The sequence below is a fragment of the Arthrobacter sp. StoSoilB19 genome, from assembly GCF_019977275.1.
Taxonomy (GTDB): domain Bacteria; phylum Actinomycetota; class Actinomycetes; order Actinomycetales; family Micrococcaceae; genus Arthrobacter.
On the sequence record NZ_AP024650.1, the window covers coordinates 1 to 225,895 of the forward strand.

General features: G+C 66.1%; 213 protein-coding genes, 3 tRNA genes and 3 pseudogenes (1 of these 219 cut by a window edge). 111 read left to right on the forward strand and 108 right to left on the reverse strand.

Annotated features, from left to right (window positions below):
• The 12 genes from dnaA to LDO86_RS00060 all read left to right on the forward strand — a co-directional run bounded on the left by dnaA (position 1) and on the right by LDO86_RS00060 (position 13,256).
• A complete protein-coding gene (dnaA, locus tag LDO86_RS00005; protein WP_018769876.1) occupies positions 1–1,422 on the forward strand; it encodes a chromosomal replication initiator protein DnaA in 1,422 nt (473 codons plus the stop codon).
• Between the two features lie 538 nt (positions 1,423–1,960).
• Positions 1,961–3,085, forward strand: a complete 1,125-nt coding sequence (gene dnaN / locus LDO86_RS00010) for a DNA polymerase III subunit beta (protein ID WP_018769877.1) — start codon at positions 1,961–1,963, stop codon at positions 3,083–3,085.
• Between the two features lie 114 nt (positions 3,086–3,199).
• Complete coding sequence (gene gnd / locus LDO86_RS00015; protein ID WP_018769878.1) at positions 3,200–4,084, forward strand: phosphogluconate dehydrogenase (NAD(+)-dependent, decarboxylating); 885 nt, start codon at positions 3,200–3,202, stop codon at positions 4,082–4,084.
• A gap of 45 nt (positions 4,085–4,129) precedes the next feature.
• Complete coding sequence (gene recF, locus LDO86_RS00020; RefSeq protein ID WP_018769879.1) at positions 4,130–5,335, forward strand: DNA replication/repair protein RecF; 1,206 nt, start codon at positions 4,130–4,132, stop codon at positions 5,333–5,335.
• On the forward strand, positions 5,325–5,879 hold the full coding sequence (locus LDO86_RS00025; RefSeq protein ID WP_018769880.1) for a DciA family protein: 555 nt from the start codon (positions 5,325–5,327) through the stop codon (positions 5,877–5,879). The genes recF and LDO86_RS00025 overlap by 11 nt, the downstream gene beginning before the upstream one ends.
• Positions 5,880–6,257: 378 nt before the next feature.
• Positions 6,258–8,342: a DNA topoisomerase (ATP-hydrolyzing) subunit B gene (gyrB, locus tag LDO86_RS00030; RefSeq protein ID WP_026265861.1), complete on the forward strand. Its 2,085-nt coding sequence runs from the start codon at positions 6,258–6,260 to the stop codon at positions 8,340–8,342.
• 55 nt (positions 8,343–8,397) lie between these two features.
• Positions 8,398–11,076, forward strand: coding sequence for a DNA gyrase subunit A (gene gyrA / locus LDO86_RS00035; protein ID WP_018769882.1), 2,679 nt, complete (start codon positions 8,398–8,400; stop codon positions 11,074–11,076).
• Entirely contained in the window at positions 11,069–11,740 is a 672-nt protein-coding gene (locus tag LDO86_RS00040; protein WP_026265862.1) for a DUF3566 domain-containing protein, read from the forward strand. Before gyrA ends, LDO86_RS00040 begins: the two co-directional genes overlap by 8 nt.
• Before the next feature lie 97 nt (positions 11,741–11,837).
• Positions 11,838–11,911, forward strand: a tRNA-Ile gene (locus LDO86_RS00045).
• 71 nt (positions 11,912–11,982) lie between these two features.
• Positions 11,983–12,099, forward strand: a complete 117-nt coding sequence (locus LDO86_RS00050; protein WP_018769884.1) for a DLW-39 family protein — start codon at positions 11,983–11,985, stop codon at positions 12,097–12,099.
• 72 nt (positions 12,100–12,171) lie between these two features.
• Positions 12,172–12,247 (forward strand) — tRNA-Ala (locus LDO86_RS00055).
• An 82-nt stretch (positions 12,248–12,329) separates the two neighbouring features.
• On the forward strand, positions 12,330–13,256 hold the full coding sequence (locus LDO86_RS00060) for a DMT family transporter (RefSeq protein WP_018769885.1): 927 nt from the start codon (positions 12,330–12,332) through the stop codon (positions 13,254–13,256).
• Position 13,257: 1 nt separating this feature from the next.
• On the opposite strand, the gene LDO86_RS00065 is transcribed toward LDO86_RS00060, so the two are convergent.
• Positions 13,258–14,133 carry a glycosyltransferase family 2 protein gene (locus LDO86_RS00065; RefSeq protein WP_026265863.1) on the reverse strand — a complete coding sequence of 292 codons (876 nt, stop codon included), beginning with the start codon at positions 14,131–14,133 and terminating at the stop codon, positions 13,258–13,260.
• Between the two features lie 169 nt (positions 14,134–14,302).
• Positions 14,303–15,265: a hypothetical protein gene (locus LDO86_RS00070; RefSeq protein WP_018769887.1), complete on the reverse strand. Its 963-nt coding sequence runs from the start codon at positions 15,263–15,265 to the stop codon at positions 14,303–14,305.
• Positions 15,266–15,420: 155 nt separating this feature from the next.
• Here LDO86_RS00070 and LDO86_RS00075 point away from each other — a divergent pair, with 155 nt between their 5' ends.
• From LDO86_RS00075 to LDO86_RS00085, 3 genes are all read left to right on the forward strand, one after another.
• On the forward strand, positions 15,421–15,966 hold the full coding sequence (locus LDO86_RS00075) for a peptidylprolyl isomerase (protein ID WP_018769888.1): 546 nt from the start codon (positions 15,421–15,423) through the stop codon (positions 15,964–15,966).
• Between the two features lie 9 nt (positions 15,967–15,975).
• The gene (locus tag LDO86_RS00080; RefSeq protein ID WP_026265864.1) at positions 15,976–16,854 is read left to right on the forward strand and encodes a rhomboid family intramembrane serine protease; all 879 of its coding nucleotides are present in this window, start codon (positions 15,976–15,978) and stop codon (positions 16,852–16,854) included.
• 540 nt (positions 16,855–17,394) lie between these two features.
• On the forward strand, positions 17,395–17,862 hold the full coding sequence (locus LDO86_RS00085) for a carboxymuconolactone decarboxylase family protein (RefSeq protein ID WP_018769890.1): 468 nt from the start codon (positions 17,395–17,397) through the stop codon (positions 17,860–17,862).
• Between the two features lie 247 nt (positions 17,863–18,109).
• Here LDO86_RS00085 and LDO86_RS00090 read toward each other — a convergent pair whose 3' ends face one another.
• Together LDO86_RS00090 and LDO86_RS00095 are read right to left on the reverse strand one after the other, a co-directional pair.
• Positions 18,110–18,715: a DNA-3-methyladenine glycosylase I gene (locus LDO86_RS00090; protein WP_018769891.1), complete on the reverse strand. Its 606-nt coding sequence runs from the start codon at positions 18,713–18,715 to the stop codon at positions 18,110–18,112.
• Between the two features lie 34 nt (positions 18,716–18,749).
• Positions 18,750–19,001: a cell division protein CrgA gene (locus LDO86_RS00095; RefSeq protein WP_018769892.1), complete on the reverse strand. Its 252-nt coding sequence runs from the start codon at positions 18,999–19,001 to the stop codon at positions 18,750–18,752.
• Between the two features lie 174 nt (positions 19,002–19,175).
• Here LDO86_RS00095 and LDO86_RS00100 point away from each other — a divergent pair, with 174 nt between their 5' ends.
• Genes LDO86_RS00100 through LDO86_RS00110 form a run of 3 tightly spaced genes read left to right on the forward strand, consistent with a single transcriptional unit; the run spans position 19,176 to position 20,781 of the window.
• On the forward strand, positions 19,176–19,970 hold the full coding sequence (locus LDO86_RS00100; RefSeq protein ID WP_018769893.1) for a class E sortase: 795 nt from the start codon (positions 19,176–19,178) through the stop codon (positions 19,968–19,970).
• Positions 19,971–19,972: 2 nt separating this feature from the next.
• A complete protein-coding gene (locus LDO86_RS00105; protein ID WP_018769894.1) occupies positions 19,973–20,143 on the forward strand; it encodes a hypothetical protein in 171 nt (56 codons plus the stop codon).
• Complete coding sequence (locus LDO86_RS00110; RefSeq protein ID WP_018769895.1) at positions 20,140–20,781, forward strand: aminodeoxychorismate/anthranilate synthase component II; 642 nt, start codon at positions 20,140–20,142, stop codon at positions 20,779–20,781. The genes LDO86_RS00105 and LDO86_RS00110 overlap by 4 nt, the downstream gene beginning before the upstream one ends.
• 42 nt (positions 20,782–20,823) lie before the next feature.
• On the opposite strand, the gene pknB is transcribed toward LDO86_RS00110, so the two are convergent.
• Genes pknB through LDO86_RS00145 form a run of 7 tightly spaced genes read right to left on the reverse strand, consistent with a single transcriptional unit; the run spans position 20,824 to position 30,352 of the window.
• On the reverse strand, positions 20,824–22,818 hold the full coding sequence (gene pknB / locus LDO86_RS00115; RefSeq protein ID WP_043425018.1) for a Stk1 family PASTA domain-containing Ser/Thr kinase: 1,995 nt from the start codon (positions 22,816–22,818) through the stop codon (positions 20,824–20,826).
• A 15-nt stretch (positions 22,819–22,833) separates the two neighbouring features.
• Positions 22,834–24,561, reverse strand: a complete 1,728-nt coding sequence (locus LDO86_RS00120) for a protein kinase (protein ID WP_018769897.1) — start codon at positions 24,559–24,561, stop codon at positions 22,834–22,836.
• Positions 24,558–26,018 (reverse strand): penicillin-binding protein 2, encoded by a 1,461-nt coding sequence (locus tag LDO86_RS00125; protein ID WP_018769898.1) that lies wholly within the window; start codon positions 26,016–26,018, stop codon positions 24,558–24,560. The genes LDO86_RS00120 and LDO86_RS00125 overlap by 4 nt, the downstream gene beginning before the upstream one ends.
• On the reverse strand, positions 26,015–27,403 hold the full coding sequence (locus LDO86_RS00130) for an FtsW/RodA/SpoVE family cell cycle protein (RefSeq protein WP_223993200.1): 1,389 nt from the start codon (positions 27,401–27,403) through the stop codon (positions 26,015–26,017). The genes LDO86_RS00125 and LDO86_RS00130 overlap by 4 nt, the downstream gene beginning before the upstream one ends.
• Positions 27,400–29,073 carry a PP2C family serine/threonine-protein phosphatase gene (locus LDO86_RS00135; protein WP_155845571.1) on the reverse strand — a complete coding sequence of 558 codons (1,674 nt, stop codon included), beginning with the start codon at positions 29,071–29,073 and terminating at the stop codon, positions 27,400–27,402. The genes LDO86_RS00130 and LDO86_RS00135 overlap by 4 nt, the downstream gene beginning before the upstream one ends.
• A gap of 59 nt (positions 29,074–29,132) precedes the next feature.
• Positions 29,133–29,612, reverse strand: a complete 480-nt coding sequence (locus tag LDO86_RS00140) for an FHA domain-containing protein (RefSeq protein ID WP_018769901.1) — start codon at positions 29,610–29,612, stop codon at positions 29,133–29,135.
• Positions 29,609–30,352: a DUF3662 and FHA domain-containing protein gene (locus tag LDO86_RS00145; protein ID WP_018769902.1), complete on the reverse strand. Its 744-nt coding sequence runs from the start codon at positions 30,350–30,352 to the stop codon at positions 29,609–29,611. Before LDO86_RS00145 ends, LDO86_RS00140 begins: the two co-directional genes overlap by 4 nt.
• 395 nt (positions 30,353–30,747) lie before the next feature.
• Between LDO86_RS00145 and LDO86_RS00150 the strand changes: the two genes are divergently transcribed.
• Positions 30,748–30,830: transfer RNA gene (locus tag LDO86_RS00150), tRNA-Leu, on the forward strand.
• 126 nt (positions 30,831–30,956) lie between these two features.
• On the opposite strand, the gene LDO86_RS00155 is transcribed toward LDO86_RS00150, so the two are convergent.
• Positions 30,957–31,691, reverse strand: coding sequence for an FCD domain-containing protein (locus tag LDO86_RS00155; RefSeq protein ID WP_224084175.1), 735 nt, complete (start codon positions 31,689–31,691; stop codon positions 30,957–30,959).
• A gap of 9 nt (positions 31,692–31,700) precedes the next feature.
• Positions 31,701–32,828: a mandelate racemase/muconate lactonizing enzyme family protein gene (locus tag LDO86_RS00160; protein WP_018769904.1), complete on the reverse strand. Its 1,128-nt coding sequence runs from the start codon at positions 32,826–32,828 to the stop codon at positions 31,701–31,703.
• Positions 32,829–32,982: 154 nt separating this feature from the next.
• Between LDO86_RS00160 and LDO86_RS00165 the strand changes: the two genes are divergently transcribed.
• A complete protein-coding gene (locus LDO86_RS00165; RefSeq protein WP_043425038.1) occupies positions 32,983–33,912 on the forward strand; it encodes an NADP-dependent oxidoreductase in 930 nt (309 codons plus the stop codon).
• Positions 33,913–33,942: 30 nt separating this feature from the next.
• On the opposite strand, the gene LDO86_RS00170 is transcribed toward LDO86_RS00165, so the two are convergent.
• Positions 33,943–34,656, reverse strand: a complete 714-nt coding sequence (locus LDO86_RS00170; protein WP_026265867.1) for a TetR family transcriptional regulator — start codon at positions 34,654–34,656, stop codon at positions 33,943–33,945.
• Positions 34,657–34,791: 135 nt separating this feature from the next.
• Between LDO86_RS00170 and LDO86_RS00175 the strand changes: the two genes are divergently transcribed.
• Together LDO86_RS00175 and LDO86_RS00180 are read left to right on the forward strand one after the other, a co-directional pair.
• The gene (locus LDO86_RS00175) at positions 34,792–36,183 is read left to right on the forward strand and encodes an NAD(P)/FAD-dependent oxidoreductase (protein WP_018769907.1); all 1,392 of its coding nucleotides are present in this window, start codon (positions 34,792–34,794) and stop codon (positions 36,181–36,183) included.
• A gap of 66 nt (positions 36,184–36,249) precedes the next feature.
• Positions 36,250–36,732, forward strand: a complete 483-nt coding sequence (locus LDO86_RS00180) for a pyridoxamine 5'-phosphate oxidase family protein (RefSeq protein WP_018769908.1) — start codon at positions 36,250–36,252, stop codon at positions 36,730–36,732.
• Positions 36,733–36,770: 38 nt separating this feature from the next.
• Here LDO86_RS00180 and LDO86_RS00185 read toward each other — a convergent pair whose 3' ends face one another.
• Together LDO86_RS00185 and LDO86_RS00190 are read right to left on the reverse strand one after the other, a co-directional pair.
• Positions 36,771–37,379, reverse strand: a complete 609-nt coding sequence (locus LDO86_RS00185; RefSeq protein ID WP_018769909.1) for a hypothetical protein — start codon at positions 37,377–37,379, stop codon at positions 36,771–36,773.
• A gap of 59 nt (positions 37,380–37,438) precedes the next feature.
• Positions 37,439–38,095, reverse strand: coding sequence for a hypothetical protein (locus LDO86_RS00190; RefSeq protein WP_051081377.1), 657 nt, complete (start codon positions 38,093–38,095; stop codon positions 37,439–37,441).
• Between the two features lie 208 nt (positions 38,096–38,303).
• Between LDO86_RS00190 and LDO86_RS00195 the strand changes: the two genes are divergently transcribed.
• On the forward strand, positions 38,304–38,741 hold the full coding sequence (locus LDO86_RS00195; protein ID WP_018769911.1) for an NAD(P)H-dependent oxidoreductase: 438 nt from the start codon (positions 38,304–38,306) through the stop codon (positions 38,739–38,741).
• Positions 38,742–38,757: 16 nt separating this feature from the next.
• Entirely contained in the window at positions 38,758–39,138 is a 381-nt protein-coding gene (locus LDO86_RS00200) for a VOC family protein (protein WP_026265868.1), read from the forward strand.
• Positions 39,139–39,141: 3 nt separating this feature from the next.
• On the opposite strand, the gene LDO86_RS00205 is transcribed toward LDO86_RS00200, so the two are convergent.
• Complete coding sequence (locus LDO86_RS00205) at positions 39,142–39,546, reverse strand: DUF5997 family protein (protein WP_026265869.1); 405 nt, start codon at positions 39,544–39,546, stop codon at positions 39,142–39,144.
• Here LDO86_RS00205 and LDO86_RS00210 point away from each other — a divergent pair.
• Positions 39,545–40,342 (forward strand): LysR family substrate-binding domain-containing protein, encoded by a 798-nt coding sequence (locus tag LDO86_RS00210; RefSeq protein ID WP_081620206.1) that lies wholly within the window; start codon positions 39,545–39,547, stop codon positions 40,340–40,342. The genes LDO86_RS00205 and LDO86_RS00210 overlap by 2 nt on opposite strands.
• An 84-nt stretch (positions 40,343–40,426) precedes the next feature.
• Here LDO86_RS00210 and LDO86_RS00215 read toward each other — a convergent pair whose 3' ends face one another.
• Genes LDO86_RS00215 through LDO86_RS00225 form a run of 3 tightly spaced genes read right to left on the reverse strand, consistent with a single transcriptional unit; the run spans position 40,427 to position 42,413 of the window.
• A complete protein-coding gene (locus tag LDO86_RS00215; protein WP_134164841.1) occupies positions 40,427–41,089 on the reverse strand; it encodes a DUF3618 domain-containing protein in 663 nt (220 codons plus the stop codon).
• Positions 41,086–41,517, reverse strand: coding sequence for a phage holin family protein (locus tag LDO86_RS00220; RefSeq protein ID WP_026265945.1), 432 nt, complete (start codon positions 41,515–41,517; stop codon positions 41,086–41,088). The genes LDO86_RS00215 and LDO86_RS00220 overlap by 4 nt, the downstream gene beginning before the upstream one ends.
• Positions 41,517–42,413: a hypothetical protein gene (locus LDO86_RS00225; RefSeq protein WP_051081398.1), complete on the reverse strand. Its 897-nt coding sequence runs from the start codon at positions 42,411–42,413 to the stop codon at positions 41,517–41,519. Before LDO86_RS00225 ends, LDO86_RS00220 begins: the two co-directional genes overlap by 1 nt.
• A gap of 274 nt (positions 42,414–42,687) precedes the next feature.
• On the opposite strand from LDO86_RS00225, the gene LDO86_RS00230 reads away from it, so the two are divergent.
• Positions 42,688–43,227, forward strand: coding sequence for a MarR family transcriptional regulator (locus LDO86_RS00230; protein ID WP_018770406.1), 540 nt, complete (start codon positions 42,688–42,690; stop codon positions 43,225–43,227).
• Positions 43,228–43,345: 118 nt separating this feature from the next.
• On the opposite strand, the gene LDO86_RS00235 is transcribed toward LDO86_RS00230, so the two are convergent.
• From LDO86_RS00235 to LDO86_RS00275, 9 genes are all read right to left on the reverse strand, one after another.
• Complete coding sequence (locus LDO86_RS00235; RefSeq protein ID WP_018770405.1) at positions 43,346–44,506, reverse strand: Vms1/Ankzf1 family peptidyl-tRNA hydrolase; 1,161 nt, start codon at positions 44,504–44,506, stop codon at positions 43,346–43,348.
• A 117-nt stretch (positions 44,507–44,623) separates the two neighbouring features.
• Positions 44,624–44,968 carry a hypothetical protein gene (locus tag LDO86_RS00240; RefSeq protein WP_018770404.1) on the reverse strand — a complete coding sequence of 115 codons (345 nt, stop codon included), beginning with the start codon at positions 44,966–44,968 and terminating at the stop codon, positions 44,624–44,626.
• A 22-nt stretch (positions 44,969–44,990) separates the two neighbouring features.
• Complete coding sequence (locus tag LDO86_RS00245; protein ID WP_026265944.1) at positions 44,991–46,241, reverse strand: D-arabinono-1,4-lactone oxidase; 1,251 nt, start codon at positions 46,239–46,241, stop codon at positions 44,991–44,993.
• A 59-nt stretch (positions 46,242–46,300) separates the two neighbouring features.
• Positions 46,301–47,209 carry a pentapeptide repeat-containing protein gene (locus LDO86_RS00250; RefSeq protein ID WP_224084176.1) on the reverse strand — a complete coding sequence of 303 codons (909 nt, stop codon included), beginning with the start codon at positions 47,207–47,209 and terminating at the stop codon, positions 46,301–46,303.
• 183 nt (positions 47,210–47,392) lie between these two features.
• On the reverse strand, positions 47,393–49,189 hold the full coding sequence (locus LDO86_RS00255) for an amidase (RefSeq protein WP_018770401.1): 1,797 nt from the start codon (positions 49,187–49,189) through the stop codon (positions 47,393–47,395).
• Positions 49,186–50,289: an agmatine deiminase family protein gene (locus LDO86_RS00260; RefSeq protein WP_224084177.1), complete on the reverse strand. Its 1,104-nt coding sequence runs from the start codon at positions 50,287–50,289 to the stop codon at positions 49,186–49,188. The genes LDO86_RS00255 and LDO86_RS00260 overlap by 4 nt, the downstream gene beginning before the upstream one ends.
• A gap of 47 nt (positions 50,290–50,336) precedes the next feature.
• Positions 50,337–51,047 carry an alpha/beta hydrolase gene (locus LDO86_RS00265; RefSeq protein WP_018770399.1) on the reverse strand — a complete coding sequence of 237 codons (711 nt, stop codon included), beginning with the start codon at positions 51,045–51,047 and terminating at the stop codon, positions 50,337–50,339.
• Between the two features lie 44 nt (positions 51,048–51,091).
• Entirely contained in the window at positions 51,092–52,249 is a 1,158-nt protein-coding gene (gene rsgA, locus LDO86_RS00270; protein ID WP_223995338.1) for a ribosome small subunit-dependent GTPase A, read from the reverse strand.
• Positions 52,250–52,536: 287 nt separating this feature from the next.
• Entirely contained in the window at positions 52,537–52,773 is a 237-nt protein-coding gene (locus tag LDO86_RS00275) for a zinc-ribbon domain-containing protein (protein ID WP_018770397.1), read from the reverse strand.
• A gap of 147 nt (positions 52,774–52,920) precedes the next feature.
• On the opposite strand from LDO86_RS00275, the gene LDO86_RS00280 reads away from it, so the two are divergent.
• Positions 52,921–54,072, forward strand: coding sequence for a GGDEF domain-containing protein (locus LDO86_RS00280; RefSeq protein WP_224084178.1), 1,152 nt, complete (start codon positions 52,921–52,923; stop codon positions 54,070–54,072).
• Between the two features lie 37 nt (positions 54,073–54,109).
• On the opposite strand, the gene LDO86_RS00285 is transcribed toward LDO86_RS00280, so the two are convergent.
• From LDO86_RS00285 to LDO86_RS00315, 7 genes are read right to left on the reverse strand one after another with little or no spacing between them, the layout of a single operon-like run.
• Complete coding sequence (locus LDO86_RS00285; RefSeq protein ID WP_018770395.1) at positions 54,110–55,225, reverse strand: Gfo/Idh/MocA family oxidoreductase; 1,116 nt, start codon at positions 55,223–55,225, stop codon at positions 54,110–54,112.
• On the reverse strand, positions 55,210–55,908 hold the full coding sequence (locus LDO86_RS00290) for a ThuA domain-containing protein (protein ID WP_018770394.1): 699 nt from the start codon (positions 55,906–55,908) through the stop codon (positions 55,210–55,212). Before LDO86_RS00290 ends, LDO86_RS00285 begins: the two co-directional genes overlap by 16 nt.
• A 51-nt stretch (positions 55,909–55,959) precedes the next feature.
• Positions 55,960–56,964, reverse strand: a complete 1,005-nt coding sequence (locus LDO86_RS00295) for a sugar phosphate isomerase/epimerase (RefSeq protein ID WP_018770393.1) — start codon at positions 56,962–56,964, stop codon at positions 55,960–55,962.
• A 35-nt stretch (positions 56,965–56,999) separates the two neighbouring features.
• Positions 57,000–58,190, reverse strand: coding sequence for a Gfo/Idh/MocA family oxidoreductase (locus tag LDO86_RS00300; protein WP_018770392.1), 1,191 nt, complete (start codon positions 58,188–58,190; stop codon positions 57,000–57,002).
• Positions 58,191–58,203: 13 nt separating this feature from the next.
• Positions 58,204–59,109: a carbohydrate ABC transporter permease gene (locus tag LDO86_RS00305; protein WP_018770391.1), complete on the reverse strand. Its 906-nt coding sequence runs from the start codon at positions 59,107–59,109 to the stop codon at positions 58,204–58,206.
• A gap of 1 nt (position 59,110) precedes the next feature.
• Positions 59,111–60,046, reverse strand: coding sequence for a sugar ABC transporter permease (locus LDO86_RS00310; RefSeq protein ID WP_018770390.1), 936 nt, complete (start codon positions 60,044–60,046; stop codon positions 59,111–59,113).
• Complete coding sequence (locus LDO86_RS00315; protein WP_018770389.1) at positions 60,043–61,371, reverse strand: extracellular solute-binding protein; 1,329 nt, start codon at positions 61,369–61,371, stop codon at positions 60,043–60,045. Before LDO86_RS00315 ends, LDO86_RS00310 begins: the two co-directional genes overlap by 4 nt.
• Positions 61,372–61,606: 235 nt before the next feature.
• Between LDO86_RS00315 and LDO86_RS00320 the strand changes: the two genes are divergently transcribed.
• Positions 61,607–62,650, forward strand: a complete 1,044-nt coding sequence (locus LDO86_RS00320) for a LacI family DNA-binding transcriptional regulator (RefSeq protein WP_018770388.1) — start codon at positions 61,607–61,609, stop codon at positions 62,648–62,650.
• A 9-nt stretch (positions 62,651–62,659) separates the two neighbouring features.
• On the forward strand, positions 62,660–63,847 hold the full coding sequence (locus LDO86_RS00325) for a mandelate racemase/muconate lactonizing enzyme family protein (protein ID WP_018770387.1): 1,188 nt from the start codon (positions 62,660–62,662) through the stop codon (positions 63,845–63,847).
• A gap of 74 nt (positions 63,848–63,921) precedes the next feature.
• On the opposite strand, the pseudogene LDO86_RS00330 reads toward LDO86_RS00325, so the two are convergent.
• Positions 63,922–64,141, reverse strand: a pseudogene (locus tag LDO86_RS00330) (phosphogluconate dehydrogenase C-terminal domain-containing protein); the annotation flags it as partial.
• A gap of 60 nt (positions 64,142–64,201) precedes the next feature.
• On the opposite strand from LDO86_RS00330, the gene LDO86_RS00335 reads away from it, so the two are divergent.
• Both LDO86_RS00335 and LDO86_RS00340 read left to right on the forward strand, forming a co-directional pair.
• Entirely contained in the window at positions 64,202–64,405 is a 204-nt protein-coding gene (locus LDO86_RS00335; protein WP_018770385.1) for a hypothetical protein, read from the forward strand.
• A 26-nt stretch (positions 64,406–64,431) separates the two neighbouring features.
• Entirely contained in the window at positions 64,432–64,530 is a 99-nt protein-coding gene (locus LDO86_RS00340; protein WP_223995340.1) for a hypothetical protein, read from the forward strand.
• An 11-nt stretch (positions 64,531–64,541) separates the two neighbouring features.
• Here LDO86_RS00340 and LDO86_RS00345 read toward each other — a convergent pair whose 3' ends face one another.
• Positions 64,542–65,648, reverse strand: a complete 1,107-nt coding sequence (locus LDO86_RS00345) for a LacI family DNA-binding transcriptional regulator (protein WP_018770384.1) — start codon at positions 65,646–65,648, stop codon at positions 64,542–64,544.
• A gap of 173 nt (positions 65,649–65,821) precedes the next feature.
• On the opposite strand from LDO86_RS00345, the gene LDO86_RS00350 reads away from it, so the two are divergent.
• From LDO86_RS00350 to LDO86_RS00370, 5 genes are all read left to right on the forward strand, one after another.
• The gene (locus tag LDO86_RS00350) at positions 65,822–66,679 is read left to right on the forward strand and encodes an ABC transporter substrate-binding protein (protein WP_018770383.1); all 858 of its coding nucleotides are present in this window, start codon (positions 65,822–65,824) and stop codon (positions 66,677–66,679) included.
• 108 nt (positions 66,680–66,787) lie between these two features.
• Complete coding sequence (locus LDO86_RS00355; RefSeq protein WP_018770382.1) at positions 66,788–67,576, forward strand: amino acid ABC transporter permease; 789 nt, start codon at positions 66,788–66,790, stop codon at positions 67,574–67,576.
• Positions 67,573–68,355 (forward strand): amino acid ABC transporter ATP-binding protein, encoded by a 783-nt coding sequence (locus LDO86_RS00360; RefSeq protein ID WP_018770381.1) that lies wholly within the window; start codon positions 67,573–67,575, stop codon positions 68,353–68,355. The genes LDO86_RS00355 and LDO86_RS00360 overlap by 4 nt, the downstream gene beginning before the upstream one ends.
• Positions 68,355–69,398, forward strand: a complete 1,044-nt coding sequence (locus tag LDO86_RS00365) for a Gfo/Idh/MocA family oxidoreductase (protein WP_018770380.1) — start codon at positions 68,355–68,357, stop codon at positions 69,396–69,398. Before LDO86_RS00360 ends, LDO86_RS00365 begins: the two co-directional genes overlap by 1 nt.
• Positions 69,399–69,478: 80 nt before the next feature.
• Positions 69,479–70,600, forward strand: coding sequence for an FAD-binding oxidoreductase (locus LDO86_RS00370; RefSeq protein ID WP_018770379.1), 1,122 nt, complete (start codon positions 69,479–69,481; stop codon positions 70,598–70,600).
• A gap of 82 nt (positions 70,601–70,682) precedes the next feature.
• On the opposite strand, the gene LDO86_RS00375 is transcribed toward LDO86_RS00370, so the two are convergent.
• Complete coding sequence (locus LDO86_RS00375; RefSeq protein ID WP_026265943.1) at positions 70,683–72,182, reverse strand: SulP family inorganic anion transporter; 1,500 nt, start codon at positions 72,180–72,182, stop codon at positions 70,683–70,685.
• A 337-nt stretch (positions 72,183–72,519) separates the two neighbouring features.
• On the opposite strand from LDO86_RS00375, the gene mptB reads away from it, so the two are divergent.
• Entirely contained in the window at positions 72,520–74,139 is a 1,620-nt protein-coding gene (mptB, locus tag LDO86_RS00380; protein ID WP_043425113.1) for a polyprenol phosphomannose-dependent alpha 1,6 mannosyltransferase MptB, read from the forward strand.
• Here the strand turns inward: mptB and LDO86_RS00385 are convergent.
• Complete coding sequence (locus tag LDO86_RS00385) at positions 74,136–75,392, reverse strand: glycosyltransferase 87 family protein (RefSeq protein ID WP_018770376.1); 1,257 nt, start codon at positions 75,390–75,392, stop codon at positions 74,136–74,138. The genes mptB and LDO86_RS00385 overlap by 4 nt on opposite strands.
• A gap of 28 nt (positions 75,393–75,420) precedes the next feature.
• Entirely contained in the window at positions 75,421–76,662 is a 1,242-nt protein-coding gene (locus LDO86_RS00390; protein ID WP_224084179.1) for a glycosyltransferase family 87 protein, read from the reverse strand.
• A gap of 411 nt (positions 76,663–77,073) precedes the next feature.
• Between LDO86_RS00390 and LDO86_RS00395 the strand changes: the two genes are divergently transcribed.
• Positions 77,074–77,277 carry a hypothetical protein gene (locus LDO86_RS00395; protein WP_018770374.1) on the forward strand — a complete coding sequence of 68 codons (204 nt, stop codon included), beginning with the start codon at positions 77,074–77,076 and terminating at the stop codon, positions 77,275–77,277.
• 87 nt (positions 77,278–77,364) lie between these two features.
• Here LDO86_RS00395 and LDO86_RS00400 read toward each other — a convergent pair whose 3' ends face one another.
• A complete protein-coding gene (locus tag LDO86_RS00400; RefSeq protein WP_018770373.1) occupies positions 77,365–78,423 on the reverse strand; it encodes a TerC family protein in 1,059 nt (352 codons plus the stop codon).
• Between the two features lie 204 nt (positions 78,424–78,627).
• On the opposite strand from LDO86_RS00400, the gene LDO86_RS00405 reads away from it, so the two are divergent.
• The 4 genes from LDO86_RS00405 (at position 78,628) to LDO86_RS00420 (ending at position 83,060) form a co-directional block, all read left to right on the forward strand.
• Positions 78,628–79,500 carry an NAD(P)-dependent oxidoreductase gene (locus LDO86_RS00405; RefSeq protein WP_018770372.1) on the forward strand — a complete coding sequence of 291 codons (873 nt, stop codon included), beginning with the start codon at positions 78,628–78,630 and terminating at the stop codon, positions 79,498–79,500.
• 207 nt (positions 79,501–79,707) lie between these two features.
• Positions 79,708–81,084, forward strand: a complete 1,377-nt coding sequence (locus tag LDO86_RS00410; protein WP_224084180.1) for an MFS transporter — start codon at positions 79,708–79,710, stop codon at positions 81,082–81,084.
• Between the two features lie 141 nt (positions 81,085–81,225).
• Positions 81,226–81,891 carry a GntR family transcriptional regulator gene (locus tag LDO86_RS00415; protein ID WP_224084181.1) on the forward strand — a complete coding sequence of 222 codons (666 nt, stop codon included), beginning with the start codon at positions 81,226–81,228 and terminating at the stop codon, positions 81,889–81,891.
• Positions 81,888–83,060 (forward strand): MFS transporter, encoded by a 1,173-nt coding sequence (locus LDO86_RS00420; protein WP_224084182.1) that lies wholly within the window; start codon positions 81,888–81,890, stop codon positions 83,058–83,060. The genes LDO86_RS00415 and LDO86_RS00420 overlap by 4 nt, the downstream gene beginning before the upstream one ends.
• 157 nt (positions 83,061–83,217) lie before the next feature.
• Here LDO86_RS00420 and LDO86_RS00425 read toward each other — a convergent pair whose 3' ends face one another.
• Complete coding sequence (locus LDO86_RS00425; RefSeq protein WP_026265941.1) at positions 83,218–84,018, reverse strand: IclR family transcriptional regulator; 801 nt, start codon at positions 84,016–84,018, stop codon at positions 83,218–83,220.
• Positions 84,019–84,135: 117 nt separating this feature from the next.
• Here LDO86_RS00425 and LDO86_RS00430 point away from each other — a divergent pair, with 117 nt between their 5' ends.
• The 8 genes and pseudogenes from LDO86_RS00430 (at position 84,136) to LDO86_RS00465 (ending at position 91,350) form a co-directional block, all read left to right on the forward strand.
• Positions 84,136–84,639: a tripartite tricarboxylate transporter TctB family protein gene (locus tag LDO86_RS00430; protein ID WP_018770366.1), complete on the forward strand. Its 504-nt coding sequence runs from the start codon at positions 84,136–84,138 to the stop codon at positions 84,637–84,639.
• A 2-nt stretch (positions 84,640–84,641) separates the two neighbouring features.
• The gene (locus tag LDO86_RS00435; RefSeq protein ID WP_018770365.1) at positions 84,642–86,144 is read left to right on the forward strand and encodes a tripartite tricarboxylate transporter permease; all 1,503 of its coding nucleotides are present in this window, start codon (positions 84,642–84,644) and stop codon (positions 86,142–86,144) included.
• Between the two features lie 61 nt (positions 86,145–86,205).
• Positions 86,206–87,213: a tripartite tricarboxylate transporter substrate binding protein gene (locus LDO86_RS00440; RefSeq protein ID WP_134164818.1), complete on the forward strand. Its 1,008-nt coding sequence runs from the start codon at positions 86,206–86,208 to the stop codon at positions 87,211–87,213.
• Between the two features lie 30 nt (positions 87,214–87,243).
• Positions 87,244–87,873, forward strand: coding sequence for a methyltransferase (locus LDO86_RS00445; protein ID WP_018770363.1), 630 nt, complete (start codon positions 87,244–87,246; stop codon positions 87,871–87,873).
• Positions 87,874–87,908: 35 nt separating this feature from the next.
• Positions 87,909–88,688: an NAD(P)-dependent oxidoreductase gene (locus tag LDO86_RS00450; protein WP_224084183.1), complete on the forward strand. Its 780-nt coding sequence runs from the start codon at positions 87,909–87,911 to the stop codon at positions 88,686–88,688.
• Between the two features lie 78 nt (positions 88,689–88,766).
• Positions 88,767–90,104: a TRAP transporter large permease subunit gene (locus LDO86_RS00455; protein WP_223993224.1), complete on the forward strand. Its 1,338-nt coding sequence runs from the start codon at positions 88,767–88,769 to the stop codon at positions 90,102–90,104.
• A 10-nt stretch (positions 90,105–90,114) separates the two neighbouring features.
• On the forward strand, positions 90,115–90,369 hold the full coding sequence (locus LDO86_RS00460; RefSeq protein WP_224084184.1) for a hypothetical protein: 255 nt from the start codon (positions 90,115–90,117) through the stop codon (positions 90,367–90,369).
• Positions 90,366–91,350, forward strand: a pseudogene (locus tag LDO86_RS00465) (cyclase family protein). The gene LDO86_RS00460 and the pseudogene LDO86_RS00465 overlap by 4 nt, the downstream one beginning before the upstream one ends.
• A 30-nt stretch (positions 91,351–91,380) precedes the next feature.
• Here the strand turns inward: LDO86_RS00465 and LDO86_RS00470 are convergent.
• From LDO86_RS00470 to LDO86_RS00485, 4 genes are all read right to left on the reverse strand, one after another.
• On the reverse strand, positions 91,381–91,953 hold the full coding sequence (locus tag LDO86_RS00470; RefSeq protein WP_056389528.1) for an MOSC domain-containing protein: 573 nt from the start codon (positions 91,951–91,953) through the stop codon (positions 91,381–91,383).
• A gap of 21 nt (positions 91,954–91,974) precedes the next feature.
• The gene (locus LDO86_RS00475; protein ID WP_224084496.1) at positions 91,975–94,344 is read right to left on the reverse strand and encodes an excinuclease ABC subunit UvrA; all 2,370 of its coding nucleotides are present in this window, start codon (positions 94,342–94,344) and stop codon (positions 91,975–91,977) included.
• Between the two features lie 122 nt (positions 94,345–94,466).
• The gene (locus LDO86_RS00480) at positions 94,467–94,886 is read right to left on the reverse strand and encodes a VOC family protein (protein ID WP_018770356.1); all 420 of its coding nucleotides are present in this window, start codon (positions 94,884–94,886) and stop codon (positions 94,467–94,469) included.
• On the reverse strand, positions 94,883–95,332 hold the full coding sequence (locus LDO86_RS00485; RefSeq protein ID WP_018770355.1) for a helix-turn-helix transcriptional regulator: 450 nt from the start codon (positions 95,330–95,332) through the stop codon (positions 94,883–94,885). Before LDO86_RS00485 ends, LDO86_RS00480 begins: the two co-directional genes overlap by 4 nt.
• Before the next feature lie 225 nt (positions 95,333–95,557).
• On the opposite strand from LDO86_RS00485, the gene LDO86_RS00490 reads away from it, so the two are divergent.
• A complete protein-coding gene (locus LDO86_RS00490; protein ID WP_018770354.1) occupies positions 95,558–95,962 on the forward strand; it encodes a YgjV family protein in 405 nt (134 codons plus the stop codon).
• Positions 95,963–95,995: 33 nt separating this feature from the next.
• Here LDO86_RS00490 and LDO86_RS00495 read toward each other — a convergent pair whose 3' ends face one another.
• The 5 genes from LDO86_RS00495 to LDO86_RS00515 form a co-directional block, all read right to left on the reverse strand.
• A complete protein-coding gene (locus LDO86_RS00495) occupies positions 95,996–96,631 on the reverse strand; it encodes an ANTAR domain-containing protein (RefSeq protein ID WP_134164814.1) in 636 nt (211 codons plus the stop codon).
• Positions 96,632–96,773: 142 nt separating this feature from the next.
• Entirely contained in the window at positions 96,774–98,123 is a 1,350-nt protein-coding gene (locus tag LDO86_RS00500; protein ID WP_224084185.1) for an MFS transporter, read from the reverse strand.
• A gap of 159 nt (positions 98,124–98,282) precedes the next feature.
• Positions 98,283–99,080: an IclR family transcriptional regulator gene (locus LDO86_RS00505; RefSeq protein WP_018770351.1), complete on the reverse strand. Its 798-nt coding sequence runs from the start codon at positions 99,078–99,080 to the stop codon at positions 98,283–98,285.
• A gap of 99 nt (positions 99,081–99,179) precedes the next feature.
• A complete protein-coding gene (locus LDO86_RS00510) occupies positions 99,180–99,917 on the reverse strand; it encodes a fumarylacetoacetate hydrolase family protein (protein ID WP_224084186.1) in 738 nt (245 codons plus the stop codon).
• A 17-nt stretch (positions 99,918–99,934) separates the two neighbouring features.
• A complete protein-coding gene (locus tag LDO86_RS00515) occupies positions 99,935–100,987 on the reverse strand; it encodes a D-2-hydroxyacid dehydrogenase (protein ID WP_223993232.1) in 1,053 nt (350 codons plus the stop codon).
• 476 nt (positions 100,988–101,463) lie between these two features.
• Between LDO86_RS00515 and LDO86_RS00520 the strand changes: the two genes are divergently transcribed.
• From LDO86_RS00520 to LDO86_RS00530, 3 genes are all read left to right on the forward strand, one after another.
• The gene (locus tag LDO86_RS00520) at positions 101,464–102,240 is read left to right on the forward strand and encodes a hypothetical protein (protein ID WP_223993233.1); all 777 of its coding nucleotides are present in this window, start codon (positions 101,464–101,466) and stop codon (positions 102,238–102,240) included.
• Positions 102,241–102,362: 122 nt separating this feature from the next.
• The gene (locus LDO86_RS00525; protein ID WP_223993234.1) at positions 102,363–102,665 is read left to right on the forward strand and encodes a trypco2 family protein; all 303 of its coding nucleotides are present in this window, start codon (positions 102,363–102,365) and stop codon (positions 102,663–102,665) included.
• A 452-nt stretch (positions 102,666–103,117) separates the two neighbouring features.
• Positions 103,118–107,899, forward strand: a complete 4,782-nt coding sequence (locus LDO86_RS00530) for a hypothetical protein (protein WP_224084187.1) — start codon at positions 103,118–103,120, stop codon at positions 107,897–107,899.
• A gap of 619 nt (positions 107,900–108,518) precedes the next feature.
• On the opposite strand, the gene LDO86_RS00535 is transcribed toward LDO86_RS00530, so the two are convergent.
• The 3 genes and pseudogenes from LDO86_RS00535 to LDO86_RS00545 form a co-directional block, all read right to left on the reverse strand.
• Positions 108,519–110,297 carry a S1 RNA-binding domain-containing protein gene (locus LDO86_RS00535; RefSeq protein WP_223993250.1) on the reverse strand — a complete coding sequence of 593 codons (1,779 nt, stop codon included), beginning with the start codon at positions 110,295–110,297 and terminating at the stop codon, positions 108,519–108,521.
• On the reverse strand, positions 110,294–113,683 hold the full coding sequence (locus LDO86_RS00540; protein ID WP_223993252.1) for a serine/threonine-protein kinase: 3,390 nt from the start codon (positions 113,681–113,683) through the stop codon (positions 110,294–110,296). The genes LDO86_RS00535 and LDO86_RS00540 overlap by 4 nt, the downstream gene beginning before the upstream one ends.
• Before the next feature lie 267 nt (positions 113,684–113,950).
• Positions 113,951–114,528 (reverse strand): annotated as a pseudogene (locus tag LDO86_RS00545) (recombinase family protein).
• Between the two features lie 225 nt (positions 114,529–114,753).
• Here LDO86_RS00545 and LDO86_RS00550 point away from each other — a divergent pair.
• A complete protein-coding gene (locus LDO86_RS00550; protein ID WP_223993254.1) occupies positions 114,754–115,056 on the forward strand; it encodes a DUF4193 domain-containing protein in 303 nt (100 codons plus the stop codon).
• Positions 115,057–115,246: 190 nt separating this feature from the next.
• Here the strand turns inward: LDO86_RS00550 and LDO86_RS00555 are convergent, their stop codons facing one another.
• Positions 115,247–115,462: an AsnC family protein gene (locus tag LDO86_RS00555; protein WP_144601454.1), complete on the reverse strand. Its 216-nt coding sequence runs from the start codon at positions 115,460–115,462 to the stop codon at positions 115,247–115,249.
• Between the two features lie 309 nt (positions 115,463–115,771).
• Between LDO86_RS00555 and LDO86_RS00560 the strand changes: the two genes are divergently transcribed.
• Complete coding sequence (locus LDO86_RS00560; protein WP_144601453.1) at positions 115,772–116,113, forward strand: DUF1508 domain-containing protein; 342 nt, start codon at positions 115,772–115,774, stop codon at positions 116,111–116,113.
• Positions 116,114–116,422: 309 nt separating this feature from the next.
• Here LDO86_RS00560 and LDO86_RS00565 read toward each other — a convergent pair whose 3' ends face one another.
• Both LDO86_RS00565 and LDO86_RS00570 read right to left on the reverse strand, forming a co-directional pair.
• Positions 116,423–117,529, reverse strand: a complete 1,107-nt coding sequence (locus tag LDO86_RS00565; protein WP_018770343.1) for a (p)ppGpp synthetase — start codon at positions 117,527–117,529, stop codon at positions 116,423–116,425.
• A gap of 45 nt (positions 117,530–117,574) precedes the next feature.
• Complete coding sequence (locus LDO86_RS00570) at positions 117,575–118,621, reverse strand: LacI family DNA-binding transcriptional regulator (RefSeq protein ID WP_018770342.1); 1,047 nt, start codon at positions 118,619–118,621, stop codon at positions 117,575–117,577.
• 159 nt (positions 118,622–118,780) lie between these two features.
• On the opposite strand from LDO86_RS00570, the gene LDO86_RS00575 reads away from it, so the two are divergent.
• From LDO86_RS00575 to LDO86_RS00585, 3 genes are read left to right on the forward strand one after another with little or no spacing between them, the layout of a single operon-like run.
• On the forward strand, positions 118,781–119,845 hold the full coding sequence (locus LDO86_RS00575) for a nucleoside hydrolase (RefSeq protein ID WP_056388509.1): 1,065 nt from the start codon (positions 118,781–118,783) through the stop codon (positions 119,843–119,845).
• Entirely contained in the window at positions 119,846–121,273 is a 1,428-nt protein-coding gene (locus tag LDO86_RS00580; protein ID WP_224084188.1) for an MFS transporter, read from the forward strand.
• On the forward strand, positions 121,270–122,232 hold the full coding sequence (locus LDO86_RS00585) for a ribokinase (protein ID WP_018770339.1): 963 nt from the start codon (positions 121,270–121,272) through the stop codon (positions 122,230–122,232). Before LDO86_RS00580 ends, LDO86_RS00585 begins: the two co-directional genes overlap by 4 nt.
• Positions 122,233–122,259: 27 nt before the next feature.
• Here LDO86_RS00585 and LDO86_RS00590 read toward each other — a convergent pair whose 3' ends face one another.
• From LDO86_RS00590 to LDO86_RS00610, 5 genes are all read right to left on the reverse strand, one after another.
• Positions 122,260–123,333, reverse strand: coding sequence for a LacI family DNA-binding transcriptional regulator (locus LDO86_RS00590; RefSeq protein ID WP_224084189.1), 1,074 nt, complete (start codon positions 123,331–123,333; stop codon positions 122,260–122,262).
• A 41-nt stretch (positions 123,334–123,374) separates the two neighbouring features.
• Positions 123,375–124,280, reverse strand: coding sequence for a carbohydrate ABC transporter permease (locus LDO86_RS00595; protein ID WP_224084190.1), 906 nt, complete (start codon positions 124,278–124,280; stop codon positions 123,375–123,377).
• Positions 124,277–125,158 carry a sugar ABC transporter permease gene (locus LDO86_RS00600; RefSeq protein WP_056388621.1) on the reverse strand — a complete coding sequence of 294 codons (882 nt, stop codon included), beginning with the start codon at positions 125,156–125,158 and terminating at the stop codon, positions 124,277–124,279. The genes LDO86_RS00595 and LDO86_RS00600 overlap by 4 nt, the downstream gene beginning before the upstream one ends.
• A 24-nt stretch (positions 125,159–125,182) precedes the next feature.
• A complete protein-coding gene (locus tag LDO86_RS00605) occupies positions 125,183–126,517 on the reverse strand; it encodes an extracellular solute-binding protein (protein WP_018770335.1) in 1,335 nt (444 codons plus the stop codon).
• A gap of 67 nt (positions 126,518–126,584) precedes the next feature.
• Entirely contained in the window at positions 126,585–128,021 is a 1,437-nt protein-coding gene (locus LDO86_RS00610) for a glycoside hydrolase family 32 protein (protein ID WP_223993258.1), read from the reverse strand.
• Positions 128,022–128,298: 277 nt separating this feature from the next.
• On the opposite strand from LDO86_RS00610, the gene LDO86_RS00615 reads away from it, so the two are divergent.
• Positions 128,299–129,861, forward strand: coding sequence for a glycoside hydrolase family 32 protein (locus tag LDO86_RS00615; protein WP_223993260.1), 1,563 nt, complete (start codon positions 128,299–128,301; stop codon positions 129,859–129,861).
• Between the two features lie 4 nt (positions 129,862–129,865).
• Here the strand turns inward: LDO86_RS00615 and LDO86_RS00620 are convergent, their stop codons facing one another.
• Positions 129,866–130,606, reverse strand: a complete 741-nt coding sequence (locus tag LDO86_RS00620) for an SDR family NAD(P)-dependent oxidoreductase (RefSeq protein WP_223993262.1) — start codon at positions 130,604–130,606, stop codon at positions 129,866–129,868.
• A gap of 45 nt (positions 130,607–130,651) precedes the next feature.
• Complete coding sequence (locus LDO86_RS00625) at positions 130,652–131,299, reverse strand: cyclodeaminase/cyclohydrolase family protein (protein WP_224084191.1); 648 nt, start codon at positions 131,297–131,299, stop codon at positions 130,652–130,654.
• Positions 131,300–131,438: 139 nt separating this feature from the next.
• On the opposite strand from LDO86_RS00625, the gene LDO86_RS00630 reads away from it, so the two are divergent.
• The gene (locus LDO86_RS00630) at positions 131,439–132,236 is read left to right on the forward strand and encodes an alpha/beta hydrolase (RefSeq protein ID WP_224084192.1); all 798 of its coding nucleotides are present in this window, start codon (positions 131,439–131,441) and stop codon (positions 132,234–132,236) included.
• Positions 132,237–132,277: 41 nt separating this feature from the next.
• The gene (locus LDO86_RS00635; protein ID WP_224084193.1) at positions 132,278–133,225 is read left to right on the forward strand and encodes a carbohydrate kinase; all 948 of its coding nucleotides are present in this window, start codon (positions 132,278–132,280) and stop codon (positions 133,223–133,225) included.
• Positions 133,226–133,303: 78 nt separating this feature from the next.
• Here LDO86_RS00635 and LDO86_RS00640 read toward each other — a convergent pair whose 3' ends face one another.
• The 3 genes from LDO86_RS00640 to umuD all read right to left on the reverse strand — a co-directional run bounded on the left by LDO86_RS00640 (position 133,304) and on the right by umuD (position 136,405).
• On the reverse strand, positions 133,304–134,482 hold the full coding sequence (locus LDO86_RS00640) for an ABC transporter substrate-binding protein (protein WP_223993339.1): 1,179 nt from the start codon (positions 134,480–134,482) through the stop codon (positions 133,304–133,306).
• A gap of 168 nt (positions 134,483–134,650) precedes the next feature.
• A complete protein-coding gene (locus tag LDO86_RS00645; protein WP_186447809.1) occupies positions 134,651–135,949 on the reverse strand; it encodes a Y-family DNA polymerase in 1,299 nt (432 codons plus the stop codon).
• Between the two features lie 24 nt (positions 135,950–135,973).
• The gene (umuD, locus tag LDO86_RS00650) at positions 135,974–136,405 is read right to left on the reverse strand and encodes a translesion error-prone DNA polymerase V autoproteolytic subunit (protein ID WP_018770326.1); all 432 of its coding nucleotides are present in this window, start codon (positions 136,403–136,405) and stop codon (positions 135,974–135,976) included.
• A 151-nt stretch (positions 136,406–136,556) separates the two neighbouring features.
• On the opposite strand from umuD, the gene LDO86_RS00655 reads away from it, so the two are divergent.
• From LDO86_RS00655 to LDO86_RS00665, 3 genes are all read left to right on the forward strand, one after another.
• Positions 136,557–137,375 (forward strand): Cof-type HAD-IIB family hydrolase, encoded by an 819-nt coding sequence (locus LDO86_RS00655; protein WP_018770325.1) that lies wholly within the window; start codon positions 136,557–136,559, stop codon positions 137,373–137,375.
• Between the two features lie 111 nt (positions 137,376–137,486).
• Entirely contained in the window at positions 137,487–137,750 is a 264-nt protein-coding gene (locus tag LDO86_RS00660) for a hypothetical protein (RefSeq protein ID WP_018770324.1), read from the forward strand.
• 42 nt (positions 137,751–137,792) lie between these two features.
• A complete protein-coding gene (locus LDO86_RS00665) occupies positions 137,793–138,617 on the forward strand; it encodes a glycerophosphodiester phosphodiesterase (RefSeq protein WP_026265936.1) in 825 nt (274 codons plus the stop codon).
• On the opposite strand, the gene LDO86_RS00670 is transcribed toward LDO86_RS00665, so the two are convergent.
• Positions 138,614–138,928: a hypothetical protein gene (locus LDO86_RS00670; RefSeq protein WP_018770322.1), complete on the reverse strand. Its 315-nt coding sequence runs from the start codon at positions 138,926–138,928 to the stop codon at positions 138,614–138,616. The genes LDO86_RS00665 and LDO86_RS00670 overlap by 4 nt on opposite strands.
• 134 nt (positions 138,929–139,062) lie before the next feature.
• Between LDO86_RS00670 and LDO86_RS00675 the strand changes: the two genes are divergently transcribed.
• Positions 139,063–139,299, forward strand: a complete 237-nt coding sequence (locus LDO86_RS00675) for a DUF6480 family protein (protein WP_018770321.1) — start codon at positions 139,063–139,065, stop codon at positions 139,297–139,299.
• A 76-nt stretch (positions 139,300–139,375) separates the two neighbouring features.
• Here LDO86_RS00675 and LDO86_RS00680 read toward each other — a convergent pair whose 3' ends face one another.
• From LDO86_RS00680 to LDO86_RS00690, 3 genes are all read right to left on the reverse strand, one after another.
• Positions 139,376–140,437, reverse strand: coding sequence for an EAL domain-containing protein (locus tag LDO86_RS00680; RefSeq protein WP_026265935.1), 1,062 nt, complete (start codon positions 140,435–140,437; stop codon positions 139,376–139,378).
• Positions 140,438–140,607: 170 nt separating this feature from the next.
• Positions 140,608–142,158 carry an EAL domain-containing protein gene (locus LDO86_RS00685; RefSeq protein ID WP_018770319.1) on the reverse strand — a complete coding sequence of 517 codons (1,551 nt, stop codon included), beginning with the start codon at positions 142,156–142,158 and terminating at the stop codon, positions 140,608–140,610.
• A 20-nt stretch (positions 142,159–142,178) separates the two neighbouring features.
• A complete protein-coding gene (locus tag LDO86_RS00690) occupies positions 142,179–143,840 on the reverse strand; it encodes an ATP-binding protein (RefSeq protein WP_018770318.1) in 1,662 nt (553 codons plus the stop codon).
• A 212-nt stretch (positions 143,841–144,052) separates the two neighbouring features.
• Between LDO86_RS00690 and LDO86_RS00695 the strand changes: the two genes are divergently transcribed.
• The 4 genes from LDO86_RS00695 to LDO86_RS00710 all read left to right on the forward strand — a co-directional run bounded on the left by LDO86_RS00695 (position 144,053) and on the right by LDO86_RS00710 (position 147,688).
• Positions 144,053–144,829 carry a class I SAM-dependent methyltransferase gene (locus tag LDO86_RS00695; RefSeq protein ID WP_018770317.1) on the forward strand — a complete coding sequence of 259 codons (777 nt, stop codon included), beginning with the start codon at positions 144,053–144,055 and terminating at the stop codon, positions 144,827–144,829.
• 308 nt (positions 144,830–145,137) lie between these two features.
• Complete coding sequence (locus tag LDO86_RS00700; protein WP_018770316.1) at positions 145,138–145,581, forward strand: hypothetical protein; 444 nt, start codon at positions 145,138–145,140, stop codon at positions 145,579–145,581.
• Between the two features lie 64 nt (positions 145,582–145,645).
• On the forward strand, positions 145,646–146,455 hold the full coding sequence (locus tag LDO86_RS00705; protein ID WP_018770315.1) for an SDR family oxidoreductase: 810 nt from the start codon (positions 145,646–145,648) through the stop codon (positions 146,453–146,455).
• A 108-nt stretch (positions 146,456–146,563) separates the two neighbouring features.
• Positions 146,564–147,688, forward strand: coding sequence for a glycerate kinase (locus tag LDO86_RS00710; protein ID WP_018770314.1), 1,125 nt, complete (start codon positions 146,564–146,566; stop codon positions 147,686–147,688).
• A gap of 80 nt (positions 147,689–147,768) precedes the next feature.
• On the opposite strand, the gene LDO86_RS00715 is transcribed toward LDO86_RS00710, so the two are convergent.
• Both LDO86_RS00715 and LDO86_RS00720 read right to left on the reverse strand, forming a co-directional pair.
• A complete protein-coding gene (locus LDO86_RS00715; RefSeq protein ID WP_223993341.1) occupies positions 147,769–148,431 on the reverse strand; it encodes a DUF6766 family protein in 663 nt (220 codons plus the stop codon).
• A 3-nt stretch (positions 148,432–148,434) separates the two neighbouring features.
• Complete coding sequence (locus LDO86_RS00720) at positions 148,435–148,956, reverse strand: DUF6328 family protein (RefSeq protein WP_223993346.1); 522 nt, start codon at positions 148,954–148,956, stop codon at positions 148,435–148,437.
• Between the two features lie 219 nt (positions 148,957–149,175).
• On the opposite strand from LDO86_RS00720, the gene LDO86_RS00725 reads away from it, so the two are divergent.
• The 3 genes from LDO86_RS00725 to LDO86_RS00735 all read left to right on the forward strand — a co-directional run bounded on the left by LDO86_RS00725 (position 149,176) and on the right by LDO86_RS00735 (position 151,568).
• A complete protein-coding gene (locus LDO86_RS00725) occupies positions 149,176–150,075 on the forward strand; it encodes an SDR family oxidoreductase (RefSeq protein ID WP_144601011.1) in 900 nt (299 codons plus the stop codon).
• Positions 150,076–150,152: 77 nt separating this feature from the next.
• A complete protein-coding gene (locus tag LDO86_RS00730; RefSeq protein WP_018770310.1) occupies positions 150,153–150,509 on the forward strand; it encodes a hypothetical protein in 357 nt (118 codons plus the stop codon).
• A 189-nt stretch (positions 150,510–150,698) separates the two neighbouring features.
• Complete coding sequence (locus LDO86_RS00735; RefSeq protein WP_223993348.1) at positions 150,699–151,568, forward strand: glycosyltransferase family 2 protein; 870 nt, start codon at positions 150,699–150,701, stop codon at positions 151,566–151,568.
• A gap of 7 nt (positions 151,569–151,575) precedes the next feature.
• On the opposite strand, the gene LDO86_RS00740 is transcribed toward LDO86_RS00735, so the two are convergent.
• From LDO86_RS00740 to LDO86_RS00785, 10 genes are all read right to left on the reverse strand, one after another.
• Complete coding sequence (locus LDO86_RS00740; protein ID WP_223993350.1) at positions 151,576–152,460, reverse strand: biopolymer transporter Tol; 885 nt, start codon at positions 152,458–152,460, stop codon at positions 151,576–151,578.
• Positions 152,461–152,471: 11 nt separating this feature from the next.
• On the reverse strand, positions 152,472–153,473 hold the full coding sequence (locus LDO86_RS00745; RefSeq protein ID WP_223993352.1) for a sugar phosphate isomerase/epimerase: 1,002 nt from the start codon (positions 153,471–153,473) through the stop codon (positions 152,472–152,474).
• 26 nt (positions 153,474–153,499) lie between these two features.
• Positions 153,500–154,678: a Gfo/Idh/MocA family oxidoreductase gene (locus LDO86_RS00750; protein ID WP_223993353.1), complete on the reverse strand. Its 1,179-nt coding sequence runs from the start codon at positions 154,676–154,678 to the stop codon at positions 153,500–153,502.
• 45 nt (positions 154,679–154,723) lie between these two features.
• A complete protein-coding gene (locus tag LDO86_RS00755; protein ID WP_018770305.1) occupies positions 154,724–155,851 on the reverse strand; it encodes a Gfo/Idh/MocA family oxidoreductase in 1,128 nt (375 codons plus the stop codon).
• Complete coding sequence (locus LDO86_RS00760; protein ID WP_223993354.1) at positions 155,848–156,612, reverse strand: sugar phosphate isomerase/epimerase; 765 nt, start codon at positions 156,610–156,612, stop codon at positions 155,848–155,850. The genes LDO86_RS00755 and LDO86_RS00760 overlap by 4 nt, the downstream gene beginning before the upstream one ends.
• Before the next feature lie 41 nt (positions 156,613–156,653).
• Positions 156,654–157,544, reverse strand: a complete 891-nt coding sequence (locus LDO86_RS00765; protein WP_224084194.1) for a carbohydrate ABC transporter permease — start codon at positions 157,542–157,544, stop codon at positions 156,654–156,656.
• Positions 157,544–158,506: a sugar ABC transporter permease gene (locus LDO86_RS00770; protein WP_223993356.1), complete on the reverse strand. Its 963-nt coding sequence runs from the start codon at positions 158,504–158,506 to the stop codon at positions 157,544–157,546. The genes LDO86_RS00765 and LDO86_RS00770 overlap by 1 nt, the downstream gene beginning before the upstream one ends.
• A 12-nt stretch (positions 158,507–158,518) precedes the next feature.
• Positions 158,519–159,844 carry an extracellular solute-binding protein gene (locus LDO86_RS00775; RefSeq protein ID WP_018770301.1) on the reverse strand — a complete coding sequence of 442 codons (1,326 nt, stop codon included), beginning with the start codon at positions 159,842–159,844 and terminating at the stop codon, positions 158,519–158,521.
• A 113-nt stretch (positions 159,845–159,957) separates the two neighbouring features.
• Positions 159,958–160,788: a hypothetical protein gene (locus tag LDO86_RS00780; protein ID WP_144601006.1), complete on the reverse strand. Its 831-nt coding sequence runs from the start codon at positions 160,786–160,788 to the stop codon at positions 159,958–159,960.
• Positions 160,785–161,900 (reverse strand): Gfo/Idh/MocA family oxidoreductase, encoded by a 1,116-nt coding sequence (locus LDO86_RS00785; protein WP_223993357.1) that lies wholly within the window; start codon positions 161,898–161,900, stop codon positions 160,785–160,787. The genes LDO86_RS00780 and LDO86_RS00785 overlap by 4 nt, the downstream gene beginning before the upstream one ends.
• A gap of 208 nt (positions 161,901–162,108) precedes the next feature.
• Between LDO86_RS00785 and LDO86_RS00790 the strand changes: the two genes are divergently transcribed.
• Complete coding sequence (locus LDO86_RS00790) at positions 162,109–163,326, forward strand: ROK family transcriptional regulator (RefSeq protein ID WP_018770298.1); 1,218 nt, start codon at positions 162,109–162,111, stop codon at positions 163,324–163,326.
• Between the two features lie 33 nt (positions 163,327–163,359).
• Here LDO86_RS00790 and treS read toward each other — a convergent pair whose 3' ends face one another.
• From treS to LDO86_RS00815, 5 genes are all read right to left on the reverse strand, one after another.
• A complete protein-coding gene (gene treS, locus LDO86_RS00795; RefSeq protein ID WP_056388456.1) occupies positions 163,360–165,636 on the reverse strand; it encodes a maltose alpha-D-glucosyltransferase in 2,277 nt (758 codons plus the stop codon).
• 154 nt (positions 165,637–165,790) lie between these two features.
• A complete protein-coding gene (locus LDO86_RS00800; protein ID WP_224084195.1) occupies positions 165,791–166,936 on the reverse strand; it encodes a glycerate kinase in 1,146 nt (381 codons plus the stop codon).
• A gap of 1 nt (position 166,937) precedes the next feature.
• Entirely contained in the window at positions 166,938–168,407 is a 1,470-nt protein-coding gene (dctA, locus tag LDO86_RS00805) for a C4-dicarboxylate transporter DctA (RefSeq protein WP_224084196.1), read from the reverse strand.
• A 141-nt stretch (positions 168,408–168,548) separates the two neighbouring features.
• Entirely contained in the window at positions 168,549–169,646 is a 1,098-nt protein-coding gene (locus tag LDO86_RS00810; protein WP_224084197.1) for a tartrate dehydrogenase, read from the reverse strand.
• 219 nt (positions 169,647–169,865) lie between these two features.
• Complete coding sequence (locus LDO86_RS00815) at positions 169,866–170,750, reverse strand: LysR family transcriptional regulator (RefSeq protein ID WP_224084198.1); 885 nt, start codon at positions 170,748–170,750, stop codon at positions 169,866–169,868.
• A gap of 181 nt (positions 170,751–170,931) precedes the next feature.
• Between LDO86_RS00815 and LDO86_RS00820 the strand changes: the two genes are divergently transcribed.
• Together LDO86_RS00820 and LDO86_RS00825 are read left to right on the forward strand one after the other, a co-directional pair.
• Complete coding sequence (locus LDO86_RS00820) at positions 170,932–171,816, forward strand: GAF domain-containing protein (RefSeq protein ID WP_018770296.1); 885 nt, start codon at positions 170,932–170,934, stop codon at positions 171,814–171,816.
• A complete protein-coding gene (locus LDO86_RS00825) occupies positions 171,813–172,736 on the forward strand; it encodes an SGNH/GDSL hydrolase family protein (protein WP_018770295.1) in 924 nt (307 codons plus the stop codon). The genes LDO86_RS00820 and LDO86_RS00825 overlap by 4 nt, the downstream gene beginning before the upstream one ends.
• Here LDO86_RS00825 and LDO86_RS00830 read toward each other — a convergent pair.
• Complete coding sequence (locus tag LDO86_RS00830) at positions 172,733–174,085, reverse strand: solute carrier family 23 protein (protein ID WP_018770294.1); 1,353 nt, start codon at positions 174,083–174,085, stop codon at positions 172,733–172,735. The two genes, LDO86_RS00825 and LDO86_RS00830, sit on opposite strands and share 4 nt — an antisense overlap.
• Positions 174,086–174,284: 199 nt before the next feature.
• Between LDO86_RS00830 and LDO86_RS00835 the strand changes: the two genes are divergently transcribed.
• Positions 174,285–174,890, forward strand: a complete 606-nt coding sequence (locus LDO86_RS00835; protein ID WP_018770293.1) for a malonic semialdehyde reductase — start codon at positions 174,285–174,287, stop codon at positions 174,888–174,890.
• 126 nt (positions 174,891–175,016) lie between these two features.
• Positions 175,017–175,538 carry a 2'-5' RNA ligase family protein gene (locus LDO86_RS00840; RefSeq protein WP_155845579.1) on the forward strand — a complete coding sequence of 174 codons (522 nt, stop codon included), beginning with the start codon at positions 175,017–175,019 and terminating at the stop codon, positions 175,536–175,538.
• On the opposite strand, the gene pgm is transcribed toward LDO86_RS00840, so the two are convergent.
• Entirely contained in the window at positions 175,535–177,199 is a 1,665-nt protein-coding gene (pgm, locus tag LDO86_RS00845) for a phosphoglucomutase (alpha-D-glucose-1,6-bisphosphate-dependent) (protein ID WP_056388446.1), read from the reverse strand. The two genes, LDO86_RS00840 and pgm, sit on opposite strands and share 4 nt — an antisense overlap.
• 240 nt (positions 177,200–177,439) lie before the next feature.
• Between pgm and LDO86_RS00850 the strand changes: the two genes are divergently transcribed.
• Entirely contained in the window at positions 177,440–178,396 is a 957-nt protein-coding gene (locus tag LDO86_RS00850; RefSeq protein ID WP_056388444.1) for a nuclease-related domain-containing protein, read from the forward strand.
• Here the strand turns inward: LDO86_RS00850 and LDO86_RS00855 are convergent.
• On the reverse strand, positions 178,356–179,282 hold the full coding sequence (locus tag LDO86_RS00855; RefSeq protein WP_223993363.1) for a LysR family transcriptional regulator ArgP: 927 nt from the start codon (positions 179,280–179,282) through the stop codon (positions 178,356–178,358). The two genes, LDO86_RS00850 and LDO86_RS00855, sit on opposite strands and share 41 nt — an antisense overlap.
• Positions 179,283–179,377: 95 nt before the next feature.
• Here LDO86_RS00855 and LDO86_RS00860 point away from each other — a divergent pair, with 95 nt between their 5' ends.
• Together LDO86_RS00860 and LDO86_RS00865 are read left to right on the forward strand one after the other, a co-directional pair.
• Positions 179,378–179,950, forward strand: a complete 573-nt coding sequence (locus tag LDO86_RS00860) for a LysE/ArgO family amino acid transporter (RefSeq protein WP_223993364.1) — start codon at positions 179,378–179,380, stop codon at positions 179,948–179,950.
• A gap of 35 nt (positions 179,951–179,985) precedes the next feature.
• A complete protein-coding gene (locus tag LDO86_RS00865; RefSeq protein WP_056388438.1) occupies positions 179,986–180,447 on the forward strand; it encodes a DUF4190 domain-containing protein in 462 nt (153 codons plus the stop codon).
• 84 nt (positions 180,448–180,531) lie between these two features.
• On the opposite strand, the gene LDO86_RS00870 is transcribed toward LDO86_RS00865, so the two are convergent.
• Positions 180,532–181,977 carry a cytosine permease gene (locus LDO86_RS00870; protein ID WP_144601002.1) on the reverse strand — a complete coding sequence of 482 codons (1,446 nt, stop codon included), beginning with the start codon at positions 181,975–181,977 and terminating at the stop codon, positions 180,532–180,534.
• A 122-nt stretch (positions 181,978–182,099) separates the two neighbouring features.
• Positions 182,100–182,798 carry a FadR/GntR family transcriptional regulator gene (locus tag LDO86_RS00875; protein WP_144601001.1) on the reverse strand — a complete coding sequence of 233 codons (699 nt, stop codon included), beginning with the start codon at positions 182,796–182,798 and terminating at the stop codon, positions 182,100–182,102.
• Between the two features lie 136 nt (positions 182,799–182,934).
• Between LDO86_RS00875 and LDO86_RS00880 the strand changes: the two genes are divergently transcribed.
• From LDO86_RS00880 to LDO86_RS00890, 3 genes are read left to right on the forward strand one after another with little or no spacing between them, the layout of a single operon-like run.
• Positions 182,935–184,302: an SLC13 family permease gene (locus LDO86_RS00880; protein WP_134165324.1), complete on the forward strand. Its 1,368-nt coding sequence runs from the start codon at positions 182,935–182,937 to the stop codon at positions 184,300–184,302.
• Positions 184,303–184,361: 59 nt separating this feature from the next.
• Positions 184,362–185,570, forward strand: coding sequence for a CoA transferase (locus tag LDO86_RS00885; RefSeq protein ID WP_224084199.1), 1,209 nt, complete (start codon positions 184,362–184,364; stop codon positions 185,568–185,570).
• 1 nt (position 185,571) lies between these two features.
• Positions 185,572–187,086, forward strand: a complete 1,515-nt coding sequence (locus tag LDO86_RS00890) for a carboxyl transferase domain-containing protein (protein WP_056388432.1) — start codon at positions 185,572–185,574, stop codon at positions 187,084–187,086.
• Between the two features lie 63 nt (positions 187,087–187,149).
• On the opposite strand, the gene LDO86_RS00895 is transcribed toward LDO86_RS00890, so the two are convergent.
• The 5 genes from LDO86_RS00895 to LDO86_RS00915 all read right to left on the reverse strand — a co-directional run bounded on the left by LDO86_RS00895 (position 187,150) and on the right by LDO86_RS00915 (position 190,633).
• On the reverse strand, positions 187,150–187,731 hold the full coding sequence (locus LDO86_RS00895) for a dihydrofolate reductase family protein (RefSeq protein ID WP_224084200.1): 582 nt from the start codon (positions 187,729–187,731) through the stop codon (positions 187,150–187,152).
• Between the two features lie 63 nt (positions 187,732–187,794).
• Positions 187,795–188,259, reverse strand: a complete 465-nt coding sequence (locus tag LDO86_RS00900) for a lipopolysaccharide assembly protein LapA domain-containing protein (protein WP_224084201.1) — start codon at positions 188,257–188,259, stop codon at positions 187,795–187,797.
• 256 nt (positions 188,260–188,515) lie between these two features.
• Positions 188,516–188,719 carry a hypothetical protein gene (locus tag LDO86_RS00905; protein WP_018770279.1) on the reverse strand — a complete coding sequence of 68 codons (204 nt, stop codon included), beginning with the start codon at positions 188,717–188,719 and terminating at the stop codon, positions 188,516–188,518.
• A gap of 131 nt (positions 188,720–188,850) precedes the next feature.
• The gene (locus LDO86_RS00910; protein ID WP_056388427.1) at positions 188,851–189,075 is read right to left on the reverse strand and encodes a hypothetical protein; all 225 of its coding nucleotides are present in this window, start codon (positions 189,073–189,075) and stop codon (positions 188,851–188,853) included.
• A 148-nt stretch (positions 189,076–189,223) separates the two neighbouring features.
• Positions 189,224–190,633 (reverse strand): amidase, encoded by a 1,410-nt coding sequence (locus tag LDO86_RS00915; RefSeq protein WP_224084202.1) that lies wholly within the window; start codon positions 190,631–190,633, stop codon positions 189,224–189,226.
• A gap of 209 nt (positions 190,634–190,842) precedes the next feature.
• Here LDO86_RS00915 and LDO86_RS00920 point away from each other — a divergent pair, with 209 nt between their 5' ends.
• From LDO86_RS00920 to LDO86_RS00930, 3 genes are all read left to right on the forward strand, one after another.
• Complete coding sequence (locus LDO86_RS00920; protein ID WP_224084203.1) at positions 190,843–191,169, forward strand: rhodanese-like domain-containing protein; 327 nt, start codon at positions 190,843–190,845, stop codon at positions 191,167–191,169.
• Positions 191,169–192,149: a prephenate dehydratase gene (pheA, locus tag LDO86_RS00925; RefSeq protein WP_224084204.1), complete on the forward strand. Its 981-nt coding sequence runs from the start codon at positions 191,169–191,171 to the stop codon at positions 192,147–192,149. Before LDO86_RS00920 ends, pheA begins: the two co-directional genes overlap by 1 nt.
• A 94-nt stretch (positions 192,150–192,243) precedes the next feature.
• Positions 192,244–192,447, forward strand: coding sequence for a hypothetical protein (locus LDO86_RS00930; RefSeq protein ID WP_056388420.1), 204 nt, complete (start codon positions 192,244–192,246; stop codon positions 192,445–192,447).
• A gap of 67 nt (positions 192,448–192,514) precedes the next feature.
• Here the strand turns inward: LDO86_RS00930 and LDO86_RS00935 are convergent, their stop codons facing one another.
• Positions 192,515–193,597, reverse strand: a complete 1,083-nt coding sequence (locus LDO86_RS00935) for a diacylglycerol kinase family protein (protein WP_018770273.1) — start codon at positions 193,595–193,597, stop codon at positions 192,515–192,517.
• A gap of 88 nt (positions 193,598–193,685) precedes the next feature.
• On the opposite strand from LDO86_RS00935, the gene serS reads away from it, so the two are divergent.
• The 5 genes from serS to LDO86_RS00960 all read left to right on the forward strand — a co-directional run bounded on the left by serS (position 193,686) and on the right by LDO86_RS00960 (position 197,903).
• Complete coding sequence (serS, locus tag LDO86_RS00940; protein ID WP_026265933.1) at positions 193,686–194,966, forward strand: serine--tRNA ligase; 1,281 nt, start codon at positions 193,686–193,688, stop codon at positions 194,964–194,966.
• Positions 194,967–195,104: 138 nt separating this feature from the next.
• Positions 195,105–195,911 (forward strand): type IV toxin-antitoxin system AbiEi family antitoxin domain-containing protein, encoded by an 807-nt coding sequence (locus tag LDO86_RS00945; protein WP_223993381.1) that lies wholly within the window; start codon positions 195,105–195,107, stop codon positions 195,909–195,911.
• On the forward strand, positions 195,904–196,173 hold the full coding sequence (locus LDO86_RS00950) for a hypothetical protein (RefSeq protein WP_224084205.1): 270 nt from the start codon (positions 195,904–195,906) through the stop codon (positions 196,171–196,173). Before LDO86_RS00945 ends, LDO86_RS00950 begins: the two co-directional genes overlap by 8 nt.
• 195 nt (positions 196,174–196,368) lie before the next feature.
• Positions 196,369–197,256, forward strand: coding sequence for an HAD family hydrolase (locus LDO86_RS00955; protein WP_224084206.1), 888 nt, complete (start codon positions 196,369–196,371; stop codon positions 197,254–197,256).
• A 62-nt stretch (positions 197,257–197,318) separates the two neighbouring features.
• Positions 197,319–197,903, forward strand: a complete 585-nt coding sequence (locus tag LDO86_RS00960; protein ID WP_224084207.1) for a histidine phosphatase family protein — start codon at positions 197,319–197,321, stop codon at positions 197,901–197,903.
• 47 nt (positions 197,904–197,950) lie between these two features.
• On the opposite strand, the gene LDO86_RS00965 is transcribed toward LDO86_RS00960, so the two are convergent.
• The gene (locus tag LDO86_RS00965; protein ID WP_056388417.1) at positions 197,951–198,550 is read right to left on the reverse strand and encodes a hypothetical protein; all 600 of its coding nucleotides are present in this window, start codon (positions 198,548–198,550) and stop codon (positions 197,951–197,953) included.
• A gap of 223 nt (positions 198,551–198,773) precedes the next feature.
• Between LDO86_RS00965 and LDO86_RS00970 the strand changes: the two genes are divergently transcribed.
• Positions 198,774–201,215, forward strand: coding sequence for a phosphoketolase family protein (locus LDO86_RS00970; RefSeq protein ID WP_134165315.1), 2,442 nt, complete (start codon positions 198,774–198,776; stop codon positions 201,213–201,215).
• A gap of 7 nt (positions 201,216–201,222) precedes the next feature.
• On the opposite strand, the gene LDO86_RS00975 is transcribed toward LDO86_RS00970, so the two are convergent.
• From LDO86_RS00975 to LDO86_RS00985, 3 genes are all read right to left on the reverse strand, one after another.
• Positions 201,223–201,975, reverse strand: a complete 753-nt coding sequence (locus tag LDO86_RS00975; RefSeq protein WP_018770266.1) for a DUF429 domain-containing protein — start codon at positions 201,973–201,975, stop codon at positions 201,223–201,225.
• Between the two features lie 4 nt (positions 201,976–201,979).
• A complete protein-coding gene (locus LDO86_RS00980; RefSeq protein WP_018770265.1) occupies positions 201,980–203,323 on the reverse strand; it encodes a carboxylesterase family protein in 1,344 nt (447 codons plus the stop codon).
• Between the two features lie 160 nt (positions 203,324–203,483).
• On the reverse strand, positions 203,484–203,972 hold the full coding sequence (locus tag LDO86_RS00985; protein WP_018770264.1) for an inorganic diphosphatase: 489 nt from the start codon (positions 203,970–203,972) through the stop codon (positions 203,484–203,486).
• 155 nt (positions 203,973–204,127) lie between these two features.
• On the opposite strand from LDO86_RS00985, the gene dacB reads away from it, so the two are divergent.
• The 14 genes from dacB (at position 204,128) to LDO86_RS01055 (ending at position 218,082) form a co-directional block, all read left to right on the forward strand.
• Entirely contained in the window at positions 204,128–205,648 is a 1,521-nt protein-coding gene (gene dacB / locus LDO86_RS00990; RefSeq protein ID WP_224084208.1) for a D-alanyl-D-alanine carboxypeptidase/D-alanyl-D-alanine-endopeptidase, read from the forward strand.
• Positions 205,649–205,811: 163 nt separating this feature from the next.
• The gene (locus tag LDO86_RS00995) at positions 205,812–206,942 is read left to right on the forward strand and encodes a zinc-dependent metalloprotease (protein WP_224084497.1); all 1,131 of its coding nucleotides are present in this window, start codon (positions 205,812–205,814) and stop codon (positions 206,940–206,942) included.
• A 111-nt stretch (positions 206,943–207,053) separates the two neighbouring features.
• Positions 207,054–208,127, forward strand: a complete 1,074-nt coding sequence (tilS, locus tag LDO86_RS01000; protein WP_224084498.1) for a tRNA lysidine(34) synthetase TilS — start codon at positions 207,054–207,056, stop codon at positions 208,125–208,127.
• 30 nt (positions 208,128–208,157) lie between these two features.
• Entirely contained in the window at positions 208,158–208,709 is a 552-nt protein-coding gene (gene hpt / locus LDO86_RS01005; protein ID WP_018770260.1) for a hypoxanthine phosphoribosyltransferase, read from the forward strand.
• Between the two features lie 220 nt (positions 208,710–208,929).
• Positions 208,930–210,993 (forward strand): ATP-dependent zinc metalloprotease FtsH, encoded by a 2,064-nt coding sequence (ftsH, locus tag LDO86_RS01010; RefSeq protein WP_018770259.1) that lies wholly within the window; start codon positions 208,930–208,932, stop codon positions 210,991–210,993.
• A gap of 9 nt (positions 210,994–211,002) precedes the next feature.
• Positions 211,003–211,647, forward strand: coding sequence for a GTP cyclohydrolase I FolE (gene folE / locus LDO86_RS01015; protein ID WP_018770258.1), 645 nt, complete (start codon positions 211,003–211,005; stop codon positions 211,645–211,647).
• A 9-nt stretch (positions 211,648–211,656) separates the two neighbouring features.
• Positions 211,657–212,595 (forward strand): dihydropteroate synthase, encoded by a 939-nt coding sequence (folP, locus tag LDO86_RS01020; RefSeq protein WP_224084209.1) that lies wholly within the window; start codon positions 211,657–211,659, stop codon positions 212,593–212,595.
• Between the two features lie 13 nt (positions 212,596–212,608).
• Positions 212,609–213,001, forward strand: coding sequence for a dihydroneopterin aldolase (gene folB / locus LDO86_RS01025; RefSeq protein WP_224084210.1), 393 nt, complete (start codon positions 212,609–212,611; stop codon positions 212,999–213,001).
• A complete protein-coding gene (gene folK / locus LDO86_RS01030; protein WP_144600989.1) occupies positions 212,998–213,543 on the forward strand; it encodes a 2-amino-4-hydroxy-6-hydroxymethyldihydropteridine diphosphokinase in 546 nt (181 codons plus the stop codon). The genes folB and folK overlap by 4 nt, the downstream gene beginning before the upstream one ends.
• A complete protein-coding gene (locus LDO86_RS01035) occupies positions 213,540–214,088 on the forward strand; it encodes a DUF3180 domain-containing protein (RefSeq protein WP_134165310.1) in 549 nt (182 codons plus the stop codon). Before folK ends, LDO86_RS01035 begins: the two co-directional genes overlap by 4 nt.
• On the forward strand, positions 214,069–214,581 hold the full coding sequence (locus LDO86_RS01040; RefSeq protein WP_018770253.1) for a PH domain-containing protein: 513 nt from the start codon (positions 214,069–214,071) through the stop codon (positions 214,579–214,581). Before LDO86_RS01035 ends, LDO86_RS01040 begins: the two co-directional genes overlap by 20 nt.
• Before the next feature lie 14 nt (positions 214,582–214,595).
• Complete coding sequence (locus tag LDO86_RS01045; RefSeq protein ID WP_224084499.1) at positions 214,596–216,266, forward strand: PH domain-containing protein; 1,671 nt, start codon at positions 214,596–214,598, stop codon at positions 216,264–216,266.
• Positions 216,259–217,152 carry a DUF2520 domain-containing protein gene (locus LDO86_RS01050; protein ID WP_018770251.1) on the forward strand — a complete coding sequence of 298 codons (894 nt, stop codon included), beginning with the start codon at positions 216,259–216,261 and terminating at the stop codon, positions 217,150–217,152. The genes LDO86_RS01045 and LDO86_RS01050 overlap by 8 nt, the downstream gene beginning before the upstream one ends.
• Positions 217,153–218,082, forward strand: coding sequence for a pantoate--beta-alanine ligase (locus LDO86_RS01055; RefSeq protein ID WP_018770250.1), 930 nt, complete (start codon positions 217,153–217,155; stop codon positions 218,080–218,082). It abuts the gene before it with no gap.
• A gap of 56 nt (positions 218,083–218,138) precedes the next feature.
• Here the strand turns inward: LDO86_RS01055 and LDO86_RS01060 are convergent, their stop codons facing one another.
• Entirely contained in the window at positions 218,139–218,405 is a 267-nt protein-coding gene (locus LDO86_RS01060; protein WP_018770249.1) for a hypothetical protein, read from the reverse strand.
• 185 nt (positions 218,406–218,590) lie between these two features.
• On the opposite strand from LDO86_RS01060, the gene LDO86_RS01065 reads away from it, so the two are divergent.
• Positions 218,591–219,184: a TetR/AcrR family transcriptional regulator gene (locus LDO86_RS01065; protein WP_026265928.1), complete on the forward strand. Its 594-nt coding sequence runs from the start codon at positions 218,591–218,593 to the stop codon at positions 219,182–219,184.
• A gap of 70 nt (positions 219,185–219,254) precedes the next feature.
• Here LDO86_RS01065 and LDO86_RS01070 read toward each other — a convergent pair whose 3' ends face one another.
• Positions 219,255–221,030 (reverse strand): DUF222 domain-containing protein, encoded by a 1,776-nt coding sequence (locus LDO86_RS01070; protein ID WP_346655921.1) that lies wholly within the window; start codon positions 221,028–221,030, stop codon positions 219,255–219,257.
• 354 nt (positions 221,031–221,384) lie between these two features.
• Here LDO86_RS01070 and LDO86_RS01075 point away from each other — a divergent pair, with 354 nt between their 5' ends.
• Both LDO86_RS01075 and LDO86_RS01080 read left to right on the forward strand, forming a co-directional pair.
• A complete protein-coding gene (locus tag LDO86_RS01075; protein ID WP_018770973.1) occupies positions 221,385–221,951 on the forward strand; it encodes a type 1 glutamine amidotransferase domain-containing protein in 567 nt (188 codons plus the stop codon).
• A gap of 121 nt (positions 221,952–222,072) precedes the next feature.
• Positions 222,073–223,575 (forward strand): MDR family MFS transporter, encoded by a 1,503-nt coding sequence (locus LDO86_RS01080; RefSeq protein ID WP_026266019.1) that lies wholly within the window; start codon positions 222,073–222,075, stop codon positions 223,573–223,575.
• An 11-nt stretch (positions 223,576–223,586) separates the two neighbouring features.
• Here the strand turns inward: LDO86_RS01080 and LDO86_RS01085 are convergent, their stop codons facing one another.
• Positions 223,587–224,423, reverse strand: a complete 837-nt coding sequence (locus LDO86_RS01085) for an alpha/beta hydrolase (RefSeq protein ID WP_018770971.1) — start codon at positions 224,421–224,423, stop codon at positions 223,587–223,589.
• Between the two features lie 58 nt (positions 224,424–224,481).
• Positions 224,482–225,153, reverse strand: a complete 672-nt coding sequence (locus LDO86_RS01090; RefSeq protein WP_018770970.1) for a helix-turn-helix domain-containing protein — start codon at positions 225,151–225,153, stop codon at positions 224,482–224,484.
• Between the two features lie 229 nt (positions 225,154–225,382).
• Here LDO86_RS01090 and LDO86_RS01095 point away from each other — a divergent pair, with 229 nt between their 5' ends.
• On the forward strand, positions 225,383–225,895 hold the start of the coding sequence (locus tag LDO86_RS01095; protein ID WP_224084211.1) for an amino acid permease. The gene runs 990 nt beyond the window's last position; 513 of the gene's 1,503 nt are visible here — the first part of the coding sequence; the start codon lies at positions 225,383–225,385; its stop codon lies off the right edge, out of view.

Here is a 225,895-nt window from a genome sequence, read left to right on the forward strand (position 1 = left end):
ATGACAGTAGACGAAGCCAACCACGCCAATACTGTCGGAAGTTCCTGGCGCCGGGTTGTCAGCCTGCTGGAACAGGACCACCGCGTATCACCCCGCCAGAGGGGCTTTGTCATCCTTGCCCAGGCGCAGGGGCTCATCGGTTCCACCCTCCTGGTGGCCGTGCCCAATGAACTCACCCGGGAAGTGCTCCAGACCCAGGTCAAGGACGCCCTGGACGATGCCCTGCACAACGTCTTCTCCGAGGACATCCGCTGCGCCATCGACGTCGACACGGATCTGGTTCCCATCCATGAGGAGCCTGAGCCCGTCGTCGAGCCCGCCTACGCACCTGACCAGCTCATCGAGCAGAAGCCGCAGCCCATGCTGCCCAGCACGTCGCATGAATTCGGCCGGTTGAACCCCAAGTACGTCTTCGACACCTTCGTGATCGGTTCCTCGAACCGCTTTGCCCACGCAGCCGCCGTCGCTGTCGCCGAAGCTCCTGCCAAGGCGTACAACCCGCTCTTCATCTACGGTGACTCCGGACTGGGCAAGACCCACCTCCTGCACGCAATCGGCCACTACGCCCGGCGGCTCTACAGCGGGATCCGTGTCCGCTACGTCAACTCCGAAGAGTTCACCAACGACTTCATCAACTCCATCCGTGACGACGAGGGCGCCAGCTTCAAGACCACGTACCGGAACGTGGACGTGCTGCTCATCGACGACATCCAGTTCCTGGCGGGCAAGGACCGGACGCTGGAGGAGTTCTTCCACACGTTCAACTCGCTCCACAACAACAACAAGCAGGTAGTCATCACCTCGGACCAGCCGCCCAAGCTGCTGGCAGGGTTCGAGGACCGCATGAAGTCCCGGTTCGAGTGGGGCCTGCTGACGGACATCCAGCCGCCGGAACTCGAAACCCGTATCGCCATCCTCCGCAAGAAGGCACTGAGCGAGGGATTGTCGGCACCGGATGATGCCCTGGAGTACATCGCTTCCAAGATTTCCAGCAATATCCGCGAGCTTGAAGGTGCCCTGATCCGGGTAACGGCCTTCGCAAGCCTGAACCGCCAGCCCGTGGACGTGGCACTTGCCGAAATGGTCCTGAAGGACCTGATTACCGACGACGGCGCGCAGGAGATCACGTCCGCCCAGATCCTCCAACAGACGGCGGACTACTTCAAGCTCAGCATGGAAGAACTGTGCAGCAAGTCCCGGACCCGGACGCTGGTCACCGCCCGGCAGATCGCCATGTACCTCTGCCGGGAGCTGACTGACATGTCGCTTCCCAAGATCGGGCAGGAACTTGGCGGCCGCGATCATACGACGGTCATCCACGCCGACCGGAAGATCCGCGAACTGATGGCCGAACGCCGTGTGATTTACAACCAGGTGACAGAGCTGACCAACCGGATCAAACAGCAACAGCGCGACTCCTGAATCCACACCGCCCCCGGCACTCCATACCTTATTAACAGGGGCATGTGGATAAGCCTGTGGATAGTTAAGGGGACAAGCGCGGTTAATGGGCTTAAAACCCTTAAGCCGTCTGTGGATCGTTAAAAACCGGCTTTCACGTTGTCCCCATCCACACCCTGTTTAAAACCCAGTTAACGCACAGTCCGTGAACAGGCCTTAACCGCGGAACGGTGGGGCAGGACAGGGTTATCCACAGTTTCCACAGCAGTTATTAACACTACGAATCCCAAAAAATTGAATTCCCTCAAACAACAAGATCGATCCGAACACCCGGCGAGGGGGCCTGCCGGCCCCAAAGCGGGCCGGGCTGTACACCGGGGGATGGGTTAATCGAGGATCTTCCGGCTAAGCTGTCAGCAGCGCTCCCATCCCTGGGTTTCTGCGTGGTTGCGACCTCGACGAACCATGCACCAGCCAGGGTGCGCCCCACTTCTTCCGGAGTTTCCCTGCGAAATTCCCGGGTTTACCTGGCAGCAGCAATGAAAGGCGGCACCCTTCCGTGAAGTTCAGAGTCGATCGGGACGTCCTGGCAGAAGCCGTCACCTGGACAGCCCGCTCGTTGTCTCCGCGGCCGCCGGTGCCTGTCCTCTCCGGCCTGCTGTTGAAGGCTGAAGCGGGAACGGTCAGCCTCTCCAGCTTCGACTACGAGACCTCGGCACGGCTTGAAATCACGGCGGACATCAGGGACGAAGGAACCATCCTCGTGTCGGGCCGCCTGCTCGCCGACATCTGCCGCAGCCTGCCTTCCGCTCCGGTGGATGTCGAAACGGATGGCAACAAAGTCACGCTCACCTGCCGCCGAAGCAGCTTCCACCTGGCCACCATGCCCGAAGCCGAGTACCCCCCGCTGCCTGCTCTGCCGGCCATCAGTGGAACCGTTCCGGGCGACGCCTTTGCCCAGGCCGTTTCCCAGGTCATCATCGCTGCGAGCAAGGACGACACCCTCCCCATCCTCACCGGCGTGCGGATGGAGATCGAAGACGACCTGATAACGCTTCTGGCAACGGACCGGTACCGGCTCGCCATGCGCGAAGTACCGTGGAAGCCGGTTACCCCGGGCATCTCCACCAGTGCCCTGGTCAAGGCCAAGACCCTCAACGAGGTGGCCAAGACGCTGGGCAACAGCGGTGACATCAACCTGGCCCTGTCCGACGACGACAGCCGGCTTATCGGCTTCGAAAGCGGCGGCCGCACCACAACGTCACTGCTGGTGGACGGTGACTACCCGAAAATCCGTTCGCTGTTCCCGGAGTCCACGCCCATCCACGCCACCGTCCAGACGCAGGAACTGGTGGAGGCCGTCCGGCGCGTCTCGCTCGTGGCCGAACGCAACACCCCGGTCCGGCTTGCTTTCACCTCAGGCCTGCTGAACCTGGACGCAGGCACCGGTGAGGACGCCCAAGCCTCCGAGGAGCTGGAGGCCCAGCTTTCCGGTGACGACATCACGGTTGCCTTCAACCCGCATTACCTGATTGAAGGCCTCAGCGTCATTGAGACCAAGTTCGTCCGTTTCTCCTTCACCACGGCGCCCAAGCCGGCTATGATCACGGCCCAGGCAGACGCCGACGGCGAGGACCAGGATGACTACCGCTACCTGGTGATGCCGGTCCGCCTTCCCAACTAGTCCCCATCGGCTCCCAGCCTTCGCACGCTCAGGCCGGGTCCCTCGCCGATGGGGCCCCAACCACCGCCACCCTCGCCTCATAGGCTCCCGCCATGCAGAAAGAGAACCCGCATAATGCACATTGGACTGATTGGCCTTGGCAAAATGGGATTCAACATGCGCGAGCGGCTGCGCAAAGGTGGCGTGGAGGTCACCGGCTATGACCGGAACCCGGACGTCACTGATGCCGCCAGCGTCGATGACCTGATCGCTGCCGTCCCGGTGCCCAGGATTATTTGGGTGATGGTGCCGTCGGGGGCCATCACGGACGCGGTAATCAGCGAACTCAGTGAAAAACTGGAACAGGGCGACCTGGTCATCGACGGCGGGAACTCCCGGTTCACCGAAGACCAGAAACACGGCGAACTGCTTGCCGCCAAGGGGATCCGCTTTGCGGACTGCGGCGTCTCGGGCGGAGTCTGGGGCCTGCAGAACGGCTATGGACTGATGGCCGGCGGTGACGCCGCCGACATCGAACGCGCACTGCCCGTCTTTGACGCCCTGCGCCCCGAGGGCGAACGGGCGGACAGTTTCGTCCACGTGGGCGGCATCGGTGCCGGCCATTACGCCAAGATGGTCCACAACGGAATCGAGTACGGCCTGATGCAGGCATATGCCGAAGGCTACGAACTGCTCGCGGCCAAGGACATCGTCACCGACCTGCCCGGCACCTTCCGGGCATGGCAGAAGGGAACGGTGGTCCGCTCGTGGCTGCTGGACCTCATGGTCAAGGCACTTGACGAGGACCCGGGACTGTCCTCGATCGACGACTACGTAGAGGACTCGGGCGAGGGCCGCTGGACCGTGGAAGAGGCCATTGCCAACGCAGTGCCCGCTCCGGCCATCACCGCCGCGCTGTTCGCCCGGTTCGCATCGCGCGAAGACACCTCTCCTGCCATGAAGATGGTTTCCGCGCTCCGCCACCAGTTTGGCGGCCACGCAACCCGTCCCGCCAAGTAGCACCCACCGGGAACCAGCAGCGTTCCCAGAATTGCCGAAAACCGCGTGTACCTGGAACACCTTTCACTGACCGACTTCCGCAGTTACGCCCAGGTTGACCTTGCCCTGGGCCCGGGCGTCACCGTCCTGGTGGGATACAACGGCATCGGCAAGACCAACCTCATGGAGGCCATCGGCTACCTGGCCACGCTCAGCTCGCACCGGGTGGGTTCCGATGCGCCGCTGCTGCGGTTCGGCACGGAGCGTGCCCTGGTGCGTGCCCGGCTGGTCCGCGGAACCCAGGTCACGGTCCTAGAGCTGGAAATCAATGCCGGCCGCGCCAACCGTGGCCGCATCAACCGCAGCAACCCGGTCCGTGCCCGCGATCTTCTCGGCATCTGCCAGACCGTCCTGTTCGCGCCGGAAGACCTGGCATTGGTCAAGGGCGATCCGTCCAACCGCCGCCGCTTCCTTGATGAGCTGCTGGCCAGCCTTATTCCGCATCATGTCGCCACCCGCAGTGACTACGACCGTGTCCTGAAACAGCGCAATGCCCTGCTGAAATCGGCCCGCGCCGGAAAATTCACCGCAGCGCATGAATCCACCCTCGACGTATGGGACCAGCACATGGCCCGCGCCGGCGCGGAACTGTTGCACGCCCGGCTGGAGCTGGTGGAACGGCTCCGCCCGCACCTGGCCCGCGCCTATGCTGAGCTCACGGACGCCACCAAGCCCGCCGACGCCACCTACCGTTCAACGCTCCAGAACCAAATGGACGACGACGGCGTCCCGGCCGGCGGCGTGCAGCGCGCCGCTGCCGGGGGTACTTCGGACGGGCAGGATGACCTGCGACTTCTCTCGGTGGAACAACTCACGGAACGGTATGTCCAGGCCTTTGCGGAGTCGCGGAAGAAGGAACTGGAACGGGGCATATCGCTGGTTGGGCCGCACCGTGACGAACTGGAGCTGATGCTGGGCCAGGCGCCGGCCAAGGGGTATGCCTCGCATGGGGAAACATGGTCCATGTGCCTGTCGCTCCGGCTGGCCTCGTACTACGTGATGCTGGACGATGCCCGGACCGGAGGCTCGGCGCCCATCCTCATCCTGGACGATGTGTTTGCCGAACTTGATGTCCAGCGGCGGCGTAAACTGGCGGCAATAGTCTCCGGCGCGGAACAGGTCCTGGTGACCGCCGCCGTCGACGCCGATATTCCGGAAGAGCTGTCCGGGCGGCGGGTGAAGGTCATCCCGGGAGGTATCGATGAGCACTGAGCAGGGCGGGGGGCCGCAGCCCGGCCGCGAGCCTGACAACATCGATGCCCCGCAGGCTGCGCTGAACCGGATGCGCGAAGCCGCGGCCGCGCGCGGTGAAGTCCGGCGCAGGGTGGCCCGGCCTGGTTCGCAGAAGGCCAAGGGCGGTATCCGTGACACGCGCGGCTTCAGCCAGTTCCACTCCACGGGCCGCGACCCCCTGGGCCTGGGAAAAGTTGTTGGCCGGCTGGTGGCAGAGCGCGGCTGGACGTCACCGGTGGCCGTCGGTTCCGTCATGGCGGAGTGGGCCACACTGGTGGGGCCGGAAATCTCGGCCCACTGCACTCCCGAAAGCTTTACCGACACCACACTCCACGTGCGGTGTGATTCCACTGCCTGGGCCACGCAGCTGCGGCTTTTGAGCAGCAGCCTCCTCGATAAATTCCGCCGGGAACTGGGCGACGGCGTGGTGACCAGCATCCAGGTACTCGGCCCCTCGGCACCCAGCTGGCGCAAGGGTGGACGCAGCGTCAACGGCCGTGGGCCGCGGGACACGTACGGATAGCCGGCACCCAGCTCTTGAAACTGCGCCCGAGGGCGTGTAGGGCGCTGTAAGGACCGCAGCGTGTATAGGCACCCGGAGGGCGTACCGCGGGGCCGCCCTAGGCGGGACCCAGAGCCTCGGAGGGCCATGTTCACTGGCGGCGAAGGCCCTCCGAATGCAGGGATCTGGACCTGTTCGCGGTAGAATCGATGCAGATAACTGGGCGCGGATGAAACGTTGACACCAGTCCGTTCTCCGCGCGCTATCCGCGTGCGGAGCGTGGAGCACCAACCGTCAGCAAGTCACCGGCGCCATAAGTTTGTGCCTGTTGGCGGGTGGCTTTTCCTTGGGAAAAGAAACCGGCCGGCCATCATCGAGAACAGAGGAGTCGCAGCGCCTGTGGCTAACGACAATACAGATATTCTGGCAGCAGATACAGCAGTCGAGGATGGCCGCACCCCTGATACCCCGGCTGCGCCCAGCACCCAAAGGGAATACGGCGCCAGCGATATCACTGTGCTTGAAGGCCTGGAAGCTGTCCGCAAGCGTCCCGGCATGTACATCGGCTCCACAGGGCCCCGCGGCCTGCACCACCTGGTCTATGAAGTGGTGGACAACTCAGTGGATGAGGCGCTGGCCGGCTACTGCAGCCATATCGAGGTGGTCCTTCAGGCCGACGGCGGCGTGAAGGTGGTGGACGACGGCCGCGGCATTCCCGTGGACATGCACCCCACTGAACATAAGCCCACCGTCGAGGTGGTCATGACCATCCTGCACGCCGGCGGCAAGTTCGGCGGCGGCGGTTATGCCGTCTCCGGTGGCCTGCACGGTGTCGGCATTTCCGTGGTCAACGCCCTCTCCAGCCGCGTGGACACCGAAGTGCGGCGCCAGGGGCACGTATGGCGGATGTCGTTTGCCGACGGCGGCAAGCCCCAGGGCAGCCTGGTTAAGGGCGAGGAGACGGACGCCACCGGCACCACCCAGACCTTCTACCCCGATCCTGCGATCTTTGAATCCACCGAGTTCGATTTCGAGACGCTCCGCGCCCGTTTCCAGCAGATGGCCTTCCTGAACAAGGGCCTGCGTATCACCTTGACGGACGAGCGCACGGCAGCCGACGACTCGGACGGCGACCTGGACCTCGACGACCTCAGCACCGAGGGTGAGGTCAGCGCAGAGCACCGCACAGTGGTGTACCAGTACGACGAAGGCCTGCTGGACTACGTCAAGCACCTGAACTCGGGCAAGAAGGTGGAGGTTGTCCACGAAGACGTCATCGCCTTCGAAACCGAGGACACGGAACGCCGCATCGCCCTGGAAATGGCCATGCAGTGGACCAGCGCGTACTCCGAGAGCGTGCACACCTACGCCAACACCATCAACACCCACGAGGGCGGCACCCACGAAGAAGGTTTCCGCGCTGCCCTGACATCCCTCATCAACCGGTACGCCCGGGAGAAGGGCATCATCAAGGAGAAGGAAGACAACCTCACGGGTGACGACATCCGTGAGGGCCTCACCGCCGTCATCTCCGTCAAACTGGCTGAACCCCAGTTCGAAGGCCAGACCAAAACCAAGCTGGGCAACTCCGAGGTCAAGGGCTTCGTCCAGCGCGTTGTCACCGACGGCCTGGGCGACTGGCTGGAGCGCAACCCAGGCCCCGCCCGCGACGTCATCCGCAAGGCGATCTCCGCCGCCCAGGCAAGGATGGCAGCGCGCAAGGCCCGGGACAATGCCCGGCGCAAGAGCCCGCTGGAGTCCTTTGGCATGCCTGGCAAGCTTTCCGACTGCTCCTCCAAGGATCCGGAAAAGTGCGAGGTCTACATCGTGGAGGGTGACTCCGCCGGTGGTTCCGCCAAGCGCGGCCGCAACCCCGAGACACAGGCCATCCTGCCGCTGCGCGGCAAGATCCTGAACGTGGAACGCGCGCGCCTGGACAAGGCCCTGGGCAACGCGGAGGTCCAGTCCATGATCACCGCCTTCGGAACCGGCATCGGTGAGGACTTCGACCTCGCCAAGCTGCGGTACCACAAGATTGTGCTCATGGCAGATGCCGACGTGGATGGCCAGCACATCACCACCCTGCTGATGACCCTGCTGTTCCGCTACATGCGTCCCCTGATCGAGAACGGCTACGTGTACCTGGCGCAGCCGCCGCTGTACCGGATCAAATGGTCCAACGCGCCGCATGACTACGTCTACAGCGACCGCGAACGCGACGCCAAGCTGGTGGCGGGACAGGCCGCCGGTCGCCGCATCCCCAAGGATAACGGCATCCAGCGCTACAAGGGCCTGGGCGAGATGGACTACACCGAGCTGTGGGACACCACCATGGATCCCGACCACCGCACGCTGCTGCAGGTGACCATGGACGATGCCCTTGCCGCCGACCAGATCTTCTCCGTCCTCATGGGCGAAGACGTGGAATCACGCCGCAACTTCATCCAGCAGAACGCCAAGGATGTCAGGTTCCTGGACATCTAAGGACCCGCTCCAAAGTATTCGGAACCAGACATATACCTGAAACGGAAAATAAAGAATGAGCGACGAAACCCCCGAGATTCCCGCCCCCGAGGCCGGGACTCCGGACACCGTTCTTGAAGGCGACGTGCTGATCGACCGTGTGGAACAAGTGGACCTGCAGACCGAAATGCAGCGTTCCTACCTGGACTACGCCATGGCCGTCATCGTGGGCCGTGCCCTTCCGGACGTCCGCGACGGCCTCAAGCCCGTGCACCGCCGAGTCCTGTACGCGATGTTCGACGGCGGCTACCGCCCCGACCGGTCCTTCAACAAGTGCGCCCGCGTGGTGGGCGAGGTCATGGGCCAGTACCACCCGCATGGCGACACCGCCATCTACGACGCCCTGGTCCGCCTCATCCAGGACTGGACCATGCGCTACCCGCTGGCCCTTGGCCAGGGCAACTTCGGTTCGCCCGGCAACGACGGCGCAGCGGCACCCCGGTACACCGAAACCAAGATGGCACCGCTCGCCATGGAAATGGTCCGGGATATCGACGAGGAAACCGTCGATTTCCAGGACAACTACGACGGCAAGAACCAGGAACCCACCATCCTGCCGGCAAGGTTCCCCAACCTGCTGGTGAATGGCTCCTCGGGCATTGCCGTTGGCATGGCCACCAACATCCCGCCGCACAACCTCCGGGAAGTTGCCGACGGCGTGCAGTGGTACCTGGCCAACCCCGGCGCCACCCGGGAAGAACTGCTCGAGGAACTGCTGGTGCGGGTCAAGGGCCCCGACTTCCCAACCGGCGCCACCATCCTGGGCCACAAGGGCATCGAGGACGCCTACCGGACCGGCCGCGGTTCGGTCACCATGCGCGCAGTGGTTGCGGTTGAGGAACTGCAGGGCCGCACCTGCCTGGTGGTCACGGAGCTCCCGTACCAGGCCAACCCTGACAACCTGGCCATCAAGATCGCCGAACTGGTCAAGGACGGCAAGATCTCAGGCATCGCCGACCTCCGGGACGAAACCTCCGGCCGCACCGGCCAGCGCCTGGTGATCGTCCTCAAGCGCGATGCAGTGCCCAAGGTGGTGCTCAACAACCTTTACAAACACACAGAGCTGCAGAGCAACTTCTCCGCCAACATGCTCGCCATCGTGGACGGCGTTCCGCGGACACTCAGCCTCGATGCGTTCATCCGGCACTGGGTAACCCACCAGATGGACGTCATTGCGCGCCGTACCCGTTACCGCCTGCGCAAGGCGGAAGAGGAAGCCCACATCCTCCGTGCCCTCCTTAAGGCACTGGACATGCTGGACGAGGTCATTGCCCTGATCCGTGCTTCCAACACCACCGAAGCCGCACGCGACGGATTGATGGAACTGCTGGATATCGACGAGCTGCAGGCCCGGGCCATCCTGGACATGCAGCTGCGGCGCCTGGCCGCCCTGGAACGCCAAAAGATCCAGGACCGGCACGCCGAACTTGAAGCCCTGATCGAGGAGTACAACGCGATCCTGGGCTCCGAGCAGCGCCAGCGCGAGATCATCAGCGTCGAACTGGGCGAAATCGTTGACAAGCACGGTGACGACCGCCGGACCAAGATCCTGATGGGCTTTGATGGCGACATGTCCATGGAGGACCTCATCCCCGAAGAGGAGATGGTGGTCACCATCACCCGCGGCGGCTACGTCAAGCGCACCCGCAGCGACAACTACCGGTCGCAGCAGCGCGGTGGCAAGGGTATCAAGGGTGCCCAGCTTCGGGGTGACGATGTAGTGGAGCACTTCTTCGTGACCACCACCCACCACTGGCTGTTGTTCTTCACCAACCTGGGCCGGGTCTACCGTGCCAAGGCGTACGAGTTGATGGAAGCGGGCCGGGACGCCAAGGGCCAGCACGTGGCCAACCTGCTGGCATTCCAGCCGGATGAGCACATTGCGCAGGTCCTTGACCTGAAGGACTACCAGCAGGCGCCGTACCTGGTCCTGGCCACCAAGAGGGGCCTGGTGAAGAAGACCAGGCTGGAGGACTATGACACCAACCGTTCCGCAGGCGTAATCGCCATCAACCTGCGCGACGGCGATGAACTGGTCTCCGCCCAGCTTGTGTCGGAAACCGACGACCTCTTCCTGGTGTCCCGCAAGGGCCAGTCCATCCGCTTCACCGCTACGGACGACGCGCTGCGCCCCATGGGGCGTGCCACCTCGGGTGTGACCGGCATGAAGTTCCGTGAGGACGATGAACTCCTGGCTGCCGACGTGGTCACCGACGGCTCATTCGTGTTCGTCGTAACTGAGGGCGGCTACGCCAAGCGTACGGCCGTGGAGGAATACCGCCTCCAGGGCCGCGGCGGCCTGGGCATCAAGGTGGGCAAGTACCAGGAAGAGCGCGGGCACCTCGTGGGGGCGCTCATTGTCCAGGAGGAGGATGAAGTCCTGGTGGTCATGGAGGGCGGCAAGGTTGTCCGCTCCTCCGTTGCCGGTGTCCCGGCCAAGGGCCGTGACACCATGGGCGTCATCTTCGCCAAGCCGGACAAGAACGACCGGATCATTGAGGTGGCACGCAACAGCGAACGCGGTCTTGAGGACGAGGAATCCTCGGGGGATGACGTAACGTTGGCTGAAGATGGCGGGACCGCTGGGGAATCCGCCGAGCCAGCAGTGGCAGAAGAATCACCGGCCGTTGAGTCAGAGGACGCCTCGGGCGACGCTGAGCCGAACGAAGACAACACGGAGGTAACGAGTGAGTAATTCCGACTCATTTCCCAAGCCGAACAGTACTGTTCCCGACGGGAACCGGCCTGCAGGGGCTCCCCGCGTGAACGCCCCCGTACGTCCGCAGCAGCGGCCGGCAGCCCCTGCCGGCGCTCCCGGCCAGCGACCTGCTGTCCCGGGCCAGCGGCCGCAGCAGGGAGACCGTCCCGCGCAGCCCGGCCAGCGCCCCTTCCAGGGCCCTCAGGGGCAGCGCCCGGCACCGGCGGGGCAGCGTCCCGCCCAAGGGGCCCCGGGCCAGGGGACGCCCGGCCTGGTCAAGCCGGCGCCGAAGGCCAAGGTCCGCCGGGCCCGTCTTCTGATCAGCAAGGTGGACCCGTGGTCCGTCCTGAAGATGGCGTTCCTGCTCTCCGTGGCACTGGGAATCGTTACCGTGGTGGCCGCCATTGTCCTCTGGACTGTTCTGGACCTGACCGGGATCTTCGACCAGGTGGACAGCCTGCTCGGTACGCTCGCAGGTTCTGAAAGCGGCGGCTTCGAACTGAAGAAGGTGGCCTCACTGGGACAGGTCGCCTCGTTCGCCACCATCATTGCCGTGGTCAACGTCGTCCTGTTGACGGCGCTGTCCATGCTGTCAGCTGTCCTCTACAACATTTCTGCCACCCTGGTGGGCGGCATTGGCGTTACCCTCACCGACGACTAGGAAGCCATTTCCGCCGGCCCAAAACCGGCGGAAAGGCCCGATTTGAGATCGGGCCGGGGTGTGCTGTAAAGTCATGTCTCGGCCCGATGAGGGATCGGGGCGTATAGCTCAGGCGGTTAGAGCGCTTCGCTGATAACGAAGAGGTCCCAGGTTCAAGTCCTGGTACGCCCACGGAACCTGTGCAGGTTTCAAACAAGGGTCAGGGATGGATTCATCCATTACCTGGCTGGAACGGGGAGCATGTGAAGAAGTTGCTTGTACTGGCAGCGGCAATCGCAGGCATCCTGGTCTACCGGAAAGCACAGGAATCCGAAGCCCGGAAAACAGTCTGGAGCAAGTCAACCGATACGGTGGACTAGCCCGGGAGCCCGCACCGGGAGCCTGTCAGGGGCTCCACGGTTCTAGGGTATGATTGACGGGTTGCTTCTTATGGGGGCATGGCGCAATTGGTAGCGCACCTGCTTTGCAAGCAGGGGGTTCGGGGTTCGAGTCCCCGTGCCTCCACCATAAGGAAGTCCCGGTCAGCGGAAACGCTGGCCGGGACTTTTCGCTTTCCATCTCTGTCAGGGACGAGCTTCAGGGGGTTGCCGTGAATCTGATCATCGCGGCCCTCGGCGTTCTCGGCGTCGCCTCATCGGGCCCCCTGATAGCGGCCACACTTGGCGCAACCAGCGTCAGCGCCCTGGCCATTGCCTTTTGGCGGAACGCCATCGGAGCGGCCGTCATGGCCACGCCCACCCTGGTCCGGGAGCCCCGCCAGTTCGGCATGATTTCCCGCCGCGAGTTCGGCTGGTCGTCCCTGGCCGCGGTCGCCCTCGCACTGCACTTTGCCTGCTTCATCACTTCCCTGCAGCTCACCTCCGTAGCCGCCGCAACAGCCCTGGTCTGCCTGCAGTCGGCCTGGATTGCGGTCTTCCAGCTCTTCCGCGGCACCCGGCACCGCTGGCAGGTCCTGGCCGGTCTGGGCATCGCCTTCGGCGGGGTCGTTGCCATCACCGGCTTCGACCTCGGAACCTCACCGCAGGCACTCACGGGAGACCTGCTGGCGGTGGCCGGTGGCGCACTGGCAGGCCTCTACACCCTGGCCGGGGGCAAGGCGCGGCAAAGCATGACCACCGGAACCTACACCACGCTTTGCTACGGGATGTGCGCCGCCCTCGTGGCAGTACTGGCGCTGTTCGCCGGCCAACCCCTGGCCGGGTTCGAGCCCGCAGGCTGGCTGGGAATCGCAGCCATCACCGTCTGTGCGCAGCTGGTGGGCCACACCGCATTCAACCACCTGCTGGCCACCATGAGCCCGCTCATCGTCTCCATGATCATCCTCCTGGAGATCCCCGGCGCAGCGCTGCTGGCTGCCGTGTTCCTGCACGAGACCCTGCCGGCCGGCACGTACGCCGGACTCGGCCTGATCCTGGCTGGACTCGCCGTCGTGGTCCTGGGCCAGAGGGCCGCAATGGCAACGCGGCGCGGAACGGCCCCGCCACCGGACCGGCTCGCGGAGTTGGGGACGGACTGAGCTACTGCCCGCCGCGGCGCACGGGCTGGGCTGTGTTGACCGTGTGGATGGCCCGGAGGAGCTTGGCCGGGAAATATACCGAGAAGAAGACCACCATGGGGGCCTTCAACGCCATCTTCCTGACATTGTGGGCTTTATAGGTCCGGTCAAAACGGGTGACGTAGTAGCGGTAGTCGCGCGGGGAATCCTCCAGCCGGCGTGCCGACATCCCGGACACCATTTGTGGCCAGTACCGTACCGGAAGCTCATGATCGGCCAGGTGCAGGGACAAATCGATGTCCTCGTGCATTTCGTCCTTTTCGTCGCGGCAGGTCTCGGAGCGGATGGTCTCCCAGGCACTGGCCCGCAGGGCCATATTGGAGCCGAACAGGAAATGGTACTGGTGCTTGGCCAGCTTGAGCATCAGCTGGCGCATTTTGTCGTCGGCCTTGAGCCCAAAGCGGCGCATCGGCATGTCGTAGTACACCACAGGGCCCGTGGCAGCCTGGACGGACCAGTCAGCGAAAGCCTTCTGGACCTGCTCAACCCAGTCCGGTTCCACGATGGAGTCCGCGTCAATGCGACCCAGGATGTCCCCGGTGGCGCTGTCCAGACCGAAGTTCCGGGTGGGGATCAGTCCCTGCTCCCGGTCCTGGCTCAGCAGGATGATGGGACTTTCCGGGTACTCAAGCTGCATCTGGCGGACAATGTCGGCAGTGCGGTCTTTGGAGAGGTTGTCCACCACGATGATCTCGTGGGCGGGAACGGACTGGTAGATGGCAGCGATGAGGCACTGCCTGATCACGCTTTCCTCGTTGTAAGCCGGGATGACGATGGACACGCGGAGCTGTTCGGCTGCGTCGTTCAAGGCATCCCCAGAGGGTCGATTGGCTGGCATCACTACAAATCTAGCACCCGGGCCACCGCCTGCCTTATGCGGTGGCCGCGCTTCTGCGGCGGCCCGGGAGTCTGTGGAGGGCAGTCAGCAAAATCGGCGGGAGGAATGGCTCTGGTACGCAAAAGGGGCCCCGCGGTGAAACGGAGCCCCTTGGTGCGTTGCGGGAAAACTAGGCCTGGCTGCTGCCCTTGTCAGTCTCCGTGGCCGGTTTTGCGTCATCGGCTGTGCTCTTGGCAGCCTCCGAGGTGTCGGCGGCCACGTGCTTGGCCTTGTCAGCGGCGTCTGCGGACTTTTCAGTGGCCGTATCCGCTGCCTCACCTGCCTTCTCCGCTGCGGCGGCTGAGGCAGATCCGGCAGCAGAGGCAGCGCCGCCGGCAGCGTTTGCCGTGTTTTCCTTGACATCACTGACAGTGGTGGCGGGCACCGGGGCAGGAGTCGGCGTGACCGGTGAAGGAGTCTTCCAGGGGTCCTCCACAGGCTTGGATGCCTTCCACGCGGCGACACCGGCGGCAACGGCAGCAGCAACAACTCCGAAGACCAGCCAGCCGCGCTTCTTGGGCTTTTCGGGCTGGGCCAGCTGGAGTTCAGCGGCACGGCCGGCACCTGCTGCGGCTGCCTTCAGCTGTGCACCGGTTGCCTGGGCCTGTTCCTGGAGGGCGTGGATGATTCCCACATCGCCCAGCTTCTGTGCGACGGCATCCACCCGTGCCGGAGTGTTTTCCAGGGTGCGGTGGACTGCACCGGATGCCACGCCGATCTGGTCCGAAAGCTTGGGCAGGTATTCCACCACCACCCGGTCGCGCGCATTCAGGACAACGGGCGTGGCTTTGTCCAAAGCCTCGTGCAGCCTGGGTGATGCGCCTTCGACGACGTCATTGATCTTGGGGGCCAGCTGGGCCAGACCGTCCTGGATCCGGGGAGTCACGGTGGCAACACCGTCGGCCAGGGAGTGCGCGGCCGTCTTCAGGCCTTCCTGGATCTTGGGAGAAGCGGTATCCAGGCCGTGCTGCAGACGGGGAACAGCCCAGTCCACTGCAGCTTCCACCCGCGGCGCCGCCCAATCCTTGGCATTTTCCACCGCACTGGTGACCGACTGCTCAAGGTCACGGGTAATACGATCCGATTTCTTCACAACTACCTCCCGATTAATGTGACGGTTCTGTCGCTAGCCTACGTGCCCAGATCACCCCGGGCTATTCACTCTGCGGATTTTAGGGGGATTTCACCCAGCGCGGAACTGCCCCCGCAGCCGTGGCCGCAAATAACCGACATGGGAGAATGGGGCCTATGACTGCCATCGCAACTGCAAAAGCAACCATCCACACCAGCCTCGGCGACATCGTGGTTAACCTCTTCGGCAACCACGCGCCCAAGACTGTCAAGAACTTCGTTGGCCTTGCCACGGGTGAACAGGCATGGACCCACCCGGAAACCGGCGAGGACAAGACCGGCACCCCGCTCTACAACGGAACCATCTTCCACCGCATCATCAAGGACTTCATGATCCAGGCGGGCGACCCCCTGGGCCGTGGAACCGGTGGCCCCGGCTACCGCTTCGACGACGAAATCCACCCGGAGCTGAGCTTCAACCAGCCCTACAAGCTCGCCATGGCCAACGCGGGAATCCAGATGGGCAAGGGCACCAACGGTTCACAGTTCTTCATCACCACCATTCCCACCGACTGGCTCCAGGGCAAGCACACCATCTTCGGTGAAGTGGCTGACGAGGAATCCAGGAAGGTCGTCGACGCCATTGAGGGTGTCCGCACCGGCATGGGCGACCGCCCGGTTGAAGACGTCACCATCAACAGCATCGACATCGAGCAGCTGTAACACCCCAGCATGAGTTACGGAATTCCGTCGGCCGAGCCGTCCGCCCAGGTCCCGGTCTGTCCCCGGCACCCGGACCGGCCGTCCTACGTGCGCTGCCAGCGCTGCGGGCGCCCGGCATGCCCTGACTGCCAGCGGGCGGCCGCCGTCGGATTCCAATGCGTTGACTGCGTCAACGAAACAGGACGTTCGACGCCGGAAGTGCGGACCGTCTATGGCGGCGCCGTTGCCACCGGCAAGCCATTGGCGACGTTCGGCATCATCGCGGCCTGCGTTGTTGTTTACGCACTGCAGATGCTCATCCCGGGCGACTTCGTATACAAGCAGTTCGCCTATAACAACATTTTTGTTGCCCCGCAGTACGGTGCTTTCGAGCCTTGGCGGATGCTGACATCAGCCTTCCTCCATTCCCCGGATTCGCTGCTGCACATCCTCCTTAACATGTATACGCTCTGGATTTTCGGCCAGGCCCTCGAACCCGTTCTGGGCCGCGTCCGGTTCCTGGCGCTGTACCTGATTTCAGCGGTTGGTGGTTCAGTCGGCTACCTGCTGCTCAATCCCGTGTTGGTGCCCGGCCAAGGGCTCGTGGGGCTGGTAGGTGCTTCCGGAGCCATCTTCGGCCTTTTCGGCGCCATGCTGTTGGTTCAACGGCAGCGCGGCGGCGACACCCGCCAGCTGTGGGTCCTGATTGCCATCAACGGCGTCATTGGCTTCCTGATCCCCCACATCGCCTGGCAGGCCCACCTGGGCGGCCTCATTACGGGCGGACTGTGTGCGGCCGTCCTCGCCTACACTCCGCGCGGACGCCGCCAGGGTGTCATCCAGGCCTTGGGGCTGGCGGCCGTGCTGGCCCTGCTCATCGCTGTGAGCTGGGTGCGGGTAACTCTCTAGGATCCCGCCCAAACCGCAACGGCACTCTGCCCCCGCCACCAATGGTGTCGGGGGCAGAGTTGTTTTCCACAGGGCTTATCCACAATGTTGGTAACTTACACAGCTGTATTTCATATGCGCGTCCTCCCGTTTATGGCCTGCGTCCGGGGATGGGCTGGAAGGCTGCGCCACTTTCTCCACATCTGTGGATAACCTGTGGGGATATTGCTGTGTGTAAGTGGATAAGCAGGGGATTCCACGGGATTTTGTGGACAACTACGCACCGGCAGCGTCATGTTGGCCCAGTGCACCACCCCGGAGGGGCGTTATCGACACCCTTATACACAGTGTTAATAACTGACAGAGGTGTAGTTTCCGCGTTGGAAAACCCGCGGGAGTAGGCGCAGCGCCCGGCGGCGGGAGGATTTCCACGGGCTTACCCACAGTTGTGGATAACTTGTGGGTATTGCGCTGTTGGTAAGTGGATAACATCCCCGGCGGGCCCTCCGCGTCCTGCCTATGATGGTTGCCTGCCAAGCCGTTCTATCGACAAGGACCCCCGTGAGCGTCACCGAGCATCTATACCTGGACAAACAGCACCCCGCTCTCTGGAAGTCAATCAGCGGCCTGGGCCTCAGGGTGCAGGAAGCAGCAGAGGAGGCTGGAATCGGGCGCGGCCTGCTGGAACTCCTCAACGTCCGGATCTCCCAGATCAACGGATGCGCCTACTGCCTGGACCTACACGTGCGGAAGGCGGGCGAGGCAGGGGAAACCCCGCAGCGGCTGGCAGTATTGCCCGCGTGGCGTGACACGGCCTTGTTCACCGGCAAGGAGCGGGCGGCCCTGGCGTTGGTGGAGAGCATCACTGAACTCCCGGACCAGCGGACGCAGGAGCATGCGGAGGCGGCCGCCCGCGAATGCCTCACGGCAGAGGAATTTTCGGCCGTGAGCTGGGTTGCGGTGACGATGAACGCGTTCAACCGGGTTTCCATTACCAGCCACCATCCCGTCAAGCGGGACCGCCTGTAGCCTCCCGGACCCCCGGACCCCCGGACCCCCGGACCCCGCGGGTATCCACCGGGCACGTAGGGATTATCCACAGGTATTCCACACTGTTAATAACCGCATCTGCCCGGCAGACTTAGCCTTATCAGCACGGCCCCGGGGGCCGGCTGCCACATCTGGAGCTGCCAGGGAGGCTTTTCCACACTGTGGATAACTTTCCTAACAGTTGGGGATAACGGTGTGCCGCGGACCGGTTCTGCCCCGACCGGCCTCACACCTGCCAGACGCCGGAAGATCCCCGCCGATGGCTCGCCAGGAGGTGGGTGTCCACGATTCCCACCGCCTCCATCAGGGCGAACATGGTGGTGGGTCCCACGAAGGAAAAGCCGCGCTTCCTAAGTGCCTTGGACAAGGCAATGGACTCTGCAGACTGGGTGGGAATCTCCGCGGCAACCCGGGGCTCCGGGGTGCTGTCCGGCCGGAAGCCCCAGACAAAGTCCACCAGGCCGCCGTCGTTCCGAAGCTCCAGGGTGGCCTGTGCGTTCTTAACCGTGGCAAGGATCTTCAGCCTGTTTCTGATGATGCCCGGATCCTGCAACAGCCGCTCCACGTCCGCGTTGCTGAACAGGGCCACAGCCTCCGGATCGAAGCCGGCAAAGGCGGCGCGGAACGCGGGGCGTTTGCGCAGGATGGTGGCCCATGAAAGCCCGGCCTGGAAGCCCTCCAGGCAGATGCGTTCATACAGGCCCTGCTCGTCGGTGACGGGCATGCCCCATTCCTGGTCGTAGTAGTTCCGCATGAGCGGGTCCGTCGCGGCCCACGCCGGCCGCGCGAGGCCATCCTCGCCGATAACTACGCCGGCGGATTCGGGAGCCACGGCAGTCCTCCCCGGAACAGTCGCGGGACGCCGCTCAGGAGCGCCAGCGGGTAGTCATCAGGAAGCCGACGATGGCAATGCCAAAGCCGGCAACGATGTTCCACGACTGCCAGGCCTGCACAGGGAAGCGTCCCTCGCTGATGTAGAACGTGATGATCCAGAAGAGGCCAATAATCATGAGTCCAAACATGACCGGCTTGAACCAGACGGGATTGGGCTTGTAAGCCTGGGGGGAAGCCGGCTGGGCGGTGCTGGCGGTCTTCTTGCGAGGCTTTGACTCGGGCACTGGCTCTCCTTGGCGGGATGGGGCAAGACCGGCGCCCCGGGCTTGGTATCCTGCAAGAAGGAAATTTCCAGCGGTCTGCGCGATCTTGGTCAAATCTGGATTCTTACTAGCAGCCAATTCTAGCCGCAGTTGATGGGCAGCCGGTGCCCAGGGTAAACGCCCGGAGGAGAACGCGTGGTATTGCAGGAGAAGGCGGGGCCCGCCACTGCGCCCGCCCCCCGTCGTGCCCTGCTGCGCGGCACCATCCAGGTTCTGGGCGAGCTGTTGATAACCGCCGGCGTTATCCTCCTTCTCTTTGTGGCATGGCAGCTGTGGTGGACCAACGTCGAGTCCGATGCCAGGCAGAGCCAGGTCATCAAGGAATTCGCCCAGGACCTGGGCACTGCCGCCCCCGCTCCCGCACCAACTGCGCCCGCCGCGGCACCCGCCGCCGGTGAGGATTTTGGCAAGCCCGTGGTGGGTACCGCCCCCGGCCACGCGGGAACGATCGGCATCATGTACATCCCCCGGTTCGGCCCCGGCTACACCCGCCCCATTGTCGAGGGGACCAGCCAGGATGTCCTGGACACCCTGGGCCTTGGGCACTACGGCAACACGGCCATGCCCGGTGCGGTAGGCAACTTTGCGGTGGCTGGGCACCGCCAGACGCACGGTGCAGTGCTGGATAACATCCACACCCTGGTGCCCGGCGACAAGATCTACGTCCAGACCAAGGACGGTTATTACGTCTACGTCTTCCGGAACAACCAGATTGTGATGCCTTCGCGCACGGACGTCCTGGAACCGGTGCCCACCCAGCCCGGCGCCACGCCCACCGAAAGCTACCTCACCATGACCAGCTGCAACCCCCGCTTCGGGGCGGAAGAACGCATCATCGCCTACGCCCTCCTGGACAGCTGGCGTCCGGCTGCAGCGGGCCCGCCGGCCGAAATCGCGGCGCAGGTTGCGGCAGCCACCGGAAGGAACTGACTGTGTACGCCTGGATTTTCCGCCACCTGCCCGGACCGCTCTGGCTCCGGATCTTCATCTCGCTGGTTCTGATCTTCATTGCCCTGGTATTGATGGTCCAGTTCCTGTTTCCCTGGATGTCCCATTTCACCCAATTCACCGACTCGACGATTGGTTCCACAGACCAGCCATGACCACAACCAAGATCCTTGTAGTGGATAACTACGACAGCTTTGTCTACACCCTGGTGGGCTACCTCCAGGAGCTGGGCGCCGAGACCACAGTTGTCCGGAATGACGACGTGACGCTGGCGGAGGCGATTGAGCTTGCCAGCACCCGCGACGGCGTCCTCATCTCCCCGGGTCCGGGTAATCCTGCTGAAGCGGGCATCTGCATCGAGCTGATCAAGTGGTGTGGCGAAAACAGCGTCCCCATGTTCGGCGTATGCCTGGGCCACCAGGCACTGGCCGAGGCCTTCGGCGGCAAGGTGACGCACGCCCCGGAACTCATGCACGGCAAGACGTCCCAGGTGGAGCACATCGGCACCAGCGTTTTCGCCGGGCTCCCCTCCCCCATCACGGCCACCCGCTACCATTCCCTGGCCGCGGTCCGGGAGTCCATTCCTGACGTCCTGGAAGTCACCGCGCAGACCGCATCCGGCGTGGTCATGGGGCTGCAGCACCGGACCGCGCCGCTCTGCGGTGTGCAGTTCCATCCCGAATCGGTCCTTACCGAAGGCGGCTACCAGATGCTCGGCAACTGGCTGGAGTCCCTGGGCATGAAAGGCGCAGCCGCGCGGGCGGCGAAACTGAGCCCCCTCATCCAGCACTAGGCCGGCGCCCTCCACCAACCGAAAACAGGTCCAGGGAGGACGTCAGCCCTTCCTGGTGGGCTTCGGCGTGGGAGTGGGAGTGGGCGTCGGCGTCGCCGTTTCGGTCGGAGCCGGTGGGGGCGGAGCCTTGGCCACAACGATGCCGATGGTCTTTCCCTGGTCGACGGCGGCGTTGGCGGGGTCGCTCTGGTCCGTCACCTTGCCCGGCTCTACCTGGGAATTCTCCGCCTCCATCACCGACGGCACCAGGCCAAGCCCCTTCAGGGCCGCCTCGGCCTCATCACGGGCCAGGCCGCGCAGTTCGGGGACAACCACCTTGCCCGTGGAAACGATGAGTTCCACGCTGGTGCCGACGCCAACGCTTTGCCCGGGCGCCGGATTGGAGGTGATCACTATTCCTGCCGGAACGGTGGCGCTGTTGGCCGTGCTGGTTGACGGCGCGCCCACCAGTCCCACCTGCCGCAGGATATCCCGGGCGGCTGCCTCGGTCTTGCCGGGGATGCTGTCCGGGACCTTAACCGAACTGGGGCCCTCGGAGATGTTGAGGATGACCTCCGCCCCCGGCTCCAGTGACCCGCCCGCCGCGGGATCAGTCCCAATGGCGGTTCCCTTGGGCACTGTGTCATTCACCGCCCGCGCGATCCTGGGGCGCAGGCCGGCGTTGTACAGTGCCTGAAGCGCCGCGGTCTCCGTCATCGACGACACCGAGGGGATTGACACTTTGGGTGCAGCGGGGGCTGGGCGGTTGACCGTTTGGTAGAGCCACAGGCCACCGCCTGCCAGTACCAGCAGGGTGAAGATCACCAGGGTGGCGATCCACGCACGACGGCGGGACTTTTGCCGGGTGGTCCGCTCACGTTCCGGAGGGAAGCCAAGCGGGAGCGGCGCAGCCGACCCGTAATCGTCTGCCCTGTATCCGCCCGGCCTGTACCCGTCCATCTCCTGCTCATCCGCAAGTTCCAGCGGACCTGCTGCTCCGTCGTCATGGAGGGAGGGGGCTGCCAGGCGGCCGGTGGGCGCGTCATCAAGGAAGTTGGTCCCCGATGCGGCGAACGCCTCCGTTGGCGGGGACGCTTCGGGAACGTGGTCGTTGGGATCGGTGGGCGCCTCGGACACAGGCACGGCAGGGACAGGGACCCCGGCCTTTGCCGCCCTCAGGGCGCGCCGGAAGGCTGCGGCATCCTGGAACCTGTCGGCCCGGTTCTTTTGCAGGGCCTTGGCCAGTACGGTGTCCAGGGCCGGTGACACATCCGGATTCAGGCTGCTGGCGGGCTCCGGAATTTCCCGCACGTGCTGGTAAGCCACGGACACCGGGCTGTCCCCGACGAACGGAGGGCGCGAGGTCAGCATTTCGTAGAGCAGGCATGCGGCGGAATAAAGGTCACTGCGGGCGTCGACGGTTTCGCCCCGGGCCTGTTCCGGTGACAGGTACTGCGCTGTTCCCACCACTGCCTGGGTCTGGGTCATAGTGGCGGAGGAATCGGCAATCGCGCGGGCAATGCCGAAGTCCATCACCTTGACGGAATTGCTGCCCGGGCAATACATCACATTGGCGGGCTTGATGTCCCGGTGCACGATTCCGGCCTTGTGGCTGTATTCCAGGGCGCCCAGGACCCCCAGGCAGTACTCGATGGCCTGGTCGATGCTGACCTCATGGGCGCGGATCAGATCGCGCAGGGTCTTTCCCTCGACGTACTCCATCACGATATAGGGCACGCGGACGTCCTCGCCGGTGCCGTCGTGGACCAGGTGTTCACCGGTATCGAAGATGGCCACGATCGAGGGGTGGTTCAGGGCCGCCACCGCCTGTGCCTCACGCTTGAACCGTGCCTGGAACTGCGGGTCGCGGGCCATATCCGGCCTGAGCAGTTTGATGGCAACAGTCCTGCCCAGGCGGGTGTCGGTTCCCCGGTAGACATCCGCCATGCCGCCCCGGCCAATGAGGCTGCCCAGTTCGTAGCGGCCGCTCAGGACACGCCGGTTGTCCACCGGCAGGCTGTCCTCCCGGTGCAACGGTGTGCGTGGTGACTCATTCACTGGTGGTCCCGACGTTTACGGCGTGCAGGTCGCAGGCGTTCCGGGCGTCTGGCCGGCCGCACAGGTTGGCAGGGGCGAGAGGGGCGTGGGGCCCGCCACGGGTGAGGACGTGGTGGGAGCAGGCGTGGGTGCCGCCGTCGTGGGCGCGGGTGATGGAGCGGTCGCGTAGATGACGGTAATCAGCGAACCCTTGGGCACCACGCCGGTCGGATTGAGCTCCAGGACGGTGCCGGGGGCGGCCGTCCGGCTCTCCTGCGGCAGGACCGTCACCTGGAGTCCCAGGTTGGCAAGGGACGTCCGGACCTGGCGGTAGTCCTTGCCGAGGTAGGCGGCCGGGATCACGTTGACAGTGTCCTGGGTGGGCTCGGAAGTAGGCGTCGGCGTCGGTGTGCTGCGCGTCTGCGTCGGCGTGGCTGACGCAGTGGTCCGCGTGGGCGTTGCCGACGACGGCGGCGCGCTGCTGGTGGTGATGCCGGATGTCGGGTTGCCGGAGGGCGAGAAGAGTCCCATTTGGTTCAGCAGGAAACCCACCAGCGCAAACAGGAGCAGCAGGATCAGGGCGACCAGGGGCCAGGTCCATGGACTGCGTCCCTTGCGCCGGGGCTCATCGGAGGGACCGTCGTCGTACGTTTCCTCCTCCTGGTCCCAGTTCCGCTCGGCAGCCAGCGCATCGGCCCGGGCCAGTGGCCCCTTGGGAACATCCCCGTCGGCGGAAGCGCCCGCGGCGCCCGCAGCCAGCCCGGCCGCGGCGCCCGCCGCGCCGGCACCCAGCACTGGAAGGGCTGATGTGGCAGCCGGAGTGGAGTCATGCTGGGCGCCAATGACTCCGGTGGGGGCAGTGGCAGTGTCAACGGGGGCCGTGATGGGCCCTGTGTCGGCGTCGAAAAGAAGCATGCCGGGAACGGCGGCGCGTGCTGCGCTGATGTCGCCGTTGCGGATGGCCTCCGCAGCCTCGGCCAGCTTGATGGCGTTGGCGGGACGGTCCTTGGGGTCCTTGGCCAGCATTGACATCAGGAGGGCCCGGACCGGGGCCGGCAAGGTCTCCGAAAGAGGCGGCGGAGCGTCGTTCACCTGGGCCAGGGCAATGGCGATCTGCGATTCGCCGGAGAAAGGACGGTGCCCGCTGAGGCACTCGTAGCCGATAACGCCGAGCGAGTAGATGTCCGAGGATCCCGTGGCGGTCTGGCCGGTCGCCTGCTCGGGTGCCAGGTACTGCGCCGTTCCCATGACCTGGCCGGTCTGCGTGAGGGGCACCTGGTCGGCGAGTCGGGCGATGCCGAAGTCCGTGACTTTGACCCGTCCGTCCGGGGTGATCAGGAGGTTGCCGGGCTTGACGTCGCGGTGGACCAGGCCCTGGGCGTGGGCGACGGCCAGGGCGCGGGCGGTCTGCGCAATGATGGACAGCGTGCGGTCCGGCGACAGCACTTGTTCGTGCTCGATGATGCTGCTCAGGGGCTGGCCCGGGACCAGTTCCATGACCAGGTAGGCCGAGCCTTCTTCTTCGCCGTAGTCAAAGACGTTGGCGATCCCCACATGGTTCAGCAGGGCAGTGTGGCGGGCCTCCGCACGGAAGCGCTGGAGGAATCCGGGGTCCCCCGTGTACTCCTCCTTCAGCACCTTGATGGCGACGATGCGGCCCAGGACGAGGTCTTTGGCTTTCCAGACTTCCCCCATGCCGCCGATCGCAATCCGCGTGGTCAGCTGGAATCTGCCGCCGAGGGTGATTCCGGTTGTAGGCCTCACTTATTCAACACCGCCTCAAAAATCTTCTTCGCGTTAGGACTGGTCAGCTGTGCGCCGGTGGTGATGTTCACGCCCTCCATGACGATCGTGACACTCACCTGCGGATTGTTTGCGGGCGCGAAGCCGGTGAACCAGGAGTTATTGGTTCCGTTCCCGAGCTCTGCGGTTCCTGTCTTGCCGGCCACCTGGACGCCGGGGACCGCTGCGCCCTTGGCAATGCCCTCGCTGACTGCGCTTGCCATCCACTCGGTGATCTGGCTGGCGATCTGCGGGGTGGTGGAGGTGCGCAGTTGCTGCGGCTGCGGTTCGTCGATGACACGAAGGTCCGGAGAGCGCAGGGTCTTGATGAGGTTAGGCTGCATCTGCTTGCCGCCGTTGGCGATGGCGGAGGTCATCATGTTGATCTGCAGCGGCGTGGCGCGGACATCCTTCTGTCCGATTGCCGACTGGGCAAGGCCGGGTGCGTCCAGGTTTCCGGGGAAACCATTGCCCAGCGCGTGGCCCAGCTTCAGCTGGCCGCCGACGTCCTCGCCGAAGCCGAACTTCTTGGCCTGGTCGGCGATGGCGTCGCGGCCAAGATCCAGGGCAATGCTGGCGAAGGGGGTATTGCAGGACTGCTGCAGCGCGAAGGCGAAGCTGGCGGTGTCCCTGGTGTAGCAGTTGCCGCCCGCGTAGTTGGGCAGTTTGTACTGGATGCCGTCAAAGGGCATCTCCGCCGGGTTGGGGAGGACACTCTCCTTGTTGTACTTGCCGGAGGCAAGCGCCGCCGCGGTGTCCACGAGCTTGAAGACCGATCCCGGTGCGAGCAGCTCGCCGGTGGGGCCGCTGACGTTCTGGTTCAGGTTGATGCCCGGAACCTTGACCAGCTCGTTCATGCCGGCGCGCTCCGCGGCAGCGTCCTGGGTGGCCACCACGTTGGGGTTGTAGGACGGCTTGGACACCATGGCCAGGATGGCGCCGGTCTTGGGGTTGGTCACCACAATCGAGCCGCGCTGTCCGTCCGGGATCAGGCTGTAGGCAAGCTTCTGGATCTGGGGGTCGATGGTGAGTTCCACGGACGCGCCCTTGGGCTGGTTGCCCAGGAAGAGCTGGCCCACCCGGTCAAGGAAGAGCTGGTCCGAGTTCCCCGCCAGTTCGGCGCCCATGGCCTGTTCCAGGCCGGTGGCGCCATAGTTCTTCGAGAAGTAGCCGGTGATTCCCGCATACAGTTCCGGCTGCGGGTAGGTGCGCTGGAACTTGCAGGTCTCCGAACCGGTTTCCACCGACTCGGCAACGGGGGTGCCCCCAACGATGATGGCGCCGCGGTCGTTGCAGTAGTTCTGCAGGATGGCACGCTGGTTCAGGGGGTTGGTCTTGAGGTCGTCGGCGCCTACCACCTGCACGTAGCTGATGGCCCCGAACAGCAGTGCAAACATGGCCACTGCGGCTACCCATGAATGCCGGATTGCCTGGTTCATGCCTGCTTCACCGCCTCGGTTGGAGTGTCAATGCCTGTTGCCGCTGCCGTCCCGGCCGGCGGCAACGGTGTAGTGTCCACCGGCCCGCGGGCCGCATGCGAGATCATCAGGAGCAGTCCCACAATGATCCAGTTGGCCAGAAGGGACGAACCGCCGGCCGCCAGGAACGGCGTGGTAAGCCCGGTCAGTGGAATGAGCCGGGTGACCCCGCCGATGACCACGAAGCACTGAAGCGCCACCGCGAAGGAAAGGCCGCAGGCGAGCAGCTTTCCGAACGCGTCCCGCGTGCCCAGGGCGGCGCGGAATCCGCGGGTGATCAGCAGCAGGTACAGCAGGACGACGGCGAACAGGCCGATGAGGCCCAGTTCCTCGCCCAGGGAGGCGATGATCATGTCGCTGTTGGCGAACGGGACCAGGTCCGGGCGGCCCTGGCCAAGGCCGGTGCCCACCAGGCCGCCGTTGGCCATGCCGAACAGGCCCTCGATGACCTGCCGGCTGCCGTTCTCGTAGACATCGGGGGAGAAGGCGTTGAGCCAGCCGTAGACGCGCTGCTGGACGTGGGAGAACACCTGGGCGGCCACGAAACCGCCGCCGAGGATCAGCGCCAGTCCAATCACCACCCAGCTGATGCGGCTGGTTGCCACGTAGATCATGACGATGAACAGCCCGAAGAAGAGCAGGGAGGAACCAAGGTCCCGCTGGAAGATCAGGACACCGATGCTGACCAGCCACGCGGTGATCATGGGGCCCATGTCCTTGAACCGGGGAAACTGCAGGGGGCCGATCTTGCGGCCTGCCAGCAAGATGAGGTCACGGTTGGAGGAAAGATACCCGGCGAAGAATATGGCGAGCGTAATCTTGGCTACTTCGCCCGGCTGGAACGTCATGGGGCCAACCCTGATCCACACCCGTGCGCCGAGGATTTCGCCGGCGCTGACTCCCGGGACCAGGGGCAGGATCAGCAGCAGGGCGGACGCAGCCAGGGAAATGAAGGTGAACCGGCGCAGGATGCGGTGGTCCTTCAGGAAGAACACGACGGCGATGGCCACCGCCATGGCGATGAGGGTCCACCGGAGCTGGTTGTTTCCCGTGTCCTCGCCCGGAGCATCCAGGCGGTGGATCATCGCAAGACCCAAGCCGTTAAGGGCGACGACAATCGGAAGTATTACCGGATCGGCATACTTTGCGCGGAAGCGCAGGACACCGTGGAAGGCCAGGGCTGCCGCTGCCAGCAGGCTGGACTGGAACCAGAAGTCGGAATCGAAGGCCTTCTCCTGGTCCACGCCCACCATCATGTTGGCGCCGATGCCAACGGCGAGGGCCAGGAGCAGGAGGGCAAGTTCAACGTTGCGGCGGGGCTTGGGCAAAGTGCTTACCTGGCTCATTTGGCCGCCTCGCAGGTGATAGTCGGAGTGGGGGACGGAGAAGCCGCGGAGGGTGCGGGCGCGGCGGCATCCGGTGCGGGCGGCGGAGCGGCTGCGCTGGCGGGCGGCGCTGCACTTGCCGACGTGCCTGTGCTTGCCGACGGGGCAGGCGCAGTGGCGGAGGCAGATGGCCTGGGGCACTCCTCCTCGGGGGAGGTTGTTCCCGTGAGCTCCAGGTTCTTGACGATCCGCTGCGCGTCATAGAGGTCATTGGCGGGGACGGTCTGGCGGACCCGTTGCTGCGAGAACGGCGGGAGCGAGTCCATGCGGATATCCGTCACAGCCTCAAGGGAGGACAGCTGGATGGGTCCCAACCGTTGGGAGACCCCGTTGTAGATGGCCACCCGGGAATCGAACTCGCCGACGTAGTAGCGGGTCTGGGTCCAGGCGTACCCCAGCCACAGGCCGACGGCAACGACAACCAGCACGGCGGCTGCAACGGACCAGGCCACCCAGCGGCGCGGACGCAGCGTCGGCAAAGTGTCCTCGGGATCGACGGCCGGTTCTGCCTTATGGGTGAGGAGCGTGGCTGCCCGTCGTGCCACGGTACGTCCGGCCACGGTGGGGATGGAGCCCGATTCGGCGGCGGCAGCGGCAGCACCCACCAGTTCATGCGGGCGGGAGGCAAGTTCTTCGCGGAGGACTTCAGCGGAAAGATGTTCGCCCAGGTGGGGGTCTGTACTGCCGGCCTCGGAGGAGCCGGCCTCCGGATCCCTGGTGCCGCCGACGGCCGTCTTCTTTTCGGGCGCCCGTTCCTGCCCGGCATCGTCAGTGGCTGAACCGGACTTGGCCGGTTCCGTCCCGCCGGCCGGAACAGGGGACGCGGCGGTGGCGCCTTGCCCGCCAGCTGCCGCGGCAGCGGACTTGCCGCCCTGCACCGGCGGAACGATTTCGACGGCGGCCGTGCTGACGTCGTCGGGCGTTTCCTCCACGATGTCCACCATGACCACGGTGACGTTATCCGGCGAACCGGCCTCAAGAGTCAGTTCAACGAGGGTGTCAGCGCATTCGTGCAGGTTGTGGGTTTCCCGGACCGTCCGCTCCACGGCGTGCGCGGCGACGTAGTTCAGCCCGTCGGAGCACAGCAGCCACCGGTCGCCGGGACGGGCGTCCAGGGTGTCCAGATCGAGTTCGGGGCTGGCATCGACGTCGCCCAGGACCCGCATGAGGACATTCTTGTGCGGGTGCGTTTCCGCTTCCTCAGGCCTGAGCCGGCCTTCGTCGATGAGCCGCTGTACGAAGGTGTGGTCCACGCTGACCTGTTTGAATTCGCCGTCGCGGAGCCGGTAGGCCCGGGAGTCGCCGATGTGCGCGAAGTGCAGTTTGCCGTCTGCCAGCAGGAGGGCCGTCACGGTGGTGCCCATGCCGGCCAGCTTGGGGTTGATGTGCACCAGTTCGGAGAGCAGTGAGTTGGCGGTCTGGATTTCGTCGGCCAGGATCGTCCCGGCTTCATCGCCGTGGTCGGGGCTGTCCAGGTGGATCATGTCCAGGACGGTCGCGGCTGAGGCAACGTCACCGCCCGCGTGGCCGCCCATGCCGTCGGCGACGACGGCGAGGTGGCGGCCCGCGTAGGCGGAATCGTCATTCTTCGAACGGATCCGGCCGACGTCGGACCGCGCCGCGAAGCGCATGATGAGGGGCCGCTGCGCCGGGCTGGAGCCGGTTGCGGGGTTTTCAGCCTCGGCCACGGTCACGGCCTCAATTCAATGACCGTCTTGCCGATTCTCACGGGGACCCCTGGCTCCACGGGCAGGGCACGGGTCAGTTGCTGGTCTCCCAGGTAGGTTCCGTTGGTGGAGCCAAGGTCTTCGATGAACCAACGGCTGCCCTGCGGGAAGAGCCGGGCGTGGCGGCCGGAAGCGTAGTCGTCTTCCAGCACCAGGGTGGCTTCCTGGGCGCGGCCCAGCAGGATGGGGCTGGCCGCCAGGGGCAGGGTCCTGCCCTTGAGCGGGCCTTCGACCACCACCAGTTGCCGGGCCTGCTGCTTTACGGGCTGCGGGGTCTCGGCAAGTTCCGGGTTCCGGCGGACCTGGCGGGCGGTGGGCACGCCGGATGCGGCCTTCCGGCCCAACATGAGGTCCCGGCGCATGGCGGAGACGATGCTGAAGATGAGTACCCAGAGGAGCAGCAGGAAGCCGAACCGCAGCGCGGTGATGGTCAGGTCGCTCATGCGTGGCCACCCGGGTTGGCAGGAAGCAGGCGGAAGATGATCTTTGTCCGTCCCATCGTGATGGTGGAGCCGTCTGTGAGTTCGATGCTTCCGGAGACCTTCTGCCCGTTGACGTAGCTGCCGTTGGTGGATCCCAGGTCCACGGCGCTGGTGGCGCCGTTGGCCGTTCGGATTTCCAGGTGGCGCCGCGATACGCCTGTGTCATCAATGTGGATGTCCGCCTCGGACGACCTGCCCAGGACGATGGACGGGGCGTTCAGCGAATAACGCTGGCCCTCGATGTCCAGCACAGGCTGCAGCCTCACGGGCGGCCGGCTGGGAGCTGCCGGCACGTTCGGCCGGGGCGGCGTGGCGCCGCCGGAGCCTTGGGACTTTTCGGTGGAGGAGGCAATTTCGAAATCACCGGGGCGGAGTGCCGTTTCGCGGCGGAAGGAGATCCGGACGGGCCCCTGGAGGGTGTAGCCCTGGCTCCGGACGTGGTTGATGACCACGTCGCAGAGTTCTTCGGCCAGCGGCGTGCCCCACTCCTGTGCGCGTCCGAAGTCCTCATCGCTGAGCTGGACGTCGAAGACGTTGGGCACCAGCGTACGTCCGGCCGCAATGGTGATCGCTTTATGGTCCACCTCGCGGCGGAGCCTGCTGGCGATCTCCACAGGTTCGACCTGGGCCTTGGAACCGGTGGAGAAGACACCGCGGACGGCCTTTTCAATGCCACGTTCAACCTTGTCCAGCAGACCCATGGTTCTTCTCCTTTCCCCCCGGTTCCGGGGCAGTAGTTGTTGCTGACCAGCACCTGCAGGGCGGTCCGGCACTGCGCGGCATGCCCGCCGGCAGCGGCCACTCCTACATCCGATACTACTGGGCACCCCTGCGAATGACCTTAATCCACAACGGCCGGGCGCCGGCAAAAGTTCAGATCTGTGACTGGTCCGGTCCCAACCCGCGCAAACCGGCGGCGGCTCCGGCCCTCCGTCTCCGGCCGGTGAGGCCCCTCTGTTATGCCGCCTTTAAGGGCATGGGGAAAGGGTGCCGGCGGCCAATTGGTAATTTGCGGCATCTGTCCGTTATGCTTGATCTCGCTGCTTTTACGAGGCGCGGAAACGGGAAACCGGACCGGCTGAGTGGAAGAAGTTGCGCGCGAGTGGCGGAACGGCAGACGCGCTGGCTTCAGGTGCCAGTGTCCGAAAGGGCGTGGGGGTTCAAATCCCCCCTCGCGCACGCAAAATGCTAAGGGCCCCAATCACACGATTGGGGCCCTTAGCTATTTAACACCGGCCTGGGTCTGGAAACGTCAGGGGCTTGTTCGCAGATCCGGCCCTCGAGGGCCTGGATCCGCGAACAGGCTTAGGACCCGGCGGTCCTGGCTGCGTCCTCCTGACTGGACGGGCGCGCCGACGCCTTGAACCGGCGTCGTGAGTTTGCCAGGTGGCAGCGCATGGCTGCCGCGGCCGCAGCCTCGTCACCATCTGCGATGGCGTCCCGGATGGACCGGTGCTCCAGCACCACCTGGTCGAAATGGTCCCGGGCGTAGTGTTCGACGCCGGTCATCAGGCGGGTTCGCGGCATGGCGATCATGGTTTGCCCCAGCGCCGCCAGGCAATCTGAGTAATAGGGGTTGCCGGATGCCGCCGCCACAGCGCGGTGGAACTCGAAATCCGACTTCATGGCGTGGGCAGGGTGGCCTGCGCTTTCGGTGAAGGATTCCAGTGCGGCGCTGACGGCCCGCAACTGGCGGTCCGTGCGGTTCCGCGCCGCCAGTGCGGCGGCTTCGGCCTCCACTCCCATCCGGAATGCCAGCAGGTGCAGCCGGTCCTCCGTGGTGGCCACCGGGCGGCCACCCGGCACTGCCGGGGGCACGTCGGTGGGGGGAGTGAGGGCGAAGCTTCCCCGCCCCCGCTCGGTTTCGACAAGCCCTTCGGCCTGGAGCCGGGTGAGGGCGGCACGGACGACCGTGCGGCTGACGCCAAAGTCGTTGATGAGCGTGTTCTCGCTGGGCAGCTTCTCGCCCGGCTGGATCACGCCGTCGACGATGCGGTTGCGAAGGTCAGCGGCAAGGTACGCGGTGAGGTTCCGGCTCATGGCTCAAGATTACGCGCCGAACTCTACGCGCTCGGTGGTCCAGGCACGGGCCTGATCGCTGAGCGTGATGCCAAGGCCCGGGCGGTCCGGAACGATCATGCGGCCGTCTTTGGTTTCCAGCCGTTCATTGAACAGCGGGTCCAGCCAGTCGAAGTGCTCCACCCAGGGTTCACGGGGGTAGGCCGCCGCGAGGTGGAGGTGGATTTCCATGGCGAAGTGCGGTGCCAGGCCCAGCCCGCGTTCGTCTGCGAGGGCGGCGAGGCGCAGGAACTGGGTGATGCCGCCCACGCGCGGGGCGTCGGGCTGGATGATGTCGCAGCCATTGGCGGTGATCAAGCCCTTGTGCTCGGCCACGGACGCCAGCATCTCGCCGGTGGCAATGGGCGTGTCCAGGACCTGTGCCAGATGGGCATGGCCTTCGAAGTCGTAGGCGTCCAGGGGCTCCTCGATCCAGACCAGGTCGAATTCCTCGAGGCGGCGGCCCATCCGCAAGGCGGTGGCACGGTCCCATTGCTGGTTTGCGTCCACCATGAGCGGCACGTCCCAGCCGATGTGTTCGCGGATCCCTGCCACGCGGCGGAGGTCTTCCTTGCTGTCGGGAAGGCCAACCTTGATTTTGATGCCACCGATGCCTTCCTCGACGGACTGCGTGGCCCGGGCCTTAACTTCGTCCAGGGTGGCATTCAGGAAGCCGCCGGAGGTGTTGTACGTCCGGACGGAGTCGCGGTATGAGCCCAGGAACTTCGCCAGCGGCAGGCCTGCGCGCTTGGCCTTGAGGTCGTACAAAGCAATGTCGACGGCGGCGAGAGCCTGGGTGGCGACGCCGGACCGGCCCACCGAGGCACCTGCCCACAGGAGCTTGGTGTAGATCTTCGCGATGTCGTTGGGGTCCTCGCCGATGAGGCCTTCGGCGACTTCCTTGGCGTGGGCGTACTGCGCCGGGCCGCCCGCGCGCTTGGAGTAGCTGAAGCCGATGCCGGAGTGGCCCAGCTCCGTGGTGATCTCCGCGAACAGGAAGACCACCTCGGTCATGGGCTTCTGCCGCCCGGTGAAGACCTTGGCGTCGCTGATGGGAACGGCGAGGGGAAGGCGGGCGGTGGACAGTTTGACGTGCCGGATCAGATCAACGGTGCTCATAAGTTCTCCTGGAGGCGGGATAGGGCTCCTTCGCCCCACCTGCTTAGGATATAAGTATCAGACTTGTATTACAAGTACATCCGCCGGAGGTGTGGTGCGACACTCCCGGGCCGGAGCAGGAATAGTGGCGGACCGCTGCGCCGTTGTCGCAGGCATGAAGGCAATTACCTACAGCGAATACGGAAGCCCGGACGTCCTTGAATTGACCGAGAGGCCGATGCCGAAGGTGGGGCCGGGGATGGTCCTGGTCAAAGTGAAGGCAGCCTCGGTGAACCCCGTGGACTGGAAGATCATGGCCGGTTACCTGGATGCGGCAATGGACCTGCAGTTTCCCGCGATCCCGGGATGGGACGTGGCGGGGGTCGTCGAGTCGGTGGGGATCGACGCCCGGGCGTTCCAGCCCGGTGACGAGGTCATTGCCTACGGCCGGAAAGACTATGTCCATGGCGGAAGTTTTGCCGAGTACATCGCATTGCCGGAACGGCTGCTGGCCCGCAAGCCCGAGTCTCTGGGATGGAACGAATCGGCGGGGCTTCCGCTGGCCGGACTGACTGCTTACCAGGTCCTGAACCGCCTGGGCCTCGCGTCCGGTGAGACTGTCCTTATCCACGGTGGCGCCGGTGGAGTGGGGTCGCTGGGCATCCAGATTGCGGTGGCACTGGGTGCGAAGGTCATTGCAACGGCCTCCGAAAAGAACCATGAATTCCTCCGCTCCTTGGGGGCCGAGCCGGTTGCCTATGGGGAAGGACTCGTGGAGCGTGTTCGTGCATTGCGTCCCGCCGGCGTGGAGGTCGTTGCCGACTTCGCTGGAGGCAATCTTGAGGCGACGCTGGCCGTACTGGCTGAAGGGGGCAGGCATGCATCCATCGCCGACAGCGAAGTGGAGGAGCACGGCGGCACCTGGATGTGGGTCAGTCCGGTGGGAGCAGACCTGCAGGAGCTCGCCGGGTTGGTGGACCGGAACAACATCAGGGTAGAGGTTGCCAAGGTTCTTCCGTTGGCTCAGTCCGCGGAGGCTTTCCGCCTGAACATGGAGGGCCATACCCGGGGCAAGATCGTGGTGGCCGTGGACGGAGAAGCCTGATTCAGGGCTTTTGCGGCACGGCTGCCAGCGCTATGAACCGGATGTGGCGTCCTGTGTTCGCAGAGCCCCCAGCCCGGAGATCAGCGCATCAAGCCCCAGGCTGAAGGCGGTGTCGGCAGGTCGGCCACGCTCCCGGCCGGCTGCCGAACTGCGCACCGCGGCGGAGAAGTTGGGGGTGGAGCCGGCCATGGAGCCGGAATCGAAAATGTCCTCCGGAGCGGTGACGTCGTAAGCGGAGCCGAAGATGAAGGACTCCAGCGCCACGATGGCGGGGATGATGCGCTCCTGGGGGAAGCCGGCGTCGAGGAACCCCTTGCTCACGGTTTCGTACATGGCAAGGGTCTGCGGCGCGTCCGTCACGGGCAGGACGGCGATCACGGGAATCAGCGGTGTGTGCTCGGCGAAGACATCCCGGTAGCTCCACGCCCAGGTCCGGACGGCGTCCTCCCAGCTCCCGCCGCCGAAACCCGTAACGTCCACCAGGGACATCAGGTGGTCCTCCACCAGCAGCAGGACGTCCTGCTTTGATGCCACATGGTTGTAGAGGGCGGAGGGAGCGACGTCCAGCACCTTTGCCAGGGCGGCCATGGTCAGCCCGTCATATCCCTTGCGGCTGATCAGTTCCAGTGCGGCTTCGGTAATTCCGGACTTGGCCAGCACGGCCGCAGACGGCCTGCCTGCCCGCCTCCTTTGTGCTCCGCCGTTGCTGGTGGAGCGTCCCTGTGCGGCTGATACTGCCGGCATTGCTGCCCTTTCGTCGATGTCCCCTGCATTATTCCACCCGGCACTTCCCCTCCCGGCAGGCACCCGCTATAGTTCTCATAAATGAATGGCATTCATTTAGTGGTCCCCGTCACTAAGGGGCCCAGAGAGGACATCATGCTGAACCTGAACCGCGACGTCGTGGTCGTCGGAGCCGGGCCGTCCGGACTCACCGCCGCCCGCGAACTGAAAAAGGCCGGCCTCACGGTCGCCGTGCTCGAGGCCCGTGACCGCGTGGGCGGCCGCACCTGGACCGACACGGTGGACGGTGCCATGCTCGAAATCGGCGGCCAGTGGGTTTCCCCGGACCAGACCGTACTCCTGGACCTGCTCCAGGAGCTGAACCTGGAAACGTACCCGCGCTACCGCGAAGGGGAGTCCATCTACATCGGCGCGGACGGCGCACCCGTGCGCTATACGGGTGACACGTTCCCGGTGGATCCGGACACCGCCGTCGAAATGGACCGCCTGGTGGCTCTGCTGGACGGCCTTGCGGCGGAAATCGGCCCCACAGAGCCCTGGGCGCATCCCAAGGCGCGTGAACTGGACACCATTTCCTTCCATCACTGGCTCCGGCAGAACTCGGGCAACGAGGAAGCATGCAAGAACATTGGCCTCTTTATCGCCGGCGGCATGCTGACCAAGCCGGCCCACGCCTTCTCTGCCCTGCAGGCCGTCCTGATGGCAGCCTCCGCAGGTTCGTTCACCCACCTGACGGACGAGGATTTCATCCTGGACCGCCGCGTGGTGGGCGGAATGCAGCAGGTCTCGCTGCTGCAGGCGCAGCAGCTGGGTGACGACGTAATCCTTAACTCCCCGGTGCGCACCGTCAACTGGGAGCCGGATTCCGACGGCGGCCACCGGGTCACCGTTGAATCCGACCGGGCCACGGTCAACGCCCGGTTTGTGATCATGGCCGTACCGCCGAACCTCTACTCCCGCGTCTCCTTCAACCCGCCGCTGCCGCGCCGCCAGCACCAGATGCACCAGCACCAGTCCCTGGGCCTGGTGATCAAGGTGCACGCCGTCTACAGCACGCCCTTCTGGCGGGACAAGGGACTCTCCGGCACCTGCTTCGGGGCGGACGCCCTGGTCCAGGAGGTCTACGACAACACCAACCACGGCGATCCGCGCGGCACCCTGGTGGGCTTCGTGTCGGATGAGAAGGCGGACGCCGTCTTCGAACTCAGCGCCGAAGAACGCCGGAAGGCCATCCTGGAATCGATCGCCGGCTACCTTGGCGACGAGGCCCTGGCGCCGGAGGTCTACTACGAGTCCGACTGGGGCTCGGAGGAGTGGACCCGCGGCGCCTACGCCGCCAGCTACGACCTGGGCGGACTGCACCGTTACGGCAAGGACCAGCATGCACCCGTGGGCCCCATCTACTGGTCATCGTCCGACCTTGCTGCCGAGGGCTACCAGCACGTGGACGGCGCGGTCCGCATGGGCCGGATTACCGCTGCACGCATCGCCGAGGTGGCAAAGGTGCCGGTGGCCGCCGGCTGGTAAATAAGCATGCTTACTAATAGGCTGGCGGCGGGGAGCGTCCCCGACTTTCGACGAACGAGGTGAGGCATGACTGACGCCCAGAGCATCAGCAAGGTTACTGAGATCATCAACGATTCCAGGATCGGGATGGTCACCACCATCAACGAAGAAGGCGCCCTCGTCAGCCGGCCGCTGGCCGTCCAGGAGGTAAAGGACGACGGCGACATGTGGTTCTTCACCGGCCTTGGCACTTCCCAGGTTGCGCATGTCCGGGCTGATCCGCGCGTGAACGTCGCCTTTGGCAGGAAGACCGAATGGGTTTCCGTGGCCGGGACCGCCGAAGTGGTCACAGACCGGGCAAAAATCCGTGAACTGTGGAACCAGGCGGTTGAAGCCTGGTTCCCTGATGGCCCGGATACCCCCGAGGTGTGCCTGCTGCGCGTCGATTCGGATTCTGCCGAGTACTGGACCAGCCCCGGCGGCACGGCCGCCACGGTGCTGCAGTGGGTGAAGGCAAAGGTCACCAACAGCCGGATGAGTGTCGGTGAAAGCGGCACCGTGGAGCTGTAGTTCCCGGGAGCGCCGGGTAAGCGAACGGGGCGGAGCGGCTAGGGCTGCTCCGCCCCTTTCAGTGCCTGCAAGACCGCCGGAAACAGTACGCCGTTCCTTCCCCAGACCGGATCCAGGATTTCCACGTACCAGGAGTCGGCCAGGAGCAGGGCCAGGGCATCATTGGTTTCCTCTGCCCAGTCCCGGATCTGTTCCTCCTCAACGGGGTTCTCGCTGGAGCCGAGCACGGTGGTGACTTCCGATCCGGCAAGGGTTACCGGGATGGCTGCACTGCTTGCCTCGCCCGGTGCATGTGCCACGGTCACCAGTTCGGTGCGGGTGGACAGCGCCAGCAGTTCACCGGCGGTGGCGGCGCTGCAGAATCCGGTGACGTACTCCCGTTGGGCCGCGGCCCCGTTACGGATGCCGGGCTGGGATTCCTTGGTGAACAACCCGTGACGGTTCAGCTCTGCCAAGTCTGTGGCGATGGGTTTGGTCTCGTCGTCGGAGCCCGGCGCAAAGTGTCCAGGCTGGTAAGAACTCCCGCCCTCCAGCCACCGGGCAGTCAGTTCGCCGGCCGCTTCCAGTGTGGTGGCCTGCCGCCAGACTCCGCGGTCCTCCAGCAGGCGGCCATACTGATCGTGGACAGGCAGTTCCTCAGGCTTCATCCTGGGATGCTACCGCCGGGCTCTCCGCTGATCCACCGCCGGCGACACAGCAGTTAACCTCAGGTGGCCTGCTCCGCAGGCAGCGCGGCCGGGATTCCCGCCGCCCGTTCCGCCGCTGCCAATGACGCAGCCAGCCTTCCGACGGCGTCCGGGTAACCCTTGTGCGCGGCCGTCCGCAACTGGTCCGCCGTCCGCATCGCCTTGATCAGTGCCGACGTTTCGGGCAGCCGCACGTCAGTCAGTGCCGGGTAGTCGATGCTGTACGCCGGATCAAGTTCGTAGCGCCGCCACCGGACCATGAGCTCGTCGTGATGCGCGCTGGCGGCCTGGTGGGCCGAACGCTGCCGCCGCCCTTCCCGGCGGACGGTGCGCCAGGCCAGGAACCGGGGGCTGCCACGGTAGGCGGCGATGCCGGCAGCGGCAGCTGCCCCTGTCAACAGCAGTCCAGCCCACGGCGAGACCAGGGCGGGGATAATCAACGCGGGAAGGGCGACACAGGCACCCAGGAACAGGTCCCAAAACAGCTGGTCCGGAGCCTCCGCTGCGCGGCCGGCCAGTGCGTTGCCGGCTGGTGCGCTGCCTCCGGAAGCCAAAGCCCGGCGTCGGACAACAAAGACCGTGGCGGCCACGCTGGCCACCAGCACGGGACCGCACAGCAGGACCGCCCACGCACCTTGAAGCAGCCCCTGCATCAGAGACTCCGCCACAACTGACATCCTGCACCTCCAGCGCCCAGCCCCCGGCCGGAAGAGGCCGGGCTGGTCCTTCCATTGCACCGTCTCCCGGGCGCAGCGTCAATGGCGGAGAAGGCGTGCCACAACCTCCCGGAGCAGCCGGAATAACCGGAGCGGCCGGAATAAAAGGACATGGGGATGCCTTCACCTGAGTTACAAAGGTGCCATCCGCAGGCCAAGGAGGAAGGCAATGGTCAGGATCGCCGTGGTTGTCGGCAGTACGCGGCCGGGGCGGCGCAGTAGGCAGGTAGCCGAGTGGGTCCTCAAGCACGCACAGGAGCACGGCGGCGCCGAGTTCGGGATGCTGGACGTTGCCGATTTCGCCCTGCCCTTGCTTGATGAGCCGTTGCCGCCCTCTTTGGGCAAGTACCAGCAGGACCACACGAAACGGTGGGCCGCGGCGGTAAAGGGGTTCGACGGGTTCATTTTTGTCACCGCCGAATACAACCATTCCGTTCCGGGCGCCCTCAAGAACACGCTGGATTACGGCTACGCGGAGTGGCCGTTCGCCGCGGATTTCCAGGAATACACCACCTTCACACCGTCAGAAGGGGCGGAAGAGGCGCTGCAGCCGCTGCTTGATCAGGTCATTTCCTGGTCCAAGGCACTGCAAACCGTCAGGAGCTGAGCGGTACGGTGAAGGCATGCGACTCAAAATGTGCAGCATCCACGTCCAGGACCCCGCCGCCGCCCATGCCTTCTATACGGGAACGCTCGGCTTTGACACGCTCATGGCCATGCCGGAGTACAACCTCTACATCATCAAAGACCCGGGAGCGGACGACAGTTCAGTAGGACTCCTCCTCGAGCCCAGCGACAACCCAATCGGCGCGAACTACATGAAAGCCGTGCGCGAGGCGGGCCTACCCGCGATAGTCTTCGGGGTTCCCGATGTGCAGGCGGAATACGACAGGCTGGTGGCCGCCGGAGTCAGCTTCAAGACCCCGCCCACCACGGATCCGTTCGGGACCAGTGCAGTGTTCGACGACGGCTGCGGAAACTACATCCAGATCCACCAGGACTGAGGGCTAACGGGCCTGGGTGCGGTCCTTCTTCGCCTGCTTCTTCGCGGCCTCTTCCTTGACCCGCTGGGCCTCGGCGCGGACAGCCGCGTGGGTGGCACGTTCGGTGACCAGCCACTGCGGCGGAGCCTGCAGCAGCGCGGTGATTTCCGCCGTCGTCAGTGCTTCCTCCACGCCGCCGCGGGTTAGGCCGCTGATGGACACGTTCAGCTTCTGTGCCACCACGGGGCGGGGGTGCGGGCCGTTGCGGCGGAGCTCGGCGAGCCATTCCGGCGGGTTGGCCTGCAGTTCGGCGAACTCCTCGCGGGTGATGGTTGAATCCTGGAACTCCTGCGGCGTGGCCGGGAGATAGATGCCAAGTTTCTTGGCAACGGTGGCCGGCTTCATGGACTGGGAGTTTGCAGAGGTCATGCTTCAAGGGTATCCGGGCGGCGGGTACTGTGAAGACGTGCCCTCCGACAATACCCCCTCGCCTGATGCCCAATCCGCCCCTGACGGGCCGGCCGACCAGGCGGCACCCCGGGTGCTGCGCATCGCATACGTGGCCGGCGTGACGCCGGGCAAATGGATCCGCCGCTGGGAAGAGCGGATGCCGCATATTCCCCTTGAGGCATTCATGGTCGACGACGGCGCGCAGCTTGGGAAGCTGCGGGACGGCGCGGCGGACATGGGTTTTGTCCGCCTTCCCATCGAGCGGGAAGGGCTCAGCGTCATACCGCTCTACGAGGAACAGCCGGTGGTGGTGGCGCCGAAGGGGCACGAGATTTCAGTGTTCGAGGAAGTGGCCCTGGCCGACCTGGCGCAGGAGTCATTCCTCGATGTTGCTGCCCTGGGCGGACCGGAGGCCGCGCTCCAGGTGGTTGCCGCCGGCGCCGGCCTGGTGGTCCTCCCCATGTCGGTGGCCCGCCACTTCAACGTCAAGGACACGGTGGCGCGCAGGCTCACCGGCGCGGACGGAACTGAGATCGCGCTGGCCTGGCCGACGGAGGCCACGGATGAGGTGCTGGAGGAGTTCATCGGCATCGTGCGCGGACGCACTGCCCAAAGCTCACGCCAGCCCTCGGCCCAGCCGGTCAAGGTCAAGAAGGATCCGAAGCCGGACCGCCGCGGCACCGGCGCCAAAAAGGCGCCCAAGGTAGCCCAGAGATACGCCCCCAACCCGGACAAGGGCCGGGGGAAAGGGTCCCGAAAGAAGGGCAAGCGCTAGGCAGGAGTCCAGGCCCGGCAACGGCAAAGCCGGCCCGCGGGATGCGGAGCCGGCTTTGCTTTGGTACGTGGATACCCACGCGGGTTACGTGTTTTGGACGTGGTCTTTGGCGTCGGTGGCGCGGTCTTTGACGTCGGTGGCGGCTTGTTGGCCTTCGAGTTTGACGTTTTGGGCGGCGTCGGTGGCGGTGGCCTTGACGTTTTCCATGGCTTCCTGGGCTGGTTCCTTGAGGTCCTGGGCCATGGTTTTGGCGGCGTCGGTGACCTGGGTTGCCAGGGGCTGGGCTGCGGTTTTGAGCTGGTCCGCGGCTTCGCGTTCCTTCTGGCTTGCCGGGATCAGGGAGGAGACCAGGAGTCCGGCGCCGAAGGCGATCAGGCCGGCGGCGAGGGGGTTGCCGGCGGTTTTGGCTTTGACCTGGTCCGGGGCGGCGGAGACGGCGTGGCCGGCGTCGCTGAGTTTGGTCGAGACGGTGTCGCCTGCCTGGTGGAGGCTGTCGCCGGCGGTGTGCATGGCGTTGGTGGTGTGTCCGGCGCCGGTGGCGGTGGTGTCGTGGACCCTGGTGGTGGCGTTGTCTGCGGCGCCCATGATTTTCTCCTTGACGCCGGTGACGGCGTCTTTGACCTTGTCGGTTTGGCGGTGGACGATGTTGGACGGGGTGACCTTGTCTGCCACGGCGTCCACGTTGGTGCCCAGGCGTGCCCGGGTGGCTTCTATGTCTGCGCGGATGACGTCAGGGTTTTCGCTCATCGGTTTACCTCACCTGGTTTTAGGGTTGGGGGAATTTCTGAGAGGGTTTCCCCGGTTTGGGGCAGGCCTTTGATCTGCTTGAGTTCCTTGCGGCCGATGGAGGCCAGGACGGCGGCGATGATGGCCCAGATGACGGCGACGATCAGTGCGGACCAGCCCAGGGGCATGATGGCGCCCAGGGCCCACATCAGGGCCAGGGAGAGGAAGAGCAGGACGAAGTGTCCGCCGACGCCGGCGCCGGCGAGCATGCCGGCGCCTTTCCCTGCGCGGGAGGTGGATTGTTTGAGTTCGGCCTTGGCCAGTTCCACTTCCTGGCGCATCAGGGTGGACAGGTCCCGGGTTACGTCGCCCAGCAGCTCGCCCAGGGACGCGTTGTCCGCTTTCACATGCGCCGCACTCGGCGGCATTTCCGGAATCTGGCTACTCATTACAGGCCACCCGTGCCGCGGCGGCCAGTCCCGGAGGTTCCCTCGGTGCCGAACGCCTCGTCACCGGTGTACACGCCGTTTTCGGCCCGGTAGGGGTCGTCGTCGAACCGGAGCGGGGTTTCCTCCGCGGTACCCGAGGGAAGCGTGCTGGTGGATACCGGGGTTGCGCCTGTGACGGTGGGCTCATTGAAGAGGTCATCGTTACCCGCGGCGTACACGGTCTCCTGCCGCAGCGGCGCTACCGGTGACTGCACTGCCGGGGGTGTCTGCGCCGCGCGGTGCTGGCCCGAAGCCTGGACCTGCCCCTGCGAGTCGGGGGCGCCTGCGGTGAGGCCGCGGGTGAGGCGTCCGGCAAGGACACCGGCGCCGGCGGCGAGGAGCAGGAACGTGCCGGGATTGTTGCGGGCGTACCGCTGGACCTCGTTCAGGAGGTCGCCGGGTTCCCGGTTCTCCAGCCAGGACGCGATGGAGGAGGTCCGCTCGGCTGCCTGCCGGACAAGGTCGCTGGCCATGCCCTGCTGGTCCGGGGCGCTGGCCATGCTGTGCAGCTGGCTGGAAATGTTGCGGATGCCCTCGGCGGCCTTCTGCTGCTGCGTGCCGGCCTGGGTGGTCAGGCCCGACTTGGCCTGGTGAAGCAGGTCCTGGGCATTGAGCTTGGCCTCATGGGCCACATTCGCGGCCTCGCCCTTGGCGGTCTCCGCTACATTCTGGGCGGCTGATGCGGCTTCACCAGCAACGTTGGAAGCCTCTTCCTTGGCTGCCTGCGACTTGGAGGAATCGGTTGAAACCCCCGTGTAGGAGTCATGCTGGGGCGCTGTTTCCGTTGCGCCGTACGGATCGGCAACACCGGGGGCGGCGGGGGTATGTGGTGTCTGGGGCCATTGGTTCTCTGTCATCATCGCTCTCTTTCAGAAAGGGTTAGCTGGCGAACAAGAACCAGCAGTGCTGGCAACTTAGTAAGCAAGGTTACTAATTAGATACTAAGCACACTTCCCATTTCGATTGCAAGGGGTAGTGGTGTTCAGCTTCCAATGGCTGCGCCTATGCAAGGGCGTGAAGGTGGGCGGTTAGTAAGCCTACTTGCGAATGTGTTGCTAAGCATGCTTATTGTAGGGGTGTAGCGACGCATGGTGACCAGCACTTTCGCCACCTACAGGAAGGCTGCGGCCGATGACCAGCAATCTCGATCCGGACGCCCGGAGCAGCTACCGCCTGATCACTCTGGCGGCACGGCTGATCCAGCGGCGGCAGGACGATGCACTGGCCCCCCTTGGCCTCACCCGTGCCGCTGTTATTGCATTGGAAGGCCTGATGGGGGGCCCACTGAACCAGGAACAGCTTGCCGACGCGATCAGGGTCCAAAGCCAGACGTTGGGCCGTGTCCTGACCCGGCTTGAATCCACAGGACTCATCACCAGGATGCGCCATGCCACAGACCGAAGGCAGCTGAAAGTGGAACTCACCGATGCCGGTGTTGCCGCCGTTGAAGCGGCGCGGGAGGCAGAGGTCAAGGCCTATCCTGACGATCCGGACATCGCATGGAAGGCACTCCGCGAGGAGCTGACAAAGTTTGTCCGCGCCGCACCGCTCAGCCACGACACCGGCGTGGTTCCGTTTGCCCCTCCCGAACACCGGGCCGCGCACGGTCACCGGCCGCAGGCCGGGCGTGCAGGCGGCCTGCGGGGATGGGACCAGCCCCGCCAGAATTGACGGGAAGTCTAAAAAGCAGTGGCCGGACCTTTCGGACCGGCCACTGTTTTGTCCAACCTTCGGCTTCCCGTTCCTCCTCCAGCAGTCCCCCTTGCACCAGGTGGGCTGCATAGGCTGATTACGACGACGGGACGCCCGGGCCCGGGGACCAGCGGAGCAGTGCCGCCACATCCACGCCCTCCGGCAGGACAGGTCCAGGGACCAGGAGAACGCGGGCGTCAGTCAGGGCAGCTGCCCGCAACAGGGCGGCAGGGGCCGGAACTTCGCCAAGTATTCCTGCCGCCAGGGCTTCCTCTTTGGCCGTGGCGATCCACGGTTCGGCATCCAAGGCCAGCATGGTCCGCCGGGACAGGGCGGCGTCATCAAGGATCAGGACCTCAACCTGTCCCTGCTGGAGCGCGTGGACCACAGCTCCCGCCCCGTGGGCCGCTTCCGGATTTGCCTGGCCCTCCTGGACTGCCAGCCTGTCCATGACCGCCTGCTGTTCTTCAGCCCAGACCTCCGCCACCCGCTGGCTGACCTGGTCCTCCAGGTTGGCGCTGTCCGCCCCGGCAGTGTGCGTGTGGGAATCGACCTCCGACAACAGTGCCCTGCCGGCCTCGGAGAGGTTTTCCCTGACCAGCCCGCGGGCGCGGATATCGCCGGCGAGAACAATCAGCCGGGCGCCGCCCGCACTGGCCACCCTGTCTATTTCGCCCGCCACTTCGTCGGCGTTCCGGCGCCACACGTCCTCGGTGTGGTGCTGGAACCGCAGCTCCGACCAGCCGCCGCCATGGAATTTGTGAATGTGTTCGGACTCGCCCTCCACCTCCCGGACGCTGGCAGGGGCCCCCGCCCCGGCACGGTACAACCGGATTTCCCCATGTTCGCGGCTGACCTCGGCCACAACGTACGGAAACTCTTCGGGCTGGTGTTTCAGCAGCGGGAGCAGGTCCGGGACGGGCTCGACGACCATCCTCTCCGGCAAGACCAGCCGGCCCGGGAGCACCTCGTTGAGTTCGGCTTTCCCGCCGTGGACCAGCACGAACCTGGACACGGGGGAGGGCATCCCCGTTGCGGGCGTGAGGGCCTGTTCCATGGCGTCGATGTCAGCGGACGTTGCTCCCTGGGCCTCGAGCTGGGCGCGGGTGTTTCCGGCCCGGACGTCGCCGGCTTCCAGGCTGTCCACTGTTCCGGTTCCGGCATCCACGTAGGCTGTGCACCAGGGGCCGGGCAGGCGGTACAGGTCCGCGTATGCCTTCAGGCCGGAACCGTGGGTGGTATTGCCGCGTTCTGCCATGACGATCTCCTTCGCGCGTGACGTGGTGTCACAGGCTTATTGGTTCGTCACTTCACGCTAGCACCGGGGAAGAGGCGGCTGAAGGGTCTTCCGGCCCCCCGACAGTCAGCCCGTCCGTCAGGCCTGGCAGGCGTCCTTCAAGGCCCGGACTGAGTCTGCCGGCACCTGGTCTCCGGCTTCGGCGATCTGGCCCAACGGCGTCGTAATTTCCGCCGGTACCCCTGCCGTGCGTGCCGCCGAGACGAGCCCGGCCAGCGCCTGTCGGTCCTCCACGCTGACCAGGCCGTCCTGCACCACCGCGCAGATTTGCCGGTTGACTTCCTGTGCGGCGGCGGAGGCAACTTTGGATGCGGCATCGCTGGCGGCATTGCCCGCAGCCTCCTCCACCCCGCCACATCCGGTCAGCAGCAACAGGGCGGTGGACAGGGAGGCGGCAGTAACGACGGCGGCGCGGAAGGTCATGCCTCAAGCGTACCGGCGGTGCCTACCGGCGGGCCGGGACGCCGAGGATGCTGTCCAGGAGTCCGTTCCGGAACTTGCCCTCCGGGTCGTGCCCGGCGGCAAAGGAACGGAAGTCGGCGAAGCGCGGGTACAGCTTTTCCCAGTCATGGGCGTCCGCGGTGAACAGTTTGCCCCAGTGCGGGCGCGCCCCGAAGGGCCGGAGGGCGTCTTCCAGGAGTGGGAGGAAGGCTTCCACCTCCGGCTGCAGCGGTTTCCAGGTGAAGTGCAGGGCAACGCTCTGCTGGCGGTAGAAAGGGCTGAGCCAGAACTCGTCGGCGGCTCCGGTGCGGATCTCCGAGACGAAGAGCAGGGGTGCAAGTTGGCCGGCCAGCCCGCGGACTGCCTGGAGGGCGGCGGGGGCGTGCTCCAGGGGAAGGATGAATTCGCTTTGCAGTTCGTCCCCGTTGCTGGGAGTGAACTCGTGCCGGAAGTGCGGCAGCCGGTCCAGCCAAGGCCCGGGTTCGTCCAGCTGTGCAGTGCAATTCTCGGCGGACATGTCCGGCAGCGGGTGCCGGGGACGGAGGGCGGCGGTGGCACCAAACAGGTTGGCGGGTGGTTGCTCCCCGTCGAGTGCTTTGAGCCAGACCTGGTTGATCCGGTCGCCGGCGTAGTCCGTAAACAGGCTCACGCTGTAGGCGCTGGAGACGATGGCGGTGAAATCCGACAGGGCGTTGTCCCAGGGAAGGTCCTCCAGGACACGCTGGCGCACTGTGAAGCTGGGACGTACCGCCAGTTCCAGTCCGGTGACGATGCCCAGGGCGCCGATGCCCACCACGCTGGCAAGGAACTCATCGCCGTCCGCCCGGGTAAGTGTCACCTGCTCGCCCGAGGCCCGCACCAGGTCGATGGATTCCACGGCGCCGGCGAGGGACGGGTTGTCCACCCCGGAGCCGTGCGTGCCGGTCTGGACCGCACCGGCTACCGAAATGTGCGGCAGCGAGGCCAGGTTGTGGATGGCAACCCCGGACTCCTCCAAGGTCCGGCACAGTGCCCCGTAGCTCACCCCGCCGCTGACCCGCACGGTTCCCCGCCCGGCATCCAGTTCCACCTGCTGCGGCAGGGCATCGAGGAGGATGTGGACGCCGTCAGTGTCGCCCACCCGGTTAAAGGAGTGCCGGGAGCCCAGGGCCTTGACCCGCGGCGAGTCCGCCACGATGTCCGCCAGCTCCGCTACGGATTCCGGCCGCCGCACGTCCGCGGAGGAGTATTCGAGGTTTCCTGCCCAGTTCTTCATCGGGTGGCTTTCGTTTGACATCGGTTTCCTCCAACTGTCAGCGCTAACAATCTTCGCTGTCAAGGCGCTTCCACGGGACGGGCGGGGGCCGCAGGAGCGGCAGCATGCCAGTGCCCGGGCTGCTCAAGCCCGGCGGGGAGGAGGGTGGAAGCGCTGCCGTGGGCCGCGGTGATTTGCGCCTCGGTGAGGAAGAGCGCCCCGGTGAGGTCGGCGTCGTCGAGCTTTGCATCCCGCAGGTCGGCACCAAGGAGGTCCGCTGCCGTCAGGTCGGCGCCCCGGAGGTCCGCGGCGATCAGGCAGGCACCGCGAAGGTCCGCAGCGCACAGCGGCAGGCCGCGCAGGTTTGCTCCCGCGAGGTCGGCGCCCGGCGCCAGGCGGACCAGGCGCGGATCGTCGCCGAAGGGGCCGGCGCCGAAGTAGCCCGCGCGGACCTCCTCACTGACCTCACGGAGTGCGCTGCCCACCTGGAGGTGCAGGGATGCGATGTCGGCTGCGAGGACCTCCTCAAGGGCGCCCGATGCAACTGCCCTGACCTTCGCCTGCAAGCGGCGGACATCCTCCGCGGTATCCGGGCCATAGGCTTTCGCCCCAGCCTGGGCCAGGAGCCACAGCATTTCGTGCAATTGGCGCAGGACTTTAAAGGCGGCGAACATGTCCGGCGCCGATTCCGGGTCTTCCCGCCAGCTGATGCCCCTGAACAGCCGCTGGCTGACTGCCTGGCCTGCGCCGAAGCAGTCGAAAACCGTGCAGCCCGCAAACCCGCGGGGCCGGAGCCGGTCATGGATGGTGCAGGAGAAGTCCGGCGCCAGGTTGGGGCATGGCGTGGCGGGCGGTTTGTCGATGGCGAAGTCGGCCGAGCGGGTAAACCCGAAAGCCGTGCAGCACAGGGCAAAGCACTGCGAACAGTCAGGCCGGAGGGTGGCCGGGCCGGTGGGGGTGGCGGCGGAAGGAGGGTTGGTGGGTTTCATGATTGCTCCCGAGGGTGGTTCCGATAGGGGCGCGGGACGGAGGGGAACCCATGGTGGGGTTCCCCTCCGTGGCACGCGGAATCACCGTTCCTGCCGGGAATGACGGGAACTGCGGACGGCTGGACATCATAGGCAATGAAGGAGAATCACTGCGTCCAGAATATCCGCATCGGGCGGGAATGGTCAGTCGCTGTTCGTGTTTACCGTGCCCTTTCCTGAGGCTTTTCCTGTGGGCGTGGTGCGCGGCGGTGGAACGCGGCGGCTCCCGGTGGCTTCGAAGGCCGCGGCCAGCCGCAGCACGTGGGTGTCACTGTAGGCGCGGCCGGCGATGGTGAGGCCAACGGGCATCGCGATATCCGCAGCGATGCCCATCGGAACCGTGACAGTGGGGATGCCGAGGTGGCGGGGTACCAGGTTTCCATTGGCCACCCAGACGCCATTGCGCCAGGCGATGTCCGCCGAGCGTTCATTGGTATCCGCGTCGGCAGGTGCCACGTCGGCCGCCGCCGGGAACACCACGGCATCCAGTCCCAGCCGGTCCATCCATTCCTCCAGGTCCACCCGGCGGGTTTCCTCAAGTCCCGCCAGGCCTTCGGGCAGGTGCGGAATGTCGGCCAGGACGGGAACCCCGTTGTCGCGGATCCAGGAAGGATAGTCGGCGATGTCGTCGTCGAACCCGTCGTAGCGGTCCGGCAGCGCGCCCTGGGGGGCGGGGAAGATCGCGGAACCGTCGACGTCGGCAAGGCGGTTCAGCCGCGGGTCGCCGTTGGCGTCGAGGAAGTCATGCCACGCCCAGGCCGACAGGTCCACGATCTCCCGCCGCAGATACTCCGGCGACACCAGTCCGCGGGTGGCGATGGTGGGCGAACCGGGCCGGTCGCCCTCATAGTTGGACACCACGGGGAAGTCCACTTCCACCAGTTCCGCGCCCGCGGCTTCCAGAGCACGCCGCGCCGCGTTCCAGAGGTCCAGGATGGACCCGCGCGTCTCGATCCGTTGCCCCGTGGGACCGCCGATGCCAGGTGCTTCGGCCGTACCGGCGGCGGGATCGGCATTGATGTACATCCGGGGGATGCCAAGCCTTTGTCCCGCAAGCACGCCCGCGGCCGCCGAAGCGTCCCGGACCGCGAGGCCAACGTACGACGGCGGGCGGACGGCGGATGCCTTGGGCAGCGGGATCCACGGCTGGACGCGCCAGAAATCCCCGCGGGCCTCGGCGTCATCCGCCACCACCACATCCAGGACCTCCAGCAGGTCCGCCATGGTGCGGGTGTGCGGCACCACCACGTCCATGGTGGGTACCAGGGGCCAGTTGCCACGTACGGAGATGATGCCGCGCGAGGGTGTGTAGGCGCACAGGGCATTGTTCGACGCCGGTGCCCGCCCCGAGGACCAGGTTTCCTCGGCGAGGCCGAATGCCGCGAAGCTGGCGGCCGTGGCGGTACCGGAGCCGTTGGATGATCCGGAGGCGAAGGCGGCGGTGAGGTATTCCGCGTTGTAGGGGCTCTCTGCCCGGCCATATACGCCGCGCTGCATACCTCCGTTGGCCATGGGCGGCATGTTGGTGAGCCCGATCAGGACCGCCCCGCCTGCCCGCAGCCGTTCGATGGTGAAGGCATCCCGCTGTGCCACCAGGTCCTTGAAGGCCGGTGAGCCCGCGGCTACGGTAAGCCCCTTTACCTGGTAGCTGTCCTTAGCCGTGTAGGGGATACCGTCGAGGGGTCCCAGGGTGAAGCCGGCAGCGCGGCGCCGGTCTGACGCCTGTGCTTCGGCAACTGCATCCGGGTTCATCACGACGAGCGCGTTGAGGCGTATGCCGTGCGAGTCATACTTCTCGATGCGGTCAAGGTAGAGACGGACCAGTTCCTCGCTGGTGACCTGGCCGGAGTCGAGGGCGGCGCGCAGCTGTGCGATGCCGGCCTCCACGACATCGAACGTCTGCCCCACCGGCAGCGGAACCTCCGTTTCGGCGAGCTTCACAGTGTGCCTCCATCCTTGGCAGCCGGCTGCTGCTGCGTGATGCAGTGGATGCCGCCGCCGAAAGCGAAGATGTCCCTGGCATCCACCAGTTCCACGGCCCTGCCCGGATACGCGCGTTCCAGGATCCCCGCGGCGATGGTGTCGTTGGGATCGTCAAAGCTGCACAGCACCACCACGTCGTTGCCGACGTAGTGGTTGATGTAGGACCAATCCACCCAGCCATCAGCATCGCGCAACACCGTGGGTGCCGGGACGTCGATAATGCGCAGCGGCCGGCCTTTGGCATCCAGCTGGCCCGCGAGGACGGCCTTCAGCTGCAGGTAGACGGCATGGTCGGGGTGGGCGGGATCGTCCTGGCGGTGCAGCAGGATGGTGCCGGCGCCGGCGAAGGCTGCCACGATGTCCACGTGTCCCCGGGTGCCGAATTCGTCGTAATCCCGGGTCAGTCCGCGTGGAAGCCAGATGGCTTTGGTGGTGCCCAGGGCGGCGTGGACTTCTGCTTCAACCGATTCCTTGGTGGCGCCGGGATTGCGGCGGGGATCCAATTGAACCGTTTCGGTAAGCAGGACGGTCCCTTCGCCGTCCACATGGAACCCGCCGCCCTCATTCACCAAGGGGCTCGGCCAGACGGGAACTCCGGTGCCTATTGCAACAGTCCGGGCAACGTCCTGGTCCTTGGCCCACGCCGCCCACTCCTGGGCCCCCCATCCATTGAAGATCCAGTCGACGGCTGCCAGTGCGCCGTTGGGCTGGTGCACGAACGTGGGGCCGCTGTCCCGCAGCCAGGCGTCATCGAGCGGGACCTCCACGACGTCGATGCCGCTGCCGAGCCATTCCCGTGCGGCCGTGGCGTCCCTGGGGTCAGCCACCACCGTCACGGGCTCGTGCCGGGCGATGGTCTGGGCCACCGTGGTCCAGGCGGCCCGGGCCCGGTCAAGGGTGGGGCTGCCTATGGGGCCGAAGGTGTCGTTGGGTGGTGGAAACGCCATCCATGTGCGCTGGTGGGCCTCCCACTCTGCGGGCATGTGGCCTGCGGTGCCGGTGGATACATGGTCAGGGGCGGCGCTGTCCCGGACTGCGGTCGAATAAATGAATGGCATTCATTTATTATGGGGACCGTACTGGCAGCGCGCAAGAGTATTTCGTTTCAGTCCCTGCCTGTCCGGTCCACCGCCGACAGGATGGCCTGGGCCAGTTGGTCCGGTTTGGTGAACTGCGGCCAGTGCCCGGTGGGCAGGTCGATGAATTCCACGTCCCGCACCTTGGCCAGTTCCGCCACGAAGGGATGGTTTGCCGCGATCCACTCCCGGAGCATGGCCGAGGGGAACCCGCACGAGATGACGGTGGCGGGAACGTCGTAGCGGCGCCCGTCATGCAGGCGCTGCCTGCCGTACGCCACGCCGCGGGGTTCGGGAATGGCGCGGGCGCGGAATGACTGGCGCAGCCGGTCGTTGAGGTCCACCGGTTCGGCGTCGTCAAAACTCTGCCAGGGCGGCAGCGGGACATCGTCCCCGTGGGCAGGCAACTGGTCGTTGATGACGCTGCCGTCAGCCAGCGGCCCGCTGTCCACGTAGATGGCGCGTTCCACCCTGTCCGGCCGCGCATCCACTACCCCGTGAATGATTGCCCCGCCGCCGGAGTGGCCCACCAGGACCACCCTGCCCGGCAGCCCGTCCAGGACCTCCACCACCGCATTGATATGGTCCTGCAGGCTGATGCCTGCGCGGCTGGCATCCACCGAGTCCTTGCCGGGAAGCGTGAGGGGATGGGGGCGGTGCCCGGCTGCTTCCAGGGCAGGTGTTACCCCCTCCCATGACGAGGCGTCCAACCAGAAACCGGGTACCAGGATGATGTCCATGACCGAACCCTACTCCCCACCCATGACACGGAATAGGCGTTCTCCTACCGCTTGCGCTTCCGGTCCTTGTCTCCGTTCCGGCTTCCGCGTTCGGAGGCCTCGCGCTCAGCCCAGCGTTGCGACTTCCCCGCCGAAACCACCTTCTGGTGCCACTCCCGGTGGTAGGCGCGCTGGGCGGCGACATCGGAGCGGCGCGCCAGCGCCGCCAGTTCCCGCTGCATCTTCAGATACGAGTTCCAGCGGCGCGCGGCCAGGACGCCGGTGTCGATTGCTTCGCGGACAGCGCAGCCAGGCTCGCTCCCGTGTGAGCAGTCAGCGAACCGGCAGCCGGCAGCCAGTTCCTCGACGTCGCCGAACATCCCGTCCAGGCCGTCCCCGGCATCGAACAGGCCAAATCCGCGCACGCCGGGAGTGTCCATCAGCACCGTCCCGTTGGACAGCGGAACCAGCTCGCGGACGGTGGTGGTGTGCTTGCCCTTGAAGTCTCCGGACCGCACTTCGGCGGTCTGCTGGACGTCGCGGCCCACCAGGGCATTGATCAAGGTGGATTTGCCAGCACCGGACGGTCCCAGCAGCACGATGGTTCCGCCCGGCGGAATCCGTGCCATCAGTTCGTCGATACCGTCGCCGTTTTCGGCGGATGTGGTGACCACCTCCACGCCCGCCGCCTGAAGGATAACTTTTCCGACGACGTCGTCCGCCACCTCGGCCAGGTCCGCCTTGGTGATGATCACCAGGGGGGTGGCGCCGGAATCCCATGCGGCGACGAGGGTGCGTTCCAACCGGTTGTGTGTGAGGGGCCGGTCCACGGGCACCACCACGCCCACGGTGTCCACGTTCGCGGCCAGGACCTGCGCGGCGGACGAATCCTCGAAGGCACGTTTGCGGCTGAGTTCCGAGCGGCGGGGGAGGACGGCCAGGATTTGCCGGTCGCCGCCCCGGTTGGGGCCGATCCAGACCCAGTCTCCGGTGACGGCCGGCTCGCCCGAGAGCGGGTAGGGCAGGTGGAGGAGACCGTCATGGACCGCAACGAGCAGCAGGGTGCGGTCCACGCGGACCACCCGGCCCCGTTCAGTTGCCGGCGGACAGGGATGCTGATCGAAATAGCCGGCAACGGCGGGCGTGTAGCCGTATGCGGAGGGGCCGGGCAGCGGACGAGTGCCAGCAGCGCTGTCTGTTTCTGTGGTGTTGGTGGTGTCCAGGGGGTTGCCTGAAGAAGTATGCACTGTGGTTCCTTGGGCTGTCCCCGGTGCAGTGCGGCTGGACGCGCAGCGTCAGGAACCGCGAAGGCAGCCGGGAGGGATGGTGGGTGTGATGGATGCGGGGCGCCCAGGGCGCGCGGCAACTGCAGTCATCAAAACCACCTCCATTCCCTTGTGCGGTTTCCCGTCCTCCTGCCGGAAGCGGCGGGGCGGGACCGTCTCCCACTTTAGCGGCCGCCAACGCCGGAGGCTAGAGGTTGGCATCTTCCGCAGGGGATTGCCGCGTGCTACCGCCGAAGTTCCTGCGCCCGCTTCTGCCGTCCGCTGATGGACGAAGCGTAGCCGCAGTTGGTGCAGGTGATCAGGTATTTCCGGGACACCGTGAGGACAGGGATGAAGAACAGCGTGAACTTGGTGGCCTGTTCGTCCAGGGCATGGTGGACGAAGGCGCCGCAGTGCTGGCAGGTTGCCGTCCGGCCCGGCAGGGCCTGGTGGACGGTCTTGAAGCCGAAAAGGAGGAGCATGGGCGGGCCTTTCATTGCCTGGGTGGTACCTGCCACCCTAGGTGAGTTTGACGGCTGTCCTTCAGGGGTACGGACGCTTCTGTACGGTGTGCGTGGATGCCATACTGTGCTGGGCAACATCGGGCCTTCTGGGGGGACTTCTGGCACATGGTTCTGGACACGGCGACCCTGCGCATCGCTTTCGGCCTCATGGCCCTGGTCCTGGTGGTTCTCTTCTACTTTTCCGCCTACCGGCTGACGCGTTCGCCATACAGCGCCTGGTGGTGCGGTGCCCTGCTGTTCTTCCTGGCCGGATCAGGCTGCTTCCTGTTTGACGGCACAGTGCATCAGGTGTGGGCCAACCCCCTGGGAAACACCCTGCTGGTGCACGGCGGCGTTGCAGTGTGGGCCGGGGCGCGCTCCCTGCGGACCGTACGGCCTCCCAGCTGGGCCTTTACCGGCATTCCCTTGGTCACCCTGGTGGCCTCCCTGCTGGACCAACCCGCCACCAACACCTGGTCCGGCGGCACGGTGTTCCTCGCCGCCATGAGCCTGACCGTCGGATTGGCGTCCCGTGAGCTCTGGCGCCTTGAGCCCGGGTATTCGCGGGTCCGGATCCCCATGGCTGTGGCGGCAGGAGGGCTCAGTGTCTTCTACTTCTTCCGTTGGCTGGCGTTCCTGGTGGAGGGCCAGAACGGGCCTGTCTTCGTCACCGTTTTTGGGTCCGCCATCACCACCCTGGTGACCATGGTCCTGCTGGTGGTGGTGTCCTTCAGCATGGCGGCCTTGAGCACCGAACAGCAGACGCGTGCCCTGCGCGTGGTGGCCAGCCGCGACGACCTCACCGGGCTCCTGAACCGCAAGGCCTTCCTGGACCTGGCCACCGAGCAGTTGGCCGACCGCACCATCACCGGCGGCTCGGGAGCCCTGATCCTTGCCGACCTTGACCACTTCAAGACTGTCAACGACACCTATGGGCATGCCGCCGGCGACCTGGCGCTGCAGGCCTTCGCCGACGCCTGCGCTGCCACCGTGCGCTCCACAGATCTGACGGGGAGGTACGGCGGGGAAGAGTTCGTCATCCTGGTTCCCGGAGCAAGCGCCGAACGGGCCGAGACGATTGCCGAGGAGATCAGCAGGCGCATGGCCGGCGCGGACACGCCGGCCGGCATGGAGATGCCCACCGCGAGTTACGGCATTTCCACCTACGACGGCGTGACCTCCGATGTTGATCAACTTATCGCCGCAGCGGATGCCGCCCTGTACCGGGCCAAATCGCTGGGCCGGAACCGCGCCGCCCGCAGCGACGGGCTGCGGTAGCTTTACTGCCCAAAGCGGCACGGTTCCGGACAGCCGGCTACTGGGACTGGAGCGCATCCGCCTGTTCGGCCAGGACGGTGAGGGCCACGCTTTCCGGCCGCTCCACCGTGCTCCGGATGCCGACCGTCATGCCGCTGCGTGCGGCTTTGAGGACGGATTCCATGACTTCCAGGACGTGGAAGGCAAGTGCGCCACCCGCCCTGGGCTCCTTGCCTTGCGGGGTGGCGGCAAGGTCCGCGATGCCGAACCCGCGTCCGGCGTCGACGTACCCTGCGGAGGCGGGAAGGGTCTCCCAGTCCTCGGCGCCGAGGGAGAACAGTTGGACGTCGCCGTCAAAGTGGTTCGGATCCGGCACCACCAGGGAACCGCGCTCGCCATGGATCTCGATGTTGGGCGACTTCGACTTCACGGCATCGAAGCTCATGAAGAGGGTGGACAGCGCACCGGAGGCGTGGACCAGGACGCCGGTCACGTGGGAGTCGATGGTGACCGGCACTTTCTCGCCCTGGCGCGGCCCCGAGCCGATGGTGCGCTCATTCCGGGTGTGGCTGGCCGCGCCCATCACGGAGACGACCGGACCCAGCAGGGTCACCAGGGCGGTGACGTAGTAGGGGCCCATGTCCAGCAGCGGGCCGCCGCCGGGCTGGTAGTAGAAGTCCGGGTTCGGGTGCCAGCGCTCGTGGCCTGGGGTCACCATGGTTGCCGACGCCGAGATGGGGGCGCCGACCAGCCCGTCGTCGATCGCCTTGCGGGCGGTCTGGATGCCGGTGCCCAGTACGGTGTCAGGAGCGCAGCCGACGGCGACGCCGGCCTCGCGTGCCGCGTCCAGCACCTGGCGCGCCTCCTCAGTCGTGGCAGCAAGGGGCTTCTCGCCGTAGACGCTCTTTCCGGCGGCGATGGCCTTCAGTGCCACCTCGGCGTGGGCGGCGGGGATGGTCAGGTTCAGGACAAGTTCGACGTCGTCCGCGGCGAGGAGTTCCTCCACGGAGATGGCGCGGACACCTTCGTAGCCATCCGCCACGGCCTGGGCACGTGCGGGGTCCAGGTCCGCCACGGCCACCAGGTCGATCTGGCTGAGTTTGCGGAAGTTCGCCAGGTACTGCGCGATGATGGCTCCGCAGCCAATGATTCCGACTTTCAACGGCTTGCCCACAGCAGGCCCCTTTCGATGATGGTGCGGACATTGGTGTCCTGGAGGATTTCGACCCGATGGCCGGGGGTGGCGACGAAGATGCGGCCCTTGCCCCACTGGCGGGTCCAGATGGCGGGGGAGGTCACTTCACGGTTCCACGGGTCCCATTCACGGACCTTCTGGGTGGTGGTGGCCAGGACATCGATGTAGTCGTCGGAGAGGACCCAGTACTGCTCGGTGACCAGGTCGAAGTCCTGGATGCCCCGGGTGATGGGGTGTTCGGCGGCCGCGGGCAGCATGTTGACGGTATAGGGCACGTAGTTGTCCGACTGCTCGCCGATGCACTCATCCGGGTGCTTGCCAGGGTGGCAGGCGAACTGGCCGCCGATCAGGTGCAGGTAGTCGGAGGTGTTCCGGTAGGAATCGGCGATTCCACCGTGCCAGCCGGCCAGGCCGGTGCCGTTCTCCACGGCGGCCCGCAGTCCGGCGAACTCGTCCTTTTCGATGGTGGACATGGTCATGCACTGCATGATCAGGTCCACACCGGCCATGTAGGCGGCGTCGGCGTAGACCTTGGGGGATTCCTCCACCCGGACGTCATAGCCGTTGTCTTTGAGATAGGGAATGAAGAGCTCGGTGGCCTCGTAGGGCTGGTGGCCGTCCCAGCCGCCGCGGACCACCAGTGCATTCTTTCGTTCTGTCATTGAATTTCCTTTGTTTGGCTACCGGCCTTGCGGGCCGGAAAGAGCAGGGGGTCAGCGGCTGGCGAAGGCGGCGTCGAACGCCGCTGCGGGCGGGGCGATGCGGGCCAGTTCCTGGACCATGGCAAGGGCCTGCGGGGCGCCGATGAGGCGGTCCATTCCGGCATCCTCCCATTCGATGCTGGTGGGGCCGTCGTAGCCAATGGCATTCAGGGTCCGGAAGATCCGGTTCCACTGCACGTCACCGTGTCCTGCCGTGACGAAGTCCCAGCCCCGCCGGGGATCCGCCCAGGCGAGGTGCGAACCCAGGCGGCCGTTGCGGCCATCCAGCTGCCGGACGGATTCCTTTACATGCACATGGAAGATCTTGTCCGCGAAGTCCTGCAGGAACATCACGGGATCCAGGTCCTGCCAGATGAAGTGGGAGGGGTCGAAGTTCAGGCCAAAGTTCGCCCTGTGGCCAATAGCCTCAAGGGTCCGTTTCGCCGTCCAGTAGTCGTAGGCGATTTCAGACGGGTGGACCTCGAGTGCGAACCGGACACCTGCCTCGTCGAAGACGTCCAGGATGGGGTTCCACCGGTCCGCGAAGTCCTGGTAACCGGCGTCGATCATTGCCTGCGAGGCCGGCGGGAACATGGCGACGGCCTTCCAGATGGACGAACCGGTGAACCCCGTCACGGTCTTGACGCCAAGCCGTGCGGCCGCCCGCGCGGTGTCCTTCATGGCCTCCGCCGCCCGCCGGCGCACCCCTTCAGGCTCGCCATTGCCCCAGACTTCCGCGGACAGGATGCCCTGGTGGCGCTCATCGATAGGGTCATCGCAGACGGCCTGGCCCGTGAGGTGGTTGGCGATGGCGAAGACCTTGAGGTTGTTCTTCTCGAGGATGTCCAGCCGGCCCTGGAGGTAGTTGTCGTCCTCCGCAGCCCGGCGGGGGTCCAGGTGGTCGCCCCAGCAGGCGATTTCCAGCCCGTCAAAGCCCCACTCGCCGGCAAGCCGGGCCACTTCCTCGAAGGGCCGGTCGGCCCACTGGCCGGTGAACAGCGTGATTGGTCGTGTCATTGGGTGTTCCTTGGTTTCTTGAAGCTGTAGGTCGCTCAGACTTTTTGCCACTGGCTGGAATTCGCGGCGCTGGACTCCACTGCGGCGAGGACCCGCTGTACCTGCAAGGCGTCGCCGAACGACGGTTCCGGTTGGCGGCCCTCGCCAATGGCCGTGACCAGGTCCACCACCTGGTGGGTGAAACCGTGCTCGTACCCCAGGCCGTGGCCCGTGGGCCACCAATGCCCCACGTACGGGTGCTCGGGCTCGGTGACGAAAATCCGGCGGAAGCCGGCGTCCGGCGATTCGGCCGAATCGTAGAAGGACAGGACGTTCATGTCCTCGAAATCAAAGGCGAGGGAACCCTTGGTGCCGTTGACCTCCAGCCGCATGGCATTTTTCCGGCCCAGGGCGTAGCGCGTTGCCTCAAAGACGCCGATCGCGCCCGCGGAGGCGCCGCCGTCGAACTTTGCGCTGAAGATGGCCGCATCATCAACGGTGACGGTCCCGCGGGGGGTGTCACTGCTGAGGTCGCCGTGGCCCCCAAGGCCCACCAGGTCGCCTGCCAGCGGACGTTCCCGGACAAACGTTTCCAGCATTGCCGACACCCCGCTGATGTTCTGCCCCGTGACCCACTGGGCGGCGTCGATGCTGTGTGCGCCGATGTCGCCCAGGGAGCCGGAACCGGACTTGTCCTTGTCCAGCCGCCAGGTCATGGGGGCGTTGGCGTCGGAGAGCCAGTCCTGCAGGTACTGGGCCCGGACGTGCCGGATGTCGCCAATCCGTCCTTGCTCCACGAACCGCTTGGCCAGTGCCAGTGCCGGGGTGCGGCGGTAGCTGAAGCCGCACATGGAGAAGACGCCATGCTTTGCGGCGGTCTCCGCTGCCAGTGTCATCCGCTCGGCTTCCTCCACGGAGTTGGCCAGCGGCTTTTCGCACAGCACGTGCTTTCCGGCCTCGAGGGCTGCGATGGCAATCTCTGCGTGGGTGTTGCCGGGCGTGCAGATGTCGATGAGGTCGATGTCGTCGCGCTCGATCAGGCGCCGCCAGTCGGTCTCCACCGACTCCCAGCCCAGCTTGTCAGCTGCCGCGCGGACGCCGTCGGCATTCCTGCCGGCGACCGCGGTGAGCTGTGGCTGCAGCGGCAGGTCGAAGAACCGTGGCGCGGTCCGCCAGGCGTGGGAGTGGGCGGCACCCATGAAGGCGTAGCCCACCATGCCGACCCGCAGGGGTTTGGCGGTGGTCATGGACGTGTCCTTTCTACTTGCTGAAGCCGGCCGTCAGGCCTGCCAGCAGTTGGCGGCGGCCGATGACGTAAAGCACCAGGATGGGCAGCGTGCTGAGCATCACCGAGGCGAGAACGGCCGGGATATTGACGCTGAATTCACCCTGGAAGCTCCACAGGCCCAGGGGCAGGACGCGCAGGCTGGGGCTCTGGGTCAGGACCAGCGGGAGCAGGAACCCGTTCCAGACATGCAGGCCGTTGTAGATGGCAACGGTCACAATAGCCGGGCGGGTCAGGGGCAGGGCGAGCCGCCACATGGTCTGCCACTCGCTGCAGCCGTCCAGCCGCATGGACTCGAACAATTCGTTCGGGACGTCGCGGATGAAGTTGGACAGGATCAGCACTGTGAGGGGGATGGCAAAGGCAATGGACGGCAGCATCAGTGCCAGCAGGCTGTCGTACAGGTTGAGCCGGATGATCATCAGGTAGATCGGGATGATCGTCGCCTGGAGCGGGATGGCCAGCCCCATGAGGAACATGCCGTTGACCAGCTTGAGGAACCTTCCGCTGCCCCGGACGATCGCGAACGAGGCCATGAACGAGATCAGCACCGTGGGAATTACGGAACCGAGCGTGACGATGACGCTGTTCATGAAATATGTGGCGAAGTCTTTCTCAAGGACCAGTTGGTAGTTCTCCAGCGTGGGCGAGGTGGGAACGGCCAGGGGATTCTGGCCGAAGTATCCCGCCTGCGTCTTCAGGCTGGTGATCACCACGTAGTAGATCGGGAGGATGATAATGGCCAGCCAGATCCACCCACCGAGGCCGCCGGGGATGTTGAGCCGCCTCAGCCGTTGGCCGAGTCCCTGCTTGGGTGCGGCGGAACCGGCCGTGGTTCCGGTCCGGGCCTCCTGCGAATTGCTTTTCAGGACGGTACTCACCCTACAAACCTTCCAATTGGCTGCCTTGTTTGTCCTTGCCGCCAAGACGCTGGAGGAACAAGGCCAGTGCAAGGCCGATGATGACGAGAATGACGGCGATGACGCTGGCCGGGCCCATGAGGTTGGCCCGGAAGCCCCGCAGGTACATGTCCAGGGCCAGGATCCGCGTGGAGTTTCCCGGTCCGCCGCCCGTGAGGACGAAGATCAGGTCGAAGTAGGTCAGCGAACCCACCACCATCAGCGTGGAGGACGTGATGATGGTGTATTTCAGCTGGGGCAGGGTGATGTGGAAGAACTGCTTGATGGTTCCGGCACCGTCGATCTGCGCTGCCTCGTAAAGGGACTTCGGGATCTGCCGCACCCCGCCCTGGTAGATGAGGGTGTGGAACGGGACGAACTGCCAGGCGATGACGAAGATGACCAGGCCTACGGCCAGTTGGGGTACCCCCAGCCAGTCCTGTGCCAGGAAGGGCAGCCCCAGGCCGGTTGCCAGGCCGAAATTCGGGTCCAAAAGGGCCTTGAAGGCGATGGCGACGGCGGCTGAGGACAGCAAGAGGGGCAGGAAGTACAGGACGGCAAGGGCAGCCCGGTAGCGCTGGCTTCCCGCCGTGAACACCCCCAGGAGCAGGCTGATGGGAGTCTGGACCAGCCACGAAACGATCATGATCAGGAAGGTCAGGCCCAGGGCGTTGTACAGTCCCGGATCCGCCAGCACAGAGAACCAGTTGTCCAGTCCAGCTGCCCCGATGGCACCGATTCCGTCCCAGCTGCTGAAGCTGAGGATGAGCACCCCGGCCAGCGGGATGACTGCGAACACCAGGAAGAAGAACAGTGCCGGCAGGGTCAGCCACGCCAGGGCGGCCCTGCGCTGTTCGGTCTGCTTGGAATCTTTCGCCCTCGTGGCGGCCCGCGGGGCAGTGGAGACGGCGTTGCTCATTTCCCTAGGGTGCCGTTCATGTTCTCGGCGAACTGCTGCGGCGTGATCGACTTCAGGAACAGCTGGTCGATGTTGTTCAGCAGGGCCTCAGCTGCGGTGGGGCTCAGCGCCTGGTCCCAGGACTGCTGGAAGTTGGGTGCGTTCTTGGCCATGTCGTAGACGAAGTTCAGGAACTCCTTGTCCGGGGAGGTGTTCAGCTTGTCTTCGATGCCGTTGACAATCGGCACGGAGCCGGAGTTGATGTAGGCGTCGACCACGGTATCGGTCAGGATCCCGTCCTTGAAGAACTTCTTGGCGGATTCCTTTTCCTTGTCGCTGGCCTTGGAAGAGATTGACATGTACGCCGCGGGGTTTCCGACGCCGTTCTTCGGGTCGCCCTTGCCGCCGGCAACCGTGGGGAAGGGGACGAAGCCCAGCTTTCCGTCCTGCACAAAGTTCTGGCCGGCCTTCTTCATGGCGCCATAGGTCCAGGAACCGTGCAGCATCATGGCTGCCTTGCCGGAGAACAGGAGGGCCTGGTCTGCCTGCGAGTCGGCAGTGATGGAGGAGAAGCCCTTGATGAAGCCGTCAGCAGAGACCAGCTCCTGGATCTTGGTGCCGGTCTCGATCACGGCCGGGTCCATCCAGGAATTGGGCTTGCCCTCGAAGATCGCCTTGAAGACGTCCGGCCCGCCGATGCGGTCCAGGAGGTATTCAAGCCACATCATGGAGGTCCAGCGCGACTGGCCGCCCAGGGAGAACGGGGCTACGCCCATGCCGTTGAAGGTCTTGACCAAGGACATGATGTCGTCCCAGGTCTTGGGCGGCTGGACGCCTGCCTTCTGGAACAGTTCCTTGTTGTAGAACAGCACGATCGGGGCGACGTACTGGTTGGGCAGGGCGTAGATCTTGCCGTTGACGGTGGCTGCACCGAACACGGACGGGAAGAACTTCTTCTTCAGGTCCGGATTCTGGTCGAACCAGCTGGTGAGGTCCTCAACCTGGTTGGCCTCGGCGTAGGTCTTCAGGCCACCGCCGCCCCAGCCGTAGATGATCGTGGGTGCCTGGTTGGCGCCGATGGCGGTCTTGATCTTGGTCTTGTAGGCGTCGTTCTGGAAGTACGTGACCGTGATCTTGTCGGCGGAGTTTGCCGAGTTAAAGGCATCCACGGCTTTCTGCATGGTGGTCTGGTTCGGCTCGCCGGACAGGTACCACATGCTGGCGCCCCCGCCGCCGCTGGAGGCACCGGGGCCGGACGTCCCGCAGGCAGTGGTCGCGGCAACGGCAAAGGGAGTGAGGGCAGCGAGGGCGAGAAAAGACCGCCGGGAGGACTGGGGTTGCTTCATTGCTTCTCCATTGTGAATTTGCGTCGGGGTACGGGGCGTCAGCTCCGCCGTTCGTTCGAAACATTTCGAACGGTGATATAAGTCACGCTGTAAACTAAAGCCCTAATTATCGGCGGCGTCAAGGGATCGTAGAGGATCTTTTCTGTCTACTCCCTATGTCCCGGTGCTCTTGACCGGAGAAGGCCCCACTCTGCACAATGAAAACGTTTCCCCACTTTCGAAAGATTGCGAACCGATGACGAGCAAATTGCAGGAGCGGACCAAACCCACGCTCGCTACCGTGGCCAGGCAGGCAGGGGTTTCGGCGCCTACGGTGTCCAAAGTGGTGAACGGGCGTGAGGACGTGGCCCCCGAAACCAGGGCCCGGATCCTTGCCGCACTGGAGCAGGCGGGCTACCAGTCGCCTGTCCAGCGCCGGGCGGCCGCCGAAAGCGGGACCGTGGTGGAAGTAGTGATCGACGTGCTCGACTCCGCATACACCATCCAGGTCCTCAACGGCATCCTGCAGTTCGCTGCCGCCGCCGACGTCGAAATCCTGGTCAGCGTGACCGGCCAGTCCACCCCCGCCCGCCACACCCCCGAGCGCCGGGCGCAGCGGATGCTCGAAGAGGGCAGGGCCGGGATGATCGTGGTGACCTCGGCCTTCAGCGAGGCGCAACTGCACGCGTTCAGGCGCCGCCACATCCCCGTCGTCGTCATCGACCCGCTTAACCCGCCCTCCGCCGACGTCGTCAGCGTTGGGGCCACCAACTGGGCCGGCGGCAAAGCTGCCACCGAGCACCTGCTGGGACTGGGACACCGCCGCATTGCCTACATCGGCGGCATAGAGGGCGCTGAATGCAACCAGGCGCGGCTGCACGGATACATGGCAGCCCTGATGGCACAAGGGATCAAGGTGGACCCCCAGTACGTTGTTTCCGGCGGCCGGTTCCGGACGGAGAGTGGGGTCAATGGATTCAAAGAGCTGCTGAAGCTTGACCCGCGCCCCACGGCGATCTTCGCCGGAAGCGACACCATTGCCCTGGGCGTCCTCAGCGAAGCGCGGCGCCACGGAATCAGGGTTCCCGAGGACATCAGCCTCATCGGCTTCGACGGCACCAACCAGGGTGAGCAGTCCGTTCCATCGCTGAGTTCCGTGGCCCAGCCCCTGGAGGAGATGGGGCGCGCGGCCCTAAGGTCGCTGCTGCGGCAGGTGCAAGGCGAAGTCCTCGATTCCCACCGAGTGGAACTGGCAACCCAGGTAATCGTGCGGGAATCCACCGCCCCTCCCGCGGACTGAAAGACAACCATGAAAATCACCCATCTCGACACCGTGGTCGTGGACTTCTACCGGACGAACCTCATCTTCGTCCGGCTTACAACTGACGAGGGGCTCACCGGTATCGCCGAGGCGACCCTCGAAGGGCAGGAACATGCTGTCCTCGGGGCGGTGGCTGTCCTTGCCGAAGCCGTCAGGGGCAAGGACCCCACGCGGATTACCCAGACCATTTATGAACTCAACCGCGACGCCTACTGGCGCGGCGGTCCGGTATCCATGACAGCCCTGAGCGCCCTTGAGATGGCGATGTGGGATGTTTCGGCGCGGGCATTGGGCGTCCCGGTCCACCGGATGCTGGGGGGACAGGTCCGCGACCGGGTCCGCGCCTACGCCAACGGCTGGTTTTCCGGGGCCATCACTCCGGAGGATTTCGCCGAGGCCGCTGTACGGACGGTCGGCCAAGGCTTCCGCGGCCTAAAGTGGGACCCTTTCGAGGCCGCGGACCTTTTCCTGGAACCGCGGGACCTGGGGCGCATGCTTGAACCTGTTGAGGCAGTGCGGGCGGCAGTGGGCGACGACGTTGAACTGTTCATAGAAGGCCATGGCCGCTTTGATGTCCCCACAGCCATCCGGGTGGCCCGCGAACTTGAACGGTTCCAGCCGGTGTTTTTCGAGGAACCGTGCCCGCCGGACGGGATCGACGCCCTCGTGGAGGTGCGCAGCAGGTCCCCTGTTCCCATTGCCGCGGGGGAGAGGTGGATGGGCCGGAACACCTTCATTCCCGCCCTGGCCCGCAACGCCGTGGATTACATCCAGCCGGACGTCACGCACGCCGGCGGGCTGCTGGAACTGTCATTCATTTCCACTCTGGCGGCAGCCCATTATGTGCCGTTCGCACCGCACAACCCCAGCGGGCCACTCAGCACTGCGGCAACCCTGCAGCTCGGGGCCACACTGCCGAATTTCCGGTACCTGGAGATCATGGCCACGGACGTGCCGTGGCGCAGCGACATCTCCAGTGAGCGCCTTCAGCTGACGGCAGACGGCGATGTCATGATCCCCGAAGGCGTTGGGCTGGGCATCGACCTCGACTATGACGCGATCGCGGAGCATCCTTTCACGCCGCATCCCATGCGGATCTTCAGCGACGTGGTGGCCGATATCCGGCCGCCGGACGCCCGGTCCTACTTCAACCTCGCAGGCGCAGGCGTCCGCTGACGCGTCGGACAACGAAAAAACGGCGGCGTCCGCCCGGCCTAATAACCGGACGGAGGCCGCCGCTGCGGGTGTGCCTAGCGCTTGACCGCCTCGAGCTTGAGCAGCTTGGCGATAACGCCGTCGAGTTCGGAGTCGTCGAAGATCTTCTTCCAGTCGTCCTTGATGATGCTGTCCTTGCCGTACCAGGGTTGGCTCCAGGATGGCGTGCTGCTTGACGGTGACCCAGTGCACGTCGATGACGGGAGCGTAGATGGTGCGGATGACGGCCTCGGCAGAGTCACGGGAGGCGCCGGACTTCAGATTGTTTCGCTTGGGAGGTGTCCGTAGAATCTGCCGCCTCGACGGCCAAGATCAGTGCCGCCCTGGGCTCCCTGGGGCGCCTTGGAAATCCTGGGCATCGTGGTGGTCCGTCCCGGCTCCGACACCTATCTTAGGGACGGCGTCTCCGAACTCCTGCCCCGGACCCTCAGTTGGGGACTGATGCTGGGTGCGCCGCGGACGCGTGAACTCGTTGAGCTGCGCGGCGGCCTGGAAGTCCAGGCTTCCCAGCTGCGCTGAAGGAACACACGGAGATCTATGAGGCTCTGGCGGTCCGCGATGCGGAGGCCGTCACGGCCACCATGCGATCGCATATGCAGACCGCGTCCCGGCGCCTGCTGGCCGGTTTCGACGCCTCGCAGTAGGTTCCCGCGTATCAGTTGAGCGAGGCCGCCAGCTTTTCCCGCTGTGGATCGTCGCCCGTCCGGCGCGGGCCCACTGAACCGCGGCGCACCAGGGTGGCCGTGAACTGCGCCGGAGCGGCGGGCGGCAGCCCCTCCATCTGGCGGATCAGTGCCTTGGCTGCCGCCACGCCCATGTTGTAGACCGGCTGGGCGATGACCGTCAGGGGCGGCGTGGTGAGCCTGGTCCATGCGAAGTCGTCGTACATCAGGAATGACACATCGGCCGGAATGGACAGGCCCAATTCCTGGATCGCTTCCACCACGCTGAGGGCAATCAGGCCGTCCGAAGCGACCACTGCCGTGGCTTGGTCCGGGCCCCGGAGCACTTCGCGGGTGATGCTGCGGATCGAGTCGGCATCGCCGGCATTCAACCTGACCAGGTCTTCCGGGAAGGGCAGCCCCGCCGCAAGGAAAGCGTCCCGCATCCCCTCGATGCGGTCCGCAATCTGGGAGGACTCCAGGGTCATGCCCGGCGTGTAGGGGGTGTCCGTCCGCAGTGTGGAGATGAAGGCGATACGCCGGTGCCCTGCCTCGAGCAAATACTGCGTAGCTTCCCTGGAAATCCGCGCCATGTCCACGGCCATGGTCTCCACCTTGAGGTCGCCGGCGGTGCGGTCGATGAACACCAGGGGGCGTCCGGACCGGTGCACCTCCTGCAGGTGTTCGGTGTCCACTGATGATGCCGGGGCGACGATGAGGCCGTCCACCCGCTTGTCCAGCAACACCCGCACCGCGTCCACTTCCGCCGCCCGGTCCTCGTCGGTGTTGACCAGGATGACGTTGTACCCGGCCTTCTTGGCAGTGTCCGTGATGCCCCGGGTAGCAAGGCCGAAATGCGGGTTTTCGATGTCACCCACCACCACGCCGATGGTGTGCGATTTTCCGGTGTTCATGCTGCGGGCCAGCTCGTTGGGACGGTAGGAAAGCGCCTCGGCAGCGGCGAGGACGCGCTCGCGGACGTCGTCGCTGACCGCGCCGTAATTGCCCAGTGCACGGGCGGCCTGTGCCTTGGAGACCTGCGCAGCTTTTGCGACGTCGGCAACGGTTACGTCCCGCCGTCGTGCTCCATCACCGTTCATCTTCACCTTTCGACGGGGTTGTTGACGCCCCATGTGACATCGGCTACATTTCTATCAATCGATGTGAGTCCGGTCTCAATCCTAAGCTGTGAGACCGGACTCAACAAGAGCATCGACGACTTTCTTCGGCGGCCCTGACAGCACCGCCTTCCCACCAACGATTGGACAACGCTGTGAAGAAAAAGAATCTCCGACCTGCCGGATTTGCCGCGGCAGCCCTGGCCGCGGTCCTGGCGCTCTCCGGCTGCAGCTCCACCTCCGCCGCCTCCACCACAGAGAACAACCCCTACGGACTGATCCAGCCAGGCACCATCCGGGTGGCAAGCCTGGGTGACTCAAAGCCGTACACCTTCGCCGATGCCTCCGGAAACTTCACCGGCTTCGACGTGGAACTCTTCAAGGACGTGGCCCACCGGGCCGGTGTGGACAACGTGGTCTTCACCGGGCAGGACTTCTCGGGGCTCCTTGCCGCAGTGGCAAACGGACAGTTCGACGCCGGCGTCGCAGCCATCGGCATCACCGACAAGCGCAAGGAAACCGTGGACTTCTCGGACGGTTACCTGGCCGGCTACCTCACGGTCATCACCACCAAGACCTCCGGCATCACCAGCGCGGACGGGCTGGCCGGCAAACGCCTGGGCGTGGTCCAGGGAACCCTGCAGGAAGCCTATGCGGTGAAGAACTTCACCTCGGCCAGCCTGGTCCGCTTCCCTGACAACAACACCGCCATCGCCGCCGTGAACAGCGGAACGGTGGACGCGCATTTCCTGGATTACGAGGCCGCCAAGGCTTACGAGGAGCAGCACGGCCTGGTCAGCGCCGCGGACATCCCGTCCTTCGACGCCCCGGCCGGGTTCGCAGTGGCCAAGGGCAAGACGGCCTTCAAGGAAGCCCTGAACAAGGGCCTGGCCGCAGCCATGGAGGACGGCACCTGGAAGAAGCTCTACCAGAAGTGGTTCCCGGGCTCACCGATGCCCGAGCAGTACCTGCCCAAGGCCGAGCAGACCGCATCACCCTCGCCAAGCAAGTAGCCCCAAGCATTATTTGCCGGGCTGTCAGGCCTTAGGGCCACCTGGCCGGGCGGGCCGCCGTACGCGGCCTGCCCGGCACCTCCCCTTCATCTACGTCTGAGAGCAATCATGGACTGGCTCAACACCATCATCCGTACCTTCTTCGACTTCGGCGCTATGGCCGAGGTCCTGCCCCAACTCCTGGCGGTCGGCCTGCTGAACACGCTGATCATTTCCATTGCCGCCACCGTCCTTGGCACGGTGCTGGGAATGGTGGTGGCCGTCATGGGCATCTCACCATCCAAGTGGCTGCGGGTCCCGGCCAGGATCTACACGGACCTTTTCCGTGGCCTGCCCGCCATCCTCACCATCCTGCTGATCGGCCAGGGCTTTGCCCGCCTGAGCCAGTCGATCTTCGGCCCGTCACCCTACCCGCTGGGCATCATCGCGCTGAGCCTGATCGCCAGCGCCTACATCGGGGAGATCTTCCGCGCCGGGATCCTCAGCGTGGACAAGGGCCAGGGCGAGGCCTGCCGTGCCCTGGGCATGAGCTACGCCAAATCCATGGCCCTGGTGGTGGTACCCCAGGGCGTCCGCCGGGTCCTCCCGGCCCTGGTGAACCAGTTCATCGCCATCGTCAAGGACTCCTCCCTGGTGTACTTCCTGGGCCTGCTGGTCACCGAACGCGAACTCTTCCGCGTGGGCCAGGACGCCGCCGTGCTGTCCGGGAACCTTTCACCCCTGGTGGCCGCCGGACTCCTCTACCTGGTGATTACCGTCCCGCTGACGCACCTGGTGAACCACTTCGACAACAAGTTCCGCACCGGCCGCCGCCGCGCCGCACCACCCACCAGCGGCCTGAAGGAAGTCAAGGAACTCGACGCGGCCTCGCCGCTCACAGCCGGGAGCAACACATGAACACCCCCACCCCCACCACCATGAATGCGGCCACCTCGGAGGAACAGTCGTTCCGCGGCTCAAGCCTGGAACTGCGCAACCTCACCATGGCCTACGGCGACATCGAGGTACTGCGCAACGTCAGCCTCACCGTGGCGCCGGGCACCACCACCTGCATCATTGGCCCCTCAGGATCCGGAAAATCCACCCTGCTGCGCGGCGTCAACCGGCTGCACGAACCCAAGAGCGGGAACGTCCTGCTCGCTGGCGACAGCACCCTGACCGTCAACCCGGACACACTCCGCACCCGCATCGGCATGGTGTTCCAGCATTTCAACCTCTTCCCGGACCACACCGCCGAGGAAAACGTGGCCCTGGCCCTCTGGAGCGTCAAAGGCATGCCCAAGGCCCAGGCCATGGAACGCGCCCGCCAACGGCTCGCCGAGGTTGGCCTCGCCGAACGCGCCGACCACCGCCCCCGTGACCTCTCCGGCGGCCAGCAGCAACGCGTCGCCATCGCGCGGGCCCTGGCCATGGAACCCGAAGTGATGCTCTTCGACGAGGCCACCAGCGCCCTGGACCCCGAACTGGTCAAGGGCGTCCTGAACCTCATGGCCGGCCTGGGCCGCCGGGGCATGACCATGCTCGTCGTCACCCACGAAATGGGCTTCGCCCGGAAAGTGGCAGACCAGGTGGTCTTCATGGATGAAGGCGAAGTAGTGGAGGCCGGGACACCCGCCCAACTCTTCGACAATCCCCGCAGCGAACGCCTCCAGCGCTTCCTTTCCGAGGTGCTCTGATGGGTGCGGTTGCAGCGGCACCCATCCGGACCGCCGTCGTCGGTTTTGGAATCTCCGGCAAGGTCTTCCACGCGCCCCTGGTGGCGGCCAACCCGGACTTCTCGCTGGACGTCATCGTCACTGCCCAGCCGGAACGTGCGGCGGAGGCGGCACGGCTGTATCCGCAGGCACGGATTGCCGGCACCCCGGAGGAGCTGTTCGCCCTGGCCGCGGACCTGGACCTGGTCATCCTGGGCACCCCGCCGCACACGCACTACGGGCTGGCCGCGACAGCCATCGCCCACGGCCTGCATGTGGTGGTGGACAAGCCTTTCGTCCCCACGTCCGACTTGGGCGGGGAGCTGATCAGCAGGGCGGCCGACGGCGGGGTGCAGCTAACGGTGTTCCAGAACCGCCGGTGGGATGCAGACTTCCTCACCCTGCAGAAGGTGCTGGCGTCCGGAGACCTTGGCGGGGTCACCAGCTTCGAATCGCGGTTCGAATGGTGGCGGCCCGAAGGCTTCGGAAACTGGCGGGACACCGTGTCCCTGTCCGAGGGCGGCGGCATCCTGCACGACCTCGGCGCGCACCTGATCGACCAGGCCATCCACCTATTCGGCCCGGTGGAACGGAGCTACGGCGAGACGGCCAACCGCGGTCCGCATCCGGACGCGGCGGATACGGAAGCGTTCGTGTCGTTGCTGCACGCCTCCGGCGTCCGCACGCGGCTCTGGATGAACGGCATGGCCGCCCAGGCCGGGCCGCGGTTCCACGTCCTGGGTTCCCGCGCCGGCTACACCAAGTGGGGCCTGGACGGACAGGAACCTGCCCTCGCTGCCGGGACGCCGCCGTCGGACCCCGCCTATGGTGTGGAACCCCAGGAGCGTTGGGGGCTCCTGGGCGTGGACGGGGCAACGGCGGCCGTCCCCGCCGAACGCGGCGCCTACCCGCAGTTCTACGTCCAGCTGGCCGCCGCCCTGCACGGGAACGGGCCGCTGCCGGTGGATCCCGCCGAACCGCTTGAGGTGCTGAAGGTGATCGAGGGCATCCACGCCCTGACCTGACGCCACACCCAATTTCCCCTGCTTTCCCTGACGCGTCGTCAGCGTCTTCCGCAACCACGAATTTCACAGAAAGGGACACGATGTCCTCTCTTCCAGCCACCAAGCGCGTTGCCGTCATCGGCGGCGGCATCCTCGGGGTCTCCACCGCGGTCCACCTGCTCCGCGAAGGAGCGTCGGTGATCCTGCTGACCGAGCGCGGCCTCGCCAGCGAAGCCAGCGGCCGCTCGCTGTCCTGGCTCAACTCCGCCGGCGAACGGTCCACCCCGTATCACCAGCTGCGGGTGGCCGGCGTGGACCGCTACCGCACCCTCTTCGCCTCGGACCCCAGCCGCGACTGGCTGCAGTTTGGCGGCGGCCTGATGTGGAACGCCGCGGGGCAGGGCGAGGCCACCGCGGCCCGGCACGCCTACGAAAAGTCCATCGGCTACGACTCCCGGCTTCTCGCCCCCAGCGGTATCGCAGCCACCACCCCCGGCATCGATGCGGACGCCGTGCCGGAGAATGCCATCTTCAATCCCGGCGAGGGCTGGGTGAGCCTGCCGGACCTGATCGACTTCCTCATGGAGGAGTTCCACGCCCGCGGCGGCGAACTGGTCCTGAACGCGGGAAAAGCCTCCGTCATGGTGGAAGGCGGCCGCACCTCCGGCGTGGAGACAGCGTCGGGCGGGACATACCCGGCCGACGCCGTGCTGGTGGCCTGCGGCGCGGCGACGCCCGCCGTCGTCCAACCCTTGGGAGTGCACATCCCCAACGGCTCTCCCGTGTCCATGCTGGTGGTGACCAAGCAGGTGCAGCACGACGTGGCCGCGGTGATGAACACCCCGCGCGCAGCCTTGCGGCCCAACCCGGGCGGGACGTTTGCCCTGGACCACGACTGGTACGAGGAACACATTACCGAGCACGCGGACGGCTCCTTCAGCATCCCCGATGAGGTGGTCCAGGAACTGGCCGATGAGGCATCGAAGCTTGTTGCCGGCAATCCGGAACTCAAGCCCGCCTCCTGGAAGATGGGCTATAAGCCCATTCCCGGGGACGGCGAACCCGTCCTGGGCGAACTGGGCCAGGTGCCCGGATGCTTCGTTGCCTTCACGCACTCCGGCGCCACGCTGGGACTCATTGCCGGTGAGCTCCTGGCCGGGGAAATCCTGACCGGCAGGAAGCACCCCATGCTGGCCACCTTCCGGCCGGGACGCTTCTCCTAAGCCGGGCTGCAAAGGGGCGGGGCCGTGCGGATTGCGGCTCCGCCCTTGCCTGTGCCGTCCGGACTGGATGCCGTCCGGCGTGTCAGGCGCCCAAATGACCGGTGAGCCGGCGGTGGAATCCGGTGCTGCGCTCATCGAGGCCTTCGATCCTCACCGTGGCCCCGTGGTCCGCGTATTTCGTTTCAATGGAGTCGAGGGCGGCCACCGTCGAGGCGTCCCAGATCTGTGCACGGCTGAGGTCGATGGACACCAGGCCCGGATCGTCCGCGTAGGCGAAGTGTTCCACCAGGTCGTTGCTGCTCCCGAAAAACAGCGGGCCCACCACCTGGTAGCGGACACTCTCCCCGTCGCCGGCCAGGGTCCTCTCAACAGTGATCACATGCGCCACCCGGCGGGCGAACAGGACCATGGCCAGGATGACGCCGACGAGGACGCCGTAGGCCAGGTTCCCCGTCAGGACCACGACGGCGACAGTAACAGCCATGACCAGTGTCTCCGGTATGGGCATCCGCTTCAGGGTGGACGGTTTGACGCTGTGCCAGTCCACCGTGGTGACGGCAACCACCATCATGACCGCGGCGAGGGCCACCATGGGAATCTGCCCCATGATCGAGCTGAGCCCGGTCACCAGGGCCAGCAGGAACAGTCCGGCCACGAACGTCGAAATGCGGGTGCGGGCCTGGCCGGTCTTCACATTGAGGACGGTCTGCCCGATCATGGCGCAGCCGGCAATGCCGCCGTAGAAACCGGCGAGGATGTTCGATACGCCCAGCCCCCAGGACTCGCGTCCCTTATGGGACGGGGTGCCGGTGATGTCATCGACGAGTTTCGCTGTGAGGAGGGTTTCCATGAGGCCGACGAACGCCACGCTCAGTGCCGTGGGCAGGACCAGCTGGAAGGTGGCAAGGTCAAGCGGGAAAAGGAACGGGGTGATCCCCGGCAGCTTGCCCGTAAGGGGACCTTCGTCCGCGACGCTTGGAACGGCCACGCCGGCGATGATGACGATTGCCGTGACGGCCACGATGGCAACCAGCGGCGACGGAACCACCTTGGTGAAGCGCGGAAGGACGAAAATGATCGCGAACGTCAGGGCGAACAGGACGTAGGCGGGCCAGGGGACATTGAGGACATGGGGCACCTGCGCCATGAAGATCAGCACGCCCAGGGCGTTGACGAATCCGATCATCACCGATCTGGGGATGAAGCGCATCAGCCGGGCAAGGCCGGCCAGGCCAAAGACCACCTGGATCACGCCGGCGAGCAGCACGGCGGGCAGGACGTACTGGACACCGTGCTGGTGCACCAGCGGGGCGATCACCAGGGCGACGGAACCGGCTGCGGCGGTAACGACGCCGGGCCGGCCGCCAAGGACCGACATCGCCAGGGCCAGCACGATGGAGGCGACCAGGCTCACCATGGGATCCACCCCGGCCACGATCGAGAAGGATATGACCTCGGGGACCAGGGCCAGGGTGGTGACTATGCCGGCCAGGACCTCGCGGGAGAGCTGCCGCGGGGAGCGCACGGCGGTCAGGACAGTGGTCGGTTGCCGGACGGGGCGGGGGCGGGCGGTGACGGCCAAGAAGCGGCTCCAGGGGACATGGCTCTCCTGGGAGAGCGGGTGTGCAACGTTTCTGCGCGCCACGGTGCGCACGGGTCCAGCCCGGCCATGGAAGACAATGGGGTGGGAAGGGAATGCGCCGGTGGCTTTCGGCTGCATAGGCAACACTACCCGCCAGGGTTTATGGAGGGGCAGCCAACCGCGATACGCAGTTCCGCAGCCGTTGCCAAACTGTGGCGCTTCCGCCCGGCCCGGCCCCGGGCGGAAGTAAGCTCGGCTGATAAAATGGCCGGGTTGCAGGGCGGCCATTTGAAGCTGGGGCGAGCAGTGCCGTAACAAGTCAGGGGACCACACAAACATGACGGCAGGCGGGTCACACCTCAGGATGTCGGAGAGCCGGCCGGGCACACCGGCCGGGGTTTCCGTGCCCGCCAAAGGCCGTGCCTACCTGGCAACCCTCGAAGGTTTTGTCGGCGCCCTCATGATGTTCGTCGGTTCCATCGGAACGGGCTGGATCGCCAACGGGTCGCCCATGATCCGGCAACCGGTGGTGATCGCACTCCGTACCGAAGGCTGGGGCGTGGCGGTATCCACCGTGCTGCTTACGGCCGGTGCCATGCTCCTGATGCGCTCCTGGCTTCGCCTGGGCCAGAGGCTGGGGGACTGGGGACAATCCTCCCTGCGGTCCGTGGTGGTGGCCATATCCGCCTGGTCCCTGCCGCTCTTGTTCTGCGTTCCGGTCTTCTCCAGGGACGTCTACGCCTATACGGGGCAGGGCCGCCTGGTCCAGGAAGGCCAGAACCCGTATGAGGTGGGCATTTCCACCCTCAACAACTGGTTCTCCCTGGGGGCCGACCCCGCCTGGGCGGAAAACCGGACCCCGTACGGGCCGTACTTCCTGTGGCTGGCGCGCGCGGTGGTGGGACTGACAGGAGCCCAGCCTGACGCGTCCGTCCTGCTGTTCCGCCTCCTGGCCGGCGTCGGCGTGCTGCTCTGCGTCATCTACGTGCCCAGGCTCGCCGAACTGCACGGGATCAACGGTGCCCGCGCGCTCTGGATCTCCGTGGCCAACCCGTTGTTCCTCATCAGCTTCATCGCCAGTGCCCACAATGACGCCCTGATGGTGGGGCTCGCCGTGGCCGGTGTCTACCTGGCCGCCACCCGCCGCTACCTCCTGGGCGTCCTCCTGGTCACCGCCTCCATCGGCATCAAGCCCATCACCGTCCTGCTGCTGCCGTTCATCGGTGTGATGTGGGCGGGGCCCGCTGCCTCCTGGCCGCGAAAATTCCTGATGTGGGGTGCCACGGCGGGCATCAGCTTCGGCGTGCTGGCCCTGAGCGGCATCCCCTACAACCTCGGCATCGGCTGGACGTGGGCCATTATGGACCCCACCCCCGGCTACACGGGCTACTCGCCGTCGGGCTTCCTGGGCCAGCAGGTGGAGATGCTGGCCAACGCCCTGGGACTGCCCGGCGGAACGCTGGCCACCTGGCTGCGGACCGCCATGAAGTGGGCGGCGATCGCACTGGTCCTGCTGCTGATGTTCCGCGGCGACTACTCGCGGGCGGTGCGGCGGATGGCCCTGGCGTTCACCGCCGTCGTGATGCTCTCGCCCATCATCCAGCCCTGGTACATCCTGTGGTTCCTGCCGTTCCTGGCGGTCACGGGAATCCGGGACGACTGGCAGATCCGCTCGCTGTACGTGGGCGTGACGTTCTTTGTGGTATTCGGCGCCCAGGACCAGCTTTCGGTCTGGTCCTTCGTGGAACTGCCCATCGACGCCTCGTCCCTGGCCTTCTTTACGGCCCTGGCCTTCACCTTCTACCTGCTGGTCCTGGACGTCCATACCCGCAAGCTGCTCATCGAGGGCAAGCCGCTGGACGTTGCCCGGCGGGCCTGGCGGTGGGTGGCGGAGCGCCGGGCCGCGCGCCAGGCTGAGGCCCGTGACGCCGTCGACCGGTCGTCCGGGGGCAGCTAGGCTCCGGCCGGCACCTGGGCTGACGTTTTCCGGCCCAACTCCGCGGTGCGCTTCACCGACCACCACAGCAGGACCACCAGGAGCACGTTGCGGGTGGTCAGGATGGCTGCCATGACGGGGTGCGCATGGATGAGCGGGGTGTAGAACAGCGGGTAGATCACGAACGTTGTCATGGCAATGCCCATCATCAGGGCGGCCGGGACCTTCCAGCGCTCCCAGTCATGCGCCAGGCCGGCGATGATCACCGGTGCCAGCCAGATGATGAACTGCGGCGAGCCCACCTTGTTGAACACGATGAAGGCGGTAACCATCATGAGCGCGCCTTCGAGGAACAGTTCCTCGCGTTCGGCGCCGCGCCGCAGGGCGCGGACCAGAAGGATGGCCGCGGTGACGGCCGCAAGGACCAGCAGCGGCTGCATCAGGAATGCGGCGGTGCCGGCACCGGGGCCGTAGACCTCGGTGGAATTGATGGCGGTGTTGTCGGCCATCCGTGAACCGGCGATGTGGAAAACGCTCAGCCACACCCAGGGCGTGGAGAAGGTGGCCTCAAGCTGCATTCCGCGCTCGCCCTGGTTCAGGAGGAAGTCCATGATGTGCGGCAGCCCGCCGGTCAGCCACGTGCCCAGGCCCACCACCGCGGTGACGGCGGCGCCGGCGAGGACCACCTGGATCCGCTTGTGGCTGGCGATGACGATCGGGACCAGGACGGCTGCGGGCCAGACCTTGATCCAGGTGGCGATGCTGAGCAGGACGCCGGCCACGACGGGCCGTTCAGCGGCATAGAGCAGGGCGATCAGCACGATCGGCGCTGTGATGCCCTCCACCCTGGCGAAGCTCAGGTAGCCCATGAACACCGTGAAGAACAACCACCACCAGGCGGGGGCAATGCCCGTGACCTTCCGCGGGCCACGGGTGAGGTAGACCAGGCCGACGGCGTTGAGCGCCGTGATGATCAGGAACCACACCAGCAGGTAGAGGCCTGGCCCGGCGGTGTTGGCCAGGAAGATGGGGATCTGCGCCAGCACCGGGTAGACCCAGGGGCTGATCTTCCCGGTCAGGTCCGCCGGGTTGTAGCCGTCCAGGGCCCACTGCCGGTACTGCTCGGTGTCGCTGAATGTATCGCCGTTCAGGAAAAAGGATGCCATCCAGCCCAGGAAGTACAGATGGACGACGGCGAAGCCCCACCAGACGCTGGATGGGCGGGCGAACCAGTCCACCACTTTTGCCGGGAGCAGTCTGGTGCGGACGGTCACCAGGCGGTCAAAGAACCTCGTGGAAATGTCAGGTCTCCTTGAGCGCGGGGGCGGGGGCTGCGGTCTTCTTGCCCAGCGTGTAGAGGCGCCGGACGCTCCACAGGAACAGGACCACCAGCAGGACGTTGCGGATTGTCAGTACCAGGGCCATCCAGGGGTTGTTGTGGCTCAGGGCGTCGTAGAAGAGCGGGTAGATGAAGTAGGTTGCCACGGCGATGGCGATCAGCATTGCCGCCGGAACCCGCCATTCACGCCAGCTGTGCGCCAGGCCCACCGCGACGGCGGGGCCGAGCCACACCATGAACTGCGGCGAACCCACCTTGTTGAAAACCACGAACGCGGTGGCCAGGGTCAGGGCCCCGGCCAGGAGCAGCTCGGTGCGGTCCACGCCGCCGGCCACCTTGTGCTGCTTTCCGTTGTGGAGCGCCCAGAAGGTCAGCCCGGCCACCAGGAGTGCCGCCAGCACCAGGAGGGGCTGCATCAGCACGGACATGGTGGCGGTGCCCGGGCCGTCCACCTGCATGGAGTTGATGTCCGTGTTCATGTACATGCGCGAGCCGCCGATGTTCAGGACGGAGAGCCAAAGCCAGGGGGTGGTGAAGGTGGCCTCGAGCTGCATGCCGCGGTCGCCCTGCTGGGTAAGGAAGTTCAGGAGCTTGGGGACGCTGCCCAGGGCTGCTGCCAGCGCCACCACGCCCGCCGTCGTCGCGATTCCCGCCAGCACCACCAGCAGGCGGTTCTTTACGACGGCGAAAAGGGCCAGCATGATGGCCGCCGGCCAGACCTTCACCCAGGTGCCGACGGCCAGCAGGACCGAGGCGACGAACGGGCGCTGGACGCCGTAGGCCAGGGCCACAAGGACCAGCGGGGCGGTGAGGCCGTCCACACGGGCGAAGCCCAGCCAGCCCATCAGGAAGGTGAAGGCCAGCCACCACCAGCCGGCGGGGATGGCGCTGGTGTTGCGGCCCCGCCCGGTGAGCTTGAGCAGGGCCCAGGCGTTCAGGAGCGTGGTCATGAGGACCCAGATGAAGAAAAACGGTCCCGGTCCGGCCAGGCCTGCGATGGCCATGGGGATGAGCGCCAGGATGGGGTACACCCACGGGCTGGGGCCGCCCCGGAGGTTCGCGTCGTTGAATCCCGCCATGGCCCAGTCACGGTAGATGAAGGTGTCGCTGAACGCCTCGCCGCGAAGGGAGAGGGAAGCGGCGAAGACCAGGAAGACAAGGTGCACCACGATGAATCCCGCCAGCAGGCCGCCCCCGGTGTTCAACCGGCTCCGCACCGGGGTGGGGAGGATGACGTTGCGGATCCTGGTGAGATGGCCGAAGAGAGCGTCGGTGGAAATGGCGGATCCTTGTCAGGTCGTGGCACACGTGTGGTGTCGTGCTGGTGGCTTGGTTCTGCCGCAGGGCTGGGTCAGGGGCAGCGGAGCCGTTCGGAAACAGCTTCCACTCCTGTCCAACTCTAATTCACGGTGCTTTAGCGCCCGTAATTGCTGAGGCAGGCTCGAGCCGTCACGCCTTGACCTGCGGCGACTTATTACTTGATTTTTCAAGTTGCTGGTGATCCATCCCTCGGGCATTATGAGCTGGGCACAAAGGTTCCCAAACTTCGCCTGCAGCCTTGGGGAGCGCAGGTGTTGGATATCACCCCCTACCCCCAACACACAAAGGCTAGACCCATGAACTTCCCGCTGACCCTCACCGTGTCCGACCGCCAGAGCATGGACCGCGAGCTCGACGCCGCCGTCGCTGCCGCCAAGGCCCACGCCCTGGACGGCAAGAGCCACGGCATCCTCGTTACCCGGCACGGCGCGAACAAGTTCACCGTTGCCCTCAGCGACGCGGTTCCCTTCGGCCTTACCCGCGAACACCAGGCCTGGTAGGTCCTGGCCTGGCGTTGGCGCCACAGGATCTTGACGCCAACGCCTGGTGCCGGCCGGGCTGTCCTTTACTGCTGACGCTCGGATTTTTTACCTGACGGACTCTTCGGCCGCCGGCGGCACCTTCCCGCGGGAGGGTGCCCGCCGGCTGCGCCACAGCGGCTCCAGGGCGTCGAGCTCCTCCGGGGTGGCGTTCCGGAAGGGCGGGTCCGCGGGGATGTGCGGTTCCTGCCGGCCCGTGCGCCGGGTGGCGATGAGGCTCGCGCCGACGGAAATGCCCAAAATGGCGGTGATGACGGCGAGGGAGACCGGCGTCGGAATGTAGTAGACGTCGATCTTGAGCGCCATCTTGATGCCCACCCAGATCAGCACCAGGGCCAGGCCGGTCTTCAGGTATACGAAGCGGTGGATGAGGTCCGCCAGCAGGAAGTACATGGCGCGCAGGCCGAGGATCGCGAACGCGTTGGCCGTGAACACCAGGAAGACCTCGTCCGTGACCGCGAAGATGGCCGGGATGGAGTCGACGGCGAAGATGATGTCCGTGACTTCAACCAGCACCAGGACCGCCAGCAGGGGAGTGGCGAGCAGTGCACCGCCCTTCCGGATGAGGAAGCGCTGGCCATGGAAGGCGTCCGTCATGGGCACGTGCCGGCGGAACAGCTTCAATGCCCGCGACTTCCCGGGGTCGATGTGCTCGTCACGCTGCCTGAGCATCCGGTAGCCGGTGAAGAGCAGGAATGCCGCGAACAGGTAGAGGACCCACCCGGCGCTGGCGATGATCGCCGAGCCCGCGGCGATGAACAGGCCGCGAAACACCAGCGCCCCCAGGACACCGAAGAAGAGCACGCGGTGCTGGTACTCGCGGGGAACGGCGAAGAACGTAAAGATGATTGCCCAGACAAAGACGTTGTCCACGGCGAGTGACTTTTCGATGAGGTATCCGGCGAAGTACTGCTGGCCGAACTCCGCGCCGTACAGGAACCACACCAGTGCGCCGAATGCAACGCCGAACAGCACCCAGATCCCGGACCAGGCTGCGGCCTCGCGGACGCTGATGACATGGGCGTGGCGGTGGGCCACGAGGTCGACGACAAGCATGAGGAGGATGAATCCGATGACGGCGAACCACATCCAGAGGGGAACGTTCATGGGGCACCTGCTTCCAGTCAGTGACAACCAACTGGAGGTCTCTCCCGGCCGTCATGCGGCCCGCCCACCGGAAGGCTCAGGGGCCTCCGTACTGACGATGGACTGTGAAGCGGGGATACTCCCCTCCGTATGAATAATTTACAGAATCCTGGAGACGTTGGGTAGGTATGGAGAACACCAAACCTGGACCGGAAGGCGGATTCGATGGATACGAAACCCAAGGTGGCTGTGCTGGGGACGGGAATCATGGGAGCGGCCATGGCGCGCAACCTCCTGCGCGCCGGCCATGAGGTCTCGGTGTGGAACCGGGACGCGGCCAAAGCGGAACGGCTGGCCGCGGACGGTGCCCGGCATGCCGCTGCCCCCGCCGAAGCTGTCGAGGCAGCCGACGTGGTCCTGACCATGCTCCACGACGTTGCCGCGGTGGAGCAGGTCATCCGGAGTGCCGCACCCGGCGTCCGGCCGGGCACAACGTGGGTCCAGTCCACAACGGTTGGGGTGCAGGACGCGGCCGCTTTGGCCGCCCTGGCCGGCGAACTTGGCCTGGACCTGGTGGAGGCGCCCGTTTCCGGAACGCGCGCCCCCGCAGAAGCCGGCCAGCTTCTGGTCCTCGCCGCCGCTCCCGAAGCAGTGCGCCAACGCGTGGGGCCGGTCCTCGATGCCATTGGCGCCCGCACCATCTGGACAGGCGACGACCCGTCCAAGGGTTCCGCGGCCCGCCTCAAGCTGGTGGTCAACAGCTGGGTCATCGCGGCGTCCAACGCCGCCGGCGAAGTGGTTGCCCTTGCCCAGGCGCTGGGCGTCGATCCGCAGCAGTTCCTCGACGTGCTCGACGGCGGCCCGCTTGACCTGCCCTATCTCCGCCTGAAGATGGACCTCATCCTCAACGACCAGCTGGAGCCTGCCTCCTTCGCCGTGGACACCGCGCGCAAGGATGCCCACCTCATTGTGGATGCCGCCGTCGAGCATGGCCTGACCCTTGACGGCGCCGTTGCCTCCACAGCCCGGCTGGACCGGGTGGCCGGCCAGGGCCGCGGCAGGCAGGATATGGCAGCGGCCTACTACGCCAGCCGGTAGCAGGACCCCGCTCATCCTGGCGCGGACCGTTCGGGATAGCGCTTGCCCATTGACGTAACCGGCATCACCTCCTATATTGTATGAATCGATTCAAAGAACTGCCGCTCCAGTCCATGACGGACTGCGGCGGCGCAGACACCACCACGAACATCGGCTGAATTCCAGCGGTTCCGGTTCCTTGCCAATGAAGACGAAGGACATAAGCACATGAGCACCACCCCAACCCGCGTGGCCCTCCCCAGCCAGGGTGCCGGCACCGGTTCGCGGGACCCCAGGAAAGCGGCGATGAGCGGCTGGATTGGAAGCGCCCTGGAGTACTACGACTTCGCGCTGTACTCGCTGGCCGCGACCCTGATCTTCCCCACCATCTTCTTTCCCTCGGAAAACCCCACAGTCGGCATTATCGCCTCCCTGGCAACGTATGCCGTGGGCTATGTCTCCCGTCCGGTAGGCGCGGTTGTCCTGGGGGCGTACGGTGACCGGCACGGCCGCAAGAAGGTGCTCGTCTTCGCGATGCTGCTCATGGGCTTTGCCACCTTCGCCGTCGGGCTCCTGCCCACCTATGGGCAGGTGGGCCTCCTGGCGCCCGCCCTCCTGGTGCTCCTTCGCCTGATCCAGGGCTTTGCGGTGGCCGGCGAGCTCGGCGGCGCCAGCGCGATGATCGTTGAACACTCTCCTGATGCACGGCGCGGATTCTTTGCCAGCTTCAGCCTCCAGGGCACCCAGGTGGGCTCGATCCTGGCCACCGCCGTCCTGCTCCCGCTCGCGGCAGTCCTCCCCGCCGACCAGTTCGGCACCTGGGGCTGGCGCATCCCCTTCCTGCTCAGCGCCGTCGTGATCCTGGCCGGCTACTTCATCCGCCGCCGGGTCCAGGAACCGCCCGCCTACGCAGCACAGTCCGGCAAGCCCGAAACCAAGCGCTTCCCGCTCGTCGAACTCCTGCGAACGCGGCCGGGCGTCCTGGTCCGCTGCATAGCGATGACCTTCACCAACGTGATCGGCATGGCCACCCTGATCTTCGGCGTCTCCTTTGCCACCCAAAAGGGCTACGGCAACGGCTTCTCCAGCAGTGAGTTCCTGTGGGTGACACTCGTGGCCAACATTGCCGCCGTCATGACCATCCCGCTGTTCGGCGCGCTGTCCGACAGGATTGGCCGGCGGACGCTCATGGCTGCCGGCGGGGTGGCGGGCGGCCTCCTGGTGAGCGGATACCTGTGGGCCATTGAACAGGGGAGCCTGCCGCTGGTCTTCGTCTGCGTTGTGATCGTGCAGGGCATCTTCTTCCAGATGTGGAATGCCACCTTCGCCACGTTCTTCCAGGAGCAGTTCCCCATGCGGATCCGCGTGACCGGGTTCGCCGTTTCGCAGAACATCGGGCTCATGATTGCATCGTTCTTCCCCAGCATCTTCACGGCGATTGCCCCTCCGGGCTCCACCAACGTTCCGTTCACCATCGGACTGGCCACGCTGGGCATCTGCCTCATCTCCGCAGTGGCCACCCTGATGTCCCCGGACACCAAGGGCAAGTCACTCGAGGACCTCGAGGTGCAGAAGGTGGCACCTGCCGGTACCGCCGGCAAGTAGTCCAGCCGCAGTGCGTCCGGCCCGGGGTGCGCCACCGGGACAGGGGAGGGGGGCGGTGGATGCTGCCCCCTCCCTGGTATTTCCGTGACTCGGGACTACTTGTATAGATGTATACAAGTATGATGGCCGGGGAGGTACACCATGGCCGAATCACCTGCCCGGAACACCGGGGCACACGTTGTCTACGCCGAGCTGAAACGGCGGATCCTGAGCCTTGAGCTCAAGCCGGGGGAGCGCATCTACGAGCCGGCAATGGCCTCGGCCCTGCAGGTGAGCCGCACACCGCTCCGGGAGGCCATCCGGCGGCTCATTTCGGAGAGCCTGCTGGAACAGCAGCCCACCGGAGGCGTGCTGGTGCCCACGCTGGACGAGGCAGCCATTTCGGAACTCTACGAGGTCCGCGCAGCCATGGAGTCCCTCATGGCGCGCAATGCCTGCATGAAGGCAACGCCGGCTGACATCGAGGCCCTCGAAGGCATTCTTGAACGCAACGCGGCCATGGTTGCGTTCGCCGATGACGCGATGCAGCAGGGCATGGCACTGCACGCAAAGATCGCGGGCATTGCCGGGAACTCCTGGGCCCGCCGCTTCCACAACCAGATTTCAAGCCACATGGAACGGTACCGGCACTTCACCAACAGCACCCAGGAACGGCGCGACCAGGCCCTGGCCCAGCACCGCACCCTGGTGGCTGCCCTGGCCGGCGGCGACCCGGAGAAGGCAGCCAAGGTGGCGTTCGACCATGTCATGGGCGCCCGCGACGCCGCCGTCCAGGCCATGTCCGGCACCAGCGTCCCCGGCTCATGATCGGCGAGCTGGGCCGCCGCTCGGCCTCTGCCCTCCTGGTCCACTCGGCGCTGATCCAGGCCGTCACCTTCCTGGTCCGGCCGGCGGCCACCTACCGCGCATTGGAGCTGGACGTTCCGGACTTCGCCCTGGGCCTGCTGGCTGCCAGTTATGCGGTGTTTCCGCTGCTGCTTGCCGTCCCCACGGGCACCCTGGTGGACCGCCTGGGTGAGCGGCGGCTCATGGCGATCGGGGCCGCCGTCGTCCTTTCCTGCTCTGCCTTCCTGCTGCTGTGGGGCTCGTCGATCGTGGCGCTGGTGGCGGGAACCGCGCTGCTTGGTGCCGGTCAACTGGCCTGCGTGGTGGGGCAGCAGGCCGTGGTGGCCAATAATGCTGCCTCGTCCCGGATGGACTCCGCGTTCGGCTACCTGACGTTCGCCGCCTCCCTGGGGCAGGCCCTCGGACCGCTGGCGATTGCGCTGGTGGGCGGCGCCTCGGTCCGGCCCGACACCCAGGCGATCTTCCTGCTCTCGGTGGTCATGAGCCTGGTGCTGTTCGCTGCCACGTTCGCCGTATCGACGCACGTCAGCGGCGGCAGGAAGAAGGGAGCGTCCGCTGGCAGCAGCGCCAGTGGCGTCTCACTGCTGAGGGCTCCCGGGGTGGCCCGGGCGCTGGCCACCAGCGCCACCGTCCTCGCCGTGGTGGACCTGACCGTGGTTTACCTGCCCGCGCTCGGCGCCGACCGCGGACTCACTGTGGCAACAGTGGGTGCCATGCTGACGGTACGCGCCGTGTTCTCCATGGTTTCCCGCCTCATGCTGGGCCGGGTGTCCCGGCGGATCGGCCGCATGAGGTTGCTGGTGGTGAGCCTGGCCCTGTCCACGTTTGCGCTGGCTGCGCTGGCAATCCCCATGCCCCTGTGGCTGCTGTTTGCCGTCATGGCATTGCTCGGGCTGGGGCTCGGCATCGGCCAGCCGCTGACCATGTCCTGGCTGTCGGCCCAGGCGCCGGCCGGGCAGCGGGGCAGGGCGCTGGCGCTGAGGCTCGCCGGCAACCGGGTGGGGCAGGTGGTCCTTCCGAGCGCCATCGGCGGCGTGGCGGCCGGGCTGGGGGCGGGTGGAGTCTTCCTTGCCTCGGCGGTTGTGGTGGGCGGGACGCTCCTGCTGCTCCGGGGCGTGCAGCTCGACTGACTGCGGATGCCCTCGCATCACGCCGGGCATGCTTTGGAGGAATGGACGACGGCGGGACCCCGCGTTTCCGGGGCCACGGCCACCTCAGGTGGCCCGAAAGCGCGCCGTGCGTGACGCCGTCGTGTGCTTTCCCTGCCGGCCGTTTCCCCGGGTGCCGTCAGTAGACGGAGCCCTCAAGCAGTTCCGCCAACCTGGCTGCCGCCCGCTTCAGCTCCGGAACGCCCACCTTCAGCGTGTCCTCGGAGGCGGCCTCCACGGGGCTGGTCAGCGAAATTGATTCCGTTGGCTGTCCTGACCTCCTGGGCAGGGCTACAGCCACCGACAACACTCCTGAAGCGCGCTCGTCGGCTGAATACGCGTAGTCGGCATCCGCCGCGGGCAGCCGCGACTGCAGCTCCCCGAGCGTGAAGGCCTTGCCTTCATGGCCTGCTCCGATGGCGGCCTCCACGGCCTCCTGCAGTTCCTCCACGGAGGCCGTTGCCAGCAGGATCTTTCCGGCCGCACCGGATGTCAGGGGCAGCCGCTTGCCCAGCGGGAGGTCATAGCGAAGCGGGGCCTCTCCATCCACCCGGGCCACCAGGATCCGTTCATAACCCAGGCGCGTGTAGAGGGAGGCGGTGAGGCCGGTCTGCGTCGCCAGCTGCTGGAGGACGGGCCGGGAAGAGACCACCAGGGGGTCGTTCTCCAGGTAGCTCCTGGCGGCCGGGAGGACGGCAGGGCCGATCCGGTAGGACTTGTCCGTCTGGCTCACCATCCCGAAATCCTGCAGGACCCGAAGGATCCTCAGTGTGGTGGGCAGGCTCATGCCGCAGTTCCGCGCAAGATCGCTGAGCCGCTGCGGGCGTTCCGCCCGCTGCAGTTCCGCGAAGACCTCCAAGGCCCGGGAAAGGGAGCGCATGTTCGAGGACTTGGGGCTGTCCTCCGTCGGGCTGCCTGAAGTGGAAGTCATCGCCATCATTTCATTCTATGTAAGTTTCTTGCGCTTGACAGCCGATGTGTCTGCTGTCACTATTTCTCAGTACGCAATATAGTTTCATTCTGTGAAACGCAATGACGCGCAGTGAAAAGGAAATCCATGACAACGGAGTCAGTCACGACGAAACCCGGAAGTCCCGTACGGGTGGCCCGCAGCGTGCTGGTAGGAATCGGTGCGTTCGCCGCCGTCGGCGTCTATGTCCTGGCCAGCTCGATCGGCCTGGGACTCTGGACCTCCCTGGGCCCGGGCCCGGGCCTGTTCCCCTTCGCCATGGGCGCAGTCCTCGCCGCCATGGCCGTCCTCTGGCTGTTCCAGGAACTCCGCAACCCCAGCGAAACCGCAGCCGGCGTTGACCGGGGCCTGGTGATCGCCGTCGTTGCCAGCCTGGTAATCCTTGCGGCCGTCATGGACCTGCTTGGCTTCCAGCTGAGCATGTTCCTGTTCCTGCTGTACCACCTGAAACTTCGCGGGCGCAGGACCTGGAAGTCCTCGCTGATCATCGCGGTGGCCGGAAGCTTCGGAGCGTTCTATGCCTTCAACTACGGCCTGAACGTCGCGCTGCCGGTGTCCGCCCTTCCCTTCCTTAACGCGATCGGACTCTAGACGTGGATACCCTCAACGAACTGGTCAACGGCTTCGCGGCCGCCATGACCTGGCAGAACCTGCTGTTCGCCTTCCTCGGCTGCCTCCTGGGCACCATCATCGGCGTGCTGCCCGGCATCGGGCCCGTGGCAGGCGTCGCCCTGCTGATCCCGCTCACGCTGAACATGGACGCCACCGGGGCGATCATCATGCTGTGTGCCATCTTCTACGGCACCGCCTACGGGGGAACCATCACCAGCGTGCTGCTCAACACCCCCGGCGAAGCAGCATCAGCCATCACCACCATCGACGGCTACGCCATGACCAAGATGGGCAAGGCCGGCGCCGCGCTGACCATCGCCGCCGTCGGATCCTTCGTTGGCGGAACCATCGCCACCCTCGGCCTGGTGGCGGCAGCCAAGCCGCTGGGAGAACTGGGCCTGCTGGTCGGGCCGCCGGAATTCTTCGCCCTGATGGTGGTGGGCATCTCGCTCCTGGTGGCCCTGGCCGGGAAATCCATGGTCAAGGCCGTCATCTCCGGCGCCCTGGGCCTGCTGATCTCCATGGTGGGCATCGACCCCGTGGCCGGTGCTCCACGCTTCACCTTCGGCATGGACCGGCTCCTGGACGGCGTCAGCTTCGTGGCCGTCATCGTCGGAGTCTTCGGCCTCTCGGAACTCCTGTCCTACCGCAAGGGCGACCAGCCCGCGGCGGTGCACGCCCCCAACCTGCGCTCGCTGCTGCCCACCGCCACGGAGTGGCGGCGCAGCGCCCCGGCGATGGCCCGCGGCACCGGCATCGGCTTCGGCCTGGGGCTCATCCCCGGCATGACCGGGTCGGTGTCCTCGCTGCTGTCCTACGGGGCGGAAAAGAAGTTCTCCCGGCACCGCCACGAACTGGGCAGGGGTGCCATCGAAGGCGTGGCCGGACCCGAAACGGCCAACAATGCCCACGCCAACGCGGCCCTGATTCCGCTGTTCACGCTCGGCATCCCGGCCTCGCCCACCATCGCCGTGCTGATGGGCGCCTTCCTGCAGCAGGGCCTCACACCGGGACCCACCCTCTTCACCGAGAACTCCGAGATCGCCTGGGCCATCATCGCCAGCCTCTTCATCGGCAACCTGATCCTGCTCCTGCTCAACGTCCCGCTCGTGGGGCTCTGGACCTCCATCCTCCGTGTCCCGTCAACAATCCTGACGGCCCTGATCCTGCTCTTCATGGTCATCGGCGCCTACACCATCAACTTCAGCGTCTTCGATGTCTTCGTGATGATCGGCTTCGGGCTCCTGGGCCTCGCCCTCCGCCACCTGGACATCCCGCTGGCGCCCATGGTGCTGACCCTGGTCCTTGGTCCCCTGATGGAGCGGTCCCTCCGTGAGTCGCTGGAGATCTCCCAGGGCGACTTCGGCATCTTCACCAGCCGTCCCATTTCCGCGGTCCTGATCGGCATCGGCCTGCTGATTGTCATCAGCCCGCTGCTCAAGCTCCGCAAGCCCAAGGCTCTTACCGAAGACCCCGAAACCTAAACCCCACCCGCACACCTGAACCCGCACACCTGAACCCGCACCCCTTCAAAGGAGAAGACCTATGAAAACCCGCCTCCGCCTCACCGCCGCCCTTGCCGCGGCCTCCCTGATCGGCCTCACCGGCTGCGGCGCCAATGCCGGCGCCACCAACAACAATGCCGCCAGCGACTTCCCGAAAAAGGGCAAGTCCATCGACCTCGTGGTCGCGTTCGGTTCCGGCGGTGCCGTGGACACAGCCGCGCGGCTCATCCAGCCCGTTCTCGAGAAGGAACTCGGAACCAACGTCGAGGTCATCAACAAGCCCGGCGCCGGCGGCCAGATCGGCTACACCCAGCTCACCAGCGCCAAGCCGGACGGCTACACCATCGGCGCCACCGGCTCGCCGTCCGTGGTCGTCTCGCCCCTGGACCCGTCCCGCGGCGCCAAGTACACCCGGGACAGCTTCCAGCCCCTGGGCCGCCAGGTCATCGATCCCACGGTCATCGCCGTCCAGCCGGACAGCCCGTACCAGACGCTGAAGGACCTCCTGGAAGCGGTCAAGGCCAAGCCCAAGTCCATGACCGCCAGCACCACCGGGCTTCAGACCGGCGAGCACTTTGCCCTGGCCCAGATCCAGCAGGCCACGGGTTCCGAGTTCGCCCCGGTCCACTTCTCCGAAGGCGCGTCGCAGGCAACCACCGCGTTCCTCGGAAAGCACGTGGACGTGCTGGTGGCGAACGTCAGCGACGTGAACGACCTCACCAAGCAGGGCAAAGCGCGGGTGCTGGGCGTCATGTCCGCGGAACGCGCACCCTCCCTGCCGGAGATCCCCACCTTCAAGGAATCCGGCTATGACCTGACGGCGGGAACCGCCCGCGGCTACTCCGCCCCGGCCGGCCTGCCCGCTGATGTGGCCAAGAAGCTCGAGGCCGCCATCCAGAAGGCCATCGAGGACCCCACCGTGGTGCAGAAGATGAAGGACCTGGGCCTGCAGACCAGCTACCTCAACGGCGCCGACTACAAGACGTTCTGGGCCGGCCAGGAAGAGGACTTCAAGGAAGTCCTCCCGCTGGTCCAGAAAAAAGACTGACCCCCACTGCCCGGAACGGAAAGACCCATCATGACAACTCCTGCCATTGACGCCATCGGCGCTGATTTCGCACGTCCCAGCAGCGACATCGTGGAAAGGCTCGGCAAGCTTCCCGCGGCCAATATCGGCGACGCCATGGACCGGCTTGGGGTGGCGGACTCCGCCATCCAGGCGGTCTGGCCGGGCGCAAAGCTCGCCGGCCCGGCGTTTACGGTGTGGACCCGCCCCGGAGACAACAAGGGCATCCACGCCGCCCTGCAGCTGGCCCGTCCCGGAGACGTCATTGTGGTGGCAGGGGGCGGCGATGAATCCCGCGCCCTGCTGGGCGAACTGATCGGGGAGCGCGCCATCAACCTTGGTGTCGCGGGATTCGCGCTGGACGGAGCAGCCCGCGACGCCGGGGCGCTGGCAGAGATTGGCATGCCCGTCTTTGCGAGGGCTACTTCGCCGGCGGGCCCCTACAAGGACGGTCCCTTCCGGCTGGGAACCGCCCTCGCGTTCGGCGGCGTCCCCGTCCTGCCCGGCGACGTCATCGTCGGCGACTCGGACGGCGTGGTGGTCATCCCCCGGGAACAGGCTGCCGCCGTCGCCGATGCCGCCGAAGCGGTCTTCGCGGACGAAACCAGCCGCCGCCAGGCCATCGTCGCCGCCCGCAACTGAACCTTCACCAAAGCCAAGAAAGAACAGAGCAAACCATGACAGCGTGCACCGTCATCGGCCTCGGCGAAGCCGGAGCCACCTACGCCGCGGCCCTGACCGCCGCCGGCCACACGGTTACCGGCTTCGATCCGGTGGCCCCCAGTACGCCGCAGGGAGTAACCCGGGCAGCAACAGCCGCCGAAGCATGCACCGGTGCAGACATCGTCCTGGTGATGACCGGCGCTGCCGCGGCCCGCAGCGTGGCACAGGAGTGCCTTCCGGTCCTTGCCAGCGGCAGCGTCTACGCCGACTTCACGTCGTCCTCACCGGCTACCATGCAGGAACTGGGGCAGCTTCCCGGCAAGGCCGCCTTTGCCGATGTCGCCATCCTGGGACCGGTCGCGGCGTTGGGCGAGAAGACACCCCTGATGGTGAGTGGCCCCGGCGCCCAGGCCGTGGCCGACCTGCTGCGGCCGCTGGGAGTTGATGTTGAAATCACCGACGGCGGCCCGGGGGCGGCGATGGCGCACAAACTGCTGCGCAGCGTCCTGATGAAGGGCCTGGCATCTGTGGTGGTGGAAGCTGTGACGGCCGGCCGGGCGGCCGGCCTCGAGGAGTGGATCCGCGCCCAGATCGCCGGTCAGCTGGCCGGCGACGGGCAGGCCGTGATCGACCGGTTCCTGACGGGCACCGCCAAGCACGCCGTGCGCCGCTCCAAGGAGATGCAGGACACCGCAAGCTACCTCTCGGACCTGGGTGTCCCCGCCGAGATGACCAACGCCTCCGCCGCCGCGCTGGCCCGTATGGCGCAGACCTCGGAGCCGGCCTTGCGCTGACCGCGCAGTCAGGCACAATCAGGAACGGGTAATACACGTGACCACAACAACCGGCATCTTGCCGTCAGGAGCAGCATCATGATCGGCATTTGGGCACTCGGCGCCTACCTTGCCGTCATCCTGCTCTGGACCACGGCCTTCAAGCGGAGCGTGGGCGAAGCCATGATCCTTGGCTTCCTGGCCGTCCTTCCCTTCACCGGTGCCGCAGCAGCGGCAATCGGCTGGGACGCCCTGTACTCTGCCATCACCGACGAGATCGTGTACGCCACCATGGCGTTCGTCTTCATGGGCTACCTGCTGGACAAGGCCGGCGTGCTGGACCGGCTGATCGACCTGCTGAACTCCCTGATCGGCGGGGTCAAGGGCGGGCCGGCCTGGGTCTCCACGGTGGCCTCCGCAGGCCTCGGCGGCGTGGTCCACAACCAGGCGGCCATCGCCGCCACGGTGGGCTCGGTGACCATTCCCTGGATGGAGAAGTCCAGGCTGGACAAACCGTCAGCAGCCACGCTGGTGGCGGGGAACGCCGGCATGGGCATCACATTCCCGTTCAGCGCCTCGATGTTCGTCCTGGTCGGTTCCGCCACCGTGGGACCGCTGCTGGACATCAACGCACTGGTCCTGCCCCTGCTGTTCGGCGGACTGTGGTGCTTCCTGCACCGGCTGGTGGTCACTTGGCTGCTGGTCCGCAAGAGCGGGATGACCCCGCTGGACGCCGCGCACCGCCTGTCCGTCCGCTCGGCGTTCGGCCGCGGCTGGGCCACCCTGCTGCTGTTCGTCGTGGTGGCCGTCCCGCTGGTCATCACCACCGGCGCCATCGCCAAGAGCCTGTCGGAGTGGACGGGCGGGGACGTTACCAAGTCGGTCAGCGTCATCGTCTGGATCCCGGTGGTCCTCATCATCACCGGTCTCCTGCTGGGCAGGAAAACGCTGCCCCGCGACGGGCGCGGCTGGTGGGCGCTGCTCCGGGAATCCGCTCCGCGGTTTGGAATCGTGGGCGTCACCGTGGTGTTCGCCTTCGCCGGCGCCAACGCCCTGGCTGCCACCGGCCTGCCCAAGCAGATGACCTCGCTCCTGAACGGGATGAACCTGCCGCTGTGGCTGCTGGCCATCCTGATCGGCCTGATCGTCATCGCGGTGGCGGCCCCGCTGTCCGCCACCGCCACCATGGCCGCCGTGGGGACGGTGGGAGTGGCAACCCTGGTGGCCGCCGGGGTTCCGGCCACCACCGCGGCCGTGGCCGTGCTGGTGTTCTCGTCCTGCGAAGCGGCGGTCCCGCCCGGCGGCGCCCCGCTGTACGTGGCCTGCGGCATCGCTGACGTGGACCCGCTCAAGACCTTTGCCCGCCTGCTGACCCATTACGCCCTGCCGCTGCTGGGCATCGGCGTCCTGATCATCCTCGGCATCCTGCCAATCTAGGAAACATTCCATGAACACCATCCGAAGGGCCATCGAAGTCCTCTTCGTCCTGACGCTCGCCGCACTCCTGGGCGGGGGCATCCTGTTCGTCCTCGGCCAGGCCATTGGCCTGGTTGCGGGGCAGGCCCAGTGGCTCACCCTGCTCAATGACGCCATCAAGACACCCATCTGCATCGCTGCATCCGTCTGCGCCGTTGCCGGGTTCCTGCTCAGCTACAAGCGCCGCCAGCCCCAGGAGCAGCACCAGAAGGCCGGTGCACGGTGAATGCCGCTGAAGGAATATATCCGGATTTTGAAGGTCTGCTGCAAAGGGAGGGCCGCCTGGCCGGCACCTCCTGGGGCCTCTTTCCGCACCAGAGCCGCGGGACGCCGTCGTTCATTACACCCCAAGGTGTGCTGGATGCCCGGCAGTGCATCCGCACCGGAACGGTGTTCGGCCTGGACTACCCGGCTGACGCCTTCGATCCCGGGATGTCCCTCAAGCGCGGCGCCCCGCGGCACACCATCTACTCCTCGCACCCGGCGCACCGGGACGACTACCTGGACGGGTACTACCTTCAGGGGTCAACCCAGATTGACGGGCTCAGGCACCGCCGGGCCGATGATGTCGGTTTCTACAACGGCACCCCGGATGACCGGATCACCGAGGGCACCCCGGACCTCGGCATCCAGGAAATGGGCGGAAAACCCGATTACCGGCAGGGGCGTGCTGGTGGACCTCGAGGGTCACCGGGACGAAGCAGGGGAGCCCATCGACCACGCGGGCGGGGAACCACTCACCCTGGACCTGGTGGAGTCCGCCTTGAAGGCCCGGTCCCTCTGCACCCAGCCCGGGGATATCCTCATGCTCCATACAGGCTGGTGCGAATGGTTTCTGGGTCTGTCCGCGGAGGACAAGCAGCGCATCCGCCAAAGCCGGAAGGCCTCAGGCATGGCGCAGTCCCGGGAGTTTGCCGCCTGGGCGTGGGATAACCGCTTTGCCGTCCTCGCCGCCGACAACTTCGCCCTCGAGTGCCTGCCCGCGGTCCCGGACAGCCCCTACCGGCATTCGGCCGCCAACGACAACGGCATGATGCACCAGCAGCTCCTGGCCAAACTCGGCCTGCCACTCGGGGAACTATGGAAGCTGGGACCGCTCGCCCGGCATATGCGCAGCACCGGCAGATGGGACGCCTTCATCACCATTAAGCCGCTGAACATCACCGGGGGCACGGGCTCCCCGGCCAACGCCACCGCCATCACGTGACGTGAGGAAGGGGCGCCGTCGGACGCCCTCCTAGGGAAGCCGCGACGGCCGCAGCAGGCTCGCCCGGCCCGCCTGGGCCGGGTCCAGCGGCACCGGGCTGACCAGCACGGCCGGACCCCGGTGCAGCAATCCGCTGGACAGGGCACGGCAGCGGATGCCGCCGCGGCCCCGCATGGCCGGGTGCGCCCCCGGTGCCAGCATCCCGTTCATCCACGCGCACGGTTGGGCGTGCCGGCCGCCATGGAACGAAACAGCCGAGCCGCCGGACTCCAGCGCAAAGTCCTGCCCCAGCAGGGGAGCCAGCTGCGCTCCGCGGAGCACCACGTTCCGCCGGGTCAACAGGGGATTGAACGGCCCGGCGCCAAGCTCCGCGGCGATGGCCTCAAGGGATTCGACGGCGAACAGGGTCACCGCCGCGTCCATGTGGGCGGCCTTCCCGAAGAACCTGTCGCCCACGATGCCCTTGCCGGCCACCACCTCTGCCGTCTGCGCATCAGTGGTGGGAACGTCCGCCGCGCCGTCCCGGGCGCGTCCGAAATAGGCGTGCGCGGGCGACACCAGCAGGTGCAGGATCTCGACGTCATAGCGGTAGGTTTCGGGCATAGGCCCAGCGTAGGCCAGCGTTCAGCCACCCACGTACGTGGCCAGGTGCTGCCCGGTGAGCGTCGCCCGCCCGGCCACCAGCTCGGCCGGCGTGCCCTCGAAGACGATCCTGCCGCCGTCGTGCCCTGCGCCCGGACCGATGTCGATGATCCAGTCAGCATGCGCCATCACGGCCTGGTGGTGCTCGATGACGATAACCGACTTGCCGGAATCCACCAGCCGGTCCAGCAGGCCCAGGAGCTGTTCGACGTCGGCCAGGTGCAGGCCCACCGTTGGCTCGTCCAGGATGTAGGTGTCACCGGTCTCCGCCATCTGCGTGGCCAGCTTGAGCCGCTGGCGCTCGCCGCCGGACAGGGTGGTCAGCGGCTGGCCGAGGGTGATGTAGCCCAGGCCGACGTCCGCCAGGCGTTCGAGGACTTTGTGGGCGGCCGGGGTCTTGGCCTCGCCCCCGGCAAAATAGGCAAGGGCCGCGTCCACGGACATGTCCAGCACGTCGGCAATGTTCTGCCCGCCCAGCGTGTATTCGAGGACGGCGGGCTGGAAGCGGCGCCCCTCGCAGTCCTCGCAGGTGGACTCGACCGTGGCCATGACACCCAGCTCGGTGAAGATCACGCCCGCGCCGTTGCAGGTGGGGCAGGCGCCCTCGGAGTTGGAGCTGAACAGCGCCGGCTTCACGCCGTTGGCCTTGGCGAACGCCTTGCGGATGGGCTCCAGCAGCCCGGTGTAGGTGGCCGGGTTGCTGCGCCGGGATCCCTTGATGGCGCCCTGGTCGATCACGATCACGCCCTCGCGCCTGGCCAGTGAGCCGTGGATCAGCGAGCTCTTCCCGGACCCGGCCACGCCCGTCACCACGCACAGCACTCCCAGCGGGACGTCCACGTCCACGTTGCGCAGGTTGTTCGTCGAGGCCCCGCGGACTTCGAGTGCCCCGCTGCGTTCGCGGAACGAATCCTTCAGCCGGGCCCGGTCGTCCAGGTGGCGCCCGGTGATGGTGCCGCTGGAACGCAGCCCGTCGACGTCGCCCTCGTAGACAATCTCGCCGCCGCCGGTGCCGGCCTTGGGGCCGAGGTCGACGACGTGGTCGGCGATGGCGATCATCTCCGGCTTGTGCTCCACCACCAGGACGGTGTTGCCTTTGTCCCGAAGCTGCAGCAGGAGGGTGTTCATCCGCTCGATGTCGTGCGGGTGCAGGCCGATGCTGGGCTCGTCGAAGACGTAGGTGACATCGGTGAGGGAGGAACCCAGGTGGCGGATCATCTTGGTCCGCTGCGCCTCGCCGCCGGAGAGGGTGCCGGCCGGGCGGTCCAAGGAGAGGTAGCCCAGGCCGATTTCGGCAAAGGAATCGAGGAGGTCCCGCAGCCCGATGAGCAGGGGACGGACGGAGGGCTCGTCCAGGTCGCGGATCCACTGCGCCAGGTCACTGATCTGCATGGTGCAGAGGTCCGCGATGTTCTTGCCGTTGATCCGTGCGTTGAGCACTTCCGGGGTGAGCCGCGTCCCGCCGCAGTCGGGGCAGGTGGCGAACGTGACCGTGCGTTCCACGAACCTCTTCACGTGCGGCTGCATGGCCTCCACGTCCTTGGAGAGCATGGACTTTTGGATTTTGGGGATGATGCCCTCGAACGTGAGGTTGACGCCCTCCACCTTGATCTTGGTGGGCTCGGCGTAAAGCATCGTCTCCAGCTGCTTCTTGGTGAACGTGGCGATGGGCTTGTCCATGGGCAGGCCCATGCCTTCGAACAGGCGCCCGTACCAGCCGTCCATGGAGTAGCCGGGGACGGTGAGCGCGCCTTCGGCGAGGGACTTCGACTCGTCGTAGAGGGCGGTCCGGTCAATGTCGCTGATGTTGCCCATGCCCTCACAGCGGGGGCACATGCCGCCCAGGTAGGTGACCTGGCGGACCACGTTCTTTTCCACCCGGCCGCCCTTTTCGGTGCTCATGATGCCGCTGGCCTTGCGGGTGGGAACGTTGAAGGAGAACGCGGTGGGCGGGCCGACGTAGGGTTTGCCCAAACGGCTGAACAGGATGCGCAGCATGGCGTTGGCGTCGGTGGCGGTGCCCACGGTGGAGCGCGGGTTGGCGCCCATCCGTTCCTGGTCCACGATGATGGCGGTGGTCAGTCCCTCCAGCCGGTCCACGTCGGGGCGGGCCAGGTTGGGCATGAAGCCCTGTACGAACGCGCTATAGGTCTCGTTGATCATGCGCTGCGATTCGGCGGCGATGGTGGCGAAAACCAGGGAGCTTTTGCCTGAGCCGGACACACCGGTGAATGCCGTGAGCCGCCGCTTGGGCAGCTCAAGGCTGATGTCCTTGAGGTTGTTCTCCCGCGCCCCCTGGACGCGGATCAGGTCGTGGGTGTCGGCGATATAGGTCCCGGCTTTCGTGGCCATGCCCTCATCGGTGGTGATGTCCGTGCTCAAAATGTCCCCCTTCTCCTGGAGCGGCGCGGAGGGAGGCTGCGCTGGCAGCCTCCCGTCGGCGTCGTCCGTTATATACGTGACTGGTTATATGCCTAGGCCTGCTGGTTGATCCGGACCGTGTTTCCGGCGGGGTCGCGGAATGCGCAGTCGCGGATGCCGTACGGCTGGTCGATGGGCTCCTGGACGACGTCCGCCCCGGTCGCCTCCACTTTGGCGAACGCGGCATCCACGTCCGGGGAGGACAGGACGATGGTGGCGTAGGTGCCTTTGGCCATCATCTCCGTGATGGTGCGGCGCTCGTCGTCGGTGATGCCGGGGTCCACGGCCGGCGGGTGCAGGACGATGGAGACGTCCTTTTGGCCTGCGGGGCCAACGGTGATCCAGCGCATGGTGCCCTTGCCCACGTCGTTGCGGATTTCGAAGCCCAGGGCGTCGCGGTAGAACGCCAGCGAGGCGTCCGGATCGGTAGCGGGAAGGAAGGTTGAGGAAATGTTGATGTCCATGGCAGTCATGCTAGTAACGGCTCGGGGGCGGACGCTTCTCGATTCCTGACCGGTCTGGTGACCTGCTTCGCCACGCAGGCGGGGATGCCCGCCGTCGCGCTTTGCGCCTCCTGTTTGTAGATGCTGGGCGGCATCCCCACCAGTTCGCTGAAGCGGGTGCTGAAGGTTCCCAGCGAGGAACAGCCGACGGCGAAACACACGTCGGTGACGCTGAGGTCACCCATCCGGAGCAACGCCATGGCCCGTTCGATGCGGCGGGTCATGAGGTAGCTGTAGGGGGATTCGCCGTAGGCGAGTTTGAACCGCCGGCTGAAATGGCCCGCGGACATATGGACGTCCCTGGCGAGGGATTCGACGTCGAGCGGCTGGGCGTACTCCCGGTCCATGCGGTCCTTGACGCGCCTCAACTGGGTGAGCTCGCGGAGGTAGGGATCGGAAGCGGGACTGGTGGTCACAGCTCTGATCGTGCTACGCGGGAGGGGTCTTGTCCACCCTTCGGGCGGTGGGGGATTCGGCGTCAAAGTGACCCTCGGCAGCGGGGTATGATTGTGCCGCTGCCAGCGCATGAGGTCCTCGCCCGAACAGGGCTCGAGGCAACGCAGAGCTGGCGAAACCAAACCCTGAATCACCATCTTCAGCCCTGCCCGGATACTGCGCAGGCACCACTTTGGAAGGACACCATGGAACTGCTGTGGGAAATTGCCGGCTGGGCAGGCGCTGTTGCGATTCTCAGTGCTTACCTTGCGGTTTCCATGGGCTGGCTGAAGGCAGGCAAGGGTTTCCAGACGGCCAACCTCTTCGGATCCGTTGCCTTCATCATCAACGGGACGCTGCACGGGGCATGGCCGTCCGTGGTTACCAATGTGGCGTGGTTCCTGATCTCTGCCGTTGCGCTTGTCCGCATGCGTTCCGAAAACCCAGCTGCTGCCGTCGAGCCGGCGCAGGTTCAGTATCCCGGTGTCCCCGACACCACCGGCCAGATGGCGGTTGTTGAGGCCTTGACCGGTTCCATGCCCGTTGTGGCTTCCAGGCCTGTTGGGGGTTCCGCCCCGGTTGGAGCGGACGGGCCGCGCCTGGCGTTGTAGGGTTCGACGGCGGCCCGCGCGTGGGGGCGGCGGTTACAGCAAAGGGTGTGGCTGGTTTGTCAGATTTCCGGCCCGCCCGGTTGCCCGTTCCACGATTTCCTGGGCGATCGCGTGTACCTTGCGGTTCGTATCCTGGCTCAGCTGGCTCAGGAGGTCGTAGGCCTCGTCGGCGGTGACACCGGTGCGCCCCATGAGGATGCCTTTGGCCTGCTCAATGACTGCCCGGCTGCGGGCTGAGGCGGCGACCGCCTCGGTAGCCAGTTGGTGCCGGTCGGTATGAATGGATGTGGTGAGGTCCACCACCACGCCCCAGACGCCAACAGGGGTGTCCCCGTCCAGGATGTAGTCCGCCGAGTAGAGCAGTTTGTGTTGACGGTCCTTGCGGTCCCGGATGGAAACGTAGATCGATGATGGGCCGCCAGCGGCTGAGACGTGGTCCCAATACGCCTGGACCCTGGGCCGGTCTGCCGGCTCGATGTGGGCCATGGCCATGTCCATGGAGGGGACAACCTCGCCGCGCTCATACCCGTAGATCCGGTACAACCCGTCCGACCAGCGGAAGATGCCGTCCGCGAAGTAGTACTCGACCAGTCCGGTGGGACAGTCGAGAAAGACATCATTCGGGATATCGACGGATCCAAGTCCTGGAAAACTGCTGCTGGAAGTCACTGAAGGGCCATTCGACGTGCTGTGTCCCGGCTACCCCCGGCCTGGACGTGAAAGCAACAGAATATAGCAGCGGCCCCCACCCCGCGGATCCCGCACGCATGAGTGCGGGATCCGGGGGGCGTGGGCGGGACGGCGCCGGTTGTTACCTGGCGTCCTCTACGAGCACCAGGTCGCGGCCATTCGTTTCCGGGGTGAAGAACGTGGTGGCGAACGAGATTGCCGCCAGGACCAGCGAGTAGACCGCCGGGACCAGCCAGGAGTGGTTGGTCACTGCCAGCAGTGCCACGCCGATCATCGGGGCGAAGCCGCCGGCAAGTACGGCGGACAGTTCGCGGCTGAGGGCCACGCCGGTGAAGCGGTGCTGGGAGCCGAAGAGCTCCGGCAGCAGGGCGCACTGCGGGCCCAGCATGGCCTGCACGCCGAGGGCGATGCCCATCACCATGACCACCCACACCAGGGTGACATTGCCCAGTGTGACCAGGTAAAAGGCCGGCAAGGCGATAACGGCCTGGAAGAGTGCGCCGTAGCGGTAGACGGGAACCCGGCCGAAACGGTCGGACAGGGCGCCGAAGGCAACAACCATTACCGCGGCGAAGCCCGCGGCAATCAACAGGCCTGTGGGGCCGATGAACTTGTCGCCGGCGAAGACACCTGCAGGCATGCTGATGAAGGACACCAGGAGCGCGGAATAGATGGACGAGTTGCCGTTTTCCCCCATCCGGAGGCCGATACCTATCAGCACGTTTTTCTTGGAATGCTTCCAGATCTGGCCCACAGGGTTTTTGGCCACGGCCTTGTGCTTCTCGAGTTCCTGGAAGACCGGCGTCTCTTTGAGCCGACGCCTGATGAAGACGGCAATCGCAATCAGGATGACGCTTGCCAGGAACGGTACGCGCCACAGCCAGGCCTGCAGGACTGCCTTGTCCGCCAGCGCCATCAGGGCAAATGTCCCGGCGCCCAGGAGGGTGCCCAGCTGGATGCCGACGAACGGCAGGGAAGCGAAGAAACCACGACGGCGGCGCGGAGCCACCTCCGAAATAAGGGTCGTGGCGCCTGCCTGCTCGGCGCCGGCGCCAAGGCCCTGCAGGATACGCAGGGCCACCAGGAGTACCGCACCGAGCATTCCGGCCTGTTCAAAGGTGGGCAGGAGGCCGATGGCGCAGCTGGACAGGCCCATCAGGCCGATGGTCAGGATTAGCACCATCTTCCGGCCAAAGCGGTCACCAATGTAGCCGAACACCACGCCGCCGAAGGGCCGGGCGGCGAAGCCGACGCCGTAGGTGGCGAAGGAGGCGATGACTGCTCCGCTCTCACCCAGCGGTGCGAAGAAGAGCGGGCCGAAGATCAGGGCCGAGGCAAGGCCGTAGATGTAGAAGTCGTAGTACTCCAGGGCGGAGCCCACGGAGCTGGCAAGAGTTGCCCTTCGCAGCTGGTCCGGATCGACGACGGCGCCGTCCGCGGTGGCCTGCGGTGATTTAGTACGAGTTGTCACGAGAACTCCCTCTAACGCACTCCAGGCCCCCGTTGGCCTGGTGGGATAGCGACAACGCCCATTGCGTCGATCACTATGCTGAACACGATACAGCAAGTTGAACAACTGGCAATAATCTCTGGTTGTTATATGTCGCAGAAGGCCGCCGCCGCTTGGCGTTCAGCCCATCGGGTTGCCCAGCGAGTGGGCCAGTTCCTGCAGTTCCTTGACTATCTGGGAGCCCTGTTCCGGCGTGTAGGTGGCTTTGAGGGCCGTGACGGACAGGCCCAGGCTGGGACCGTGCGCGCCCCGCGTGGGAACGGCAACGGCCAGGCAGACCACGCCGGTGGTGGATTCTTCGTCCTCGAAGGCAAAGCCCTGCTCGCGGATTTCCCGCAGCTGCGCCTTCAGCTCCGCCCCTGTCCGTAAGGACTTTGGCGTGAGGACGGGCAGTTCTGCGTCATCGGGGAACATCTCCTCGATGTCGTGCACATTCAGCCGGGCGATCAGCGCCTTCCCAACTGCGCAGAGGGATACGGGCATCTTGTCGCCGATATTGGAGGTGAGCCGGACGGCCGGGTGGCCCTCGTACCGGGCAAGGTAAATGACGTTTGTTCCGTCCAGCATGGCGATCCGGACCGTCTCGCGGGAAAGGACGGAGGCCTGTTCGCAGTAACGGTAAAACTCCTGGACTTCGTCCATGCGGCCCAGGTAGGCGGCACCCAGTTCCACCAGCTTGCGGCCAAGGGTGAACTCCGAGCCCTGCCTGCTGATCAGGCGCGCCTCCTCCAGGGCCAGCAGGAGATTGGAGGTGGATGACTTGGGAATTCCCACTTCGCGCGAGAGATCGCTGAGCGTCAGCCGCCCGGTTGCCGAGGCGGCCAGGGCATCCAGGACGGCCGCGGCGCGGGTGACTGCGGGCGCCGGAGAGGCGGTTCCCGATTTTTCGGATGACGCAGGAATGGGGGAATCGGCCATGATTCTCCTTGGGTTTGCCGGGGCGGGCTTCGCTGTTGTTCAGTCCTCTGAACGTTATCCATCTTAACGTCCTGCGACGCCCGCTGACGCCGGCCCGGCTCAGGCCACGCGGTTGCTCAGGGTTCCGATGCCCTCCACCGTGATGTCCACACGGTCCCCGGGCTCGACGGGAACCACTGTGGCGGGCGCTCCGGTCATCACCACGTCGCCGGGTTCCAAGGTCAGCCAGGAAGTGACATAGATGAGGCAGTCCACCACCGAGGAGGGGAGGTTGAAGGTCCCGGAAGTGGCCTTCGCGGCCCCATTGACGTAGACGTCGATGGCCACCCTTTCGGGATCCGGGAGTCCGGTTTCTATCCAAGGGCCCAGGGGTGTGTAGTTGACGCCGGCCTTGCCCTGGAAGTTCCGCTCGTCCACCGCGTTCTGATCCACGTTGGTGACATCGTTGACGCAGGTGTAGCCGAAGACGTGCTCCAGGGCGTTTTCCGCGGTCAGGTTGGCGGCGGTCCTGCCCATCACGACGGCGAGTTCACCCTCGGCATTGACCGTGCCTTGTCCACGGGCCGCGGTGATGGCATCGCCCGGCCCGGCGATGGTGTGGACGGACTTGTGCCACGCCTGGATGGGCAGGGGATGGTCATTCAAAGTGCGGTTATGGCCAATGCCGAGGACGACGGCGGGCCTCACCGGGGCGAGGAATATTGCCTCGTTGTGGGTGGTGGCACCGCCGGTGTAGCGGAGGCTTTCCTCAAACGGGTCGACGATGTGGTCCCAGCCGCTGTCGCTCTCAACGGCGTACTGCGGACCAGCTGCTGTATCTAGTCTTGCGATGCGCACCGGTTCTCCGCCCCGTCCTAGTAGAAGTGGACCGTGTCCACGAGGTGGGGGAGATCCCCGCCGTCGAGGAAGGTGCGCAGGTTGCTGCAGAAGCGCTCGGTGATGAGTCGGTTCTCGGCTGCGCTGAGGGCCGAGGTGTGGGGCGAAACCATGACCCGGGGATGGTTCCATAGCGGGCTGTCCTGCGGCAGCGGCTCCACGGCGAAGACATCCAGGCAGGCGTAGCCCACCTGGCCGTTGTCCAGTGCCTCCAGCAGGGCGTCCTCGTCCACCACGGTGCCGCGGCCTACGTTAACGAACGTCGTGCCGGGCTTCATGGCGGCGAACAGTTGGCGGTTAAACAGCTTCTCCGTGTAGGCAGTGCCGGGCAGGGTGTTGACGACGGCGTCTGCCGTGGCCAGGAGGGCAGGAAGGCCGGCGTTGTCCACAACCTGATCGATCCCGTCGATGGGCTCTACGGACCGTTTGGTGCCGCTGACCTTCATGCCCAGTGCGCGCGCGATCCGGGCCGTTTCCAATCCGATTTCCCCCAGGCCGCTGACCACGAGGTTGGAGCCGTTGACGAGCCGGGTGGGGACGCGAAGGGTGGGCCAGGCCTTCGCCGCCTGGTCCTGGGCAAGTTCGGAACTCCGTTTGAAGCCGTTCAGGATTCCCATCGCAGCGAATTCCGCGAGGGGCAGGGCGTGCACTCCGGCGGAGGTGGTGATCCTGAATTTCTGCAGGACGTCCTGGCTGAGGCCGGACGCCTTCACCGCTCCGCCCGCTCCCGCCGCCATGGCATGGATCCATTGCAGTCCGGGATTGTCGCGGGCGATGCGGGCAAGGCCCGCAGGGCTTTCGTTGGGGAATCCGTAGAGCACTTCGGCGCGGTTGAGCATTGCCCAGTAGCGCTCCTCCTGCTCGTCGGTGCGTTTGAAGGCGGGGTCGCCGGCGTGGTCGGCTGGATAGCGTTCCGGGGGCAGGAGGTCGGGCTCGTAAAGGACGGTAATCGAAGGATCAATGGCGCGAATCTGGTCCACAAGCTCTGCTTCGAGCGGGACGGCGATGGCTACGGTCGTACGGGAAGTCATCTGTTCACTATAATGGATAACGTTCGGTAGGTTGGACTTCGTAGGACTTCTGTGAAGCTTGCGAGCCCTGACAGGCGCCCTGGTAGTTGGGCACCGAACTAACTGGTTCCCGGCTGGGACAAACCTTGGCTGCGTGTCAGGTTGGGATCTATAGAGGTTGGATTAGCACGTCAGGAAAACGGGTTTCCGACTTCAACCTGACGTAGCTCATACGCCTGGCTGACGTCAGGTTGGGGTGTGCCCCAACTATGCAAGTGCGGGAGGAACCTGTCTCGAAGCCCTTCCCTGTGGTGCTCCCCGCAAGGCTTGTCTTAAACGCGGTTAGAGGCAGCGGTTCATGTTTCAGCCGTGGAGAACAGGGACTAAGTCAGACAGCTCCTCTCAGCGAGGCAGAAGTCCGATGCAGTTCGTGTAATTACTGGACGGCATGCACTCTTGGGAGTACTCTCACCGCTAACCCTAGACAGAGGTGCATCATGGGCAAGGACGCCAATGACGGGCAGGTTGACGCAACCGGACGCGTGCTGGGCATGAGCGGAGTTGCTATTCTTGCCGTCGTGTTATTGGCGGTGGTTATCATGATCTCTTTCATAGTCCCACCCCTGATGGACCGGGAGAATAGACCAACCGCGGAGATGGCGCTTTCTGGATGGCTGGTCGTGGGATCGGTCGTCCTTCTCGTTGTTCTGATGGCTGTTGCACTCTTGTCGAATTTTGTGATTGGAAATAGATCGATACCAGGGCCTTTGGGCATGCCAGAGGGATCAGTAAGCGCTGTCATCGCCTTAATGCTGCTCTTGATTTTTGCAATAACCTCTATTTACCTTTTTAGTCAGTTGCAAGGTGCGGAAAATAATGGCCGCGATTCCTCGGGGGTGACCTCGGCAGTACTGCAGGGACTCCCGCAGGACAGGATTCTTGAACTACGGGTCGAAAATCCGGCCGCACCGGTGGCGGACCGCACCTACACTGTAAAATTGTCGGCGACGAACCGCGTTAGCGTCGATTTCGCACAAGCAACCTCATTGACGATCGGAACATTGCTGACGGCCGTGGCGGGATTTTATTTTGGGCAGCGTGCCACGCAGTCTGGCATCAAGCAGGCCAAAGACATTAGGGACGGCCAGCGTTCCAAGGCACAAATCGATGGGAAGACGCAGCAAGACATGGCGGTAAGTACCGGGAAAAAGAACGGGGAGAAGACACCTCAAGAAAACCCGAACTTCGGCGGCGAGCCGCCGAAGGAACCTTAGAAAGAGCACCATTCCCTAACAGGGGGCCCTAGTCAGATGACGATCTAGGAAATCACAGTTCTGGTGGGATACGGCGCTTCTTCGAAAAACTGGTGGTTTCCTATTCACGGGGAGGACGTGTGATGGCCGGAGAGCTGGAGTTGGCGGAGTTGGTAGCGGGCCTGCGGGCCGAGCTTGAGCGGGCACGTGAGGACGGCGCGAATGCCGGTATCCGTTTTGCAGTGGGACCGGTGGAGTTGGAGCTAAGCGTTGTCACGGAGAAGAAAGGGACCGTCGAGGGCGGCATAAAGTTCTGGGTCGTTACCGCCCAAACGGGCGGCGAGATATCCATGACCGGCACTCAGCGCATCAGGCTGACTCTCCAGCCCAGCACAGGGGAGGGCCCGTTGGATATTGGCGATGAATCGAAACAGGGCGAGCGGTAAGGATAAGCACGGTGCCCGTTGGATGGGACGTTCGCCGAATAGCGGAGATTATCTCTACCTTCCCGGATGGTCGGGAAGAGCGCGGTTCCGGGTACCGAATAACCGAGGCCCGGGTGCTGACTTGCTGGCATGCGGTGAAGGACGCTATAAGGGTCCGGGCCAGATTCGAAGCCGGCACTGTGGAACCTTCTGCCACGGAATGGGAAGTAAATGCTGGCCCCCCGGTCTTCCTAGGAAATGATATAGCTGTTCTTCCGGTTGCAGCCCCTGAGGACATGAATGCGCGTCCTGTGTTCGTTCCTGCCTACGGACGGGTCAGAGCAGGGCTTGCGTATCCCTCGGCTGTCGCGGTGGGTTTTCCCTCGGCCCAGGCACGGGAAAATCTCAAGCGTGCGGACGGGTCTGCTGCTTCATATCGGGACTCCAAACAGGCCATAGGGAATCTGACCCCTTTGAGCCAGTTGAAATCAGGCAACTGGGAGTTCAGCGTCAGCAACCCCCCACCCGGGAGCACGCAACCGGATAAATCATCTTGGGCGGGCATGTCCGGGGCATCAGTATGGGTTGCTGAGCGTCTGGTCGGGGTGATAACCGAAGACGTCCATCCGAAAGGCGCGAACACCCTCACGGTCTCACCGCTGGCCGGCCTCTGGGAGCTTCCCCCGTCCTTAGCTGCTGGTTCGCTTGAGGAGTTTTTTGAGTGCAGCGATCCGGCCGCTTGGGTGGATGTTTCGGTCGCGGACAGCCTCCAGTCGGTGCTTTCAGATCATTACCGGCAGGTACTTGATATTGCCCCGGAGGGCGGGGCGAAGGACCGGCAGCAGGAACTGTCACGGATGACCGCGTTTTGCCGGGACGAAGTGACAGAGGGGTATTGGTGGTGGCGGGCTCGTCCCTGGGCGGGAAAGACCGCGCTGATGGCAAGTTTCGCCGCGGAGGCGCCGCCGGACCTGCGGGTGGCCTCGTTCTTTATCAATAGTCAGCGGGAGAGCCGGCGGGACAGCCGCGCGTTCAGTGAAGCGATTCTGCCCCAGCTGGATGCTTTGGCAGGAAATGTTCGACCGACCCCCGTCACACCGGGTGCGGAGGATCAGACATTGAACCGGTGCTTGGATGCTGCGGCAAAGGCCTGCCGGGAGCAAGGAACCCACTTAGTGCTCGTGGTGGATGCCTTGGATGAAGATAATTGGACCGATATTGGCGGCATCAGGCCAAGCATTGCTTCTCTGCTGCCCACCAGGACCCCTTACGGCCTGCGGGTTCTGGTTTCCAGCCGCTCGAACCCGGAACTCCCGGTTGATGTCCCCGCCAACCACCCCCTCAAGGCGGAGACAGTCAGACATGAACTCCTTCCATCTCCGCATGCTGCGGAAGTAAAAGAAAGGGCCACGCAGGAGACCAAAAAGATTCTTGGAAGTGAGGGAATCGAAAACGAAGCCCTGATCCTCATCGCCTTGGCCGGTGCACTCTCACCCAAGGAAATCGCAGACATCACCCGTGGGCGCTCCTTCAAGGTTGAGGACGTGCTATCCCACTGCCGTGTCCTCGCAGGCGAAGACCGGCACTTCATCGAAGATACCCCGGAACGGGTTTACGCACTCTCCCATACCACCCTGCCGGAACTCATAAAGGATCTTCTGGGAGAGGATGAAGTGCGCGTCTATCAGGGCCGGATCAATGAATGGGCAAGAAAATACAGCCGAGACGGATGGCCGGACGCTACGCCAGCGTTCTTTCTCACAGGGGCGTACCCTAAGTTCCTTGCCTCCGCGGGCGAGCTGAAACTGCTGGTCGAGTGGGCACTGGACCGTCAACTCCAGACCCGCCTCTGGCAGCTAACCGGTAGCAGTCTGCAGTCGCTGGAAGACATCCGGCTGGCACAGGACCAAAACATCAAGAGGCGGGAGATCGACCTTGCGGCGGCTTTGCGGCTTTGCATGATGCGCAACGAAATCGAGGCCGCCACGACAAACCTGCCCGCCCGGATACCGGTACTCTACGCTCGGATGGGGCAGCACCGCAGGGCATTCATCCTGGCCATGAGCATCAGGGATTCGTCTAGTAGAGAGCAATCGCTCACTGAGATGTCGCAGGTGCAGGCCGACACCGGGCATCTCCATCAGGCCAAGAGCACGGCAAGCGCCATCACCAACCCCCGGGCCCGGTCTGTTGCGTTGGTTCGCATCGCGCGGGCGTGGGCGGGTGCCGGGCAAGACCCCATCCCCGCCCTCGAAGACGCCTTGGACGCAGCCCGCAGCATTAACGACCCTATGTGGCGGTCGAAGGTGCAGCAGGACATCGCGCGGGCTTTAGCGGACGCCGGGCAGGACCCCGCCCCTGTTTTTGAGGAGGTTCTGGACGCGGCCCGCAAAATCGACGACTACGAGGACGACGCCTTTGACCCTGGACGGCGACCGAAGGCGCTGCTGGAAATCGCGCGGGTTATGACGGAGACCGGGCAGGATGCGACGGCTGTCTTTCAGGAGGCCGTGGACACAGCCCGCAACGACGATCCTGCGCGGCGCCCGCAGGCGCTGCTGGGCATCGCCCGTGTGCTGGCGGACATCGGTCAGGATGCGGCCCCCGTCCTCCCGGATGTCCTAAACGCGGCCCGCAACATCGATGACCCTGGGTGGCGCTCTTTAGTGCTGCTGAACATCGCCCGGGTGCTGGCGCGCCTCGGGCAGGATGCGGCACTCGTCCTCCAGGACGCCTTGGACGCGGCCCGCCACGAGCTTGTCCCTGAGCAGCGTTCGAAGGTGCTGCTGGACATCGCGCGGGTCTTAGCCAGTGTCGGGCAGGATGCAGCCGCTGTCCTTCAGGAGGCCCTGGACGTTGCCCGCGAGGTTGATGAATGGCGCCGCTCTGACGTGCTGCTGGACGTCGTCCAGGCCTTGGCAGACACCGGGCAAGACTCGGCCCCCGCCCTCCGGATTGCCCTGGCGACAGCCCGCAGCATCACCGACCCTGGGCGGCGATCGAAGGCGCTGCTGGACATCGCGCAGGCTTTGGCAAACGCTGGGCAGGATGCAGCCACTGTCTTTCAGGAGGCCCTGGACGCAGCCTGCAACATCGACGACCCTGGGTGGCGCTTGAAGGTGCTGCTGGATATCGCGCGCGCCTTGGCGGACGCCGGGCAGGGCCCGGCTCTGGCTCTCCAGAATGCCCTGGACGTTGCCCGCGAGGTTGATGAATGGCGCCGCTCTGACGTGCTGCTGGACGTCGTCCAGGCCTTGGCAGACACCGGGCAAGACTCGGCCCCCGCCCTCCGGATTGCCCTGGCGACAGCCCGCAGCATCACCGACCCTGGGCGGCGATCGAAGGTGCTGCTGGACATCGCGCAGGCTTTGGCAAACGCTGGGCAGGATGCAGCCACTGTCTTTCAGGAGGCCCTGGACGCAGCCTGCAACATCGACGACCCTGGGTGGCGCTTGAAGGTGCTGCTGGATATCGCGCGCGCCTTGGCGGACGCCGGGCAGGGCCCAGCTCTGGCCCTCCAGAATGCCCTGGACGCAGCCCGCGAGGTCGATGAACGGCGCCGCTCTGACGTGCTGCTGGACATCGCGCAGGCCTTGGCAGACACCGGGCAGGACCCGGCCCCCACGCTCCAGGATGCACTAACCGCGGCCTCCACCCTGAGCCCCCGACTGGACTCAGGTGCACTGGAAAACCTCGCTCAGGGACTGAGAGAGAGCAACCGTATTACCCAAGCCCTCGGCTCGGCCTATAGCATTCCCGACCCCAAACGACGTTCTATGGTGCTGCTGGATATCGCGAAGGCAATGGTGCACACCGGGCAGGATGCGACCTTCCTCTTTCAGGAGGCCCTGGATGCTGTCCGCAGCATCGACGACCCTGGGCAGCGCCCGAATGTGCTGCTGGACATCGCGCGGGCTATGGCGGACACCGGGCAGGATGTGACCTCCGTTTTTCAGGAGGCCCTGGACACGGGCCGCAACTACTATGCGAGCACCGACGTTTTGGCTTGCATCATGCGGGCACTGGCGGACGTCGGACAGGGTTCGGCCTCCGTCTTTCAGAGCGTCTTGGACGCCGCCAGCAGCACCGAGGACTGGGGGCGCCCGCAGGTGCTGCTGGACATCGCGCAGGCGCTGTCGGACACCGGGCAGGATGCGACACCCGTCCTCGCGGATGCCTTGGAGGCAGCCCGCCACATGCGTGTCCCTGAGCAGCGTTTGAAGGTGTTGCTGGGTATCGCGCGGGCCTTGGCTGACACCGGGCAGGATGTGACCTCCGTTTTTCAGGAGGCCTTGGGCGCGGCCCGCAACACGGAGGTATGGCGGCGCGATGACGCCTTGATGGAAGTAGCCCGGGCACTGGCCGATGCCGGGCAGGATGCAGCCACCGTCTTTCAGGGTGTCCTGGACGCAAGCCAGAATATCGACGACGCCGGGCATCGCTCGGCTGTGCTGCTGGTTATGGCGCGGACCTTGACGAACGTGGGGCGGGATGCGGCCTCCGTCTTTCAGGAGGCCCTGAGCGCTGCCCGCAATGCCGAGAACTGGCGGCGCCCTTACGCTTTGTTGGAAATAGCCCGGGCACTGGCCGGCACCGGGCAGGAGGCAGCCCCCGTCTTTCAGGAAGCCCTGGACGCTGCCCGCAATGCCGAGAACTGGCGCCCCTACGCTTTGTTGGAAATAGCCCGGGCACTGGTCGACACCGGGCAGGAGGCAGCCCCCGTCTTTCAGGAAGCCCTGGACGCTGCCCGCCACATCGATGGCTCTGACTCGCGCTGGCGGGCGCTGAGGGACATCGCGCGGACCTTGGCAGACCTCGGGCAGGATTCGGCCCCCGTTTTTCAGGAGGCCTTGGACGGGGCCCGTAACATTGACGACAGTGGGAGGCGCTCTGAAGCACTGCTGGACATCGCGCGGGCCGTCGCTGACACAGGGCAGGATGCAGCCTCCATCTTTCAGGAGGTCCTGGACACGAACCGCAATACAGTTGGCATCGCGCGGGCGCTACTTGATGCAGATCTGGTGGTGGAGGCTTTCAGATGTCTCGAAATGACGCCCCACCCCAGTGAAGCCGGCGGCAAATTGTGGTTGGAGATTGCAGGAAAGGCCTTCGAATCAGGGAACACGACGTTAGCACGCAGCGCGGCCGCATATTCTCTGGCTATGTCCTCATGGGACTCCACCATTGGCACCATAACCAAGATCGATCCTGAATTGTGGACGGAAATTGAATGCTTTGCTCGGACTAAAGGGTAAGGACTGGTCGAAGCTCCAAGACTTCTGACGTTGTTCCCAGTCAACCTTCCACGAGTTCTAAGGCCTGCTCGAAGGAACCGTATTTGAACCCGGCCGGTGTTCGCCAGCTGGAAGCCGCCGGATACCTGGAGAAGGTCCAGGTCGACCACCACGGGGACACGCGTGGTGCGACCCCATCACCCAGGGCAATGCACTGGCGGTTGCAATTCCCGGAAGCATGATCAGCCGCAAGACAGACGATCGGCTGGTGAATGAACTGGTGGAGCGGGCCCGACTGACGGTCGGCGCCCGGCGCGGGCCTCTCGGAGGTTCCAGCGGTTTTCCTGGCTAGGAGGAGATCATGGATGCCTTGGCCCACACGGCTCATTCTGACCATGCCGAACACTTTGCGTGGGTGGCCGACATACCAGGCTCCGATGTGCCTTTTGACCCCACCTTCATGGAAATTTCTACCGTGAACCGAGTGCTGGCTCAGCACTTCTGACATACGGAATCCGGGAAAACGTCACGAATGCCGCAGGCCCAGCCACCCAGCCCTTTTCCGGGCCTTTCCCCCAGCCTTTGGCCAGCGCCGATAATGGAGATTCTGTAAGGTTGCGACTCCTTGCGCGTTTGGCCGCTACGCCATCCCGAGCGAGACCCGGTTACGTTCGGGCTGGATCTCAAGAATCTTCACGGAAATACTTTGCCCAACTTCAAACTTGCTCACTTGGTTCCCATTCATTGTCTGTGGCAGTCGAGAGTTGTGAATTAGTCCGTCGATTCCATCTCCAAGAGTTACGAAAACTCCAAAGTTCGTGAGGTTCTTGACTGTTCCCGCGATGGTGCTTCCGACCTTAAGCCGCGACCAATCTTCCTCATTTGGGGTTCTTCGCTGCTTCCTAGCCACCGAAGGCTTTTCCACGCCCTCCCGATTCTTTCGAGTATGATTCGCAGCCGTTTGAGGCGGGACCATTGGTGCGGCGCGAGAAGCAGACCTTCCCCGAGGCTCGGGAAGGTCTCCAACTACCTCTATGGCCTGCTGTCGGATCTGGTCCAGGTACCTCTCGTAAGCTTGATCAGCAAGAGCTCGATCGCGAATTAGAGTCCCTTCCTCCATCCGATAGCGCCGGCTGCTATCACCCCTGAATGAAAGCCAGTTGAAGCTTGTGGTTACGTAAAAGTCATCGCCGACTAGAACTTTGGCATGAGTGTTTTTCAACCTCACTACCGCCAATTGATTCTTTCTGCCGGCTGCTGCGTGAAGGCCGGCCAAAGCCGAGTCGATTTTCGGGTTGTCCTCGTAACCCCAAGCAATGGTCACTGGACACCTGTGTGCCAGCCTCTCAAGCTGGCGGATCCACTCTTTCGTTACCACCGCACTCGTTATCCATGGACTGATGATGAGCAGCCGCCTCCGGCTCTTCGTCAAAGCCTCATCGAGAATGAGCGGATGCTCGTATGTTCCTAACCACCGGACTGCCGCTGATTCAATGGTTTTCCCAGCCTCAAGCTGGTCGTCAGTTGTAGCACTAGCCCCGTCCGTCGCTTGTTCCACCGTATCGGCCAGGGCTTGTAGTCGGAGAACCTCGTCACGCCCCAACTTTTTGGCAGGCTCAGGGAAGCCGAGGGAAAGGTCGCTCGGTGGCAAGGGCTGCGGCCCCTCAACTCGGATACCGAGTCGTTCGGCGACGCCCATCCTTTCAAGAGCTACTTCGTGGTCCGGGCTCCAAATGCCGTCAATGTCGATGCCAAGACGAATTGAATCATTATCAATCCCCTTATAGATCAGCAGAGTGGCTTCCTTAAAATACCTCCGGTTCTCCGTGACGCCTAGCGCGCCAAGGATCCTGTTGACCTGGTTCCTGCCCGCCAAGATAGGGCCAAGGTTTGCTGGAGAGAGTTCGTCTATAGTTACCGGCTCACCTGTCGCCGGCGGCAGCCTAAAGAGGCCTTCCGTGTTCCTCGCGTCCCACTCACGTGTAAGGGATCTCTTTGTCCACGCGACAGGAGTGCGGGTAATCCGATCGAACATGACCGACAGGGTGACAACTTTGGGAGCTGCGGCTACTACGCCGTCCACGGCGTCCAGCCCAGGAGGCAATAGTTGAATGTTGCGCTGCTTGTTGTCCTGTGCCCGGTAATCGATCATCTCGAGTTGCAGCAAAGAACTGATTACGTTGGCCGTGTCGGTACTCTCAAGGCCTAAGAACCAGGAAAGCTCTTCTAGGGTGTTTATTCCCTTTGAGACCGCCAGTAGGGTGTATCGCTCCGCCACGCCAAGGTCAGTTGCTCGCTCTGCCAACACGTCGACGGTAAGTACGGAAGCCGGGATAGCGCAGGGCTCGGCGGCCACGAGGAGGTGGCCGGGAATTGCGTGGGCGTGTCGGCGGGCTGCTCGAACCAGTGCGTCAGTCACACAAACTCCATTCCACAGCCCTTGGCATTGCTGATGTGTTCAAGCACTCTCTTGAGTGGCCCATCCTTGGCAGCGCAGAACTCCGAGTCTCCTACAACCCACAGAAGTTCCCTCGCCCGAGAGAGCGCCACGTTGATGCGTCCTTCGCCGAAGGATTCAGCTAGGAACCCCATCTCGAGACGAGCATTGCTCCGGGTGACGGAGAAAATGACGACGTCGGCCTCCTGTCCCTGCACCGCGTCGATTGTCTTTACTTTGACCTCGAGGTGGGGAAGCCGGAGACTTCGGATCGCGCGATCCAGCATTAGAAGCTGTCGCTGGTATCCCGTGAGAACTAGAACCTCGACGGAGGCTCCGTCAAGTCGTCGGACCTCACCTTTGGCGACCTTTTCGTCGAGCTGGCGGAGGCGGTCGCACACGATATCAACCTCGACTGAGTTAGAGGAACTTCTAACCTGTGACGAGTCCTCATATCGTTTCTCTCGTCTGCTAGTCGAATACCAAACGACCCGAGATTGGTCACGAAGCGCATGTCCGTCTAGGGAGGGATGTGGGTCATGCACCAACTGCTCGCCGTAAAAGGTCTTGGAAATCAAATTCCCTATGGGAAGCGCCATTCGGTGCTGAGTGATGAGGCTGGCCCGACACTCTTGGGGTGATTCAGCCACCAAGATACTAAAGAGGGAATCAGTTCCAAGGAGTTCGTTGAGATCATAGGCTTCGACAATTTCAGGGTAATCCATGACCTCTTCGCGCATGGGTGGGAGTTGCTTAGTATCGCCAACGAGAACCCACCGCCTTGAACGGACCATCGGCACGAAGAGTTCAGTCGACGTCGCTCGGGAAGCCTCGTCGACGATACAAAGATCGAAGTCGATGTCGCGGACGTTCTGGTTGCTAAGGAAGCCCATACAAGTGCCAGCGATAACAGATTGTTTAGGTAAGAAGAGCAATTCAGCTGAACGGGGATCCTGGAGACTGGCGAGCCAATCTGCTTGGGCATGCATGATGTCCCTCAGATTTTCGGCCTCCGCCTGGCCGTCCAAACAGGATGTGGACAGTTGTGTGAGCCCACTTATGCTAAGCGGTACATCGACTCTTACACCCTGCCTTTCCACGTGGGCCTGAACTGCCTCTACTGCCGCATCAGCGGCCTGCTCAGCTCTCGTGAGCCGATCCCGCAGTTCGTCCGCGACGTCATCGTCGCCTGTCGCGGAGTCGAATGCTTCGAGCTCCTCTTGGCGGCGGTCCTTCAGTCTTAATGCGGCGGCAGCTTCCTCAGCAGCGAAGGCAAGGTGGAGGCGTGGGGCTGAGACCCCAGCCGAAGCAACGAGTTGTTCGAGTCCCTGCGCAGCCCGCTGCCTGACCTCCGCGATCCAAGCCCGCAACTTATTCGGTAGCAGTAGGTGAGCCGCGTCTACGGCAACCCGATCCTCACGTGTGGAAAGACGGACGATGCCAGATACACCGGCTTTGTCTAAGCGACTTACTGCGTTGTCCAACGCAACGTGCATCTGACTTACGAGCAGGATTCGGTCGTTTGGCCGGGCCTGAAGATGCTGTGCAACCAGCTCACATATAAAAGAGGTCTTACCAGTTCCCGGGGGACCTTCCACCAGAAAGAGATCCGGGGCACCGAGGGCGTTTGCCACCGCCACGCGCTTGTCATCGTCGAGGTTCACGTGCTGGGATGCAAATTCGACCGGACGAGAAGGGGAACTTCCTGATGGATCTAATACGAGACTCCGTAGATCCGTGCGGAGGCTTCGTTCGTCTCGGATGGCGCCGAGTGCTTCTCGTTGCCGTCGCACAGCCGAGGTAGAGGCAGTGCGGTTGCGGACGAGGAGACCGTCCTCGGGAAAATCGTCAGGATTTCCATTTATTCGGACGAGGGCTTCATCACCGTCAACCTCCTCCACGTTGCAGGGCACGTTGATCGTGGATGGACGTGAGTTATCGCGGGCCAGCAGATCCTGGTCAACGATGTCCTCGCGAGGTTCGTTGGTCAATCGCAGTTTCGCAGTGTTCCATGAACGGGACTCAAGGCTGTAACCGACCGGGTCTTCCAGCTTCCGGTCCAATTCCTCCTTAGCCTCGATGAGCCGTGACCACCCGTCGAGCCGCGCTTGGCGAAATCGTTCACTTTCACGGTCTTCAGCATCCTGGATGGCTTGGCTCAGAAGGCTACGCAATGCCCTGGCCGCTTGAATTGCAGCAAGCTGCTGCCTTGGTGGTCGTGCCGTCCAGATGTATTCGTCCGACGGAAGGAGTACTGCTCCGGGCATTCGCCGGCGGCGCTCCAACTCGTAAAAGTCACGGACGCCTGCTCGATTGCACACCATGCCCTGACTCGTGTGTTGCACATGAAGAAGCAGCTCGTCTCCTACAAGATCAAATTCATCGGGTGTAAGAGGTGCCCCCGGCCCTGGCATCGACACGGACCTGCGGGGCACGGCGTACGTCGCACTACCCATAAGGGTTTCGACAGTTTGCTCGGGGCTTAGGTCCAGACGTTCACGTTGCAGTTGCGCTCTTGCTTGCGGTGCAAGCGTCAGCACCAGCTGGGTCTGGGCGCGCCATTTCCTGCTTCTATCGGTGTGCATCTTCCGCAGCTCGAAGTCTAAAATCTGGCCGTCCTTCGGCCTGACGCTCGGGTCATTGCTCAGGCAGCGCTTCAGGAGATCCATGGCGCGGTCGGGGACGTCAATGCCGTCGCGACTATCCGAAAGTGCCCTGTCGATGTCCGAATACGTCTTTAACTCGAAAGGAACAAGACAGCGTAAAAGGGTTGCCGCCAGTCCATGAACATCCCTATTCGAAGCTGCCTTCGTTACTCGCTCAGGTGGTGCAAAGGGAGTTGAAGCATGATCGACAACTGTTGCATCACCTGGAGCTGCAACTTGGCTTTTGATCTTGCTGATACCAAAGTCAGCCAGAAGCGGCTTGCTCCCGTCCCAAAGAATGTTTGTTGGTTTGATGTCCCGGTGGAGCACATTCTGAGCGTGCGCGTGGGCCAGGGCATGTGAGAGGGGAAGCCCGACATTTTCGCACAAATCGTCCCACCCAGGGGGCTCATCGAGAGCCGCTAGCCAATCGACCAAGGTGCTCGGAATCCACTCGAGCACGATGTAGTAAACGCCCAACGAGGCGTCGAAACCCTTATCGAGAAGACCGGTGATATTCGGGTGATCGAGCCTGGCGAGGGCATCCGTCTCCCTATGAAAGAAGACAGTATTTATAGGGTCTTGCGTTCCTGGGATTACCTTGACGGCAACAAATCGTCCGTTGTCGACAAGGTCGACAGCCTTGAAAACGTCACCCTGTCCACCCTGCCGCCGACTACCAATAATTTCCGCGTACCGACCAGCGATGAACTCTTGCGCCATTCCCCCACCTTGAACCAAGAATACGTGTGCTTCATCATCCTAGATACAAGCACCGACAGCGCGGATTTCCAGGCTCCAAGAGGACAATTTGCGCAAACCTTGATGTCCATCCAGTCTTCAGGATTTGTCATCGTGCCAAGGGTATCGACCCAGGGGATGGATTGCGAGCAGGCAGATATAAGCTCAAGGCAGTAAATGAATTCGTTCCATCGTTGGGCGCAGAATTTGCTTGGAGCAGAGAAGCTTTCCGCGGGGGAGGAGACGGGCTTACTCCACTCTTGCTTGACGGAGGTATTGGCAGACGGTTTCCCTGTTGATTCCGTGGTCACGTGCAAGGACGACTTTCGGGATGCCATTGCCGGCGGGGTGGACGAGTTCGGCCGCCCGCTCCGGTGTGAGCGTCTTCTTCCGGCTCTTGTGGACGCCGCGCTGCTAGGCCAAGGCAATGCCTTCGCGCTGGCGTTCCCGGCTCAGGGCCCGCTCGAAGTCGGCGAAGGCACCCATGACGGCAGCATAAGGTTCGCCATGGGGGAGTCCTCGCCGGTGAAGACAGGATGCTCTTTGAGGAACTCCAACTGCACCCCTCGTTACGTAAGTCCCTGGACCAGTGCGCGCAGATCGTCGAGGTTCCGGGCTAGGCGGTCCATGCTGTGCACAACAACGGTGTCCCCGTCCCGGACGAACCGCAGCAGCTCGTTCAGCTGCGGCCGCGCGGTGTCCCTGCCGGAGGCCTTGTAGGTGAACAGCCGGTCCAGGACCTCGCCCTCCAGCTGACGTCGCTCATTCTGGTCAAGCGTGTTGACCCGCACGTAACCGATTCGCTGTCCATGCTCGCCGGCCTCCAACCCTTAGGTATGAACGAGTGTCAGCTCGGGCAAGGAAACACGTCAAGACTTCCGCGCAGGCGGACCGGCTCGCACCCGGTGGATTGTCCACGGGCGGCACGGCAAAGCCATCGCCGCTGATGCACGTGTCGGGACGCTCTTCCCGGGAAACAACGCCGCCATGGTGTACGTTGCTCTCTGGTCAGACAGGAAGCCGACAGAGAACAGAGAAGAGAACCGCCAAACATGGCTACCGACTACGACGAAGTCCGCTCCGACGTCAAGGAATCTCAGGAGAGTTCCTTGGAGGCGTTGAAGTCCGCCAGCGCTCCGGATGCCCGCAGCGTCGTCACCGAGCTCGATGAAGCGGACGCCCTGGACGAAGGGCTGACTCCCGGCGGGGAAATCGTCTCCGAGGAGCTCATCGTCCAGGTCATCCCGCAGGGTGCGGACGAGTTCACCTGCTCATCCTGTTTCCTGGTCCGTCACCGGTCCCAGCTGGCACGGCAAAGCAATGGCCAGTGGTACTGCATCGAGTGCGAAGGCTGAGCCCCGGAAACGGCAGAACCGGGCGGCCGACGGCCAGTGCACAAAGTCCCAAAATGATGCAACTGATGCAGTACGCCGTTCTCTACTTGACATAACGTCGGCTATCGGTCAGAGACGTTTTCTTAGCCGAGGCAGGGGAGTGGCTGCCTTCCGATCCTGGGCGGTCGCAGCCCAGGATCGGAAGCAGCACCTAGCGCTTTCCGTATTTACGGTGGACGGCTTGCTTGCTCGCGCCCAGGCACAGCGCGATGGCTTCCCAGGAAAGGCCGGCCTGCCGGGCCTTCCTGACCAGTGACGCTTCTGTTCGCCCGACTTCCTTCTGCAGCTGGGCGACCGCCTGCAGGGCTTCAGCCGGTCCTTTCCCGTCCATGGATGCAACCAAAGTCTTCATCCGATCCACCTCCATGCGTCAACATTAGTTGACGCCAGGGGGTGGGTCAACATATGTTGACGACCTGCCGAGCACTGAGGCTGTCTCGTGAACCCACGAGGAACGTGCGCGTGGACTGGACACCCGAGAGCAGGTGATCACTTCTGTTGGATGCCGGGCGACATCTTGCGCCGGCAAGCGGTCCCACGAGAAACTCGAGGAACGCGCGCTGAATTGATGAAAATTTGGACGGCGGGATACCAGGGAAAACGGAGGCAACGATGCCGCCGCTCCTGTCTGGCGGCAAAGATGCCGCCACAAGATCCCGCAGACGAAAGGATCGGAATGGCAGGAATGTTCGAACTATTTATCGACACCGAATCTGCGTTCAGGTTCCGGCTCACAGCACCAGATGGAACTGTCATGGCAGTGTCCAAGCCCTTCGATACCAAGACCGACGCCGTTGCCGGCATCGCCGCCGTGCGCGAATATGCCGGCATGGGACTGATCACCGACCACAGCACAACAACCACAAATGCGGCACCGCCGGCCACCTGGACTGACCCCGGCAGTCAAACTGACGATTCCCCGCGCATGCCAAAAATCGACTTCCACACCCGCGCCAGGGCGGTCCGCCGGGCCGTCTCGGGCCCCCGCTGGGCCGGGGCAATCCACAGCCTTTCCTGAACCGCCGGGGAGGGGCGCGGGGACCCCTCTCAGCGCCAGCTTTACACAAGATCAACTATCGGCCCTTAGGCCTTGATCAGAGTCTGCTGCGTCCGTCGGCCTCTTGTCCCAACATACGAAGAAGGTCAAGGGTGGTCATCCTCAGCTCCATAGGCGTGCTGGTAAAAGAACGGCGTCAGGTGGACCAGAGGAGTGCTGTCGACTTCTCGGATTAGCTGCCGTGCCTTCCCAATAACCTCCCAATCGTTCAGGGAATCTGGTTCAGGTCGCGGGTTCGATCCATATAAACGGCCGTCAAGGTACCTACCCCTACTTCTTCGTCATCCGATACCGTTCGATCTGCCGCAGCCGCCGCAGGAGGCTGTCGCGCCGCGGGTGCGGGACGGCGTCGGGCCCTTCCGCGGTGAGGTCGATGTGCTTGGTGCCGTACTGCCACAGGAGGAGGTCGTCCAGGAGCCGGTCCGGTCCGGGGGAGTAGCGGTGGTCCAGGGCCTTGCGGACCTCCGTGATGCGGTTGGCACTGAGCAGCCCGGCCAGCTGCATGGTCTGGTTCAGGCCGTGCGCGGCGAGGAGTTCGGCGGCCCAGCCCCAGTCGTCGTCCACCTTGCGGTCAACGTGGGGGAGCAGCGTGCGCCACACGTCCCGGATCCGGTTGGGCGTGAGCGGCGCGGCCCCTTCGCCGTCCACGTCCCAGAAGCTGCGGACTTCCTCATACCGTTCGTGCAGGTCGGCGAAGGCCGTCTCCACGGTTTCCAGCATGGCCGCGGTGGCGGTGAACTGCCGGTCGAAGTGCGGGGTCCAGGCGCGAGGGTCCTCGGCCTTGAACCGAATGTCGTGCTCGATCTCGCTCCATGCGTGGGCGAAGATGGTGCGGATCTGGCACTCGAAAAAGTAGCTGCCATTGGGCTGCAGGTCCGGGTTGAAGACCTGCTGGTATTCCTTGACGGCCTCGTTCTGGATGGTGCGCAGGATGAGGTGGCGGCTGGAATACCCGTATGTGCCGCTCTCGATGGAGCCGATGTCCTTCTCGCGGTCGCCGCGGCAGTCAAACAGCTGCCGTTGGCGCTTGATGATGTTGGCCACGGCGGCGTTCTCGGCCGGCAGCTTGGTGATCACCCGGATGCCCACCATGTCATTCAGCGTGCGGAACGGGTCCGGAAACTTCAGGAGCCGCCGGCCGCCGGGTTCCAGCGGCTCTTCCGTGCGGGAGATCTTCTCCTTGAACGATTCCACCGTCTTGGTGCGGCCGGTGACAAACAGCGGCGTGACCTCGCTGTCCTTCAGCATGTCCCGCAGAACCAGCAAAACGTCCCGGGTAACCAGCTTCAGGGCAGGCCGGACGCGCTCATAGATCTCCACGTTGTGCTGCACCGACTCACGCAGCGGCTCGTCCAGGTTTTCCCAGTTACTCGGCATGGTCCCAGCTTACGGCGGGGGTCCGACAGGAAGCCTTTGGGCCCCCTACGTTTCGGCGGCCGACGTGGACCCGCGCACCACCAGGGAGCTCTCGAGGATGAGTTCCTCCTGCTCCAGCGGCCGGCCTTCCATCAGGCGGCGGAGCTGCTCCCCGGCCTTCAGGCCCAGCAGCGCCGCGGGCAGGTGCACGCTGGTCAGGCCCGGGCTGCTGGTAGCGGAGTACGGCAGGTCGTCGAAGCCGGCAACCGCCAACTCCTCCGGAATCCGGACCCCTTCCACCCGGGCTTCCTGCAGCACACCGTAGGCGTGGGTGTCCGTGGCACAGACGACGGCGGTCACCCCCTGGCGCTGCCAGTCCGGCCACGCTGCGGCAAAGGCCGCCGCGGCCTCGCCAACGTCGATGGTGGTGGCAGGGATATGCTGCGGATCCACCGCCATGCCCCGGGCGGCCGCTTCGGCCAGGAACGCCTCGCGGCGGATGGCAAAAGTTTCGGTTCCGGTCACGCTGTCCAGGTAGGCCACGCGCCGGTGCCCGGCCCCGGCGAGGTGGGCGGCCAACTCCCGGGCGCCCTGCGCGACGTCCAGATTGACCGCGGGAGCAACCGATTCCAGGCCGGGTGCGTCCAGCAGGACCAGGGGCCCGGCCACGGACAGATCGGCCAGGAAGTCCGCGTTCGGTGCGTCAACCAGGAGCCCTGCCGGCCGCAGGGACATCAGCTTCCGGACGTCGTCGGCCTTGGGGAATTCGCCCGAATCGGTGACGGAGAGCAGCAGCTGGTAGTTGGGCCCCAGGGATTCCCGCACCCCGCCGATCACCTTGGCGAAGAACGGGTTGGAGATGTCCGGCGCCACCAGGATCACGATTGAACTGACGCCCTTGGCCAGCGAGCTCCCGATGCCGTCCACCACGTACCCCAGCTCGGCGATGGCCTCCCGCACCCGGGAAATGTTGTCCTCGGACACCCGGCCCGCCGTCTTGCCGTTGGCCACCAAGGACACCGTGGCCACGGAGACGCCGGCCCGCGCCGCCACCATGGCTGCCGTCACCCGCCGGGGCCGCGCCCGCTGCTGCACCTGTTCCCCGGAATCCATACTTCGATCCTATCCGCCGCAGGGAACACCAGGGGCAGCAACGCATCAAGCGTTTGACGTGCGGCAACACCTCCCAACGTTAAGCGTTTGACGTCAGCCGCAAAAGCCTGCCATGATCACTCCCGGAATACTGAATCCCTGCCTCCCCGGCAGGCCCCAATGACGTGGAGAACCATCGTGGAACTAGATCCCCGGCCCGTAGACAGCCACCCAAAGCCCCGGAAGATCATCCTGGACTGCGACCCCGGCCACGATGACGCCGTGGCCCTGCTGCTGGCGCACGGCAGCCCGAACATTGAACTGCTGGCCGTCACCACGGTGGTGGGCAACCAGACCCTTGAAAAGGTCACCCGCAACGCCCTGGCCGTCGGCACCATCGCCGGGATCACCGGCGTCCCCTTCGCCGCCGGCTGCCCGCGGCCCCTGGTCCGCAGCATCGAAACCGCGCCGGACATCCACGGTGAAAGCGGCATGGACGGCCCCGCACTGCCGGAGTCCACCATCGAACTGGACCCGCGCCACGCCGTCGACCTCATCATCGACACCGTCATGGCGCACGAGCCCGGCACCGTCACCCTGGTCCCCACTGCCGGCCTGACCAACATCGCCATGGCCGCCCGCAAGGAACCGCGCATCGTGGAACGCGTCCGGGAAGTGGTCCTCATGGGCGGCGGCTACCACGTGGGCAACTGGAGCGCCGTGGCGGAGTTCAACATCATCATCGACCCCGAGGCCGCGCACATCGTCTTCAATGAAAAATGGCCGGTGGTGATGGTGGGTCTTGACCTCACCCACCAGGCGCTCGCCACCCCCGAGGTCGTGGAAAAGATCGCCGCCATCGGCACCACCCCGGCCAAATTCGTCACCGAGCTGATGGACTTCTTCGCCCACACCTACAAGGACGCGCAGGGCTTCGATCACCCGCCGGTCCATGATCCGTGCGCCGTGGCCTACGTGATCGACCCCAGCATCGTCAGCACCCGCAAGGTGCCGGTCAACATCGAACTGCAGGGCGCCCTCACGCTCGGCATGACCGTGGCGGACTTCCGCGCCCCCGCCCCCGCCGACTGCCACACCAGTGTGGCCGTGGACCTGGACCACGCGCGCTTCTGGGACCTGGTCACCGACGCGCTGGAACGCATCGGCGAGCCAATCACCAAAGGCAACGCGTCCGACGTCGAACGCCAGGCCAGTGCCTCCCTCACCGCCGGAGGGGTCAAGTAAATGACTGCCACGATGACCGAAACCAAGACCGGCCGCGGCAACGTCGCCGCCCTCATGACCGCACTGCTGGCAGCCTGCGTGGCCTTCCAGCTCAACGCCTCCATGCTCAGCCCCGCCCTGGTCACCATGGGCGAGGAGCTCAACACCGACCAGGCCGTCATCGGCCTCTCCCAGACCTGGTTCTTCACCGCCGCCGCCCTCTTCTCCCTCTTCCTGCCCCGGCTCAGCGACATCGTGGGCCGCAAGAAGGTCCTGGTGGGCATGATGGTGCTGATGGCCGTGGGGTCCGTCATCGCGGCCCTCGCCCCGGACGTCACGTGGCTCTTCGTGGGCCGCATCATCCAGGGCGTCAGCGGACCCACCGTGCCGCTGTGCCTGATCATGCTGCGTTCTGCGGTCAGCAACCCGCGGAAATACGGCACCCTGATGGGTCTCATCACCGCGGTCAACGGCGGCGTGGCCGGCGTGGACTCCTTCGTGGGCGGCTACTTCGCGGAGCACTTCGGCTTCCGCAGCATCTTCTGGCTCATGGTGGTGCTGGCCGCCGCCGCCACCGCCCTGATCATGGTCCTCGCGGCGGAAAGCAAGCCTGCCGCCGGCACCCGGATGGACTGGCTGGGCGTGTTCTTCATCGTGGTGGCCGTCGGCGCCCTGCTGACCGCACTGAACGAGGCCTCCAAGCTGGTGGGCGGCTTCTCCGCCACAACGCTGATGCTGAGCCTGGCGCTGGTACTGGTGTCCGCCGTCGCGTTCTTCGCCTTCTGGCGCACCGAACAGCGCGCCGCGCAGCCCATGGTGGAAACCGTGCACCTGCGCCAGCGCTCCACCTGGGCTCCGCTGCTCACCACCACGCTGACCATGACCGGCATCTTCGCCGTCATCAACGGCATCGTTCCCGCCTACGTCCAGGCCGCCAACCCCGGGTTCGGCGTGGGCCCCACCGAAATGTCGCTGATCATCCTCACCCCGTACGCCCTGCTGGGCTGGCTGGTGGGCCCGATCAGCGGAAAACTGGCTCCGGTCCTTGGCTACACCAAGGTGCTCCGGATCGGCCTCCTGGGCAGCATCGCGGCGCTGGCGCTGATTGCCTTCCTGGGCCTGGACAGCCTGCCCCTGATGATCGCCGGCACGGTCTTGCTGGGCATCATGTACGCCGGTACGGTCAACATCATGCTCAACGGACTCGGTGTTGTCCTCTCGCCCGCCGGAAACCCCGGCTTCCTGCCCGGCATGAACGCGGGCGCGTTCAACCTGGGCGCAGGCCTCAGCTTCCTGATCCTGCCGGCCGTGCTGGTGGCGACGTCGGCACTTGGCGACGCTAAGGCCTCCTACCTCACCGTCGTGGTCGTCGGCCTGGCACTGACCGTCGCCGCCTTCGCCGCGTCCCTGCTGATCCCCAAGCCGGTTGAGGCTGAGGTGACTGAATGAGTACCGCGGCCGGCAGCACGGGCCGGATCGTCGTCGTCGGCTCCCTCAACGCCGACCTCACCATCTACTGCGAACGCCTGCCGCAGCCGGGCGAAACCGTCCAGGGCAACGGATTTGCCGTGAACCCGGGCGGCAAGAGCGCCAACCAGGCGGTGGCCGCCGGCCGACTGGGCGGCCACGTCAGCCTGGTGGGTGCCGTGGGAAAGGACGCCAACGGAGCCATGCTCGAGGCCTCGGTGGCAGGGGCCGGCGTGGATGTGGGGCACGTGCGGACCTCCACTGAGCCCACCGGCGTCGCGGTCATCGCCGTGGACGCCCGTGGCGAGAACAACATCATCATCTCCGCCGGGGCCAACGGCACTCTGTCCCCGGCCGACGTCGCGGACGCCGGGGACGTGCTGGAGGAGGCCGCCGTGGTGAGCCTCTGCCTTGAGGTCGGCATGGACACGGTGCTGGCCGCAGCCCGGGCAGGGCACGACGCCGGCGCAACGGTCCTGCTGAACCTCTCGCCTTACGCGGAGATTCCGTCAGCCCTGGCCGGATTGGCTGACGTATTGCTGGTCAACGCCCACGAGGCCGCGCTGTTCCTTGGTGTTTCCGTGCCGGGTGCCGGGGCGCCCGCCGACGAGTGGGAAGCGGCGCGGGAGCGGTTTGCCGCCCGGGGCATCCAGCAGGTGCTGGTGACGCTCGGTTCGCAGGGCTCCGTGGTGCTGGACTCGCTGGCGTCTCCCGGCTCCCGCGTGACGTCCGTTCAACCCACCCAGGTGCACGCGGTGGACACCACCGGTGCCGGGGACGCGTTCACGGGAGCAGTTGCCGTGCGGCTTGCGGCGGGGGATGCGCTCGCCGATGCCGCCGCCTTCGCCTCCGTTGCCGCGGCCCTGGCAACCACCCGCAAAGGGACCCAGGCAGCGTACCCGGACACGGCCGACGTCGAACGCCGCCTCCGCGCGTCCTGACGCCGCCGGCGGGGCCGGCCGGTGAGGCTAGGCCCGCGCCTGGGCCCGGACCGAGGCCCGCTCCACTGGCGGGCAGTGGATCTTGGCGGCCCCGTCTGTGGCGGCGTCGATGCCCAGGAGGGTCCGCACACCGGCCGCGCCCAGCTCATAGTGCGGCAGGGACACGGTGGACAGCGGCGGGCGAAGGTGGGCGGCGATGACCTCCTGGTTGTCGAAGCCCACCACGGCCATGTCGTCCGGGATGGACAGGCCCCGCTCCCGCAGGCCGTCGTACAGGCCCATGGCCATCCGGTCGTTGTAGCAGTACACCGCCGTCACGTCGCGCTTGAGGAGTTCCGCGGTTGCCCCGTAGCCGCCCTCCTGGTCCGGATAGGCCTCCATCACCAGCCCGGGATCGAACGCCACCCCGGCATCCTCGAGGGCTTCGCGGTAGCCGGCCAGGCGTCCGTCCTTGGCCGGAGCGGGAATGGTGGCGTTGATGAAGGCGATGCGGCGGTGGCCGTTCCGGAGCAGGATTTCGGTGGCGGAGCGGCCGCCCTGGACCTCGTCCGGAACCACGGCGCGGGTGCCGGGCTCGTCGGAGAAGCAGTTGACCAGGACGAACTCGGCTTCGCGCAGCGGCTCCGGTATCTCGGTCTGCCGGTGGAACCAGGTGGAGTACAGGATGCCGCGCACCTTGTACTCGAGCATCATCTTGATGGCGTCCTGTTCCAGTTCGCCGTTGCCCTCGGTGTTGGCGATGAGCAGGGCGTACCCGTGCTTCCATGCCTCGTCCTGGGCGCCGTGGATGATCTGGCCCGCGAAGGGGGTGGTGGCCACGCCGTCGGCCACGAGCCCGATGAACTTCGAAGTCCCGCTGACCAGCGTCTTGGCCATGGCGTTGGGCCGGTACCCGAGGGTGCGGATGGCGTCCTTGACGCGTTGCCGGGTCTCCTCGGCGATCCGGGCGCTCTTCTTCTTGTTGACCACCAGGGACACGGTGGCCGTGGAGACTCCGGCGGCTTCGGCCACTTCGCGGAGGGTCACCGGATGGGCGCGTTCTGGCATCCGCGGCGGTTGGGCGGTGGGCGCCGGCCCGCCTGGCTTGTTCTCCGTTGACATCTTCTGGCCTCCGTCTGGAGTATATCTGCCTGCCGTGGCCGTCATCCCTTGGTCGCCCCGCTTTCGAGGCCCTGGATCATGGCCTTGTTGAGCACCAGGAACACCAGCAGCAGCGGCGTGATGGTGACGCACACGGCGGCGAAGGTTGCCGTCCAGTCCACCTTGCCCATGGCGCCGATGTAGTTCTGCAGGCCCAGCGGAATGGTCTTCAGCTCCTCGGACAGGACGAACGTGTTGGCGAAGATGAAGTCGTTCCAGATGAAGATGCTGTTGACCAAGACCACCGTGACCACGGTGTTCAGGGACAGCGGCAGGGTGATCAGCCCGAAGATCCGGTAGGGCCCGGCGCCGTCCAGGGAGGCCGCCTCATAGGTTTCCTTGGGGATGTACTCGTAGAACGAGCAGAACAGGTACACGGACATGGGCAGGGAAAACCCGGCCAGCGGGATGATCATGGACTGGTACGTGTCCAGCAGGTTCACCGTGGAGTAGTCGATGAACAGGGGGACCAGGGCGATCTGGACCGGCACGATGATGCCGATCAGGAACAGCCCGCGGACCAGTTTGCTGAGCCGGAAGCCCAGCACCTGGATGGCGTACGCGGCCATCATGCCCAGCAGGACGATGAGCATGTTGGCGCCCATGGTCACCACGAAGCTGTTGAGGATGTTCCGGCCCAGGTCGCCTGTTTCGAATGCCCTGGCGTAGTTGTCCCACGTCAGGGCGCCGGGCAGGGCGAAGGGGTCGCCGGTGGCGAAGTCGTGTTCGGTGCGGAGGCTGGTGAGGAACAGCCACGCGAGCGGGTAGACCTGCACGATCACGATCAGCATGATCAGCACGCGGGACAGGGTCCGGAACAGGTCCGGCCGGCGCCTGCGGCGTGGTGCGGCCGGCGTGGGCGGGACGACGGCGGCGGGCCGGGTGGGCGGGGCTGCCTGGGTGATCATGCGTCTGCCTTCCGCTTGAGCAGGAACAGGATGAGGCCGACGGCGACGAGGCACTCCACCACGATGAACACCGAGATGGTGCTGGCGTAGCCGAAGTCCGTGCTGGTGAACGCGGTCTTGTACATGTAGGTGGTGAGCAGTTCCGAGGACTGGCCCGGACCGCCGTTGGTCATCAGGTAGGGGATGTCGAAGCCGCGCAGCCCGTAGGTGGTGGCCATGATCGTGGTGGTGATCCACACCGGGCGGATGTACGGGAAACGGATCCTGGTGAACAGGGTCCACCGGGAGGCGCCGTCAAGGACCGCGGCTTCCTCCAGCTCCTTGGGCACCGCCAGCAGCGCCGCGTAGATGATGAGCATGTACAGCCCGGTGAAGCGCCAGCCTTCCGGCGCGGACACGGCCGCCAGGACGGTATTGACGTCCGAGAGCCAGGGCCGTTCCAGGCTGCCCAGCCCAATCCAGTGCAGGAGCTGGTTGAGCAGGCCTACCGGCTCCAGCGAGTAGATCCGCACGAAGAGGAAGGCGATGGCCACGGTGGAGATCACGGCAGGCAGCAGGTACAGGGTCTTGATGAGCTCCCGTCCGCGGCGGAGGGAGGTAAGGAGGCTGGCCACCACCAGGGCGCCTCCCAGCTGCAGGACCAGGCAGATGGCCAGGTAGAGGAGGGCGTTCAGGAACGCCCGCCAGAAGATGTCGTCCGCGGTGAACATGCGGAGGTAGTTCTCCAGTCCCACGAATTCCATGTCGCTGATGCCGTTCCAGGAGAAGAAGCTCAGGAACAGGGACTGGAGGATGGGAAAGAGGACGGCCGCGCCGTACAGCAGCAGCGGCGGGAGCAGGAAGACCAGGACTGAGGTCCTCGATCTGTTGGGAAGCATCCTGTTGGGGAGCATGGCTGGCCTTTACTTGAAGAACTTGGGGGCGTTCTGGGCGATGGTGCTGTCCATGGTCTCCGTGAACTGCTGGGGCGTGATTTCGCCCTGGACCAGCAGGACGAGCTCCTGCTGCAGCCGCCCGTTGGTGGTGGGGTCCAGCTGGGTGTCCCAGGGCATGGCCTGCTTGGCGCCCAGGTCCTTGGCCTGGTCCAGCGCCTTCCGGTACAGCGGCGTGGCGTTGGCAGGAATGGCGGTTTCGACGTCGGTGGTGGGGGAGAGTGCCCCGGTGGCGGCGTATTCAGCGGGGTACTTCTGCAGGGCGAACTTAAGGAAGTCGCTCACCAGCGGATCGTAGGTCTTGGCGTTGACCGCCATGCCGATGCCCGACGGGGACACGAACTCGTTGGCCGCCGTCACCGAGCCGGCTGTGGTGGGCAGGGTGAAGAAGTCGATGTCGTCGCGCACGGCAGGGTTGAGCTTGTCCGTGGCCAGGCTGGGCAATTCCCAGGTGCCGATGTTGTACATGGCGGCCTGGCCGGAGGTGAACTGGTTCTGCGCGTCTGAATAGCCCTGCGCGGAGAACCCGTCCTGAAAGCACTTGGCCTTGCCCAGTTCCGCCAGCCAGTTGACGGTCTTCTGTCCTGCGGGGTCGGTGAACTTGGCCTCGCCCTTCTTCAGTTTCTGGACGAACTCCGGTCCGGCTGCCCGGAAGGGCTGGTAGGCGGCGTACCGTTCCAGCGGCCACTGGTCCTGGCCGTCGATGGCAATCGGCGTGATGCCGGCGCCGCGGAGGGCGGTGCACATGGCGGGAATGTCGTCCAGGGACTTGGGCACGGCCACCCCGGCCTTTGCCAGCAGCGCCTTGTTGTACCAGATGTATTCCAGCTCGTACTGGAACGGGATCATGTACAGGGATCCGTCGTCGAACCGCTGGTAGTCCAGGGCCCCGGGGCGGTATTTGTCGTAGATGTCCAGTGTCTTCAGCAGCTTCTCGGCGTCCAGCATCTTGCCCTGCTTTGCCAGCTGCTGCGCGAACGGAGTGGCGTCGGTGTCGAACAGTTCGGGCAGCTTGTTGGCCGCCGCCAGGGTTTCGAGTTTCTGGATGTAGGAGGGGCGGTCCGGGGTGGTGATCAGGTTCAGCTTGAAGCCCGGGTGGTCCTTGCCGTAGTCGTCGGCCAGCTTCTTCATGATGTTGATGACCGCGCCGTCGGCCGGGCGGGACAGCAGCCACGAAATTTCGCGGGGCTTGATCTCGCCGGTGGGGGCGACGTTGGTGGAACTGGTGGAGCTTCCGCCCCCGCAGCCGGTCAGGGCCAGGGCGGTGACTGCTGCGACGGCGGCAGCGCGGAACAGGTTCTTCATTGCGGCAATCTCCCTTGATTGGAGTGGATCATGTGGAACGGGTCGGGTGGAACGGAGGAGTGGTATTTCAGTTGTCGGTGCGCTTGCGTACTTCGAGGTCGGTGACGGTAACGCATCCTTCGCCGGCGAACACGCCTATTGCGCCGGCGGGAAGGTCGTAGATCCGGGTGCTGAGCGCCACCTGGCGGTCCACGACGGCGACGCAGAGGTCCCCGTCCACCACCACTTCCAGCGTGTGCCGGCCGGGTGGAAGGTTGCAGGGGCGTTCGAGTTCGATGGCGAAGGGAACATCGCCGGACACGTGCCACTGGGCGTCGCCGGTGATGGTCCGGGGCCAGCGGTCGAACACCAGGCGCCCGCGCTTCGGTTCGAGGCGGAGGACGTAGGAGCGGTCACCGTCCGGGCTGGAGCGGAGCAGCATTCCGCATTCGGTGGTTCCGGCCTGGATATCGAACACCGCCCTGGCGTGGAACTGGGCGGGCAGGTTGTTGGTGGCGACGGCGGCACCGTAGCCGTCCGGCACGTCCAGCCGGAGGGGCAGCCCGGTTTCAAGCTCCAGCGGCACGTCGTCCCAGAAGCTGTCCACCAGCTCGTCGGCGAACCCGAACGCCAAGGTCCCGTCCGGGTTCTGCCGCGCCTCCAAGACCGCCATGGTGCCCGCCCACTGCCAGGCGCCGTCGTCGGAATTCCCTTCCTTGCTGGCAATCCAGCCGAAGAAGAACCGCCGGCCGTCCCGCTCTGCCGTCTTGGAGGCGTAGAAGGCGCGGCCGTCCACGCTGTCCAGGGCGGGGACGGTCCACGGGCCGGTGGGGCTCTTGGCCATGCGGTACCTGGTGGTGAAGGTTTCGGAGAATTCCGAGTAGACCATGTACCACCAGCCGTTCCATTCAAAGGCGTCGGGGCACTCGTGGGTGATGTAGCGGCGGGGGTCCCAGAACGGGTCCGTGTGCGTCCAGGTCATCAGGTCGGTGGAGACGCACTGGGCGATGACGCCGCGGCGCCGCTCGGGCCCGTCGGAGTGGCGGGCGGCGAGCAGCATCCGCCACAGGCCGGCGGCTTCGTCGCGGAAGACGAAGGGGTCCCGCCAGTCAGCGGATTCATACCCGGTGGGTGCCCCGAAGGTGAGCCCGGGGTGCTTGGTCCAGGTGTCCATGCCGTCCGTGCTGGTGGCGTGCATGACCAGCTGCAGGGGCAGCCCGTCGGTGCCGAGGTTGGCGGGGTTCTGTCCGGTGTAGAACAGGTGGTGCACCCCGGACCCGTCGGCCACGATGCTGCCGGTGTAGCAGTTGAAGTCCGGCTCCTCCGTTGTTCCGTGGGGGAGGGCCACCCCGTGGTCCTGGAACTGGGTGAGGTCCTTGGTGGTCACCAGGTTCCAGGCGGTGCCCGGCTTGGGTTCGGCCCGGACTTCGTGAAGGTAGAACAGCCAGAACTCGCCGTCCTTCTGGAAGGGGATAAGGTCTCCAACCCAGGCATCGGCGGGCTGGAAGAAGACGGGATAGCTCATCGGCGGTGATGTCCATTTCTGCTAAAGCGTTTGATCACCACGAAGGTAGCGTGGAATGCGCCACTTGATCAAGCGTTTTAGCAAAAATACTTTCCCCGGTCGTTTTCGGCCGCATTGGGACGGGTGCCATTTTGCTGAAACGCTTGACCAGTCGAGTGGATGGACATTACCCTCTCCAGCTAAAGCGCTTAAGCACGGCGGTGAGTCCTGGGCTGACGAGGGTCCCGGCGCCGTCGAGCGCCCCGGCGATGACGCCGGCCATGAGAGGAAGTCAACGATGACCCACGCCCTGTCCCGCCGCCACGTCCTGCAAGGTTCAGGAGCAGGCGCGCTCGCCCTGTTCCTGGGCAACGGACTGACCGTCCCCGCGCGCGCCCAAACCTCACTGCGGGCCGCCTACCACATGACTCCGCCGTCGGGCTGGCTCTGCGACCCGCAGCGTCCGGTTCACCTGGACGGCACCTACCACCTCTACTACCTGCATTCCGAGCAGAACAACGGCCCCGGTGGCTGGGACCACGCCACCACCGCGGACGGTGTGGCCTTCACGCACCACGGGGTTGCCCTTCCACTGCAGCCGGACTTTCCTGTCTGGTCCGGCTCCGCAGTGGTGGATACGGGCAATACCGCAGGCTTCGGAACCGGTGCCGTCGTTGTGCTGGCAACGCAGCCCACGGGCGGCATCCGCAAGTACCAGGAGCAGTACCTCTACTGGTCAACGGACGGCGGCTACACCTTCACCTCCCTGCCCGAACCGGTCATTGCCAACACCGACGGGCGTACGGCCGTTACCCAGGCGGAAATTGAAAATGCGGAATGGTTCCGCGACCCGAAGATCCACTGGGACGCGGCCCGCGGGGAGTGGGTGTGCGTGATCGGCCGGGCGCGCTACGCTGCCTTCTACACGTCGGTGAACCTGCGGGACTGGCAGCTGAAGCGCAACTTCGACTACCCCAACCACGCGCTGGGCGGCATCGAGTGTCCGGACCTGTTCCAGATAAAGGCCGACGACGGGACCTGGCATTGGGTGCTTGGCGCCAGCATGGATGCGTACAGCATCGGGCTGCCCATGACCTACGCCTACTGGACGGGAACCTGGGACGGTAACCAGTTCCTTGCCGACGACGTGGACAATCCGCAATGGCTGGACTGGGGCTGGGACTGGTACGCGGCGGTGACCTGGCCTGCGGCCGAAGCACCGGAGACGCGCCGCTACGCCGTTGCCTGGATGAACAACTGGAAGTACGCCGCCCGGGATGTCCCCACCGATGCCACGGACGGGTACAACGGACAGAACTCGGTGGTGCGCGAACTGCGCCTGGAGCGCCAGGCAGGGGGCTGGTACAGCCTGCTGAGCAGCCCCGTCAGGGCGCTCGCCGGGTATGCCACGGCCACCACCGGGCTCCCGGACCGGACCGTGGAGGGGAGTGCCGTCCTGCCCTGGAACGGCCGCGCCTACGAGCTGGAGCTCGACATCTCATGGGAGGCGGCCACGAATGTGGGGGTCTCCGTTGGCCGCTCGGCGGACGGGACCCGCCACACGAACATCGGCAAGTATGGGGCCGAACTGTACGTTGACCGGGCGCCCTCGGACCTCCCCGGCTACTCGCTGGTGCCCTGCACACGGGCGGCGGCGCCCATCGACCTCAACGCCAAGTCCGTCCACCTGCGCGTCCTGGTGGATACCCAGAGCGTGGAAGTGTTCGTTAACGCCGGCCACACTGTTCTGTCGCAGCAGGTGCACTTTGCGGACGGCGATACCGGCATCTCGCTGTACACCGACGGCGGCCCGGCCATCTTTTCCGGCATCACCATCCGGGAACTGGCGGCCCCCGCGTGAAGGGCTAGGCCAGCGCGTCGAGGGTGACCCCGGTGTGGTCCGCAAGGCGGGCCAGGAGGGCGTCCTGGAACCGGGGGTCGGTGGCCGCCGGATGCGGCGTTTGCCGGTGCTGGTGGTACCAGTAGCCCCCGCTGGCCAGGGCCCCGGGATCATCACTGGTGGCCAGCCACTCCTGGGTCCGGTGCCCCAGTTCCAGGTCATCCGGAGCTGACCGGCCGCCCATCCGCGTGGGTACCCAGCCGGGGTCGACGGCGTTGCTGGCGACATGCGGGACAAGGCGGGCCAGCGCTGCCGACAACGCAGTGACGTGCAGCTTCGTTGTGGAGTAGGAGGCCGTCGTCGTCCGTCCTGCCCAGTCCAGGCCGTCCAGGCCGATGCTGCCGCCGCGGTGCATGCCGCTGCTGAGGTAGATGAGCCGGCGCGGGCCGGGAATGATGGCGGTGAGCAGGTACGGGGCCACCACGTTCACCGGGAGCAGGGCCGCACCGTTGAGTACGCCCGCGTTGTGGATGACCGCGTCGATGCCGCCGATCGCGTTGGCCTGGTCCGCGATCTGCCGGACTTCCTGTGCAACCGCGAGGTCACCGGTGACGCAGTGCGCCCCGCGGTCCAGCAGGTGCTGCACCGCGGGGACGCGCCGGGAGGACCGCGCATGCACGATCACGTCGTGGCCGTCCTGCAGCAGCGTCTCCGCCGCGGCCAGGCCAAGCCCGTCGGTGGATCCGGTGATGAAAACGCGTGCCATGCGCGGCCCTCCCTTGTTCCTGGGTTTGTACCCAGTATCACGGTGTCAGACGGCGTCGGTGGGGGCGGCGCGGTGGTCAATCGCAGCTGTCAGGTCGTCGATGCGCTCCATGGCTCCGTTGAGTTTCTCGACGGCGGCCCACAGGTCCGGATGCTGTTCCCGGACCTGATCCAGGGTTGCACCGGCGGACCGCAGTGACCCGAGGTCAAAGCTGACGTTGGTGCGTGCCCCGGCAACGGCAGCCCGAAGGGCGCCGAACGCGACGACGACATCGGCCACGAGCGACCGGTTGCCGTTTGTTGCCAGCCAGCCCAGGTCGTCGATGGCCCCGATGGCCCGTTCGCCCAAGAGGGCGGAGGACGCCGCGGCTTCCAGCGACGCGGAACGGATCGCCTCGTCCCGCTCCGGGCCCGGGTCCAGCCGGAAGGCGGCGCCGAACGCCTTGGAAGCGGACGCGTCGTCATCTGCCAGCCGCAGGGCTTCCTGGCGCAGTGCGTGCGCCCGGGCGCGTATCCGGGCCGGCTCCCCGCCGTCGTCCCCGCTGTAGCCGGCCACCATGGACGTCAGCGAGGCGGCGACGGCGAGCATCAGCCCTGTCCCCGCCCCTCCGCCGGGTGAGCCTGTGGATTCCGCCAGCGCGCGCGTCCACTCTTCCACCGTTGACCCTTGGGTGGTCACTACAGGTTCCTCCATGCCAGGGACCGTGCCCAGAAAAGTGAGGGGCTAAACGGCAGGGCACGGCGGCACCGCGCGCTTCTGGCCCGGTTTTGATGGGCCTGGCCGCGGAAACACGGGGCTCTTGCGGCGATCCGGGCCGCTAAAGTGGGCCAGTGTGACGCGACGCTACCGCCATGACTACGGCGACGACCCCAGCCAGTGGGGCGAACTCTTCCTTCCCGATCTTCCGGTTGGCGGGAGGCACCGGGGCGTGGTGGTGGTCATCCACGGCGGGTACTGGCGCTCCACTTACGGGGCCGAACTGGGGGAGCCGCTGGCCAAGGACCTGGCGGAACACGGCATGGCGGCCTGGAACCTCGAGTACCGGCGTGCCGGCAACGGCGGCGGCTGGCCGGGCACCTTCCAGGACATCCTGGCCGGCATCGACAAGCTGGCCGACCTGGCAGCACCGCACGCGCTGGACCTGGGCAGAGTAGTGGCGCTGGGCCATTCCGCCGGCGGGCACCTGGCGGTGTGGGCGGCAGGCAGGAACAGGCTGGACGGGCTCGGACCCGCAGAGGGCAGCCAGGTGGAAAACAGCACGGACGGCGTCCGCCTCACCGGGGTGGTGAGCCAGTCGGGGGTCCTCAACCTGGGCGGGGCCGAGCGGCTCAGCCTCAGCGATGGTGCGGTGGCAAACCTGCTGGCCGGGCCGTCGTCGGAATTTCCCGGACGCCACCGCATGGCCGACCCCATGGCCGCGCTGCCGCTGGACGTTCCCGTCTATGCCGTCCACGCGCTGGGGGACGACGACGTCCCCCTCAGCATGTCCACCACCTATGTTGAGGCCAGCCAGGCCGGACCCGTGCCGGCACAGCTGGTCAGGGTGCCGGGGGACCACTTCGCCCTGATCGACGTCACGGCGGAGGCGTATCTCACGTGCCGGGAACTGGTGGGCCGGCTGCTCCGCTGACACGAACTGCTGACCGGTCCGCTTTCTGGCAGAGTATGACCATGCTCACAGTGATCGGCGAAGGCCTTGTTGACGTTGTCCAGCGCGCCTCCGGAATTGAGGCCCATGTGGGCGGCAGCCCGCTGAACGTTGCCGTGGGCCTGGCCCGGCTGGACCATCCGGTGCAGTTCATCGGCCGCTACGGCCGGGACGCGTACGGCGATTCGGTGGCTGCCCACCTGCGCGCCAGTTCCGTCATGCTGCCGGTACCGCCGGATGAGTTGCCCACCAGCGTGGCCACCGCGTTGATTGACGACGACGGCGCCGCCACCTACACGTTCGACCTCACCTGGGAGCTCCCTGGCCTCGCGGACCGGCTCGGCTTCATGCTGCAGGGCACCACGCTGCTGCACACGGGTTCGATCGCCACGATGCTGATGCCTGGTGCCACCGAAGTCCTGGCCGCCGTCGAGTACGCCCACCCCTCGGCCACCATCAGCTTCGATCCCAACTGCCGGCCCAGCATCATCACCGACGTGGACTTCGCGCGGCGGCAGGCGGAGAAGTTCGTCACCCTGGCGGACGTGGTCAAGGCCTCGGACGAGGACCTGGAATGGCTTTATCCGGGGCAGGACGTCCTGGACTCGGCGCGGAAGTGGCTGGCCCTGGGAGGCTCGGAGGGGCCGGCGCTTGTGGTGGTGACCCGGGGCGCGGATGGGCCGTGGGGAGTGTGCCGCGCCGGCGAAGCGTCCGTTCCCGCACCGAAAGTTGACGTGGCGGACACCGTGGGGGCGGGGGATTCCTTCATGGCGGCGCTGCTGTCTGGCCTGGTGGACCGGGACCTGGACGGCGCGCAGAACCGCGGGGCGCTGCGCGACCTGCCCGCCGAAGGGCTGGCCGAACTGTTGGCCCATGCCGCCAAGGCCGCTGCCGTCACGGTCTCTCGGCCCGGCGCCAACCCGCCGACGCGGGCTGAGATGGACCGGCTGGGAACGGGCGAAGAGGGTTAGGAGTCGAATCGGCTGCTCCGCAAGTGCCGTTCTGAGTACTCAAAAGGACACCTGCGGAGCAACCGATGGAGGGAGGGCCTACTCCTTGCCAAGCCCCGCTGCCGAGGTCTTCCCGTCCGAGACGCTGTTGAGGGCCCGCAGATCGAAGATGCCGTTGATGTCCGCCTGCTTGGTGGTGCCGGCAGTCACGCCGTCGGCCAGGAGCTTCTGGTAGGTTCCGGCGAGCGGGTCCACGGTGAAGACGATGTTCTTCAGTGAACGGTCGATGACGTCGGCCTTCAGTTCGGCCCCGGCGGCTTCCTTGAGCGCGGCGTTGATGGCAGTTGCCTTTTCGTTGGCCGGTGCCGCGTTCAGCCACTCGACCGACTTCACATGCCCCTTCAGGAGTGCCCTGACGGTGTCCGGATGGTCGGCGGCGAACTTCCGGTTCACGATCAGGATGGTGGTGGGGAACTCGCCCGGCTTGCCGGACAGTGTGCCATCCCACAGGTCCTTTTCATCGACCAGGACCTTCGCTCCGGCCGTCAGCACCAGCCGTGACGCCCACGGTTCAGGCAACCACGCGCCGTCGAGCTTGCCGTCCTGGAACAGCTTTAGGGTCTGGGCGTTCTCGGTGGGATTGATGGCCACGTCCCCGCTGCCGTCCACGTTGGTCTTGTAGCCCTGGGTGGCAAGCCAGGCCCGGAGGGCGACGTCCTGCGTGCCGCCGAGCTGCGGCGACGCGAGCGTCCTGCCCTTCAGGTCTGCAGCGGAGCCGATTTCCGGCTTGACCACCAGCTGTGCGCCGCCGGCCGCGGCACCGGCGATGATGTTGACGGATTCGCCCTGGCTCTTCACGAAGGAGTTGATGGCCGGGTTCGGGCCGATGTAGGTGGCGTCGATGGCGCCGGCGTTCAGCGCTTCGATGGCTGCGGGGCCGGCGTTGAACACCTGGGTGCTGAGCTTGGTGCTGCCCAGTTCATCGGCGATGAAGCCCTTGCTGACCCCTACCAGGGCGGGGGCGTGGGTGACGTTGCCGAAGTAGCCAAGCTTCAGCTCGGCCGCCGGGTTGCCGGCGGGCGCCACGTCGGCTGCCGGTGCAGCGGTGCCGTTGTTGACGGCGGAGGCGACGGCGGCACCCCCGCCGATCAGGGCCAGCGCGGCTGCCGCGATGCCGATTTTGAGGCCGAGCGGGCGCTGGGGCTTGGCTGACCCGCCGGCGATGATGCGGGTGGATGCTTGCTGGTTTTGCGGACTCTTGTCCTGCGGGTTTGCCATGGGGAAATCCTTTGCTGGGGCTGATGCTGAGACGAGATTACGGAGCGCCCGGCGGCCCCACAATCATTCGTGTCGCAGTGGTTCACGGGGAGACGCGAAGCCTCAATGCGGCGTAGCAGGGCGTTAAAAATCGTCGCGGAGCGTCTTGATTCGGCCCTCCTGGTGCCCCTACGCGGCCTTCACCAGGGGGAGCTCGTCCCAGTGCGTGGTGTAACGGGGCGAACGCATGTCCCGCTTCATGGTCCAGTCCAGGCCCGACTTGATGCCCGCATGCCCCAGCCCGATGGACCCCCGTCCAAACCGGCGGCTCACATCCTCAAGCAATGGCCCGATGCCGCGTTCCTCGTGCCGGTTCTCGAACAGTTCGAGCGGGGGCTGGTTTCCCGTGGGCCGCAGGTCGGTGAGCATCAGGCCCGCTTTGGCATATTTCAGTCCATCCCGGATATTGGGCAGCAGCGCGTGGGCGGCTTTGGTGAGCAGGAGTGGATCCGCGGTGGGCATGGGCAACGAGACGCAGACCGAAGGGTAGGCCTGTTCGTAATCCCTGAAGGGGGACGTGGCAGCGAAGGCCGTCAGCACTTTCGCCTGCAGTCCGTGCTTGGACAGCCTGGCGCTCGCCTGCTGCCCGTAGATGCTCAGAACCTCGCGCAGGCCGGCGGCGGTGGTCACGGGAGTGGCGAAGGAACGGGAAAATATCAGCTGGTCGCGGCCGACGCGCTCCTCCTCCATGGGAATGCACGGGGTGCCGCGCAGTTCCAGGACGGTGCGCATCAGCACCACCGAAAACTTGTCCCTGATCGCCACCGGATCCGCCCGGACCAGGTCCAGCACGGTGAAGATGCCCAACACGTTGAGCCGCTTCATCAGCCGCCCGGCAATGCCCCACACCTCGTCCACCGGCAACCGGCCCATGAGGGCCTCGCGAACGTCGGCCGGGACCGACTCCCAGAGGCAGACCCCGCCAAAAGCGGCGTTGTTCTTGGCCCACTTGTTGCAGAGCTTTGCCAGGGTCTTGGTGGGGGCGATGCCCACGCAGACCGGCACCCCCACGTGCCGCCGCACGGCCTCTTTCATCCTGCGGCCCAGGGCCAGCAGCTCGTCGGGTTTTCCCTTCACGCCCAGGAACGCTTCGTCGATGCTGTAAACCTCCAGCCACGCCGAGTACCTGCCCAGCAGCTCCATCACCCGGGAGCTGATGTCCCCGTAGAGCTCATAGTTGCTGGACTTCGCCACCAGGCCCCACTCCTTGGCCCGCGGCGCGAGCTTGAACCAGGGCTCGCCGGTGGCGATGCCCAGGGCCTTCGCCTCGGGGGAGCGCGTCACCGCGCAGCCGTCATTGTTGGACAGCACCACCAGCGGGCGGCCCTCCAGGGAGGGGTCGAAGGCGCGCTCCGCGGAGGCGTAGAAGCAGTTGACATCCACGTGGGCGATCTGCGGCATCCGCCGCATGAGCACCGGCTTAGGCATGCTGCTCCTCAAACGTGGAATATCTCAGACATGGTGCAGGCACCTGGTGGCGACACCCCAGATGGTCAGCTCGGACAGGGCGGGGACGTGGATATCCGGATATTTGGGGTTCTCCGCCTGCAGCACCACGCCGGTGCCGGTGATGCGGAGGCGCTTAACCGTCAGCTCCCCGTCCAGCACCGCAATCACCACACACCCGTCCTTCGGCTCCAGTGCCCGGTTCACGATCAGTTCGTCACCGTCGCTGATGCCGGCGCCCTCCATGGAGTCCCCGGTGACCCGGACCACGAAGGTGCTGGTGATGTCCTTGATGAGGTGCGCGTTCAAGTCGATCCGCCCGTCAAAGTAGTCCTGCGCAGGAGACGGAAACCCTGCCGCCACCGCCACGGGGGAGATCAGCACCGAGAACAACGAGGCGCCCGCATCTATCACGCGGGGACCGATAATAACGCCCACAACACACCCTTATTCGAATATATGTTCGATAGTTTCAGTGTAGACCCGGAGGCTGACAACGGCACCACCCCGGCCGTCCCTGGACAGCCCGCGGACCCGAAGCGGCCGCCCCGGCGGCGACGGTGCGCAAACCCCCACGTAGACTGGCATCATGCGGCTGGTAGCAAGCGATATTGACGGAACGATCCTTGGGCACGACGGAAAAATCAGCCCCCGCACCATCCGCGCCTTCCACGCCTGCCGCGATGCCGGCGTCGAGCTCGTGTTTGTCACGGGCCGTCCGCCGCGCTGGCTGCACCCCCTCGAGGAGCAGCTGGGCCACACGGGACGGGTGATCTGCTCCAACGGTGCCGTGGTCTGGGACCTGGAGACGGACCGCCTGGTCTCCGCCCGCACCCTGGCGATCCACACCGTCCTGGAGGTCCGCGGCATCATCAAGGCGCTCCGCCCCGCGGCCCTGTTCGCAGCGGAAACGCTCACCGGATTCCATCTGGAACCGGGCTTCATCGAAAACGAATCCAGCGAGCTGCTGGCCGAATTCACCCCGGCCCCGCTGAAGGACACGCTCACCAGTGACGATTCGGTGGTCAAATTCCTTGCCATCGTCCGCGACGGCACACCCGATGATTTCCTCGCCGAGGTGGCACCCGCCGTCGAGCACCTGGCCGCGACGACCCACTCCTCGCCCGGCGTTGCCATGCTGGAACTCTCCCTGCCGGGTGTCAACAAGGCCGTTACCCTGGCCGAGTACGCTTCGGGGCTGGGCATTGACGCCGCGGATGTGGTGGCCTTCGGCGACATGCCCAATGACATCGAGATGCTCCGGTGGGCGGGTCACGGCTATGCCATGGCCAGCGGCCATCCGGAGGCCATCCGCGCGGCGGGGCAGCAGGCACCGCATTTTGACGACGACGGCGTGGCCCAGGTTTTGGAGGCGCGGCTCGCCTCCCTGGGCGTCCAGTTTTCCTGACCGCAGCAGCCCCCCGTATTCACAGCTGCCGCTCACCTGGCGTTTACCTTCGCCCCCTAGCGTGAACCATGGAAAGCAGGCACTACTTACGCCGGCTCATAGGGGGCAACCATGGCAAGGAACGTCAAACAGCACATGGCCGATGGGCCGCACCGGCCAGCAACCCCGGCTCCGCACTGGAAGCAGCTGCGCCAGGGCGACCGGGTCCGCGTCCTGCTTTCTCCCGGTTTTGAGGCGGGCGGCGTGGTGGACACCATCACCGCCGACCACACGGCAGTCTGGGTCCACCTGGACGGCGGCCGCGGCCGGACGCTCCTGCACTGCGGCGACGGGGTGGACATTGTGCCATGCGGGGAAACCGACTGCGCTGACTGACCCGCCGGCCCCAACCCCGCGCGGCTCGGGTACGCTCACATTGTGACCCTGCCCTTTTTCGAGCACAAGGACGACGCCGGTCGGCAGCTACCCATCGCCATGGCCCACCGCGGGTTCTCGGCTGAGGGGCTGGAAAACTCGATGGCTGCGTTCCGCTCCGGCGTCGAACTGGGCTTCCGGTACCTGGAAACGGACGTGCACACCACGGCCGACGGCGTGCTGCTGCTCTTCCACGATGAAGCCCTGGACCGCCTGACCGACGGCAGCGGCCGCGTGGCGGACCTGCCGGCCGCGGACGTCGCCAAGGCCAGGATCAACGGCCGCGAGCCCATCCCCACGTTCGATGAATTGGTGACCCAGCTGCCACACGCCCGGCTGAACCTGGACGTCAAGGACTGGGGCTCCGTCCACAGCACGGCCGCCGCCATCGAGCGGCACCAAGTGCACCAGCGGGTGCTGGTCACCAGTTTTTCGGACCGTCGACGGCGGGCGGTGCTGAAACTGCTCAGCCGGCCGGTTGCCTCCTCCGCCGGCGTGTCCTCCAATGCCCTCTTCACCCTGCTGGGCCCCGTGCTTCCACGCCCGGTGTTCCACCGGCTCATGCGCCGGGTGCTCAGGGACGTCCATGCGCTGCAGGTCCCCGTCCGCTATGGACGGATCCCTGTGGCCACCGCCGGGTTCATCCGCCGCGCCCACGCCCTTGGCCTGGCGGTGCACGTCTGGACCATCAACGATGCCGCGGAAATGCACCGCCTCCTCGACCTGGGCGCGGACGGCATCGTCACGGACCGCGCGGACCTGCTTCGCGAAGTGCTCATGGAGCGCGGGGAGTGGCCGCAGGGCCACCCGCCTGCGCCGGGTTCCTAGCCTCCGGACGGCGCGGTGGCGTCGCCGGTAAGGCCGTCGCGGTCCGCCTGGCCAGGGTCAGTTTCGTCGGTGTCACCGCCCAGGGGACGGTTGGAGACCGGTGCCGGGGCAGCGCCTGTCTTGAGGCCGGGCGCCTTCTGCTTCTCCGCCTCCATGGCATTTGAACCTTCACTCAGGGACGAGTGGACTTCCACGCCGTCATTGGGGTTCGTGGGGTCGGGCACATTCATCTTCTCCGTCGGCTTGGATGTTCCGGCCAGGTCCTCCATGGCGTTTTCTGCTGCCTTGCCGATGCTGTCGCCGATTCCCATCTGACTGCTCCTTCCGACATTGCGTGCCGGCGCCCAGCGGCATACCGGCCCTACTCCTCCAGAATTATCAGCATGCTTACAATTAGTCCAGTGCTGGGGAATCGGACCGCAGCCGGAGAGGAAGGAAGATCAGCATGAGCACTTACCATCCGGAGAATGACCCCGCGAACCCCGACCGCCCGGGGAAGGAAGACGTTGGCGCCGCCCAGCCGCACCTGGCGGAGCAGCGCAGCAGGGAGGCGGCCGGTTCGCCAAACCCCGACCCGGCAGAGGGCAATGTCACCGGGCTGGAACCGGGCGGGGGAGTGCCCCCGGGAGAGACGCCGCCGGCAGAGGACCAGATGAGCCGGGACCAGGGCCACTCCGAATAGCGGTTAATGGCAGGCGCGGCGCCTGGCGTCATGCCATGCGCCGCGCTGCTCGCCTTAGGTGTGAGCGTGCTGTGTGTCAGGAAGTCTCTTTGCCATGGCGGCCCCGCGACTCCCCTGGTCCCGCCAAATGGCGCTCCAGGCCGTCCACGTCCAGCCGCGTGTTCCAGTTGGCCCAATCCTGGGGCCGCACTGACGGCCGCCCCAGCAGGTAACCCTGGCCGGCGCTGATGCCAAGTTCGGTGAGGACCTTGAGTTCGCCCACCGTTTCGATCCCCTCAGCCACCAGGATGGTGCCGATCTGGTCGGTGAAGTCCACCAGGCAGGCCGACAGGGCCCGCTGGAGGCCGTCCTTGTCGACGTCGCCGATTACGTTGCGTCCCACCTTGAGGAAGTCTGGACGCAGGTGGATCATGCGGCTGAGGGCGCCGGCCCCGGTGTGGGTGTCATCGACGGCAATCCGCAGGCCCTTTTCCCGCAGTGGATTGATCGCGGAAATGAACTGCAGATATTCCTCTTCCGGAATGTCCTCGGTCAATTCGAGCACTATGCGGTCGATGGGGAGTTCAATATGGTCGAACAGTTCCGGCAGCCGCGGGTCCATGCAGGAGGTGGGCGAAATATTGAGGGACACATAAAGGTTGTCCGGCAGGTCGCGGGCTGCCGCCGCGGCGGATCCCAAAGCCGAGAACTCCAGGTTTGCGCCCAGGCCCACGGCCGCGGCCTCGGCGAACCACAGTTCTGCAGCGGCACCGTCATCGCTGACGAAGCGCGAGAGGGCTTCCGCGCCGACCACGGTTTTTCCTTCCAGGCCGTAAATGGGCTGGAATGCGGTCATCAGCATTTGGTTCTCGAGCAGGGCGCTGATCCGTGAGATGCTGCGGATGGCGTCCAGCTGCTCAGCGAACTGCGGCGGCAGGGTGGGCGCTGTGAGGCGCATGTCCCTGGCCGCTTCCAGTGTTTCCACGGTGTTGGCATCGCTGCGCCGGGTCTCCAGGAGATACTCCAGCAAAGCGCGTTCCGGCACGCCAGGATTCTCGTCAAGGCTCCTGCTCAGCCGTTGCCGGACAGCGGCTCCCGCAGGATCCGTATCCGCCAGCACGGCAGCGATAATTCCCCATGCCTGTACCCGAACCGACATTAGCAACGCCCCCAGTTGACGAAGTAATGACCCGATGGCCCAATAATGTTCAAATTTCCAAACGCCTTATAAAAGTACGGTGTTGCCAGACCTGAATTTCGCGGCGGCGAAAAACCAGACACCGCACGCTGATCGTATAACGGCGGCCACAAAAGCGCAGTAGTTTTGCGTTACTGGTTAGCGCTTTCCTGCTGGTCAGCCAGCAGTTGGGGTATCTGGTCCGGCGGAACCGGACGGCTGAAGTAGTAGCCCTGCGCGCTGCGGCAGCCAAGCCCGCGCAGGATTTCCGCCTGCTCAGCGGTTTCCACGCCTTCCCATACGGCTTCCAGCCCGCACGCCCGTACCAGCTGCAGCACGGCGGCCACCAGGGCAGGCTGGCTGGGATCGGTCTCCAGCCCGGTAATCAGCGTTCTGTCCACTTTGACCCGGTCCACGGGCAGCCGGCGGAGGTAGCTGATGGAGGAGTAGCCGGTGCCAAAATCGTCAATTTCGATGCCCACGCCCAGGCCGCGCAGCCCGCCCAGCGAGTACCGGTCCAGTTCATTGCCCTTGACGATGGCCACTTCGGTCAATTCGAGGACCACCTGGTCGGGCCTGACCCCGGTCTCCTGGAGCACGTTCCGCACGTCCTCGATGAACTGCAGGCTCTGCAGGTCCGTGGCGGAGATATTGACGCGCACGGAAAACGTACTGTCCAGCAGGCATGCGTCGATCCAGGCCCGGAGCTGCCTCACAGCCGTCCTGAGCACCCACAGGCCCAGTTCCGAGATCAGTCCCGCCTCCTCGGCAAGGGGAATGAACTCGTCCGGCATGATGAAGCCGCGGGTGGGGTGGTTCCAGCGGACCAGTGCCTCCACGCCCTCGATCCGTCCCGTGGCGAGCTCCACCACGGGCTGGTAGTAAAGCGTCAGCGCGTCATCCTTGATGGCGGCCCGCAGGTCGTCCACCAGCTGGCTGCGGAGCCGCCGCATCAGCAGCAGGGCCGGCTCGAACCGGTGCAGCCTGTTCTGCCCTTCGGCCTTGGAGGCATACATGGCGACGTCGGCCTCCATCAGCATGTCCTCCGGGCTGTGGCCTTCACTGCCCACGCTGAGCCCGATGCTGGCACCGCAACGCACGCTGCGGCCGGGCAGTTCGATGGGTTCGGTGAGCGCGGCCAGGATGCGGTGCGCCACGATGGCGGCCTGGTCTGCCGACGCCGACGGCATGACGATCGCGAACTCGTCACCACCCAGCCTGGCGACGACGTCCGCCGCGCGGACCGCGGTCCGGAGCCTTTCGCCCACAGTCACCAGGACCTGGTCGCCGGCCGTGTGTCCCAGGCTGTCATTGATGGATTTGAACGCGTCCAGGTCCATCAGCAAGATGGCGGGGCCTTCATCCGGCGGCTCGCCGCCGGCCGCGGTGCGGGCTTCGAGGGCGGTGCGCAGCGCTTCGATCAGTGCGGACCGGTTGGCCAGGCCGGTCAGCGGGTCCTGCATTGCCATCTTCTGCATCTCAAGGTGCGCCTCGTGCAGCAGCTGGGTCCGGACCTGCACCCGCTGCTCAAGCTCCTCGTAGATGATCTGCAGGTCCTCGGCCAGGAGATTGGTGCCCATGATGATTGCGTCCAGTTCATCCCGGGCGGGTGAGACCTCGATCCGGGAGCTGAGGTCCCCGGAAGCCAGCCGGACAATACCTTCCAGCAGCTGCGAAAGCCGGGGATCGTCGTCGGCAAACATGGCAGGTCCTCCTTCGGCGCCTAGTTGGCCTGGACGTGGTCGGTGCCGAGGGGAAGGCTGACGGTGACAGTGGTCCCGGAGCCCAGGGTGGAGGCGACGTCGATCCGGCCGCCGTGGCGGTCCACGATGTCCTTGGAGATGGCAAGGCCCAGGCCTGTTCCCGGGATGGCGCCGTTCATCGCGTTGGAGGCGCGGTAGAACCTGGTGAATACGTGGTTGATTTCATCGCTCGAGATGCCGATGCCGGTGTCGGCGATGCGCACGGTGGCCCATTTGGAGCCGTCCGCGGCGGCATGGGACTCGCTGCCCACCTCGATCCGTCCACCACTGGGCGTGAACTTGATGGCATTGGACACCAGGTTGGTGAAGACCTGTTGCAGCTGCACTTCGTCCGCGAGTATCTCCGGATCCTCCGGAACGGGGTCCACGTCGATGGTGACGTTCTGCAGCGTGGCCAGCGGACGGAGCGCCGCGGCCACCAGATCCAGGGTCTGACCCAGCCGCACGGGTGCCAGCTGCATCGCGGCGTTGTCCAGCCCGCCGCGGGAGACGCTGAGCATGTCCTCGATGAGGGTGCGGAGGCGTTCGGTGTTGCGGACCACGATGTCCAGCATCTGGTGGACCTCCCGGGACACCGGATGCTCGGTGCTTTCCTGGATCATGTCCAGGTACGCCATGATCGAGGTCAGCGGCGTCCGCAGCTCGTGGTTCACCGTTGCCAGGAAGTCAGTCTTGGCCTTGTCGAGTTCCCTCAGCTGCTTGACCACCTGCTGCTGGCTGCTGATCAGGTGGCTTTGGATGAGGCCGTAGGCGGCGTTGCCGGCCACGTGCTGGATCAGCCCCAGTTCAGCGCTGGACCAGGTCCGGGGCCGGTCCATCATGGCGATCCAGATGATGCCCAGGGAGGAATTTCCTTCGCCGATGGGCACCGCCAGGGTTGAGGCGGCTCCAGCGATGGCGGGACCGGGGCCGGGCCTCGCCTCGCTGCGGGCGGCCGGTTCGTTTCCGTCGGCGGAGAGCGTCTCGGTCCCGGCCCAGAGCATGTCCGCCGTGGCACGGGCGTCTTCCTCGCGTGGAAGGGCGTCAGCGGGCAGCTCCGCGAGGCCCCGCCTGTGCCACCCGGCCGTGATGACGGGGACGCGGTGATCCTCGAAGGTTGCCAGGACAACGTGGTCGGCCTTGAAGGTGCGGCCGAATCCCGCGACGACGTGGTTGGCGATTTCCTGGGGGTCGTTGGTGGCGCGCACCGCGGCAGAGACTTCACGCAACTGCTCCCGGAGCGCTTCGGCTTCCTGCCTGGAGGCGCGGCGGCGGGATACCTGGTCGATGAGGACGGACGCGCGGTGCACCAGCTCCTGGGGTGCAGGCGGCTTGGTGATGCAGTCGTGGACACCTGGCGGGTTGGCAGCTGCGATCTCCGCGGGGCTGTCCAGGTCCACCATCACCAGGACCGGGGCGGCGGACGTGGTGGTGGACAGGACGCCGGAGAGGAAGGCATCGGCGACGACGACTGACGGTTCACCGCCGTCCAGCACCGCGGCGAGGCTGCCGGCGTCGGTGGCTTCGAGGACGGTGTATCCGGCGTCGCGCAGCGCCTGGGCGTTACGGGCCCTCCGGCCTGCGTCGGGATCGGCCACGACGGCCGTGCGGGGCAGGCGCGCGTCACTCGGGACAGCCGTCACAGTGCTCCCTTCCCTCCCAGTTGACTACATTCTAGGGGGATGCGGGCGAAGCGGGTCCACGGCGTGCGCACCCTTACCCCCGCTTTCCGCGCTGCCAGGGAGTTGTGGCACGCCGTAATGTTGCCGAAGGTCCGCCACCGGGACGGGCAGGACCATATATTTGAGCCGTGTCTCCAACAAAGTCGCCACGGTCCACCTGGCAGAAGTACCTGATGATCCCCAAGCTCATCAGGCTCTCACGCAGCGCCCCCAAGGACCGGCATAAGGCGTGGGACCGGTACTGGGCCGGCATTACTTCCACCGGTCCGGGCGGCGAGGTCCTCTGGGACTCGGGGAGCAACCATGAGTTCCAGGGCTACCAGGACAGCCTCCTTCGTAACCTGGACCCTGCGCTTCCCGTTGTGGACACCGGCTGTGGGCACGGCAGCTTCACCCGCGCGCTCGCCGGGATCTTTCCACGGGTCATCGGCGTGGATGTCTCACCCCATGCTGTTGCCCGGGCGCGGGCGGAGTCCGCAGGAATCGGAAACGCCGCCTTTGAAGCCAGGGACATGACGGCGGAGGGTGCTGCCGGGCAACTGGCGGAGTCCTTCCAGTTGGGCCCTGACGGCGCCAACGTCTTTATCCGCGGCGTGCTGCATGTCCTCGATGCGGCCCACCAAACGGCGATGGTCGACAACCTGCGGATCCTGGTGGGCGGCCGCGGGACGGTCTTCATGGCGGAAACCAACTTCCAGGGAAACCCGCTGGAGTACGTCACCCATCTTGGGGCAAGCACGCATGGCATTCCGGCGCCGTTGGAGCTGGCCATCCGCGGGCTTCCCATGCCGGGGCACTTCGGGCCGGAAGAGCGCGAACGTGCGTTCCCGGCGTCGGACTGGGAACTCCTTGAGGATGGCCATGTGGCCATCGAAACCAACCCGGTGACCGGCGTGCCGGGCCAGGACAGGGTGCCCGGGTATTACGCGGTGGTCCGCCCCCGCCGGTAGCCCTGGCAACGGGGTGTTCGAACTGTTCCGCAGACTTCACGCATATCCCCGCAGTCCGGCCGCAGGCTGCCTTCCATCCCCTTGACAGGGGCCGGATCCGGAGGCTCCATGGTAAGTAGACTTACTAGTTAGCTGGGGATGGAGGGAAGACTGCCATGGCAGGAGATAAAGGCAACCGGATCCGCGATGCGGATGCTGCGGACCGCGAAGACGCCTAAGCCGCACCCGCGCCACCCCGTTCGGCCGCCACCGGATCACCCTCCGGCGCCGCCACCCCGACCGCCGGCGCAAGACCTACAGGAACCATCATGAGCAACTTCATTCCATCCGGCGCCCTGCGCCGGATGCTCCTTCCCCCCACCTACGGGCGGCACGTCACCTCCGCCACGGAGTTCACCATCCTCTCAGTGGAGGTTTGGGCATCCGGCCTGGTGGTCAACATCCACCTTCCCTCGGATGACGCGGCTGAACCGCACCTCATCGTGGAGGACCACTTCGGCACGGAATACACCCTGCAGGAATCGGCCACCGTCGGTTCCCGCAACCTGCAGGTGTTTACCCCGTCGGTGCCGCCCGGCACCAGGAGCCTGACCATCAGGTCGGCGGACGACGGCGGTGCCCGGCCGGTGGTGACCTTCGCGGTTCCGTTGATGGCCGTGCCCGAACCACAGCCGGAGCCCCGGGAAGCCGGCGGCAGCCCGGCCACCGCCGCCGACGAGTCCTACCAGCCCGATCTCCGCCGCCCCGCCTGACGCAGAGCCGCCCTGACAAGACCCGCCCTGACAAGACCCGCCAGACCTGACGAAAGGCCCCGCCATGCCGGATACCAGCAACTTCACGCCCACCACTGCCATCGTCACCGCTTCAGACTCAGGAATCGGCAAGGCCACCGCCGTGGCGCTCGCCCGCGCCGGCATGGACGTGGGTGTCACCTGGCATTCGGATAAGGCAGGCGCCGAGGGTACCGCCGAAGAAATCCGCGGCTTGGGGCGCAAGGCCGTGGTCCGGCAGCTGGACACCACCGAGCTCCACGCCGCTGCCGGCGTGATCGATGAACTCGCCGGGGAGCTGGGCGGCCTGGATGTCTTCGTGAACAATGCCGGGACGGGTGCGAGCACAAAGTTCCTGGACATGGGGATCGATGACTGGATGAGGATCCTGGACACGAACCTCAACGGCGCATTCGTGTGCCTGCAGGCGGCAGCAAGGCGCATGGTCAAGGCCGGGAAGGGCGGCCGGCTGGTGGCGGTGTCCAGCGTGCACGAGTTCCAGCCGCGCGTCGGATCGTCCGCCTATGATGCGTCCAAGCACGGCCTGGGCGGCCTGATGAAGACGCTCGCCCTGGAGCTGGGCCAGTACGGCATCACCGCCAACACGGTGGCGCCGGGGGAGATTGCCACGCCAATGACGGGGCAGGAGGACCAGGACCCGACGACGACGAAGCGCCCCGGGGTGCCGCTGGGCCGGCCCGGGCATGCCCGGGAGATCGCCGACGTCATCGCCTTCCTCGCCTCGCCTGCCTCCAGCTACGTGACCGGTGCGGCGTGGGTGGTCGACGGCGGGATGCTCCAGATGGGTCCGCAGGCGGGATCGCACATCACCAGCAACGACTGGCGCGAAGCGTAGGCCCCTTGTGCCTTTCGCTGGCTGTTCTCCTGACCGTGGGGCAGTCACAGAGTCCATATCGCGGATCTGGCAAGCGCTTTCCGGTGGCTTGCTGGCATGATGGAGCGCATGCGCATTCTTATCGCTCCGGACAAGTTCAAGGGGTCCCTGACGGCGGCCGAGGCTGCCGCTGCCATCGCGGAAGGCGCCTTGCGGGTGTATCCGGACGCCGTCGTCACGCAGTTCCCCATCGCCGACGGTGGCGAGGGCACCCTTGAGGCGGCCGTGGCCGCAGGCTACGAAGAGCGGCTGAACGCCGTGGTGGGGCCCATCCTTGCCCCGCTGGGCGCTGCCTGGGCCATCCACAAGGCCGGGGAAGGCAAGGTTACGGCAGTGATCGAAACGGCCCAGGCCTCCGGTTTGGCGGACATGGAACCAACGCCCGCCAACGCCCTGCGTGCCCACAGCTATGGCTGCGGCCAGCTCATTGCTGCCGCTCTGGATGCGGGCGCCACCGAGATCGTCCTGGGCCTGGGCGGCTCGGCCATGACCGACGGCGGCAGCGGCGCCCTGCGCGCCCTCGGCCTGAAGCCCCTGGACGGCGCGGGGAACGTGGTGCCCCTGGGTGGCGGTTCCCTGGCGGACATCGTCGCCCTGGACACCACCGGGCTGGACCCGCGGCTGTCTGCAACCACGTTCCGCATCGCCGTCGACGTCCGCAACCCGCTGTACGGGCCGTCCGGTGCCGCGCACGTTTTCGGCCCCCAAAAGGGCGCGGACCAGGACAGCGTGGAAATGCTCGACGCCGGGCTGCGCAACTGGGCGTCAGTGCTGCGGGAAGCAACGGGCCGGGACGTGAACGTCCCAGGCGCCGGCGCCGCCGGCGGCTTCCCGGCGTCGTTCCTTGCCTTCACCGACGCCACGCTGGAAGGCGGCTTCGCACTGGTGGCCGGACTGACCGGCCTGGCCGCGCAGCTGGACCAGGCAGACCTGGTGATCACCGGTGAGGGATCCATGGATTCCCAGTCACTCACCGGCAAGGCGCCGATCGCGCTCGCGGACGCAGCCCGGGAACGCGGAATTCCCGTCATCGTGGTGGCCGGCAGGATCCTGGTGACCCTTGAGGACCTTGCCGGGCACGGCGTGGTTTCCGCGGCGCAGCTGCTGGACGTCGCATCCAGCCCACAGGACGCTGTGGCGAACGCCGGCAAGTACCTGGCCTGGGCAACAAGCCAGGTACTCGAAGGGGCCTAGCCCACGGCCACTTGGGTGGGGCTGGTTGGATTGCCGGCTGGATTGGGCCGGGTGTTGGATCGGCCAGGTGGGCCGGGCCTTCAGGTCCCGGTCTCGTAGTGGGGTTCGGCAACGGGCTTCGATTCCGGGGACCCCTTCTCCCGGAGGTAGACCGACGCGCCCACCAGGACCGCGACGGCCAGGAACTCGCTTTGCCAGTTTTGGAAGGACTCAAACCAGAAGCGGCTGGTGCCCAGGTACTGCAGGTACGTGATGGCGGGCTGGCCATGGCTTTGCTGGTCCTGGTTGTACTCGTCCACACCGCCGGCGGCGTGCAGGAAGAACGAGCCAAGGAACAGGGAGAACAGCAGGATCGACAGTGAATGCTCGTACACCTTGAGCACCACTCCGCCCCGCCGCACCGGCCAGGGCGTGGCCTTCCGCAGGGCCGCCTGGCGGGGATCTTCATCCTGCGGCGCCTCCTTGCCCATTGGCTTGGATTCGGATGAGCCTTTCTGGAACAGGAACACGGTGAGGACCACGTACATGGCCATCTGCAGGAACTCCGATTCCCAGTTCTCGAAGGTGGCCTCGACGAAGGCGCCCGTGCCCAGGAACTCCAGGACCGAGACGGCGGGCTCCCCGTGGGCCTGCTGGTCTTCACTGTAGGAAGCGGCTCCGGAGAGGATCATGCCCACGAAGAACGCCAGGAAGCAGCTCAGGTTGGCCAGCAGCAGGCCATGTTCCCTTGCCCATTTGCGCATGTCTTACTCCTTGTCCGATGGTGGCGGGAGGATCCTGCCTGTAGCCCGCTTGTTCAGGCGGAGCGGAACGAAAACCAGCATGATCACCATGACGCCCAGGAGTGCACCCCCGGCCGTGACGCCGGCAGACCGCCCGGCGGCAACATCGAACACCAGGGCGGCTGTTCCGGCGCTCAGCAGGGCGATGCCGCCCAGTGCGATCTTGGTGATGCTGTCGGCGCTGGAGACCAGTGTTTCCTTGAGCCGCTTGCGGAAAAGCCGGCGGTGCACACTGACCGGGAGGAGGATGAAGGCCGTGGTGAGCGCGGCGATGACGACGTTGACGAGATACAGGCCAACCTCCCAGCCGTCCAGCTTTTCGAACCGCTGCTGGAACGGCAGCGTCAGCAGGAAGCCGGCCAGGATCTGCACCCCGGTCTGAAGTACGCGGAGCTCCTGCAGGAGTTCCGCCCAGTTGCGGTCAAGCTGCTCCTCGCGGGTTTCATTGCGTCCCGTCCGGCCCGTGTAGTCCTCAACCTCAGACATCGGCCCTCCTTCCTCTCCGGCCGCGGCCCAGGCTTTCTTTCTACTCCTCCCGTACCCAGAAACAAGGCAGGCCGTTGCGCGTGCTCCTACATTTGATAAGTTTACTGATTATTAGTCTTGGGCGGTGGACTTGGTCCTCCGCCCGGGATAGCTTCGAAGGGCCGGAGCACGGCGGGCCCTTCGCACCGACACAGGTCAACCGACACAGGCAGGCGGACTATGAGCGAGACCGACAAGCAAACAGACCAGCCGAAGGATCCGCGCGGCGGCTACCACTCGGGCCCGTTTCCCGAGCAGGAACAGAAGCAGCCCGGGCTGACCGGCCCCATGGACCCCAAACCAGACCACGGGGAGCGCAGCTACGAGGGGCACGGCAAGCTCGACGGCAAGGCAGCCCTCATCACGGGCGGGGACTCGGGCATCGGCAAGGCTGCCGCCATCGCCTTCGCCCGGGAAGGGGCCGACGTCGCGATCTCGTACCTGCCTGAGGAGGAAGACGACGCGCAGGATACGGCGGAATGGATCCGGAAAACCGGCCGCCGCGCGCTCCTGCTTCCCGGTGACGGACGTGAGGAGGAGTTCAGCACCCGCATCGTGGAGGAGACGGTCTCCGGATTCGGCCGCCTCGACATCCTGGTCCTGAACGCCGCGTACCAGAAGAACCGCGAGAGCCTCGAGACGCTCCCCACCGAGGAGTTCGACAGGGTCTTCCGCACCAACCTCTACTCGCTGCTGTGGTCCGCGCGGGCGGCCGTGCCGCACCTGAAGGCGGGTGCCTCGATCATCACCACGGCCTCCATCCAGGCCTTCAACCCGTCACCCGGGCTCATCGACTACGCCATGACCAAAGCGGCGCAGGTGGCGTTCACCAAGGCCCTGGCCCAGGAACTGGGTCCCAAGGGGATCCGCGTCAATGCCGTGGCCCCGGGCCCCATCTGGACACCGCTGATCCCGGCCACCGAATGGCCGGACAAGCTCCCCTCCTTCGGGCAGGACACGCCGCTGGGGCGCGCGGGGCAGCCGGCCGAGCTTGCCGCGGCGTACGTGCTGCTCGCATCCGAGGACGGGTCCTACATTTCCGGTGCAGTCCTCCCGGTCACGGGCGGCAAGGGGCTTTAATGGGCGTCCCACCCGCTGGGGCATCCGGGCCGGCATCACCAGACCAGCAATATCGGCAACGAACAACAGGAGGAAGCATGACGCAGGAAAACCAGCAGGCTGAACCCGAGACGGCTCCGGGCGGCTACGGCACCCCCACGGCCGAGCAGGAGGCGGCAGGCACGCAGGGCGGCCAGCAGTCCGGCGGCGCGTCCACGGCCGGCGCGGACACGAACGAACCGCAGTCGGGCGCGGGCCAGGCTCCCGTCCCGCACGACATGGATCTTCCGTCCAGCGCGGCCGAGATCGACGAGTCCAATGACGATTCCCAGGGGTCGGCGCCGGTGTCCTCGGAGTCGGGCCAGGAAGCGACGGGCCTTCCGGACGGCAGCGGAAACGACCTTCCGAAGGAAGAGTCGCCCAATGACGACGACGAGAGCTTCGACGCCGGATAAAGCCTCCTGACCAAAGGCCCCCGTTTCCGCTGCCCCCGGGCAGTGGAAGCGGGGCCTTTGCGGTTTCGCCAAGGCGAATACATCCCGTCCCTCGGGGTACGGAACACGCGGAACCCCATCCCGCCGGCAGGCAGCAGCAAGCAGCCTGCGCTGCCGCCGGCACCAACGTCAACGCCAGGAAGGTGGAGTGTGGGCAGGAGATCTTCCGAACAGTGGGCGCGGCCGCAGGACCGGCCGGACAAGGTGGCGGTGGACGTCCTGGTGCCCACCTGCAACCGGCCTGCCGAACTCGCCGTCACCCTCGCGGGACTGGCCGCACAGTCCGAGCCCGCGTTCGCCGTCGTCATCAGCGACCAGTCAGCCGGACAGCCGGCCTGGGACCATCCCGCTGCCGCCGCCATGGTGCGGGTGCTGCAGGCGCAGGGCCGGCCCGTCACGCTGCTGCGGCACCTTCCGCGGCGCGGACTGGCCGAACACCGCCAGTTCCTGCTGGACCAGTCCACCGCGGATCAGTGCCTCTTCCTGGACGACGACGTCTGGCTGGAGCCCGGTGCCGTGGAACGGCTGAGCAAGGCACTGGACCAGCTCCAGTGCGGTTTCGTCGGGATGGCACCGCAGGGCCTGTCCTTCCTGGACGACCGCAGGCCGGAACAGACGGCCTCCTTCCAGGCCTGGGACGGACCGGTGGCTCCGGAGCGCATCCGTCCGGGTGCCCCGGGTTTTGAACGCTGGCCGCTGCACAGCGCCGCCAACCTCAGCCACGTCTGCGCGGAACTGTCGCTGCAGCCCGGCGAGTGGGTGCCCTACCACGTGGCCTGGCTGGGCGGCTGTGTGCTCTACCGCAGGGAGGCGCTGGACGACGCCGGCGGGTTCCGTTTCTGGAGCACGCTCCCTGCAGACCACGCCGGGGAGGACGTGGTGGCGCAGTGGCAGGTGATGGAACGGTACGGCGGGGCCGGGATCCTGCCGTCCGGCGCGGTCCACCTTGAATCGCCCACGACCGTGACGGACCGGCGGGTAGAGGCGTACGACGTGGTCCTGAACGAGGACGCTGTGTGACCAGGCCCTAGTGGCCCTGCGCGGCGTCCAGCGGGTAGGCCACATACGCGAACCGCTTCGAATCCGGCGCCCAGCTGTTGACGTTGAGCGTGCCCTGGCCGCCGAACAGCGGCCAGGTGTGCAGCGGCGCGGTCCAGTCGCCGGTGGAGACAAGGACGACGTCGACCGGCAGGTCTGCGGGGTGGCCCCGGGTTCCAGCGGGAAAGCGCACATAGCTGGCCAGGCGCCCGTCGGGGGACAGGTGCGGGAACCAGTCGACGGTGTCACTGCTGACGAGCCGCTCGAACTGGCTGCCGTCCGGGCGGACCCGGGCAAGCTGGGCATGGCCGGGTGCCGTGGTGAACGACTCCGTGTTGAGGTACAGCCAGTCGCCATCGGGTGAATACTCGGGCCCGTCGCAGTGTCCCCCGCCCACCTCCACGTCCCAGGGCGGGCCTCCGCCAGCGGGGATGGTGCGCAGCCGGCCGGGCCGCGTGAAGTCTCCCGCCGCAATGTCCACGTACGCCAGCCTGCGCCCATCCGGACTGACGCCGTGGAGGAAGTGGAAGGATCCGTCGTCGTCCGTGATCCTGGTGGCCCGCCCGCCTGCCAGTGGTGCGCGGTAGATGTGGCCGTCCTCGCCCGAGAGGAAGATGCTGCTGCCGTCAGGGTCCAGGACGTGGTCATTGTTGAGGTCCGGGGCGCCGGTCAGCGGGAGGGGCTCCAGCGAACCGGCCGCCAGGTTGAGCCGCCACAGTTCCCCGTTTCCGTTAAGGATCAGCGCCCGGCCGTCGAGGGTCCAGTTGGGCGCCTCGAGCAGCATGTCCCCGGTGCGGAAGACCAGCGAGGATTCGCCGGTGACCGACGCGGTCCACACCTCGCAGCGCTGGCCTGGTTGAAGGGTGCGGACCACGTCAGTTCGTCCTAGTCCTTGCTGCTGAAGGCGGCGTCGAAGCTGGTTTGGGAGGCGGGGAAGTCGTACTTTTTCAGGGCCGTGAGTGCTTCGGGGGCGCCGTGCAGGCGGTCCATGCCGGCGTCCTCCCATTCGATGCTGATGGGCCCGGTGTAGCCGATGGCGGCGAGGGCGCGGAAGGAGGCTTCCCAGGGGACGTCACCGCGTCCGGCGGAGACGAAGTCCCAGCCGCGGCGGGGGTCGCCCCAGGGCAGGTGGGAGCCCAGGACGGTGTTGCGGCCGGTCTGGCGGATCTTGGTGTCCTTGCAGTCCACATGGTAGATCCGGTCCTTGAAGTCCCAGATGAAGGAGACGGGATCGATGCCCTGCCACATCATGTGCGAGGGATCCCAGTTCAGGCCGAACGCTGCCCGGTGCCCGATCGCTTCGAGGGTGCGGACGGTGGTCCAGTAGTCGTAGGCGATCTCGGAGGGGTGGACTTCGTGGGCGAAGCGGACGCCGCATTCGTCGAAGACGTCCAGGATGGGGTTCCAGCGGTCGGCGAAGTCCTGGTAGCCGGCGTCGATGACTTTTTCCGGGACGGGAGGGAACATGGCCACGTATTGCCAGATGGAGGAGCCGGTGAACCCGACGACCGTGTCCACGCCGAGGGCTTTGGCCAGCCGGGCTGTGTGTTTCATTTCCTCGGCGGCGCGTTGGCGGACGCCTTCGGGGTCGCCGTCGCCCCAGACTTTGGAGCCGACGATGGCCTGGTGGCGGAAGTCGATGGGGTCATCGCAGACGGCCTGGCCTTTGAGGTGGTTGGAGATGGCCCAGACCTTGAGGTTGTACTTGTCCAGGATTTCGAGTTTGGACTCGACGTAGCCGGGTTCGTCCCAGCGCCAGGCGTCCAGGTGGTCGCCGGAGACGGCGATTTCCAGGCCGTCGTAGCCCCAGCCGGAGGCCAGGCGGGCGACTTCTTCGAAGGGCAGGTCGGCCCACTGGCCGGTGAACAGGGTGAACGGGCGGGGCATGCAGGGCTCCTTGGAAGACGGGGGTGCTAGTGGCGGACGACGGTGAGGGTGCTCTTGTTGGCAGCGGATTCCTCCACAGCGTCCAGGACGTACTGGACGTTCAGTCCTTCTTCGAACGACGGCGAGGGCTGGTTTCCGTCCCGGATGGCCAGCAGGAAGTCGCGGACCTGGTGCGTGAAGGTGTGTTCCCAGCCGATGATATGGCCCTGCGGCCACCACGCGTCCAGGTACGGGTGCTCCGGCTCGTTGACCAGGATCCGGCGGAAGCCCTGTTCGCGGACCGGGACGGTGGCATCCAGGAAGCCGAGTTCGTTGAGGTTTTCCAGGTCGAACAGGAGGCTGCCCTTGTCCCCGTACACCTCGATCTGCAGCGAGTTCTTCCTGCCGGTGGCCACCCGGGAGACCTCGACTGAGGCGACCGCCCCGGAGGTGAGGGACAGCGTGGCCCAGGCGGCGTCGTCGACCGTGACGTCCTCGATGCCGTCCGTGCCGGGGCGGCGGCCCACGAAGGTGTTCAGCCGGCCGCTGACCTCGGTGACCTGGTCGCCCAGGAGGAACAGGACCTGGTCGATGGCGTGGCTGGCGATGTCCCCCAGCGCGCCGGATCCGGCGGTTTCCTTCCGCAGCCGCCAGGTCATGGGGGCCTGCGCGTCGGCGAGCCAGTCCTGCAGGTACGCGGCGCGGACGTGCCGGACCGTGCCCAGGCGGCCTTCGGCGATGAGCTCCTTCGCCAGTGCCAGTGCCGGGACGCGCCGGTAGTTGAAGCCGATCATCGACTGCACGCCCTTGGCCCGGGCCTTGGCCGCGGCGGCGGTCATGAGCTCGGCCTCCGCGAGGGTGTTTGCCAGGGGTTTTTCCACCAGGACATGCTTGCCTGCTTCCAGGGCGGCGATGGCGATCTCGGCGTGCATCCACCCCGGGGCGCAGATGTCGACGATGTCGATGTCGTCCCGGGTGATCACCGAGCGCCAGTCGGTGGCTGATTCTGCCCAGCCGTACTTGGCCGCCGCCTCGGCGACGGCGCCGGCGTCCCGGCCCACGAGGACCTTCTGCTCGAAGGCCGGGACGTCGAAGAAGCTGGCCACGTTCCGCCACGCGTTGGAGTGGGCCTTGCCCATGAAGGCGTAACCGATCGCGGCTACACCAAGCGGGCGGGGAGCCGGTTGGGAGGCCGAAGGTTCGGACGGGTGTGCGGGTGTGGTCATGATGCGTTCCTGCGTGCTTCCTGCTGGCTGGACTACGTGCTGGATTTAGAGGGTGGCGGTTTCCGGTGCCCAGTCCTCGGGGAGGGCGGGGGATACCGGGGCCGAGCTTTCGACGTTCACGAATGTGCCCGCATCGATGGACTCGGAGATCGAGACCATGGTGTCCAGGACGTGGTACGCCAGTTCGCCGGTGGCCCTGTGGGCTGTTCCTGCCCGCAGCGAGCGTGCCATGTCCAGCACGCCCATGCCGCGGCCGTTGGCGGGCCCGGTGGCCGGAACGGTGGTCCAGTCCTCGTCGCCGGCGCGCCAGAGCTTGATGTCGCCCGTGAAGTAGTTGGGATCCGGCAGCGAGATGGTGGCTTCGGTCCCGGTGATTTCCACGAATCCCATCCGGGTCCGGGGGGACTCGAAGGAGAAGACGCTGTGCGAGGAGGCGCCGGATTCGAACTGCGCCATCGCGGAGACGTGGGTGGGCACCTCGACGGTGAACTCCTCGCCGGCTTTGGGCCCGGAACCGATCACGCGCACATCCTTGGCCTTGGACCCGACGGCGGCCACCTTGCGGATGGAGCCGAAGGCCTGGACCAGGGTGGTGAGGTAGTACGGGCCCATGTCGAACAGCGGGCCGGCGCCGTGCTGGAAGAGGAACGCGGGGTTGGGGTGCCAGGATTCCGGGCCGGGGGTCTGGAACGTGGTCATCGCCGTCAGCGGCGTGCCGATGTCGCCGCGCTGGATCAGGCGCAGGGCCGTCTGGATGCCGGCCCCGAGGAAGGTGTCCGGGGCGCAGCCAAGGCGGATCCCGGCGGCGTCGGCGGTCTTGAGCAGGCCCAGCCCGGATTCGCGGTCCAGGGAGAACGGCTTTTCCGTCCAGACGTGCTTGCCGGCGTTGACGGCGGCGGTGGCCACCTCCACGTGGGCGGCGGGAATGGTGAGGTTGACGATGATCTCGACGTCGGGGTGGTTCAGGGCCTTGTCCACGCCGCCCCACTCCGGGACGCCGTACTCCTTGGCCCGGGCCTCGGCGGCTTCCTCGAAGAGGTCGGCGATCACGTGGACCTTGAGGTCCGGGAACGCGGTCAGGTTGTCCAGGTACTGCTTGCTGATCACGCCGGCGCCGATGACGCCGACGCCCACCGGCCCGGTGCGGGCCGGCTTGCTTGCGGGGGTACTCACGCGTTGGCTCCTTCGGCTGCGGTGTTGCTGTCGGTGTCGCTGTTCAGGAAGGCAAGGCTCTGGGCGATGCCATCGAAAATGTCGCCGGCGTAGTCATCGAACTCCACCACGCCCACCTCCAGCGACTTTGCTGCGGCGATGACCTCCATGACGGGCACTTTGCCCTGGCCTGCGGGCTGCTGGGCCTTATTGTCCTTGTTCAGGGGGCCGTCCTTGATGTGGATGAACTTCACCCGGTCGCCCAGCCTGGCCAGGAGTTCCACGGGGTCCTGGCCGCCCACGGCTGCCCAGTAGGTGTCCACCTCCAGGACCAGTTCCGGGTCCAGCAGGGATGTGAAGTACTCGAGGGCCGTGCGGCCCTCGATGGTGGACTCCAGTTCCCAGGCGTGGTTGTGGTAGCCCACGCGGATGCCGTATTCAGCACCCTTTTTGGCGGCCGCGTTGAGCTTTTCGGCGGTGGCCTGGATGTCTTCGGCCTTTTGCCAGTGCTCGGCGGGAAGGAAAGGATCAATGACGGTGGTGATGCCCAGTTCCTTGGCCGCCGCGAAGATTTCGTCCTGGTCCTGGCTCATCAGGGGCGCGTGGCCGGACGGCGCGGTGAGGCCGTACTCCTTCAGGGCGGCGCCGAGTTCCTTGGCGGTGGCCACGAAGTTGTACGGCTCAACCTGGGTGAAGCCGATCTCCGCCACCTTCCTGATGGTCCCCGGAAGATCCTCGGAAATGGCGTTGCGGAGCGTGTAAAGCTGCAGTGAGTAGGACATGGGTTTCCTTAGCGGTTCTGTAGAGGTCGTTGGGGTTGGGGTCAGCGGCCGGCGAGCGAGCCGCCGATGCCGCCCACGCTGAAGTACTTGTTCAAGGTGGCGAAGACGATGACGGGCGGGAGCATCATGACCACGGCCAGGGCCATGACCGAGGTCCAGTCCGTTGCATTCTGCTGGAAGAAGGACTGCACGCCCATGGCAAGGGTGAAGATTTCATTCGAACGCAGGAACACGATGGCCACCAGGTAGTCGTTCCAGGCCAGGAGGAAGGCGAAGATCGCGGTGGAAAGGACACCGGGCAGGGAGTTCCGCAGGACCACCTTGGTGAAGGAGCCGAAAACGGAGCAGCCATCGATCCAGGACGCCTCCTCCAGGCTGATCGGGATGGAATCGAAGTAGGCGGCCATCATCCAGGTGGCAACCGTCATGGTGGAGCCGACGTAGATGATGGTCAGGCCCAGGAGGTTGTCCACCAGGCCCATGCCGGCGAACAGGATGAACAGCGGCACCACGGACGTGATGATGGGCAGCGACTGCATCACGAACAGGAGCAGTGAATATCCGGAAACTGCCTTGCTGCGGCCCCGGGAGAGGACGTAGCCGGCAGGTGCGGCCACCGCCACGGACACCACCACCGTGGAAAGGGTGGTGATCAGGCTGTTCTTCAGCCAGGTGGCGGCCAGGGTCTTGGAGAAGACGTTGCCGAGGTTTTCAAAGGTCAGGCCGGTGGCCGTGCTGTTCGGTCCGGGCGTGAAGGCCAGGAGGATGGTGACCATGATGGGCACCAGCACGATCCCCGTGATGATGAGGATCGCGGCGAACCGCCACCAGCGGCCGCGCTGCCCCGCCTCGGAGAGGACCCTGCGGCGTTTGCCGGCATCGACGCCGAGCGTGGGGCCGGATTCGGGATGGGCGTGGAGTACTGCGCTCATTATTCGACGCTCGACTTTCGGATCTGGCGGTACAGGATGACCGAGATGACCACCAGGGTCATGGTCATGAGGAAGGCGATGGCCACGCCGGGGCCGGTGGCGAAGTCCTGGAACACGGTCCGGTACGCCAGGACCACCAGGGAGGTGGTGGCGTTGACCGGGCCGCCGCCGGTGAGCAGGTAGATGGTGGGGAAGTCGTTGACGCAGAAGATGGTCATCAGGATCCAGCTGATGTAGTTGGAGCGGGCAATCAGGGGCAGGGTGATCTGGCTGAACTGCTGCCAGCGGCTGGCCCCGTCCATGCTGGCCGCTTCGTAGACGGTGCTGTCCACGGAGGCCAGGGCCGCGGAGATCATCATCATCATGAAGGGAAAGCTGACCCAGACCTTGAACACCATCACCGTGACCGAGGCCAGGGTGGGGTCCGCCAGGAAGAGCGGTGTGCCCAGGCCCAGGTTCCGGAACAGGGACGGAACCAGGCTGTCCGGGGTGGCCACCAGCCAGTTCCAGGCGGTGGAGGACACCACGACGGGCACCACCCAGGGCAGCAGGAGCAGGACCTTGAAGGTGTTGCCGGCCGGAATCCTGGTACGCAGGAGCAGGGCGAGGCCCAGGCCTACAAGCCAGGATCCGAAGACGCCCACAATGGTGAACCAGAGCGTGAACTGGGCGGCCTTCCAGAACGCCGGCGAACTGAGGACGGTGGCGAAGTTCTGCGCGCCCACGAAGTTGCCGGTCTGGAGCAGGTCCCCGTCATGCGTGGCCTGGACGGCGGCGTAGATCAGCGGGTAGCCGTGGATCAGGACAAGCAGGACCACGGAGGGAAGCAGGAGCCAGAAGAACGTCTTGGTGGCCTGCGCGGAGAGCTTGCTCCTGCGTTTACCGGGGGCGGACCCAGACCCGCCGGGGGCGAGTCCCCGGCGGGCCCGTGACAGGCCGGACTGGGTGGTAGTGCTGGACATGGGCGCTCGGTCCTACTTCTTCAGGACCGACTCGAGGCCGGACTGGAAAGTCTGCAGGGCAGTCTTGGCGTCGGCCTTGCCGGTGATGATGGTCTGGCTGAACTGGTTCAGTGCCTGGCCGCCGTCGAGGGCCGCCAGGTTCGCATTGAGCCGGCTGCCTTGGGCGGCGAAGGTCTTGGCAATGGGCTGCCAGTCCTTGACGATCTTGACGTTGTTGGGGTCGTTGGCGAACTCGGGGATCTCCGTGATCGACTTGAAGACCGGCAGGGCGGACATCAGCTTCTTCTGCCACAGCTGCTTGAGCTGGCCCAGGTAGTACACCAGGAACTCCTCCGAGGCTTCCTGCGACGGGGTGTTGGTGTACATCATGATGTTGTTCGGGAAGACGATCGTTGCCTTGTCGCCGTGCGGACCCTTGATGGGGTCAGCCACCAGCAGGTCGCCCGAGGTATCGCCCACACGCTGCGGAACGTTGACCTGGAACAGGCCGTAGCCTGCCTTGCCGTCCTTCCATTGGGCGGACATGTTGTCCGTGGTGTAGCTGACCGCGGCGGGGTCGACGATGCCGTTGGACACGAGTTCCAGGACGAACTCCATGGCCTCCACGTTGCGGTCGTTCATCAGGTCCAGCTCGCCGTCCTTGTTCCAGACACCGCCGCCGTTGTTGACCATCATCATGATCATGGAGTGGTTGGCGTAGTTGTTGCCCGCGCCTGCGCCGGTGGTGAAGCCGAATGCGCCCACCTTCTTCAGGGCCTTGCCTGCTTCCAGCAGGGACGGCCAGTCCGTGGGGAGGGCAACGTTTGCCTTCTCGAACAGCGACTTGCGGTACCAGAAGACGCGCATGTCCAGCTGCCACGGGACCGCCACGTAGCCCTTGTCCGACTTGAAGGGGTCCAGCACGCCGGGCAGGAAGTCGTTGAACTGGCCATTGGCCTTCAGCTTCTCGATCACCTTGTCCGCGTACGCGATCTGGCCCTGCTGCTCGAACTGGAAGGCTTGGAAGCCGCCGCCGGTGGAGACAGCCGGGCCCGTCTTCGAGGCGATCGCGGAGGAGAAGGTCTGGTAGAAGTTGTTCCACTGGATGATCTGGTACGAGGCCTTGGCGCCGTTGGCTCCGGAGAAACCTTCCGCGATGCCCTTGGCGGCGTCGTTGTAGGCGGGCGTTGCCCACGGCATGTCCCAGAACTTGACCGTTCCGCCCGCGCCGCCTCCGCCGCCCTGCGATGCCGAGCCGCCGCCGCAGGCGGCGAGGAGGGGTGCTGCGGCGGCGGCAGCCGTCAGGCCCAGGAAACCGCGCCGGGAGAAGGGGCGGCGCTGTTCGGAAGTTGCGTTCATGATGTGTCCTTTCGGGACCGGCCGGCGCAGTGCGCCGTTGGTGCGGTCCTGCTCATCGTCGAGAGTGGAGGTGGGACTGGACTGCTGTTCAGGTTGCGTATCGGTGGGTCTGGTTACGTGGCAGCGAGGGTTGCGTAGAGGTCGGTCAGCCGGGCGAACCCGGCCAGATCGTCCGGCCGGGTGCCGGCGCCAAGATGGTCCTTCAGGCGCCGCCACGCTGACCGGTGGGCGGATTCGTAAAGCGTGGGAAGCAAGAGTTCGCCATGGGCTCCGGTGACCCGGACTTCGGCCGGCCAGGCGGCGTCCGGATCCGGGACCTGGACGGACACCCCGCCGTCGGCGGTGTAGAGGCGGATGTCGACGGCGGCCGGGCGGGCAGCGGTCAGCACGCCCTGGGCGGTGAAGGGCGCGCCGTTGGCCAGCCTGCCGGCCACCGTGTATCCCGTGGCGTCGCTGCGGAGGAGGCTTACGCCGTCGAGCGGTCCGCTGACGGCCAGCAGCGCGGCGAGGTGTTCGCCCAGGAGCCGCTGCGGGTCGGTGCCGGGGGCCGCCGTCGCAACGCTGTCCAGCAGGGACGCGCTGCCCAGGGCACTGCGCACTGCGTCGCGGGCGTCCGGGGTGCTGCCTTCCGCCACCAGGGCGGGGTTGGAGGCCCAGCGGAGGTCCAGGACGACGGCGGTTCCTGCGGCGTCAACGGCGGCGGCCAGTTCCGTGGTGTCCTCGGGTGCCGGGTTGGCCACCACAACGCCGCGGGCGCCGGCGGCAACGGCGTGAAGGGCTTCGGTGGTCCAGCCGGGTCCGCCTGCGACCACCAGGACGTCGGCGGTGCCCTGCCGGCTCTCCGGAGCCGGGCCGAAGGTTGCAGGCAGTGAGGCCACCGTTTGGGTAACCGCGCCCTCTTCCCGCGCGGCGGGTGATGCCGAGACCGTGTACTGGCCGCTCATGGCGTAACTCCTGCTTTTCCCGCGGCACCGGCATGCCCCGCCCCGGCGCTTGCTGCCGTGGCGTCGGCGATGGCGAGGGCAAAGGTGAGGTCGTCGATCAGGGTTTGTGCGGCGGGTGCCTGGCGGGTTCCCCGGGCAAGCCCGGCAAGTTCACGCCATTCGCCCTCATAACCGTTGTGGCCGTACGGGCCGAACGTGCGGGTATCGCTGCCGTTGCCGCGGGTGAGGGTGGCCACTGCGGAGCCGGCCTGGACATACGACGGTGTGAAGTCGATGTGAAGGGCCGCATCGTCCCCGATGGCCTCGAAGGTCCACTCGGGCTTCCAGGTGCCGTTCATAACGGCACGCAGTTCGATGACGCGGGTTGGGGTGCGCAGCGAAACGGCATAGCCGAACGGGCGGACGTGGAACACCTGGAGGACTTCGAGGTCCGTGAAGTCCGGGGTGAACCGGCGGACCAGCGGCAGGTCGTGGATGGCCAGGCCCATGATCCCGCCCCGGAGTGCGCTCTTGATGACGTCCGGGTCCGAGTAGTCGGGCCGGCCTGCGGCCGGCCGCGTGACGATCTCGGTGGCGAAGTCCTCGAACCGGGCATTGGGCGGCAGGACGATGGAGGAACGGATGGTGTGGACCTGCCCGGGAAGGTCGCCCCAGTTCTGTTCGGCCGCGAGCCAGCCGGGGTCGAAGGTGTGCATGGCCCCGACGACGATTGGCACCCCGGTTTCGGCGCTGACGGCCGAGATGCGGGCGGCTTCCTCGGCGTTCATGGCGAAAGGCTTTTCGCAGAGGACGGCCTTCTTGCCGGCCCTGCAGGCGGCGATGACCTGGTCGGCGTGGAACTGGTGGGGGCTGCAGATTGCCACGACGTCCACGGCGGGATCGTCCAGCAGGGCAGCCATGCTGGTGCCGGCCGTGGCGCCAACGCGGGCCGCCACCGACGAGGCCACGGCGGCATCCACATCCATGATGTGCCGTACTTCCAGGATGTTCTGGAGGCGGGCCAGTGCCGGGAGGTGGATGGCCTGCGTGACGGGCCCCGCGCCGAGGATGCCGACGCCGAGGAGCGGCCGGTCTGCCGGCGCTGCGTGCTGGGACGCTGCTTGCTGGGACAAGGTCAGTTACCTCTTTGTAAGCGGACTCTGGGGGTGTAAGCGGATTACGGTGCCGGAATCAGTGCGGCTGATGTTCACCATCGGATCCGCGAATGTGCCTTGAGTCACAACGTAGAACTACTTTTGACGCACGTCAAGCAAAAGTTGTTTGTTGCGCGTCATTCTTCTGATTGGTGACAGCAGAAAGTAAGAGTGTTATGACTTAGACATGACTTCAGTGACAGGTAAGCAGGCCGGAAAAGAGTCCGATGTCGGCAGCCTGTCGCGCGCCGGGGACCTCTTCCAGCTGCTTCGTGACGGCCGGGCCCGCACCCGCGCCGAGCTTGCGCTGAGCACGGGTCTGGCCCGCTCAACCGTCGCCTCGCGGATCGATGCGCTGATGCTGTCCGGCCTGGTGGGTCCCGCGGGTGAGGCGCTCTCCAGCGGCGGCAGGCCGCCGTCGCGCTTTGCCTTCAACCCGTCAGCCCGCCTGGTGCTGGCCGTGGACGTGGGCGCCACGCACGTCATCGTTGCGGTGACGGATCTCGGCGGAAACATCCTGGCCGAACACCGGCTGGCGCAGCAGGTGGCCGACGGGCCGGAAGCCGTGCTGGACCAGGTGGTGGCGCAGGGCAAGGAACTGCTGGCGTCCACCGGACGGACCGTTGCGGAACTGGCCGGGATCGGCATCGGGCTGCCCGGGCCCGTGGAACATGACACCGGCAAGCCCGTCAAGCCGCCCATCATGCCGGGCTGGGACGGGTTCGACGTGGTCAGCTACGTCCAGCGGTCCCTGCCCGTCCACGTGCTGGTGGACAATGACGTGAACATCATGGCGCTGGGGGAGCAGTCCGCGCACTGGCCCGAACACAACAACTTCTTCTTCGTGAAGGTGGCCACCGGCATCGGCTCCGGCATCATCAGCAACGGGGAACTGCAGCGTGGTGCCAACGGCACGGCAGGCGACCTGGGCCACGTCCAGGTGGCCCGCGGCGCGGATGTCCTGTGTGCCTGTGGAAACTATGGGTGCCTGGAGGCGCTGGCGTCCGGTCCCGCCGTCGTGCGCTCCCTCCGGGACCAGGGACTGGACGTGGCAAAGGGCTCGGACGTGCTCCGGCTCGCCGCCGACGGCAACCTGCAGGCCATCCAGGCGCTGCGCCAGGCCGGCCGGGACATCGGCGAGGTTCTGGCCACCGTGGTGAACCTGCTCAATCCGTCCGTGATTGTGGTGGGCGGCAGCGTTGGCGAGACGGGCGAGCACCTGGTGGCCGGCATCCGCGAGGTGGTGTACCGGCGCTCCCCGCCGCTGGCCACCTCGCACCTGCGCATCAACGGCTCCCGCGCCGGGAGCCAGGCGGCGGTCCTTGGCGCAAGCAAACTGGTCACCCAGTACGTCCTCTCGCCGGCCGTCATCGAAGCCACGCTGGCAGGCGCCATCGCCGGGTAAAGCCGGGAATCCCCGGCCTACCCGGCGTGGGCTCTACGCCTCCGCCTCCGGCTCGGGCGCTTCGGCCAGGATCAGTGCCGTGCCGCCGTACGCGGGCAGCTCCAGGAAGAAGCTGTGCAGGTCATCCACCTGCCCCACCGTCTCGCCGCTGAACAGATCCTTGACGTTGGCGCCGGACGGCAGCTCGTTGGACTGGATGCTGCCGGCGATGTCCTGCCCGGAGAAGTTGAGCGCCGTGACCTGCAGGCTGCCGTCCTTCAGCCGGTTGACCAGCACCAGTGCGCTGCGGTTGGAAACGTCCGGGACGTCGAGCAGGGTGCCGGTGGCGATCCCGTTCTCTTCCCGCACGGCGAGGATCCGCTGCAGCCGGCGCGCGAACGAGTCGGGGTCCTTGAGCTGTTCGGGCAGCGGCCCGTACAGGCTGCGGGCCCGGGGCATCCCGGCGGACGAGGTGGTGGCGTCCGGACTGGTTCCCATGAGGTCGTGGGCGCCGCGGTTGATCCAGCGTGTATCGCCCTGCGAGGTGAGCTCGCGGACGCTGCTCCGGTCCAGGGCCAGGATGCCCGTGAGGTCCCAGCCGGAAAGGGCAAAGACGCCCGGCTGCAGGGCGTTGTACATGGCCAGGAGCAGGTGGACGTCCCGGATCTGGGCTTCCTGCTCCGGGGTGGTGGTGGACGGGTCCTTGATGCCCAGCGCGGCCATGATGAAGCTTACCGAGGTGCAGGCAATGCCGTTGGTGGTGAAGACGGCGTTGTAGGGCCCGTTTTCGCCGGTGAGCCGTTCCCGCAGGGTCTGCTGGACCTGTTCGGCCAGCTGCGCCCCGGTGAGTTCCTCGCCGTTGAGCTCGAACATCTCGTCCCGGTGCCCGGCGGCGAAGTGCAGGAGCTCGTAGGTGAGTTCGTCATGGTTCTGCAGGGCATGCACCAGCGACGCCTGGTCCACGCCGATTTCCAGCGATAGCCGGAGGGTCAGCCGCAGGAACTCGGTGTCGGCCGTGACCAGGGAGTAGTGGTACGCAGGCCGGGTGATGAAGTCGTAGGACAGGTCGGGGCCGGCATCGGAGGTTGCCTTGATGTCGTCGATGGTCAGGTTCAGCTCCTGGAAGGAGAACCCGCCCACCTTCCGGATCATGGAGCCGATGAGCTGGTTGGCTGCCTCGGACAGTGGGTGCCCCTCGGACCAGCCGGGTTGTTCTTCGGCGCTCTTCTCCACGCCCAGGAAGCCGTTGGCGTCCAGGCGCAGCGCCCCCGTGCCCAGGTCCACCAGCGAATGCAGGGCATCGCCCACCACCAGGCGCATTCCGGCGAAGGTGGGGTCCAGCCAGTTGATGGAGGGCTGGCCGGCCTTGAAGTAGTGCAGGTAGACCCAGCGGCGGGTCTTGCCGGTGGTATCCACGATGGGCCGCGTGGCGCTCCAGTTGGTTTCCTTCACCCCGGGTTCGTAGAAGATGACCCGCTGCAGCCTGCCGATGATGTAGCCGGCCTTCTGCAGCGCCTGCTCGGAGTCGGGGCTGAGGTTGACCGAGTCCGCCCCCTCCGGGACGTCCGGGAGCAGGTTCCAGTCCTCCTCCGGAATATCGATCATGTGGTATATGCCGGGGTAGTCCCGGAAGTTCATTTCGGCCAGGCGGAAGTCCGCGCCCTTGCCGGTGTGGCCCGGGACGATGTCGTCGATGACGGTGCCGTCGTGCTCGGCGGCCACCTCGCACATCCGCCGGAACTCATCCTCGGTGCCGAAAACCGGGTCGATCGCCATGCTGATGCGGTCGAAGTGCCCGTCCACGCTGGGCGTGTGGGACCAGCCGCTGATGCCGCCGGCGAGCTTCACGGGCCCGGTGTGGATTCCGCGGATACCGATTTCCCTAAAGGCCTTCCACATGGCCGGATCGCCCAGGGCCGAAAGGAATGACTGGCCGGACGGGGTGATGAAGGACAGCGGGTAGGCGGTGAACCACACGGAGGCGCGTTCGACGGCGGCCCGCGGGTTGGGATGGGCGTACGAGTTCTGCCACATGCTGGCCTGGCCGGACAGCTGCCGGGCCAGCGTGTTCGCGTCCCCGAGCATCGCCTGGTTGCGGAGCCAGTCCACGTACGCCGCGTTCCGCCCGTCGAATTCAAAGGACGGCCTGCTGCCGACGAACTGGCGCCGGCGCGCGATGGGCCGCAGGGCCTTGGGCCTGGCCGCGAAGAACTGCTCGTCGAAATTGACGTCCAGTTCCGTTGACGGCTCCGCAGCGCCCGCTTCCACTTCCCCGATGGGGGCGGCTGCATCCGCTTCCGAAGTGTTCCCGCTGGTGCCCGGCTCAGGCATAAGCTCCTCTTTCCATTGCTCGTTTCCGTGCTGGCATGGATGCTCCAAAACCCTTGCCCAAGGAAACGTACCCAGGGCAACAGGGAGTATTCGGCGTTCCCTCTCCCGATGCTACTGCTCAGCGGAGCCGGTGGAGGGGACAAACGTGCCTGGGCTAGTGGATGCTTTGTCCGATGTCCCGGCCAATCTGCTGGAGGAGGGCGGTGGACAACCCTGGGTCTTTGGCGGAGTCCCGGCTGGTGTAGTCGGCCAGGGCGTACACCCGTGCCAGGGACAGGTCCGCCCAGCGTTCGCGGGGAAGCAGGGAACGGCCGGCGACGGCGATGATGGGCCGGGTGCCGGACCGGCGGGCCACGGCAGCCGGGAGCTTCCCGGCGAGGGTCTGCAAGTCGATGCTGCCTTCGCCCGTGATGACCAGGTCGCAGTTGTCCCTGCGGCCATCGAAGTCCAGCAGGTCCAGGAAGAAGTCCGCTCCCGATACCTGCCGCGCGCCCAGCAGCAGGCAGGCGAAGCCCAATCCGCCGGCGCTGCCCGCTCCCTCGTGTCCGGCCAGTTCGCGGGCGGAAGCAAATCCCGCGCCTTCCATCCTTGCCACGAAGTGCACCAGCCCGGCGTCCAGGCTGGCCACATCGGCCGGCACCGCCCCCTTTTGGGGCCCGAAGACGGCAGCAGCGCCGGCAGGACCGCATAGCGGATTGGAGACATCGCTGGCAACGATCAGTTCAGCCGCCACCAGGCCTGGAAGGGGGGAGCCCTGGACGGAGCGGATCCGGAAGAGGCTGCGCCCTGTCCCTTCAAGGCGGTGGCCATCGGTGTCGGTGAAGGTGTAGCCCAGGGCGGACAGCATCCCCGTGCCCCCGTCTGTGCTGGCACTGCCGCCCAGCGCCAGCACGATTCGTGCCGGGGCAAGGCTGAGGGCGAAGCGGATGGCTTCGCCGAATCCGCGGCTGGAGGAGTTGAGCGGGTCAAGGGTGCCGTGGGGCAGGAGCGAGATCCCGCAGGTGTTGGCCACTTCCACGACGGCGGTGACTCCGTCGAAGGCGATGGATGCCTGCACCTGCTGCCCCGTCGGCCCGGTGACCTGGCAGGTGTGCCGCGCGAACCCTGCCGAGACGGCGGCGTCCACGCTGCCGTCTCCACCGTCGGCCAGGGGGAGCAGGTCGCACTGGATGGTTCGGTGGGCCCCGGCGACGGACCGGAGTCCGGCCGCCAGGGCGTGTGCCACCTCATGGGCGGTCAGGCTGCCCTTGAATTTGTCGGGCGCGATGAGGGCGCGGAGGGAGGGGGTGGAAGTGGACATGTCAGACGGTCTCGGAGTAGGCGGGGCGGCGGTCGGCAGGGAGGGGATGCCCGACGCCGGCCGAATCCTTCCCTGGGGCAGGCACCTGGTGGAGGTCGTCGTCGTTGGGGCCGGCCCCGGCATGCAGTTCCTGAGCCTGAGCCTGAGCCTGAGTCTGCGCGGGCACAGGTTCCACGGTTTCGCCCGCAAAGACGCGGCGGACACGGTCGGCGTCGAGCGTGCGGTCCCACCAGGCGATGAACAGGGTGGCCACCGCGTTGCCGGTGAAGTTGACCAGGGCACGGCACTCCGACATGAACTTGTCGATGCCGAAGATGAGCATGATGCCGGCCGCCGGGATGGTACCGATGGTGGCCAGTGTGGCGGTCAGGGCAATGAAGCCGCCGCCCGCCACGCCGGCTGCGCCCTTGGAGGTCAGCAGCATGACGGCGAGCAGGCCCAGCTGCTGTCCGATGGTCAGGCTGGTGTTGGTGGCCTGGGCGATATAGAGGGCCGCGAGGGACAGGTAGATGGCGGCGCCGTCCAGGTTGAAGCTGTAGCCCGTGGGGACTACGAGGCCCACCGTTTCCTTCTTGACGCCGGCGTGCTCGAGCTTGCGCATCAGCCCCGGCAGGGCAGGCTCGGCAGTGGAGGTGCCCAGGATGAGCAGGTATTCCTCCTTGAGGTGCCGGATCATGCTGAAGATGTTCAGTTTCAGGAAGGCCATGACCGAGCCGAGGACCACCACCACGAAGAGGATGGAAGTGGCGTAGAAGAGCGCGATCAGGCCGCCCATGCTGGTCAGGGATGAGACGCCGTACTTACCCACCGCGAAGGCCATGGCACCGAATGCGCCAAGTGGCGCCGCTTTCATGATGAAGCTGAGGATCTTGAACATCACAGCGGTGAGGCGCTGGACGCCGTCAAGGACCGGGGCGCCCACCTTGCCCATGGCGTTCAGGGCGATCCCGAAGACAACCGCAATGAAGATGATCTGCAGAATGTCGCCCACGACGAAGGGCTGGACGACGCTGGTGGGGATGATGTTGGTAATGAACTGCCACCATTCCTGGTGCGCGCCGGCGTCGATCAGCTTGGCGGCCGAGTCGGAAGTCTTGATGGCGCCGGGGTCGGCGTTCACGCCTTCGCCGAGCCGGAAGATATTGATGGCCACCAGTCCGAATGCCAGGGCGCAGATGGTGCCGACCTGGAAATACGTGAGCGCCTTCAGCCCGGTCATGCCCACCTTCTTCAGGTCGGCGACGCTGGCGATGCCGCCCACGATCGTGAGGAAGACGATGGGTCCGATCAGCATCTTCATTGCGTTGACGAACGTGATGCCGATCGGTTCCATGGCAATACCGGTTGCCGGGGCAAGCCAGCCCACCAGGATGCCGATGACGATCGCTGTCAGTACCCAAAAGTACAGTTGCCGGTACCACCGGGTTTTCGGGGCCGCTGTTGCAGCTGCGGCGGTGCTGTTGTGGTCCATGATTCCTACCTCATTGTTGGAATGTCGCTGGAGGATGTTCTGGGGAAGAGATTGCTGCGGGGCGGGCGGCAGCGCTGCTTCACCGCCCGCCCCGGGCGTGGCACCGGCGACCGAATGGCGGCGCCGGAGGTTACTGCTTGCCTAGACAGCTGCCGGAGTGAGCGTCAGGGCCTTGATGATGGCTTCGGTGACGTCCTCGGTGTTTGCAGTGCCGCCCACGTCGCGCGTCAGGTGGCCCGCGCCGGTGGCCGCTTCGATGGCGGCTTCAACGCGGCGTGCTTCCCCGTGCAGGCCGAAGTGGTCCAGCATCAGGGCGGCGCTGGCGATGGCGCCGATCGGGTTGCTGATGCCCTGGCCGGCGATGTCCGGAGCGGAGCCGTGGACGGGTTCGAACATGGACGGGAAGCGGCGCTCCGGGTTCAGGTTGGCGCTGGCTGCCAGGCCCAGGCTGCCCGCCAGTGCGGAGCCGAGGTCGGAGAGGATGTCGGCGTTCAGGTTGGAGGCCACCACCACGGACAGGTCCTCGGGCTTGAGGATGAACTTGGCGCTCATGGCGTCCACCAGGACGCTTTCGGTCTGGACGTCCGGGTAGTCAAGGGCCACGCGGTTGAAGACCTCGTCCCACAGGACCATGCCGTACTGCTGGGCGTTGGACTTGGTGACGGAGGAAACCTTCTTCACGGTGCGGGTCCGGGCCAGGTCGAACGCGAAGCGCACGATGCGCTCGCAGCCCTTTTCGGTGAACAGTGCGGTTTGCAGCGCCACCTCGTTGCCGGGGCCGCGGCCGCTGAGGTTACGGCCGCCCAGGCCGGCATATTCACCCTCGCTGTTTTCGCGTACCACAACCCAGTCGAGTTCGGTGTTGTCTGCCTTGCGCAGCGGGGACTGCACGCCGGGGAGGAACTTAACGGGGCGGATGTTGGCCCACTGGTCGAAGTTCTGGGTGATGTTCAGGCGCAGCCCCCAGAGGCTGATGTGGTCCGGGACGTTTTCCCAGCCGACGGCGCCGAAGTAGATGGCGTCAAAGTCCTTCAGGGCTTCCAGGCCCTTGGGGTCCATCATCTGTCCGGTCCTGGCGTAGTACTCCGAGCCCCAGGGAAACTCGGTCCAATCGAAAGCGAACCTGCCGTTGGAGTTTTCGGCCAGCGCATCCAGGACGCGGCGGCCAGCGGCGACCACTTCCTTGCCTACGCCGTCCGCGGGGATCGAAGCGATGTTGAATGTCTGGTTGGCGCCCATGTGGCTACCTCCTCGTTGAGTGTGGGCAGTGTGTCCTGTTGCCGGGATCACGCTGCTTTTCTTCCTCCTCAAGTAGACGCGGCCCGCTCCATCAGCGTCCAAGACCAAGATTCGATCCAGCTGATAGGAACCGCCTATCGATCCAGTGATCAATGCTCCGATAACGCCCTTTTGAGCCCTAAACTGCGCTGCCGGAGCCGCCGATGGGTTGTGCCGCGGCTACTCCGCGTGCTGCCTGGCGACTTCCAGAAAGGCGGACGCCGCAGGGGTGAGGTCGTCCTTGCGGCTCAGGATGGCTACTTCCAGGTGCGAGACCGGTTCGATCAGGAGCGTCCGCAGGCCGGCCTTGTGCGCGGTGGGTGCCCACGAGGAAGGCATCACCGCATGCCCCACGCCGGCGAGAACGAGGGGGAGGATGGATGTGCGGTGGGCCACCTCCACCACAATCTCGGCTTCGATGCCCTGGGCCAGCGCATCGTCCACGAGCCAGCGCATCAGGGAACCGCGCTGGCTGGCGATGATGCGCTGGCCGCCAAGGTCCTCCCGCACAATCGAGTCACCGGAACCAAAAGTGTCCGCCTGCGGGTTAACGATGAGGATCAGGGGCTGCCGCTCCAGCGCCAATACTTCGACGCCGGGAACGCGGATGGCGGTGGGGGAACCGGCCAGTCCTATTTCCGTGCTGCCGCTGCGCACGGATTCCACCACTTCCTCCGGCGTGAACGCGGCCCCAACGTTCAGCCGGACCGACGGGTAGGTCTGGGTGAAGGCGGCAATCATTGAGGTAAGTGGTTCAATTCCCGGTGAGGGCATGGTGATGATGTCCAGCTGCCCGCTTCGGATGCCGCGAAGAGCCTGCACCGCGGACTGTGCCGCGGCCAGGTCCCGCATTACCAGACGCGCTGGACCCACCAACTCCCTGCCGGCGTCGCTGAGGACAGCCCGGCGGCCGATCCTGTGGAACAGGGGCACGCCCAGCTCCTTCTCCAGTCCGGCGATGGTCTGCGACAGGGACGGCTGGGCGATCAGCAGGTGCTCTGCCGCGCGGTTGAATCCACCGTGGTCTACCACCGCCAGGAAGTACTTCAGTTTCCGGGTGTCCAAAGCGGCTCCTCTCCGGCAGACCGATGCTGGGGTGCGCCTGAAGCCTACCCACGCCTGCCCCATTCTGCGAATCCCCCTTTCCCCCTTGTTTCGCCAACTTTGCCCACTATGGCGGCCAGCGGTCGTATTCTTAGAGCAAGGTTTTGCAGTGGGCCCGGTGCGCTGATAGCAGGGCTGGAGCATGGCCGCTGAACCCACGGGGCAGGTTGGCTGGGGACCGCTTCCAGTTACCCCGGAGCCGGTTTTCGACAGCAAGGACGTCGAAGACTACCTCCGGGACGTCACCCGCGACTTCATGGCGGGTATCAAAGGTGAGCGCCGCAGCATCAGCTGGGCGGCCACCCTCTTCCGCCTGGGCACGGCGCGGACCATCGCAGCCAGTACGGAGCAGGCACGCGAAGCGGACCGGGAGCAATGCTCGTTCGCTGACGGACCGGTCATGGAAGCCATGCGCACCGCAGAATTCGTCCTGGTGTCGGACCTGAGCCGGGACCGCCGCTGGCCGGGGTATTCCAGCGCTGCCGCGGCCCATGGGGTGCAGTCCCTGCTCTCCGTCCCCATCCTCACCGAAGGCGGGACCAGTGCCGCCATCAATCTTTACGCGCCTTTCCCGCACGCCTTCACCAGCGATGACCTGGTGCGCAGCCAAAGCTATGCCCGTGAGGTGGCGCGGGCCATGCATGTTGTGGTCCGGGTGGCCGAACGCGCGGAAACGACGGCGGGTCTCGCCGTCGTCCAAAGCTCCCTGGTCCTGGTGGACCTCGCCGTGCGCAGCCTGATGAACGAATACGGACTCACCCGGGAGGGTGCGCTGCGGTTCCTGCAGACGCAGGCGCTGCACCACGAGCTGGATCTCCGGGACGTGGCATTGAACGTTGTGGCCCCCGCAGGGATGGACCTCGGGGTTGGGCAGCCGTCGGGGCTGCGGCAGGAAACGTACGACGGCGTGGCGGAGCTCCCGCGGCCGTCGCCGGCGGGGCGGGACTTTCCAACCGGAAGGTCGGCCCGCAAGGACGCTGCGGCGGGGACGGAACCCCCGCCTGCTGCGGAAGGGAGGACAGCATGACCATCGGGAAACAGGAACTGCGCTCCATCACGGAAGGACCGGGCAGGCACCCCTGGCACCGGTTCGTCGCCCTGGGGGACTCTTACACCGAAGGGATCGGCGATCCCGAGCCGCACAGCCTGGGCGGCCTCCGGGGCTGGGCTGACCGCGTGGCGGAGGAACTGGCGGACAGCCAGCCGGACTTCGCCTATGCCAACCTGGCCATCCGCGGCATGCTGCTGCGGCAAATCCTCGACGGGCAGCTGGCACCGGCCCTGGCGTTGAAGCCCGACCTGATTGCCATGTCCGGCGGTGGCAACGACATCGTGTTCCGCCACGGCGACCCGGACAAGCTGGCGGAAAAGATCGACGAGGCCGTGGGTATCCTGGCTGACACGGGCGCCACCATCCTGCTGTATGCAGGTCCCGATTGGGGGAACACGCCGGTCTTCGGCAAGATCCGCGGCCGCGTGGCGGTCTACAACGAACACCTCCACAGGATCGGGGCCCGGCACCACGCCATCATGGTTGACCTTTGGTGCCTGCCGGAGCTGCAGCATGCTCTGATGTGGGACCCGGACCGGCTGCACCTGTCCCCGCTGGGCCACCATTCCGTAGCGGTGGCCACCCTCAACGCCCTGGGCGTACCGCATACGCTCAGGCCGCTGCAGCCGCGGCCGCTTCCCGCGCACGGCTGGACGCAGGCCCGGGCCGAAGACCTGGTCTGGGCCAAGCAGTACTTTGTGCCGTGGGTGCTGAAGCGGATGCGGCCCCACCAGGTCAGCGGGTTGGCGGCCAAGCGGCCGCAGCCGGTCCCGGTGTTCGGCCTTGGCCGTCCCGGTCCCTTCCCGCCCGGACATCCCGCGGCCAGGACCTCCGGACCGGGTTATGACGGACAGCCTGGAGTGGACCCCGGGGTGGAAACCGGCAGGGTGGCTTAGCGCTTCCTGGGGGAGCGCTTGGCCGCGGCCTTCATCGCGGCCTTCGCTGCCGGAGGCAGTACGCCCTGCTCGGTTTCGGGTTCGGCCACCGTTCCGCGCGCCTTCGCGACGGCCTTCATGCCGTGGTAGATCACCAGGGCGGCAGCAGAACCCAGGGCGATGCCGGTGAACTTCAGGTCGCCAATGGTCCAGGTGTAGTCCGCGATGCCGATGATCAGGGCCACTGCGGCAGTGGTCAGGTTGACCGGGTTGGAGAAGTTCACCTTGTTCTGGACCCAGATCTTCACGCCCAGGATGCCGATCATGCCGTACAGCATCGTGGCGGCGCCGCCCAGCACGCCTGCCGGGACGGTGGCGATCAGTTCGCCGAACTTCGGCGAGAAGCTGAGCAGGATGGCGAACATGCCCGCCACCCAGTAGGCCGCCGTCGAATACACCTTGGTGGCCGCCATGACGCCGATGTTCTCCGCGTACGTGGTGGTGCCCGATCCGCCGCCCAGGCCGGCCAGCACGGTGGCAGCACCGTCTGCCATCAGCGCGCGTCCGGAGACGCCGTCGAGGTTCTGTCCTGTCATGGCGGCAACGGACTTCACGTGGCCGATGTTCTCTGCCACCAGCACCAGGACCACCGGGACGAACAGGCCCAGGACGCCGATGTGGAACTCGGGGGTCTGGAAATGCGGCAGCCCAACCCAGGCTGCGGCGTCCATCTTGTCGTACTTCACCTCGCCGCGGAGCATGGCCACCAGGTAGCCCACCACAACGCCAACCAGGATGCTGAGCCGGCCCAGGATTCCGCGGAACAGGACGCTGACCAGGATGATGGTGACCAGTGTGATGAGGGCCGTAATCGGGGCGGCGTCGAAGTTCTGCTTGGCGGCGGGGGCAAGGTTCAGGCCGATCAGTGCCACGATGGCACCCGTGACGATGGGCGGCATCAACCGGTTGATCCAGCCGGCGCCGAACTTCTGCACCACGGCCCCCACCAGGGCCAGGGTGGCGCCGGCAAGCACCACGCCGCCCAGGGCGCCGGGGATGCCGAACTGCGCCTGCGAGGCGGTGATGGGTGCAATGAAGGCAAAGCTTGAACCCAGGTAGCTGGGCACCCGGCCCTTGGTGACCACCAGGAACAGCAGCGTGCCGATCCCCGAAAAGAACAGCGTGGTGGCGGGCGGCATCCCGGTGATGATGGGAACCAGGAAGGTGGCGCCGAACATGGCCACCACGTGCTGCATGCCCACGCCGATGGTCAGGGGCCACGCCAGCCGCTCATCCGGGGCCACCACCTGGCCGGGCTTGATGGTTTTGCCGGTGCCGTGCAGCTTCCATTTGATTCCGAGCATGCTCATGGGAAGGAATGCCTTTCAGGGGGTGCCGCGAGGGGGCGAAGATCAACTCGCTCCAGAATACCGCCAAGTGTTTGTGCGGGCCCGCTGTGGCCAAGGTCACCCGGCGTCACGGGAAGAGGAGGAAAGCAGTTGAAGTTGCAACTATGGAAAGCATCAGAGGCCACCCCGGCAGGCGGGCGGCGCAGCGAAAGGTAAGCCAATGACCATTGCCCACGAAGAAGCGGTTATCGATTCGGCAGCCGTGGACGCCATCTTTGCCCAGGCCCGCACCGCCAACTCCTTCACCGGCGAGGTGACCGAGGAGCAGGCCCAGGCCATCTACGAGCTCACCAAGTTCGGCCCCACTGCGTTCAACTCCCAGCCGTTGCGCGTCACCTATGTCCGCTCGGCTGAGGCCCGCGCCACCCTGGTGGATGCCCTGTCCCGCGGCAACCAGGCCAAGACGGCTTCCGCCCCGCTGGTGGCCATCCTCAGCTACGACACCGACTGGGCCGGCAAGTGGGACGACTTCCTCCCCGGCTACAACGCCCCCAAGGCCATGTACGACGCCGACCCGCAGCTCGCCGCAGCCACGGGCAACAACAATGCCCACCTGCAGGCCGGCTACTTCATCCTGGCCGTCCGTTCGCTCGGTTTCGCCGCCGGCCCCATGACCGGCGCTGACTTCAACGCCATCGACGCCGCCTTCTTCCCGGCCGGCGACCAGAAGAGCTTCCTGGTGGTCAACATCGGCCAGCCGGGCGAGGACGCCTGGGGCGAGGCAAAGCCCAAATTCTCCTACGACGAGGCTGTCCGCACCGTCTGACGCCCCATCACTTCCTGCGTCTTTTCTCCAAACGCCCCATCACCTGGTGATGGGGCGTTTGGGTTTTTTGGGCGGGATGTGATGGGGCGTCAGAGGCGTGGAGGTGGCCGGTGGGAGACTGGGCGTATGCCGATGCGGAACCTCATTTTTGTGGCCTTCGTGGAACCGGTGGCGGACGGCCAGGTTTTTCTGCGGACGGAGTGGCCGCTGCACGTCACCCTGGTGAGGTTCGACGCCGCCGCCACGGACGGTGCCGACGTCGCCCAAAGCATCGCCGCGCTTGCAGATGGGCCGGCCAACGCAGCGCTTGGCGCGGAGCTGACCGTGGGGGAGGACGCCGCCTTTGGCCGCAACGGGTCCGTCCCCGTCAACCTGGTGGAGCCGCACCCCGCCCTGCAGGAGCTGCATGAGCGGCTGGTGCAGGTGGTGGTGGACGCGGGCGGCAGGATCCTCACGCCGCGCCACACGTTGTCCGGCTACCGGCCGCACGTCTCCCACCAGGCCACCCCAGGCCCGGACGCCAAGCGCCTCCACCGGGGCGACGCCGTCGTGCTTGACCGCGTGGCTTTGGTGGACATGGCGCCCGGCGGCGACCACGCCATCAGGCGCATCCTCCGGTTGTGGAGCCAGGAACCTTCGCAGTACTAGGCGATGACGCTGTCCACCAGCGCCTTGGCCTCCGCCTGCACCTGCTTCAGGTGTTCCTCGCCCTTGAAGGACTCGGCGTAGATCTTGTACACGTCCTCCGTGCCGGACGGGCGGGCCGCGAACCAGGCGTTTTCGGTGACCACCTTCAGGCCGCCGATGGGCGCGCCGTTCCCTGGCGCCTCGGTGAGCTTGGCGGTGATCGTCTCGCCCGCCAGTTCCGTGGCGGTAACGTCCGACGGCGACAGCTTGCCGAGTGCAGCCTTCTGCTCGCGGGTGGCGGCGGCGTCGATCCGGGCGTAGACGGGGGCGCCGAACTGGTCCGTCAGCCCCTTGTACAGCTGGGACGGGGAGCTGCCGGTGACCGCGGTGATCTCCGAGGCCAGCAGTGCCAGCAGGATGCCGTCCTTGTCCGTGGTCCAGACGCTGCCGTCCAGCTTGTTGAAGGAGGCACCGGCGGATTCCTCGCCACCGAACGCCCCTTCACCCGAGAGCAGGCCGGGAACGAACCACTTGAAGCCAACGGGCACCTCAACGAGCTTGCGGCCCAGGCTCTCGGCCACGCGGTCGATGATGGAGGAGGACACCAGCGTCTTGCCGATCACCGAGGCGGGGTTCCAGCCGCTGCGGTTGCGGTAGAGGTAGTCGATGGCGACGGCCAGGTAGTGGTTGGGGTTCATCAGCCCGCCGTCCGGGGTGACGATGCCATGGCGGTCGGCGTCGGCGTCGTTGCCCGTGGCCACGTCGAATGCGGGCTGGCCGGAGGCGGCGGCGTCGGACATCCGCTGGATCAGCGACGCCATGGCCGACGGCGAGGAGCAGTCCATGCGGATCTTCTCGTCCCAGTCCAGGGTCATGAAGGCCCACTGCGGGTCCACCGTGGGGTTCACCACGGTCAGGTCCAGGTGGTGGCGCTCGCCGATCTCGCCCCAGTAGTCCACGGACGCGCCGCCCATGGGATCGGCACCGATCCGGACTCCGGCATTGCGGATGGCGTCCAGGTTCAGGACGGACGGAAGGTCGTCCACGTAGCTGCTCAGGAAGTCGAACTTGCCGGTGGTGTCTGCGGCCTGGGCGTCCGCCAGCGGGATCCGCTTCACGCCGCGCAGCCCGTTCTCCAGCAGCTCGTTGGCGCGGTTGGCGATCCAGCCGGTGGCATCCGAGTCCGCCGGGCCACCGTGCGGGGGGTTGTACTTGAAGCCGCCGTCGCCGGGCGGGTTGTGGCTGGGGGTCACCACGATGCCGTCGGCCTGCGGGGCGCCCGGTGCGGCTTTCCGGTTGTAGGTCAGGATGGCGTGGCTCAGCGCCGGGGTGGGGGTGTAGCCGTGCCTGGCGTCGACGAGGACCTGGACGCCGTTCGCGGCGAGCACCTCCAGCGCGGAGTTCTGCGCGGGCTCGCTCAGTGCGTGGGTGTCCTTGGCCAGGAACAGCGGGCCGGTGACGCCCTGCGCAGCCCGGTATTCCACGATTGCCTGCGTGATGGCAACGATGTGCTGTTCATTGAACGAGGCCTTGAGGCTGGAGCCCCGGTGCCCGGAGGTGCCAAACACGACGCGCTGGCCGGGATCACCCAGGTCCGGCGCAATGTCGTAGTACGCGTCAAGAAGCGCAGTGATGTCAACAAGGTCCTGGGGTTGGGCAACTGTACCCGCGCGGCTAGCCATGGCTCCAGCATGCCAGAACCTGGCAGGAGTCCAAACGACCCGCCCATAATCCGGACCCTGTGACGCGCAATGTGCTCGTCAAACCAAGTAGTCCACCTGAGTACCCGGCCCGGAAAGTACCTATATACCGGCCCTTTGACGCCCTGCTACCTTTCAAAAAATTCCAGGAAACAAGGGAAAGGAACGGACGACGGCGGGCCGCCGCCGGAGTCCTGTCCGGCTAGGAAACGGGGACGTCCAATGGGGGCAGGAGACGGGGCAGCGGAGCAGTCCAGGCTGGCTGCCGAGCGCGTTGCGAGGCTGAAGCGCCAACTCGACCAGGCCGAACGTTCCACGAAGGCGTGGGACGCCGGCGCCGCAGGGGAGCGGGTGGTGGCCGACAAGCTCAGCGAACTGGTCCCGCGCGGCTGGTACGTCCTCCACGATGTCCACTGGCCCGGCCGGCCCAAAGCGAACCTTGACCACGTCCTGGTGGGCCCCGGCGGCGTGGTGGTGATCGACTCGAAGAACTGGACCGGTGAGGTGCGGGTGGCTTCCGGGGTGCTGTGGCAGGGCCGCTTTGCGCGGACCCAGGCAGTGGAAGGGGCCCTGGCCCAGTGTGCTGCCGTGGCCTCGGTGCTGACTCCGCCGCACCGGCGCCTGGTGCGTCCACTCATCTGCATGTCCGCGCAGCCCGACCTTTTCGGGGTGACTGAATCCGACGTTGCCGTGGCCGGTTCCCAGCGGGTGGTGGGAGCCATCGAAGCGCTGCCGGCCGTGCTCGACCAGCAAACAGTGGTGGGCCTGTACGCGCACCTGGGCCAGCAGCTCACCCATGAACAGGAACCAGGCATCACCGCTTTTCGCAGCGTACGGCCGGGAACCGTGGTGCGCCCGGCGGGAGCATTGCCCCCGGCCGGCCCCGCAGCAACTCCCCGCGGGAAGCCCGGCTCCCCGGACGAAACGGGCCGCAGCCAAAGTGCATCCCGGCACCCCGCAGGGCGGGCCCTCCCCCCGGGCGGAACGAAGGCAGGACAACCCACAGGGCACAGGGCGGGAGCGCCGGCCGGAACGCGGACCGGGGCGTCGGCGGGATCGGCGCGCCGCGGCAGGAACGGCAAAGCGCAGCAGCATGGCGGCACCAGTGGAGGGAAGCTTGCCCTGCTGGCGGCCTTCGTCATTTTTGCCGTCTATATCCTGCCCTACTTGGGCCGCTAGCCTCCGGCGCATCTCCTGGCAGCAGCCGGTCTTTGGCGGCCGCGCGGACTGCTCCGGTCATCCGGTTGAGCCGTTCCGAGTCCAGGGTCCAGGCCTGCCAGTACAGGGCCACGTCCTGGTGGGGGCCGTCCTCGAGCCGCACCAGGGCGCCGGACTCCAGCTCGTCCGTGAGCTGGAGCTCCGGAATCATCCCCCAGCCCAAACCGGCTTTGACTGCCGCGAGGAATCCCTGGGACGAAGGGACCGTGTGCGTTGGAGGAAGCTGCCGCAGGCTCCTGGCCGTAAGCAGCTGCTCCTGCAGGTTGTCTTTCGTGTTGAATTTCAGGACCGGCATTGCCGCCCAATCCACGCCGCCGGACACGGAAAACCGCCGGCGCAGCCCGGGGGTGGCCACCGGAACGTACCGCATGGAGCCCAGCAGTTCCACCCTGCACCCGCTCACCGGGACAGGGTCCGACGTCACCGCTCCCATGACCTCGCCCTCGCGGAGCAGCTGGCTGCTGTAGCCCTGGTCCTCAACGTGGAGATCGAGGGCTGAGTCCTCCCACGGGGCGGCCTGATGCAGGACGGGGACGAACCACGTGGCCAGTGAGTCCGCGTTGACGGCCACCGGCAGCTGGGCCCGGGCCGGCGACCCTGCGCCCAGTGCCGCCGCCGTCTCCGCTTCCAGCACCTGCACCTGGCGGGCCATCCGCAGCAGCAGCGCGCCGGCGTCGGTGGCCGTGCAGGGCAGCCTTCGGCGGACCAGGACCTGGCCTACCGACGCTTCCAGTGCCTTGATCCGCTGGCTCACGGCGGACGGCGTGATCCGGAGCAGATCGGCCGCTGCCTCGAACGTTCCTTCGTCGATGACAGCCATCAGGGCCTTCAGGTGCTCAAGATTCATGAAGACATCCTAATGAATACTAAGAATCATTCATTTGCCTGCATGTCATGCGGATCCTACCGTCAGTAGGTATGTGGACTGCTGGAATAACGGGAATGCTCACCGGGATGGCGCTGATCGTGGCGATCGGCGCCCAGAACGCCTTCGTGCTGCGCCAGGGCATCCGGCGCGAGCACATCGGGGCGGTAGTGGCCGTCTGCATGGCCGGCGACGCCTTGCTCATCGTCGGTGGCACGGCCGGCATCGGGGCGTTGGTCACCCGGTTCCCCGAGGCGCTGGAAGTCCTGCGCTGGGCCGGCGCCGCGTACCTGCTGTGGTTCGCCGCGCGGTCCTTCATGGCGGCGGTTAAACCCTCCACCCTGGCGGAGCAGGCGCCCAAGTCGAAGAACTCGGTCATCGCCGCCACGGCCGCCCTGACCTTCCTGAACCCGCACGTCTACCTGGACACCGTGGTGCTGCTGGGCAGCCTCGCCAACCAGCAGGGAGCCGATCTGCGCTGGGTCTTTGCCGCAGGCGCAGTCACCGGAAGCGTGCTGTGGTTCTCCGCCCTGGGGTATGGGGCACGCGCGCTGGCTGGAGTGCTCGGCAGCCCGCGAACGTGGCGCTGGATTGATGCTGCCATCGGTGTGCTGATGCTGGCCCTGGCCATCCGCCTGGTCCTGCACTGAAGTAGGCTGGAGCCGAGATCCGCAGGGGAGAAACCATGAGTAACCAGCCATCCCAGGGGCCTGACTACCAGCGTGACGGTTCGCCGTGGCCCAGCTACCGGCCGCCGGCCGAGTACGGAAGGGGACAGTACGGGCAGGGACAGTACGGCCAGCCCCAGTACAACCCGGGCTCCTACAACCAGGGACAGTACGGCCAGCCGCAGTATTTCGGCCAGCCGTCCTACTATGGCCGGCCGGTGGAAGCGAAGACCCTGAGCATCGCAAGCATGGTCTGCGGCATCGCCTCGGTCATCACGGGTTGGCTGTTGCTTCCGCAGTTTGCCGCCATCATCACCGGCCACCTGGCCCTCCGGCGCGAACCCTCCGGCAGGGGGATGTCCATCACCGGCCTGGTGCTGGGCTACCTGTGCCTCCTGGGCTACGGCGCCCTTTGGCTGCTGCTCATCATCGGCCTGGCCATCGCCGGCACCGCCGGCTCCAATACAGGCACCTTCTAGCCCTGGCCGGCTGGGAAAGCAGCGGCGACGGCGGCCGGGCACCTGCGCCCGTGCCGCCGTCGTCCCTTCTGCCGCCGTCGTGCCTTACCCCTTGACTGCTGCGGTGGCGGGCACCTCTACCGGATACCCGGGGTAAATGGTCTCCGCCGGCGCGCGGTTGGTGGCCTTGGCCCAGGGGTAGTAGACGGCCAGGGTGGCAACGATTCCCACCAGCCAGGAAATGTCCGCGCCGCCCAGCAGCTTGGTGACGGGGCCCGTGTACAGCGCCTGCGCCAGGAACGGGACCTGGATGACGACGCCGATTCCATAGGAAACCAGGGCGGCCACGTTCCAGCGGCCGTAGCGGCCGTCCGGGTTGTAGAGGGCGGGGATGTCCAGCCGGTCCCGGGAGACCTTGTAGTAGTCCACCAGGTTGATCACGGACCAGGGCGTGAAGACCATGAGCAGCAGGAGGACGAAGTTCTTGAACAGGTTCAGGAAATCCTTGCTGGCGAACAGTGCGATGAGCACGCTGGCGCCGATTACCGCCACGATGAAGGCAATCCGCACGGCTTTGGAGACGGTATCCCTCCGGTTGACGGCGGTGCTGATGGTCACGCCGCACATGAAGGCGCCGTAGGCATTCAGGCAGTTAACCGTCAGCTTGCCGGTGACGATCATCAGGTAAATGAAGACGGCGATCTGCCCGCCGCCGGCGAGATCGCCCATGTAGCCCACCTGGTTCTTCAGGAAGTCCCCGCCCAGCTTGGCGGCGGAGAGTCCGCCGGCCAGGGCGCCGAGGGTCATGGCCCACTGCGCCCCGCCCACCGAGCCGGCGAAGGTGTACCAAAAGGTCTTCCGTTCCGAGGTGTCCGCGGGAAGGTAGCGGGAGTAGTCGGCTACGTATGGGCCGAAGGTGAGCTGCCAGCCGGCACCCAGGGCAACGGCGGTGAGGAACGTGGGCCATTCAAAGCCCTTGACCATCATCACCTGGGTGATGTCGAACTTGGTGGCAACCGCCAGGGTCAGGTACAGGAAGCCTGCCAGACCCAGTACGGTGGCGATGCGGCCCAGCGCGTGGATGTACTTGTACCCCAGGATGGCCAGCAGGGCCGTTGCGGCACCGAAGACCAGGATTCCGACGGCGGGCGCGTCCACTCCCAGCATGAGGTTGATCGCCTGCCCCGAGAGGACGGTGCCTGTTGAGGCGAACCCGACGTACATGAGGATGACCAGCACCAGCGGAATCACGGCCCCGTAGACGCCGAACTGGGCTCGGCTGGAGATCATCTGCGGCAAGCCCAGCTTGGGACCCTGGGCTGAGTGGAGGGCCATGACCGCGCCGCCCAGCACATTTCCCACCAGCAGGCCCACTATTGCCCAGAAGGCGTCCGCGCCGAACACCACGGCCAGGGCGCCGTCCACGATGGCGGTGATCTGGGCATTGGCACCAAACCACAGGGTGAACTGGCCGCGCGGGTGGCCGTGCCGCTCGCCCGGTGGGATCATGTCGATCGATCGTGCCTCAACGGCGGTACTTCCTCCGGCCATGGCCTAACTCCTCAGTGATGGAAACGTAGGGTCCATCACACCGGGTTTGGCGGCCGGCCAACACCCGCAACCGGGTCCTGCTGTCCGGGAAACCAGACGCCTCCGCGTGTCGCGCGGCCTGGCTAGCGGAGCAGCTCCACGTCCGAGACAAGCTCGATGTGCGCCAGCATGGCGTCCGCGGCCGCCTCCGCATCCTGGGCCCGGACGGCATCCGCGATTTTCCGATGCGACGCCAGGGACTGTTCGGGCCGGCCGGGCTGCCCCAGCGACTCCATCCGCGTTTCCAGGATCATCTCGGCGATGAAGGCCATCAGCTGTGCCAGGACGGACGAGTGTGCTGCCGCGGTGATGGCCTGGTGGAACAGTTCGTCGCCGTGGGTGCCGCGGTCGCCGTCGTTGATTTCCCTGGCCATGACGTCCAGGGCATCGTCGATGGCGGCAAGGTCCTGGTCGGTCCGGCGTTCGGCGGCGAGGGCGGCAAGCTTCACTTCCAGGGTGCTGCGCGCCTCCACGATTTCGGGCAGCCGGCTTTGGTGCTCGCGCAGGCCCTTGATGACCGAGGCTACGCTGGGCCGCCGGGCCAGGACTGCGCCGGTGCCGTGCTGCACGTCGATGACGCCAAGCACTTCCAGGGCCACCAGCGCCTGCGCCAGCGTGGCGCGGGAAACCCCAAGCCGTTCGGCAAGGTCGCGCTCCGCCGGCAGGAGATCGCCCGGCCGGAGCTGGGCGGACTCGATGTAGGCGAGGATCTGCTCCACCAGCTGCTCGTACAGCCGGGGCCGGGTGACGCGTTCCAGGCCCAGCCGTGCTGTCTTCTCCACAAAGCCCTCCCTCGGGGTCGTAGGGACCAGAATACCTCCTTCGTCTATTGACAGATAGACTCACTGTCTAAGAGGCTAGTCCAGTGAGCCAGTAACTCACGTCACATTCTTTCTTTCCCCCAACGGAGGACCAACGATGTCCGCTCCTGTCTTATCGATCATCATCCTCGCGGCGATGTTCCTGCTCGCCACCGTCCTGCCCCTCAACATGGGCGCGCTCGCCTTCGTCGGCGCGTTCCTGCTCGGCGCCCTGGTGCTGGGCATGTCCACCAACGAGATCCTGGCCAACTTTCCCGGCGGCCTCTTCCTCACCATCGTCGGCGTCACCTACCTGTTCGCCATAGCGCAGAACAACGGAACCATCGACCTGTTGGTCCGCGGCGCAGTCCGCCTGGTGGGCAGCCGCGTTGCCCTCATCCCGTGGGTCATGTTCGCCATCACCGCCGTCATCACCGCCGTGGGCGCCCTGTCTCCCGCCGCCGTCGCCATCATTGCCCCCATCGCCCTGAGCTTCGCCGGCAAGTACAAGATCAGCCCGCTGCTCATGGGCATGATGGTGATCCACGGCGCGCAGGCGGGCGGCTTCTCGCCCATCGCCGTCTACGGTGTCACCGTCAACGGCATCCTGGCCAAGACGGACCTTGCCTTCAGCCCCACCGCGCTGTTCCTGTCCAGCTTCATCTTCAACCTGGTCATCGCACTGGTGCTCTTCGTGGTCCTCGGCGGCAGGAACCTTATGTCCTCCAAGGTGGGACAGTTCGTGGAGCAGGCAGCTGAGGCACGGATGGCCGTCAGCGTCGGCGCCAAAGCCGGCGCCGACGTCCCCTTCAAGGGCTCCGGCTCCGGCATGTACGGTCCCAGGGACCCCGCAGGCGACGGCGTCGCGGCCACCAAGGAGCGCAAAGAGCGGATTCCGCAGCTGGTCACCATTGCAGGCCTGATCGTGCTGGCCGTCGTGGCCCTTGGCTTCAAGATGGACGTCGGCTTCGTCTCCATCACCATCGCCATTGTGCTGGCCCTGGTGTCACCCGCAGCCCAGAAGGGGGCCATCAACAAGATCAGCTGGTCCACCGTGCTGCTGATCTGCGGCATGCTGACGTTCGTCGGAGTGCTGGAGGAAGCCGGAACCATCAAGTTCGTTTCCAGCGGCGTTGCCGGAATGGGAATGCCGCTCCTGGCCGCCCTCATCATCTGCTTCATCGGTGCCGTGGTATCCGCCTTTGCCTCCTCCACCGCCATCCTTGCAGCGCTCATCCCGCTCGCGGTTCCGTTCCTCTCCACCGGCGAGATCGGCGCCGTCGGCGTCATCTGCGCCCTCGCAGTGTCCGCCACCATCGTGGATGTCTCACCGTTCTCCACCAACGGCGCGCTGGTGCTGGCCAATGCCCCGGAAGGCGTGGACAAGGACCAGTTCTACAAGCGGATCCTCGGCTACAGCGGCATCGTGATCGTGGCCGGCCCCGTCCTGGCATGGCTGGCGCTGGTGGTGCCCGGCTGGCTCTAGCCGCCGCTGCCCCACACCGGCGGCCGTCCGCCACCCGTTCCAGAAAGGAAACCCAAACCATGAGCACCGAGAACCGCCAAGGCCCCCTGGCCGGGCACACCGTCGTCGACCTCAGCCGCGCACTGGCCGGGCCCCACGCAGGCATGATGCTGGCGGACCTCGGCGCCCGCGTCATCAAGGTGGAGAACCCCGGAACCGGTGACGACACCCGCGGCTGGGGGCCGCCCTTCGTCGGCCCCGAAGACGACCTCCAGTCCACCTACTTCATGTCCTGCAACCGCAACAAGGAGTCCATCAGCCTGGACCTGAAGAGCGGCGACGGGCAGGCGGTGCTCCGCGGCCTGCTGGAGCGGGCGGACGTGGTGATCGAAAACTTCCGGCCCGGGGTCATGGACCGGCTGGGCTTCTCCACCGCGGCGATGCACGAGCTCAACCCGCGGCTGGTGATCCTGTCCATCACCGGCTTTGGCCACGACGGGCCCGAGTCCCAGCGCAGCGGCTACGACCAGATCCTGCAGGGCGAGGCCGGACTCATGTCCCTCACCGGGTCAGGGCCGGACGACCCCCAGCGCGTCGGCGTTCCAATTGCCGACCTGCTTTCCGGGATGAACGGCGCCTTCGGCGTGCTCGCGGCGCTGGTGGAGCGGACCCGGACCGGCCAGGGCAAGGTGGTACGCACGTCGCTGCTGGCATCGCTGATCGGCGTCCATGCCTTCCAGGGCACCAGGACCACCGTTGCAGGCGAAGTTCCCCAGGCCCAGGGCAACCACCACCCGTCCATCGCCCCCTACGGCCTGTTCAACTGCAAGGACGGCAGCGTACAGATCAGCGTCGGCAGCGAGAAGCTGTGGGCGTCCTTTGCTGCGGCCTTCGGCCTGGAGCCGGGTGCCCCCGGCTTTGCCAGCAATGCCGAAAGGGTGCGGAACCGTGCGGGGGTGATTGCCGCCGTCGAACGCGCCTTCGCCGGCTACGGTGCGACGGAACTGCTGGCGAAACTGAACGACGCCGGGATCCCGGCAGGGAAGGTCCGCTCGCTGGACGAGGTGTACGCCTGGGAGCAGGTGGCATCCCAGGGGCTGGTGGTGGATGTGGACCACCCGCTGCTCGGAAAAATGAGCCTGCCCGGTCCGCCGCTGCGGTTCTTCGCTCCCGGGGATGCGGCCGAAACCACCCCCACCCAGCACGATGCACCGCCGCTGCTGGACGAGGACGGGCCGGCAATCCGCGAGTGGCTGGGCCTGGCTTCTGCAACGGCGGGGGCCAAATAGCATGCCGACGAAGGAAAAGGTGCGGCACCTGAACGCAACCGAACTGCTGGACGCCGTGGTGGACCAAGGCTCGTTCGTCTCCTGGGACACCGAACCGGAACAGCCGGACGTCTCTGACGAGTACGCCCGCGACCTGGCAAAAGCGCGCGAACGCAGCGGCGCCGATGAGTCGGTGGTCACCGGCGCCGGCCTCATCCGCGGCCGCCGCGTTGCGCTGATCGTCAGCGAATTCTCCTTCCTGGCCGGCTCCATCGGCCATGCGGCGGCGCAACGGATCGTTGCCGCCGTCGAACGCGCCACCGCGGAGGGGCTGCCGCTGCTGGCCGGTCCTGCGTCCGGGGGAACCCGGATGCAGGAAGGGACGCTCGCGTTCCTGTCCATGGTGAAAATCACCGGCGCCGTCCGGGCGCACCGCCAGGCCGGGCTGCCGTACCTGGTCTACCTGCGGCACCCCACCACCGGTGGCGTCATGGCATCGTGGGGTTCCTTGGGCCACATCAACGTGGCGGAACCTGGGTCCCTGCTGGGCTTCCTGGGTCCCCGGGTGTACGAGGCGCTGTACGGCGAGGCGTTCCCGGAGAACGTGCAGGTGGCGGAGAACCTCTTCCACAAGGGACTGATCGACGGCGTGGTGGAACCCGGCGATCTTGCAGACCTGGTGGGCCGGGCACTGGACATCCTCTCTCCCGGGGGCCCGGTGGCTGCGCGCCCTGCCCCTCCCGAGACCCTCAACGTCCGGCCTTCAACAGTTGACGCCTGGACGTCCATCGGGATCTCCCGGCGTCCCCGGCGGCCGGACCTGCGCCAGCTGCTGAAGGTCGGCGCCACCGACGCTCTCCCCCTGAACGGAACCGGACAGGGGGAGAAGGACCCCGGGTTGCTGCTGGCACTGGCGCGTTTTGGCACCCAGTCCTGCATCGTCCTGGGCCACGCCCGCCCGCTTCGGAAGGACGCCGCCGGGATGGGACCGGGTTCCTTGCGGGAGGCGCGCCGCGGCATGAAGCTGGCGGAGGAACTGCGGCTGCCGCTGCTCACCGTGATCGACACCGCCGGCGCTGCTTTGTCGCAGGAGGCGGAGGAGGGCGGACTTGCCGGCGAAATTGCGCGCTCGCTGCACGAACTGATCGGTCTGGAATCGCCGTCGGTCTCCGTGCTGCTTGGCCAGGGCGCCGGGGGAGGTGCGCTGGCACTGCTGCCCGCGGACAGGACCATCGCGGCCCAGCACAGCTGGCTTTCACCGCTTCCTCCGGAAGGTGCCAGCGCCATCGTGCACCGGACCACCGCGTTCGCCCCGGCCATGGCCCAGGCGCAGGGAGTGAACGTGGCCGCGCTGTACGCGAACGGCCTGGTGGACCACATTGTGGATGAGCGGGACGATGCTTCTCTGGAGCCGCGCGAATTCTGCACCCGGATGGCCCGGGCGATTGAGTTTGAGCTGGGCTCGGTGGCCGGCGTTCCCGTGCCGGAACTCGTGGCTGCCCGGGCGCGGAAGTTCGCATCCCTCGGCGGCAGCTGACGGTTGCCACTTGGTCGTGGGGGGCAGGCCCGGGAGGCGCCGGAGTATCGGTTCCGGCGCTTCCTACGGCTGGTCCGGCACGTAGAGGGCCATAATGACGCCCGTGGCGGTGTGTGCGGCTTCGAGGAGCCGCAGCGGCGTTTTTGTTGCCCCGGTGAAAAGCTGGTGACCGTTGCCCAGCACCAGGGGATGGATCATGAGCAGGTACTCGTCGATTTGATCTGCCGCCATAAGGCTGCGGATCAGCACTCCGCTGCCCATGATCACGAGGTTCCCGGGGAAGGTTTCCCGGAGCTCCTTCACAGCCGCCGGAACGTCCCCGCGAAGGAGCGTTGAGTTTGGCCACTCAAGCTTCAAGGCGGGGTCACCGGAGGCGACGTACTTGGGCGTGTTGTTCAGGGCGTCCTTGAATGGACCGCCCTGGGCGTTCCATGACGACAGGAGCTGCACGTAGGTGCGCCGTCCAAAGAGGAAGGCGTGGCCGGCGCCCATGCGCCCGCCCATCTTCTGGACCGTCGCCTGGTCGGCACGCGGAACGGCCCAGCCGCCGCCGGTGAATCCTCCCCGGGGATCTTCGTCCGGGCGCCCCGGTCCCTGCATGACACCATCGAGCGTCACATGGTTCATCACCACGACCTTGCCCACTGCGGTCAGCCTTTCCGTCGCGGGAAGCGCCCGCGGCGGCGGGCGGCACCCGCTGCCAAGGGACTACCTCCTGGACTGGACTCTGGTCCGGTGGGCGTTCCTGCGCAGCTGCAGGATGCGCGCTCCGCCTGCCACGGCCACCAAGACGCCGCCTGATACGGCAGCGATGAACAGTGCCATCCCCAGCGGGACGGACCCCTCAAAACCAAGGAACCGGACCAGGGCCTGGTCCTGGTTCTGCAGGATGAAGACGATCAGCAGGATCAGGAGCACCAAGGATGCCACTACACCTGCCCAGATGACTCCGGCGCGGGTGACCTTGCGTTCAGGGACTCCACGGCCCGTCGCCGCTGTCCCGGTGGCCGGTGTCCCCGTTGTTCCGACTGTTCCCCCTGCGTCCGGTGCGTAGGACGGCGCGCCGCCGTAGGTTGCGGCCCGGTCTCCCGATTGCTGCGCTGCGTTCGACGGCGTGGTGGCATCCGGTTCCTGCCGGCCTTCCGGCCCTGGCGTGTACTGTCCTGCGCTCATGTCCGTCCCCTTTCCCTAAATGCTAAGCATGCTTATTGTCTAACCATAGACGCCCCGGTTGACGCGGCACAACGACCGGTACCGCGTCCTGCGTTAGGAATTGCGTCATGACCGGCGCAATGACCTGCGCAGGAAAAGGGTGCGGGGGAGCTGTCGGCCAGGAGGGGCCCTCACGTGAGAACCCCTCCCTCCGGCAGTCTGGCCGGACCATTTTCGGTCCGGTCCGGTCAGCCCGGCCCGGGTCTCACCGCCCGGGTCAGACCCTCTCCTTGCTCCGTTCGGCGGAGGGGGTGCGGGGCGCAGGCATCCTGCGCCAGTTGGGGAAGGCCCAGAACGTGAAGTCCGGTGCCTTGACCGGCTCCTCCGGAGTTTCCGCAGGGGCTTCCGTTTCGGCTTCAGGCCGGCGCTTGGTTTCTTTCCTGGCGCCCCACCCGAAGTCCTTGTTCGATGCGTAGCACATCACAGACCTCCTCATGGTGACTGCCCTTTAATCGTCCTCCTGATTGGCGGGGGAGTCGATATGCCAACGCAGTCCAGGGGCAACGAATGCACCAGAGGCCTCCGCTGCGGCAGGAGTAATGTCCGCGATTGTCAGGCGCCGTCAACCACGTCCTGTGCCTCCTGCGGGCGGTGGAACTCGCAGGGCCCCTGATGCCGGAGGGGGAGGAGGCAGGTCCGTCCCGTGGGCAGGTGGACCAGCGCGCACCGGCCGGTCATCGCCAGGTCTTCCCTGACGTTCGAGTTGCTCATGTCTGGACGTCCGTCGTCTGCCGTCATGGTGGCTTCGGTGCCTGGGGCAGGGTGTTCAACGTTCATGGTGGGGCAACTCCTCATCGGGCGGAGGGCGAATGGAGGGTGCTGAAAGGTGCTCCTTCAAGTGTGCGCCGCCAGGGTTACCAGCGGATTAAGCCGGTGTTAGGAGCAGGTCAACATCTGCCCTCCGGCGAAGCTTCCCGAAGTTTCCCTAGTAGCCCAGCTGGTGGGCCACCTGCAGGAGGAGGGCTTCGGAGCCCATGGGGCCAACAAGTTGGATTCCCATGGGAAGTCCACTGCCGGCGCTACCCCCGGTCCAGTGCACGGGAACGGTGATGGCCGGCAGGCCGCACACATTCACCATGGAGGACCACGGGGCGTATTCGCACTGCTTCCGGTAGTCGCCGTCGGCGTCCCCGGGCCACTGCGCCGACGGCCAGCGCTCCCCGCCATGCGCCGTGCCGGTGAACCATCCCACCGGCCGCGGCGTCTGCGCCAGGGCCGGCATCAGCATCAGGTCCCACTGCCCGTACTGCGCCACCGTGTCATGCTGGAACTGCCTCAGGAATGCCAGTGCCTCCGCGAGCTTGGCGGGGCTGCGCTGCTGTGCCCGACGGCGGAAGGTCCGCGTCAAGGGGGCCAGCAGAGCTTCACGCGTCGGACTGATCCTGGCTGCGCCCACCCCGGCGGTCCAAGCCGTCGTGAAGGCATCCGGGTAACGGTTGTCGTAGCGGATGGATGCATCACCCAGGCTGTGGCCGGCGTGTTCCAGGAGGGCCTCACCGGCACGGAGCGCGTCCAGGGCGTCCTGTTCGGGCGTGAAGGGAAACGTGCCGGACCACGGGCTGTCCAGGGTGACGCCGATCCGCAGCCGCGGCGGCTCCTCTTGTTGCACTGCCCGGAGGTAGTGGTTTCCCGGGACCATGACGTCCATCATCAGCGCCGCGTCCTCCGTGCTGTGGGCAAGGGGACCGGGCACCACCAGCCGCGCGGGATCGCCGGCACTTTCCCCGGCTGCCACCAGCCCCCGGCCCGGCTTCAGGCCCACCAGGCCGCATGCTGCCGCCGGGATGCGGACTGACCCGCCGCCGTCGGTCCCCGGAGCGAAAGGCAGCAGCCCCGCTGCCACGGCCGCTGCACTGCCGCCGGACGAACCTCCCGAACTCCTGCTGGGTGCATGGGGATTGCGCGACGGCGGTGCGATGCGGTTTTCGCTGTAGGCCGTCAGTCCGAATTCAGGTACCTGTGTCTTGCCCAGCGAAACCACGCCGGCGTCCTTGAAGAGGGACACCAGCGGAGCGTCGGCGGGGGCGGGTTTGTGGTCAAGGGCGGCACTGCCGTGCGTGGTCACCACCCCGGCCACGTCCGTCAGGTCCTTGAAGGCAAGGGGCATGCCGTGCAGCACAGGCAGGTCATCGGCGTCGGCGCGGGCATGCAGGGCATCGGCCGCCTTGGCCTGATCCATGGCCTGTTCCGCGGTCACGGTGATGAAGGCGCCGAGAAGGGCGTTCCGCTGGCCGGTCCGGGCCAGGAAATGGGCGGCGGCCTCCGCGGCGGACACTGCTCCACTCCGCAGGAGGTCCCGCAGGGCCAGTGCCGAAAGCTCATGGAGTTCAGTCACGGAACCGGGACTCCGTTTGCGCACCGGCAGGCCGTTCCGTGCGGGCGGCCGGAGCCGGGGGTGCGGGGAGGGCGGCGGGCTGTTGGGACATGAAAACCTCCTTGGGCTTCACCAGCCTAACCCGGGGCTTTTTGCATACCTGTTCACGGTGGAAGGGGGCGGAAGAGCTAGGCTTAAACCTGACTCTGATCCGCCAAGACAGGACTCCGATGAGTGACTTCGATACCGTCCCCGTGCATGACATTCCCGCTGGCGCGGTGATCCTGGACGTCCGGGAGGACTACGAATGGGTCGCCGGCCACGCTGACGGCGCACTCCACATCCCCATGGACCAGATCCCGGCCCGGCTGGGTGAGCTCGATCCGGACGAGGACCTCTATGTCATCTGCCGTACGGGCGGCCGCTCCTTCCGCGTTGCCCAATGGCTCACGGGGCAGGGATATTCCGCCATCAACGTCTCGGGCGGGATGGACCAGTGGCTGGAGGCCGGCAAACCTTTGGTTTCGGACAACGGACTCAAGCCGTTGGTGCTTTAGTGGCCGGTACTTCCCGCACCTACACGTTCCTGGGTCCGGAAGGCACCTTCACCGAGGCTGCCCTCCTCCAGGTACCCGATGCCCTTGAGGCGGTGAGGATCCCGGCGTCGAACGTCAACTCCGCCCTTGGGAAGGTTCGTGAAGGTGCGGCCGACGCCGCCATGGTCCCCATCGAGAACTCCGTGGAGGGCGGTGTCACGGCCACGCTGGACGCCATCGCCACCGGCCAGGAACTGCGGATCATCCGCGAGGTCCTGATTCCCATCAGCTTTGTCCTGGTAACCCGTCCCGGGGCTCGGTTGGAAGATGTCCGGCGCGTTTCCACGCACGGCCACGCCTGGGCCCAGTGCAGGCTGTGGATGGACAAGAACATACCCGATGCGGAATACGTTCCCGGTTCCTCAACCGCCGCCGCGGCCGTGGGGTTGCTGGCGGCCGACTGCCACTACGACGCGGCCATCTGCGCGCCGCTGGTGGCCAGCGAACATGCTGGACTGTCCGTGCTGGCGGAGGATATCGGTGACAACCCGGGTGCGGTCACCCGCTTCATCCTGGTGAGCCTGCCAGGGGCCCTGCCGGCGCGGACCGGTGCGGACAAAACCACGGTGGTGGTGCCGCTTCCGGAGGACCGTCCCGGAGCCCTGATGGAGATCCTGGACCAGTTCGCCAGCCGCGGCGTCAACCTCAGCCGGATCGAGTCCCGGCCCACGGGACAGTACCTGGGACACTATTTCTTCAGCATTGATGCCGACGGCCACGCAGGCGAGGCGAGGGTAGCCGAGGCGCTGGCGGGGCTGCACCGTATCAGCCCGGGGACGCGTTTCCTTGGCTCGTACGCCCGGGCAGACAAGCAGCAGACGCCGGTCCCGGCCTATGTCTCCGACGCGGCGTTCTCTGCGGCCCAATCATGGGTTGAATCCATACTCGATGCAGAATCCGTCGCAGGTGAAACCGGTTCCGCAGCTTCGCCCAGAGCGTAGGCAAATGGCTTGGGAACTACTTCCGCGGGCTGCGGACAATGCGTATGCTTGCTTGATCCACACGGGGTATGGCCCCTGACGAAGGGAGAGGGTCATGACCAGCAGCACTGAGAACGACGGCCAGGGGATGATCGTCAACCCCAAGCCGACCGCTGACAACCAGGACTGGGACGGGGATGACGCTGACCGCGCCGACCGCCTGCGCTTCGAGGAAGAGCAGGCCATGATCCGCGAGCAGTCTGAAGCCCACGCTGCCGCCAAGGCGGCCGCCGATGCAAAGAAGCAGGCCAGCGCCTGAGCCGCGCAGCACTCTTGCTTTTGTCACGTAACAGCGCTGTCAGCGCTCTTTTGTCAACGCACCTTTGCTAACGCACCGCCGTGGCACTGCTGCCATGGACGTCCCGCTTGACTCGGACCAGGAGTGACCGCGGCAGAACCTGGACGGTGAGCTGCGTGGCTTCACCCGAGGTGTCGCCGTCGAGCTGTGTGGGCATGGGTTCGGGGCACTTGATCACCACCCTGCCTGACCGGTAAACGGTCATGATGGGCAGCTTGCCGCTGTGCTTGAACATGATTTTCACGTACATCAGCAGCCACCCCAGCGCGCTGCGGGGGCTCATCACCACAACGTCGAGCATGCCGTCGTCGATCATGGCCTGCGGGATCAGGTCGATGCCGCCGGGGACAAGGCCGCAATTGGCGAAAAGCACACTGCGGATATTCCTTACCTGCTCCGGGTTTCCGTCCAGCGCAATGGAAACCTTCTTTCGCCGGCCCGGCAGGTGGCGTACGCCCGCCTCCGTGTACGCGAGCCAGCCCACCGCCTTCTTCAACCCGTCATTGGTGTCGGCCAGGACCTCGGCATCCATGCCTATCCCGGCGATCACCAGGAAGATGTGCTCGGAGTAGTGGCCGGTCCGGGAGTTCTCGATGGCCATCCGTGCGGTGTCGATGTAGCGCTGGCGGCCGAAGAGTGCTGTCTGGACGTTGCCGTGAAGGTCGTTCACATCCAGGTCCACGTTCCGCGCCAGCAGGTTGCCGGTACCCAGTGGAATCAAACCCATGGCAATGTCCGTGTGCGCCAGGGCCTCGGCCACCACCCGGACGGTACCGTCGCCGCCGCCCGCAAGGACGACGTCCGGCTTGCCGGCCAGGACGGCCTGCATCTGGGAAAAGCCGGGGTCCTCCGCCGTCGTCTCGAAGAAGACAGGCTCCTCCCACCCGGCTGCCAGGCAGGCGCGCTGGATGATTTCCCTCGCTTCCCCGGCCCGCGCCTTGATTGGATTCAGGACCACGGCCACCCGCTGCTGCGCCAGCCCGGAGTCGTAAACTTCCCCCGCCACGGTGCTGCGCATATGCAGTGCTTTGAGGCGGCGCACCCCCCACCAGCTGGACGTGGCGAAGGCAAGCGCCACCGCAATCAGCAGGTAGAGAATCCAGTCGCTCATGGTGCTTCAACAGTAGCCGTGCGGGCGGCGCGTGGGGGCACGCACCCTGCCGCCCGCCGTCGTGCGCGGTATTGGATACCCTTGTGTGGTGATCGACGTAAAAGACCTCAGCGAAAACCCGGAGAAATACCGTGCCAGCCAGCGTGCCCGTGGCGCGGACGAATCAGTGGTGGACGCGATCATCTCCGCGGATTCCGCCCGCCGCGCTGCCCTGATCCGCTTTGAAAACCTCCGCGCCGAGCAGAACGTGTTCGGCAAGAAGGTGGCGCAGGCCAAGGGTGAAGAGAAGCAGGCGTTGCTGGCAGAGGTCAAGGAGCTCGCCAACTCGGTTAAGGCTGCGTCTGCCGAGGCCGATGCCGCGCAGACCAAGCAGGAAGAACTCCTGCGCACCATCCCCAACCTTATTGAGGACGGCGTGCCCGAGGGCGGCGAGGACGACTACGTGGTGGTCAAGACCGTCGGCACCCCCCGCGAATTCCCCGACTTCGAGCCGCGCGACCACTTGGAGATCGGCGAGCTGATCGGCGCCATAGATATGGAACGCGGTGCCAAGGTCTCTGGTGCCCGGTTCTACTTCCTGCGCGGTGTGGGTGCCCGGCTGGAGATGGCCCTGCTGCAGATGGCCATGGACCAGGCCATCGAGGCAGGGTTCGTCCCGATGATCACCCCCACGCTGGTGCGTCCCGAGACCATGCAGGGGACCGGCTTCGATGTGAAGCACGACGCCGAGATCTACCGACTCGCCGAAGACGACCTGTACCTGGTGGGCACCTCCGAGGTTGCCCTGGCCGGGTACCACGCAGACGAGATCCTGGACTTCTCCAAGGGCCCCATCCGTTACGCCGGCCAGAGCTCCTGCTACCGCCGCGAGGCCGGCTCGCACGGCAAGGACACCCGAGGCATTATCCGCGTCCACCAGTTCAACAAGGTGGAGATGTTCATCTACACCACTGTTGAAGAGGCCGCCGCCGAGCACCAGCGCCTCCTGGCGTGGGAAGAGGAAATGCTGGCCAAGTGCGAACTGCCGTACCGCGTGATCGACACCGCTGCCGGTGACCTCGGCACCTCCGCCGCACGCAAGTACGACTGCGAAGCCTGGGTTCCCACGCAGGGCGCCTACCGCGAGCTGACCTCCACCTCCAACTGCACCACCTTCCAGGCGCGCCGCCTGAATATCCGTGAGCGCGTGGTGAACTCCGAGGGCGTCGCCAAGGGCACCCGGGCAGTGGCCACCCTGAACGGCACCCTCGCCACCACGCGCTGGATCGTGGCGCTGCTGGAGCACCACCAGAACCCGGACGGCTCCGTCAACGTGCCCAAGGCGCTGCAGAAGTACCTGGGCGGCCTCGAGGTCCTGCCGGTCCTCTAAGGGAGCTTTCATAAGCTTGTTCGCGGATCAGGACCTTCATGGTTCTGATCCGCGAACATGCTTAGGCCTGACGGACGCTTGTCCACATACAGGCAGCGGACCGGTGACGGCGCTTCCATGGTCCAACATCCTGTTGGAATGGACATGCCGCCCGGACTGATTGATACTGCCGCCATTCTCCGCACGGGCGCCGGCACCGACGGCGTGCACCGCGCCTTCAAGGCAGGGCAATTGGTGCGGATTCGGCGCGGCTTCTACGTCTCCACCGAGGACTGGCTCAACGCGCTGCCGTCCCAGCGCTTCGCATGGACGACGACGTCACTCGCCAGATCGGTCAAAGGTGCCGTTTTGTGCGGGCAAACGGCAGCGGTGGCGAGCGGTCTGCCGACGCTGGGAACGCCACCGTGCGTGGAGTTGGCGACTGCCTTGCCCGGCCGAAGCGGCATCAGGAAATCGCCGCTGTTGGTCCTGGGCGGGGACGGAACGGCCCAAGACGTGCGCCGCACGCGTTCCTATCCGCTTAGGTACCGGCTCAAGAGCGTGCTGGAACCTGTCCGCCATGGGGAGTTCCTCTGCACAGGACTCATGGAGACCACCGTGGATGTCATTTCCTCCACGAACCTGAGCCAGGCACTGGTACTCGCAGACGGGGCCGCCCGCAAACTCCTGGCCGACGGCGTTGTGGATCCTGGCGCCAGCCTTCTGTCCGTGCCGGGCATTGCCGCCGGCATAGCGGCTCTTCCGTCTGCGGCTGCCCGGCGCCGCGCGGAGCGGGTCGCTGCCCTGGCGAGCCCCCAGCCGGAGTCCGTTGGGGAGTCGTACAGCCGGGCCATCTTTGAGTTCCTTGGTTTCGAACAGCCCGAACTTCAACACGTCTTTAAGGACGGCAACGGGCTTCATCGGCAGGAGCGATTTCTGGTGGCCTTCCCAGGGGGTGGTGGGTGAGTTCGATGGCAAGGGGAAGTACGTCCAGGCCGCCCTGCGTGACGGGATGACGGCTGACGAGGCCGTATATCGGGAGAAGCTCCGCGAGGACCGGGTCCGGGCGCTGGGCCACGGCTTTGTTCGCTGGCGATGGGCTGACCTCACGGACCCCAGCCGGCTGCGGTGCAAGCTCCTGGCAGCCGGACTCCGCCCGCTCCTGGCAGCCGGACTCCGCCCGGGCTGCGGCACGTCCTCGCCCGCGAATCAGAAGCTTGTTCGCTAATCAGAACCGTGAAGGCACGGATGTGCGAACGAGGTGAGGACTGTCGGTCCCTGACTGGCGGGGACTCGTCCGCCCCGGGGGATCTGCTGCGCGAGGGATCGCCGGGATGTGGGAATCCGCCGTGTTTACCAACAGTTCAATAAACCTGTGTCCTGCGTCCTAGCGCGTGTCAGTTACGTCTGGTTCACTATGTGGATGACAACGCTGACTGAAACCTCAGTCGCCGGCAACGATGACCGGCGAGACAACAATCCGAACAACAACACCAACACCCTCGGCTTCGCCGCTGTGGACCAGAAGTTCATGGTCGCCCTGGACGTGGACGGCACCCTGGTGAACCACGACGGCCACATGTCCCCAGGTGTGCGGGAAGCCGCCCAGGCCGTGGTTGCAGCGGGGCATGAGGTGATGATCGCCACCGGCCGCTCCCTGAACGCCACCCTTCCCATCATCGAGAAGATCGGAATCGAGCGCGGATACGCCGTCTGCTGCAACGGCGGCGTAACGCTCCGGCTCCACCCGGAACTCGAAAACGGCTACGAAGTGATCCACAAGGCCACGTTCGATCCCGCTCCGGCCCTGCGTGCGCTCCGGGAGCGCCTCCCGTCCGCCAAGTACGCACTCGAGGATGCCGACGGCAATTTCCTCTCCACCGAGCGGTTCCAGGACGCCAGCTTCGGGGTGGAGGCCGTGGGCGTGGACTTCCACACCATGCTGGAAGCCACCGCCGTCCGCGTGGTGGTCTTCAGCACCGAAAACACGCCGGAGGAGTTCAACGAGGCCATCAACCACGTGGGCCTGGCGGGAGTGACCTATTCGGTGGGATGGACTGCGTGGCTGGATATCGCTGCCGCAGGGGTGACCAAGGCCAGCGCCCTGGAAAACCTTCGGGTCCGCCTTGGTTTTGAAGAGCACCTCACCGTCGCCGTCGGTGACGGCCGGAACGACATCGAGATGCTCACCTGGGCTGGCCGGGGTGTAGCCATGGGCCAGGCTCCGGCGGAGGTGGTGGCCGCCGCTGATGAGGTCACCCATTCAGTGCACGACGACGGCGCCGCCCACGTGCTGCGCAGCCTCCTCTAGGCCGGGGTACTTCCGTCCGTCCCGATTCCGGACCGCGTCCTGGGTCAAGGCAGAATAGAAGCATGACCCTTACGACGTTCGCCCTCGTCCGCCATGGCCAGACCGACTGGAATGCCGAGCGCCGGTTGCAGGGAGCCACCGACATCCCCTTGAACGACGTCGGACGCGGCCAGGCGAGGGACGCCGTCGCCGTCCTTGCCCCGTACGAATGGGACGCAATCGTTTCGTCGCCCCTCAGCCGTGCCGCGGAAACCGCAGACCTGATTGCCGAAGGGCTCGGGCTGGCGGTTTCCCGGCGCGTTCCGGAACTCACCGAGCGCAGTTTCGGCCCGGCCGAAGGGATGCAGGCCGGACCCGAGCTGGACGCGCTGCGCATTCCGGGCGGCTTCAAGGGCGCGGAAAGTGAAGACGAGGCCGCCGTCCGCGGCCTTGCCGCACTTGAGGCGCTGGCGGAGGAGTTCCGCGGCCAGCGGCTGCTGGTGGTCACCCACGGCACCCTGCTGCGCGTGAGCCTCAGCCGGGCGATTGGCCAGACCCTGGCGAGCGTGGACAACGCGGTGCTGAACCTGGCGCACCACCACGCGGTGGACGGCTGGAAACTGGAGTACTTCAACGGCGAGCCCGTGATGGCAGCCGCCGGCAACTAGGCCGGCCCTGAAGGTAACTAAAGAGAGCTGGCAGGACAGTCAGCTGGCTACCGGGCTTCGAGGATCAGTGCCAGCAACCTGGCAGCTGCGGGCCGGGCGCCGTGCTCCTCGTTCCACTGCGCCCGGGCCACCGCCTTACTGACGGCCTGGGTGGTGATGCCCAGTTCCTGCGCCACGGCTTTTTGCTGCCCCCGGACCCCGGGGGTCAGCAGGTCCAGCACCCGCCATTCAGCATCGGAACGGTCACGCACGATATGGCCCAGCAGCCTGAGGATGGCCTCGGCGTCGTGGGCGACATCGGCCAGCGGTCCTTCCACCGCCACCGGGATCCGCTCCTTGCTGCTGCGGAGCCTGTCCACGGCCCGGCGCGCGTACACCAGACCGTGGCCGGAGGCGTCCTTGATCTGGTTGGGCAGCGGCTCATTTACCGGCCCCGCGCCGATCCCCACGTACCAGTGCCCGCTGCGAAGTGCGATCAGTGCGGCATCCACGGCCTGGTGCGGGCAGTCGACGATTCCCTGGACTTCGTCCTCCACCGACCGGTCGAAGTCCAGGCGCGCAGGGATGTGCCGCAGCGCCTTGAGCAGCTGCGGCACCTGGTCGCCGTCGCGCCGGCTGTCCGTCTGATTGATGGTCAACGTGAACATTTCTGGATCCACACTACCCGGAAGTAGGAACTACGGAACGGCCGATTGCAGGGCCCGGTTGCCGGTTGGGGCAGGAGATTTTCCCGGCCCGGGCGAGCCCATGCCGGCTGGCGCGGGGTGGCAAGAGCGGAAAGCCCGACGGCGGGGCTTGCCTGCCTGCCCCTCCATCTGTTGCCATGGGGGAACGGCCGCCTGCAGCGGCACACCCGACGTGAGGATGGTTATGGCCGGCAGCACTGGGCAGGATGAGATGCAGCAGGACGACGTGCAGCAGGGCGGCGCACGGCAGGAGGGGCCGGGGCAGGAAGACCTGGGCCTCGTCGACAAATGGTGGCGTGCCGCCAACTATCTTTCGGTGGGGCAGATCTACCTCCGGTCCAACCCCCTGCTGCGGGAACCGCTGCAGGCAGAGGACACCAAGTCCCGCCTGCTGGGGCACTGGGGCACCACCCCCGGACTCAACTTCGTCTACGCCCACCTGAACCGCGTGATCCGCCGCGACTCCCTGGAGATGCTCTTCGTCGCCGGTCCCGGCCATGGCGGTCCCGCCGTCGTCGCCAATGCCTGGATGGAGGGGACCTACTCCGAAATCTATGCCCACGTGGGCAATGACGAGGCAGGCCTGGCCGAACTCTTCCGGCAGTTCTCCTACCCCGGCGGAATCCCCAGCCACGCGGCCCCGGAAACCCCCGGCTCCATCAGCGAAGGCGGGGAGCTGGGGTACTCCCTGGCCCACGCGTACGGATCGGTGTTCGACAACCCGCAGCTGGTGACCGCCGTGGTGATTGGCGACGGCGAGGCGGAAACCGGTCCGCTGGCCGCCAGCTGGCACTCCCACAACTTCCTTGATCCCGCCGTGGATGGTGCCGTCCTGCCCATCCTGCACCTGAACGGCTACAAGATCGCCAACCCCACCATCCTGGCCCGGATGCCCCAGGACCAGCTGGAGCAGCTGCTGCGCGGATACGGGCACCAACCGTACTTCGTCACGGTGGCGGACCCGGACGACACCGAAAAGGCGCACCGCGATTTCGCCGGCGTCCTGGACCGGTGCCTGGCGGATATCAAGGCCATCCAGGATGCCCACCGGCAGGACGCTTCCGGTGAAGAGGCGGGGGAGGGCGGACACCGCTGGCCCCTGATCGTGCTGCGCTCGCCCAAGGGCTGGACCGGACCCCGCATGGTTGACGGGCTGCAGGTGGAAGGCACCTGGCGGGCCCACCAGGTGCCGCTGTCCGAGGTCCGCACCAACGGCGAGCACCTGAAGCAGCTGGAGGAGTGGCTGCAGTCCTACCGGCCGGCGGAACTGTTCGACGGCGACGGCCGGCTCCGGCCCGACGTCGCCGAAGGTGCGCCCACGGGCGACTTCCGCATGAGTGCTACACCGCATGCCAACGGCGGATTGTTGAGGCGCGCGCTGAAGCTGCCCGCCTACCGCGACCACGCCGTGGAGGTTCCCAGCCCGGGCACCGAGCGGGTCAGCCCCATGGTTACGCTCGGATCCTGGATGCGGGACGTGATTGCGCAGAACATGGATAACTTCCGGCTGTTCGGCCCGGACGAGACGGCCTCCAACCGGCTGCAGAACGTCTATGAGGTCACCGACAAGGTGTGGCAGTACAGGATCGACGATGTCGACGAGCACCTTGCGCGCTCCGGCCGGGTCCTGGAGGTGCTGAGCGAGCACCTGTGCCAGGGCTGGCTGGAGGGGTATCTCCTCACCGGCCGGCACGGCGTCTTCAACTGCTACGAGGCCTTCGTCCACATTGTCGACTCCATGTTCAACCAGCACGCCAAATGGCTGAAGGTCTCCCGGAAACTGCATTGGCGCCAGCCGGTGCCATCCCTGAACTACCTGCTGTCGTCGCACGTGTGGCAGCAGGACCACAACGGCTTCTCGCACCAGGACCCCGGCTTCATCGACCACGCCGTGAACAAGAAGGCCGAGGTCATCCGGGTCTACCTGCCGCCGGACACCAACACCCTGCTCTCCGTCATGGAGCACTGCCTGGCCTCCACGGACTACGTGAACATCGTGGTGAGTGGGAAGCAGCCCTCACCCACCTGGCTCGGTCCGGCCGATGCCGCCAACCATTGCCGCCGCGGCCTGGGGATCTGGACGTTTGCCGGTTCCGAGGTGCCCGGCGAGGAGCCCGACGTCGTCCTGGCCTGCGCCGGTGACGTCCCCACCGTGGAGACCGTGGCGGCCGCCGAACTGCTCCGGAAGGGCGCGCCCGGACTCAAGGTGCGGGTGGTGAACGTGGTGGACCTGATGCGGCTGCAGGACGACAGCGAGCACCCACACGGCCTCCCCGGCCATGACTTCGACGGGATTTTCACCGCCGACAAGCCGGTCATCTTCGCGTACCACGGCTACCCGGCGCTGATCCACCGGCTGGCCTACCGGCGGACCAACCAGCAGGGCCTCCACGTGCACGGCTATAAAGAAGAGGGGACCACCACCACACCGTTCGACATGGCCATGCTCAACGGAATCGACCGGTTCACCCTGGCTATCGACGCGATCGACCGGGTACCCGGCCTGGCTGAGAAGCACTCGCTCCTGCGCCAGGACCTGCAGGACCGCCGCAACCGGGCGCGCGAGCACACCCGCACCCACGGCGAGGACCCGGAGGAGATCCGGAACTGGAAGCTGGGCGGCTGACCCCCACCTAGTTACGGAGTTCGTCCAGCGTGCAGGAGGGCAGGTGGATCCAGCCCTCGCTGCGCGCTGCCTGCGCATGGGAACCGTCCGGCAAGAGCGTACGACGACGGGCGGCGGCCCGGGCGGTCAGGGAAGCGACGACGGCGTCGAAGAGATCGTCCGAGCCGGCCAGCGTGCCCCGGTGCCCGCCCAGGTCCAGCCATGGCGCCTGCTCTTCGAGGGCCGCCAGCAGGAGGCCGAGGCGTTCGGCTTCCGGGACGCCCCGGCCCTTGTAGCCGCGCCCGTTCAGGCCCCAGATCTTCAGGGATGCTGCCGGGTAGACCTCGGCCAGGCGTCCTGAGCCGTCACGCGCCTGTGGGCCGTGCAGGGCGGCGATCTTTGCCTGGATCACGGCGCAGCGCATGGCAGGATGGGCCAGCCGGTCGGCGGAGACGCTGAGCGGGATCAGCCCGGTTTCGCGCGTGACGAAGCGGTCGGTGTCCCGGTAGGCGAGCAGCCTCCGGCCGGCAATTCCGTCGTACTCGAGGACGGGATCGGCGTCGAAGTTCAGGTGGCCGGTAAGGAACGGGATCAGCGCGTCGGGCCAGCCCACCGGACAGTCGACGCCGGTCATCTCGCAGGAGCCGAACAGCTCCACGATGTCCTGGTCGTCCACGTCCAGGGCCAGGTGGGTGAGCCGGGCCGTATCTGGCTCCCACTCGATCACCGCGACGGCGGTCTTCCTGGTGGCCGCCGCCAGGTCCACGCCCAGCGTTTTCACGCTCTCAGGCTGCCTGATACTGCAGGACTCCGGTGATGCCGCCGGACTTCCCAAGGTCGGCGCCGCGGGCGAAACCGGCCCACAGGGCCCGCACCTTCCGGCCAGCCGCCTCCACGTCCTCCCAGCGGGCGCCGGCGATCAGTCCCACCCCGTCCCATGTTTCCCTGGTGCCGAGCAGCAGGGGCAGGTCCACGGTGTGGGCCGCGCCAAAGATGTTGCCGGGGGCATGCCAGGTCAGGAGGTACCGGTGGGCTTTTCCGCCCGCTTTGGCGTGGCGCCGGGCGAACCGGCGCGTTGCCCGGCCGTACACGGTTTCGGTGACCACCCAGTCGATGGCACGCACGGCGTGCTGACCCACCAAGGGGATACCGGCCAGCCGCATCAGTCGAGGGCTGCGGGGAAGGAACAGGCGGGCCTCCTCCGAGGTATGGCCGATCAGCACCTCGATGCCGGGCGCCGTCCGGTCCCACGCCGCTTCGATCCCGGCTTCCTCCGGGAGTGGATCGTGCGCGTACTGTGTGCCAAAGGGCATGGCGGCCAGCATGCCGAACTTTTTGGCCACCTGGGTGACCTGTTCCTCGACCGCCACCACGTCCATGGCCGGTGTCTGTTCGGTGACCGATTCGGCGGCAATGCCCATGGCGTGGTTCATTTTGGCCCGCCCGCGGGTGATGCCCAGCGGTGCACTTTGGATGATGGCGCGCTGGAAGAGGGTGGGCGCCTCGGGTGTGGCCATCAGGTGGGCGATCGCGTCACCACCGGCGGACTGGCCGAATGCGGTGACCCGGCGGGGGTCGCCGCCAAAGGCCTGGATATTCCGCTGCACCCACCGGAATGCCTCCAATTGGTCCAGGAGCCCCAGGTTGCCGGGACGTCCCGCGGGTGTGGCCAGGAACCCGAACAGCCCCAGCCGGTACGTCACGGAGACCACGATGACGCGGTTCTCGGCCACCAGCCGGGCGGGGTCGAAGATGGCCAGGTCCCCGGAGCCGGTGGTGTAGGAGCCGCCGTGGATCCAGACCATGACGGGCAGTTTTTCGTCCGGCCTGACGTCGCCGGGCATGGTGATGGAAAGGTTCTGGCAGTCCTCGCTCCCCGGAAGCTCCCCGTATCTGGTGCCCAGGACGTCGTCGAGGAACGGCACGGGCGCCTGGGGGCAGGCAGGGGAGAGGGACGTGGCGGACAGCTCGGAGGTCCAGTCCGGGACCTGCACGGGCGGCTGGAACCGGGCGGCCTCGGCGTACGGGATCCCTGTGGCGCGGATAACCTCGCCGTCCCGCCAGCCGGCGACAGGGCCGCAGGGCGGATGGAACAAGAGCTGGGAAGTCAGTGCTGGCTCAGAACTCACAGCCCCACGATTCCACAGATTTACCTTTGTGGGGACAACGACAAATCCCCGCCTCCCGGACCTATCCCCCTTGCATGAAGCGGGGACTTGTCCGGCAGACGGGGATTCAGGGCCTGGCCGCCCTAAGGCGGTGGCCGGTGGAACCAGTGCGCCGGTGGAACTAGTGCGACGCGGGCACGTAACGCTTGATGGAGGCTTCCAGCTCGGCTTCGGCCGCGGCGCGGTCGCCCCAGCCCTCGGCCTTGACCCACTTGCCGGGCTCCAGGTCCTTGTAGCGGGTGAAGAAGTGCTCGATCTCCTTGATCAGGAATTCGTTGACGTCGCTGACTTCCTGGATGTGGTCAAAGCGGGCATCCACGGGGACGCAGAGGATCTTGGCGTCCCCGCCGCCGTCGTCCGTCATGTTGAAGACACCGATGGGGCGGGACTCGACGATGACGCCGGGGTGCAGGTCGAAGTCCTGCAGGAGCACCAGCGCGTCCAGCGGGTCGCCGTCCTCGCCGAGGGTGTTTTCGAAGTACCCGTAGTGCGTGGGGTACTGCATTGAGGTGAAGAGGACGCGGTCCAGGCGGACACGGCCGGTCTCGTGGTCAACTTCGTACTTGACGCGCGATCCCTTGGGGATCTCGATGGTCACGTCGTGCTTCATGGAATGCTCCTCGGCAATTGCAGGGGGTGCGCGGCACACTTGACGGGCCCACAAAAAAGAGTGTCGGTGCCGCCGACTACTATTGAGGATATAGCGAGAGGCCCTGGAATCAGGAACTTGTGGGGAAATTTCAGGACTTGAGGACCAGCACCAGCATGACCAAAACAACCGGCCAGGAACCGTTGCGCGCGCACCGGTCCGGGCGCCCCGGCAGCCCTGGCCGGACCCCCGCGGTAGGGCCGCGCAAGCCCTGGCCGCTGGCCCTGGCGGCCTTGATCCTGCTTGTCCTCGCCCTCCCGGGAGCCCTGCTGGTGGCCCCCGGATTCCTGGGCCCAGGGTTCTTTGGTGCGGCTCCCCAGCCCGCCCCGGCGCCTCCAGCCTGGCAGCAGGCCCCCGCCACCCTGTCCGCCCCGCAGGCGCTCGCCCCGCTTCAGCAGTCCGCCCCAGTGCCCCTTCCGTCAGCGGTGGCAGCCCAGGTGGACCCGGCATTGAAGGCCGACGGCGGCGGTACCTTCACCGGCATGGTGCAGGACGCGCTCACGGGCCAGGTCCTCTTTGACCGGGGCGGCGCGGAAAGCCGGGTGCCGGCGTCGAACCTTAAACTGCTGACGGCGGTGGCCGCACTGCGCACCCTGGGGCCGGACCACCGCTTCGCCACCAAGGTGGTGCCGGGCCCCGCCGCCGGGCAGGTGGTGCTGGTGGGCGGCGGCGACGTCCTCCTGGCCGCCGGGGAGTCGAAGCCGGACCAGGTTATGGGCCACGCCGGCCTTGCCACCCTTGCCGCCCTTACGGTGCAGGCCCTGCAGGCCGCCGGAACCACGGGAGACATCAAGGTAGTGGTGGATGACTCCCTCTTCACCGGCGCGGCGTTGAATCCGGCCTGGCAGAGCGGCGACGTGGAGGCGGGCGAAATAGCGCCGCTGTACCCCCTGGCCCTCAACTCTGCACGCTTCGACCCCGCCGTCACCACCGGCCCCCGGCCCCAGGATTCCGCCATAACCGCCGCGGAGGAGTTCGCGGCCCGGCTCCGTGCGGCAGGTGCCGGGGCCGGCCTCACCGTGGCGGCCGGCGTCGAACGCTCACCCGGCGCGTCCCAAGCCGCCGCCCCAGCCCTGGCGGCCGTCCAATCGGCCACCGTGGCTGAGCAGGTGAACCTGATGCTGCAGGTATCTGACAATTACCTTGCCGAAACCATGGGCCGGATGGCCGCGTTGGCCACCGGCCGGCCCGGAAGCAATGACGGTGCCACGGCCGTGGTCGCGGCCGAACTCGCGGCAGCGGGCATCCCCTCTGACGCCGTGAAGCTGGTGGATGTGTGCGGGCTGGCCATGGGCAACCAGGTTGCGGCCCGCCAGTTCACTGACGTGGTGCGGGCCATCACCACCGGCGCCGACACCAGGCTGCGGGCCGCCCTGGACGGCTTTCCGGTTGGTGGCCTGTCAGGAACCCTGGACACCCGCTACGGGGATGCCACCACGTCCGGCGGTGCCGGCCTGGTTCGCGCCAAGACCGGGACACTGAACACCGTTCTGGCGCTGAGCGGATATGTGGTGGACTCCGACGGGCGGCTCCTGGTCTTCTCCTTCATCGGCAACGGCCTGACCCCGGGCGCGGCCGGCAACAAGGAAGCCCTGGACCGGGCCGCCACGGCGCTGGCAGGCTGCGGCTGCCGCTAGCACGGCTGCCATTGGTACTCCATGAGGGGGGATTCTTCCTGCACTTCCAACGTGCCGGCCTGGACTGGGACGGCGCTTCTGGCCTCCTGTGCCGGGGCTGTGCAAGTTCGCCGGTCAGCGAACTTAAGGACGATCCCCATCCTGCTGTGTTCTGATGGGAACCATGGAGTCCACTGCGCGCGAATCCGCATCGACGTTGTCCCCAACAGCCCAGTCCCTGATCAACTGGGACCTCGCTGCGTCTGCCGCAGCGCGGCTGGCTCCCGCCGGGCCGGAGCTCGATGAAAAGGCCATCGGGGAAGCGGTGGACAGCCTTCGACGGCTGGCGGACGCTTCCGTTCCGCACGTGCACGACATCACCGGCCTGGAGGCGGCGCGCGACCTTCGCGATTCCTCGGTGCTGGTGGTGGACCGAGCGTCCTGGGCCAAAGCCAACACGCAGAGTTTCGCGGTGATGCTCAAACCCGCAATGCAGAAGATGCTGGACAGCCGCCGCGGAAGCCTCAGCCCCGCTGCCGCCCAGGTCAGCGGCGCCATCACCGGCGGTCAGTTGGGCGCCGTGCTTGCCTTCCTGTCCAGCAAGGTCCTGGGCCAGTACGATCCCTTCGCGGCGCTGGCAGAAAACTCCACGGCTCCCGCGGCCGGCCGGCTCCTGCTGGTGGCCCCCAACATCGTGTCGGTGGAACGGGAACTCAACGTCACGCCCGAGGACTTCCGGCTCTGGGTCTGCCTGCACGAGCAAACCCACCGTGTCCAGTTTGCGGCCGCCCCCTGGCTGCGGCACCACATGCTGGAACAAATCGACGAACTCAGCGGCCACCTGCTGGGCAACGTCGACACCCTGATGGAGCGCGCCACCGCTGCTGCCCGCTCCCTGAAGGACCGCTCCGCCACCGGAAACACTCCCGGCCGCGGCGCAATCCTGGACCTGCTGCAGGATCCGGAGGAAAAGGCCGCCATCTCGCACCTCACCGCCGTCATGAGCCTCCTCGAAGGGCACGCCAACGTGGTGATGGACGCCGTCGACGCCAGCATCGTCCCGTCCGTGAAGACCATCCGGCAGCGGTTCAACGACCGCGGCAAGGACCGGGGCGTGATCGAGAAGTTCATCCGCAGCCTCCTGGGCCTGGACGCCAAGATGCGCCAGTACTCCGACGGCGCCCGCTTCGTCCGGGCCGTGGTGGACGTGGCCGGAATGGACGGCTTCAACAAAGTCTGGGAGTCCGTGGACCACCTGCCTACCGAGCCCGAAATCCACGACGCCAAGCTGTGGCTTGAGCGGATGGGTCACTGATTGACGGACACACCTGTACCCGGGACTGAGTGGCCTGCCGGCACCGCCGGGCCACGCAGCGGACGGCGCCGGCCCGGAAGGCTCGCGCCCGTCGTCGGGACTGCGCGCAGGATGCTGCAAAACGCGCTCGCCGATGCCGGATATCCCGGCCACGTCGTCGTGGCGTGCAGCGGAGGCCCCGATTCCCTGGCGCTGGCCGCCGTCGCTGCGTATTTTGCCCGGCGCGGGCATGTGGACGGACGCCCGCTGACCGTGGGAGCCGTGGTGGTGGACCACCAGCTGCAGGAGGGGTCCGGCGACATTGCCGCGCGCACCGCCAAGACCCTGGAGGAGCTGGGCCTTTCACCGGTTGAGATCCGCACGGTCACGGTGGCTGGTGCCGGTATGGGCCCAGAGGCCGCCGCACGCGAAGCCCGGCACGCCGCGCTCGAAGCCGCCGCGGCGGGACAGGGCGCCGGCGCCATCCTGCTGGGCCACACGCTCGACGACCAGGCGGAGCAGGTACTGCTGGGCCTGGCCCGGGGCTCCGGCTCCCGCTCGCTCGCGGGCATGCGGCCGTCCCGGGCAGGCGCCGGAAACAGTGTCCTGCTGCGCCCGTTCCTCGGCCTGCGCAGGGCGGACACCGAGGAGATCTGCGCGGTGGAGGACCTGGATCCCTGGCACGATCCCACCAACGCCGATCCCGCCTTTGCACGCTCCCGGACCCGCGTGGAGGTCCTTCCGCACCTCGAGGAGAACCTGGGCCCCGGGGTTGCCGAATCCCTGGCCCGGACCGCCGCCATCCTGCAGCTTGACGCCGACTACCTGGAGGCTGTGGCGGAAAGCACCTTCGCCTCCCTGGTGGAGCGGGACGGCGGCGCACTGGCGCTGCCCGAGGAGGCGTTGCGTGCCCTGGCCCCGGCCATCAGGTTCCGCGTGATCGCCAAGGCAGCGGCCGACGTCGGCGGCCAGCAGCCCAGCTACCAGCGCCTTTTGGCGGCGGAAGCGCTGCTGCGGCGCCAGGGTTCGGCGGGTCCGGTGGAGCTTCCCGGCGGCGTCAGCGTGTACCGGCTGTCGCTGGCACAGCTGGAGGGATCAAAGGACGCCGGCGTGCCGGGTGCCCAGGGCGGCCCCGGTTCTGTTCCCCGCGAACGGGCGCGCTGTGGGAAGCTAGTATTCCGGTCCCAAAAACCGCCCGCAAAATAGTCGCACCCCGCATCTAAACAGGAGCCATTGGTGGATTCAAACGACGTCCAGGCAGATCTCAAGCACGTTCTCTACACCAAGGAGCAGATCCAGCAGCGGATCACCGAGCTCGCTGCGCAGATCGACAAGGACTACGAAGGGCGCGAGATCCTCCTGGTGGGCGTGCTCAAGGGCGCCGTCATGGTCATGGCTGACCTTGCCCGCGCACTCCACAGCCACATCTCCATGGACTGGATGGCAGTGTCCTCCTACGGTTCGGGCACCCAGTCCTCCGGCGTGGTACGCATCCTGAAGGATCTGGACACCGACCTGATGGGCAAGGACGTGCTGATCGTCGAGGACATCATCGACTCCGGCCTCACCCTGTCCTGGCTCAAGACCAATCTGGAGTCCCGCGGCACCGCGTCCGTGGAGATCTGCACGGCGTTCCGCAAACCCACAGCCGCCAAGGTGGAAATCGACGTCAAGTACGTCGGTTATGACATCCCCAACGAGTTCGTGGTGGGTTACGGCCTGGACTACGCCGAAAAGTACCGCAACCTTGACTTCGTGGGCACCCTGGCCCCGCACGTCTACGAGTAAGCGGCGCCGCACACTCCGCCGCCGTACTCCGGTAAAACCGCGCCATGTGGGCAACTCCTGGGCTGTCCCGGCACTGCTACGCCCACAGGGAACTTTTGCTTTTCGCTATGCGTGATGTACTCCGGACGGTGTATAGCTAGAAGCTGACGCAGCACCATCACGCGCGCAGACTACTCGCCGTGAAGCACTACCGGAAGGGACGGGGCCAGCCCCCGAACAGATGAAAGCTAAGAACTTCTTCAAAGGCCCGGGCATCTGGATCGTCGTTGTGGTCGGTCTGCTCCTGGTGGCCTTTGCAACGCTCGCCCCCGGCGGTGCCGCCCGCATCGATACGGACAAGGGCCTGGAACTGCTCTCCGGCAACAAGGTGGAGCAGGCCAAGATCTTCGACGGCGAGAACCGCGTTGACCTCACGCTGAAGGACAACCTGCAGGTGGACGGGCAGGACAAAGGCAAGAGCGTCCAGTTCTTCTTCGTTGACGCCCGCGCACAGGACGTGGTGAAGGCTGTCACCGACGCCAAGCCGGCCCAGGGCTTCACCGACCAGCCGATTGAAAGCAACTGGTTCTCCGGCCTGCTCTCCCTCCTGATCCCCGTCATCCTGCTGGGTGCCCTCTTCTGGTTCCTGATGACCCGGATGCAGGGCGGCGGCTCCAAGATCATGCAGTTCGGCAAGTCCAAGGCCAAGATGGTCAGCAAGGACATGCCGCAGGTGACCTTCGCCGACGTCGCAGGCGCGGACGAGGCCGTCGAGGAACTGCAGGAGATCAAGGAATTCCTGCAGGAGCCTGCCAAGTTCCAGGCCGTTGGCGCCAAGATCCCCAAGGGCGTGCTGCTGTACGGCCCGCCCGGCACCGGCAAGACGCTGCTGGCCCGCGCAGTGGCCGGTGAGGCCGGCGTCCCCTTCTTCTCCATCTCGGGCTCGGACTTCGTGGAAATGTTCGTCGGCGTCGGCGCATCCCGCGTCCGCGACCTCTTTGAACAGGCCAAGGCCAACTCGCCCGCCATCATCTTCGTGGACGAGATCGACGCCGTTGGCCGCCACCGCGGTGCAGGCATCGGCGGCGGCAACGACGAACGCGAGCAGACCCTCAACCAGTTGCTGGTGGAGATGGACGGCTTCGACGTCAAAACCAACGTGATCCTCATCGCCGCCACCAACCGGCCCGACGTCCTGGACCCGGCACTGCTGCGCCCCGGCCGTTTCGACCGCCAGGTTTCGGTGGAGGCGCCGGACCTCATTGGCCGCGACCAGATCCTGCAGGTGCACGCCAAGGGCAAACCGATGGCGCCCGGCGTCGACCTGAAGGGTGTGGCGAAGAAGACGCCCGGCTACACCGGCGCAGACCTCGCCAACGTCCTCAACGAGGCCGCACTGCTCACCGCGCGCTCCAACGCCAACCTGATTGACGACCGCGCCCTGGACGAGGCCATTGACCGAGTCATGGCCGGCCCGCAGAAGCGCAGCCGCGTCATGAAGGAACACGAGCGCAAGATCACCGCCTACCACGAAGGCGGCCACGCCCTGGTGGCGGCAGCCCTGCGGAACTCGGCTCCGGTTACCAAGATCACCATCCTTCCGCGCGGCCGGGCCCTGGGCTACACCATGGTGGTCCCCGAAAACGACAAATACTCCATCACCCGCAACGAACTCCTCGACCAGATGGCCTACGCCATGGGCGGGCGCGTTGCCGAGGAGATCGTGTTCCACGACCCCTCCACCGGCGCCTCCAACGACATCGAGAAGGCCACCGGCACCGCCCGCAAGATGGTCACCGAGTACGGCATGAGCGAACGCGTCGGCGCTGTCCGCCTGGGCCAGGGCGGCGGCGAACCCTTCCTGGGCCGCGACGCCGGCCACGAGCGCAACTACTCGGACCAGATCGCCTACGTGGTGGACGAGGAAGTGCGCCGGCTGATCGAGCAGGCCCACGACGAGGCTTACGAGATCCTTACCGAGAACCGCGACATCCTGGACATCCTGGCCCTTGAGCTGCTGGAGCGCGAAACCCTCAACCAGTCCGAGATTGCCGACATCTTCCGCGACGTGCGCAAGCGCGACTTCCGCGAAGTGTGGCTGTCCAAGGAAACCCGTCCTGTCCAGATGGCAGGCCCCGTGGAGTCCCGCCAGGAAAGGGCGGAACGCGAGGCGCAGGAAGAGGCAAAGAAGGCCCGGCTGGACGAGCCTTTGGACGCCCAGCCGCCGCACTCGCAGGGCGTTCCGGAGGACGCTCCGTTTCACGGAGGCACCTCCGACTCGGGGCCTGACACCCTTCGCGGCTAAGCTTTCCCTGTGACTTCTTTCGACGACGACGACGTTCCCGCCTCCGCCGTACACCTGGCGGAGGACGGATCCCACCATTCGAAACGCGAAAAGGTGGACCGGCCGAGGATCGAGGCGGCCGTCCGCGAGATCCTCCTTGCCATTGGCGAGGACCCGGACCGCGGCGGCCTGCGCGACACCCCGAAGCGGGTTGCGAAGGCGTACGCCGAGGTCTTCGCGGGACTGCACCACGATCCTGCTGACGTGCTGTCCACCACCTTCGACCTGGACCATGAGGAACTGGTCCTGGTCAAGGACATCCCGTTCTACTCCACCTGCGAGCACCACCTGGTGCCGTTCCACGGGGTGGCCCACGTGGGGTACATTCCGTCCCACGACGGCAAGGTCACCGGGCTGAGCAAGCTGGCCCGCCTGGTGGACATCTACGCCCGCCGCCCGCAGGTGCAGGAGCGCCTCACCACTGAAATCGTCGAAGCGATGGTCCGCTACCTCAAGCCCCGTGGCGCCATCGTGGTCGTTGAATGCGAACACATGTGCATGTCGATGCGCGGTATCCGCAAGCCCGGAGCGAAGACCGTCACCAGTGCGGTCCGCGGGCAGCTTCATGACCCGGCCACCCGTGCCGAAGCCATGAGCCTCATCCTCGGAAGGTAACTACAGACCATGGATTCACTCGCTGCAGCCCCTGGAACGGGGCCCGCAACCTCCCCGCTGCCCATCCTGCGCAAGCCCCGCCCGGCCGCGCGCTTCGAAGGCCTGCCCACCGACCGCACCCTGGTCATGGGAATCCTCAACGTCACCCCCGATTCCTTCAGCGACGGCGGGAAGCACGCCACGGCGGACACCGCCATCGCCGCTGGCCTGCGGATGTTTTACGCGGGTGCGGACATCATCGACGTCGGCGGCGAATCCACCCGGCCCGGCGCTGACGACGTCAGCCCGGAAGAAGAACAGCGCCGCGTCCTGCCGGTGATCGAGGCCCTGGTGAAGGCCGGCGCACTGGTCAGCATCGACACAACGCATGCCTCGACGGCGGCAGCGGCGGTAAAAGCCGGCGCAGCCATCATCAACGACATCTCCGGCCTGAGCATCGAGCCCGAAATGGCCGAGTTCGTGGCGGCCTCCAAGGTGCCGTACGTCCTCACCCACCGCCGTGGGGACGCCCGCACCATGAACTCCCTCGCCGAGTACACGGACGTTGCCGGTGAAGTGGTGGCCGAGCTGGCAGGAGTCCGCGACAAGCTCTACGCCGCCGGTGTCAGCCAGGAACAGATCATCATCGACCCCGGCCTGGGGTTCGCCAAGAATGACGCCCAGAACTGGGAGCTGCTGCAGAACCTGGACCAGCTGGACAGCCTGGGCCACAAGGTCCTGGTGGGCGCTTCCCGCAAGCGCTTCCTCGGCACCCTGCTGACGGTGGCCGGCAAGTCCGCCGCCCCGGAGGAACGGGACGGGGCCACAGCGGCGATCACAGCCATCAGCGCCTACCGCGGGGCTTGGGCCGTCCGTGTGCACGAGGTGGGGTCCAGCCTTGACGCCGTCAAGGTGGCTGCACGCATGGCCGCAGCATCCGCGGCACAAGCCGTACCCAAAAACCAATAGGGCCGGGGGACCCATGGACAGGATTACGCTGACCGGAGTGACCGCCGTCGGCCATCACGGTGTCTTTGATTTCGAACGCCGGGAGGGCCAGCCTTTCGTGGTGGACGCAGTGCTCCACCTGGACTTCACCGAAGCGGCAAAGTCCGACGATGTGCGGGACACCGCGCACTACGGCGAGGTGGCGCAGCGTATCACCGACTGGATCACCGGCGAACCACTCAACCTCATCGAGGCACTCGCAGTGCGGATCGCCGACAGCCTCCTGTCCGAATTCAAGCTCCAGGCCGTGGACATCACCGTGCACAAGCCACAGGCTCCCATCGCGGTTCCTTTCGGGGACGTGGCTGTCACCGTCCACCGGGCACTGGTCCCCGCTGGCCATGACGGCTCCGGGGTGCAGACGTGAACGGGACCTATACCAAGGCCGTGCTGGCCCTGGGCAGCAACCTCGGTGAACGGAACGAGACCTTGACCGAGGCTGTGGGGGACCTGGTGGATCCGCCGGAGGTCCGGCTCCTTGCCGTTTCACCCATAGTCCAGACCAAAGCCGTGGGCGGCCCGGCCGGGCAGCCGGACTTCCTGAACATGGTCATCACGGTGGAAACCAGCCTGAGCCCCCAGGAACTGCTGGAACACTGCCAGGCGGTGGAGAACAAGCACCACCGCGTCCGCGAGGTCCACTGGGGCCCGCGGACGCTCGACGTCGACATCATCACCTACGGCGACCACCGCAGCGATGATCCCGCGCTGACCCTGCCGCACCCGCGTGCCGCGTCGCGGGCTTTCGTCCTCTACCCCTGGTCGCTTATCGAACCAGCCGCCACGCTGGACGGCGAACGGATCAGCGCCCTGGCAGCCCGGGCAGAGGATTTCAAGGACCTGTCGCCGTTCGACGGGTTCGGCGACTTTGACGGCATGCCCACGGCGGGAGCGGTGGAGGAGCGATGAAGCCGATCAACCCGCTGCGCCTCCTGCTGATCTGCGTGATCCTCGCCGTGGCGGGCTGGTCAGCCACGGTAGTCACCAGCCGGTACAGCATGGCCACGCCTGTCCTGCCCGCCACAGCGCTGGCCACCATGGGCGTCATCGTTGCCATCACGCTGATTCTGGGTATCCGGGTGCTGCGGTGGCGCAACAGCCTCAAGCCCAACAGCACGGCCACGAAGACTCAGCTGGACCCCCTTCTGGCCGCGCGGACGCTGATTCTGGCACAGGCCTGCGCCTACGCTGGAACGGTGCTCCTGGGCTGGCACGTGGGCATCTTCCTGGACCAGCTGCGGATCTGGAGCCTGCGCAGCGACCAGGGCATCACCTGGCTGGCCCTGGCCATGGCCGGCGGCGGCCTGGTGATGATCGTGGTGGGGCTCCTCGTGGAGCGCTTCTGCAAGATCCCCCCGGAGGACGGCGACGCCAACAGCCTCGACGGGAAGAAGGGCCGCCCTGCCCGCGGGGAAGCCGCCGGGGAAGGCGAATATGCATACCGAGGCGATTGACCCGCCGGGTATCGCCTGGCAGCGGGTTTCACCGAAATACATCACAGTCCGCCTGGTGGAATGGGCTGTGGCCAACCTTGTCACCGTAGTGGTCCTGGCCGCTCCGCTGCTGTTTGTCCTCCTGGGCTGGTGGCGGTGGCCGCCGCTGTGGCTCGCCATCACTGTTCCGTCCGCCACGCTCCTGGCTGCCCTGTGGCGGCTGGTGCTCATTCCGCGGCAGGTCAGGGCCATCGGCTACGCCGAGCGCGACGAGGACCTGCTGATCCGGGGCGGGATCTTCTTCCAGCGCACCATGGCCGTCCCCTACGGCCGCATGCAGTACGTGGACATCGGCGTCGGACCCGTGGAACGCGCGCTGGGCCTGTGCACCGTGAAGCTGCACACCGCGTCACCCGGAACGAACGCACGCATCCCCGGCCTGCCGGCAGCGGAGGGCGCACGGCTCCGGGAACAGCTGGCCGCCCGCGGCGAAGCCAGGCTGGCAGGGCTGTGACCACTGACGGCCAGCTGCCCGGGCAGGCAGCGGTTCCGCCTGCTGCGGCCGGGCCGCAAACCAACGGAACGCCCGACGGCGAATGGCTGCGTGTACATCCCGCCTCGCCGTTCGTCCGCGGCTGGGTTGCCCTGGCAGCCATCACGTTCTTCTTCGGCCGGGACCTCTTCGAGCGGACACTGCAGGGCCAGCCCGTGTTCGAGGAGGGGTTCGCCAGGCGCGCCCCATGGCTGCTGGGCGGCGGGGCCGTGGTGCTGGCCGTGGCGGTGCTGGGATTCGTGCTTACCTGGTACTTCACCAAGTACCAGGTATCCGGTGGCTACGTCCGGGTCAACAGCGGGCTCATCTTCCGCCAGCACCGGCAGGCACGGCTGGACCGGGTGCAGGCCATTGACATCGTGCAGCCCCTGCTGGCCCGGATCTTCGGACTGGCCGAACTCAAATTCGAGGTGGCCGACGCCGGCGAATCAGCGGTGCGGCTGGCCTACCTGAAGATCGATGACGCCCGCCAGCTTCGTGCCACCATCCTGGCGCAGGCTTCCGGAGCAGTCTCCGGCGCCGGTTCCCATACCGGTGCCGGCGCCGGTTCCGCCCCGGATGGTTTTTCCGGGGATTCTGCGGGGCCGGGACGCTTTCCCCAACCCGCACCCGAGGCGCCGGAAATCACTGTCCTCGCCGTGCCGCCGTCGCGCCTTCTCGGATCGCTGATCCTCAGCGAGCAAAGCGTCTTCATTGTGGTGGGCGGCATTGCGTCGGTGGTTCTGTCGGCACTGACGGACAACCGCGCGTTCTACTTCTACCTGGTGCCGGCGGCCCTGGGCCTTGCCGCCGGCTACTGGAACTATTTCAACAAGGGATTCAACTTCACCGCAGCGGTTTCGCCCGACGGCATCCGGCTGCGGTACGGGCTGCTGGACACCCAGGCGCAGACGCTTCCGCCCGGCCGGATCCAGGCGGTGAAAATCGCCCAGCCTCCGCTGTGGCGGCCGTTCGGCTGGTATCGGATGCAGGTGAATGCGGCCGGCTACGGGGTTTCCGGCAACGCCGTCGAGGGCAACACCAGGACCATCCTCCTGCCCGTCGGCAAGCTTGCCGACGTCATGGCAATGCTGTCGCTGGTCCTGCCGGACCCCGGGACGGACCGGCCGGAGCTGGTGTTCACCGCCGGGCTTGCAGGCAGGGATTCCGACGGCGGATTCGTCACCACGCCGCGCCGGGCCCGGCTGCTGGCGCCCCTCGCGTGGCGCCGGAACGGGTTCACGTCAACGGACACTGCCCTCCTGATCCGTTCCGGGCGGTGGTGGCGTGAGCTGGTGCTGGTTCCCCATCAGCGGACCCAGTCTCTGGCCCTGCACCAGGGGCCCCTGGCCCGCCGGTTCCGGGTGGCGGACCTGGTCCTGCATACAACCGCCGGGCCGGTTGTGCCGCGCCTGAGGCAGGCCGGGCTGGACGAAGCCAGGCAACTCTTCGACGACCAGTCAGCACGCGCACGGCTGGCCCGGAAGCGGCAAACCACCGAACAATGGTTGCTGCAGGTTGTTCCGGCAGTTGCGCCCACGCTGCCGGGTGGCATGCAATTGGGCGTGCAATTGCCTGCCGGGCCGACCCCTGCCGCGCCGATGTCCCAGGCGGTGGCCGGCGAAACCCGCACCCACCACCAACAGGAAGGCCAGCAGCATGGCTAAGCCCGGACGCCTCGGCGTCGGAATCATCGGTGCCGGCAAGGTGGGAGCCGTGCTTGGCGCGGCTTTGCGCGCAGCCGAGCACGCCGTCGTCGGGGTGTCGGCGGTGTCCGACGCAAGCCGGGAACGGGCTGAAGCGCTGCTGCCCGGCGTGCCCATCCTGGAAGTGCAGGACATCGTTGAGCGCGCGGAACTGGTGTTGCTGGCAGTGCCGGATGACGCCCTCCCGGGCCTGGTGGAGGGCCTGGCGAAGCTTGGGGCATGGCAGCCCGGCCAGCTTGTGGCACACACTTCCGGTCGGTTCGGCGTCGGCGTGCTGCATCCCGTCCGCGCCGCCGGTGCCATTCCATTGGCGCTGCACCCGGCCATGACTTTCACCGGAATGAGCCTGGACCTCACCCGGCTGCTGGACTGCACCTTCGGGGTGACGGCCGATGCCGCCATGCTGCCCATCGCCCAGGCGCTGGTAGTGGAGATGGGGGCGGAACCGGTTGCAATCGCCGAGGCGGACCGGACGCTTTACCACGCTGCCCTGGCGCACGGCTCCAACCATTTGGTGACCCTGGTGGCGCAGGCGTCGCAGCTCCTGCGGGAGGTTGGCGTGGAGGCGCCCGAACGCATGCTTGGTCCGCTGCTGAGGGCCACGCTGGAAAACGCGCTGGCCTCAGGGGAGTCTGCGCTGACCGGCCCGGTGGCCCGCGGGGACGTGGGGACGGTCCGTGCCCATGCGGAGGCTTTGCGGGAGTTCGATGGCGGCGGGCACGGTGATGTGCTTGAGGCCTACCTTGCGATGGCGCGGGCCACTGCCCTCAGGGCAGAAGGACGTGGACTGCTGAAACCTGACCAGCTGAAGGGGCTGCACGAGGCCCTCGATCCAAAGGAGGACTGAATGTCCATTCAACTCGTCAAAACCGTTCACGAACTGCACGCGGAAAGCGCCAGGCTCCTTGGCGCCAGGCGCGGGACCTCGCAGGGCCTGGTGCCCACCATGGGCGCACTCCACGAAGGCCATGCCGCTCTGGCGCGCACCGCCGTCGAGCACAATGACGTTGTGGTGGCCAGCATCTTCGTCAACCCCCTGCAGTTCGGCGACGCTGTGGACCTGGACCGCTATCCCAGGACGCTGGACGCCGACCTTGCGCTGCTGGAGGAACAGGGTGTTGACCTGGTGTTCGCGCCGTCCGTGGAGGAGGTTTACCCCGGTGGGGAGCCGTTGGTCCGGATTACCTCCGGCCGCCTGGGGGAGAAGTGGGAGGGCGCTTCCCGGCCCGGACACTTCGACGGCGCCCTGACCGTTGTGGCAAAACTGCTGCACTACGGAATGCCGGCAGCGGGCCTTCCTTCCGGTTCCACTGACGGGGCTTCACAAGCAGGCGGCCTGCCGGCGTACCGGGCCTACTTTGGGCAGAAGGACGCACAACAGCTGGCCCTGGTCCGGCGGATGGCTGCCGACCTGAACTTTCCGGTCGAGATCGTCGGCGTGCCCACGGTCAGGGCGGAGGACGGCTTGGCGTTGTCCAGCCGCAACCGCTTCCTGTCCGACGCCGAGCGGGAGGCCGCGCTTGTTCTGTCCAGGGCCCTGCGGCTGCTGGAGGAGCGGGCAAACGCGCATGAGCCGCTGGACCTGGACTCCGCGCTGGCGCTTGTGAGGTCCCAGCCACTGGTGGAACTGGACTACTTCGAGGTAGTGGATCCGGGAACCCTTGAACCGTTGGCCGAGAACTGCCGCGAGACTCCCTTCCGGGGTGAGGCCCTGGCGCTCATCGCCGCCAAGGTTGGCCCGGTGCGGCTGATCGACAATATGCCGCTCAGTTCCTGACTTCTTGTTTCACTGGCCTCCAGCCGGGCTGAAGCGCCGGGAACGAGGATGGCGGGTTAAGGGGCAAGCCCGTCCTCGCTGGCCATCAGCTGTTCCAGGAGTGCTTTTTCCGGACGGCCGGGATTGCGTGCAACGAACTGTCGAAGCCGTGCCCTGGAGAGTTCTTCGGCCGGATCCGTGCTGGAAAGCTGTTCGTCGATAATCTCCTGCGCCTGCCAGCGCAGGGATTCGATGGCGAACTGGCGGATCTCCACAGGAGTATCACTGGGGATCCACGGCTCGGGAGCCGACGGCACGCCTTGGACCGACCGCTCTACGGTCATAGTGGCCTCCTTGCATCAAGCTGCAGTGGCCGGGGAACCACCGCGACGTTCGAATGCACTGCACGTAGGACAAACACTACAACGGGGAAGACAAGTCTGTCTCATGACAGAATTACCCCATGGACGTGACGAATCCGGAGCCCGAAAATTCATCGTCCCCAGCATCGTCAGGGCCGGAATCGCCAGTGCCACCCCCAGCGGCGCCGGCTTCACCGAGCGGCCAGTCGAGCCCGGAGGAACGGATCCTGTCCGTGGCGTACGAGCTCTTCTCGCGCCGGGGGATCCGGGCTGTGGGCGTCAACGAGCTCATCGAGCGTTCGGGTGTAGCGAAGGCGACTTTCTACCGGCATTTCCCATCCAAGGATTCGCTGGTCCTGGCTTTCCTGGAGCGGCGGGATAAGCAGTGGACGGAGGACAGCATCATTTCCAAGGCCCGCAGCAAGGGAAGCACTCCCGTGGAGCAACTATTGGCGATCTTCGACGTCCTGGGCGACTGGTTCCAGCAGGACGATTTCGAAGGCAGTGCCTTTATCAATGTCCTGCTGGAGATGGGGCCCTCCCACCCTCTGGGCCAGGCGAGCATCGACTACCTGGCGAAGGTCCGCGGGCACGTCCGGGGGCTGGCGGAGGAAGCCGGTTTGGCCCGACCGGAGGAATTTTCGCGTTCCTGGCACATCCTGATGAAGGGCTCCATAACTTCAGCCACCGAGGGTGACCTCCAGGCCGCCCAGCGCGCCCAACAGATGGCGCGCTGGCTCATCGAGCACCACCGGGCATAGCGCCCGATGCCAGATAGGCGTCCGAGGCGAGGCATAAGGTACGACGCGATGCATTGCTCCGGCGCCACAGTTAATACTGCCCGGCGCCAACGCGGTCCGGAAAGGGCGCGAATGGCGTGGTGTAGAAGTCTGCCCAGAGGGGGTCTTCCGGTGACAGGTCGTTGAGGTCTATGAAGGTGTCGTCGTCTGGTTCCCACTGTGGGTGCTCCGGGCCGGGATCTCCACCCTGGTTTGCAGCAGCGGGCATGGGCCATTGTGGCCAGTGGGTTGGTTCGGGGTCTTGGTGTTCGGGGTTGTAGTGGCGGCCTGTGGGTGAGGTCCAGCCGGGTGGTCCGTGTTCCGTCGCGGGATCCGGGTTCCAGGTGCGGGCGTGCTTCAAACGGTGATGTTTGGGGCAAAGCTGCGCCAGGTTCCGGACGGCTGTTCTGCCGCCGTGTTCCCAGGCGTTGAGGTGGTCGGTGTGGTTGTCGGGGGTGTGGTTGCTGCAGCCGGGGAAGGTGCATTTTCCGTCCCGCATGCGGATCCATTGTTTGATGGTTTCGGGTAGCCGGTAGCGGGTGCGTCCGATCTCCAGGGGTGCCCCGTCGCGGGGGTCGACCAGGACCCGGTAAAACGACTCCGCCCCGTCCGCGACAAGCCTCCGCGCCATCGACGCCGGGATCGGGCCCATGCCGTTCAGCGCCGCCGGCTCATCGGTCAGCCCGAGCAGCGCGAACACCGGCACGGTGACCAGGACATCGGCCCGCGGGGTGGGAACCTTGCCAACATCACCAGTGCTCCCTGTGCCGGAAACGCTGCCTGCGGCCGCCGTATCACCTGTAGCCCGTGCAGCCCCACCCGGAGCAGCCTCACCCGTGGCCGTGGTGGTTCCGGTGCCGAGGAGGAGTGCTGCTGCGATGTCGGGGCGGAGTTGGGTGAGGGTGCGGGGCTCGTTAGGGCCTTGGAGGCCGCGGGCGGTGGCGGTGGTGCGGTTCCAGATGGCGCAGGCGGTGTCGCCGGGGAGGTAGAGCGAGAGCCAGGCCATGCCGTCGCGGTCCGGGGTGTATTCCATCCGCCGGTCCGCGACGCCTTTGGCGTGGCGTTTTTCGAGGGTTTCGGGGTGGTGGCGTTCCCGCCAGGCGCGGACCTTCGCGCGGAACCGGGCGGGGACGAGTTCACCGGGCGCGGCGCCGCGGGCGGGGTTGGGGGCGTCGGGGTCGAAGAAGTGCGCCACCAAGGCAGCAGCCCCGTCAGGGGTGAGCCCCTCGGTTTCATCGGCGACAATCCTGGCATGCTGCCACGACAGGTCACCGGCTGACAGGGCGCCCAGGAGCGGCGGCAGGGAACACACCCGGCGGGACTGTTCCACCAACCCGCCTGCGGCCGCGGAACTGACGGTCAGGACACCGGCGATCTCCTCCACCGTTGACATCTCCGAAAACATGCGCTCATCCACGGGGGCGTCGGGGGCAAGCAGTGCCTGCTGGATTTCGACCGCTTCTGCCGCGTCCAGGGCTTTCACCGCGGCGAGCTGAGCCTCGACCCGGGAGACTGCCTCCAGCCGTTCCAGCCGGAGCTCGTACCGCCGCTGCAGCACATCCACGTCAGCGCCAACACCGGACCCGGCGGCAAGGAAATGATCCTCACGGTCCAGCGCACCGAGGGCAGCAACAGAGGCAGAAACACCCTCCAAAACCACCCCAACACCCGTGCCGATTCCCATGGAAACATCATCCAGCGAGGCACTGACAATCAGACCTGCCGACCAGCCCTGCCCCCAGGCTCCTGCCCGTACCCCAACGTCAGCCGCAGCCAAGGTGCCGCGAGCGTGCCAGCCCCGTGCCGCCGTCGTACGCCTTGTCGACACGCACATTCCTTTTCGCACCCCAAATATGCCGCGCGAAAGGGAAGATGCGCAGCGCCAAAAGATATCCGCAGCGAAAAGGGCGCCGAGGCACAATCCGCAGGACTCGCAGCTCCCTTTGCCGTGCGCAGAAGGAACCCGAAAGGCCCGCAGACAACCCGTCAGCGTGCAGCCCCGTGCCGCCGTCGTCCTTGCCGGCCCGCAGCCGCCGTACCGAACAAAGCACGTACCCCGGAAAGTAAATAGTCAGCTTGCTTATGACTTTCAACTTTCCTAGGCTGGAAAGCGTCAGGCAAACAACTCTCGAAGCGGGACCTGTGCGCCAAAAGCGTGCAACCGCAAGCATGAGGAGGATCAATGTCAGAGCACAGCATCGCAGGCAAGAAGGTGGCATTCCTGCTCACTGACGGCGTGGAGCAGGTGGAGCTCACCAGCCCCTGGCAGGCAGTGAAGGATGCCGGCGGCGAGCCCACCCTGGTGGCACCCAAGAGCGGCAAGCTGCAGGGCTACAACGGCACCGAGAAGGGCGACACCTTCGACGTCGACCTCACCGTGGCAGAGGCGAATGCCACGGACTTTGACGCCCTGGTGCTTCCCGGGGGCGTCGTCAACGCGGACCACCTGCGGGTGGACAAGGATGCCCAGAGCTTCACGCGCAGCTTCTTTGAACAGCACAAGCCCGTGGCATCCATCTGCCACGGACCCTGGCTGCTGATCGACGCGGGAGTCATCAGGGGCCGGAACGTCACGTCCTACTTCACGCTTGAAACCGACCTGAAGAACGCCGGCGCCAACTGGACGGACCAGGAAGTGGTGGTGGACCAGGGCCTGGTGACCAGCCGGAACCCGGACGACCTCCCGGCGTTCAACAACAAGCTGGTGGAAGAGATCTCCGAAGGCCAGCACGCGGGCCAGACCGCCTGACCCCCAATGTTCCCTCAGGGTTGAAAAACCCGTATGGAGGAATTACTCCAGCGGGTAGAGTGTTTGCATCTGCAGCGGCGCCGGCCGTGCATCACTTCCAAAAACCCCTGAGGGAACACCCATGTCTACCGAAGTCTCTCCGAACGCCAGCGGCAAGCCCGTTCAGGGCGAAGGAATACGCGCTGAAACCCGCGAAGGAACCCAGTCCGCAGCGCCGGAGAAGATGTCCCGTGAATCGGTAACCATCATCAGCACGCTGCTGGTGGCGACATTCGTGGTGATCCTCAACGAGACCATCATGAACGTCGCCCTGCAGCGTCTCATGGTGGACCTTCGCGTGGACGCTCCCACGGTCCAGTGGCTATCCACGGGGTTCATGCTAACCATGGCGGTGGTGATCCCCACTACCGGCTTCATCCTCCAGAGCCTGTCCACGCGCGCCGTCTTCATGCTGGCCATGGGCCTGTTCGCGGGTGGAACGGCGCTTGCGGCGGTGGCTCCCGGGTTCGAGGTCCTGCTCCTGGCGCGCATTGTCCAGGCCGGCGGCACCGCCATCATGCTGCCGCTGCTGATGACCACCATCCTCACCCTGGTCCCGCTGGCCAAGCGCGGCGCCGTCATGGGCAACGTGAGCATTGCCATCTCTGTGGCACCCGCAATGGGTCCCACAGTGTCCGGCCTGATCCTGGAGCATTTCACCTGGCGCTTCATGTTCGTCTTCGTGCTGCCGGTTGCCCTGGCGGCGCTGGCCATCGGCGCCAAATACCTCACCAACGTGGGGAAGCCTGAAAAGGCCAGGCTGGATGTGCTGTCCGTCATCCTCACCGTCCCGGCCTTTGGCGGCCTGGTCTACGGGCTCAGCCAGATCGGCGGCGGCCATGGCGGCCAGGCCGGCCCCAGTGCCGGCGCCATCGCAGCCCTGGTCATCGGCGTGGCCGCCCTGACGGTTTTCGTCCTCCGCCAGGTGCGCCTACAGAAAGCAGCCGCGCCGCTGCTGGACCTGCGCGCCTTCAAGTTCCGGATGTTCACCGTCTCCGTCCTGCTGATGGTGGTGGCCATGATGGCCCTGTTCGGCGGCGTCATCCTGCTGCCGCTCTACCTCCAGCAGGTCCGGGGCTTGGGGTCGCTGGAAACCGGCCTGGCATTGCTCCCCGGCGGCCTGGCCATGGGCCTGCTGGGCCCGGTCATCGGCCGGGCGTTCGACAAGGTGGGTCCGCTGCCGCTCACCATTACCGGATCCGTCCTGATGGTGGTGACCCTCTGGCAGTTTTCAATGCTCGACGCCGGAACAGCGGTGTGGTGGATCGTCACCTTGCACGTTGGGCTGAGTTTCGGCCTCGCGCTGCTGTTTACCCCCGCCTTCACCACCGGGCTCAACCCGCTCCCGCCGCACCTTTACTCGCACGGCTCCGCGATCATGAGCACCACCCAGCAGGTGGCCGGTGCCGCTGGAACGGCGCTGCTGGTGTCAATCTTCGCGGTTGTGAGTGCGACGTCGGGACTCGTCGCCGGGATGAGCGCCGCCTTCCTGACGGCAACCGTCATAGCCCTTGCCGCCGTCGTGCTTTCAGCGATGATGCGCAAGACCGAAGGCGCCGGCGAGGGCCACGGCGCAGGACATTAGCCCAGGCCGCGCTAGCCGGCGAAGAAGTCGCTCAGTTCCTTGATCAGCCTGTCCGGGGCCTTGATGGCGCCGTCGTGGCCCAGCCCGGGCAGGATGGTGTAGCTGGAGCCGGAAAGCACGTCGTGGATCTGGCCGCAGGCGATGCCGAAGTAGGCGGGGCTCTTTTCGCCCACCACGATCAGCGTCTCCAGGGGGAGCGCCTGGAACGGTTCGGCCGGCATGTCGGCGGCAATGATGGCTTTGATCTCGCGGACTCCGGTGCGCATCAGCTCGCGCTGCTGCTTGCCCTCGGTGGTGCCGGCGGTCAGTTTGTTGGCCAGGGTCAGCATGGACAGCGGCATGCGCGATGAGAAGGAGCCGCCGGCTTCCAGCCCGCGCTGGATCACGGCGAGGGCGCGGTCATGGTCTCCTGCGGCGATGGCACGCTCGTACTCCACGATCCAGTCGGCCGTGACGCTGCCGTTCACCGAGACCGCGGGATCGTAGACGGCCAGCCGTTCCACCGGAAGGGTCCGGGCCGCGTGCAGTGCGACGGCGCCGCCGAAGCTGTGCCCAAAGACGTCCGTGCTGGAGGTGTGCTTCATCACCGTGTCCAGGTCCCGGATGTCCACGTCCAGCGTGTAGTCCTCGGGCTGCGGTGACGAGGATCCGCGGCCGCGCCGGTTGAAGGTGTGCACGGGACGGCCCAGGGAGGCGCTCAGTTTCTGGGCGAACTTGGTGTAATCCGCGGCGGTCACCATGGAAGGCGGCACGACCACCACGCCCGAACCGGCAGAAGCAAGCTCAGCGCCGGTGGAGAAGAGCTCCACAGTGCCGCCGTCGGGGGTCCTGATGTTCTCTCGCGTCATGTTCCGAGCCTAGCCGAGCAAGCCGGGCGGGGCATCCCGGCCACCGGCGGCCCGGAGGTCAGGCAAGGCGGTCGATGATGGCCTGGCTCGCGGCGCGGATGGCCGGCAGCCGGTCCCCGAGCCCGCACAGGATCAGCCCGGCGTCGGCGGCCTGCAGTGCCGATTCGGCGTTGGCCGCGCCGTCCGCGCGGAGGTAGATCAGGGATTCGACCAGGCGGAAGGTGAAGTCGCCGCCGTCGGGTCCGTGCGGGGAGGCTGACAACCCGGCGCCCAGTTCCCCGTAGAGCCGCCTGAGTTCCTGGCGGTTGTTGAGGAACCGGGCAAAGCGGGTGCTCCGGACCTCGGGCAGGTGGTACAGCACGCCAAGGTTCCACCGGGCGCTGCACAGCTGGGTGCCGTCATAAAGCGCGACGGCGTGCAGCCGGCTTCCAGCCGGACTTTCGGTTCCAGGTGCGTCGGCAGGAAGCGCGGCCACCGAGCGTGCGAACGTCAGCCCACCGGACACCGTCCCCTCGAGGAGGTCCTCGAGGATGTCGTCCTTGGTTTTGAAGTGGTGGTACAGGGACGACTGCCGGATGCCCACCGCGTCCGCGATGGACCGGGTGGAGGTGCTGGCAAAGCCCTGGGTGGTGAAAAGCTCCGCCGCGGCGTCCAGGATTTCATCGCGGGCGGTGGCACCTGGCCGCGAGGGCTGCTGGTGGCGGGGGCGTCCCGGTCCGGCTGAAGTCACGGCCCCATTCTTGCATTGCCAGGCGCGGCGGAAATGACGCCCGGACGTTGTGAGGGGACGGAAATCTGCCGGAAACAGGATGTCTATCCGCCTTTTACAGAGGCGAAACTGTTTGGGGACATCCCGCTGGAAAACTATCAAGTGACCGGTAATCCGCAGCCTTCGGCCGAGCGCTGCAGTGCCGGGAGGCTTCGCCCCCAAGATCCCTTTCCAGCCCCGGAGATTCCCGATGACATCAACCGTTCTCCCTACCGTCCACCAGGACGATGCAGACCTGACGTCCCTTGGCTACCAGCCCACCCTCCACCGGAAGCTCGGCCGCTACGCTTCGTTTGCCGCAGGCTTCTCCTTCGTTTCCATCCTCACCACCATCTTCCAGCTCTTCGCGTTCGGCTACTCCTTCGCCGGGCCGGCCTTCTTCTGGACCTGGCCCGTAGTGCTGGTGGGCCAGCTGCTCGTGGCCCTGAACTTCGCCGAACTTGCGGCCCGCTACCCCTTGTCCGGTGCCGTCTACCAGTGGGCGCGGCGCGTGGGCGGGGAAGGCGTAGGCTGGTTCGCCGGCTGGTTCATGGCGATCGCACAGGTGGTCACCGCAGCTGCTGCCGCAATCGCCCTGCAGGTGGTCCTGCCCCAGCTCTGGGACGGTTTCCAGGTGGTGGGCGGCGACTCCGCGCTCAACACGGTGACCGGCGCTTCCAACGCCGTGGTCCTCGGCGCCGTCCTCCTGGTCGCCACCACCATC

Excerpts from the sequence above, each read along its gene's own strand:
- dnaA (WP_018769876.1), top strand. The coding sequence starts at position 1 with ATGACAGTAGACGAAGCCAACCACGCCAATACTGTCGGAAGTTCCTGG.
- gnd (WP_018769878.1), top strand. The coding sequence starts at position 3,200 with ATGCACATTGGACTGATTGGCCTTGGCAAAATGGGATTCAACATGCGC.
- LDO86_RS00025 (WP_018769880.1), top strand. The coding sequence starts at position 5,325 with ATGAGCACTGAGCAGGGCGGGGGGCCGCAGCCCGGCCGCGAGCCTGAC.
- gyrA (WP_018769882.1), top strand. The coding sequence starts at position 8,398 with ATGAGCGACGAAACCCCCGAGATTCCCGCCCCCGAGGCCGGGACTCCG.
- LDO86_RS00065 (WP_026265863.1), bottom strand. The coding sequence starts at position 14,133 with ATGCCAGCCAATCGACCCTCTGGGGATGCCTTGAACGACGCAGCCGAA.
- LDO86_RS00075 (WP_018769888.1), top strand. The coding sequence starts at position 15,421 with ATGACTGCCATCGCAACTGCAAAAGCAACCATCCACACCAGCCTCGGC.
- LDO86_RS00080 (WP_026265864.1), top strand. The coding sequence starts at position 15,976 with ATGAGTTACGGAATTCCGTCGGCCGAGCCGTCCGCCCAGGTCCCGGTC.
- LDO86_RS00110 (WP_018769895.1), top strand. The coding sequence starts at position 20,140 with ATGACCACAACCAAGATCCTTGTAGTGGATAACTACGACAGCTTTGTC.
- LDO86_RS00125 (WP_018769898.1), bottom strand. The coding sequence starts at position 26,018 with ATGAACCAGGCAATCCGGCATTCATGGGTAGCCGCAGTGGCCATGTTT.
- LDO86_RS00130 (WP_223993200.1), bottom strand. The coding sequence starts at position 27,403 with ATGAGCCAGGTAAGCACTTTGCCCAAGCCCCGCCGCAACGTTGAACTT.
- LDO86_RS00135 (WP_155845571.1), bottom strand. The coding sequence starts at position 29,073 with ATGCGCTTCGCGGCGCGGTCCGACGTCGGCCGGATCCGTTCGAAGAAT.
- LDO86_RS00140 (WP_018769901.1), bottom strand. The coding sequence starts at position 29,612 with ATGAGCGACCTGACCATCACCGCGCTGCGGTTCGGCTTCCTGCTGCTC.
- LDO86_RS00145 (WP_018769902.1), bottom strand. The coding sequence starts at position 30,352 with ATGGGTCTGCTGGACAAGGTTGAACGTGGCATTGAAAAGGCCGTCCGC.
- LDO86_RS00155 (WP_224084175.1), bottom strand. The coding sequence starts at position 31,691 with ATGAGCCGGAACCTCACCGCGTACCTTGCCGCTGACCTTCGCAACCGC.
- LDO86_RS00160 (WP_018769904.1), bottom strand. The coding sequence starts at position 32,828 with ATGAGCACCGTTGATCTGATCCGGCACGTCAAACTGTCCACCGCCCGC.
- LDO86_RS00165 (WP_043425038.1), top strand. The coding sequence starts at position 32,983 with ATGAAGGCAATTACCTACAGCGAATACGGAAGCCCGGACGTCCTTGAA.
- LDO86_RS00170 (WP_026265867.1), bottom strand. The coding sequence starts at position 34,656 with ATGCCGGCAGTATCAGCCGCACAGGGACGCTCCACCAGCAACGGCGGA.
- LDO86_RS00175 (WP_018769907.1), top strand. The coding sequence starts at position 34,792 with ATGCTGAACCTGAACCGCGACGTCGTGGTCGTCGGAGCCGGGCCGTCC.
- LDO86_RS00180 (WP_018769908.1), top strand. The coding sequence starts at position 36,250 with ATGACTGACGCCCAGAGCATCAGCAAGGTTACTGAGATCATCAACGAT.
- LDO86_RS00185 (WP_018769909.1), bottom strand. The coding sequence starts at position 37,379 with ATGAAGCCTGAGGAACTGCCTGTCCACGATCAGTATGGCCGCCTGCTG.
- LDO86_RS00190 (WP_051081377.1), bottom strand. The coding sequence starts at position 38,095 with ATGTCAGTTGTGGCGGAGTCTCTGATGCAGGGGCTGCTTCAAGGTGCG.
- LDO86_RS00195 (WP_018769911.1), top strand. The coding sequence starts at position 38,304 with ATGGTCAGGATCGCCGTGGTTGTCGGCAGTACGCGGCCGGGGCGGCGC.
- LDO86_RS00200 (WP_026265868.1), top strand. The coding sequence starts at position 38,758 with ATGCGACTCAAAATGTGCAGCATCCACGTCCAGGACCCCGCCGCCGCC.
- LDO86_RS00210 (WP_081620206.1), top strand. The coding sequence starts at position 39,545 with ATGCTTCAAGGGTATCCGGGCGGCGGGTACTGTGAAGACGTGCCCTCC.
- LDO86_RS00205 (WP_026265869.1), bottom strand. The coding sequence starts at position 39,546 with ATGACCTCTGCAAACTCCCAGTCCATGAAGCCGGCCACCGTTGCCAAG.
- LDO86_RS00215 (WP_134164841.1), bottom strand. The coding sequence starts at position 41,089 with ATGAGCGAAAACCCTGACGTCATCCGCGCAGACATAGAAGCCACCCGG.
- LDO86_RS00220 (WP_026265945.1), bottom strand. The coding sequence starts at position 41,517 with ATGAGTAGCCAGATTCCGGAAATGCCGCCGAGTGCGGCGCATGTGAAA.
- LDO86_RS00225 (WP_051081398.1), bottom strand. The coding sequence starts at position 42,413 with ATGACAGAGAACCAATGGCCCCAGACACCACATACCCCCGCCGCCCCC.
- LDO86_RS00230 (WP_018770406.1), top strand. The coding sequence starts at position 42,688 with ATGACCAGCAATCTCGATCCGGACGCCCGGAGCAGCTACCGCCTGATC.
- LDO86_RS00235 (WP_018770405.1), bottom strand. The coding sequence starts at position 44,506 with ATGGCAGAACGCGGCAATACCACCCACGGTTCCGGCCTGAAGGCATAC.
- LDO86_RS00240 (WP_018770404.1), bottom strand. The coding sequence starts at position 44,968 with ATGACCTTCCGCGCCGCCGTCGTTACTGCCGCCTCCCTGTCCACCGCC.
- LDO86_RS00245 (WP_026265944.1), bottom strand. The coding sequence starts at position 46,241 with ATGAAGAACTGGGCAGGAAACCTCGAATACTCCTCCGCGGACGTGCGG.
- LDO86_RS00250 (WP_224084176.1), bottom strand. The coding sequence starts at position 47,209 with ATGAAACCCACCAACCCTCCTTCCGCCGCCACCCCCACCGGCCCGGCC.
- LDO86_RS00260 (WP_224084177.1), bottom strand. The coding sequence starts at position 50,289 with ATGCCATTCATTTATTCGACCGCAGTCCGGGACAGCGCCGCCCCTGAC.
- LDO86_RS00265 (WP_018770399.1), bottom strand. The coding sequence starts at position 51,047 with ATGGACATCATCCTGGTACCCGGTTTCTGGTTGGACGCCTCGTCATGG.
- LDO86_RS00275 (WP_018770397.1), bottom strand. The coding sequence starts at position 52,773 with ATGCTCCTCCTTTTCGGCTTCAAGACCGTCCACCAGGCCCTGCCGGGC.
- LDO86_RS00280 (WP_224084178.1), top strand. The coding sequence starts at position 52,921 with ATGGTTCTGGACACGGCGACCCTGCGCATCGCTTTCGGCCTCATGGCC.
- LDO86_RS00290 (WP_018770394.1), bottom strand. The coding sequence starts at position 55,908 with ATGACAGAACGAAAGAATGCACTGGTGGTCCGCGGCGGCTGGGACGGC.
- LDO86_RS00295 (WP_018770393.1), bottom strand. The coding sequence starts at position 56,964 with ATGACACGACCAATCACGCTGTTCACCGGCCAGTGGGCCGACCGGCCC.
- LDO86_RS00300 (WP_018770392.1), bottom strand. The coding sequence starts at position 58,190 with ATGACCACCGCCAAACCCCTGCGGGTCGGCATGGTGGGCTACGCCTTC.
- LDO86_RS00310 (WP_018770390.1), bottom strand. The coding sequence starts at position 60,046 with ATGAGCAACGCCGTCTCCACTGCCCCGCGGGCCGCCACGAGGGCGAAA.
- LDO86_RS00315 (WP_018770389.1), bottom strand. The coding sequence starts at position 61,371 with ATGAAGCAACCCCAGTCCTCCCGGCGGTCTTTTCTCGCCCTCGCTGCC.
- LDO86_RS00320 (WP_018770388.1), top strand. The coding sequence starts at position 61,607 with ATGACGAGCAAATTGCAGGAGCGGACCAAACCCACGCTCGCTACCGTG.
- LDO86_RS00325 (WP_018770387.1), top strand. The coding sequence starts at position 62,660 with ATGAAAATCACCCATCTCGACACCGTGGTCGTGGACTTCTACCGGACG.
- LDO86_RS00345 (WP_018770384.1), bottom strand. The coding sequence starts at position 65,648 with ATGAACGGTGATGGAGCACGACGGCGGGACGTAACCGTTGCCGACGTC.
- LDO86_RS00355 (WP_018770382.1), top strand. The coding sequence starts at position 66,788 with ATGGACTGGCTCAACACCATCATCCGTACCTTCTTCGACTTCGGCGCT.
- LDO86_RS00360 (WP_018770381.1), top strand. The coding sequence starts at position 67,573 with ATGAACACCCCCACCCCCACCACCATGAATGCGGCCACCTCGGAGGAA.
- LDO86_RS00365 (WP_018770380.1), top strand. The coding sequence starts at position 68,355 with ATGGGTGCGGTTGCAGCGGCACCCATCCGGACCGCCGTCGTCGGTTTT.
- LDO86_RS00370 (WP_018770379.1), top strand. The coding sequence starts at position 69,479 with ATGTCCTCTCTTCCAGCCACCAAGCGCGTTGCCGTCATCGGCGGCGGC.
- mptB (WP_043425113.1), top strand. The coding sequence starts at position 72,520 with ATGACGGCAGGCGGGTCACACCTCAGGATGTCGGAGAGCCGGCCGGGC.
- LDO86_RS00395 (WP_018770374.1), top strand. The coding sequence starts at position 77,074 with ATGAACTTCCCGCTGACCCTCACCGTGTCCGACCGCCAGAGCATGGAC.
- LDO86_RS00400 (WP_018770373.1), bottom strand. The coding sequence starts at position 78,423 with ATGAACGTTCCCCTCTGGATGTGGTTCGCCGTCATCGGATTCATCCTC.
- LDO86_RS00405 (WP_018770372.1), top strand. The coding sequence starts at position 78,628 with ATGGATACGAAACCCAAGGTGGCTGTGCTGGGGACGGGAATCATGGGA.
- LDO86_RS00410 (WP_224084180.1), top strand. The coding sequence starts at position 79,708 with ATGAGCACCACCCCAACCCGCGTGGCCCTCCCCAGCCAGGGTGCCGGC.
- LDO86_RS00415 (WP_224084181.1), top strand. The coding sequence starts at position 81,226 with ATGGCCGAATCACCTGCCCGGAACACCGGGGCACACGTTGTCTACGCC.
- LDO86_RS00420 (WP_224084182.1), top strand. The coding sequence starts at position 81,888 with ATGATCGGCGAGCTGGGCCGCCGCTCGGCCTCTGCCCTCCTGGTCCAC.
- LDO86_RS00425 (WP_026265941.1), bottom strand. The coding sequence starts at position 84,018 with ATGATGGCGATGACTTCCACTTCAGGCAGCCCGACGGAGGACAGCCCC.
- LDO86_RS00430 (WP_018770366.1), top strand. The coding sequence starts at position 84,136 with ATGACAACGGAGTCAGTCACGACGAAACCCGGAAGTCCCGTACGGGTG.
- LDO86_RS00440 (WP_134164818.1), top strand. The coding sequence starts at position 86,206 with ATGAAAACCCGCCTCCGCCTCACCGCCGCCCTTGCCGCGGCCTCCCTG.
- LDO86_RS00445 (WP_018770363.1), top strand. The coding sequence starts at position 87,244 with ATGACAACTCCTGCCATTGACGCCATCGGCGCTGATTTCGCACGTCCC.
- LDO86_RS00450 (WP_224084183.1), top strand. The coding sequence starts at position 87,909 with ATGACAGCGTGCACCGTCATCGGCCTCGGCGAAGCCGGAGCCACCTAC.
- LDO86_RS00455 (WP_223993224.1), top strand. The coding sequence starts at position 88,767 with ATGATCGGCATTTGGGCACTCGGCGCCTACCTTGCCGTCATCCTGCTC.
- LDO86_RS00460 (WP_224084184.1), top strand. The coding sequence starts at position 90,115 with ATGAACACCATCCGAAGGGCCATCGAAGTCCTCTTCGTCCTGACGCTC.
- LDO86_RS00470 (WP_056389528.1), bottom strand. The coding sequence starts at position 91,953 with ATGCCCGAAACCTACCGCTATGACGTCGAGATCCTGCACCTGCTGGTG.
- LDO86_RS00475 (WP_224084496.1), bottom strand. The coding sequence starts at position 94,344 with ATGGCCACGAAAGCCGGGACCTATATCGCCGACACCCACGACCTGATC.
- LDO86_RS00480 (WP_018770356.1), bottom strand. The coding sequence starts at position 94,886 with ATGACTGCCATGGACATCAACATTTCCTCAACCTTCCTTCCCGCTACC.
- LDO86_RS00490 (WP_018770354.1), top strand. The coding sequence starts at position 95,558 with ATGGAACTGCTGTGGGAAATTGCCGGCTGGGCAGGCGCTGTTGCGATT.
- LDO86_RS00505 (WP_018770351.1), bottom strand. The coding sequence starts at position 99,080 with ATGGCCGATTCCCCCATTCCTGCGTCATCCGAAAAATCGGGAACCGCC.
- LDO86_RS00515 (WP_223993232.1), bottom strand. The coding sequence starts at position 100,987 with ATGACTTCCCGTACGACCGTAGCCATCGCCGTCCCGCTCGAAGCAGAG.
- LDO86_RS00520 (WP_223993233.1), top strand. The coding sequence starts at position 101,464 with ATGGGCAAGGACGCCAATGACGGGCAGGTTGACGCAACCGGACGCGTG.
- LDO86_RS00525 (WP_223993234.1), top strand. The coding sequence starts at position 102,363 with ATGGCCGGAGAGCTGGAGTTGGCGGAGTTGGTAGCGGGCCTGCGGGCC.
- LDO86_RS00540 (WP_223993252.1), bottom strand. The coding sequence starts at position 113,683 with ATGGCGCAAGAGTTCATCGCTGGTCGGTACGCGGAAATTATTGGTAGT.
- LDO86_RS00550 (WP_223993254.1), top strand. The coding sequence starts at position 114,754 with ATGGCTACCGACTACGACGAAGTCCGCTCCGACGTCAAGGAATCTCAG.
- LDO86_RS00555 (WP_144601454.1), bottom strand. The coding sequence starts at position 115,462 with ATGGAGGTGGATCGGATGAAGACTTTGGTTGCATCCATGGACGGGAAA.
- LDO86_RS00560 (WP_144601453.1), top strand. The coding sequence starts at position 115,772 with ATGGCAGGAATGTTCGAACTATTTATCGACACCGAATCTGCGTTCAGG.
- LDO86_RS00565 (WP_018770343.1), bottom strand. The coding sequence starts at position 117,529 with ATGCCGAGTAACTGGGAAAACCTGGACGAGCCGCTGCGTGAGTCGGTG.
- LDO86_RS00570 (WP_018770342.1), bottom strand. The coding sequence starts at position 118,621 with ATGGATTCCGGGGAACAGGTGCAGCAGCGGGCGCGGCCCCGGCGGGTG.
- LDO86_RS00575 (WP_056388509.1), top strand. The coding sequence starts at position 118,781 with ATGACGTGGAGAACCATCGTGGAACTAGATCCCCGGCCCGTAGACAGC.
- LDO86_RS00580 (WP_224084188.1), top strand. The coding sequence starts at position 119,846 with ATGACTGCCACGATGACCGAAACCAAGACCGGCCGCGGCAACGTCGCC.
- LDO86_RS00585 (WP_018770339.1), top strand. The coding sequence starts at position 121,270 with ATGAGTACCGCGGCCGGCAGCACGGGCCGGATCGTCGTCGTCGGCTCC.
- LDO86_RS00590 (WP_224084189.1), bottom strand. The coding sequence starts at position 123,333 with ATGTCAACGGAGAACAAGCCAGGCGGGCCGGCGCCCACCGCCCAACCG.
- LDO86_RS00595 (WP_224084190.1), bottom strand. The coding sequence starts at position 124,280 with ATGATCACCCAGGCAGCCCCGCCCACCCGGCCCGCCGCCGTCGTCCCG.
- LDO86_RS00600 (WP_056388621.1), bottom strand. The coding sequence starts at position 125,158 with ATGCTTCCCAACAGATCGAGGACCTCAGTCCTGGTCTTCCTGCTCCCG.
- LDO86_RS00605 (WP_018770335.1), bottom strand. The coding sequence starts at position 126,517 with ATGAAGAACCTGTTCCGCGCTGCCGCCGTCGCAGCAGTCACCGCCCTG.
- LDO86_RS00610 (WP_223993258.1), bottom strand. The coding sequence starts at position 128,021 with ATGAGCTATCCCGTCTTCTTCCAGCCCGCCGATGCCTGGGTTGGAGAC.
- LDO86_RS00615 (WP_223993260.1), top strand. The coding sequence starts at position 128,299 with ATGACCCACGCCCTGTCCCGCCGCCACGTCCTGCAAGGTTCAGGAGCA.
- LDO86_RS00620 (WP_223993262.1), bottom strand. The coding sequence starts at position 130,606 with ATGGCACGCGTTTTCATCACCGGATCCACCGACGGGCTTGGCCTGGCC.
- LDO86_RS00625 (WP_224084191.1), bottom strand. The coding sequence starts at position 131,299 with ATGGAGGAACCTGTAGTGACCACCCAAGGGTCAACGGTGGAAGAGTGG.
- LDO86_RS00635 (WP_224084193.1), top strand. The coding sequence starts at position 132,278 with ATGCTCACAGTGATCGGCGAAGGCCTTGTTGACGTTGTCCAGCGCGCC.
- LDO86_RS00640 (WP_223993339.1), bottom strand. The coding sequence starts at position 134,482 with ATGGCAAACCCGCAGGACAAGAGTCCGCAAAACCAGCAAGCATCCACC.
- LDO86_RS00645 (WP_186447809.1), bottom strand. The coding sequence starts at position 135,949 with ATGCCTAAGCCGGTGCTCATGCGGCGGATGCCGCAGATCGCCCACGTG.
- LDO86_RS00655 (WP_018770325.1), top strand. The coding sequence starts at position 136,557 with ATGCGGCTGGTAGCAAGCGATATTGACGGAACGATCCTTGGGCACGAC.
- LDO86_RS00660 (WP_018770324.1), top strand. The coding sequence starts at position 137,487 with ATGGCAAGGAACGTCAAACAGCACATGGCCGATGGGCCGCACCGGCCA.
- LDO86_RS00670 (WP_018770322.1), bottom strand. The coding sequence starts at position 138,928 with ATGGGAATCGGCGACAGCATCGGCAAGGCAGCAGAAAACGCCATGGAG.
- LDO86_RS00675 (WP_018770321.1), top strand. The coding sequence starts at position 139,063 with ATGAGCACTTACCATCCGGAGAATGACCCCGCGAACCCCGACCGCCCG.
- LDO86_RS00680 (WP_026265935.1), bottom strand. The coding sequence starts at position 140,437 with ATGTCGGTTCGGGTACAGGCATGGGGAATTATCGCTGCCGTGCTGGCG.
- LDO86_RS00685 (WP_018770319.1), bottom strand. The coding sequence starts at position 142,158 with ATGTTTGCCGACGACGATCCCCGGCTTTCGCAGCTGCTGGAAGGTATT.
- LDO86_RS00695 (WP_018770317.1), top strand. The coding sequence starts at position 144,053 with ATGATCCCCAAGCTCATCAGGCTCTCACGCAGCGCCCCCAAGGACCGG.
- LDO86_RS00700 (WP_018770316.1), top strand. The coding sequence starts at position 145,138 with ATGAGCAACTTCATTCCATCCGGCGCCCTGCGCCGGATGCTCCTTCCC.
- LDO86_RS00705 (WP_018770315.1), top strand. The coding sequence starts at position 145,646 with ATGCCGGATACCAGCAACTTCACGCCCACCACTGCCATCGTCACCGCT.
- LDO86_RS00710 (WP_018770314.1), top strand. The coding sequence starts at position 146,564 with ATGCGCATTCTTATCGCTCCGGACAAGTTCAAGGGGTCCCTGACGGCG.
- LDO86_RS00715 (WP_223993341.1), bottom strand. The coding sequence starts at position 148,431 with ATGCGCAAATGGGCAAGGGAACATGGCCTGCTGCTGGCCAACCTGAGC.
- LDO86_RS00720 (WP_223993346.1), bottom strand. The coding sequence starts at position 148,956 with ATGTCTGAGGTTGAGGACTACACGGGCCGGACGGGACGCAATGAAACC.
- LDO86_RS00725 (WP_144601011.1), top strand. The coding sequence starts at position 149,176 with ATGAGCGAGACCGACAAGCAAACAGACCAGCCGAAGGATCCGCGCGGC.
- LDO86_RS00730 (WP_018770310.1), top strand. The coding sequence starts at position 150,153 with ATGACGCAGGAAAACCAGCAGGCTGAACCCGAGACGGCTCCGGGCGGC.
- LDO86_RS00745 (WP_223993352.1), bottom strand. The coding sequence starts at position 153,473 with ATGCCCCGCCCGTTCACCCTGTTCACCGGCCAGTGGGCCGACCTGCCC.
- LDO86_RS00750 (WP_223993353.1), bottom strand. The coding sequence starts at position 154,678 with ATGACCACACCCGCACACCCGTCCGAACCTTCGGCCTCCCAACCGGCT.
- LDO86_RS00760 (WP_223993354.1), bottom strand. The coding sequence starts at position 156,612 with ATGTCCTACTCACTGCAGCTTTACACGCTCCGCAACGCCATTTCCGAG.
- LDO86_RS00765 (WP_224084194.1), bottom strand. The coding sequence starts at position 157,544 with ATGAGCGCAGTACTCCACGCCCATCCCGAATCCGGCCCCACGCTCGGC.
- LDO86_RS00770 (WP_223993356.1), bottom strand. The coding sequence starts at position 158,506 with ATGTCCAGCACTACCACCCAGTCCGGCCTGTCACGGGCCCGCCGGGGA.
- LDO86_RS00775 (WP_018770301.1), bottom strand. The coding sequence starts at position 159,844 with ATGAACGCAACTTCCGAACAGCGCCGCCCCTTCTCCCGGCGCGGTTTC.
- LDO86_RS00780 (WP_144601006.1), bottom strand. The coding sequence starts at position 160,788 with ATGAGCGGCCAGTACACGGTCTCGGCATCACCCGCCGCGCGGGAAGAG.
- LDO86_RS00790 (WP_018770298.1), top strand. The coding sequence starts at position 162,109 with ATGACTTCAGTGACAGGTAAGCAGGCCGGAAAAGAGTCCGATGTCGGC.
- treS (WP_056388456.1), bottom strand. The coding sequence starts at position 165,636 with ATGCCTGAGCCGGGCACCAGCGGGAACACTTCGGAAGCGGATGCAGCC.
- LDO86_RS00800 (WP_224084195.1), bottom strand. The coding sequence starts at position 166,936 with ATGTCCACTTCCACCCCCTCCCTCCGCGCCCTCATCGCGCCCGACAAA.
- dctA (WP_224084196.1), bottom strand. The coding sequence starts at position 168,407 with ATGGACCACAACAGCACCGCCGCAGCTGCAACAGCGGCCCCGAAAACC.
- LDO86_RS00810 (WP_224084197.1), bottom strand. The coding sequence starts at position 169,646 with ATGGGCGCCAACCAGACATTCAACATCGCTTCGATCCCCGCGGACGGC.
- LDO86_RS00820 (WP_018770296.1), top strand. The coding sequence starts at position 170,932 with ATGGCCGCTGAACCCACGGGGCAGGTTGGCTGGGGACCGCTTCCAGTT.
- LDO86_RS00825 (WP_018770295.1), top strand. The coding sequence starts at position 171,813 with ATGACCATCGGGAAACAGGAACTGCGCTCCATCACGGAAGGACCGGGC.
- LDO86_RS00830 (WP_018770294.1), bottom strand. The coding sequence starts at position 174,085 with ATGAGCATGCTCGGAATCAAATGGAAGCTGCACGGCACCGGCAAAACC.
- LDO86_RS00835 (WP_018770293.1), top strand. The coding sequence starts at position 174,285 with ATGACCATTGCCCACGAAGAAGCGGTTATCGATTCGGCAGCCGTGGAC.
- LDO86_RS00840 (WP_155845579.1), top strand. The coding sequence starts at position 175,017 with ATGCCGATGCGGAACCTCATTTTTGTGGCCTTCGTGGAACCGGTGGCG.
- pgm (WP_056388446.1), bottom strand. The coding sequence starts at position 177,199 with ATGGCTAGCCGCGCGGGTACAGTTGCCCAACCCCAGGACCTTGTTGAC.
- LDO86_RS00850 (WP_056388444.1), top strand. The coding sequence starts at position 177,440 with ATGGGGGCAGGAGACGGGGCAGCGGAGCAGTCCAGGCTGGCTGCCGAG.
- LDO86_RS00855 (WP_223993363.1), bottom strand. The coding sequence starts at position 179,282 with ATGAATCTTGAGCACCTGAAGGCCCTGATGGCTGTCATCGACGAAGGA.
- LDO86_RS00860 (WP_223993364.1), top strand. The coding sequence starts at position 179,378 with ATGCTCACCGGGATGGCGCTGATCGTGGCGATCGGCGCCCAGAACGCC.
- LDO86_RS00865 (WP_056388438.1), top strand. The coding sequence starts at position 179,986 with ATGAGTAACCAGCCATCCCAGGGGCCTGACTACCAGCGTGACGGTTCG.
- LDO86_RS00870 (WP_144601002.1), bottom strand. The coding sequence starts at position 181,977 with ATGGCCGGAGGAAGTACCGCCGTTGAGGCACGATCGATCGACATGATC.
- LDO86_RS00880 (WP_134165324.1), top strand. The coding sequence starts at position 182,935 with ATGTCCGCTCCTGTCTTATCGATCATCATCCTCGCGGCGATGTTCCTG.
- LDO86_RS00885 (WP_224084199.1), top strand. The coding sequence starts at position 184,362 with ATGAGCACCGAGAACCGCCAAGGCCCCCTGGCCGGGCACACCGTCGTC.
- LDO86_RS00890 (WP_056388432.1), top strand. The coding sequence starts at position 185,572 with ATGCCGACGAAGGAAAAGGTGCGGCACCTGAACGCAACCGAACTGCTG.
- LDO86_RS00900 (WP_224084201.1), bottom strand. The coding sequence starts at position 188,259 with ATGAGCGCAGGACAGTACACGCCAGGGCCGGAAGGCCGGCAGGAACCG.
- LDO86_RS00905 (WP_018770279.1), bottom strand. The coding sequence starts at position 188,719 with ATGTGCTACGCATCGAACAAGGACTTCGGGTGGGGCGCCAGGAAAGAA.
- LDO86_RS00910 (WP_056388427.1), bottom strand. The coding sequence starts at position 189,075 with ATGAACGTTGAACACCCTGCCCCAGGCACCGAAGCCACCATGACGGCA.
- LDO86_RS00920 (WP_224084203.1), top strand. The coding sequence starts at position 190,843 with ATGAGTGACTTCGATACCGTCCCCGTGCATGACATTCCCGCTGGCGCG.
- LDO86_RS00930 (WP_056388420.1), top strand. The coding sequence starts at position 192,244 with ATGACCAGCAGCACTGAGAACGACGGCCAGGGGATGATCGTCAACCCC.
- LDO86_RS00935 (WP_018770273.1), bottom strand. The coding sequence starts at position 193,597 with ATGAGCGACTGGATTCTCTACCTGCTGATTGCGGTGGCGCTTGCCTTC.
- LDO86_RS00945 (WP_223993381.1), top strand. The coding sequence starts at position 195,105 with ATGGACATGCCGCCCGGACTGATTGATACTGCCGCCATTCTCCGCACG.
- LDO86_RS00955 (WP_224084206.1), top strand. The coding sequence starts at position 196,369 with ATGACAACGCTGACTGAAACCTCAGTCGCCGGCAACGATGACCGGCGA.
- LDO86_RS00960 (WP_224084207.1), top strand. The coding sequence starts at position 197,319 with ATGACCCTTACGACGTTCGCCCTCGTCCGCCATGGCCAGACCGACTGG.
- LDO86_RS00965 (WP_056388417.1), bottom strand. The coding sequence starts at position 198,550 with ATGTTCACGTTGACCATCAATCAGACGGACAGCCGGCGCGACGGCGAC.
- LDO86_RS00970 (WP_134165315.1), top strand. The coding sequence starts at position 198,774 with ATGGCCGGCAGCACTGGGCAGGATGAGATGCAGCAGGACGACGTGCAG.
- LDO86_RS00985 (WP_018770264.1), bottom strand. The coding sequence starts at position 203,972 with ATGAAGCACGACGTGACCATCGAGATCCCCAAGGGATCGCGCGTCAAG.
- dacB (WP_224084208.1), top strand. The coding sequence starts at position 204,128 with ATGACCAAAACAACCGGCCAGGAACCGTTGCGCGCGCACCGGTCCGGG.
- LDO86_RS00995 (WP_224084497.1), top strand. The coding sequence starts at position 205,812 with ATGGAGTCCACTGCGCGCGAATCCGCATCGACGTTGTCCCCAACAGCC.
- tilS (WP_224084498.1), top strand. The coding sequence starts at position 207,054 with ATGCTGCAAAACGCGCTCGCCGATGCCGGATATCCCGGCCACGTCGTC.
- ftsH (WP_018770259.1), top strand. The coding sequence starts at position 208,930 with ATGAAAGCTAAGAACTTCTTCAAAGGCCCGGGCATCTGGATCGTCGTT.
- folP (WP_224084209.1), top strand. The coding sequence starts at position 211,657 with ATGGATTCACTCGCTGCAGCCCCTGGAACGGGGCCCGCAACCTCCCCG.
- folB (WP_224084210.1), top strand. The coding sequence starts at position 212,609 with ATGGACAGGATTACGCTGACCGGAGTGACCGCCGTCGGCCATCACGGT.
- LDO86_RS01035 (WP_134165310.1), top strand. The coding sequence starts at position 213,540 with ATGAAGCCGATCAACCCGCTGCGCCTCCTGCTGATCTGCGTGATCCTC.
- LDO86_RS01040 (WP_018770253.1), top strand. The coding sequence starts at position 214,069 with ATGCATACCGAGGCGATTGACCCGCCGGGTATCGCCTGGCAGCGGGTT.
- LDO86_RS01050 (WP_018770251.1), top strand. The coding sequence starts at position 216,259 with ATGGCTAAGCCCGGACGCCTCGGCGTCGGAATCATCGGTGCCGGCAAG.
- LDO86_RS01055 (WP_018770250.1), top strand. The coding sequence starts at position 217,153 with ATGTCCATTCAACTCGTCAAAACCGTTCACGAACTGCACGCGGAAAGC.
- LDO86_RS01060 (WP_018770249.1), bottom strand. The coding sequence starts at position 218,405 with ATGACCGTAGAGCGGTCGGTCCAAGGCGTGCCGTCGGCTCCCGAGCCG.
- LDO86_RS01075 (WP_018770973.1), top strand. The coding sequence starts at position 221,385 with ATGTCAGAGCACAGCATCGCAGGCAAGAAGGTGGCATTCCTGCTCACT.
- LDO86_RS01080 (WP_026266019.1), top strand. The coding sequence starts at position 222,073 with ATGTCTACCGAAGTCTCTCCGAACGCCAGCGGCAAGCCCGTTCAGGGC.
- LDO86_RS01085 (WP_018770971.1), bottom strand. The coding sequence starts at position 224,423 with ATGACGCGAGAGAACATCAGGACCCCCGACGGCGGCACTGTGGAGCTC.